Genomic DNA, 227,922 nt, shown 5'->3' with positions numbered 1-227,922 from the left:
CAAGACCGCTCCGCTGGCCGGCAACTCGATCGCCACCGACCGCGGCTTCATCGCCCGTGACATGCCCAAGCTCGACGACTTTCTGCACTACCGGATGATCGACGTCAGTTCGATCAAGGAGTTGTGCAGGCGTTGGTATCCGCGCATCTACTTCGGCCAGCCGGAGAAGGGGCTGGCACACCGGGCGCTGGCCGACATCCACGAGTCGATCCGCGAGCTGCAGTATTACCGTCGCACGGCGTTCGTACCGGCGCCGGGGCCGTCGACCAGCGAAATCGCGGAGATCGCTGCTGAGCTCGGCCCCCCGATCGGCGCCTCGGGCGATATCGATTCGGCTGCGGAGCGCCCTAGCGGCTAATATCAACGGCGCCGCACGTGCGTGACGCGGCAATGGTGGCTGTAGTTCAGTTGGTAGAGCACCAGGTTGTGATCCTGGCTGTCGCGGGTTCGAGTCCCGTCAGCCACCCGAGTGGAGCGGGCAACGTCAGATGCTGGCGTTGCCCGCTTTCCATTGCTCCCACGGAATGTTCCAGTCGCCAAGGCCATCGGTGCCGGGCAATGTCGAACCGACCGTGTTGATCACCTCGACGATGTCGCCGCGCTTGGTGTTGTCGTAGAACCAGACGGCATTGCTCGGGCTGACGTTGAGGCACCCGTGGCTGGTGTTGGTGTAGCCCTGGCTGCCCACCGACCACGGTGCAGAGTGCACGAAGATGCCGCTGTAGCTGATCTGGGTCGCCCAGTCCACGTCGGTGCGATAGCCGTTGGGCGAATTGACCGGCACGCCATACGTCGACGAATCCATGACGATGTGGGTGAACCGGGCACCGACGATGTAGACGCCGTTGTTGGTGGGCGTGCTGTCCTTGCCCATCGACGTCGGCATCGTCTTGATGACTTCACCGTTGCGCCGAACCGTCACGATCTTCGTGTTGTCATCGGCGGTCGCGATCACCTCATCGCCGATCGTGAAGCGGGTATGGACGTTCTCCTGGCCGAACAGCCCGTCACCCAGATCGGCGCCGTAAATGTTCACGGCGACATCGACCGTCGTGCCGGGCTTCCAGTATTGCGCTGGGCGCCAACGGACTTCGCGGTTGTTCAGCCAGTAGAAGGCGCCCTCGACGGGGGGGTTGGTTGTGATTTTGATCGCCTTCTGCGCAGCCAATCGGTCGGTGATGTTCTCGTCGAACTGCACCGCGACCGGTTGACCGACACCAACCACCTCGCCGTCGTTGGGCAGCACGTAGGCCATGGTGAGGTTTTCTGGCGAATGCGTCTGGAACGTCATCTGCTGGCTCGTGGCGCCGCCGAGGCCCAGCGCCTGCGCGTTCAGCGTGTAGCGCTCGTTGTAGCCCAGCGGATCGGTCGTGGACCACACCAGGCCGTCGGGGCTGAGGTGCCCGGCCACCGGCGTGCCGTCATCGGCGTTGACCATCGTGACGGCGCCAAGCACACCGTCCTCGGCGCTGACCGTTACGGGCGACTCGACGCTGATGCCGACGGCACCGTCCTTGACCGACGCGGAGAGCTTGGGCACCAGCAGGTCGCCGTAGGGCGTGCCCTTGTCTGTGATGACCTGAGGCGCCTGCGGTGGAGCCGGCTTACTGCTGCACGCACTGAGGCCGAGCACGAGCCCGGGAATCAGCGCCGCCGCGACCAGCCAGGCACGTTTCCGGCGCGGACGGGCCACCCGCTTGACCTGCCCCATACTTTGCTCCACTTCGACACCATGACCGACACACTGAGGATTCTTGGCAATAGTCTAAGGGCAAATTTAGCTGGGGGCGCAACGTCGGCGTCGCTCCCAGCGGCGGCGAGCGGTCGTGATTTCACCCTTGCCGCGAGGCCTGTTATTGTCGCACACGCAGCGCCGTTAGCTCAGTTGGTAGAGCAGCTGACTCTTAATCAGCGGGTCCGGGGTTCGAAACCCTGACGGCGCACTCCAGAGCGTTAGACCTTGGTCAACACCAGCGCCGCCTCGTTGTACGGAAACAGGCGGTAAAAGAGACCGGACGGCCCCGCAACGAGCGGTGTGGCCTCCGCCTTACTCAGGAGCCGAGGGTCGGCGAGCGCGATACTCTTGCCGCGCTTGTGCAGCACCGCCTGTCCACTGGCGAAGACATTCTTCACCCAGTCCGATTTCGGCCCATACCCGATGAGAACGACGAAGCCGTCGCGGATCGGGAACACCAGCAACGGCGTTCGATAACGCCTGCCTGACTTGCGTCCGACATGTTCGAGTGTCCCTAGGGCAGGAAGCCAGGGCGTGATTGACCGAGCCGCCGGATTGGTGATTCGACTGTTGAACTTGGCGACGGCCCTTGGCATCCGCATCAGCGCGAGCAATCGGGACGCGCCCTGGCCATCCGCCGTGGTCGCGCATCCGGAAACCTTCGGTGCAGCCCGTCGATCAGCCGGTGCGCCTCATAGAGTTCATGACGCAGGCTGGCCACCCGACGCCGAGCAATCGCAGCGGCGTGACCCTGCACACGTCGCGTGCGGATTTCGGCCGATTCCACCTTTTTGGAGATTTCGTCGACGTGCGCGTGCAGCGATTGCAGTAACTCCCGCGCCTGCGCCGTGTCGGGGTCATCGATCACGTCGGCATCATTGCATCCGCCACGGCTACGCGCGCGCCGGGGCAGGTTCAGCAAATGTGAGCAGGCCGTAGGCGTCGCTTGCCCGGGCAACGGTTGCGCAGTAGCCTATTAACGGCAACGATAAATTAGCCAGATGCCCTGTTAGCGAGAAGTCCGATGTGCTACTACTCACATAAGTTCACTTATGCTTCGAGGTGGGCGATCGTTGCGCCTGGTAACGGTCGTGTGACTTCACCACGATTTATGCTGCATAGCGAGCGATCATGGTGCTAACCTCTAGTTAGCTACAGCGAATTACAAGCCACGTGACAACTACGGGCGCAACGAAACGAGGTCTTAGCTGATGTCCACCATAGACGCATCGCTCACCGCGGGTGCGTCCGGCGCGGCTTCAGCCGACGACGTAACCGGGCAACTGCCCGTGATGGTGTACACCTGCAGCCGCCTCGGCCGGGTCGCCAACCCGCCCAGTTTCTGGTTCGCCGACCTGTTCCGCTCGGCGCGCAGGCGCTAGCCGGTCACCGCCGCCGCGCGCGGCGAATGACAACCACTACGACCACGGCGCCGACGCCGGCCAGGGAGGCCGCGACTGCAGGCTTCTTCAGAAACCGCACCACGCCCGCCTTGATGTCGTTGGCGATTCTCTGCGGATTGGCACGCACGGCGAGAGTGTCGACCGTCGCGGCCAACTGATCACGCGCCTGGTCGATGTCCCGCTTGATGGTGTCGGGATCGCGGTCCGCCACTTCTTGCCTCCAAGCCCGTGAGCGCTTCCTTGCCGATCTACCCTAGTTGAGCTTGCGCTCACCGGAGCGCACCGGTCGAAGAAGGGACCCTCCCGCATGCCGCAGACCCCGCGTCTCGAGGTGGGCGACAAAGCCCCCGCGTTCAGCCTGCCCGATGCCGACGGCAACACCGTCAAGCTGTCGGACTACAAGGGCCGCCGGGTCATCGTGTACTTCTACCCCGCCGCATCCACGCCGGGATGCACCAAGCAGGCCTGCGACTTCCGCGACAGTCTGAGCCAACTCAACGGGGCCGGCCTCGATGTCATCGGCATCTCCCCCGACAAGCCTGCCAAGCTCGCCAAGTTTCGCGACGACCAGAAGCTGACCTTTCCGCTGCTGTCCGATCCGGACCGCAAGGTGCTCGAAGCATGGGGCGCCTACGGCGAAAAAACCATGTACGGCAAGACAGTTCAGGGTGTCATCCGCTCGACGTTCGTCGTCGACGAGAAGGGCAAGATCGCCGAGGCGCAGTACAACGTGCGCGCGACGGGGCACGTCGCCAAGCTACGACGAGACCTGTCCGTTTGAGCCGAGGTTGGCCAGCAGCAGCGCCTCCGCGGTCGCCGCGCGTTCCAGTACGCCAAGGTGCAGGCTCTCGTTGATGCTGTGCGCCTGCGTCTGTGGGTCTTCCACACCGGTGACCAAGATCTTGGCCGACGGAAACGCCTCGGCGAATTCGGCGATGAACGGGATCGAACCACCAACCCCGGTGTCGACGGGCTCATTGCCCCACGCCCGGCGGAAAGCGGCGCGCGCGGCGTCGTAGACGGGCCCACTGGCGTCAATGGCGTAGGGCTGGCCGAGGTCGCCCGGTATGACGGTCACCTGCGCGCCCCACGGCGCGTGCTGCTCGAGGTGGCGGGTCAGCGCGGCCAGATGCTCTTTCGCGTCGCCGCCGGGGGCCACCCGCATACTGACCTTCGCCCGCGCCCGCGGGATCAACGTATTCGACGACTTGTCGATCGAAGTGGTGTCGATGCCGATGACGGTGATCGCGGGCTTGGCCCAAAGTCGTTGTGGCACAGAGCCTTCACCGATTTCAGTGACGCCGTCGAGTAGGCCGGCTTCTTCGCGCACCCGCTCCGGTGAGATGTCGACGTCGGCGACTGTTCCTTCATGCAGTCCGGCGACGGCGACGTTGCCCTCGTCGTCGTGCAGGCTGGCCAGCAGGCGCACCAGCGCGCTCAACGCGTCGGGCGCCACACCGCCCCAGAGGCCGGAGTGCAGGCCATGGTCGAGTGTTGCGACCTCGACGATGCAGTCGGCCAGCCCGCGCAACGACACCGTCAGCGATGGCACCTCGGTGCTCCAGTTGTCGGAGTCGGCGATGACGATCACGTCGCATGCCAACACGTCGCGGTGGGCGGCCAGCAAGCGCGACAGTGACGGCGAGCCGGACTCCTCTTCGCCTTCGACGAACACCGTGACGCCGACGGGCGGTTGGCCGCCGTGAGCACGGAACGCCGCCAAATGTGTTGCAATGCCTGCCTTGTCGTCGGCAACACCGCGACCGTAGAGCCGGCCGTCACGCTCGGTCGGTTCGAACGGCGGCGACTGCCATTGACCGGGCTCGCCTTCCGGTTGCACGTCGTGATGCGCGTACAGCAACACCGTCGGCGCGCCGGGCGGGGCTGGGTGACGCGCGATGACCGCGGGCGCGCCGCCTTCGCTGACGATCTGAACATCGCCGAACCCGGCCTCCGACAACAGCTTTGCGACTGCGTCGGCGCTGCGCTGCACTTCGGGCCTGCGGGCGGGATCGGCCCACACGGATTCGATGCGTACCAGGTCTTCCAGGTCGCGGCGCACCGACGGCAGCACCTCACGCACCCGCTCCACGAGATCACTCATGGAGCCGAGACTAGCGGGTCACCCCACTACCGCGAGCGTGCGTGTCTGCACAGCGACACGCCGCCAAATGTGTACATGTTGCGCACTTTCGCCAGCGACGAGCGCGCGCGGAATGCTCGCCAACAACGGCGTGTCGGCGTGCAGACACGCACGCTCGGCGTAAGAAAGTTAGCGCTCCTCGAGGATCGCGACCGCCGCGGCGGTGTCGGCCTCATGCGTCAGCGACAGGTGGATCGTCACGTCCTTGAGGTGTTCGGCGATGGCCCCGGTCAGCCGGACCTTCGGCCTGCCCCACATGTCGGTGATGACCTCGATGTCGCGGTGAATACCCTCGGGCAACACTGGCCGTCTCGAGAACCGCGAACCCGACCAGGCCTTGATGACCGCCTCCTTGGCGGCCCACCGCGCCGCCAGATGCCGGGCCGCAGACGAACTCTTGTCCGCGGCATCGCGTCGCTCACCGGGAGTGAACGTCTCGGCGAACACCGTGCCGGGCTGATCGACCTGCTCGGCGAAGTCGGGAATGGAGACCAGATCGATCCCCACCCCGACTACTGCCATGAGAGGAACAGTAGCGCGCACCCCTCGAGACGCCGATGTTCTTCGCGCAAGCGCTCATCACCGCACATACACGTCGCCGTCGCCGAGCCGGGCCGCCGGATCGAGCAGCATCTCCGCCTCCTGCCGCTTCTCCGGCGCCTCATGGCTGAACCGGCGATCGGCAGGCTTCTCGTACAGCGCAGGCCCACCGGCGATCGCCGACGCGAGCCGGTGCTGACCGGCCAGCACGCGTGCCTCGAACCGCTCCTGGTAGTCCTTGCGCTGCTCGGGATTCAGCGCCGCGATGAACGCCTGCGGATGCACCAGCGCGATCAGACCGGACACGTGACCGAACCCGAGGCTGGTGATCAGCCCCGCCTTGAGCGGGAACTTCTCCCCCAGCCGCAGGGTGTCGCGCAGCCACACCAGGTGCGCGGCGCTGGCCAGCTCGTCGTCGACGCAGTCCAGGCTGCGGTTCGGCGGGATGACGCCGTCGCGCAGGATCTGGCACAGCCCCATCATCTGGAAGGCCGCGGCACCACCCTTGCTGTGGCCGGTCAGGCTCTTCTGCGACACCACGAACAGCGGCGCGCCCGCAGAGCGGCCCATCGCGTCGGCGAGCCGCTCGTGCAGCTCGGTCTCGTTCGGATCGTTGGCCAGCGTGGAGGTGTCGTGCTTGGACACCACCGCGATGTCGTCGGGGCCGACGCCGAGCTTGGCCAGTGAACGCGCCAACTCCGACTCACGACCGCCGCGGCCTGCGCCCAACGCGCCAAGTCCCGGAGCCGGAATCGAGGTGTGCACACCGTCGCCGAACGACGAGACATAGGCGAGCACCGACAGCACCGGAAGACCCATCTGCAACGCGAGGTCACCGCGGGCCAGCAGGATGGTGCCGCCGCCCTGGCCTTCGACGAACCCGAGCCGACGACGATCGTTGGCGCGCGAGAACTTCGAGTCGCTGATGCCCTTGGCGCGCATCATCTCGGTGTCGGCGGTTGCCGACATGTCACCGAAGCCGATGATCGCCTCGAGCGTCAGGTCGTCGTAGCCGCCTGCGACGACGAAATCCGCCTTGCCCAACCGGATCTTGTCGACGCCCTCTTCGACAGAGACCGCCGCGGTGGCGCACGCGCCAACCGGGTGGATCATCGCGCCGTAGCTGCCGATGTAGGACTGAACGACGTGGCCGGCGTACACGTTCGGCAGGACCTCTTGCAGGATGTCGTTCGGCTTGTTCCTGCCGAGCAGGTTGCCGTGATACATGGTCTGCATCGACGTCAGGCCGCCCATGCCGGTGCCCTGGGTGTTGGCCACCAGGCTGGGGTGCACCCAGCGCATCAACTCGGCCGGAGTGAATCCCGCTGACAGGAACGCGTCGACGGTGGTGACCAGGTTCCAGATGGCCAACCGGTCGATCGAGTTCATCATCTCCTGGCTGACGCCGTACACCATCGGGTTGAACCCGGTGGGGATCTGCGCGCCGACCGTCCGCGACAACTTCGTCTTGCGCGGCACCCGAATTTCGGTGCCCGCCTTGCGAGTGACCTGCCAGTCGCCGCTGTCCGGCACCGGCGCGATGACGGTGTGCTCCGGATCGAACTGGACGAACTGACGCGCCTCCTCCTGAGAGGACACCACGAACGTGAAGTCCTTGTCGAGGAACACCGAAACCAGCAGCGGCGCAGCGTGATCGGGGTCGATCGCGCCGTCGTCGACGAACTCGCGGATGCCGACGCGCTCGACGACCGCGTCGTGGTAGCGCTCAACCAGCTCGCCCTCGTCGACCAGGTCGCCGGTCTGCGTGTCGTACCAACCCGGCGTCGGGTCGTCCTCCCACTTGACCAGCCCTGTGGTCCACGCCAGTTCGAGCACACCGGCCGCCGACAGCTCGTTGTCGACCTCCATCTCGAAGCGAGTCCGCGATGAGCCGTACGGTCCCAGTTCGGCGCCGCCCACGATCACGACCAGATCGGCCGGGTCGACGTCAAGGTCCGCCCAATCGGGCGCCGGCGCGGACTGGTAGCCGCGCGGCGGCGACGGCAGTGCCCGGATGGTGCCCTCGTCGTCCGCCTCTTCATCGGTGGCGGCTTCGCCCAGCATGTCCTCACGCGCCTTGGCTGCCAGCTCGGACAGGTCGAGGTCGACCTCCGCCAGGCCGCCGGTCAGGTCGGCCTGCAGCGGCTCGCGGGCCGCGGCGACCTTGGACTCGATGTCGCACAGGCCGAGCAGCATGCTCGCCATCTCTTCGGTCGTGTACGTCGTCACGCCAGCTTCTTCGACCGCACCGACGATCGCGTCGTTGTGGCCCATCAGCCCGGTGCCCTTGGTCCAGCCGATCAGCGCGTGCGCCAACGAAACTCGTTGCGCCCACGACGACTCGGCCTTCCACCGCGACACCACCGCATCCAGTGCGGCCTTGGCCTCGCCGTAAGCACCGTCACCACCGAACATGCCGCGGTTCGGCGAACCGGGCAGCACGACGTGCAGGCGCGCAGCGATGTCACGCTCGGCACCGATGTGCGACAGCCCGCCGATCAGCCGCTGCACGGCCCACAGCAGCACCTTCATCTCCATCTCGGCGCGCGAGCCGGCGTCGGACAGATCACCGGCCACCCGCGGCGCTGCGAACGGGAACAGCAGCGTCGGGGTCTGCGCATCCTTGAGATGAATGGACTGCGGCCCAAGGCTTTCGGTCTGCTCGGTGCCGACCCACTCGACGAGCTTGTCGATGTCGGTGTACGATGCCATGTTGGCGGGCACCACCCACAGCTTCGCGTCAAAGCGTGCGTTGTCGCGATACAGGTTGCGGTAGAACGCCAACCGCTCGTCGTCGAGCTTGGACGTCGTTGCGATCACCGTCGCACCGCCGTCGAGCAGTTGGGCCACCACGGACGCGGCGATGGATCCCTTCGACGCGCCAGTAACGACAGCGACCTCATCGGTGTATTTACCCTTGCCAGGGTTCTCGGCGCCTGCCGCGGCACGCCCGTAGAGCGAGGCGTGAATGTTGCGGCCTGTGGCCAGAGCCTTGCCCTGCCACCAGGTGGCTTGTGTGCCAACGACATTGCCTGCGCCCTCGAACCGAGCGGAGATGCGCTGCCAGTCGGCGTCGATCTCGCTCTCGTCGAGCACCCAGATCTTGGCCAGGTCCTCGCGGGCGCTGGCCCACCGGTCGTCGAACAGCACCGCCTTGCGGCCGTCGAACGTGGGAGCCACCAAACGCGGCCAGTCCGAACCGAGTTCGGCGGTGACCAGGTCGATGAGCTCGACGTCGGTGGCCTCGGGCACCGGAATCGGCGTGTCAAGGCCGAGCTGCCCGAGGATCAGGCGGGCGGCCGAGGCGAGCACGCCGTTGCGGCCGGTGACCTGTTCGGCAAACTCGCCAAGCGCGGCGGAATCCACCACGCCTCCCCCGGCACCACCGGCAGCCGACGGGAGCGACACCGGAACACCTTGGCGCGCACCGACTGCCATCACGGCCGCGTCGATGACCTTGTCGACGGTCGCCGCGTCGGCGAGCGCACCGTCGTGCAGACCGCCGAGCTCACCGCCGCGGACACTGGAGCCCTCGCGGGTGCCCAGCGCCACCTCGACGGTCACATGCTTGACCCAGCCGTCACCGAGTTCCCAGGCCTTCTTGACCCGCTCGCCGATGTAGGCCGGCCGCTTACCGGACGGGCCGAGCACCGTGCGTAACTGATCGTTGATCGCATCGGAAAGCACTGGGCCGAACGGCTTGTAGGTCCGCGCCAACTTGGCGACCTGTCCCTTCAACCCGGCCAGGTCGGCCTCGGCCGCGCCGTCGATGGCACCGAGGTTCAGCTCGGAGCCCAGGTCGACCAGCAGCTGGTTGCGTCGCGACGACGCGCCGTCGGTGATCGACTCGATCGAATCCAGCGGCTCGATCTGATCGATGCGCATCTTGGCCGACAACGCGATCAACGCCATCGTGGCGTCGGCGGCGTCGTAGCCGAGATCGTCCGGGCGCGGGCCCCCGGAAGGAGCCGCAGGCGCAGGCGCCGGGGCAGCCGGGGCAGCGGCCTCGACGGGTGCGGCCTCCGCGGCGGGCGCAGGCGTTTCGTCGAGGTCGTCCTCGGGCTCCGGATCGGTATCCGTGGCGAACAGCACCGCGGCGTCGCGCTCGGAGTTCAGCACTTCGGTTGTGTTGTGCGAATACTCGGGCAGCTTGAGCGTGTTGGTGGCCAGGCCCGCAACGGTCGGCGCCGACTTCACGCCGATCTCGACGAACCGCTCGATGCCAAGACCGCCCGCGGCCTCCTCGATGAAGAGCAGGTCTTGGGTCTCGATCCAGCGGACCGGGCTGGCGAACTGCCATGCAAGAAGCTCGATGACGACCTTGCGGCACAACTCGGCCGGCTTCTCGTTGCGCCACGTGTCGTAGTCGGCGAGGATCTCGTCGAGCGGCTCGGCGGGCACCAGGTCGCGGATCTCCTGGATGAAGTCACGGTCCAACGTGAACGGCCGCGGCACCAGGTTCGGGATGTACTTGCCGATGATCAGGTTCGGATCCTTGTCGCGCGGCATGACGCGCTCCAACGACCGACGGAAGTCGGCGACGCCGACCCGCAAAACCGACGAGTGGAACGGCACGTCGATGCCCGGCACCAGGATGAACGACCGCTTGCCGCCGGAGATTTCGCGTCGCCGCTCGACCTCTTCCTCGAGCGCCTCCAGACCGCGCACGGTGCCCGCGATCGCGTACTGCGAGCCACGCAGGTTGAAGTTCACGATCTCCAGGAATTCACCTGTGCGCTCAGAGATTTCGGCGATGAACTGCTTCACGTCGGCGTCGTCGAGATCGATCTGCGACGGCCGGATCGCGGCCAGCCGGTAGTTGGACCGGCCGAGGTGATCGCGCGGCACGATGTCGTGCATCTTGCTGCCGCGGTGGAACACGACCTCCAGCAGCGCCTCCAGTTCGTACACGCCGGACACGCAGGCCAGCGCGGTGTACTCACCGACGGAGTGCCCGCATGCGATCGCGCCCTCGACGAACGCGCCCTGCTCACGCATTTCGGCCACCTGGGCGGCGGCCACCGTCGCCATCGCGACCTGAGTGAACTGCGTCAGGAACAGCACGCCGTCCGGGTGGTGGTAGTGCACACCGCTGGCGATCAGGCTGGTCGGGTTGTCGCGCACCACGTGCAGCACCGAGAAGCCCAACGTGTCGCGGGTGAACTTGTCCGCGGTGTCCCACACCTTGCGGGCGGCCTTGGACCGGGCGCGGACCTCCATGCCCATGCCCTTGTGCTGAATGCCCTGACCGGGGAACGCATAGACGGTCTTCGGCGCCTCCAGTTGCGCGGTCGCCGACATCACCAGCTCGGAGCCGACGCGGGCGGCCACCTCGATGATCTCTGCGCCGCGGTCGATTCCGACGCGGTCGACGCGGAAGTCGATCTCGTCGCCGGGCAGCACCATGCCGAGGAAGCGCGACGTCCAGCCGACCACGCGGGCAGGCGGAGCGGGCTTGCCGTCGGTCGCAGCGACCACGTGTTGCGCTGCTGCGGACAGCCACATGCCGTGCACGATGGGCGATTTCAGCCCGGCCAGCAGTGCGGCGGCGCGGTCGGTGTGGATCGGGTTGTGATCGCCCGAGACCACCGCGAACGCGCTCATGTCGGTCGGCGCCGCGACGGTGACGTCGCGGCGGCGCCGACGCGGTGTGTCGGTCGCGTTGTCGGTCATCGCACCGCCCGCGCGCGGCGGGTCCGTCAGCTCGGCTGCGCCGGTGCGGCCGCGGATCGCGAAGCGCTCCTCGAGCGTCGCCAGCTGAGTCCCGTCGGCGGCGAGAATGGATACCGAGACCGGGATCACCCGGCCGTACTCCGTGTCGGTCGCAGCGGAAACCGTTGCGGTGACGGTCAATTCGGCCTTGCTCTTCGGCATCGCGGTGAGCAGGTGCGCGGCGTGGTCCAGATGCACCAGGCTCAGCAGGCCCTCGACGACGGGGAAGCCGTCATCGGTGACCGCCGACCCGATGGCGGAGAACACAGCGGGCCAGCAGTGGCCGACCAGAGCATCGGGCACCAGCGCGAGACCCGGCGCCAGTGGCGCACCGAACGTCGCGGTCACCCCGGTGTGATCAGCGACCTCCTCGGGATCCCACTCGACGGTGACCTTGGCCGTGCCGTCGTGCACCGGCGGAAGGGCGTCGGGCCCCTCGACGCCTGCCGCGATGGCCAGCACCGAACGCATTGCCGTCGAGGCGTCTTCGACCGTGACCACAGGCATGCCGCCGTCGACCGTGCAGGACGGCAACGTGAAGCGGATGTTGATCCAGATGTCGGAGAGCGGGACGGCGAGCGTCACGGTGTCACCGGTCAGTTCCAGCCGCGCACCCGTGGACGGGTGTGTGGCGGAACGGTTTTCGTTGACCTGCCACTCGTCGGGTGCGCCGATGCGGTGTACCGGGTTGATCGCGGTACGGCCCGCCCACAGCACGTCGGGCGAATCCAGCACCACCGCAAGCGGACCGGTGACGTCGGCGCGGGCCTGGCGGCGGGAGACCACTGCGACGGGCTGCCCGTCGGTGGCCAGCGTGGCGTCGATCGCGGCCTGCTCGAAGCGGTCCAGCAGCTCGCCGACGGGCTCGTCGACTCGGGTGATGCCCGCCACTGACTGCGTGCCGGGGATGATGCAGACCTGATCGGCGGTGTAGCGGGCGTCGTGGGCCTGCCACAGCGAGTCGCTGCGCCACCACCGGCGCACGTCCTTGTCGATGACCGGGACGAAGTTGACCGGCTTGCCGAGCATCTTGCACAGCGTGACGAACCACGGCACGTCGGCCGGGTGCAGCTTGAGGGTTTCGGCCTCCGGGTAGCGCGACAGCAACAGGGCAATCGCCTGCTCCGGATTGTTCAGCAGCGCAACGTCATTGAACAGAGTCTCGATCGAACCCGAGTCCTGCGGGTGCAGTCGGGCCTCGGCACGTTCGAGCATCTGCTGGAACCGGTCACGCCAGGTGTCGGCCAACCACGGAGTGCCGGGCAGTTTGGTGTCGGCGGTGCTGTTGTCCGCGCCGATGGCCAGCTCGATGTAGCGCCGCAACCACTGCGCATACGTCATGTCACCGATGTCGCCGAAGTACGGCTTGCAGGTGTTCGCCATCGCGGCGATGATCTCGTCGCGCCGCGCCTCGACGGCGTCCGCGTCGCCGGCGACCTCGTCGAGCAACCGGCCGCAGCGCGACGCGGTGTTGTCGATCTCGTGGATGTCGGCGCCGAGCTGGCTGCGCGAGGACGCCATGCCGCCTTGGGCCTTGCCGGCGCTGATCCAGTGGTCGGTGCCGGTGGTCTCGACGAGCATCTGCTTGACCGCGGGCGAGGTGGTGGCCTCCAGCGTCGCCATTGCCGCGGTGCCGACCAGGATGCCGTCGACGGGCATCGCAGGGAAGCCGTAGGCCTCGGCCCACGAACCCGACAGGTACTCGGCCGCCCGCTCCGGGGTGCCGATACCGCCGCCGACGCAGACCGTGATGTTAGACAGCTTGCGTAGCTCGGCATACGTCGCGAGCAACAAGTCGTCGAGGTCTTCCCACGAATGGTGGCCACCGGCGCGGCCGCCCTCGATGTGCACGATGACGTCCTTGCCGGGCACCTCGGCGGCGATGTTGATGACCGACTTGATCTGGTCGATCGTGCCTGGCTTAAACACGACGTGGCTGATGCCGACGCTGTTGAGCTCGTCGATCAGCTCGACGGCTTCCTCGAGATCAGGGATGCCCGCGGAAACGACGACGCCGTCGATCGGGGCGCCCGACTGACGAGCGCGCTGCACCAGCCGCTTCCCGCCGACCTGCAGCTTCCACAGGTACGGATCCAGGAACAGCGAGTTGAACTGGACGGCGCGGCCCGGCTCCAGCATCTGGGTCAGCTCGGCGATGCGCCCCTCGAAGATCTCCTCGGTGACCTGACCGCCACCGGCCAGCTCGGCCCAGTGGCCCGCGTTGGCGGCCGCGGCGACGATCTTCGCGTCGACGGTCGTCGGCGTCATGCCCGCGAGCAGAATCGGCGAGCGGCCGGTCAGGCGGGTGAACTTCGTCGACAGCTTGACCGAACCGTCGGGCAGTTTGACGGTGGTCGGCTTGTAGCTCGACCATGCCGGCGGAACATCGGGCTCGCCGCCGACGGTGAACAGGTTGCGCTGGCCGACGCGGGTGGCCGCAGGGACGAGGCCGATGCCGAGACCGCGGACGACCGGCGCCGTCACACGGGTCGCGGTGTCGCTGGGGCCGAGGTCGAGGATCCACTTCGCGCCCGAGTCGTGCAGCCGCTCGACCTCGCCGACCCAGTCGACTGGCTCGACGAAAACAGCCTTGGCGAAGTGGTGGGTGAGCTCGCGGTCGATGCTGGTGCGGGCGGCCCATTCGTCGATCAGGTCGACGGCCGGCGCGAGACGCGGCGTGTGGAAGCCGACCTCGACCTGGATGCCGTGGAACACCGGGGAGAAGACTGCGCCGCCGCGAAGTTTGTTCTTGCGCTCGGCCTCTTCCTTTTCGGTGATCTTGCTGCAGTACAGCTCGAAGCGGCCGAGCTGCTCCGGCGTGCCGGTGATGACGACGGAACGCCTGCCGTTGCGAATCGACAGCACCGGCGGCAGCACGGTGCGGACGTCCTGAGAGAACTCCTCGAGCAGTTCGGCAATGCGGTCGGGGTCGGCGTTGGTGACCGACACCATCGGCGACTTGTCGCCGCGGCCGACCATGCCCCGGCGACGCGACATCAGCGACCCGGCGGCACCCATCAGCTGCAGGATCGCCAGCAGCTCGGCGTCCCTGGCGCCCTGCGCCTTCAACGACTCGCAACCCAAGATGCCCTGCGAATGTCCGGCCATCGCGACCGGCGGGGTGCCGTAGAGGTCGAGGCCCTGGCGGATGACGGCGCGGGTCGCAGCCATCTGGGTGAGCAGGATGCCCGGGCCCGAGATGGCGATGGCCATCAGCTGCTTGGCGGTGGGCAGCGTCTCTTCTGCGGCAAGGGCGCGCACCCACTGCAGCGGCTCGAAGCCGATCGGGCGCACCACGACGAGTTCACGGGCCACCGGTTCGAGCAGCAGCGCGGCCTCACCGACGATCTCGCTCAGCTCGGATTCGATGCCTGCGGAGCTGACCAGCTCCTCCAGGTTCTCCAGCCAGGCCCCGCCCTGGCCGCCGAATGCGACCGCGTAGGGCTCTCCTGCGTTCAAACGATCGACGAGGGCGTGTGTACCTGCCATGGCTTGCGAGGCGCCGTTGTCGCGGCTGGTGGTCACTCTGCTCTGTTCGTTGATCGTCACGTCTTGTTATCTCCCTCGGTACGTTCTCGCGCGTATCGCTCGTCTGTGCTGTCGTCTCTTGGAGGCCATGCGATTCGGCGTCGAATCCCGGCTGGTTCAGGCCTGTCCGGCACGCGGGCCATCCGACAGTCTGTCTAGACGGGTCCCCTGGCGGTCCCAGCCTCTCCAGCCGTACTAAGAGTGGCATAAGAGACCGCACCATTTTCGCGCCCTAAATGGTTACTAGCGAGTTCTACGCACGGGTAACCACATGTTCGATAACACCGGCCGGGGCGAGGCCCGAACCTATGCGGGACAAACGTCCTGCTGGCAGGTGGTTACGGTCGAGTAGGCGCAACAGTGCAGATCAAGGCAGTATTGTTATGTAATCGTTATGTAAAAATTTCGCTTCGTGCCGCCAGGCGCGTCGGCACGCGCAAAGTCGACAAGTTGACAGAATTTGTCTTCTCTCGCCCACTGGCTACCAGAAAAAGTTTGCTGGCTCTACTTACTGATCAGTAAGTTTTAGTCCCACTGACCGAATCGCGCCTTGAGAATGTGGTTGATGTCGACCCCGATGCCGCCGACGTTCTGCTTGTCGATCTCGACCTGGTGCAGGTGCGCGGCGGGATGCACGAACCCCTTCGGCGAGCCCCAGTTGTGCTGCCAGAAGTAGGAGCCCAGCCCATCCTGCAGCGCCCAGTCGATGGTCTTGGCGTTGGCGTAGACCCCGACGCGCTGATGGCCCAGCACCGACTCCCACCCGCGCAGATAGGGCGCGACCTGGCTCTTGTACTGGTCGTAGCTGGGATCGTCGTCGATCGACGCGTAGATGGGAGCGCCATACGACCCGCCCGCCGCCACGTGCAATTGCCAGCCGCGTTTGGCGTGTGCCACGCCTGCGCTCTGTCCGCCGAGCCAGTCCGCGGTGTCCTGCTTGCCGTATTGATAGCAAGAGACGATCTTCAACCCGTTCTGATACAGGTCGCGGGCCTCGGGCAGCTGGATCGGCTTGCCGAGCATCCAAGCGCCCCCTGGCCGCCGATCGGAGACGTAGCGGATCGCGCCCTGCGCACCGGACGCCCGCAGATCAGGAGCTTTGATGATGCCTGCCGCGTAGTCCAGCAGGATGCCAAGCGGCGCCGCGTCGGCTCGGGGCGGCGCCAGCGCCGATGCCGCCGCCTCCAGGCCGGCGCCGAGGCCGAGCACCGCTGGCGCGGCCGCGGCGTATTTGAGCACGTCGCGCCGGGATATTGCCACGTGCCACAGAATATGACACCAGTATCAATTTTCACGTTATCGCCACTGGTCACATCTGTATCAAGATTCACAAAGGGGCGGCATGCTGCGAAACCAGTGGTCGTAGGGGCACAAGATCACGAAATCCGCTGACAAGCTGCGCTCAGACCGTGCAATTCCTACGATGAGCCATGCCCTCGGGGACCGTCAGCTCGCAGCCGGACGTGAATACAGCTGCCGCCGTTGACGATCCGCAGATCGAGCTGATCGGCGTCCGCAAGGTGTTCGGCGATGTCACCGCGGTCGAGGGGGCCGACCTGACCGTGGCCGACGGCGAACTGTTCGCCATCCTCGGGCCGTCGGGATCCGGCAAGACGACGGTGTTGCGGATGATCGCCGGCTTCGAGCCGCCGACCGCCGGGGTGATCAAGCTCGGCGGCGCAGACGTGACCGCGTTGCCCGCCCGCCATCGCGACGTGAACACCGTGTTCCAGGAATATGCGCTGTTCCCGCACATGACCGTCGCACAGAACGTCGAGTACGGCCTGAAGGTCAAGGGCGTGCCCAAGGCCGAGCGCAGGCGTCGCACCGCCGACGCGCTCGAGATGGTGCGCCTGACCGACCACGCGCCGCGCCGCCCTGCGCAGCTCTCGGGTGGCCAGCGGCAACGTGTGGCGCTGGCCCGCGCATTGGTCGGGCGGCCCCGGGTGCTGCTGCTCGACGAACCTCTAGGCGCGTTGGATCTCAAGCTGCGCGAGCAGATGCAGATCGAACTGAAGGCGATCCAGCGCGAGGTCGGCATCACGTTCGTGATCGTCACCCACGACCAGGACGAGGCGCTGACGCTGTGCGACCGGCTGGCCGTGTTCAACGAGGGGCGCATCGAGCAGATCGGCAAAGCCCGCGACGTCTACGAGAATCCGGCCAACCGCTTCGTCGCCGATTTCGTCGGCACATCCAACGTGCTCGATGGCGCAGCAGCCGAGGCACTGATGGGTCGGCGGGGAATGTTCGTCATTCGGCCCGAACGCATCGGGGTGTTTCGGCCGGGCACCGATCCGGTGCAGGGCGTGCGCACGGTCGAGGCCATCGTGTCGGAGGTCATCTACGCCGGCCCGACAACACGCATCGCCGCGATCGCCGAGCCCGACGTCACCCTCACCGCGACGATCCTCACGGCCAGCACTTGGCTGCCACCCGACCTGCACCACGGAACACCGATCACGTTGGCCTGGCCCGAAAAGGCGGTCCACCAATTGAAATTCGAGGAGTAGCCATGAGATCCACGCCTGTGCGAATCGGTTTTGCCCTGATCGCCAGTGCTGCCCTTGTCCTGTCGTTCACCGCATGCTCCAAGTCGGAACAGTCGTCAGGAGGCAACGGCCAGTCACCGCCGAAGATGGAACCGCTTTCGGCGGTCGGCAACGGCGAAGGTCAGCTGAACCTCATCGCGTGGGCCGGCTACGCCGAGAACGGTTCCAACGACAAGACTGTCGACTGGGTGACGCCGTTCGAGCAGCAGACCGGCTGCAAGGTCAACGTGAAAATCGGCAACACGTCCGACGAGATGGTGCAGTTGATGCGCAGCGGCCAGTACGACGGCGTGTCCGCTTCCGGTGATGCCACACTGCGGCTGATCTATGCCGGTGACGTCGCGCCCGTCAACACCGACCTGGTGAGTAACTACGCGACGATTTCGTCGTTCCTCAAAGACAAGTCGTGGAATTCGGTGAACGGCCAGATGTACGGGATTCCGCACGGCTGGGGCGCCAACCTGCTGATGTACAACATCGACGTGGTGCGGGATGCGCCGAACTCGTGGGCGGCCGTTTTCGACGACGCGGGCAAGTACAAGGGCAAGGTGACAGCGTATGACTCCCCCATCTACATCGCCGACGCCGCGCTGTATCTGTCCAAGACCAAGCCGGATCTCGGCATCAAGGACCCATACTCGCTGACACCCGAACAGCTCGACGCCGCAGTCGATTTGCTCAAGAAGCAGCGCGAGAACGTCGTCGAGTACTGGTCGGATTACACCAAAGAGGTGCAGGCGTTCGAGTCGGGAACTTCGGTGATCGGAACCACCTGGCAGGTGATCGCCAACACGATCGGCACCGACAACAAGGTTCAGGTCAACACGGTGCTGCCGAAGGAGGGTGCCACCGGCTGGTCGGACACGTGGATGCTCTCGTCGAAGGCCGCACATCCCAACTGCATGTACAAGTGGATGAACTGGATCACCTCGCCGGAGGTCAACGCTCAGGTCGCCGAGTACTTCGGCGAGGCACCCGCGCAGTCGAAGGCCTGTGAACACACCTCGCAGAAGGACTTCTGCGACATCTACCACGCGACGGATGAGAAGTTCGCCTCCGAGATCCACTACTGGACGACGCCGCAGAAGCAGTGCGTCGACGGCAGCGGCGACAACTGCACGGCCTACAACGAGTGGGTCGACAAGTGGCAACAGATCAAGGGCTGACGCAGCGCGCCGAGGGGCGACCGATCGCTTCAGTGTCTGTGGGCCGCCGGGTCACCCTGGCGTTCCTGCTGGCGCCGCCGATGGCGTGGCTGGTCGTCGCCTATCTGGGTTCGCTTGCGGTGCTGCTGGTTTCGGCGTTCTGGACCACCAACAGTTTCACCGGTGCGGTGGTGCGCACGTTCACCACCGACAACGTGGCGCGGGTGGCGACGGAGGAGGTGTTCCGCACAGCAACCGTCCGTACCCTGCTGATCGCCCTGACCGTGACAGTCATCTGCGCGATCCTCGCGGTGCCGTTGGCGTTGTACATGGCGAAGGTGGCCTCACCGCGGGTGCGACTGGCCTTGGTGGTGGCGGTGACCACGCCCCTGTGGGCGAGCTATCTGGTCAAGGCCTACGCCTGGCGGATGTTGTTCTCACCGGAGGGGCCGATGGCGTGGTCGACGGGGTACACCCCGGGCTACGGGCTGGCGGCGACGATCGTCACGCTGACGTATTTGTGGTTGCCCTACATGGTGATTCCGGTCTTTGCGGCGTTCGAACGCGTTCCGGATTCGCTCATCGACGCCAGTTCGGACCTGGGGGCCTCGGATTCGGCGACGCTGCGGATGGTGGTCGCACCGATGGTGTTTCCCGGTATCGCGGCCGGTTCGATCTTCACGTTCTCACTGTCGATGGGCGACTACATCGCCGTGACGATCGTCGGTGGTAAGACCCAGATGCTTGGCAACATCATCTACGGCCAGCTCGTGACCGCCAACAATCAACCCCTGGCCGCCGCGCTGTCGATCATCCCGCTCGTCGCGATAGTCGGCTATCTGTTGGCTATGCGGCGCACCGGCGCGCTGGAGAATGTGTGATGCTGTCGGCAGGCGCGCGCAGGGCGGTACGGGTATGGGTGGCCTTCGTGCTGGTATTCCTTTATGCGCCACTGCTTTTGGTTGTCATCAACGCGTTCAACTCCTCGCGGACGTTCGCGTTCCCGCCCAGCGGCTTCACGTTGCGGTGGTGGGCCGACGCGGCCAACAGCCAGGGCATGTGGAAGTCGCTGGCCAACTCGGTGGTGGTCGGCCTGGGCGCGACGGCGATCGCCCTTGTGCTGGGCACGATGGCCGCCTTCGCAGTCCAGCGCTACACGTTCTTCGGCCGCAATGTGGTGAGTTTCCTTGTCGTCCTGCCCATTACGCTACCGGGCATCGTCACCGGCATCGCGCTCAACGCGACGTTCACCTCGGCGCTTGGCGTGACGCTCGGGCTTGCGACGGTGATCATCGGCCATGCCACGTTCTGCGTCGTGATTGTCTTCAACAACACTCAGGCCCGGCTGCGACGGCTGGGCACCAATCTCGACGACGCATCGGCCGACCTTGGCGCGTCACCGTGGCAGACGTTTCGGTACGTGACATTCCCGATGATGCGCGGCGCGCTGGTGGCCGGCGCCATCTTGGCGTTCGCGCTGTCGTTCGACGAGATCGTCGTCACCACATTCACCGCGGGGCCGACGGTGCAGACGCTGCCGATCTGGATCTTCGGAAACCTGTTCCGCCCCAACCAGGCTCCGGTGATCAACGTCGTCGCCGCGGCGTTGACGGTCGTCGCGATCATCCCGGTGTGGCTCGCGCAGCGCTTCGGTGGCGATCCGGCCACCACCCGGGTGTAGCGATTGCTACCGCTTCGATTCCGGGTCCCCGTGCAGCAGAATGCCTGCGGTGAACTCCGAAACGGCGCTGGCCATCTGTCGGCGGATGGCGTCATCGAGGTGGGCGGCGATCACTCGATTACCCAGATCGCGGTAATCCAGCATGATCCGACTCAGCTCCGCCATCTCCTCGGGTTTGGGCACGTGGTTGGGCCCGAACCGCGCCGAGTACAACTCCTCTATCGCCCGCACGAAGTCGGCGGCCAAGTTGTCGGTTGAGTCCCGGGTCGACTCGTACACCCGCAGGATCGCTCGCGCGTACAGCATCGGATCGCGACTGCGCGCCACGATGGCGGCCAGCACCGCATCCTTCAGCACCACCTCACCGTCGGTGGTTTCGGCCAAGCCGTAGTCGATCAGTTTGCGCGCATCGTCGCTACGGGGGTCGATGCGGACGGCAGCTGTCTTCGCCGGTGCCGGCTGCTCCTCGGCAGTCTCGTCGGACCGTGGACCCAGAATCGCCCGCTGGATGCCGAGGATGTCGGCCAGATCGGCGCCCTGGCGCATGCTCGCGAAGAACTCCGAGATGTGGGCGGAGTTGAAGCCACGGCGCAGCAACTGGTTGATCGTCTTCAGCTGAGACAGGTGATAGTCGTCGTAGTACGCCGAGCGCCCGACCCGACGCGGCGGGTCCAGTAGCCCGCGCTCCCGGTACGCGCGGATGTTGCGCGCCGTGACCCCCGAGATCCGCGCCAAGTCGTCCAGTCGGTACTCAGCCAACGTCGCGCACCCTGACCCGGTCCAAGGCGCGTTTCGGCTTTGCACCGCGCCAACGCACATGACCACTCTAGCCGTCGGGACTGGTTTGCGAGCGAAGTCTGAATCCCCCGCCGAGATATTTGCTAGGTATTCGAGGTACACGTGCTCAACTGCGGCAATGACGATGGCGCGGGTCGGACGCCGACGAGTTGGTGCAACTTCAGCCAACTCGTTTCCCATCGCAACCGGGCACGTCGCCGGTGTTGCGGTGAGTGATTTCACGCGTCATGAATTGGCGTCAGCGCCGCCCGCTGGAACATGATGGACGCGCATCGCGTTGTTGAGCGAAGACAAAGTTCCCTGCTGAGAAAGGTTCGGTGTGCGTCCCTGGATCGTCTGGGCCACCGGACTGCTCGCTTATATCGTCGCCGTCCTCGACAGGACCACCCTCGGCGTTTCGGGGTTGGCGGCCGCCGACCGCTTCAACGCCAGCCCGAGCGTGCTGTCGACGTTCGTGGTCCTTCAGGTCGTGGTGTACGCGGCCGCGCAGGTGCCCGCGGGGCTGCTGCTCGACCGATTCGGTTCCAAGGCGCTGATCCTGTCCGGTGCGGCCGTGATGGCGACGGGCCAACTCGTACTCGCATTCACCGAATCCCTCCCGCTTGCCGTCGCGGCGCGAGCATTGCTCGGTCTCGGTGACGCGGTGACGTTCATCTCCGTGCTGCGGTTGGTGCCGCACTGGTTCTCTGCCGAACGCGTTCCCCTGGTGACGCAGCTGACGGGCATCTGCGGTCAGCTGGGCCAGGTGCTTTCGGCCGTTCCATTTTTCGCAGTGCTTGCCGGCGCCGGTTGGACCACCGCCTACGTTTCGGTCGCAGCCGTCGGTGTGTTGTCGATGGCCCTGACGCTCGCGCTGGTCAAGAACACCCCGACCGGAGCAGTCACGCCGGTGCACGGTTCGTCGGTCATCCAGACGCTGGTGAGCGTCAAGACGGTGTGGCTGCGGCCGGGCACGCGGCTCGGCTTTTTCACCCATATGGGCACGCAATTCTCCGTGACGGCCTTCACCTTGATGTGGGGCGTTCCGTATCTCACCGAGGCTCAAGGACTTTCGACGAGCGCGGCGGGCGCCCTGCTGACCATCTCCGTGGTCGCCGCCATCTCATCGGGTGTCGTCATCGGGATCTTCACCGGCCGGTTGCCGCATCGGAGGTCACGGATGGTGCTCGGCATCATCGCCGCCAACGCAGTGGCGTGGACGGTGGTGCTCGCACTGCCGGGCCGCTCCCCGCTGGGGCTGCTCGTCGCGCTCATCGTCGTCATCTCGGTCGGTGGTCCTGGCTCGATGGTCGGCTTCGACTTCGCGCGCACGTTCAACCCGAGTGCGACGCTCGGCACCGCACAGGGCATGGTCAACATGGGCGGCTTCGTCGCGTCTCTGTTGGTGATGCAGGCAATGGGACTGATCCTCGATGCCACAGGCGACTTCTCGCTCGGCTCGTTCCGGCTCGCCTGGACAGTGCAGTACGCGATCTGGGGCCTCGCAGTGGTCGGCATCCTGATCACCCGCCGCAAGGCACGGCGACTGATGCGCATCGAGGAAGAAGCGATGCTGCTGGAGAGCTTGGACGCGGCGCCCGCGGTGCGCTGACCGCTAGCGGTTGCGGGCGGTCGAACGCCTGTTGGCCTTCTTGATCGCCGAAACCAGTTCGTCCTTGCTCATCTTCGAACGACCCGAGATGTCAAGCCTGCGTGCGACTTCCGTCAGGTGCTTCTTCGAGGCGTTGGCGTCCACACCCTCGGCGGATTTGCCGCTCGGGTTGGGGCCGCCACTGCGTGCGCGGGAATCCGACGGCCCCTTCTTCGATTTCGGCTCCCAGTGGTCACCGACCTTTTCAAAGCTGTGCTTCAACGCGTCGTAGGCGACCCGGTGCGCCCGCTCGCCTTCGCCGTACTCCTTCACCGCGTTGTCGTGCACCTTTGCGAAGGTGCGCTGCGCCTTGGCAGGCGACTTCTGCAACGTGCTCGGCAGCTCACTCTTGCGAGCCGAACCGCTCTTCGTTGTCTTAGGCATCGGTAGTGCTCCTCGAGAACTGAGACGATGGCGCCGCAGAGGTGGCGTCGGCTGCACGTGTGCCGGATTCTTGACGCTCCGCGCACCCGGTGCGCAACCCCGTACGGCCCACAGATGGCGTTACCCGAAGGCCGTGGGGCTAAACGCCTGAGAGGCTCCTCGCGATGGCCTGCGCGGCGTGCCGATGGCCGAGCGTTTCGTACCCAACCACGCTCACCATCGGGGCCAGCGTGACCACCAGCAGGCAGTTCGCCATCGAGATACCTGCGGCGGCCAGCCAGACCGCGGCGCCAAGCACCACGGCTGTCAACGCGATGAGCAGCAGATGGAACATGTCCATCGTCCGCACCAACCACGCGTAAAGGACGTAGACCGAGACGACGTATCCGCCGACCGGCACGGCCACGGCCACCACCGTCTCCACCGAACCGAGCTTCGAGTGGCCCTCGATGTAGAAAGCGGCGACATGTAGCCCCGCCCCGGTCGCCACGATCGCCCCGAACGGCAGGATGTGGAAGTAGCCGAAGAAGAACGACCGCTCGGGATGAGCGTGCAACAGATCGGCCTGCGGCACCACGAAATACGTCCACCACATGCCGAATGTCAGCCCGATCCCTGCGACCGCCACGAAGATCGCGTCATACGACCATCCCTGCGTGCCGACGGCCGCGGAAACCGATGCAACCGTGCCCACCACGCCCTCACCCAGGGCGATGATCGTCAGCAGGCTGTATCGCTCCGTGATGTGATGCGCGTGCCACGGCGTGCCGCCCATCCGCTTCTCGGCCAGGACCGGGCCCAGCAATTCGATCCCGATCAGCACCACCACGAAGACGAACGTCGTCGGCACCGAGGTGTGCAAGAAGATGGTGGTGGCCCAGCCGATCTGCGCGACGGTGACCGCGCTCGCGTAGGTCAGGCAGGCCGAACGTCTACCCGGGTCCTGCATCGCAGCGCGTAACCACTGTCCCACCAACGAGATTCGCATGACGACGTAACCCGCCACCATGACCCCGTTGTCGACGTGGCCGCCGTGTTCGATCGACGCGAACATCTGCGGCAAGCCCAGCGCAAGGATGACCACCCCGACCATCTGCAACATGGTCATCACGCGGTAGATCCAGTCGTCGGTGTCGTACGCCGACGCGAACCAGGCGAAGTTGATCCACGCCCAGCAGACCGCGAACGTCGCGAACGAGAAGCCGAGCAGCCCGGCGCCGACGTGGTTCTCGAACATCAGATGCGCGAACTCGTTCGCGGCGATGCCGAACGCGACGACGAACGTCAGGTCGAACAGCAGCTCCAGTGGTGTGGCCACCCGGTGTTCCTCATGCGGATCGCGACCCGTCATCGGCCGAATGCGATGCGCGGCCACTGGGCGCTGCGGTGAGGCCTCGGTCATTGTTTGCGTCCTTTCACCGCTACATTTCACCCCATGGCGGGCGCGAAGAAGTTGGTGATGGGCGCGAGCGGGTTCCTCGGCTCGCATGTCACCAGGCAGTTGGTTGAACGCGGCGACGACGTGCGGGTCATCCTGCGCCGGACGAGCTCGACGAAGGCCATCGACGACCTCGACGTCGAGCGACACTACGGCGACATCTTCGATGACGATGCCGTGCGCGCCGCGATGGCCGGTTGCGACGACGTCTTCTATTGCGTCGTCGACACCCGTGCCTGGCTGCGCGACCCCACACCACTGTTCCGCACCAATGTCGACGGCCTGCGCCACGTGCTCGACGTCGCGGTGGAAGCCGATCTGCACCGGTTCGTGTTCACCAGCACGATCGGCACCATCGGTATCCCCGCGGAGAACCGCCTTGCGACCGAAGAGGACCAAATGAACTGGGCCGACAAGGGTGGCGGATACATCCAGTCCCGGGTTCAGGCCGAAAACCTCGTGCTGCAATACGCCAGGGAGCGCGGATTGCCGGCCGTGGCTCTGTGCGTCGCCAACACCTACGGCCCGCGCGACTGGCAGCCGACGCCACACGGCGGGCTGCTCGCCGCGACGGCAGCAGGCCGAAATCCCGTGTACGTCAGGGACGCATCCACCGAGGTAGTCGGCATCGAAGATGCCGCGACCGCGCTGCTGCTCGCCGCCGAGAAGGGCCGAAATGGTGAGCGCTACATCATTTCCGAGCGCTACATGGCCATCCGGGAGTTGTTTGACACGGCCGCAGACGCGGGCGGTGTGAAGCGGCCGTGGCTGGGGATCCCGCTGTGGGCGCTGTATCTGCTCGGGCACGCCGGCGATGTCGCAGGCCGGCTGTTGAACCGCGATACGCCGGTCACGAGCGTCAGCGCCAGGCTGTCGCACATGCTGCCCGCGATGGACCACAGCAAGGCCGAGCGCGAACTGGGGTGGCAGCCCGCCCCGATCCACGAGTCCATCCGCCGTGCAGCGGTGTTCTTTGCAGAAAACACCGAAAACCAGCGCCGATAACTACGCGGGCGGCAAAAACAGGTAGTCGACTACGCATGCCTTCCTCGGGCCCCGGATCGACGATCAACGGGTGTCGGATGAATTCTCGCTGAAGCTGCTGGGTCAATTCGCCGTTCTTCGGGGTGATCAACCTGTCGACCTGCCTCCGGCATGTCAGCGACTGATCGCGCTCGTCGCGCTCAAGCGCAGGCCCGTGCACCGGCTTTGGGTCTGCGCGATGCTCTGGCCGCACGCCCAGACCCGACGCGCCATCGCCAGCCTGCGCTCCACCATGTGGCGGCTGCGGCCCGCGGGCGCCGACCCGCTGCTCGAGGTCGATCCGCAGTATCTCGCGCTGGCCCCCGGGGTTTCGGTGGACTTCTACGACGCGGTCGACCAGATCGGGCAGTTGCTCGACCACGACGAGCCCGTCGACCCGCAATTCGTCTCAGGACTGCTCGCGCTGCTCCGCGCAGGAGAATTGCTCGACGGCTGGTCCGAACCGTGGGCCACGGCCGAGCGCCAGCGCTACCGCGCGATGCGCAAGGAAGCCCGCGACACGTTGGGCCGCGGCTCCGAAAAACAGGTATCCACCTACGCGTGCGGGTCCATGCGTTCGCTTCATACGCTTCATAGCGTCAGGAAGACAAGGGACGACTCGAGAGAACCATGAACGCGCTACTGCTGATCTGCATCTCCGTCGGCACACCGCTTGCCGCACTGGGACTGTATGACCTGCAGACGCGTCTGGAGCAGTGGGACTACCAGCGTCACGCTGAAGACTGATCGTCGACGCACACCGCGCGGGGGCCTACGTTTGGTGGCGTGGAACAACTTTCCGATGATGTCGTCGCATTCCTGTCCGAAGGCACCCGCACTGGACTACTCGGATATCTCGCGTCCGATGGCCGTCCCCTTGTCGCACCCGTTTGGTTTGTGGTCGACAACGGCGAACTCGCCTTCAACACAGGCAAGGACACCGCGAAAGGCCGTGCCCTGGGCCGCGATCCGCGAGTGGTGATGTGCGTCGACGATTCGCGACCGCCGTACTCGTTCGTCCAGGTTCAGGGTGTCGCGACGGTTGGCGAGGACCCCGGCGACGTTCTCGACATCGCGACGCGAACCGGCGGCCGTTACATGGGCGCCGAGCGGGCCGAGGAGTACGGCCGAAGAAACGCCGTTCCCGGTGAACTCGTGGTGCGCATCAAGCCGACCAAAGTGCTCAAGGCGTTCAACGTGGCAGAGTGATCGCGTGAGCGCGTCGCCGGGGTCCTGCGCTGTCGGGGTGGTGCTGGCTGCCGGCCTCGGCACCCGCGTCGGCGCCGACGGTAACAAGGCATACCTGCCGCTGGCGGGCCGCAGCATGGTGACCTGGTCGCTCTCGTCCGTCACGCAGGTCGCAGAGATCGCGCGCACGGTGCTCGTGTACCGCAGGGGTGAGCTCGACCTGGCCCGCGACACGGTGGCAGCAGAACTTCCCGGTGCCGCGGTGGAACTGGTCGAGGGCGGCGACACCAGGCACGCCTCCGAGTTCAACGTGCTGCGCTATCTCGCCGACGACATCGACTCGGGCGTGGTCGACGTGGTGCTGATTCACGACGCGGCGCGACCGCTGGCCAGCCGCGACATGTTCCTGACTGCGCTATCGCTTGCCCGCGAGTTCGGCGGGGCGATACCGGCATTGCCCATCCCCGATTTGGTGCGGCATGGGCCGGCCGGTGTCGAGTCCACCGGCGGCGGATCGGTGCGCGTGCAGACACCGCAAGCGTTTCGGGCGCAACCACTGCTGCGTGCCTATCGGGCCGCCACCGCCGAGAGATTCGAGGGCACCGACACGTCGTCGTGCATCGAGAAGTTCACCGAGGAAAAGGTGCGCACCTTCCCCGGCGTCGCGGGCAACCTGAAGGTGACCTACGCGCAGGACGTGGCGGTAGCGGCCCGGCTGCTCAGTCGGTCCGACTCGCGATGATCGCCTCGACATAGTCGGTGTCCCTTGGCAATTCGATGGCGAATCCGTTCGCGTCGCCCTCGACCAGGGTGATCGGCATGCCTGCGTGCAGTACCTCGTCGAGCTCGTCGAAGTCCTCCGAGATGCGCCCAGCGAGCAGCCGGGACAGTTCATCGACGGCGAATCCGCGCGGGTACTGCACGGTCTGCAGCGTCGAGCGGTCAAGGGTGCCGGTCACGAAGCCGTTTGCATCGACAGACTTCACGCTGTCGGTTACCGCGAGCGCAGGCATCACGATGGTGCTGCCCGCGAGCAGGCCGGCAACCACCCTGTCGCGCAGGGATTCCGGCGCCAGGGGCCGACGGACGTCGTGAATCAGGACGTGACGCGCCGAGTCGCGGAAGCGCTGCAGGCCTGCGGCCAGGCATTGCGCCCTCGAATCCGGCTCTTCGACCGCGACCACATCAATGGCCGATAGGCCATGCGCCGCAAGGGTTTCGCGGACCCGATCGGCAAGTGCCGCAGTGGTGGCGACCACGGCAGCGCTGGGCATCGCTCGCGCAAGCCACACCAGGGCAGGCTCACCTGCCAAGGGGGCGTACGCGTTGTCCGCAAGCGCCGAGGGTAGCGGCAAGACCGCCGCGGGCTCCTCGGCCATCAGCGGAAGCGCTCGAGGTAGGCGTCCCAGTCCCAGGTGGCGAGGAATTCCTCTGTGCCTGCATAGCCTTTCGCGTACAGCGCCTCGATCTCGTTGTCGGAGATGTCGAAATCGAGGAAGCCGATGTCCGTCGAGTCCACTCGGATGGTCCTGGCGCTCACCCACGGCTCGTTGAGGTAGGCCTGATCGCGGCCGACGAGCGCGGTGGTGATCACGCCTTCCAGCAGATGCGGCGCGCCGAGCATCCGCAGCGGCGCGAGGGCCGGAATCACCTTGTCGTTGCCCTCGGGAAGGTTCGGCAACACCGTGACGCCGAAGCTGGGCCAGCGGGGTTTGTGTCCATCGAAGCGGTCAAGCGAATCGATCGGAAAATTCGAAAGGATGCCACCGTCGACCAACGTGGACGTCAGCCCACTCGACGACGTCAACGAGACCGGCCGGAAGAAGAACGGGATCGCCATCGACGCACGCACTGCATCGGCGACGGACTGCTCGTCGGGATCCAGGCCGTAGACCCGGCGGTAGTCCCAAGGCAGCCGCACCAACTGCCCCGTGGTCACATCGGCGACCGTCACGACCAGTTTGTAGCGCCGCTCCGGCGGCAAGTCGTCATCGTCGATCGCCAGGTCGCCGAACGTGCCAACGCCGAGATTCGCAAGCTGGCTGCGGACCCAGTCGTGTGCGTAGTCGCCGCGGTAGATACCTGTCCCCCGCAACACGGCCAGCGAGGGGCCGAGTAGCGGAAAGCGTTCGACGGGGCCGGGATCGGTGAATTTGTGGTAATCCAGCTGCAGCGCAAGCTCTTTGACTTCGTCGCCGCTGAGTTGGTTACTCATCGATGCGGCCGCGACGATCGCGCCGACGATCGACCCGGCAGAGGTTCCCGACACGCGTTGAGCGCGGTAGCCGGCGTCCATCAACGCAACGACGGCCCCAACCAAACCGATGCCTTTGACACCGCCGCCCGACAACACCAGGTCCGCAGGCTTCGCCACGGCGCCGACGCTACACGGGATCGAATGCCGAAATGAGCCAGGTGCCGTTGATCTTCTTCATGCTCACCTTGACCGCGCTCGCGGCGAAGGCACCATCAGGATTCTCCTTGCTGGTGGTGTTCTGGTTGATGAACACCAGCACCATGGCGGAATCCGGATGCAGGTCGGACACCGCGGCGCGGACGACGGCGGCGCTGGTCTTGACTGCCTTCTGCTTGGCCGCGGGCGTGACGATCTGCTGGGTGAAATTCGTGTAGTACGACAGGAAGTCACCGGTCAGATGCGACTTCGCGTTCGCGAAGTCCTTGTCCAGGGTCTCGGGTGAGTACGACAACATCGCGACCGTGCCGGTTTTCGCCGCATCGAGCACGACGTTGGCCGCGGCCTCGTCGGTTTTCTGGTCGGTGCGGTACTGGCCGAAGTACAGCCAGGCCGTGACGCCCGCCGAGGCGAGCAGCGCGACCGTCAACACGATCGCCCCGATCCATCCGGCCACGGCGAGCCCCGATCGCCGCCGCTTGCCACCGGTTTCGTCTGTCGCGTCGTCGCTTTCGTCTGCCGCGTCTTCAGTTTCGGTTGTCGCGTCGTCGGTTTCGGTTGTCGCGTCGTCGGTTTCGCCGGACTGGTCTGCGGCTTCATCGACGCCGGTGAGGAGTTCTGTTCCTGCCTGGTCGGCGTCTTTCAGGTCGGCGTTGTCCTTCGCGGTCACGGTACGAACTCCACCTTCTCCATCTTGATCTGGCCGCCCTCACGCTTGAGGTTGACGGACAGCCGCCACGACCGGGGCTCCTGCTTGGCACCCGCGGAATTGGTGACTCGCGACGACGCCGACACCAGCACCACTGCCGTGTCGTCGGTCATCGACTCCACGCCCGTGGCGTTGACGGTGACCTCGGTGATCACCTTCGAGTCCTGCGCGACCTTGACGAAGTCGTCGGCCTGGCTCTTGAAATCGTCCTTGAACTGGCCGGTCGAGTTGTCGATGATGCGCTGCACGTCCTCCTTGGCCTTGTTGAAGTCCAGCGACATCAATGTCACTACGCTCTGCCTCGCCGCAGCGCTGTACTCCGCACGGCGCTGATCGTCGGCCACCTGATGACTGTGGTGGTTGAACATCAGCACGCTGATGAAGATCAGCACCGCCGTGCAGGCAACTGCGATGACAGCGGCGAAGACGGCAGCCAGAATCTTGAGGACCCGGCGGCTCCCGCCGGGTTGCTCGCCGATCGGATCCGCGGACAACTCCTCGGCGGCATCCGCTGTGTCCGGGCCGGTTTCCGAGGTCTCGTCGGCCTCAATCAGGTCGACGGGTTCGGCCGGTGCGCCGGCGGTCTCGGTCTCTGCGTCGGCGTCTGCATCGGCGGCGTCTGCATCGGCGGTCGCGGCCTCGGCAGCCTGCCTGCGCAACCGGATCGCGCGAGCTTTTGCCCGGGCAGCGGCGGCTACCGCTTCCGCCTCAGCGGCCTCTGCCTCGGCCTCCTCGGCGAGAGCCAATGCTTGGGCGGCGTCGGCCGGCCGATCAGGTTCCTGCGTCGGCTCGTCGACGCGGTCAGCGTCGATCACCGACGCGCGGCGCCTGAAAGACGGCACTGCGACCTCCTAGTTCTGCAAACTGCTCTGCTAATGAGAATGGCGTTATTCATTTTTGAGTATTGCCGCGACGATACCGCATCCCCAGCCGGGGTCAGACGATGCGTTTCCTGCGGAAATGCTATTTGCGCGCTGTGCGAACGCTCAGCGCAATTTGTCTTTCATGACCTTGCCCGTGGCGTTCAACGGTAGCTCGTCGGTGAACTCGACGAACCGAGGAACCTTAAATCCGGCCATCCGGTCGCGACTCCAAGCAATCAGCTCATCGCCACTGACGGTGGGCGTTGCATCCTTTGCGCCAGCCTTCAACACCACGAACGCCTTCCCCACCTGCCCCATCCGCTCGTCGGGGACTCCGATCACAGCCGCCTGGGCGACAGCGGGATGCTCGAGCAGGAAGCCTTCGATTTCGGCGGGGTATGCGTTGAAGCCGCCGACGATGAACATGTCCTTTTTCCGGCCGACGATCCGCAACCGGCCCGACTCGGTGAACCTGCCGAGGTCGCCGGTGTGCAGCCAGCCGTCGACGTCGATGGCTTCCGCCGTGGCGACGGGGTCGTCCAGATAACCCTGCATGACGCCGTAGCCACGCACGAGCACCTCGCCGTCGTCAGCGATGCGCACCTCGACGTCCTCGCAGGGCAGTCCGGCTGTCGTCGCAACGTCTTCGAACGAGTCGCCGGGTCGAGAGAGCGTGACGTTGCCCGCCTCGGTGAGGCCATAGCCCGTCATCAAGGTTTGGAACGGAAGTTCCTCGTGGATCCGGTGCACGAGTTCCACCGGGATGTCGGCCGCACCCGTTACGCCGGCCCGCAGCGTCGCGAGTCTGTCCTTGTCTTCGACTGCGAGCAGCGAGTGATACAGCGTCGGCGGACCGGGCAGCATCGTGATCCGTTCGGCCGCAATCAGTTCCACTACGCGGTCGACCTCGAAGGCAGCGACCGGAAGCATCGTCGCGCCTCGCAGGAACGACGCGATCAGGCCCGCCTTCAACCCGAAGGTGTGAAAGTAGGGGTTGATCATCAGGTAGCGGTCGCCCTCACGCAAGTCAGCGAGAGTGGCCCATTCCTCGTACATCCGAAGTGTCTGGACGTGATTCATCTTGGCGCCCTTGGGCTTGCCGGTCGTGCCCGACGTGAAGATGATGTCGGAGATATCGGTGCCCGCGACGTCGCGGTGAAACGGTGTCCCGCTGGACAAGAAGTCGGACTTGAGGTCGATGACCGGCACGCCGGCGGGCGCACTGTAGTCGAGGCCGAGGAACCCCTTGCAGACCAGCACCGCCTTCGCGCCACTGCGGCCGATGATGTCGGCCGCCTCGTCGGGCTTGAAGCGCGTATTGACCGGGACGAGCACGCCGCCGGCCGTCAGCAATCCGAAGGCCGCGATGATCCATTCCGCGCAGTTGGGCGCCCACAGGGCGACCCGGTCCCCTTTTTCGACGCCGAGTTCTGCGAATGCGCCTGCGGCACAGCGGATCCGCGCGACCACTTCGGTGAACGTGAGGCGCAGCGGACCGTCGACGACCGCTTCCGCGTCGCCGAACCGGTCCGCTGAGCTCAACACCATCTCGGGGATGGTTTGCCAACGCCGGGTCACGTCGTGACGAGACGCCCCAGGTTGCCGCCCATGATCTTCGCCTGGTCCTCCAGGGACAGGTGCTCGAGCGCGGTCACGTAATGCGTCGGTTCGGCCAGGCCCTCGGGATGCGGCCAGTCGGAGCCGTACAACACCTGGTCCACGCCGATCAGGTTGATCAGATCGTCGATGCCCTCTTCGTAGAACGGGCTGACGTAGATGCGATTCTTGATCTCCTCGATCGGGTTGCCGAGGAACGCCTCAGGCGCCTTCTTCCACACCTCGGCCATCGAGTCCAGCAGCGGGAACATCCACTTCGAACCCGCCTCCACGATGCCGACCTTCAGCTTCGGGTGCCGGAACAGCGCGCCGTGAATCACCCAGGAGGCCACCGCATCCTGGATCGGGCGCCACTCGTTGAGGATCGACATGGCGTTGGTCTGGAACGGCAGCATCTCCTGCGCGGCGCCGTCCCACTCGGAGGTGTACCGCGAATAACCGCTGTCGGACGAGTGCATGCCGACAAAGACGTCATGGTGGACAACCCGCTCCCAGAACGGATCGAACTCGGGCAGCGCGAACGACCTCGGCCCGCGGAAGCCGGGCACCGGCGCCGGGCGGATGAGGATCGCGCGAGCGCCACGCTTGACGCACCACTCCAGTTCCTCGATCGCCTTCTCCACGATCGGCAGCGTGATCACCGGCGTGGTGAAGATGCGGTTCTGGTAGTTGAAGCCCCACACCTCGTCGAGCCACTGGTTGAGCGCGTGGATGAGGACGTGAATGGCGACCGGGTCGTCGGAGAGACGCTCCTCGATCAGGCTGGCGAGCGTCGGGAACATCAGCGAGCGGTCGATGCCAAGCTCGTTCATCTTCTCGAGTCGCGGCTCGGGCTCGAAGAACGCGGGAATGGCTCTCATCGGCTCACCGAACAGCTCGCGCTTGCTCTTGCCGTCGGGGTTGCCGAACTTGAAGTACTCCTCCCACGCGCCCGGCTTGGCGACCACGGAGAAGGTGGGATTGGGGATGTAGTTGCTGATCACTCCGCGCAGCGCGATCTTCGTGCGGCCGTTGACCTCGACGTACTGGACGACGTCCTTGTACTCCTTGGGCAGGTACTTGGTCATCGCCTCTGGCGGCTCGTACAGGTGGTTGTCCGCGTCGAACAGCGGAAACGGTATGTCGACCCTATGCGACAGCTGGCCCATGGAAGACTCCTTATCTCGTCACGAGAATCTTATTCTCACTTTCGACAAGTCGCAATATCCCGCCTTACCAGGAACTTCTGCACCTTGCCGCTGGCCGTGCGCGGGAAGTCGTCGGCTTGGTGCAGTTCCTCAGGCCACTTCTGCGTTGCGACGCCTGCCTGCTTGAAATGCTCGCGGACCTCCTCGAGAGTCGGCATCGAGTGGCCCGTCTTGACGCGCAACACCGCGGCCGTCCGCTCCCCGAGTCGCGCGTCGGGCACCGCGACCACCACCGCCTCCACGACGCTGGGCATGGCGAGCAGCACCTCCTCGACCTCCAGCGCGCTGATGTTCTCGCCGCCGCGGATGATCACGTCGGCCTTGCGGTCGGTGATGGTCAGATAGCCGTCGTCGTCGAGGACACCGACATCGCCGGTGGAATACCAGCCGTCTTCGTCGAACGCCTTCGCGGTCAATTCGGGATCGGTGTAGCCCAGGCACAGGTCGGGGCCACGGCTGAAGATCTCGCCGTCGGGACCGAGCCGGATCTCGACGCCGGGACGCGGATTGCCGTCGGTGTAGAGCCGCTTGTCCTCCGGCGCGGTCGGTTTTGACCCGGTGATCGACGGGTGCTCGCTGCTGCCATAGGAGCGGAAGACGAACATGCCCAGGTCGGTCAGCCGGCGCGTGACGGCCGCGGGCACGGTCGATCCGCCGAGACCGACGGTGGTGAAGTGCTTGAGGTGTTCGGGCGTGCAGTCCGGATGATCCAGCAGGCTGGTGACGAAGTACGGCGGCCCACCACCGATCGAAAGCCCTTCGCGCTCAATGAGTTTGAGCACCATGCCGGGGTCCCACACGTCACACAAGTCGATGGGCGCACCCTCCAGCACCGGAATGAGGAACGCCCCGAGCATGCCGATGAAATGCCCGACCGGGGTTGCGGTGAGCTGTCGACCGCGATCCTTCGGATAGTTCTCCAGCAGTTGACGGGTCTCGAAGCCCAGCGTCTGATGGCTGTGCACAACACCTTTCGGGTTGCTCGTCGTGCCCGAGGTGAACGCGATCAATGCCGGGCCGGCGGGGTCGGTGGCGAGTGTGCCCTGCAACGGTTCGGCGGCGAGCAGTTCCTCGTAGTTCTGTCCGACCAGCCCGACGATCGGGATGTCCTCGCAGAGGTCGGGCTGAAACTTCATGCGGCCGAACTCTTCTGCGGTGATGAACACGCGCGGCTTGGCGGCTCCGATAATGTGGGTGAGTTCCTTGCGACCGTAGAAGTGCACGATCGGGACGGTTACGGCGCCGAGGAACGTGGACGCCCAGAACGCGGCCGCGGCCTCCTTCCAATTCGGCAGTTGCAGCGCGATCACATCTGCCGGCCCGACGCCGCGGGCGTGCAGCCCCGCAGCAAGCCTGCGCGCCTCGAGCTCGACGTCGCGGAACGTGCCGGCGAATGGTCGGACGGCCGAATGCACGACGAAGCCGGTATCGGGGTTGGCGCGCAGACCTCGGGCGACCAGATCGCCGAGGGTCTCGTCCGTCCACCACCCTTCTTCCTGGTAGCGCTTGGTCAGCTCAACAGGGATTTTTCGCATGACGCTCAGCCGCACCTCCAGTCCCGCTGCGATGCTATTCTCCGATAGAGAGAATGCCAATACCGCAGACGGAGAATGCTCGATGGTCGACCTCGAATTCGACGACGGTTTGGCGGTCATCACCATCGACCGGCCGCATGCCCGCAACGCCATCTCGCTGGAGACGATGGATCAGCTGGAGAAAGCGCTCGACGGCGCCGATGGCGCGCGGGCGCTGGTGCTCACCGGCGCAGGCGATCGGGCATTCGTCTCGGGTGGAGACCTCAAGGAGCTCAGCGCGCTGCGCACCGAGCAGGAAGCGTCGTCGATGGCCTTCCGGATGCGCGCGATCTGCGATCGGATCGCCGCGTTCGCAACGCCGACCATCGCTGCGCTCAACGGCCACGCGCTTGGCGGTGGCGCCGAGTTCGCGGTGGCGGCCGACATCCGGATCGCCGCCGATGACATCAAGATCGGCTTCAACCAGGTGACGCTGGAGATCATGCCTGCGTGGGGCGGCGCCGAACGACTGGTCACGCTGATCGGTTACAGCAAGGCATTGCTGCTGGCTGGCGCTGGCACTGTGCTCGATGCCGCCGAGGCCGAGCGAATCGGCTTGGTGGACAAGGTGTTTCCGCGGGAGTCGTTCGACGCCGGATGGCGGGGTCTGGCCAAGGCCATGGCCGGCAGACCTGCTGGTGAGATCAAGCGCGTGATGAAGGGCGCCACCACGACGGAAGCCGTCACCGCGTTCGCGCGGCTGTGGGTGGCCGACGAACACTGGGCCGCCGCGGACAAGGTGATGAAGCGCAGCAAGTGAGCGGTTTGTGTGCGTTTTGTTGCGCACAGCGCTCCCCAACGCACACAAGTCGCTAGGTACCCATCTCGCGGATCGCGTCGGTGCCGTCCCAGTTCGCCGCGGTGTCGCGGATGAACTTCGCGCTTGCCGCCTGGGCTTCGGTGAGCTCGGAGATCTCTACGACGGTAGCTGGGCTGTTCGGCGGCTCGACATAGGCAAATCGCACGCCAAGTTCCTCGCCGCCCGCCCACACGACCGGCCAGCCGGCGTCGGCTACCGCGGTCATGGTGGCGTCGAAATCCTCTGCCCAATAAGCCAACTGGTGAAAGCCGGGGCCGTTGGCGGCAAGGAATTCGGTGAAAATGCTTGGCGTGTCGTCGTGCTGGTAGATCAGCTCGATCTGCATTTCCCCGCTGTTGGACAACGCCAATGAGATCGTCGTCTCGCAGGGTTCACCGCGATAGCGCACGCCCATCGGCAGCCGTCGGATGACCAGCCAGGGACCGACGCCCAACTCGACCCAGCTCGCCAGCGCCTCGTCGAGGTCGGTGACGACGTATCCGATCTGGCGGATCGGGCCGGGGAGGATGCTCATGATGCCGTGCGTGGCGCTACGGCCCGCATGTCAGGTGTTCGTCCGAGACGCGAAATCGAGAGAGGCGATGCTCATCATCTCGACCAGTGAGCGCCGATCGATGGTCCAGATCGCTGCCGAGGCCGCGCGGTTGTTCTCACCGACTACATGAACCGGGCCGTCGCCGATGTTCTCGATGATCTCTCGCGCAACGTCTTCGGACAGCATGTGCGCGGCCGGGTCGTACTCGATGCCCAGGCGCTGGAAGGCAGGGGTGTATGTCATGCCCAGCGGGGTGCAGCACACGTCGACACCGTGGGGTCGTAGCTCGGCCCACAGTCCTTCGGCGAAGTTGTGCTGGAACGCCTTGACCGCCGAGTACACCGCGAGCGTCGCGGAGCCGGCCAGGCAGGCCAGCGATGCGACGAAGACGATGCCGCCGCGGCCGCGGTCACGCATCGCGCTACCGAAGTGATGCGCCAAGGCAATGGGTCCGATGCAGTCGAGCTTGATCTGCTTGAGCGAGTAGTCGACGTCGGTCTCCAGGAAGGTCGTCGTCCGGTCGGATGCGCCGGCGTTGTAGATCAGCAGGCCGACTTCGAGTCCTTCGGTCGCATCGGCCACCTTGGCTCCGACATCGGGATCGGTGAGATCTTGGACGACGACTCGCGTCTGCACCCCGTGCGCGGCGCGCGCCTGGGCGGCGACCTCGTCGAGAAGCGTTGCGTTGCGCGCGATCAGGACGAGATTCAGCCCGCGCGCGCCCAATTGGTCGGCCAGGCTGGCACCGATCCCTTCGGAAGCACCTGCGATGACGGCCCACTGGCCGTACTTATCCGTGAAGTCGGTCATGACCGTGCACCCGACGCCGCCCCCGCGTGCACCCGCGCGATGTTCGTCGTGCGACGGGAGATCCGCCAACCGTCGGACGTCCGGACGAACTCGTCGTCGTAATGCCCAAGGGCCTCAACCCAACTGGCGCCGTCATCCGGGATCGCCTGAAGTACCGCATGCACATACGACCGTGCCGTCGCTCGGTCACCGTCGACGGTGATGGCGAAATTGGTCAGCCGGTGATAGGTCGGCCCCATTGCGTCATGGAGTTGTTCCATCAACCCGGTGATCGCATCGGCGCCCTTGTATTGGCCGACTTCGCCGTAGTCGACATCGACGTCCTCGGTCCAACAGGTGCGCAACTGTGCCCAATCTTTGAAATCTATTCCGGTGGCGTAACGGATCAGCACCTCGGCGATCTGCTCTTTATCGGCGTCCACACGGCGAGGCTATTTCATAACCTTCGCCGACGTCGCCGACTCCACACCACCGCCTTGGTCGGCGGTACAGTCGGCCCGAGCGCCACCCTGTTCTCTCTGGACGAGAATGGCATTTCCGGTTATCGTCAACGGCGTGTCACCACAGCAGATAGCACTCGCGCCGGAGATCTCTACCTGGCCCGACGAGAACCCACAGCTCATTGGAAGCACCTGCGGCCAATGCGGGGCCACCACCTTTCCCATCCAACAGTGGTGCCCCAAATGCAGCGCAGGTGAGATGTCCGACGTGTTGCTGCCGCGGCGCGGCACCCTCGTTGCCTGGACCACGCAGGGCTTTCCGCCTGGCGCTCCGTACAAGGGGCCGACCGGCAAGGACTTCGTTCCGTTCGGTGTCGGATTGGTGCAGCTCGGCATGCAAGATGACGCCGTCATCCGCGTCGAGGGCCGGCTAACCGAGAACGATCCGGCAAAGCTGCAGTTCGGCCAGGAGGTCGAGCTGACCATGCTGCCGTTCACCACCGACGAGGAAGGCAACGAGATCATCACGTTCGCCTTCCAGCCCGTCTGACTTGAGAGGACACTTCGAACAATGAACGACGTCGCGATCATCGGCGTGGGCCTGCACCCATTCGGACGCTTCGACAAAACGGCCATGGAGATGGGCGCCGACGCGATCCACGCGGCACTCGCCGACGCGGGCGTGGCGTGGAAGGACATCCAATTCGGCTTCGGCGGCAGCCATGAGGTCTCCAACCCCGACGCGGTCACCCGCCTCGTCGGCCTGACCGGCATCACGTTTACCAACGTGTTCAACGCCTGCGCCACGGCGGCATCCGCGATCCAGCAGACCGCGGACACCATCCGGCTCGGCAAGTACGACATCGGCATCGCGATCGGGCTGGACAAGCATCCGCGCGGCGCGTTCACCGACGATCCGGCCAAGCTGGCGCTGCCGCAGTGGTACGCCGAAAACGGTCAGTTCGTCACCACCAAGTTTTTCGGGATGAAGGCCAATCACTACCTCCACAAGCACGGCATCTCGCAGGCGACGCTGGCGAAGGTGGCGGCCAAGAACTTCCGCAACGGCGAGAAGAACCCGAATGCGTTCCGGCGCAAGCCGATTTCTGAGGAGGAGATCCTCAATTCGCCTGTGCTGAACTACCCGCTGACGCAGTACATGTTCTGCGCACCCGACGAAGGCGCGGCGGCGGTGATCATGTGCCGCGGCGACATCGCGCACAGGTTCACCGACAAGCCGGTCTACGTGCGCGCCACCGAGATCCGGACGCGGACGTTCGGCGCCTACGAGGTGCACGCGACGTCGGCGCCGCTGGACGAGGACCCGTCCCCAACGGTGTTCGCGGCCAAGGCCGCCTACGAGGCCGCCGGCATCGGACCCGAGGACGTCGACGTCGCCCAGTTGCAGGACACCGACGCAGGCGCCGAGGTCATCCACATGGCCGAGACCGGCCTGTGCGCCGACGGCGAACAGGACAAGTTGCTCGCCGACGGCGCCACCGAGATTTACGGCTCGATGCCGATCAATACCGACGGCGGGCTGATCGCCAACGGCGAGCCGATCGGCGCCTCGGGCCTGCGGCAGGTGCACGAACTCGTGCGCCAACTGCGCGGCGAGGCGGGCGATCGGCAGGTGCCCGGCGAGCCGCGGGTCGGCCTCGCGCAGGTGTACGGCGCTCCTGGCACGGCGTCGGCGACGATCCTGAGCCGCTGAGCACAAGATCTCTGATTCGGAACCGGGTGCGAAAACAACGTTCTAAGATCTCGGAAATGATGTTTCCGCCTGCGCCCCGATGGATCAGGCCGCTGCTCGGCGCCCTGTCGGCAACGGCGCTGGCGGCCGCCAGCCTCGTCGCGGGGACCGCGTCGGCGGGCGCAGACGACGATCCGCCCCCTCCGCCGCTGCACAACGTGCACTACACGATTTGGGCCGAGCAGCCCTTCAACGTCAACATCTATTACCGCGACACCGACCCGCCGAACTGGGCGGACTACAGCCACAACCCGTATCAGTTCAGCCCGAAGGTGGAGGCCGACGTCGGGCCGAATCAGCAGTGGAATCTCGACGTCGGACTGGTCAACCCCGACGAGTGGGCCATGGTGGTTGCGGGCACCGGCGGGGAGTCGGCGAAAAGCCCCAACATCCATTGCGCGCTAGCCGTCGACGGCGTCGTCGTGAAGACCAATCAAGGGCCGAAGGGCGCGCTCTGCTCACTGCGCAACTGGTGATCGTCGGTCGGTAGCGGGTCACCCTCGAGTCGGCGAAGCCAGTCCTCACAGAACTTGAACGTCTCCGCGTGCCCGGTCGACATGCCGAGCGCGCGTTCCATGACGATGCCCTGTGACACGCTCGTCGCGAACACCGTCCAGACGACCGGAGGAACTTCTGACGTGGCGACGCCGTACCGTTCGAGCGCGGCGGCGATGGCCTTGTTCTGCTCCTCGCGGAAACGTTCGGCGTAATAGACGATTTCGGCCCGCAACGCCTTGCGGTGGTTGGCCAGGCCCATGAACTCCATCGTGAGCCGGGTGGCCTCCGGCATCGTGCTGAACCGCCACAACGCCCACAGCGGCTGAGGCGCCTGAAGCGCGGTCTTCAGCACACCGAGCCCCTCTTCGGCCCTGCGACGGAAAACCTCTAGGAACAGGTCCTCCATGGTGCGGAAGTAGTAGTGCACGAGCTGGGGCTTGAGGCCGGCCCGCTCGGCGAGCCGGCGTGAGGTGACAGCGGCGTAGCCCTCCTCGAGAAGGAGTTGTTCGGCAGCGTCGAGCAGCACGCCGCGATTCTTCGCGTCCGGCGCTCCGATTCTTCGCGCCGATGCCATGCGATTCCTCCCATACCTGCTGCCCAAGAGGTCAACACGCCGATGTTAGACGCCGCAGCGCCGTGGCACCTTGACCGTGACTCTACCTGCATGCTAAGCAGGTGCTCAGCATTATTGGGATTCGGAAGGAACCGCATCAGATGACCACGGACTACGACGCCGTCGACTACTTCACGGATCCGTCGCTGGTGCCCGACCCTCATCCGTACTACGACCACGTCCGGGCAAAAGACCCGGTGTGCTGCCCGATCACCAACGGCGTCCTTGCTGTCACGGGCTGGGAAGCCGCCAACGCCGTCTACAAGGACACCGAAAGCTACTCGTCCTGCGTCGCGGTCATGGGTCCGTTCACGCCGATCCCGTTCACGCCCGAGGGCGACGACATCTGCGCGCAACTCGAGGAACACCGCACCGAGATCCCCATGTTCGAGCACATGGTCACGATGGATCCACCGCAGCACACCGACGCGCGGTCGATACTGTCGCGACTGCTCACCCCCAAGCGCCTCAAGGAGAACGAGGACTTCATGTGGCGGCTTGCCGATCGCCACATCGACGAGTTCATCGCCGACGGCCGCTGCGAGTTCCTCGCCGCATACGCAAAGCCCTTCTCGCTCTTGGTCGTTGCCGATCTACTCGGCGTCCCCGAATCCGACCACGAGGACTTCCGGCAGTCCTTCGGCGCCGGTCAGCCTGGAACGAACATCGGTTCCCTGGACCACGAGGTCATCGCGCAGAACCCGCTGGCGTGGGCCGACGAGAAGTTCTCCCAATACATCGAGGAGCGCCGCGAGTCACCCCGCGACGATGTGCTGACGTCGATCGCGACCGCGAAGTATCCCGACGGCTCCACCCCCGAGGTGGTCGACGTGGTCAGGACCGCGACGTTCCTGTTCGCCGCCGGGCAGGAGACCACCGCGAAGTTGCTCGGCGCCGCGCTTCGGGTGCTCGGCGACCGGCCCGACATTCAACGGCAACTGCGCGCGGACCGCAGCCTCATTCCGGTGTTCGTCGAGGAATGCCTGCGCATGGACAGCCCGGTGAAGAGCGTGTTCCGGATGGCCCGCAAGTCGACGACGCTCGGCGAGACCCCGGTGCCGGCAGGCACCACGGTGATGGTCAGCCCGGGCGCGGCCAACCGCGACCCGAAGCGGTTCGACAATCCACACGAGTTCTCGCTCGACCGCAAGAACGTCCGCGAGCACATCGCGTTCAGCCGCGGCATCCATTCATGTCCCGGTGCGCCATTGGCGCGCGTCGAGGGTCGCGTCTCGATCGAGCGCCTACTCGACCGGCTGGCGGACATCAGGATCAGCGAGGAGAAGCACGGTCCGATCGACGCGCGCAATTACCTCTACGAGCCGACGTTCATCCTGCGTGGACTGACCGAACTGAACATCGAGTTCACGCCCGCCGGATAGGCTGGCCCCGGCGGGGTCGACCGATCTCCAAGGGGGCCACATGCGCACGGTCATCGCGATACCGACCATCGCCTGCGGATTGGTCACGGCGGCAATATCTCTGGCGGGCCCGTCAGCGGCCGCCTGCGATTCAGCCGACTGCGTGCCCAACGTCGCACGCAACGTGGCGGCGGGGGCGCCATGCACTCCGAGTCCGTCGTTTGTCTTCGGCCTCGACGCGAATCACGGCACCCTCATCTGCACCCCGCAGGCGGTGTGGGTGCCGGTCGGACGCTTGGTCGGTGAGCGTGACGTGACAATGCCGTGCCAAACGCCCGGTGACACGGCACAACAACCGTTGGCGGGCAACGACTTACAGCTGATGCGGACCCGCGGGGTCCCGCTGAAGTGCGCGCGGATCAATTCGAGACTGCAGTGGGTGAACTTCTTCTAGGTGTCCCCGCGCACCCAACGGCTGGCGCCCTCGGCGGCCACGCACGTCAAGAACAGCCCGTCGGGGGCCTGCGCCATCTCGCCGTCCATCGCGGGACACGGGTCGTTCTCGTTCTTCACGCCGTGCATTTCGGTCGCGCGGAACCACCGCGGCTCGTATCGCCTGGGCGACCCGCAGAACACCAGCCGTCCCCACGACGTCACGCCGAACGCGTAGTAGGTGGGGTTGTCGCAATAGGAGCCCAGCACGACGTTGGGCATGATGCCCGGGGTGCAGCTGGGGTAATCGCAGTCGGTCGGATCTGCCGATGCCGACGGCGCAACGGCGAGCGTCGCGGAGAAAGTGAGCGCAGCAAGGACTGCGACGGCGGATCGCACCCGTGCATTTTGGCATAAGCGGGAACGAAATTCTCGCTTTTGGAGAGGATTGCTATCAGCCGAGATAGGCTCGGCGCTATGCGTGGAGTCCGTAGCGCGGCCGTCGTGTCGGCGACTGTGGCCCTGGTCAGCAGTCTAGGTTTAGCAGCATCAGCGCACGCCTCTAATTACGGGGTTGAACTGTCTGGCAGTTATCGAATGATCATGAACGGCGATTGGGCCAAGACGAACGAGGTCTTCATCGACGAGCAGACCCAAATTCAGACCTGGACACTGAGTTCGGAATGCACCAGTCCGATCAACTGCACGGGCACGGTCACCAGCGACCAAGGCTGGACGGCGCAGATGACCAACACCGGGAATTACTGGGTCGTTGTGCGCGAGATCCCGAACTGGGAGCCGTGTCCCGACGGCACCGCCGTTTCAGGTACGCAACGGTTCTGGATGTGGGGCTGGGATCCCATCCAAAGCCAGCTCGACCCGAAATTCCGCGATCTTCTCGCAGGCCGCGTCAGGACACAGGCTGCGAGCGGCAATTGCGGCATCAACAAGCCGCTCGTCATCGAGGTGCCGATTCGGCTGGAGAAGCTCTCCTAGCCGCTCTGCCATCAGATCGGCAGAAGGTCCTGCCACGATTTGGGTTCGGCGCCGCCCGCCGCATTGGTCACCCGCTGCAGTTGCCCGTCGGGCGCCACGTAGAGGCCGGTGCGGGGGTCGTAGTGCGCGACCGCGACTGACGGTCCGCCAGAACCGTTTTCGTTGAACGCACTCGGGGCGGCAGGAACTGCGCCGCTGTCCGGCGCAGGCCCCGGTGGGGGACCCTGCGGCGCCGGCGGGTTGTCGGCGGGCGGTATCGGCTCACCGTTGAGCGAATTTCCCGCCGGTGGCGGTGGTGGCGGCGGGGCGGCCGGCGGCGGCGTCAGCGCTGCCAACGGATTCGGCGGCCCGGGCGGCGTGCCCGGGGGGGTCCCTGCGGGAGCCGCGCCCGGCGGCAGCGGGGTGCCTTCTGTCGGCGCGAAGATCCGGTCGTTGAAGTCGACACGGTCATCGACCGGAATGCCCTGCGCGACCAGGTTGGGGTCAAACGGATACGGACCGAGATAGTGCTGCCGCATCTGTATCGGCTGAAAACCCTTGGGGTCGTTGCAGAGTTCGACTGTCGGGGCACGCTTGCCGGGGTGACCCATGCAGGGAAGGTTGCGCGCGCCGCGCACACCGATCGGAGAATCCTGAGGCAGCTTGCAATACAACCCGTCGGGCGTATCGATCACGCTGGTGTCGGCCGGCGAGCGCCATTGCGACGGCGGGAGGAAGCCGACCGTGCACGGCGGCGGATCGCCGATGGTGAACGCGAAGTCGCTTATCGGCAGACCATATGGGTTGTTCTTCATGATGCCGAACGACTGCTGCAGCGCGACTGTGCCGGGAAGCAACACCAGGAGTTGCTCCAGCGACGGGTTGTAGGTGACGAAGATCTGGCCCAGCGTGGTGAGATTGGCCAACAGGATCGGCAGCGTGGGCTTGATCTGGTTCAGCAGTCCCGAGACCTCGTTCGCGAAACCCGGTCCGTTCTGCAGGATCGACCGCAGATCGGGATCGTCCTGCGCTACCTCCTTGGAAATCCCGGCCAGGCTGTGCGCCCACGTCCTGATCGCGTCGGTGGTCTTCGCTTGTGAATCCAGAAGCGGCGCACTGTCTTCGATCAACCCGCGCGACTGATCGGAGACGTCGTTGAGGTACTTGGTAATGCTCGTCGACGAGTCGACCAGCGATTGGAAATCCTCACCCGCACCGTTGAACGCCTTGAACGTCTCGTCGAGCAGGTTGGCAATCCTGTCCTTCGGGATGCTCTTCAACAGTTCGTTGACCTGATCCAGCATGGGTCCGACTTGTTGTGGAATCGTCGTGTCCTTGGCCGGAATCACGGAGCCGTCCTTGAGATACGGACCAGAGTCGGTGCGCGGCCGCAAATCCACGTATTGCTCACCGACCGCCGAAACGCTGCGCACTTCGGCGTGCAGATCCGCGGGAATCTTCGGCGACGTCGCGAGCCGCAACGTCGCCTTGGCGCCCGTGTCGGTCAGCTCTACCCCGGTCACCTCACCGATCTGCACACCGCGGTAAGTCACGTTGCTGAACCGGTAGAGACCGCCGGTTGCAGGCAATTCCAGCGTCACCGTCAGGCGGCCAACGCCGAACAGCGACGGCAATTGCATGTACGTGAACACCATCACCCCGACACCGATCAGGGATGCGATGGTGAAGATGATCAACTGGTTTCGGACGAAGCGCGTCAGCATCAGCCGCCACCTCCAGGTGCGGGCGCAGGAGCAGGTACAGACGGGGCGTCAGCACCATATGGCCCCGCGAAGATCTGCGACGTCGTAATCGCAGGCGCGGCTGCGGCATTGGGCATTGTGGGCGGCGGAGCCACCGGCAACAAGGGCTCGGTCACCGGGGGCATCGGCCCACTCGGCGCCGCCTGCGGCGGGGGCAGCGCCTCGGCCGGCGGGGGCGCGACACCGAGCGACAGCGGGTTGTACGAGTAGTTGAGGTACCAGGGGTCGCCAGGAGCCGGAATCAGTTTGGCGTCTTCGTCGCCCCACCGCGTGCCGAGCAACAGGGTCCGCTTCAACCGCGGGTAGCTGATGTCGAAGACGGCGTACAAGTTGATGTAGTCGCCCTTGGTGATTCGATCGGCGAAGGCCGGGCCATAGGGGAACGCGAGAGCGAAGTTCAGTGCCTGGGTGATCTCGGGACCGATGTCGGCGAGCGCCTTGAGCGCCGGTTCAAGGTCCTTGAGATTGGTCACCAGATCCTGGCCTGCGTCATTGACCAGCGTGGACGTGGTATCGCTGAACTGACCGAGCTTCTCGAGCGCGGTCGTGAACTTGGGCCGTTCCCTGTTCAACACGTCCAGCGCCGGCGGAATGTCCTTGAGCGCACGGTCGATCACGTCGCGCTGGCCCGCGAACTTGCCGGCAACCCGATTCAGTTGCTGGATGGACGCGACGATGTTGTCACGCTGCTCATCGAGCACTCCGACGAAATTGTCGAGCCGGGTGAGCAGCTCACGGACCTCGGGGCCGCGACCGTTCAACGCGACGCTGAAGTTGTGGATGACGTCACCGATCTGCCCGAGCCCACCCGCGTTCACCACCGCCGACAGCGACGACAGCGTCTGTTCGGTGGTCGGGAACGTCGACGACTGATTCAGAGCCAGTGTGGCGCCGGGTTGCAGTCGGCCGCTTGGCTTTTCGCCCAACGGCGGGTCGAGCGCCAGGTGCATGGACCCCAGCAGGCTGGTCTGCCCAACCGTCGCCACACTATTGGCGGGCACCACCACGTCGGGCTTGACCGAGATCTCTACGTCGGCGTGCCAACCCTCGACCGTCATCTTGCCGACGCTGCCGACGACGACGTCGTTGATCATCACCGGCGAATTCGACTCCAGCGTCGCGACATTCGGCACCTCGACGTGATAGGTGACGGCGTCTGGTCCTCTACCCACGGCGCCGGGCAGCGGCAGTGAGTTCAATCCTTGGAACGAGCAGCCGGTCAGTGTCATGGCAACGCATGAGCCGACGAGAGCCAGTCTCTTCAGACGGTTCATGACGGTGCCCCCGCTTCCGCAGGCAGTGGTGGACCGGGTGGCGACGCCGGCGCTGCCGGTGCCTCGGTCTGCGGCAGCAGCATGCCGTCGACGGTCGGCGCTGTGCCTGTATTCACGATGGGGGGTCCGGGAATTGGCGCACCGGGGAACAACGCGGGTGATGGAATGGCAGGCACTTCGTCGTGGCCGTACATCCCCTGCCCCGGCGGCTGCGGAGCTCCCCAGCCGAGTGGCCCGGGCACATCGCCCATCCCGGTGTAGGCGGACACTGTAGGCGGTGGCTCTGGCGCATCGCCGGGTCCTGCGCCTCCTGGCGCCAGCTTCGGATCGGTGTAGAGGATCTTCCCCGGGCTGGGCACGGGCCGCAGGTACGCGTTGATCGGCAGCGGCAGATTGTTGAAGTTGAGCAGACGCAGCGCGGGACCCAGGTATTGCGCACAGAGTTTTGCGGTCTCCGGTGCGGTGGTGTTCTCGATACCGCCGATCAATCCGCAGACAAACCACACCGGATTCGAGAAGTTGACCAACGAGAACGCTCCGGTCACACCGCCGGACGCCGGGTAGTAGATGTTTTCGTAGTTGGCGATCGCGGTCGGCGAGACGTGGAGGACGTTCTCCAGAGCCAAATGTTGATCGACAAGAGTCTGCGTCACGGCGCCCAGACTTCTGATCTGCTCGGCTGTCTGGTTGCGGCTGCCCGCCACGAACCGTTGTACGTCGACGATCGCCTTGGACAGGTCGGTCAGCGCCATGTCAAGGTCCGACCTGCTGTCATTGACTACACTGCTCAGGCTGGCCAGCCGATCCTGAAACAGCACGATCTGCTCGTGGCTGTCGCGCAGCGCGGTCACGAACGTCTGCAGGTTCTTGATGATGTCGACGATGCTGCCGCTACCCTCGGCGAAAATTCTTGCTGCGCCCGATAATTGGGCGATTGTCTGGCGAAGCTTCGCACCATTGCCGTCCAAGGCATTCGCGGCGCTGTCGATGAACCGGGAAACGGAGGTACCCGACACTCCACTCTTGGGGCCCAATTCCGTTGCCAGGCGGGTCAACTGCGTTTTGACCTCGTCCCACTCGACTGGAACTGCGGTCCGGTCACTGGGAATTACTGCGCCGTCACGCATCTTCGGCCCGGCGCCATTCCGGTAGGCAGGAGTGAGCTGCACGTACCGTGCCGCCACGAGGTTCTGGGCGACGACGACGGCCTTGGCGTCGGCCGGGATCGGCACATCTCGGTCGACTTTGAGGGTCATCTTCGTCTGCGTGCCCTCAGGGACGATCGAATCGATTTTGCCGACCTTCACGCCCGAAATGCGCACATCGTCGCCCGGATAGATAGATGTTGCGGTCGGGAAATACGCGGTGATCGTCGTTGGCGCGAAGAAAATGTGACGCACCAGGAAGACCGCGCCCGCGATCAGCGCGAAGGCCAAAGCGATCGCGGCAACGGTGACAAGTCCTCGTCTGTTCATCGCGGCGGAAGGTCTCCTGGTTGCGGGATGCCGTTGACCGGGAACGGCAACTCGGCCCGTGGTCCTGCGTTGTCCGGCGGCTGGCCGGCGTCAACGCCTCGCCTGAACCCGAAGGCGTAGTCAAGGAACGGCTGGAGAAGCTGTGCAGGCTGGATGTTGGGCACGAGGGCGTTGTAATAGGCGCCGTTTGCCACGATCTCGCTTTGAGTCAGTTCGTATTTGGCCAACCCAGGAAGTGCCTTGGCGATGTTGTCGCGGTTGCGTTCCAGCATCTCGTTGACGCGGTTCATTCTCTCCAGAGCCGGCGCCAACTGCTTCTCGTTGTCTTGGACCAATCCGCGTAGTTGACTCGACACCGCAAAGGTGTTGGTGAGTAGGCTCGCGATCGCCTGCCTGCGCTCGTTGAGCACCGCGACCAGATCGTTGGCGTTGAGGATCAACGAGTTCACCTGCTGGCTACGCTCGGACAAAATCCCCGTCACGTCGCCTGCGGTCTTGATCAGTTCGGACAGGCTCTGATTCCGGTTGTTCAGCGACTGCGACAGTCGACTCAGGCCGTCGAACGTCGGGCCGAGTTCAGGCGCGATCTGGTCGAGCGTGGTCGACAGTGTGTCCAACGACTGGTTGAGCGTGTCGGTATCGGTGGCGGCAGTATTGGAGGTGAGGTCGCTGACGGCATCGGTCAGCGAGTAGGGGGACGACGTCCGCGTCGTCGGAATCACATTGTTCGGATCGAGCAATCCGTCGCCCGCCGACTCGAGCGCGAGCACGCGCTCGCCGAGCAAAGTGCCGGTACGGATGTGGGCCGTGGTTTCCGACCCGAGGGCATACTTTCCTTGGATGGTGAATCCGACGAGCGCATCCCCGTTCTGCAGCGAAACACTGGACACCGTACCGACTTTGATTCCTGAAACGGTGACGTCGTTGCCAGTGGCGAGGCCGCCGGCCTCCGAGAAGAGAGCCTGATACCTGATCGCCGTCGCCCATTGAAGCAGGCGTTCGGGCTGCAACCCGACGGCGATCACGAGGATGATCAGCACGACTCCGATGAAGCCGGCCCTGATGAGCTGTGAACCGCGATATCTCTGCATTAGCTGGTCTCCGCACACCTTCCCGTTTCTTGCTTGATCCACGGGAATTGAACGGTTCGGCCCTGAAGATCGCTGGCGCGGAACGCGATTCCGCAGATGTAGTACGGGAAGAACGCGCCGTAGGAGCCCACGCGCGCGAGCTTGCGATAGATATTCGGCAACCGCCCGATGCTGTCGTTGAGACGGTCCTTGTCGTTATCCAGGTTGGTCGCAAGGCTGTTCAGCTTGTCTACCGTGCCCGCCAGTGGCGGCCGCGCCTGGCTCAGTAGATCGGCAACATTTGCAGTCCCAGCGTCAAGTTGTTCGATCGCCGTGCCGATGGGGTCGCGGTCATCGGATAGACCCTGGATCAGCTGCTCCAACTTGTCGATCGCGCCCGAGAAGTCGTCGCCGTCCTTCGACAGAGTGGCCAGCGTCGTCTTGAGGTCCTCGATCAACTGCTCGATCACCTGGTTGTTGTCTGCCAATGAGTTCGTGAACGACGAGGCCTTCGAGAACAGCGAGTCAAGCGTCCCGCCCTGGCCCTGCAAAATTTGAATGAGCGACGCCGACAACGCGTTGACGTCGTTGGGATTCAGGCCCTGGATAACCGGCTTCAGTCCGCCGAGCAGTAGGTCAAGGTCCAGGGCCGGCGCCGTGCGGCTTTCGGGAATCTCCGATCCGGGAGGCAGCAGCATCGTCGAGCCAGGCGTGTCGACGAGTTCGAGGTAGCGATCCCCGACCAGGTTCAGATAGCGGATCGCGACCTTGGTTCCGGTCGTCAGCCGGATGCTGCGGTCGGCGTCGAATTTCACCAGAACTGTTCGATCAGGACGCAGTGACACTGCTTGCACAGTGCCGACCCGAAGGCCTGCTACCCGCACGGTATCTCCGGTTTCCAGCCGGGACGCATCGGCGAAGACTGCCGAATATCCGTTTGTCGGGCCGGTTCTCACCTGTCCGAAGATGACGAACAGGAATACGGTCAGCACGGCCATCACGACACCGAAGATCGTGAACTTGATGAGAGTGCCTGTGGCGCGCGTTTTCATCCCGGTTGCCCGATCTGTCCGACGTTGCGGGGCGGCCCATCGATGGGTCCGAACAACCACTGCTTGAGTCCATCAGAGTTCAGCAGGATGCCCTGATTGCCGTATTTCACCGGGTTGGTGCCACTGTCGGTGATCAGCAGCGGCGGCCGGAACTCAGGGGGCAGCTCGGGCAGCCCGAGCTCCTTGCAATACGGACCACCCTTGGCTGCCACCTTCGGCAGGTCCTGCGGGTAGCGATACCGTTCGACGCCGAGGGTCAAGCCGGCGGTCACCAGCACGTTCGAAAACTGTGGTACCGACTTCGCGAAGGGAACGAGTCCTCCGAGGCCGCACCACAGCGCCTCGTGATAGCGCTGCAGAAGATCAGTGGTCGGCACGAACAAGTGCAACACATCAGTCAATGCCTGGCGGTTGCTTCCGATCACGTCGTTTCCGGCATCGGCGAGACCGATCGAGCTCAACAAGAAGGCGTCGAGATTCTGCTGCTCGTCGACGATGCTGCGGCTGATCGTGGTCGAGCTGTCGATCGTTGAGATCAGGTCGGGCGCTGCGTCGGCGTACGCATTGAACACCGGCGCGGCCGTCTCGATGTCATGGCTCAATGTCGGCAGGACCGGGTCGATCTTGGCCAGGAACGCGTTGAAGTCCGACAGCGACTGGCCGATCTTTTCTCCGCGGCCGTTGAACGCCTTGGCAATTGCGCCGAGGGTCTGATTGAGCTTGGTCGGGTCGATCTTGTCGAGCACCTGTACCAGTTGTTGAAAAACGGTGTTGACCTCGACCATCACGTGCTGGCTCTGAATCACCTGGCCCGGGCGCAGCTTCTGCGCCGATGGATCAGGCGGTGGAACGAGATTGACGAACTTGGCACCGAAGACCGTCGATGATTCGATGTCCACATTCACGTTGGATGGAATCAGGTGCAGTTGGTTCGGATCCATCGCCAAGCGGATGGCCGCCGTGCCATCGGCCTTCGACTCGATCGACTCCACGTGGCCGACCTGTACGCCGCGCATCTTGACCTTGGCGTCGTTGTTCATCACCAGGCCGGCGCGATCCGAGATCACGGTGACCGGTTCGGTCGGCGTCCAACTGCCCCGGAACAGGGAGACGGCGAGCACCACAATCGCGGCGATCGCCACGACGGTGCCCAAACCGGCAAGCGGGCGGACATAGCCGCTCGTGCCGAAGTGACGACCGGGCCGCCCAGCCACCGGCGTTGCCGCACTGGTGGTTTCGGACCGATGCGCCGGTCCGGGCCCGATGTTCCTCGTCACCTTCTCCCCTATCCCGACAAGTTGAAGTTGCCGTTGGCACCGTAGATGGACAGGGACACGAGCAGGGTCACCGACACGACGACGACCAGCGAGGTGCGCACCGCGTTGCCGACGGCAACGCCAACGCCGGACGGGCCACCGGAGGCGAAGTAGCCAAAGTAGGTGTGTATCAACAGGATCGTGATCGCCATCAGCACTGCTTGCAGGAACGACCACAACAGGTCGATCGGGTTGAGGAAGGTGTTGAAGTAGTGGTCATACAGCCCACCGGACTGGCCGAATAGCACCACGGTGGTGAACTGGGAGGCGACGAAGCTCAGGATCACCGCGATCGAATACAGCGGGGTGATCGCGATCATTCCGGCGACAATCCGTGTGCTGACAAGGTATTCGACCGGCCGGATCGCCATCGACTCGAGCGCGTCGATCTCCTCGTTGATCCGCATCGCACCCAACTGTGCGGTCACACCGGCGCCGAACGTTGCGGCCAACCCGATGCCGGCCACCACGGGTGCGGAGATGCGCACATTGATGAACGCGGCTAAGAAGCCCGTCAGCGCTTCGATGCCGATGTTGCCCAGCGAGCTGTAACCCTGAACCGCGAGCGTGCCGCCCGCGGCCAGTGTCAGGAAACCGACGATCACCACGGTGCCACCGATCATCGCCAATGTGCCCGCGCCCATGGAAATCTCGGCGATCAGCCGGATGATCTCCCGGCGGAAGTGGATGGCCGCATGCGGCACGCCACCAAGCGCCCGGATGTAGAACAGCATGTGGTCGCCGATGCGACCCAACAAGTCGGTGGGCCTGCGGAACTGCCGCGTCAGCCGCGGATACGTCTGCCGCAGGATCGTCATCGTGCCCATCAGATGTCCCCGGTCACTTCGTTGTCATCCGGATGCCGATGGCGGTGACCACCACATTGATCACGAACAGTGCCATGAACGCATACACCACCGTCTCGTTGACGGCATTGCCGACGGCTTTCGCACCGCCGCCGGAGATGGTCAGCCCCCGGTAGCACGCCACCAGGCCGGCGATCAGGCCGAACAGCATCGCCTTCACACAAGAGATGATGACCTCGGGGACGCCGGTCAACAGCGTGATGCCCGCGGCGAACGCACCAGGGTTCACGTCTTGGATGAACACCGAAAACATATAGCCGCCGAGGATTCCGATGATCACCACCAGGCTGTTGAGCAAGAGCGCCACCAGACCCGAAGCCAACATGCGCGGCGTCACCAGGCGCTGCACCGGATCGATCCCGAGCACTTCCATCGCGTCGATCTCTTCGCGGATCGTGCGCGAACCCAAGTCCGCACAGATCGCCGTCGAACCGGCACCCGCCACGATCAGCACCGTCACGATCGGTCCGACCTGGGTCACCGCACCGAACGCCGCACCCGCACCGGACAAGTCGGCCGCACCCAACTCACGAAGCAGGATGTTGAGCGTGAAGCTGATCAGAACAGTGAACGGGATCGCCACCAGGAGCGTGGGCGCCAACGCCACCCGGGCAATGAACCAGCACTGCTCCAAGAACTCCCGCCACTGAAACGGCCGCCGAAAGATGCACCGCACCGCATCGGCCGACATCGCGAACAGTCCACCGACGGCCTGCATCGGCCCCGACAGGTTCTTGATCGCAGGCAGTCCGGCGGACCACCGTTCCGGCCCGCTACCCCGCGCCATTGGCCGATCCTTCCAGGATGGTGACGGCCGACACCGCGGTCGGTCCGCCGATGTTGTGCGCCAATGCAACTCGTGCGCCATCCACCTGGTTGGCCGCCTCTCCTCGGAGTTGCGCGAAAAGCTCCACGCACTGTGCGACGCCAGTAGCCCCTGGGGGATGACCCTTGGCCTTCAGCCCCCCGCTGGGGTTGACCGGCAGCGCACCGCCGACACTTGTCACCTCAGCCTCGACAAGCTTGTAGCCCCCGAACCGCTCGGCAAAGCCCAGATCTTCATAGCTGATCAGCTCAATTCCCGTGAAGAAATCGTGAACTTCGGCAACGTCGACGTCAGCGGGTGTCATGCCCGCCATCGCAAACGCCTGCTTGGCGGCGCGTGTGGTGGCCGGGAACGTCGTCATATCCGGCTTGTGCTGGTGCATCACCGAGTCGAGTCCGAGACCGACGCCGCGGATCCATACCGGGCGATCGGTGAAGCGATCGACCACCTCCTCGGCGGCCAGCACGAGCGCGGCGGCGCCGTCACTTTGCGGTGCGCAGTCGTAGAGGCCGAACGGGGTGACGATGGTGGGCGCCTCGAGCGCCTGCTTCATCGTGATCTCAAAGCGCAACCGGGCCTTCGGGTTGTTCACACCGTGACGGTGGTTCTTGACCGCGACCATGGCCAAGTGCTCCCGGGTCGCGGGTGACTCATGCATGTAACGGCGGACATGCAGCGCGAACCCGGCCGGCGAGACCAACCCGAGCGGATAGTCCCACGCCATGTCGCGGGCCATGGCCTCCCACTTCCACAGCATGTCCTTGGACGTGGTGTCGCGCAGTTTGTCCGCACCCATCACCATGGCGACGTCGAAAGCTCCCGACGCCACGCCGAACAGCGCGTTGCGTACTGCGTCATTGCCTGTGGCACAAGAGTTTTCGACGCGCGTAACCGGTAGGTCGGGAAGCCCGAGCGAATCGGCGAGGATACCAGAAGGGAAGCCGTCGGCCGTTCCCATCGCGCCGAACCAGGCAGCCTGCACGTCGGACTTCGCCAAACCCTTGTCGACGCTTTTCGCGCAGTCGGCGAACGCCATCGGCAACAGGTCCTTGATGCCGAGCGCGAAATGCTCGCCGAACGCAGTCATTCCGGCCCCGACGATCGCCACGCGCCTCATGTGCCGACCTCGCTGGCTCGGCCGGCGCATTCCGTGCTGATGATTCGCTTGCAAGCTGCGCTCATGCCGCCACCCGCTCCGGCTCGAACATGTAGCCGTAATCCGGCACGCCGGAACGCACTGCGACGCGGCGCAGCGCCAGTCGTCCACGCGCGCCGATGTCGACGGTGCCCGGCTCAGCGCCGGTCACCTTCACCAAGGCACGAACATCGACACCGTCGAGTTCGACGATCACCAGCGAGTACGGCGTGCGCAACCCCGGCACCGGCATGTGCACGGTGGTTTCGGTGTAGACCGTCCCGGTGCGCGGCAGCGGGATCAACTCATAGTCGGACGCCAGCGCACCGTCCTCGGCCAGCCGGTAGCGTGGCGGGAAATCCAACTCGTCAGAAGCGGCGAATCGGCCCGCCTCCCAACGAGTCTTGGCCTCGAAGGCACGCTCATATGCGGCCAGTGAGATCGGTATGTCCGCGCCCTCGACGTATGTTCCTGCCGGAGCAGGCCGCGCCGGCGGTTCGCGCCGGTGCAGCTCGGCCACGCCACCGCTGACCGTCATACCGGACAAGCTGGCCTGTTCGACGGCCACCAGCGGGCCGGTCGTGCCCGCGTCAGCCATCCCCGCCAGCGCGAACAGGCCGGCGCTGGCGCCCGTCGTCGGCAGGGGCGGCGGATCACCGACGCACAACTCCACGGCGCGGTCGTGCTCGACGCCTGCCACCGCGGCCGGGGTGTCGAGCCACGCGGCGGCCAGCGATGCAACCAAACCCCGCTCGTGCAGCAGCCGGGGATCGCCGTAGTCGTGCACATCGCCGGTGGCATTGCGGGTGCGCACCGGAAGGCTGCGCGCGACGCGCGCCGCGGTGCGCACCTGCAGCCCGCGCTCGGCGGTCAGGATCGCCGCGGCGCCCGCTGGGTCCAGGTCGGCGCCGATGATCAGGGTTCGCGGCCTCGCCGAACTGACCGCGTCGAGAGTCGCGGGTGCGCCGCCGAGGCGTTCGTCGACCTCGAGTTCGGGGTCAAGCCCCAAACCGGCCAGCAGCACCGCGGCGTTGCTGCTTTCCAGCAACGGCATGTCACGGCTGACCAGAACCACCCGCTCGACGGCGCCGCTGGCAATCAACGCGGCCCGGCCGGCCTCCACCGCAAGCGTGATCGCGTCCTCGTCGTCGCCAGCCACCCGGTGCCGGGGCGCGCCCCAACACGGCAGGTAGGTGCCGATCGACGCGACGTAGGGCATTGAGATCTCTCCCGAGGCTAGGTGACGGCGCCGGCCGTTTTGAGCTCGATGATGCGGTCCCAATCCAAACCGAGTTCCAGCAAGATTTCGTCAGTTTGCTCCGCAAACCCCGGCGCGGGTCCGGTTTGCGGCGCGCTGACATCGAACTGCACCGGATTCGCGACCAATTCGAGTTCGCCAGTGGACACGATGTACTCGTTGGCCCGGATCTGCGCATCCTCGGCCGCCTGCAACGTGTCCTGGACAGGGGCCCACGGGCCGGCCAAGGTGGCGAACCGTTCGCTCCACTCGGGCAGCGTCCGCTTGGCCATCGCCTCCCGGAGAATCTCGACGGCCGCCGCGGTGTTCTCGGCGATCGACTCGACCGTCGCGAATCGCGGATCATCGATCAGATCCTCGAGGTCCATGTGCCGGCACACGTCGGCCCAGAACTTCGTTGGCTGCATCATCACGAAGGAGATGTAGCGCTCGTCGGCGGTCGGATAGACCCCGACCAGCGGATTGATCGGCGAGCCGTGCACCCCTGGCGGCGGCTGCACCATGAGCTGGTTCAAGTGCGACGTCAGCGCGACCGTGTGGCCCATCGACCACAGCCCGCTGCCGAGCAGCGAGACGTCGACGACCGACGGTTCGCCGGTGCGCTCGCGCTTCAGCAGCGCCGCGGCGATTCCGCCCGCCAGGTTGGTGCCCGAGATCGTGTCGCCGTAGGCGGGGCCCGGCGGGCCGATCATGCCCTCGATGCCGGGCGGGGTGATGGTGGCCGCAGTGCCTGCCCGACACCAGAACGCGGTCATGTCGTAGCCGCCCTTGACCGACTCCTCGCCACGCGGGCCCAACGCGCTGCCCCTGGCGTAGATGATGTTCGGGTTCACGGCGCGGACGTCGTCGACATCGATACCGAACTTCTGCCGATGTCCTGGCAGGAAGCTGGTGAGGAACACGTCGGCGTTTTTCGCCAGCTCGAGCAGCACCTCGCGCCCCTCTGGCACGGACATGTCCAGCCCGATGCTGCGCTTGCCGCGGTTGGCGTGCTCGATGTTCGGATTCGGGTCACCCTCGACACGAAGCGGGCCGGTCTGGCGCAGACCGCGCTGCGGATCACCGGTTACGGCGTGCTCGACCTTGATGACGTCGGCGCCCCATTCACCCAGCACCGCACCGGCCGAGGGGACGAACCCGTACATCGCGACCTCGAGAACGCGGATGCCTTCCAGCGGCCTCATGAGCCGACCACCGTGGCGATCGTCTTCGACTCGAGGAACTCCTCGAGGCCGGCGGTGCCCATCTCTCGTCCGATGCCGGACTGCTTGTAGCCGCCGAACGGGCTGTCGGCGTTGAAGTACATGCCGCCGTTGATCGAGAACGTGCCTGTCCTGATGCGACGGGCCACGGCCAGCGCCCGGTCCTCGCTGCCGAACACCGCACCGGACAGGCCGTAGATGGAGTTGTTCGCGATGCGCACCGCGTCGTCATCGTCGTCATAACCGATGACGACGAGCACCGGGCCGAACACCTCTTCTTGAGCGATCTCGCTGTCGGGGTCGACGTCGGTGAGCAATGTCGGCGTAAAGAAGTAGCCAGGGCCGACCTTCTCGCCGCCGGTCACCAGCGTGGCGCCGGCCTCGATCGCGCGTCTGACCATCCCGTCGACCTTGTCGCGCTGCTTCTCGCTGATCAGCGGGCCCATATACGTGCTGGGGTCGGCGGGGTCGCCGTAGCGCACCAGACCGAAGTTGTTCTTCACCAGCTCGACGATTTCGTCGTGGTTCTTCTTCGGCACCAGCAGCCGGGACGTCAGCGCGCAACCCTGGCCGGCGTGGGTGACCATCGAGAACGCGGAAAACAACGCGGCGGTGTTGAAGTCTGCGTCGTCGAGCACGATGGCCGCGGACTTGCCGCCCAATTCGAGAAAGACCTTCTTGAGGGTGTTGCTGGCGGCGGCCATGATTCGGCGGCCGGTCGGCGTCGACCCCGTGAAGGTGACGATGTCGACGTCCGGGCTGGCCGTCAGCACGGCGCCCACTTCCGGATCGGCGCCGCTGAGCACGTTCACCACACCTGCGGGAATGTCGGTGTGCTCAGCGATCAGCTCGCCGAGCGCGAGCGTGATCAAGGGGGTGTCCGGCGCGGCCTTGAGCACCACCGTGCATCCCGCTGCCAGCGCGGGGGCGAGCTTGGCCAGCGCGAGTTGGTTCGGATAGTTGTAGGCAATGATGGCAGCGACCACCCCGCCGGCTTCTTTTTCCACCCAGCGGTGGTGCTGCATTCCGCGGCTCTCGATGTTTCCGAGGTCCTCGGTCATGGGATAGCTCCGCAGCAGCTCGGCGTAATAGCGGACGATCTCGATCGGCGCGTCCAGCTGAGCGCCCTGGCACAGCGACTCGGTGGCGCCGACTTCGGCGATCGTCAGGGCCGCCAGCTCATCGCGGTGCTCGACGAGCGCCCGGTGCAGCTGTTCGAGGCAGCGGATGCGCAGTTCGGTGTTGGTGGACCAGTCGGTGGTATCGAAGGCGCGCCGCGCGGCGGCGACGGCGGCCTCGGCGTCGGCGAGCGTCGCGTCCGGCGCAGACCCGAGCACCTCGCCGGTGGCGGGATTAATAGAAGGAAACGTCCGCGTCGTTTCGAGCAGCCGTCCGTCGATCAAGAGGCGCCGATCGGCCGACCCGGCACTGGCTGCGTCAGCCGAAATGGTTGGCGATTCCTGCACGATCCTCCTCAGCGTTCATCGCGGTGTGATGGAAACTTCATTCTCATCACCGGCGAATCATACATTCGCATTCAGAGAACTCAAGCAGATGTGCAGAACTCCGCCTGCCTGCAATTAACGCTGCGACAAAGAGGCCGCAAACGTCTCACCAGTGCGAACGAGACTCGCCTACTGTCTTGCGAGAACACATAGTCCGAGAGTACGGTTCTCATAATCGGAAGGACGATTCTTGACAACTGAGGACTGCGCGTGAAGACCGCGGTTGTGACAGGTGGCGGCTCCGGCATCGGACAGGCCGTCGCCCAACGATTGCGCGCCGACGGCTTGGACGTCGCCACCATCGACCTCAACCCGTCCGATGCGCAACACGCCTACGTCGCCGACGTCACCGATCGCTCGGCGATCGAGGAGGCGCTGGCTGCCATCCGGGCCCAACTCGGACCGGTCACCGTGCTCGTGAATGCGGCCGGGCTCGAGAAATTCAAACGGTTCACCGACCTGAAGTTCGAGGACTGGCAGCGGGTGATCGACGTCAACCTCAACGGCGTCTTCCACTGCATTCAGGCGGTGCTGCCGGACATGATCGAGGCCGGCTGGGGACGCATCGTCAACATCTCCTCCTCGAGCACCCACTCCGGGCAGCCCTTCATGTCGCCGTATGTCGCGGCCAAGTCCGCGGTCAACGGGCTGACGAAGTCGCTTGCGCTCGAATACGGTCCGGCGGGCATCACCGTCAACGCCGTGCCGCCTGGCTTCATCGACACCCCGATGCTGCGCAAGTCCGAGGAGCGCGGCTACCTGGTCGTCGAAGAGAACATCGAAGCGACACCGGTGCGACGAATCGGCAGGCCCGAGGACATCGCCGCGGCGTGCGCATTCCTGATCTCCGAGGAAGCCGGCTACATCACCGGACAGATCTTGGGCGTCAACGGCGGCCGAAACACATAACGAAAGGAATGCTTCGAATGGGACGCGTTCAAGGAAAAGTCGCATTCGTCACCGGTGCAGGGCGCGGCCAGGGCCGCAGCCACGCGATACGGCTGGCAGAAGAGGGCGCGGACATCATCGCGGTTGACCGCTGCGAGGACTTCGCGACGATCGGCTATCCGATGGCAACACCGGAGGATCTCGAGGAGACGGCGCAGTTCGTCGAGAAGACCGGGCAGCGCATCGTGACGGCCAAGGTTGACGTCAGCGACGCCGGTCAACTCAAAACGGCGGTGGACAACGCTGTCTCCGAACTGGGTGGACTCGACATCGTCGTGACGTCGGCCGGCATCGCGGGCATGAAGGGCTCCGGTGACATGCAGGGCTGGGTCGACGTGATCAACACCAACCTGATCGGCACGTTGAACGCCATCCACGTCGCGCTACCGCACCTCCGCGAGGGCGCGTCGATCATCGCCACCGGCTCAACCGCCGCGCTGATGGATGTGTCCAAAAACGACAACCCCGGCACTGACCCCGGTGGCGCTGCCTATCTTCATTCGAAGCGGCTGTTGTCGCAGTACGTCCACAACCTTGCGACCGAACTCGCACCGCGGGGCATCCGCGCCAACGTCATCCACCCGACCAATTGCAACACCCCGATGCTGCAGAGCGAGCCCATGTACAAGTCGTTCCGCCCCGACCTGGAGCACCCGACCAAGGCCGACGCCGAACCGGTGTTCTACGTCCAACAGGCGATGAAGGTGCCGTGGATCGAGCCCGAGGACATCAGCAACATGGTGCTCTTCCTGGCCTCCGACGAGGCCCGCTACATCACGGGCACACAGCAGCGCGTGGACGCGGGCGGCTACCTCAAGTGGTACGACTACCACATCTGATCGAAGAGGAATCGCCATGAAGGTTTTCGTTGATTCTGCGCGCTGCCAAGGCCACACGCTGTGCTCGATGATCGCGCCGGATTCCTTTGAGCTCAGCGACATTGACGGCACGTCCTCGCCGGTGAACGAAGTCGTTCCGCCCGACCAGGAGAATGCGGTCCGCGAGGCGGTGCATTCGTGCCCCGAACAGGCGATCACGATCGAAGAATGAGCAGCTACCGAAAGCCAAGGGAGACAACGTCTTGAGCAACGTCGAGGACATTGCAAAAGGCACCGCCACCGACGGCGACCGCAAGAAGAACAAGTATTACTTCGACCGCCACACGCCCGAGTACCGGCTGCAGTTCGAGAAGATCACCGAGGAAATGCAGTCCAAGTGCCCGGTGGCTTGGTCGGAGACATACAACGGGCACTGGGTGGCCGCGGACAGTAAGAATGTCTTCGAATTGGCGCGCTGCCCAGCGGTTTCCAATCATCACGACCTGACCGGCCAGACTCCGTATCAGGGCATCACGATCCCCAAGGCGCAGCGCGCCACCGTGGTGCGCGGCGGCATTCTGGAGATGGACGAGCCCGAGCACAGCACCTACCGCGGCGCGCTGAACCCGTATCTGTCCCCCGCCGCGGTCAAGCGCTGGCAACCGTTCGTCGACGAGATCGTGCGCGCAGCCCTTGACGAGAAGATCGAGTCGGGCCGCATCGACTTCGTCGACGACCTCGCCAACATCGTGCCCGCGGTGCTCACCCTGGCGATGATGGGCATCGAGCTGAAGAAGTGGCCGGTCTACAGCGAGCCTGCGCACCTTTCGGTGTCCACCCCCGAACACTCGCCCGACGCCGCACGCGTCGCCGAGATGAACCGGCAGATGGGCATCGACATGATCAACACCATGAACGAGATCCGCGAAAACCCGCGGCCCGGGCTGGTGAATGCGCTGCTGCAGCTGCGCATCAACGGCGAGCCGGCACCCGACCTGGAAATCCTCGGCAACCTCGGCCTGATCATCGGCGGCGGCTTCGACACCACCACCGCGTTGACGGCGCACGCGCTGGAGTGGCTTTCCGATCACCCCGATCAGCGCGAGTTACTCAGCCGGGAACGCGACACCCTGCTCAACCCTGCCACCGAGGAGTTCCTGCGGTTCTTCACGCCCGCGCCCGGCGACGGCCGCACGTTCTCCGCGGACGTCGAAGTCGAGGGCCAGCAGTTCAAAGAGGGTGAGCGACTCTGGGTCTCGTGGGCGATGGCCAACCGCGATCCGTCGGTGTTCGATTCGCCCAACGAAATCGTCCTTGACCGAAAGGGCAACCGGCACTTCAGCTTCGGTATCGGTGTGCACCGCTGCGTCGGCTCCAATGTCGCCAGGACCGTCTTCAAGTCGATGCTCACCTCCGTGCTCGACCGGATGCCGGACTACGTGTGCGATCCGGAGGGCACCGAACACTACGAGACCATCGGCGTCATCCAGGGCATGAAGCATCTGCCTGCCACGTTCACGCCGGGCAAGCCGTTGGGGCCCGGGCTGGACGAAACGCTCGAGAAGTTGCAACGCATCTGCGACGAGCAGGAACTGGCGCGGCCGATCACCGAACGTAAGGAATCCGCCGTCGTCAATTGACGACGAGTGGTTTGATAGGCAGCCATCGGGTTGGGATCGACGAAGGGACGACCATGAAGTCGATGACACTCGCGATTGCAACGGCCGTGCTCACTGCCGCGGCGTCGGTGGCCGCGCCGCCTGCCCAGGCGATGATGCAGCCCGGGAACTACGACGTGAACACGAACCGGTATGAGCGGGCGTCGTGGTTCTGGTTCGTCTCGGCCTGCCCGGCCCCGGTGGACACCAACTGCTTGCGGGTCAGCGCGGCCCCTCGCCTGAAGTTCTACGCCTTCTACGACGGCTACGCGCACCTCGACAACGGGACCTACACTCTGACCGTCGACGTGCCCGACGGCTTGCAGTGCCTTCCCGGCTATGCGATGCCGACACGTGACACCTATACGTGGAACGAGGTCACCCAGGCCGGGGAAATCAACTCCGTCTACGACGTCGGCTGCTTCAACGGTCCGCCCGGATCGCAGTTCTGGACGTTCGCCCTGCAGCGACTCTAGAAGCCGGGCGGCGGCACGAAGCCACCGAGCGTCTTCTCGATACAGCGGGCCACCGCCAGCGTCGTGCGGTCCTCGAGGTAGGGCCCGACGATCTGAAGACCCACCGGCAGTCCTTGTGCGGTGCGCCCGACAGGGACGGCGGTCGAGGGCAGGAAGGCCACGGTCGCAAGGCCGACCCAGCCGAACAAGTCAAGGTACGGCCGACTGCCACCGGGTGTGCGGATCTCGCGGGCCGCCAACGGCGCGTCGTGATCATGTGGAATCGCCGCCTCCACCGCAACAGGCATGAGCAGGGCATCCACGTCGCGAAAGAACTCCGTCATCCGCGACCGCAGCCCCTCGCGTTTCTCGTTGACGGCCAACCAGTTTCGATGAAGCATCTCCGATGATGCTTCCATCACCGGATACAGCAGCTCCATGTGCAACGAGACCACTTCGGTCAACGTCACCGGCGGCGAAGAGTCGACGATGCGGGCACCGGCCTTGCGCAGCGCGGTCACGGCCGTTTCGTGCACACCGCGCACGTCGTCCGCGACCGGGTACGTCCGATCGTCCAGCCAGGTCGCTATGCGCAACTCGGACAACGTGTTTGCGCGAGCGGCCGGAAGCTCCAGCCGCCAGCCCTTGGCCTGCTCACCTATCGGCCCGGCGAGGATGCCGAGGGCCATCTCGAGATCGTCGACGTCGCGCGCCATCGGGCCGACGACGTTGAGGTCCCGATCCGCGAGCGCCCCTGGCGCCGACGGCAGGTGCCCCCGCTGCGGTACGACACCGAAACTCGGTTTGTGCCCGCATGTTCCGCACCAGTTCGATGGCAGCCGTATCGACCCCGCGATGTCGCTGCCCAATTCGAGTGGCGTCAACCCCGCCGCGAGCGCGGCCGCCGATCCGCCGGATGACCCGCCGCTGGAGCGCGTGGTGTCCCACGGATTGTTGGTCGTGCCGAAGATCGGGTTGTAGGTCTGCCAGTCCGCCGTAAAGGCGGGCGTATTGGTCTTGCCGAAGATCACCGCACCCGCGTCGCGTAGCCGTTGCACCGCCTCGGCGTCACGCTCCGGCACCCGGTCCCAGTCTTCGACTCCACACGTCGTGCGAATGCCCGCCGTGTCGTAACAGTCCTTGATGGTCATCGGCACGCCGTGCAACGGTCCGACCTCGCCGCCGCGGGCCAACGCCTCATCGGCGGCATCCGCAGCCTGCCGCGCGCCCTCGGAGTCGAGGGTCACGACGGCATTCAGCGGCGGGTTCAGCGCCGCGACCCGCCCCAGGTAGTGCTCCAGCAGTTCCCGACTCGAGACCTCGCGGCGACGGATGGTTTGGGCGAGTGCGCGGGCCGGCTGAAAAGCGATGTCGGACACGACGTCATCCTGCCCCACCCCTGCCGCGAACGTGGGTTACCCGCACGCAAAATGCTGCTTCGGCGTGACACGAGCCCACACTCGGCGCTCAGGTCAACCAGCCCACTTCGCGCAGGAACGTCTGGGTGTGGGCGATCCGGCCGGTGAGCACCTTCGGATCGCCGGTGCACAGCATGAAGGAGGTCTGGGTGATCAGTTCGATGTCCTCGGTGTCGACCTTGGCCAGGTCCAGCGTGCCCGCGCCCGGGGTGGCGACCGGATTCGTCGGCGCTGCGGCGTTGACCGCGATGCCGTCGTCGTACAACTCGGCGGCCAGGCTTTTCGTCAGCCGGTTCAGCGCGGCCTTGACCGTCCCGTAGATGCCGAACCCCGCGGTACGGTCGAACTCGGAGAACGGCGGTCCGTCGGGCAGATCGCCACCGACCGACGTGATGTTGAGCACCCAACCGGCACCGCGTTCGCGCATCGCAGGAATCGACAGTTGAGTCAGGTGCAGAGGCGCCAGTACGTGCATCTCCATCATCAGTCGCACCCGACGGTCGGGAAACTCGTCGAGCGGACGCAGGAAGGTGACGGCGGCGTTGTTGACCAGAATGTCGGGCGCCCCAACACGTTCCACCACCTCGGCGAACAGCCGCTCGCGGTCGTCGGCGTTGGACAGATCTGCCTGGACGGCGATCGCCGTGCCGCCCGAGCCGTTGATCTCATCCAGCGTCTGGCGAAGGGAGCCTTGGTATTTCGGGTCGGGCTCCATGGTTCGAGCGGTGAGCGCGACGGTCGCGCCTTCGGCTGCCAGGCGCCGCGCGATCGCCTTGCCGAGCCCACGGCTGGTGCCGGTGACCAACGCCACCTTGCCGTCACAGGACACGGGGAATCCCCGCAAGCTTGTCGGCGAATTTCGCCTCCGCCGCTTCCCGCAACCGAAGGAGGTGCTCCGAAGGGAACATGTCGGGTGCCGGCTTGTGATCCTTCAGCAGCAGACGGGCCAGTGTCACCTTGTGCACCTCGGTCGGGCCGTCGGCCAAGCCGAGAACGAACGACTCGACCAGGTATGAAACGAACGGCATTTCGTGCGTGGTGCCCAGCGACCCGTGCAATTGCAGCGCACGGGCCGACACGTCGTGCAGTACCTTCTGCATCATCGCCTTGACCGCCGAGATGTCGGCGCGCACGGCCTTGTAATCGTTGTGCTGATCGATCTTCCATGCGGTCTGCAACGTGAGCAGCCGGAACGCCTCGATCTCCATCCACGAGTCGGCGACCATCTCCTGCACCAACTGCTTGTCGGACAGCATCGCGCCCTGGGTGTACCGCGACACCGCCCGCTCGCAGATCATGTCGTAGATGCGCCGAACCAGTCCGACGGTGCGCATCGCGTGATGTATTCGCCCGCCGCCCAACCGTGTCTGCGCGACGACGAACGCACCGCCGCGCGGTCCGAGCATGTGATCGGCTGGTACCCGGACGTCCTCGTAGCGCACATAGCCCTCGCGGCCGCCGCCGATCGGTTGATGGCCGAGGCCGACGTCGCGCAGCACGTTGATGCCGGGGGTTTCGGCGGGCACGACGAACATCGAATACCGTTCGTACGGCGGCGCGTCGGGATCCGTCATCGCCATCACGATGATGAAGGACGCCATCGAGGCGAACGACGAGAACCACTTCTCGCCGTTGATGATCCAGTGATCACCGTCCTGAGTCGCGGTCGTGGTGAACACCTTCGGATCCGCACCGCCCTGTGGCTCGGTCATCGAGAAACACGAGATGATGCGGTTGTCCAGCAGCGGCTCCAGATACCGCTTCTTCAACTCGGGAGTGCCGTAGTGCGCGAGGATCTCGCTGTTGCCCGAGTCGGGAGCCTGCGAGCCGAAGACGATCGGCGCGCATTCGGACCGGCCAAGAATCTCGTTGAGCAGCGCCAGCTTCACCTGCCCGTAGCCGGGACCACCCAGGTGCGGGCCGAGATGTGTGGCCCACAAACCGCGGCCCTTCACGATCTTCTGCAGCGGCGGAATCAGCGCCTGGCGCACCGGATCGGACAGATCGTGGGATTCCTTGACGATCAGATCGATCGGCTCGCACTCCTCGCGCACGAAAGCGTCCACCCATGCGAGTTGCTCCGCCCACTGCGGGTCGGTCGAGAAGTCCCACGCCATCGTCGTCTCCTCTCAGCGTTTCCGTCGCGCCTCGGCCTCGGGAGTGGCATGGGTGAGCACCTGGTTGCGGTTCTCGAGTTCCATGGCAGCGCCCGGGCCTGCCGCGTCGGTATTCACCTGCAGGGCGCGCTTGGTCAGTTGCACTCCCAGCGGCGCCAATTCCGCTATCCCCGAAGCCAACTCCAGTGCCCGCTCGAGCAGGTGGTCGGGTTCGACCAGTTCGCTGACCAGTCCCCGGCGATCGGCCTCGGCTGCAGACACCGTCCGGCCGGTCAGCATCCAGTCGGCGGCGACACTCGTCCCGACGATCCGGGGCAGGTGATAACTCATGCCCATCTCGGCGCCCGACAGCCCGAGGAGAATCGCACCGTTACCGAAACTGGCCGCCGTCGAGCAGATCCTGATGTCGCAGGCCAGACACAGCGCGAATCCCGCGCCGACGCAGGGCCCGTTCACCGCAGCGATCACCGGCTGCGGCAGGTCCCAAATCGCCTGGGGCAGTGCGGCCATCGCCTCCTGGAACCGCAGCCTGTCGATCGCCGGATCAGACGCCTCCAACGGCACGGGTCCGAAGTTGCGCACGTCGATGCCCGAACAGAACCCACGTCCTGCACCCGTAAGCACGACGACGTGCACCGAGGCATCCGCACCGATGGTGGCCAAGGTCTCCGTGAGCTCGTCGCGCATGACCTCGTTGATCGCGTTGAGCGCAGCAGGCCGATTCAGTTGCAGGACAACGACACCGGGCCGCGGCCGGTCGAGGGCGAGGGTCTGCGTCACCGGACTCAGCGCCGCGGCAGGCCGAGCACCTGGGTAGCGATGATGTTGCGCTGGATCTCGGATGTGCCGCCCGCGATCGTGCCGCCGAAGCTTCGCGCATAGCGCTCGAACCAGCTGACGAAGTAATGGTCGAGGTTCATGTGCGCGTAGGGCCCCGACGTCGAGGGATGGGTCAGCCCGTCCGGACCGGCAGCGGTCAGCGCATTTTCGAACGCCTGCCGTTCGGCTTCCGAACCGAACAGCTTGAGCACCGAAACGGATGCGGTGTCCATCTCGCCGCGCGCCGCGCGCGCCAGCGCAGCCGAGCCCATCGCTCGCAGCGCCTGGTAGTCCATGATCGTCGTGGCGTACTGATCGCGCTGCAGCGCAGTGCGGGGCCGGAAGTCGGCGATCATGTTGTCGATGCGGTCGGCGAAGCCCAGCCACATCATCGTGCGCTCGTGGCCGAGCGACCCGTTGGCGACACCCCAGCCGCCGTTGAGCGGGCCGACGAGGTTCTCGGCGGGCACCCGCGCGTCGGTGAAGAACACCTCGTTGAAGTCGAGGTTGTCCTGGCCGGTCATGTCGGCGAACGGCCGACACACCACGCCTGGGGTGTCGGTGGGGATGATCAGCGCGCTGATCCCCTTGTGCTTGGGGGCATCCGGGTCGGTGCGCACGAACGTGAGCAGGAAGTCGGCGTCGTGCGCGCCCGACGTCCACACCTTCTGGCCGTTGACGACGAAGTGGTCGCCATCGACATCAGAGACAAAATCCGCCCGGGTGCGCAGTGACGCCAGGTCGGAGCCGGCACTCGGCTCGCTCATGCCAAGCGACGCGGTCTTCTCGCCGCGCAGCACCGGCACCGCCCAGCGGTGCTTCTGCTCGTCGGAGCCGAACGAAAGCAGCGACGCTGCAATGATATTGACGCCCTGCGGGTTGAAGCTGTGGTAGATCCGGCGCCGGCACAACTCGTCGAGGTGCACGAACTGCTGCAGCACGGTGGCGTTGCGCCCACCGAACTCCGGCGGTTGGGCAGGCAGCAGCCAGCCGTTGTCGAACAGCAACCGCTGCCAGTCGCGCGCCCATTGCGGCATGTGCGACACCGACTTCGGCCGCTCGAGCGTCTCGGCTTCCGACGGAACGTGCTCGTCGAGGAAGGCGGCGAACTCGGCGCGGAACTCCTCGACGTCGGAATCAAAAGTCAGCTGCACGATATTCCTCCGCGATGATCGCGCGATGCTCGGCAGCGCCGCCGAGCAGCAGCTCTCCGGCCTTGGCGCGCTTGAGGGCGAACTGCAGGTCGTTCTCCCAGGTGAAGCCCATCGCGCCGAACAACTGCAGGCCGTGCCGGAACACCAGGGCTTGGCACTCCCCCGCGGCGGCCTTGGCCATCGCCGCCGCCAGTCGCCTGCGCGGATCGTCGGCCGAAATGGTCAGTGCGGCAAAGTAAGACAACGCGCGGGCCCGCTCGGTCGCGACGTGCATGTCGACGGCCTTGTGCTGGACCGCCTGAAAGGATCCGATCGCCACCCCGAACTGCTGGCGCTGCTTGACGTGCTCGAGCACCAAATCCAGGATGCGCTGGCATGCGCCGACGGTGGAGATGGCCATGCCGGCGAGTGCCACGTGGCGGGCCTTCTCGGGATCGACGTGCACGCGGTCGCTGTCGGCAACGCGCACGCCTGCGAAGGTGACCTCGGCGATGTGCAGCACCGGATCGAACACCGGGCTGCGTCGGGACGCCACCACGGATGCGTCGACGACGAACACCCCAGCGGCAGTGACTACCGCGAGTCGCTCGGCGCGGTCACCGTCGAGTACGTGATGCGCAGTGCCGTCGAGCACCCAACCCTCCGCGTCCCGGCGGGCCGTCACCCCGCTGTAGATCGCCGCGCCCGCCTGCTGCGGGTCGAAACGGTCCCCGACCAGCGGGGCGAACTGCGTCAGCGTCGCGAGATAGGGCGTCGGGTCGGTGGCGCGGCCGAGCTCCTCGAGCACGATCGCCAACTCGACCGAGTTCTCCGGGTCGGTCAGCTCCGTCCAGCCTGCGTCGATGTAGGTCTGCCACAGCGGGGCCGGGTCTACGCCGTTCTCGGCAATGGATCGCACCAGCGACGCGGGGCACTGCTTGGCTACGGCGTCGCGGACGGTCTCCTGCCACAGCCGCTGATCGGCATCGAACTCCAGTAACACCCAAGCCTCCCGGGGACCTCGTCACACGCAGCGCGTCGGGACGAGAATAACATTCTCCTTAGATGCTGTAAGCGTTCTCTGTATTCGACTACCGCATTTCGCCGGCTGACCGCCGTGCGATTGACCAGCACACACTCTGACCTGGGCGAAGGTAAGCGATTCGCTGAGAACTAGATTCTTGCTATTGAAGAACTACGCTTTACACTAGGTACATCCGGCGCGCTCCGCGCAGCGCTCGAACGCGCTCGCGTCGGCCGGATGACATCGGAGGACACCTTTGGCGATGCAGATACAAGACGGGACCGCGGCTGGCTTCAAGACGCCCGTCATCGATGCCAGCGTGCACATCTTCAGTAAGTCGAACAAGGATCTGCGCAGCTTCCTTCGCGAGCCGTTCAAGAGCCGCGGGTTCCCCGACTACGAGATGGACTGGTACGGCGCGCCGGGCGGCGAGTACGCCCCGAACACCGAGGGCGATCGTCGCTATCCAGGATCGGACCCCGAATTCGTCGGCGGGCAATTGTTCAACGAGCGCGGCGTCGACATCGCGATCCTGCACCCGATGACACGCGGCATCATGCCCGACCGCCATCTCGGCACCGCCATCGCGGCTGCGCACAACGAGCTGATGGTCTCGCGCTGGCTCGAGGACAACCCCTACGCCAACCGGTTCCGGGGCACCATCCGGGTCAATCCCGACGACATCGCAGGCGCTTTGCGCGAGATCGCCAAGTACAAGGACCACCCGCGGGTGGTTCAGATCGGCGTTCCGCTGCAGTCCCGTGAGCTGTACGGCAAGCCGCAGTACTGGCCGCTGTGGGAAGCGGCCGCCGACGCGGGCCTGCCGGTGTCGGTGCACATCGAAGTGGGCGCGGGCGTGTCCTTCGCGCCGACGCCGTCGGGCGTACCGAGGACATATGAGAACTACGTCAGCTTCATGGCGCTGAATTACCTGTATCACCTGATGAACCTGATCGTCGAAGGCGTATTCGAAAAGATGCCCACGTTGAAGTTCGTGTGGGCCGACGGAGCCGCTGACCTGCTGACGCCGTTCATGTGGCGGATGGACTGCTTCGGGCGACCTCATCTCGAACAGACGCCATGGGCGCCGAAAATGCCGAGCGACTATCTGCCAGGCCACACCTACTTCGTCCAGGGCGCCATGGACGGCCCGGGAGACACCGAGTTCGCAGGCGAGTGGTTCGGCTTCACCGGCAAGGACGACATGGTCATGTACGGGTCGAGCTATCCGCACTGGCAGCTCAATGAGTTGAAGGTGCCCGCCTCGTACACCGAGGACCAACGCGACAAGTTGTGCTGGCGAAACGCCGCTGAACTCTACGGCATAGACGTCGCGGCCGGCGTGAGCGCACAGTAGGAGATAGGGAGGCCACGATGACGGTCACAGTGACAGAGCGCAAGCCGGCCGCGGAACGCATCGCCGTTCGCTGCGTCGACTCCGACGTGCATCCGGTGCCCAAGAGCGGGGTCCTGGCGCAATACATACCGGAACCGTGGCGCAGCAAGTACTTCCTGTCCCGCAGGATCGGCGACCAGATCTACTACGACGCACCGGATTACGCGCACGCCTACGCGATGCGCACGGACACCTTCCCGAGCGACGGTGAATTCGCGGGCAGCGACCCCGATCTGGCGTTCAAACAACTGATCATGGAGGCGGGCGCAGACATCGCGATCCTCGAGCCGGCCGCCTACCCCGCGCGCTTTCCCGAGGTGAATCACGCCATGAGCTGCGCGCTCAACGACTGGCAGGCCAACCACTGGCTCGACAGCCACAACAACTGGCACGAGCGCTGGCGTGGTTCGATCTGCGTGGCGATCGAGGCTCCCGAAGACGCCGCCCGTGAGATCGATCGGTGGGCCGGGCATCCCTACATGGGCCAAATCCTGATCAAGGCCGAACCGCGGCCCGCGTGGGGCGATCCGAAGTACAACCCGATCTGGGAAGCCGCCACCAAAAATGACATCACCGTGAGCTGCCACCTCTCGCGCAGCCATCATGAGGAGCTGCCGATCCCCCCGGTCGGGTTCCCGAGTTACAACCACGATTTCATGGTCACGTACTCGCTGCTGGCCGCGAACCAGGTCATGAGCATGGTCTTCGACGGCCTCTTCGACCGCTTCCCGACATTGCGAATCGTGTTGGTGGAGCACGCGTTTACCTGGATCCTGCCGCTGATGTGGCGAATGGACGCGATCTACGAGGCTCGCAAGTCCTGGCTGGACATCAAGCGCAAGCCGTCGGAATACGTCAAGGACCACATCAAGTTCACCACCCAGCCGCTGGACTATCCGGAGAACAAGACCGAGCTGACGCGCGCATTCGAGTGGATGGAGTGCGAAAAGATCCTGCTCTTCTCCTCGGACTATCCGCACTGGACGTTCGACGACCCGCGGTGGCTGGTCAAGCACCTGCCCGAGCATGCAAGGGAGGCCGTGATGTTCCGCAACGGCATCGCGACCTATCACCTGCCTGAGACGGTGCCTGCCCTCGAGGGTCAGGTCCGGGTGTTCTGAATTGGCTGACACGGAGAAAACGCCTCGGCTGGCGCAGGGGCGTGAGCATGTCGTCGCCACGGTGGACGAGATCCCGCCTGGCACACACAAACTCGTCCCGATCGGGCGCCACGGGGTCGGGGTCTACAACGTAAACGGCACGTTCTACGCGATCGCCAACTACTGCCCACACGAGGGCGGACCGTTGTGCTCAGGCCGTGCACGTGGTCGCACCGTCGTGGACGACAGCGTGCCAGGTGACGCGGTGATGGTGCGCGACCTCGAGTTCATCTACTGCCCGTGGCACCAATGGGGTTTCGAGCTCGCGACGGGCACCACCGCGGTCAAACCCGAGTGGAGCATCCGAACATACCCCGTTCGTGTAGTCGGTAAGGACGTGTTGGTGCAGGCATGACCGAACAATCAATTGAGATCAACGGTGGCAACGTCGTCTACGAAATCCTCGGCGACGAAGGTGATTACCTCGTCCTGACGCCAGGCGGCCGCTTCAGCAAGGACATCCCCGGTTTGCGGCCACTGGCGGAGGAACTGGTCAAGGGCGGCTATCGCGTGCTGCTGTGGGACCGGCCCAACTGCGGCAAGTCCGACGTGCAGTTCTACGGTCAGTCCGAATCCCATATGCGCGCGGAAACGCTGCACACGTTGATCACCAAACTCGACATCGGGCCATGCATACTGGCGGGCGGTTCGGGCGGCGCACGGGATTCGATGCTGACGATCATGTTGTACCCGGACATCGCCACCAAGCTCGTCGTGTGGAACATCGTCGGCGGCGTGTACGGCACCTTCGTGCTCGGCGCGCACTACATCACGCCGAACATCCGACCGGTCCTCACGATGGGGATGGAAGGCCTGCTGCACCTGAAGGAATGGAAAGAGCGCATCGCCGAGAATCCGGCCAACGAAGCGCGGATACTGTCATTCGATCCCGACGAGTTCGTCAAGGTGATGATGCGCTGGCTGAACGCATTCGTGTCCAAGCCCGGCCAGACCATTCCCGGTGTCGACGACGGGATGTTCGACAACATCAAGGTGCCCACGCTGATCATCCGCGGCGGTGAGAACGACTATGACCACCCGAAGCGGACATCGCTCGAGGTGAGCTGTCTGATAAAGGGTTCCGAACTGATCGACCCGCCGTGGCCGGAGGACGCCTGGGAGCAGGCGGCGAAGGACAACGCGTTGGGAAAGGTCAAGCACTTCAACATGTTCGACACCTGGGTGCAGGCCGCCCCCGCGATCCTGAAGTTCCTGGACGGCTAGCGAGTGCGAATGTGTACCTCGCAGTTGAGCGACGCTTCGAGCGCCGTGTGCACGCGACTTTCGGGCACCCGCTCCAGGTCCGCTTTGCGCAGCGTCACGTGTACGACGTCCCAGCCATCGTCCCCCGGCACTCGGTCGATCTCTCCGGTCAGCCCCAGGCCGGCCAGCACGCCGTACGCGTCGTCGTCCGTGCCGCGGCTGATGTACGTGACCACTCCCGGTACCGGTGTGGTGCCGAATGCGTTGGCGCACAATTGGACCGCGCGCCGTTCGAGCTCGGCTGGGTCGTCGCCGGCGATCAGCAGTTCGACCTCACGTCGTTGCGGCGGAAGATCGGCGAGATCGTTCTCTACCACCTCGAAGCCCGCCGGCCCTGCCAACTCGCGCAGGCGCGCCATGCCATCACGTAATTGCGCGGGCGCCAGCTCACCGGCTCGATCCACACCGATGCGCACCACCGCGGTCCTCACGTCCAACAGCCTATCCACGGGCAGGAAGGACGTCCCATGACCTCCACCACGACCGAACTCATCGTCGCGGCATGGCCGGACTCTGAGCCGCGACTGCTGCGGTCGTCGCCTGAGAGCGCCTATCTGCCCCTCGATGACGCCGATGCACTGATGGAGCAGGTCGACCTGTCGGGGCTGCTGGGCCGCGGCGGCGCCGCCTTCCCCCTCGGCACCAAGCTGCACACGGTGCGCGACGCCGGTCGCGCAGGCTCCGAGACGGTCGTGGTCGCCAACGGCGAAGAGGGCGAGCCCGCCTCGGTCAAGGACCGATGGCTGCTGCGCAACAGGCCGCATCTGGTGCTCGACGGGCTCCGGTTGGCCACCGCAATGGTCGGCGCGTCGCGCGCGTACGTGTACGTCTCCGATTCGCAGTCGGCCACCGCGGTGACATCGGCGCTGGGTGAGCTGAAGCCAGAGGCGTTCGGCGCGACCCGCGTCAGTGTTGTGACCGTCGAACCGACCTATGTGGCTGGCGAGGAGACGGCCGCGGTGCGTCGCATCAACGGCGGCCCTGCGAAGCCCACCGACAAACCGCCTCGTCCGTTCGAGGAAGGGGTGCTGGGCCTGCCGACGATGGTCAGCAATGTCGAGACGCTGGCCAACCTGCCGTACATCCACCAGCACGGCGCGCAGGCGTTCCGCGCCGTTGGGACGCCGATGTCGCCTGGCACGTTCCTGGCCACCATCACCGGCGGCGGGCGACCCGCAACGCTGTACGAGATTCCGCACGGCGCAGCATTTTCCGACCTGCTGGACGTGCACGGCCTGCCTGCCGAGTCGGTCCGCGGAGCCTTGATGGGCGGCTACTTCGCGGGCCTGCTCAACACCGACATCCTCGAGGCGACACTCGACCACGAGACGATCCGCCGACTCGGCAGCGGCCTTGGCTGCGGCGCGATCTCGATCCTGACCGACGACTGCCCCGTCGCCGTCGCCGCCTCCGTGATGTCGTACTTCGACCGTGAGAACGCCGGGCAGTGCGGATCGTGCTTCAACGGCACCGCGGCGATGGCCGCTGTCACATCGGCGCTGCGCGACGGCGTGGCAACAGATGAGGATTTGGCCCGCCTCGAGCGATGGTCGGTGGTGCTGCGCGGGCGCGGCGCATGCGGCACCCTCGACGGCGCCACCAACGTCGCGGCGAGCCTGCTGCGGCAGTTCCCGCAACTGGTTTCCCAACACCTCGCCAACGACTGTGCGACCTGCCGCACTGCAGTCTTCGAAGCCGTACGACCCTACGAAGTGGAGGCGGTGCCTCAATCATGAGTGACGGCTTGCGGATTCGGCTCGACCGAACACTCTGTGACGGCTTCGGCGTCTGCGCCAAGCATGCGCCGGAGTACTTCTCGCTCGACGACTGGGGCTACGCATCGCTGATCGGCGACGGCACCGTGCCCGCGGCGGACCGCGACGCGGTGATGCGGGCGTTGCTCGACTGCCCTGTGCACGCGATCATCTACATGGGCGAACACCGGCCATCTGGCGACAGGGCGGCCCAGCACGAAGCACACGAGTCGCCCGAGCCCGCGCCGAAAACCGAGGACAGCGAGGCGATCTCGGAGTTCGTCCGGTGACAAGACCACTGCCCGAGCTGACGTTGGCGAACGAGTTCTTCTGGACCGCGGGCGGTGACGGTGTGCTCCGCATCCAGGAATGTCGCGACTGCGACGCATTGATCCATCCGCCGCAGCCGGTATGCAGGTACTGCCGCAGCCGCAACATGGGTGTGCGCGATGTATCGGGCAAGGCGACGCTCAGCGCCTTTACCGTCAACCATCGATTCGGCTTCCCCGACCTGCCGCCGCCGTACGTCGTCGCACAGGTCGCCATCGTCGAAGACCCGCGAGTTCGGTTGACCACCAACATTGTTGACTGCGAGCCCGATCAGCTGACGCTCGGCCAGGCCGTTGAAGTCACGTTCGAGAAGCTCACCGACAACGCCGGCGCCGTCTGGTTGCCGTTGTTCCGGCCAGCGACCGCGGCCGAGACCGGCCCGCAGGCCGTCGACGAGATCGCGCCACAGGATTTCGGCAAGCACGTCGCGCCGATGCTGACCAAGAAGAAGTTCGAAGACGCCGCGGCTATCACCGGCGTCGGGATGTCGAGGCTGGGCAGGCGGCAGATGGTGCCGCCGCTGTCGTTGACCATCGACGCCTGCGAACAAGCCGTTGCCGATGCGGGTTTGACGTTCGACGACATCGACGGGCTCTCTACCTATCCCGGGCTCGACATCGCAGGCATGGGCGAGGGCGGGGTCAGCGCATTGGAAGGTGCGCTCGGGCTGCGTCCGACATGGATCAACGGCGGCATGGACACCTTCGGGCCCGGCGGGTCGGTGATCGCCGCGGTGATGGCCGTCGCGACGGGCATGGCCCGGCACGTGTTGTGCTTCCGCACGCTGTGGGAGGCCACATTCCAGCAGCTGATGAAGGAAGGCAGGATGTCCCCGCCCGGGGGCGCCCGCACCTCCAGCTGGCAGATGCCGTTCGGCGCCACGTCGGCGGCTCACACGTTGGCGCTCAACGCCCAACGCCACTTCGCGCGGTACGGCACGACCAAGGAAACGCTCGGCTGGATCGCGTTGAACCAGCGCGCGAATGCCGCGCTGAATCCCACGGCCATCTACCGCGACCCGATGACCATGGACGATTACCTCAACGCGCGCCCGATCACGACGCCGTTCGGGCTCTACGACTGCGATGTCCCGTGCGACGGTGCGATCGCGGTGATCGTGTCGGCGGTCGACGTCGCCAAAGACATGCCCAAAAAACCGGTGCTGTTCGAAGCCGTCGGCACCCAGATCGTCGAACGCACGGACTGGGACCAGACCACGCTGACCCACGAACCACAGGTGCTCGGGCAGGCCGCCCATCTCTGGACGCGAACCTCGTTGCAGCCCAAGGACGTCGATGTCGCCGAGCTCTATGACGGCTTCACGTTCAACTGTCTGTCATGGCTGGAGGCGCTCGGCTTCTGCGGCATCGGCGAGTCGAAAGACTTCCTCGACGGCGGCGCGGCCATCGCCCGCGACGGCGTGATACCGCTCAACACGCACGGCGGTCAGCTGTCGCACGGCCGCACCCACGGCATGGGCCTGATCCACGAAGCCGTCACCCAACTCCGCGGGGAAGCGGGTGAGCGTCAGGTGAAGGACGCGCGGGTCGCGGTGGTCAGCAGCGGGGGGCTCACCCCGAGCGGAGCGATCCTGTTGAGGACCGACACATGACAGGGCCCAATGTCGCCGCCGAAGCGGCTCCCCGCCCGCGCGTTGTCCTCGTCGACGGCGTGCCGATGTCGGGCCTGGTCGCACTCGCCGACGAGCCGAAGGCCGTCGTCGTCGCCTTCCACGGAGGGGCAAGCACCGCAGCATATTTCGACTGCCCCGGCCATCCGGACTTGTCACTGCTGCGCACCGGCGTCGCCAACGGGTACACGATGATGGCGCTCGACCGGCCGGGCTACGGTGCGTCGGCACCCTACCCCGATGCCATGGCGCATCCGGAACAACGGGTGGCGCTCACATACGGCGCGATCGACAAGGTGCTTGGCGCGAACCCTCGCGGGGTCGGACTGGTTCTGCTCGGCCACTCGGCCGGGTGCGAGCTCGCAGTGCGACTGGCCAGCGATGACAGGGCCGAGGACGCCGGTGTCATCGGACTCGAATTGGCAGGCACCGGTGTGGAATACCACCCGGATACGGCGGAGATCCTGAAGACCGCTACTGCGACGCAACGCCCCAAGGGGCTGCGCGACATCTTGTGGCAGCCCGCGCATTTGTATCCGGACGACGTGTTGTCCGGCATGACGAACTCGACGTCCGGCGCCCTCTACGAGGTCGACATGACGCAACGCTGGCCACGGCAGTACTTTCCCGAGCTCGCGGCGCGCATAGCCGTGCCAGTGCAGTTCACCGTCGCCGAACACGAGCGGGTGTGGCAGTCGGATGCCGAGACGCTGGCCCACATCGAGACCATGTTCAGCTTGTCGCCACGATTCACGATCAACGAACAAGCCGGCACCGGTCACAACCTGTCGCTATCGCTGCGCGCCGACGCGTATCACGCGAAGGTGCTGTCGTTCGTCGGGGAATGCGTTGCCGCGCAACAGGGCACATCGAAAGAACGGGAGGCGGGCTGATGCGCGTCGGATTCATCGGACTGGGCAGTCAGGGCGGCCCCATGGCGCGGCGGATCGTCGAGGGCGGCTTCGAGACCACGCTGTGGGCGCGGCGGGAGGCGAGCCTCGAACCGTACGCGGACACCGCCGCGAAGACCGCGGGCTCCCCTGCCGAACTCGCCGCCGCCAGCGACCTCGTCTGCCTGTGCGTCGTCGGCGACGACGATGTCCGCGAGGTGCTGTACGGCGACACGGGGGTGTTGGCAGGCTTGGCCTCCGGTGGAATCGTCGCGATCCACAGCACGGTACACCCCGACACCTGTAGGGAGATCGCAGAAAAGGCGGCAGCTCAAGGGGTTTCGGTGATCGACGCGCCGGTGAGCGGCGGCGGGCCTGCGGTCGAGGAGGGCAAGCTGCTGGTCATGATCGGCGGCGAAGAGGACGTGGTCGAGCGCTGCAAGCCGGTGTTCGCCACCTATGCCGACCCCATCGTGCATCTCGGCCCGCTCGGCAGCGGCCAGGTCACCAAGATCCTGAACAACCTGTTGTTCAGCGCCAACCTCGGCACTGCGATCACCACACTCGAACTGGGCGACGCCCTTGGCATTCCGCGCGACAAGCTGTGCGAGGTCCTCAATCGCGGGTCCGCCGTGAGCAAGGCGCTCGGCAGCATCGCGGTGTTCGGCGGAACGCTGGACGGCCTGGCACCGATCGCCGGCGGGCTGCTGCAGAAGGATGTCCGGCACGCCGCGAGCCTCGCCGCCGCCGCCTCCGCGCCAGAGGGTGCGGTGTTCGATGCCGCCGACGCCGCCTTGAAGTCGATGGATCACCCGCGATGAGGCCTTGCGCGAAGAGCAGAGCACACCGATGAGTCGGGTCGGTTTCGTCGGGGCGGGCCGCATGGGTGCGCCCATGGTGCGGCGTCTCGTCGAGGCAGGCCACGACGTGCGCGCACTCGGCAGATCCGTCGAGAAGCGCCGCGCCGTCAGTGAACTCGGCGCGCGGCCGGTCACCGATCTCGCGGACATCGGAGCTGAGGCCGACGTCGTCATCATCTGCGTCTTCACCGACGAGCAGGTTCAGCAGGTCTGTTTGGAGAGCGTGCTGATGTCGACGATGCAGTCCGGTGCCTCGATCGTCATTCACACCACCGGGAGCCCCCGCACCGCGGAGGCGATCGCCGCCGAAGCGGCAGGCCATGACATCGGCGTTGTCGACGCGCCGGTCAGCGGCGGCCCCCACGACATCGCGGCGGGGCAGGTGACGTTGTTCGTCGGCGGCGCCGATGACGTCGTCGAGCAGGTGCGGCCGGTGCTGGCCGGCTACGGCGACCCGATCCTGCACGTCGGCCCCGTCGGCGCCGGCCAGGGCGTCAAGCTCATCAACAACACGCTGTTCGCGGCGCAGATCGGGTTGCTGCACGAGGCGGTGCGGCTGGGAAAGCATCTGGGCGTCGACGAGAAGCAACTGCTCGACGCGATCGGTCATGGCAGCGCTGCAAGCCGGGTCGCGGACATTGTCGGGGCCCGCGGTTCGGTGCACGCGTTCATCGACATGGTCGGCGAGTTCGTCGGCAAGGATGTCGCCGTCGTGCGCAAGGTCGCGGCCGAACTCGGCGGCGATCTCGGCGTCCTCGACGACGCCATTAACGCCGGATCCAAGGTATCTGGACAACGAAACTGTTAGCGTTACAGTTAGAGCGTATCTCGTAACGCTTCCGGCATCAGCCCGCCGCGAAGGAGGAGTTCATGACCAAGCCGAAACTCAAGTTCAATCCGGTAGCGCAGGAGTACTTCGAAAATCCGTATGAGATCTACAAGCGGATGCGGGACGAGGCACCCATCTACTACGACGAGGAAGAGGACTTCTACGCGCTGACGCGGCACGCGGACGTGGCTGCGGCGCTGAAGGACTACGAGTCGTTCTCGTCATCACGCGGCTGCGATCTCGGGATGGTGCGGACCGGCGAGGTCCCCCAGCGGTCGATCATCTTCATGGATCCGCCCGACCACCGGCACATGCGCAGCCTGCTCAACAAGGCGTTCACGCCGCGGGCCATCCAGTCGCAGCGCGATACCGTCGTCGAACTCGTCGAGCACTACCTGTCCAAGGTCGATCCCGAGAACTTCGATGTCGTGCAGGACTTCTCCGGCCCGTTCCCCGTCGAGGTCATCACCCGGATGGCGGGCGTGCCGGAGGACTTCCGGCAGCAGGTCCGGCATTGGATCGACACCAGCCTGGAACGCGAACCCGGCCAGATCGAGCTGTCCGAGAAGAACATGCAGGCCAACATCGACTCGGCGATGTACTACTACAGCCTGGTGCAGGAGCGGCGGGAAAGCCCGCAGGACGACATGATCAGCCGCCTGATCGCCGCAGAGATCCCCGACGACGAAGGCAACTTGCGCAAGCTCGACGACATCGAGATCACCGGCTTCACCACACTGTTGGGCGGGGCGGGCGCCGAGACCGTCACCAAGTTGGTCGGCAGCGCAGTCGTCGAGTTCGCCCGGCACCCCGAGCAGTGGCAGATGCTGCTCGACGACCGAAGCAAGGTCCCCGACGCGGTCGAGGAGTTGCTGCGCTACGTCGGCCCGGTGCAGTACAACGTGCGCTACACGCTGAAGGAAGCCCATCTACCAAGCGGCACAGTGCCCGCGCACAAACCGGTGTTCCTGATGAAGGCCGCGGCCAACCGCGACCCGCGCGCGTTCGACAACGCTGAGACGTTCGACATCACGCGCGATAAGGCTCAGTCGCAGAACCTCGGCCTCGGCTACGGCATCCACAGCTGTCTCGGCGCGGCGCTAGCCCGCCTGGAGACGACGATCGCACTCGAGCACCTGCTCGACTTCATGCCGCGCTATGAGGTGAATTTTGCTGGGCTGCAACGGGTGACGATGCAGAACGTCGCCGGTTACCGCAACGTGCCGGTGAGGGTACTGAAATGACGCAAAAGGTAGTGGTCGATTTCGGCCTGTGCGAGAGCAACGGGGTGTGCATGGGCATCATCCCCGAGGTATTCGAGCTGGACGACCAGGATTTCCTGCACATCCTGCAGGAAGAAGTGACGCCGCAGAACGAACACCAGATTCGCGAAGCGGTCCGGCAGTGCCCGCGACAGGCCATCTCGATCTCAGACGAGTAACCAACTACAAACCAACCACCGCGAGCGTGCGTGTCTGCACACGACACGCCGCCAAAAATTGGCATTTTGCGCACGCTCGCGCCAGACGAGCGTTCAGTCACAGCCCCGCGACGATGACTCCGTTGCAGTCGGCGGCGGCCTGCCGCAGCTTGGCCGCCTCCTGGTAGGCATCCGAGTTGTACCACTCGCGGGCCGCTTCGACGGATTCGAACTCCAGCACGACGGTCTGCGTGCCGTGCCATTCGCCCTCCAGCACTTCGGGTTTCGTGTCGAATGACAGCAGAGTCGAGCCGGCCATCGCCTTGCTCGCCAGCTTGCCGTACTCGGCCATCCCTGCCGGATCCTTGACGTCTTCGGTGATGATGATGTAACCCTTTGGCACTGAATCTCCTTGGCTAATCGTTGATTTCGCTGATGGCTTGCTCTGGACAGTTCACGATGGCCTCCTGCGCCGCACCCTCGAGGCCGGCGGGCACTTCGGACGGGTCGGCGACGGCATACCCGTCGTCGGTCATCTGGAACACATCCGGGCACAGCGTCAGGCACATGCCGTGGCCGCGGCAGCGATCCTCGTCGACCTTTACTTTCATGCGAGATCAAACTCCAAATGCAACTCAGTCAGTCCACGCAGTATGTACGTCGGAATGTATTGGTAGCGGCGGTCGGAGGCCGGACCGTGATGGGCCTCGCTGATCCGAATATCGCTGGTGCGGTCCAGCAGTCGCTCCAGCCCGACCCGGGTTTCCGCGCGCGCCAGCGGGGCACCGGGGCAGCTGTGAATGCCGCGCCCGAACGCCAGATGCTGACGCGCGTTCTTACGTTCGGCATCGAAGCTGTCGGGATCCTCGAAGCGACGCGGGTCCCGGTTGGCCGCCCCGTTGATCACCATCACCGTGCACCCCGCAGCGAGGGCCTGATCGCCGACTGTTGTTGGGACACGCGACAATCGGAAGTCGCCCTTCACCGGGCTCTCGATACGCAGGCACTCTTCGATGAAGTTCGGCAGCAGACTGCGATCCTCGCGCAGCTTGCGCTGAATATCGGGCCGATCGCCGATCACCTTCAACGCCGTGCCGAGCAATCGCACGGTCGTCTCCTGCCCTGCGGAGAAAACGTTGGTCGCGACGCGCACGACGTCCCCGACTTCTGGCACCGATCCGTCGGGGAAGTTCGCGGTCGCCAACCCCGTCAGCACATCGTCGCGAGGCTCCGCGCGACGGTCTTCGACGTAGGTCGCAAAGATGTCGTACAAGTACTCCAGCGGCGTCTTGTTCAGCGACTTCTCGGCGTTGCCGAGCCCACCGCCGTGGGTGCCGCGCGCGAGGCGCTCGATCAGCTCGCCGCGGTCCTCTTCAGGCACCCCGAGCAGGTCGGCGATGACGCGCAACGTGAATGGGCCGGCGAAGCCATTGATGAATTCGCCTTCACCGGGCGCCAGAAAGGAGTCGAGCATGTCGTCGGCGATCTGCCACATCGCGTCCTCGTTCTCCTTGAGGCGCTTCGGGGTGATCAGCCGCATCAGCAGTGCGCGATGGTTGGTGTGGGTCGGCGGATCGAGTGTCGGCAGCTGGTCGCTGAACGGGATCTCGTCGCGATGCTGCTCGATCAACTCGGTGACATCGTCGCCTTCGAGCGGCACGGGGAAGCCGGGGAACGGCCCGGTCACCGAGACACAGGACGAGAACGTCTGTTCATCGTTGTAGACGTCGACGGCTTCCTGCCAGCCCGTCACCATCGTCACGCCGTAATGGTCTTCACGGCTGACCGGGCACTTGTTGCGAAGCGCCTCGTAGAACGGGTACGGGTCATCCGTCAGACGGCTGTCCCGGAAGAAGTCGACCGAGGTCAGGTCTTCCGCCATGCTTGCTCCGTTTCAACGATCTCATCAGGCGAGAACGTGATTCTCATCTGCGGGTATTAGATTTCCATAGTGGCTCGTCGTCGTCAACGACGGGGTCCTACCAGGCCTTACTGAATCGGCTCGTCCCCGAGAACGGTGGTGCGCAGCATCTCGCGCTGCGAATCCGGCGCGTAGGGCGCAGCCCGGTGCAGGACGCCGCGGTTGTCCCAGATGACGGTGTCGCCGACGGACCAGGTGTGGCTGTAGAGCTTCTCCGCACTGGTGGCGCGATCCAATAGGTCCGCGAGCAGCGCCGCGCTTTCATCGGGCTCCATGCCGACGACGTGGTCGGCCGACGCCCCCAGCACCAGCGACTTGCGACCGCTGCGATGCGTCCACACCAGCGGGTGCTCATGCGTCGGACGGGCCCGCCACCGCGCCAACTCCTGCGGACTGGGATCGGGATTGACCCGCCGCTGCGAGGCTTCGAGTGAATGCACGACGCGAAGCGATGCGACCCGTTGCCTGTCGTGAGCGCTCAACTCGTCGTACGCGACATACGTACTGGCGAACTCGGTCTCGCCACCGCGTTCGGCGACCTGGACCGCGGACAACACCGTCGCCTTCTGCGGGAACTCGTCTTTCATCGGAGTACAGCCGTCGATGTGCCAATCGAACGTCGCACGTAGGTAGGACGCCGACGCGTTCTTCGACTTGTCCAGGGTGATCGGATAGATGCCAGCGACGGGGTGGTGTCCATCCGAGGAGTGGTCGATCTCGCCGAGCCGACGGCAAAACGCCACCTGCGCTTCCGGATTCAGCCCCAGCCGAGGGAAGACCAGCACGCCGTTTTCTTCCAGCGCATCGAGCACAGCGGCCCCGAGCAGCTCATCGTCTGCCAACCGGTCGGAGTCGACACCCAGCACCTCGGCGCCGACCGACTCGGTCAGCTTGTTGATGGTCAGCAGGCTCATGGCACCGGCTCCCCAATCCGATCGATGACCGCATCAGCGGAGTCGGTCGGTTTCTGTTGGCCGAACACCTCGACGGCCATCGACACCATGATCATCGAGTAGACCAGGTGCAGCAGGTTCAGCGCATCGTCGGGCACATCGTCGAGCGGGAACTTGTCGCAGTAGTCGATCGCCTCTTCAAATCGAGGAGTGAAGGCGTCGTAGAACTCGCGAATCTCGGGCATCGGCGTGGAGAGCCGGGCCGCCCACCGCTCGGGTTCGGTTGGCAGACACCACTTGTCAGCAAACCGTTCGAACTCCGCGAAGGCACTGGGAAGTCGCTTGTCGGACACGCTCACACCTCCACCGGGCTGCGCTCGCGCTGATATTGCTCGACCCAGTCCACGGCCACCTTGTGCAAGTGGCGCACCAGGATCTCCTGGTCGCTGAGCGGGAAGTCATTGATGACGTCGTACTCCAGCGCCGCCTGCGTGCCGCCCAACATGCCGGCGTCCTGTAATGCGAACTCCTTGAGCACTACCGATGCGACCTCGTGTTCGACCCGTTCGCGGACCGTACGGGCCGGATGAAAAGCGTTGTACGCCTCGAATTTATGGGTGTTGTGCGACGTCGGCCAATACCGGTACAGCAGATACCAACCGTGGTAAATCAGGATCTCGAGGTTCGGGAAAATCTGGAAATTGGTGATGCCCCACGGCTCGATCCCGCCCGGATTCAGGCCGGCGGACTGGTGCGTCTCCGGCGTCCGCCACGGCCCAACCAGCCCGCTACGCGTCACCCGCTCGACCGGGTACATGAACTCCGGATCCAGCAGCCACCTGCGGGTGCCTGCCGTCGACACCAACCGGTGCGGACCGTCGATCTGAAAGTGTCCACACTCGAACGTCGCGTTGGGCTGCCGCACCGCGGTGGGCACTTGCTGCGAGTGCAGGGACGGCACGTGGTAGTACTCCTGGAAGGCATCGGCGAAGATCTTCCAGTTGCTGTTGTTATGGGCGACGAAATCGTAACGCTCCGTCATCATTTCGAATGGATAGTCGTCGAGCGCGGTGATCATCGGGCCGAGAAACTCGCGAAGACTCCGTCGCGGTTCAGGGTCGAAGTTGATGAAGATGAAGCCATTCCAGATATCGCAGTTGATCGGCCGCAGTCCGTACTGCTCGGTGTCGAGGTCGAAGAACTCGCCGGGCTGCTGGACGAACGTCAACGCGCCTTCGAGATCGTAGCGCCAACCGTGGTACTTGCAGGTGAACTGACGGCAGGAGCCCTTGACCTCCTCATTCGGAAAGTCGTTCCACACCAACTTGTTTCCGCGATGACGGCAGACGTTATAGAACGCACGAATCGTCTGGTCTCCACCCTTTTTATGCGCCCTGACGACGATGACTGATGTCTTGGCCGCGTCGATCTGCTTGGTGAGATAGCTGCCCACGCGCGGAAGCTCCTCCACCCGAGCGACATTCAGCCAGGCGCGTTTGAAGATGGCTTCCCGTTCCAGTTCATAGAATTCCGGCGATGTCGAGTCTCGAAACGAGATCGGACCGGTTCCGAGCTCGGGATAGTGTTCGGTCCAGCTGCCCTCGGCCGGTTTAGGCCAGCGCCCCATCGCGTCCTCCTCTCACAACACCGCTCCGCCGTTGACCCCCAGGACCTGCCCGGTGATGAAGCCCGCTTCGTCTGAACACAGAAATCCGACCGCAGCGGCGATGTCGTCGCCGGTACCGAGGTGACCGAGCGGGACGCTGGCCGCCATCTGTTCGTTGGAAGGAAGATGGCCGTCGGCCTGCCCTCGGTGCTGCATCGGCGTCTCGATCGCGGACGGCGGAATGTTGTTGACCGTGATGCCCAGTGGACCGTATTCGCGGGCAAGCGATTTGGTCAGGGACAACAGCGCCCCCTTGGAGGCGGCGTAGTGCGCCATCTTCGGGGACCCGCGCTGGGCGCTCGACGACGAGATCATCACGATGCGACCCCAGCCCGCCTCGACCATGTCCGGCACCGCGACCTGACAACAGTGGAAAGTGCCGGTCAGGTTCACCGCGATCAGGCGGTTCCACGACTCGGGGGTGATCTCGGTGAAAGGAGCGAAATCAAACAGGCCGGCACTGGTCACGAGGATGTGAACAGGACCGAGCTCCGTCCGCACCTTGGCGAACGCCTCTTCGACCGCGGCGCGGTCACTGACGTCGGCGGTCACGGCCAATGCGGTCACGCCGTCGGCTCGCAACTCTTCGGAAACACGTTGTGCCCCTTGGCCGTCGATGTCCATCACCGCGACCTTGTGCCCGCGCCTTCCGAGCTCATGGCAGGTCGCTTCCCCCATGCCGGAAGCGCCTCCGGTCACCACCGCGACTCTCATATTCCGCTTTCTAGTAGTCGTAGGTCAGCCGCACCGTAGGGCTGGTCGGTAGGGCCTGACAGGTGAGCACGTATCCGTCGGCGACCTCGTCGTCTTCGAGTGCGTCGTTGTTGACCATTCGGGCGCTGCCCTCGGTGATGCGGGCCATGCACGTGCCGCAGGAGCCGGTTTCGCAGGAATACGGCGCCTGCAGCCCCGCGGACCGCGCGGTTTGCAACAGCGTGTCACCAGCGCGGTAAGCCGCGGCCGTCTTGCGGCGCTCGAGTTCGATGACCACCTCTTCGGTGCGCACCGCGGTGTCCTCACTCATCGACCACAACATTATCAAGTACTTGTCATTAATATCAACTACTTGCTACATCCGGACCGATGTGGTCGGTGTGCAATTTGTGCCCGGTGCCCTGTTCGATCACCCGGCCCAGCAGCTCCTTGAGCTTTTCCTGCTCCTCGTTACTGAGGACACCGAAGACCCTGTCGTTGGCGGCGATCGCATCGCTGACCACGGCCTCGGCCACCTTGCGTCCCTGATCCGTCAGAAATGCCTGCAATATCCGGCCGTGCTGCGGATCCTGTTTACGCTCGACCAGCCCGCGGCGCTCCAGCTCCTTGAGTGCCAGTTGCACCCCCTGCGGACTGATGAGCAGACGACGCGCGAGCTCGGCTCCCGACAGGCCGGGCTCGGTGGCCAGTTGGCGCAGCATGCCGATCTGCGCGGTGCTGACGCCGTGCTCACTGACCGAATCGTTCACCGTTGTCAGCGAGAAATACCACGCCTGCTTGAGCAACCAGAGAATGTTGTCCCGTTGTTCCACGCTCGCCTCCTCGGGTCAGCGTTTGTAGATCTGGCCGTTCTTCATCACGAACCGCACGTCGAGTGTGGTCGCGATGTCGCGCGACGGATCGCCAGGCACCGCGATGATGTCGGCCAGATATCCCGGTGCGAGACGGCCCAATTCGTCGTCCGCTTCGACCAGCTCGGCGCTGGTCACCGTCGCGGCCCGGATCGCCTCCATCGGGGTCATCCCCCGGTCCACCAGGGCGCACAATTCTCTGGCGTTCTGTCCGTGCGGAATCGCGGGCGCATCGGTGCCGCAGGCGATTCGCACGCCTGCAGCAATCGCCTTGGGCAGCATGGCCTGTGCCCGCGGGAAGACTTCTTCGGCCTTCTTGCGCAGCTCTGGCGCGATGCGGTCGACGGCCATCGCCTCGGTGAGGTACGTGGTCGAAACCAGGAACGTGCCGGTGTCCGCCATCATCTGAATCGTCTCGTCGCTGGCGAGGAAACCGTGCTCGATGCAGTCGATTCCAGCCCGAATACACGCGCGAATGGAGCTGTCCCCCACCGCATGTGCGGCCACCCGCACGCCTGCCCGGTGCGCCTCGTCCGCGATCGCCGCGAATTCCTCGTCCGAATACTGCTGGGCGCCTGGAGCGGTGCTGTGCGACATCACGCCGCCCGATGCGGACACTTTGATCAGCTTGGCGCCGTGCCGAACCTGATAGCGCACACACGCCCGGACGTCGTCGACACCGTTGGCGATGCCCTCGGCGACGGACAACGGCATGATCCCCGGCGCAAGTCGCTGGAACACCGTCGGGTCGAGGTGCCCGCCGTACGGTGTGACGGCATGGCCCGCTGGATAGATGCGCGGCCCGATGTGCCAGCCCTGGTCGATCGCGCGCTGCAGTGCAACGTCGAGCAGATAGCCACCGGTCTTCACCATCAGCCCGAGATTGCGCACAGTCGTGAAGCCGGCTTCGAGGGTGGTCCGCGCGTTCACCGCGCCGCGCAACGTTCGATATGCGGGGTCGTCCTGGACTCCGTGCATGGGACTCGGTAGCCCCTCCGGTCCGCCGGGGCCGCCGATGAGCAGGTTGAGTTCCATGTCCATCAGCCCCGGCAGCAGCGTCACGTCGCCGAGATCGACATCCGTCGAATCAGCTGGCAGCTCAGCGGGATTGATCGCCTGGATCCGATCGCCGTCGACCACCACCGCAGCGGGTGAAAGCACTTCGCCCGCGTCGACGTCGGCCCACCGGGCGGCGTGCAGAACGGTGCTGTTGGGTCGCTCGGACAAGCCTCGCTCCGTCGTCACGGGACCGGTTCTGACACGCAGTCCATCGCGGTAGCGCCGGAGTCGGGCACGCGAGGCTGCTTCCAGCACTCGACGGGGAACGACACCATGATCATCGAGTACAGCAGATGCATCAGGTTGAGGACGTCGTCGGGCATGTCGTCGAGCGGGAACTTGTCGCAGTACGAGATCGCCTCCTCTGCACGGGGGGTGATCGCGTCGTAGAAGGCCTGCATCTCGGCCATCGAACTGGCCATCCGCTTCGCAAAACGCTTGGGCTCGGAATCAAGACACCAATCGGAAAAGCGCTCCAGATCGGCGAATTCGCTGGGCAGCAGTGCGGTCATCGCGTTCACACTCCCGCTGTCTTGCGCTGATAGTCGTCCACCCAGGCGGCGGTCTCCTTGTGCAGGTGCCGAATGAGGATCTCCTGGTCGCACAATGGAAACTCGTCGATGACTTGGGACTCGACCATCGTCTGGGTGGCCTCCAGAGTATTCGCGTCCTGCAGCGAGTATTCCTTGAACGAGACCGCCGCCAATTCCTGAGCGATGCGTTCCCTCGGCGTGCGCGGTTGCGGGAAATACGCTGTGCCCTCGAATATGTGGCTGTTGTGCGAGGTGGGCCAGTAGTGATACGTCAGGTACCAGCCTTGGCCCCATATCAAAATCGTGAAATTAGGGAACAGCTGGAACGAGTCAAGGCCCCACGGATCACATTTCGCCGGATTGAGACCCGCAGGCATCTCGCCCAAATCGGGCTTGTCCCACGGTCCGAACAGCCCGCTCTGGCAGATGTCCTCCATCGGCTTGCGCATGTCGGGATCCATCTCCCAGGCCCGGACACCCGAGGTGCTGACCAACCGGTGCGGGCCGTCGAGGCGGTAGTGCGGCGCCTCGAAACCCGCTTCCGCGGCGGCCTTCGAGTAGGCGGTCGGTGACTGGTTCGCATGCAGAACCGGCGCGTGATAGAACTCCTGGAACGCGTCCATATAGAGCTTCCAGTTCGCCTTCACCTCGGAGCGGTAATAGAACCGCGACGTCATCTTGTCGAACGGATAACCCTCTAGCCCAGTGATCATCGGTCCGAGGAAGTCGCGCAAGCTCTGTTCGGGTTCCGGCGCGAAGTTGACGAAGATGAAGCCCTCCCACACGTCGCAGTGCACCGGCACCAACCCGTACCGACTCTTGTCGAGGTCGAAGAACTCTCCCTCCTGCTGTACGAACGTGAGGTTGCCATCCAAGTCATAGCGCCAGGCGTGGTACTTGCAGGTGAACTGGCGACACACGCCGCTGGTCTCCTCGAGGGGCATGTCGTTCCACACCAGCTTGTTGCCGCGGTGCCTGCAGATGTTGTGGTAGGCCTTGATCTCACCGGATCCGGTGCGCACCAAGATGATTGACGTATTGACGACCTTCATTTCCTTGGTGAAGTAACTGCCCTTGCGCGGAAGTTGTTCAACGCGACCAACATTGAGCCAGGCGCGCTTGAACACTGCCTTTCGTTCCACCTCGTAGAACTCAGGGCTGATGGAATCCTCATAGGACACTGGGCCCGTCCCCAGCTGCGGGTAGTGCTCCGTCCAGCTGCCCTCGGGCGGTTTCGGGAAACGAGCCATCGCCTTCTCCTGATCCACGCGGTCCACTCGGTAGGGCCGACGGTATATGCTCCAGACAACAATCACAAGTAGTTGATATTGCCGTTGTGTCGTTCGGAAGGAGACGGTCGAGTGCGCCAAGACGAGCTGTTCATCGGCGGAAATTGGGCAAAGCCGAGCACCGACCGCCGCATCGAGGTGATCTCCCCGCACTCCGAAGAACCGGTGGCACAGGTCGCGGCCGCTAGCCCCCATGACGTGGACACGGCGGTGCAGGCCGCGCGGGTCGCATTCGATACGGGCTCGTGGCCTCGGCAGACACCCGCCGAGCGCGTAGACGCCGTGCGCCGGCTTGCCAAGGTGTACGGCGAACGGGGGTCCGAGATGGCCGAGGTGATCACCTCGGAGGTCGGTGCTCCGATCAGCTTCTCGCAGCGGGCCCAGGTGGGACTGCCCGCGATGATGATGAGTGCGTTCTGCGATGTGGCCGAGTCCTATCCGTGGCGGGAGGCGCGGCCGGGAAGGTACGGCGCCGACATCCACATCCATCGCGAGCCGGTCGGCGTCGTTGCCGCGATCGTGCCCTGGAACATGCCGCAGTTCCTGATCACCACCAAGCTGATTCCCGCGCTGTTGGCCGGGTGCACCGTCGTTGTAAAACCCGCACCGGAGTCACCGCTGAACGCGCTGCTGCTGGCTGAGATGATCGCCGAGATCGGGTTGCCGCAGGGCGTCGTCAGTGTGCTGCCAGGTGACGCCGCCGTCGGCGATTACCTGGTGAAACACGCTGGTGTGGACAAGGTTTCGTTCACCGGTTCGACGGCCGCAGGTAAGGCCGTCGCAGCCGCATGCTCGACCGACCTGCGCCGCGTCAGCCTGGAACTCGGCGGCAAGTCCGCTGCGATCGTGCTCGCGGACGCCGATCCGGGCGCCGTCGCCACCGGCGTGCGGTCGGCGAGCCTGTCGAACAGCGGCCAGATCTGCAATGCGCTGACCCGCATTCTGGTGCCGGCCGGTAGGGCCGACGAATTCACCGATGCACTGGCCGCCGAGATGACGTCGATGGTTATCGGCGACCCGGCGGACAGCGCGACGCAGGTGGGTCCGCTCGTCGCGCAGCGTCAGCAGCAGCGCGTGCGCGGCTACATCGAGAGCGGCCGACAGCAGGGCGCCCGCCTCGTCGTCGGCGGGTCCGAGATGCCCGACGGCCTTGACCGCGGATGGTATGTCAAGCCGACGCTGTTCGATGGTGCCGACAACTCAATGCGAATCGCTCGCGAGGAGATCTTCGGCCCGGTGCTGACCGTGATCCCCTACGCCGACGAGGAGGATGCGATCGCCATCGCCAACGACTCAGACTACGGTCTGGCCGGATCGGTGTGGACCGACGACACCGACCGTGGGCTCGCGATCGCCGCACGCATCCGCACCGGCACCTTCGGCGTCAACCACGGCTACACCATGGATCCGTTCGCTCCGTTCGGCGGCGTGAAGGCCAGCGGTTACGGACGCGAGCTGGGTCGTGAGGGCATCGACGGCTACACCGACACGAAATCCATTGCGGTGGCACCGCACTGACTACGGTGTGGTCAGCGGCTTCAACGCCTCGCCCACCGCGGTGATCACGCCGGGCGTATAGCGATGGGTCGGCAGATTGACGATGACGCCATCGATGCCGACATCGAGCACGCGGCGCTTGATCTCCTCGGCCACTTGCTCGGGTGTGCCGGAGACAGCGCGCCCTCCGCGGGCTTCGTCCATCGAACCATGGGATTCGAATCCGTCGACGATCACCGTGAGCAGGCAGCTCGTTTCCAGGGTTGCCGGATCGCGATCGGCCTCCGCGCATCGTTGCTCGAGCGCGCGTAGCTTGCCGGGAAGGTCGTCCATGGGCGCGATGATGTTGAGGTGGTCGGCGTACTGGGCGGCGAGCCGGAACGTCTTCTTCTCCCCGCTACCGCCGAGCATCACCGGAATGTGGTCACGGTAGCGCGGCTCGTTGATGGCGCTTTCGGTGTGATACCACTTGCCCGAAAAGCTGGGCCGCTCACCGTGAGTCATCGGAATGATGATCTGCAGTGCCTCTTCCAGCTTCTCGAAACGCTCTGTGAACGTGCTGAATTCGAAACCCAGCTGGTTGTGCTCAAGCTCAAACCACCCGGCGCCGATACCCAAGACCGCTCGCCCGCCGCTGATTACGTCCAGGGTCGTGATTTCCTTGGCCAACAGGGTCGGGTTGCGATAGGTGTTTCCGGTGACCAGCGTCGACAGCTGCACACGCTCGGTGGCGCTGGCCAGCGCGCCCAGCGTCGTGTAGGCCTCCAGCATCGGTTCGTCGGGCTCCCCGAGCGTCGGCAGCTGATAGAAGTGATCCATCACCAAAACCGTGTCGAATCCGGCAGCTTCGGCCTCAGCGGCTTGAGCCCGCACCGCGGGGAACAGCTCTGTGACGGGTGTTCCGTATGAGAAATTGGGGATCTGCAATCCAAGTCGAATAGTCACGCCTCACGGTGACGACTGCCGGGCAGGATTTATTCCCCGGCCCGAACCGGCTCTCGCGTCAAGGGAGCTTGATTGCCGAGGTGTACATCTCCACGATCGGACGGTAGAGGTCGACATCGTCGAGTTCGCTACTCAACACGATGGCGTCGCTGGTCGCGATGAGTAACTGCGCGAACGTCACCGGTGGAATCAGCAACGCTCCACCGAGGCGGTCCATACCGGTCACGATGAACTTCGCCAGCGCCTCGACAACCTCAGACCTCTTGGCTGCCACGCGTTCTCGGGCGTCGGGGTTGCGAAGCAGATAAAGGGTGAATTCATGGCCCAGCGCGGCGTGCTCGGCGCCCCGGTCGCGGCTGAGCTGGCGCCAGCGCTTGGCAATCTCGTCGAGCTTGCGCGCCCCGATCTGCCTGGCCGACGACATCACTTCGGCGAAGTTGTCAAAGTAACGACGCCAGTACCTGTCGCTCACCGCCAGAAACAGGTCCTCTTTCGTAGCGAAGTGCTTGTAGATGGCCCCCTTGGTGTAGCCGGCCGCATGCGCGATGTCGTCGAGAGTCGCTGGCGCGAAACCTTTTTCGGCGAAGACCTCTTCTGCGGCGTCGAGCAGAAGCGAACGCGTGTGCTCGATGCGTCGCTCGCGCGTCCATTGCTCCACCATGCGTGCGATTGTGACACAGGATCTCAGAAACTTGTAGGTTGCTCAGATACTGAGTGGTATCTTGACGCGTCATGAGCGAACTGTCAAACAAGCCACGGGCCGTCGTCGAGCCGGTCCCGGACGCGGCGTTAGTCGACAACGTCCAAACGAAGGTCAGGCCGATCACCATCTGGGCTGCCATCGGTGGCGCACTGTTGGTGCTCCAGCTGTACGTGTGGATTCGGTGGATCACCGGGCCCTACTTCGAGCGGGTGCCGGGCGGGCCCACCGACCCGCCGCTCTACATGAGGGCCTTCCTCACGTTCAACGGCGTCCTCGTCTGCGTCGGTCTGCCGGTCGCCATCTGGTGGTTCATCATCAGGCCGTGGCGCCGGGAGCGGAGAATCACGCTCGACGGCATGCTGCTGGTGTCAATGGGCCTGATGTTCTTTCAGGACCCGCTACTCAACTACTTCAACACCTGGTGCACTTACAACACCTGGCTGTGGAACCGCGGCTCCTGGTCGTCGGACATTCCGGGATGGGTCTCACCCGAGCAACCCGGCCGACAGGTCGCCGAGCCGCTGTTGATCAACGCTCCGGGGTACACGGCCGGCGTACTGGTCATCACCATCTTCGGATGCTGGGTGATGCGAAAGATCAAGGCGCGCTGGCCCAATATCACCAACTTGCGGCTGATTCTGGCCACCTACGCCTTCACGATCGTGCTCGACTTCGTCATGGAAGCCGGCTTCATGCTGCCGTTCGGGCTCTACACCTATCCCGGCGCGATTCGCTCGGTGTCCGTGTTCGCCGGCACGTATCACCAGTGGCCGATCTACGAGGGATTGATGTGGGGCGGCGTCCAGGCCGCCATGTGCTGCCTGCGCTATTTCACCGACGACCGCGGCCGCACGATCGTCGAACGCGGGCTGGACGACGTGCGAGGCGGGTTCGCACGGCAGCAGTTCACCCGATTCCTGGCGATATTCGCAGCGATCAGCGGATGCTTCTTCTTTTTCTACAACGTTCCCGCGCAATGGATCGCGATGCACTCCGACCCGTGGCCAGCAGACCATCTGAAGCGCTCGTACTTCAACGGAGGCATCTGCGGCGACGGGACCGACGTACCCTGTCCGGACCCGGTGCTGCCAATGCCGACGAAGCGGTCGGGCTTCATCAATGTCGACGGCGAACTCGTCCTGCCCGACGGGGCCGAGCTTCCCCGGACCGTACCGTTCGACCGCGGGAAGTGAGTCGTTTCTGTCGTCGCTGCGCCCGAATCGCTCAGCGGGCCGGTAGGCCCAACACGCGCTGCGCGATGATGTTGCGCTGTATCTCCGACGTGCCGCCCGAGATGGTGCCCGCATATGTGCTGATGTAACGGGTGAACCAGCTGCCGGTGAAAAGGTCTGGGCTGTAAGGATTGTGGGCCGCGGTCAGTGCGGGACTGCGCAGGCCCTCGACGCCCGCCGCGTCCAATGCATGCCGGAAAGCGTTCTGCTCCGCCTCAGACCCGAGCAGCTTCAGCACCGAAACGCCAGGGATATCCCGCTCGCCGCGCGCCGCCTGCCCGAGCGCGACCGACCCCAACAGCCGCAGTGCTTGGTAGTCCATCGCGACCGTCGCGAAGCGGTCGCGGTCGAGTTCGCCGAGCGGTCGGTAGTCCTCGAGTAGCTGCTTCATCCTGTTGGCGAACGCCATCCACATCATCGTGCGTTCATGGCCGAGCGATCCATTGGCGACTTTCCATCCGCCGCCAGCCGGACCGACGAGATTCTGTGCCGGCACGCGTACGTCGGTGAAGAACACCTCGTTGAAATCGAGGCTGTCGCGATCGAACACGGATGCAAACGGCCGACGCTCGACACCGGGCATGTCGGTCGGGATCAGCAGCGCGCTGATGCCCTTGTGCTTTGGCGCATCGGCGTCGGTACGCACGAAGGTCAGCAGGACATCGGCGTCATGCGCGCCTGACGTCCACACCTTCTGCCCGTTGACCACGAAATGGTCGCCGTCGAGCACCGCACGGGTGGCCAACCCGGCCAAATCGGATCCGGCGCCAGGCTCGCTCATGCCGAGGGCCGCAGTCATCTCCGCACGCAGGATCGGAACCGCCCACGTGTGTTTCTGCTCGTCGGTTCCGAACGACAGCAGCGACGCCGCGATGATCCCAACGCCCTGCGGGTTGAAACAGTGGTAGATGCGCCGCCGCGACAGTTCCTCGCGATGAACGAACTGCTGGAGCACACCGGCGTTGCGGCCACCGAACTCAGGCGGGTTGCCTGGCAGCAGCCAACCGTGGTCGAACTGCAGTCGCTGCCAGTCCCGCGCCCATTGCGGCACATGTGCGGTCGACCGTGACCGCTCGACGGTCCGGGCCTCGTCCGGCAGGTGGTCGTCGAGGAACCTGCTGAACTCGGCGCGAAACTCCTCGACCTCGGCGTCGAACGTGAGTTGCACCCCGCCAACATATCAAGTACTTAACATTTGCGCGCCGGTGCGCTATGACTGACTGGATGCTCGAATCGGAAAAGGTCCTCATCACCGGCGCGACGGGAAAGATCGCGTTCCCGATCGCCCGCGCGCTCGCGCAGCGCAATGAGGTTTGGGGCGCTGCCCGTCTGAGGAATCCTGGCGATCGGGACAAGCTGGCGGCCGCCGGCATCAAGCCGGTCGCACTCGACATGAGCACCGGCGATTTCTCGGCTTTGCCCGACGATTTCACGTACGTATTCCATGCCGCGGTCGACGTCGGCGCCGGCGAGTGGACGGACTGCGTGGACACCAACGCGCAGAAATCCGGCGACTTGCTCTACCACTGCCGCGCCGCCAAGGGCTTCGTCTTCTGCTCCACGGGATCGGTGTACGGATACCAGGGGCAGCGACCGTTGCGTGAGTCCGATCCGCCAGGCGTCCCGCTTCGCGCGAACTACAGCTTCTCCAAGATCGCCGCCGAGGCGGTGTGCACGTGGATTGCCAAGCGGTATCGGATCCCGCTCACGATCATCCGGATCTGCTCCACCTACGGCCCCGAGGGCGGCGCGCCGGCCGACCGGCTCGAGATGATGTTGGCCCACAAGCCGATTCGGCTCTACCCGGATAAGCCCAACAACTACAACCCGATCTACGAAGACGACTACGTCGAATTCGGCATCAAGGCGATGGAGGTCGCCGCGACGCCGCCGGTTGTGGTGAATTGGGCGGGCAGTGAGACCGTCAGCGTCGAAGACTACTGCGCATACATGGGCGAACTCGTTGGCGTCGAGCCGATCTTCGAGTACACCCGCGATGCGCACACGCCGCTATGGCCGGACGTTACCTACATGCACGAAGTGCTGGGCCGTACGAAAGTTCATTGGCGCGAAGGCTTTCGGCGGATGATCGAAGCGCGTCGCCCCGAAATCAGTCTGAACGAGGGTAATTGAAATGGAACTCCCTGGCACGCCGTCGGACGAAATCGCCGATGTCCTCGCAACAGGCCGTGGCGACGTCACGACCTTGTTCGTCTCGATGGCGAGGCGCCACCCCGATGGTGCGGACGCCGAATACCTGCGCTGGCACACCCTGGATCACCGCCCGGAACAGCATCGGCTCTCAGCCGTACGAGCATCCCTGCGGTTGGTCTCGACGCCGGCGTGCCGGTCAGCACGTGCGACGAGCAGAGCACCGTACGACGACATCGACCACGTGATGACGTACTTTTTCACCGATCCCAGCGGTATGACGGGCTTTCTCGAACTCGCCAAGGGGCTGAGCATGGCGGGCCGAAAACTTCCGCTACTGCCCCCGGTTGAGCGGGGCATCTATAGAGTTGAAGACAAGGCGGCAGCGCCGCGGGTCAAAGTCGGCGCGGACGTGCTGCCGTGGTGGCCGATCCGCGGCGTCTACCTACTGCTGGAAGCGAACGCGTCGGCGCCGACGGATCTGACCGACATCGACGGCGTCGCCGGTGTCTGGTCTGCGGTGTCGCAATCCGTCGACGCCCGACTGGCGAGTGCTCCTGCGGGCCAGACCATTTCGTACTGCTTCCTCGACTGCGATCCGGTCTCCGCCGCGGAACGGCTACGCCCGGCACTGGAGAAACGGTGGAGTGAGGGCGACATCGAACCGCTCTTCGCTGCTCCGTTCCACGCCGTGGTGCCATACGAATGGGACCGCTATGTGCCGTAGGAGGTCGTCGTGCGGATCGGCTTGATGGTCGGCTCCGACAAGGAGCGCGCACGAGCGGACCGGCTGAGCGGATTGCTCGAGGACGGAAAGACCGCCGAGGCCCAAGGTTTCGCGTCGTTCTGGTTTCCGCAGGTGCCCGGCTATCTCGACGCGATGACGGCCGTCGCGCTTCTCGGGCAGGTCACCGAACGGATCGAGATCGGAACGGCGGTCGTCCCCATTCAGACCCGCCATCCGCTGATCATGGCGCAGCAGGCGTTGACTACACAGGCGGCTTGCTCGGGCCGGTTCGCCCTCGGCGTCGGGCCGTCGCATCATTGGATCATCGCTGACCAACTGGGCTTGCCGTATGACCGGCCGGCGCGACTGGTCCGCGATTACCTCGACGTGCTTCTCGCCGCGTTCGCGGGTCCCGGCACGGTCGAGGTGGACAACGCCGACTACCACGTGCACAGCCCGATCGACGTCGACGATTCATGCGAAATGCCAGTGCTTCTGGCCGCACTCGGCCCGGCCATGCTGCGGATCGCGGGTGAGCGTGCGGGCGGCACCATTCTGTGGATGGCTGACGAACGGGCGATCGGCGACTATGTGGTGCCACGCCTCACCGAGGCGGCCGCAGCGGTTGGCAAGACCGAAACCCGTGTGGTCGCGGGCGTTCCCGTCGCGCTGTGTTCGCCACATGAGATCGACGAGGCCCGCGCATACGCCAGCGAGGTGCTCGGCCACGCCGACTTCTCACCCAACTACGTTCGGTTGCTCGAACACGGCGACGCCGCGGACGTCGGCGACACGATGGCAGCGGGTGACGAGTCGTCAGTGCTCGCCCGCTTACAGCGGTACCGCGATGCAGGCGTCACCGATCTCGCCGCGCGTGTCGTTCCCCTCGGCGGCGACGCGCAGGCGCGCACCAAGTCACGTCAACGCACCCAGGAGTTCCTCGCTTCACTCGACCTCGATTGACAGACCTCGCCACACCTGTAAAGTATTGATCGATCGATCAAACTCGGGAGGTGGAGATGGCTGGCCGTGTCGAAGGCAAGGTCGCATTCATAACCGGCGCTGCGCGCGGGCAGGGTCGCAGCCACGCGGTCCGGCTGGCGCAAGAGGGTGCCGACATCATCGCGATCGATGTCTGCAAGCCGATCAGCCGCAGCAGCGAGATCCCCCCGTCGACGCCCGACGACCTGGCCGAGACCGCTGATCTGGTCAAGGCGCAGAACCGTCGCATCGTCACCGCCGAGGTAGACGTGCGCGATTTCGACGCGTTGACCGCCGTGCTCGACAGCGGTGTCGAGCAGCTTGGCCGGCTGGACATCATCGTCGCCAACGCGGGCATCGGCAATGGCGGAAACACGCTCGACAAGACCAGCGAGGACGACTGGACGGACATGATCGACGTCAACCTGTCGGGGGTCTGGCACAGCGTCAAAGCTGGTGTACCGCATCTACTCTCGGGTGGCCGCGGTGGCTCGATTGTGTTGACGAGCTCGGTCGGCGGGCTCAAGGCCTACCCGCATACGGGTCATTACATCGCAGCCAAACATGGCGTGGTGGGCCTGATGCGGACGTTCGCCGTCGAACTCGGGCAGCACTCCATTCGATGCAACTCTGTCCACCCCACCAACGTGAACACCCCGATGTTCATGAACGAAGGCACGATGAAGCTGTTCCGGCCCGACCTGGATAACCCCGGTCCAGAGGACATGAAGGTCGTCGCGCAACTCATGCATGTGTTGCCGGTCGGGTGGGTCGAAGCATCCGACATCAGCAACGCCGTACTGTTCCTGGCCTCCGACGAGGCCCGCTATGTCACCGGCCTGCCCCTGACCGTCGACGCAGGCAGCATGCTGAAGTAGATCGAGCGATCAACTGTGACTGACTTCGTATCTGTCGACTATTTCTCCGACCCAGCCGTCGCGCAGGACCCCTACGACTACCTGGACTACCTGCGCAGCCAGGGGCCGGTATTTCGGGAACCGCACCACGGCGTCATCGCTGTCACGGGCTATGCCGAGGTGATGGCGGCGTTCAAAGACGTCGATTCGTTCTCGGCGGTCAATGCGATCGGCGGACCGTTCCCTCCCCTGCCGTTCGAGCCTGAGGGCGACGACATCACCGAGCTGATCGAGGCGCATCGTCATCAATTTCCGATCAACGAGCACTTGGTGGTCATGGATCCGCCGGCGCACACTCGGGCGCGGTCGCTGCTGAGCAAGTTGTTGACGCCGAAGCGGCTCAAGGAGAACGAAGAGTTCATGTGGCAGCTGGTCGATCACCAGCTCGACGAGTTCATCACGAACAGCCACTGCGAGTTCTTGGCCGAATACGCAAGGCCGTTCGCAACAGTGGCGATCACCGACCTCCTGGGTGTGCCGGAGGAAGACCGCGACGAGATACGACACGCACTGGGCGCCGGGCAACCGGGAGGCGTAGGTGCGCTGGACGGCGAGCCGGTAGCACTCAATCCCCTTCAGTACCTTGACGATAAGTTCAGTGCGTACATTGCAGAGCGGAGACGCGAACCGCGCGAAGATGTGCTCACGACGATGGCCACCGCGACATATCCCGACGGTTCAATCCCGGAACTGCTCGAGGTGGTCCGCCCGGCGACTTTCTTGTTCGCGGCGGGCCAGGAGACTGTCACCAAGCTACTCAGCTCCGCCGTTCAGGTGCTCGGCGAGCGGCCGGATCTACAGCAGGCTGTGCGCGAGAACCGCAAACTGGTCAGCCCGTTCATCGAGGAGTCATTGCGTACGCAGAGCCCGACCAAGGTGGACTTCCGGTTGGCGCGCAAGACGACCACGCTTGGCGGCGTCCACATTCCGGCCGGGACGGTACTCATGCTGTGCCTCGGTGCGGCCAACCGGGACCCGCTCAAGTTCGAGGACCCACACGACTTCCGGTTGGACCGAAAGAATGTTCGCGAACACATCGCGTTCGGCCGCGGCATCCACACCTGCGCAGGCGCCCCGCTCGCGCGCGTGGAGGGTGTCATCACCGTCAATCGGATGCTCGATCGCATGCGTGACATCACGATCAGCGATGCCAAACACGGCGCGGCCGATGACCGCCACTACCTCTACGAACCCACGTTCCTGCTGCGCGGGCTCACTGAATTGCACATCGAGTTCAGCGCGGTCGGTTAGTTCACCGGCGTGATCCTGATGACGTGATTTCTGGCCTTCCACAGCAACGGCTTTAGAAACAGCGAGCGTAGCGCACCGCCATACTTACGGAAAGTAGCTTTGTCCACCGTTCGGTGCGCGCGAAATGTACCGCTGCCGCATCCGATGCCGCTCTTATCGGTCCCGACCGGTCGTAGAAGTCGAATTGCGTTACTGCATCGAGCCGTAACGTCAGAAGCTGAGGTATAACCCTGCCGCACCCCGCGACAGCCCCGCGAGCTCCTTCAGTGCTGGAGCAGATCGTCGAGTTCACTGACCCGCGCATTGCCCAGATGCAGCGCGGCCAGTTCGGAAAGCGCGTCATCTCCAATCAGCGCTTCGGCGTCCCGACGGACAATCAGAGTGGCTTGATCCGTGCCGCCCAGCAGACCCTTGGGCTCGTCGAGCTCACGAATCCGGTAGCGGTGTTGCAGCCACTGCGGTTGCCACAGCGGGATCACGACCCATCTCCCCTGTGCGACCGCGTCCACGAATCGGCCGAAGCACTGTTCCTCTGTCCCGGTGCGGAATTCGTATCCGGCGGCGCTCAGCCCGTACTGGTCGATGATCGCCGCAGAGAAACGGCTGATACCGGCACCGGGATTGATTCCCTGAATCAACCGCTCCATCCGGTCCAGCGCCGGTTCTGACAGCAAGTCGGCAACCCCGCGAACGTCATCCTCGGCCACATAGTCGGGCACGCCCCAGAGGCAGTACGGCTCATACAAGACGGTGACTTCGCGCACGTGTTCGGCGAATGGAGCGAGGTAGGTGCCGTGACTGCTCGGCAGCCACGCCGAGACGAGAACGTCGACGGCGCCGTCGGCCATGCGTCGAAACATCCCTTCGTGCGGCGCCGCCGACCGCTCGATGGCGTGACCATAGCCGCCGAGAATTCGCTCGACCTCGCGTGCGGCGGCGTCATGAAAGCTCAAATCGATGTGCCCGACACGGATGGGCCGCGTCATCTCTCATCCCCTGATGTCACATCGATGAGCACCTTGCCGACGACTCCGGCTTCAGAGGCGCGGTGAGCGTCGGCGGTGCGTTCCAGCGGATAACGGTGCAGCGGCAACCCGGCTCGATCTCCCACCTCCATGGCACCATCGGCGATCGCTGAGTTGACCGCCCGGACCGAGGCCAACTTGGCGTCGTTGTCGGTGAGATAGGTCAGGATGTATTGCAGGCGAGCATTTTTCATCATGGCACCGCGCGTCGGAACGGAAACCGCGTCGAGTTCGTCAGATGCATATATGGCGATGACGCCGTCGTTGGCGAGCACTGCGAGATCCTGCTTCACGTTGGCACGCAGATTGACCTCGACGATGATGTCGGCACCCCGAGGGTGCTTCCCGAGCAGCTCGGTCGCGACCTCCCGGCGGCGGTAGTTGATGATCTGCTGCGCTCCTGCGGCCGCGCACAGCTCGGCCTTCTCGTCGCTGCTCACGGTGGTCACCACCGCCGCACCAGCCCACGCGGCGAGTTGGATGGCAGCATGACCGACAGCTCCCGCCCCACCGGCCACCAGCACGGTCAACCCGCTCAGCGCGCCGGGTCGCAGCTGCATCGGCGCGGCCTGGTGCGCGGTGAGTGCGCGGTGAGCGGTCAGTGCCGGAATGCCCATTGACGCCCCGACGTCGAAGGTCGCATTGTCGGGTAGGGGCACTGCCTGCGCGGCGGGGAGAATCACGTACTCCTGCGCGGTTCCCTCGGATCGCTGCCAGGCAGCGTCCCAGACCCACACCCTGTCACCACTTTTCAGCCCCGTCACACCGTCGCCAACGGTGTCGATGACACCCGCGCCATCCTGGTTGGGGACTTGGCCGCCGGGCGCGATAGCAGCGCCGAGGTCCTGACGTGCCTTCCAGTCCGTCGGATTGACTCCCGAGACGGCCATCTTCACCCGGACCTCGCCGGCAGCCACGTCAGGCATTGGCCTTTCGACGAGCGTCAGCACCGACGGATCACCGGCATGTGTGTACACGATCGACTTCATCGGCTTCCTTCTGGTGTATCAGCTTGCGGGACCGTGGAATTCGACGATGTCCAGCCCACCGTTGTAGTCGGTGGTGAACGCCACCCCGTCGCTGCGAACGTAGACGTCGGCGGTCTGGATGACACGTCGACTGCCGGAGCGGGGGTCGATGAGCCGGTCGGGCGGGCCGGGCACGAACGCGCCGATCTGTCCGGGTGCGAACGGGTCAGTGATGTCGTACGCGCGCAGGCCGGCGTTCTGATAGGTTGCGAAGACGATCGTGTCGGAAACCAAACTGCCCGGCCGGTTCTCGTGCAGATTGTGTGGTCCGAAGTGTCGTCCTTTGCGTGCGTAGTCCTGTTCGGCCGGCGTCGGAAGCGTCGCGATGCTGATCGGGTTCGACGGCTCCCGGATGTCGAACACCCAGACATGCTTCAGCCCGTCGGCAAGCTCGTCGGCGGTGGCCTCATCGGCGACGACGAGCAGGTCACGGTCGGGAAGCGGTAAGGCGGTGTGAGTTCCGCCACCGAACGGCGGCGACCAGTTTCGGTGCACGATCGGTTGTGGGTTGGCTCTGTCGCTGATGTCCAACAGAGCCAGCCCGCCGTCGCGCCACGACGAATAGGCGACATCGCCGGCGATGATGGCATGGTGCAGCGCATAACGCCATCGGGTGGTGTCCCATGCCGGTTCCTCACCGACTGCCGTGTTCATGCCGGGCAACCAGTACTGCCCGACGATGCCGGGCTTGGTGGGATCGGCGAGGTCGATCACGGCGAAGATGTAGTCGCTGAAGCCGTTTGGCAGCACTGAGGCGTACGCGTATCGCCCGCCGGTGTACCACAGGCGGTGTGCGCCGACGCCGTCAATCGGCAGAAAGCCGATGCGCCGTGGCGCAGACGGCATGCTGATGTCGTAAATCGCCACACCTGCCGACCAGTTCTGCTCGCTTCCGCCGACCCGAGTGCCCAATGAACCGCTGTAGTAGTTGGCTTCCTGGTCGAATTGCTTCCACAGGTCTTTGGCGTGGATGACAAGGAGGAGGTCGTCTGCTGCTTGTAGGTGGATGTTCCACGTGTTGGCCGGTGCGGGTTGAAAGGAGACGGTCTTGGGCGACCGGAGATCGGTGACGTCGATCGTGCTGAAGCCGCCGCTGAAGAGATGCCCCACGTAGACGTGGCTGTTCCAATACTGCAGCTGCATGGCGTCTGGCCGTCCGCCTTGATCGCTGTGGGCGATCGCGGTGAACGCCTTGGCCAACTCGGGTTCGATGCCGCTCATGGTTTGAGCCGGATCGGTTGCGCGCCGACGTTGACTCGGATGATCAGGTACGGCGGTATCCGGTCGTCGGCTCCGTGATTGAACAACGGGGTGCGCGGCAACTGATTGACACTGACATACAGGTGGCCGTCTGCAGCGATCGCCAAGGTGTCGGGCCACAGCAGCTCCGCGGCCTGCAGCACCGTCGTCCACTGGCCTGTCGGACTGCGCCGCAACACGGCGCCGTGTTCGTACGCCGTCGCGTACAGATTTCCGGCGGTGTCTGTTTCGAGGCCGTCGGACGCGCATTTGTCACCGTGGTCGAGAACGGTCTCCGCGACCAGGTCGTCGGAGATATCGCGGTCCCGCAGCGCGGCCGTGTCGACGCTGTAGAGCCGGCGTGAGGACAAGGGGCAGTAGAAGAGCCTGGCTCCGTCGGTGCTGATGGCGATGCCGTCTGCGCCGACACGGTATTGATCGCGTACCAGACCTTCCACTACTGCGCGAAATTGGTCTTGGGCCTGTGTGCTCTGGTGGCCGCGGAGCCGATCCCAGCAATCACCTGTGTCGAGGTCGACAACGATGAGCGCGCCGGTCGGCTGCGAGTCAGTGATGTACGCGTATCGCCCGCGGCTGAAATCGAAGCGCACATCGTTGAGATAGGTGGTCGGCGTCATCGCCGTGTCGTCGATGGGAAGCACATGGTCGATCTCGTTGCGGGCCAGATCAACTCGAACCAGCTTGGGCCCTCCGCCGCCCACGTAGGGCGAGAAGGAGGGGGCGCCGGTGTCCAGCAGCCAGAGGTGTCCATCCGGGTCGACGACCACACTCTGAACCGAGATGAGCTGATCGCGCGGTTCCACCCCGGACCATTTGTTCGCTTCCTCGCTTGGATAAGCGACGGCCACCCCGTCGACGATCTCCGCGACGGTGTAGGCGACGTCGTCACCCCAACGCGGGAACGAGACGAAGATGCGACCGTCGTCGCTGACCGTTACGCCTGTCGGCATCAGATCGGTGAACTCGGCCACTACTTCGTAGTCGTCTTGGGCGTCACTGCCGAGCGGGCGCGGTGAGACGGTGGTCATGATTGTTTCCTTCTTGTTGTGCCACCGGAACTTGCGGCGACGGAGACAACGACTTTTCCTGTGGCGGTGCGGTTTTCGACGGAGTTGTAGGCCTCGTCGAGGTTCGCGAACGTGTATGTCCTGCCGTCCATGAGCGGAGCCAACTGACCGGCGTCGGCCAGTTTTGCCGCCAGCTGAAGAGCATGGCCGTAACGCTCGCGCTGCTGGCCGGTCAGCAGAGGCAGCAGGGTGAACACACCCGAGTAGGTCGCTGCCCGAAACGACAGCGGCGCCAAACTGTGAGTGCCCCAGCCAAGTGCGCTGACGACGTGACCGGTGTAGCGCTTGACGGCGGCGAAGGAGTCATCCAGCGTGGGCCCGCCGACGGTGTCGAATACGACGTCGAATCCGTCCCCGGCGGAATACTTGGCGACATACTCGGCCACGGTGGTCGTGGTGTAGTCGATGGCCACCGCGCCGGCTGCCGTGATGACGTCCTGGCTCGCCGGACCGCCCGTGGCGAAGACTTGCGCACCCCGATAGCGAGCCAGCTGGACAGCAAGGTGACCAACGCCTCCCGCCCCGCCGTGCACGAGCACCCGCTCGCCGCCACGTATATGCGCGTGGCTGACGAGCGCCTCCCTCGCGGTGATGAACGCCAGCGGAATCGCCGCTGCCTCCTCCATCGACAGCGCCCCGGGTTTCCGCGCGATCAGCCGGCAATCGACTGCGGTGAACTCGGCCAGGGTGCCCTGAATGCCGCCCACGCCCCCCGTCATCCCGAAAACCTCGTCACCGGGCCGGAATTCGTCGACCCCATCGCCGACCTCTTCGACGACGCCGGCCATATCGATACCCAGCACCGCCGGCAGCGCGGTCTGCGCGTGTGCCGCCTGTCCGCGCCGAATCTTCGTGTCGAGGGGGTTGACCCCGCTTGCCGTCACCCGAACCAGCACCTGCCCACGACCGGGCGACGGCACCTCCATTTCGAGGATCTGTAGCGACGATCCGAATTCGGTGAGAACTGCTGCCTTCATCAACATGGTCATGATCGCTCCGCTAGATCAGCGGTGGGACGGTCGCATCGATCAGCACCTCGACGAGATGTGGCCGGTCGGTGTCCATTCCACGCTTGATCACTTCCTGGAGGGCGTCCGCGGATGTCACCCGTTCACTGGTGCAGCCGTAGCCCTGGGCCAATCCCAGAAAGTCGAGGCCGGGTAAGTCGAGGCCGGGTACACCCGGGGTTTCGAGCAGGTCCGCGAAAGACTTCAGGATGTTGTACGCGCCGTTTCGCACGACGACGAACAAGATCGGCAGATCGTGCTGGGTCGCGGTCCAGATGCTCTGGATGACGTAGTTCGCCGCACCGTCGCCGACGATGCAGATGACCTTCCTGTTGGTGCCCTCGTCGCGTTCGGCTAAAGCGACGCCGACAGCTGCGGGCAGGCCGTAACCGAGCACGCCACTGGACATGGAGAAAAACGACCTCGGCTGGTCGGTCGGGATCTGCTGGCGCAACGCACGCAGTGTGGACAGCGATTCTTGAACGATGACACTTTCGGTCGGGCGGACCGTTTGGATGGTGTGATAGAGCCACTCTGCGGTGATGCGGCCGTCGACCTGCGCAGGCACCGAGGCCGGCTGCGCCGCCGCCAGGGCTCGATTCGCTGGTGGGACATTCTCGGCGAGAACTGCGCACGATCGGCCTGGGTCGGCGAGGATCGCGGTCCCGACAGGTGCGCGCGCCGCCTCGGACGGGTCATCGGTGATGTGAAACAGTTCCGCGCCTTCGGGCAGATACTCGCCGGGCACGTAGGGGTAATAACGGAATACCGGCGCACCGACGACGACGATCACGTCATGGCCCGACAACGCTTGGGCCAAGGGACCGATCGCAGGCGGCAGCATTCCGCGATACTGGGGATGCGTCTCCGGGAACCCCGGCCGTCCTTCCCCCGGTGCGGCCCATACGTCACATCGCAGCGTCTCGGCCAGCGCAACGGCATCGTCCCAGCCCCCGGACTGATCCACGGCACCCCCGATGACCAGAACCGGCGAGCGGGCCGCGGTCAGCGCCTCGATCACGTCCGACAATGCGTGTGGGTCGGCCGACAGGTGGCGACTTACCTTTCGCAACAGCGGAAGTCGGTGGCACGGCCGGTCTCCGTCGTCCATTGGAATCGATAGGAAGACCGGTCCAGCAGGAGGGAGCACGGCGGCCGCGTAGGCCCGCATCAGCGCTGCGGGAAGGTCTTCGGCTCGAGCGGGCTCATAAGCCCACTTGACGTAAGGCTGCGGCACCAGCTGCGGGCTCACATTGGTCAGATACGGCTCCAGCAGCAGCATCTCGCGAGTCTGCTGGCCGGCGGTGATGATCAGCGGTGCACGGTTGTACCAGGCACTTTCGATGTTTCCCACGGCATTGCCCATGCCCGCGGCCGTGTGCAGATTCACTAACGCGGGTCGCCCGGTGCGCTGCGTGTACGCATCGGCCATCGCCACCGCCGGCGACTCCTGCAGCGCAAGGACATAACGGAAATCGGAGGGGAAATCCTTCAGGAACGGTTCCTCAGTGGAACCAGGGTTGCCAAACATGGTCGTAAGACCCAATTGGCGCGCGGTTTCGAAGAATGCTTCTCGTACGGTCAGCATGGCTACCTTTCGGTTGTCAGATGTGGACGGCGTATTTCTTGACCGCCCGCTCGTCCCAGACCAGGCCTGCACCAGGCTGGTCGGGGGCGGTGAGCGTGCCCGCTTGTGGTTGCACCGGGTTGGCCTGGACGGGACATGCCCAATCGACCCACTCGAGCCAGTGCGCTGTCGGAGTTACGCGGAGAAGGTGTGCCGCGAACTCCGGATATAGATGGTTGGAGAACTGGATGCCTGCGGCCGCCGCGACTCCAGCGGTCTGCATCCAGCCTGTGACGCCGCCGATTCGCATCAGGTCGCCCATCGCGTAGTGAACACCGCCGCTATCGAGGAACTTCAGTAAATCGCGGGCGCCGTAGTAGTTTTCGCCCGCCTGCAGCGGTGTTCGAACCTTCTGGGCGAGTTGGGCGTAGCCGCGGAGGTTGTCGTATGCGATGGGTTCCTCGAACCAGTACAGGTTCTGCTCGTCGAGTTCGTGGCAGCGCCGCATCGCATCACCCAGACCAAGGGCTTGGTTGAAATCGACCATGAGATCGACGTCGTCGCCGATCCCCTGCCGGACTGCGTCGATGGCCGCAAGGTCGTCGCGAAGATGGACACTGCCGAGGCGCATCTTCAGCGCGGTGAACCCGCCCTCTTCGACCAACGCCTTGGCTTCAGAGGCCAGCGTCGAGACCTCATGGCGCCACAAGCCGTTGCTGTTGTAGGCCCGCACGGGTCCGACAGAACCGCCCAGAAGCCCGGCCAGCGGAAGACCGGCGGCCTTGGCCAGCGCGTCCCATAGCGCCATATCGATTGCTGACACTGCAATGGTCGAGACACCAGCTACCCCAACCACATTGAGCGACGCGAGCGTCTCCCGAAATGCGTCGCCGGGGGCGATGTCGCGCCCGGTCAGCCCACCGAGCAGGTCACGCAACTCGGCGACCACCACCGGCAATGACTTGGCGCGATATGGCGAAATGTAGCTCGAGCCGACGACTCCGCCGGCGAACTCGACGTCAACAAGCACCAGCGGCCAATGATCGAACCGACCGATCGCGGCGATGATCGGATGCCGCAGCGGAACCACGACGGCCCGGACAGCGGTGCGATGCACCGTCATTCGCGAATCAGCCACGATCAACGCCCTCCACGGTGGGGGTCACGCCCGAAAGAAGGCGCGGCATCACGCGATCGTGGGTGAACTCCATAAGGCATTCGTCGACCAGGACATCCTCACCGAGCGAGCGCCGCACGACCTCGAGCGTGGTGTCCGGCGGCCGAGCCGGAATGAAAACGTCGGCGTAGTAGGCGCGCAACGCTTCACGCCCCGACGCCCCGCTCATCGCCGGTAAGTGCATCACGCGCGCATCCGGCACTATCGTCGATATCGTCAAATCGGCGTTCTTCAGCTCGAACTCATAGCGGGCGTGCCGAGTCCACAGTTCCACCATCGCCTCCCGGTTCACCGCGCAACCCCACTCATAGGTCCCGAAGTTAGAAACGGTTCCACCGAGTCCGCCAATGAATGTTCAGTGAATGGACAAAAGCGATGTACACGGGTCTCCTCGATGGACGGCGAACGCGGCGAGGTTAACCAACGAATGCCGGTGACATGCAAGGACCATTAGTTACCCGCTGGATACCCTTACTGGTCACAGCCTCACGACGCGGCTTCCGCAGCCAGTCCGTCTGGTCGCGGCAGAGCACAACCTCACCCGGTGATCCGCAGTGCGGCACCGGGGTGCGGACTGAGTGTGACGGCCACACTGCCGCTACCGTGCCGATTAAGGATTCGAAAGCATCACGCTGGCAATACGTTCCGCCGTCTTGCGGGTCGCTGCCAGCATCAGATCCGAAGGTCGAGACGACGGGATCAAGGTGGACACGACCGCGACACCCGTTGCTGAGCCATACGGTATCGCCATCGCGACACAGCTGTAGTCCGCGGCGACCTCACCGGCATCGATAACCGGCCGAGTGAGCGTGTCATGCGCGCGGCCCTGAGCGGTTTCGGCTGGAACGACGTCACCGGCCTTGGCCAGGAATCGCACCGGCGAGCGAGCCGCGAGCGCGTCGAGATAAACGGGGCCCTCGCCGAGATCGGCGGACAGGCTCACGGCTGCCCCCGTGATCGATGCGAGTTCAGCCATGGGCCGCCGACAAGCGATGCGTACCCGGGCCGCAGGTGTCACCGTTGCGCCGAGACGAAGCAGACTTGCGCCGAGGGCGTAGCGCGATCTCTCGCGCCGAACCGCCCCGACCGTGACCAACTGCTGAAGTAGGCGATGCACTGTGGGATGTGGGAGCCCAGAGACGGCGCTGAGGTCAACGAGCCGAACCGGCTGAAGCTCGGCAATGAGGTCGAGGAGGCTGAACGCCGTTTCGATGACGCTACGGGATCCTGCGCAGGCTGCGGGGCGGTCCGGTTCCGTAGCGGTCATGAGGGCACCGTGCCTTTTCGAAGTGACAGCGGTCCCTAAGGCTTGCTGCTGCATGTACCAACCGGCGTCGAACCAAACGATGCCATTGCTCCGGCCATCGTTCGCAAACGTATGGCCGCTAACGCCATAGTGCAGGACCGTTCTGTACCCTCCCTGAACATTTGTTGAGCCTTCACTGGGAGAAACTAATCCGGTAGCGGCACCGCCGCTTCATCGACGCTAGCGGATATGGTAGTTCCGCTACCGGATCGAGGAGGACGGAATGCGGACGCCGCGAAGGGACGTGCAGCGCAATCGGCAGCGCCTGGTCGCCGCGGCCCGCGAGGCGTTCAACGAACAGGGGCCAGCAGCGAGCCTCGAAGAAATAGCCCGCCGAGCCGGCGTCGGCCCCACCACGCTCTACCGGCATTTCCCGGACAAGGACGATCTGGTCGTGGCGGTGCTCGACGACTTCATCGCCGAAGCGGGCGAGGCGGATTCGGCCGAAGACGTCTCCGACCCACTCGAGGCGTTCCGATCGGTATTCACGGAGAGTTGCGATCTGTCCGGCGCCGAAACCGAAACCTTCCTCCGGTTGGCGGCGACGAGCCCTCGGGCCAAGTCGCACGCGCAGCGGCTGATCACCGACCTCGTCGAACCGTTCACCACCCGCCTCCGCGAGGCGGGTGGCCTGCACCCCGGTATCACTGTCGACGACATCGCCATGTTCATCCGCATGACCGTCGCCGCCGACGATCACGCGGGTCGAGCCAAGGCAGTGCAGGTGCTTCTTGCCGGGCTGACCCACACGCCTGAAGCGCCGCGATCCAAAGCCACCCGAGCAAGAAAGGCACGGCGATGACTCAAACGTGTCGGACCGGCCAGCACGACGACCATGACGTGTACGGAGAACTGTGCCCGTGCCGGATACTGCTCGACCTGCTCGCCAACAAGTGGTCCGCGCTGCTGATCGGTCTATTGGAGAACGGGCCCGTGCGCTTCAGCGCGTTGCGCGATCAACTGCCCGGCATCAGTTCGAAGATGTTGACCCGCACACTGCGACAACTCGAATCAGCTTCGCTGATTACTCGGACGGTGTATGCCGACGTACCACCCAGAGTCGAGTACGAGCTAACAGAACTCGGCGCAAGCGCCGCTGTCCCACTGAGCATGCTGCGCACCTGGGCCGAGGACAACCTCGATCGGATCGCGACGCTCAACCCCGGGTGGGCAGGCTAAGACGGCCAGTCCGGTGCCGAGCCGCGAAGAACTGGGCCGCCTCCCGGATGGAATCTTCGACAGGCCTTGGCGTCCAACCGAGTTCACGTTCGGCCTTGCTGTGGTCAAGGGGTGACATCAGCTCGGCCATGCGGATTCCGGCGTAGGCCAACGGGAGATCTCGGTTGAGGATCCGGGCCGCGAGGTCGTTGATGCGTGCTGCAATCTTCAGCACGGGCAACGGAACTCCGATCCGCGGCGGCTTTCTGCCGACGGCCGCTGCGGCAATGCCGTTGACGTCGCGCACGCTCATGTAGCGATCGGAGACGACGTAGCGCTCACCTTCTCGGCCACGTTCGCCGGCGAGCAGCATGGCCCGCGCGGCGTCTTCGATCCCAACCACCTCGGCCGAATAGCCGAAGTAAAACGGAAAGCGGCCCGCGGCGATCGCGGCGATGATCGATCCGTGGGGGGTCGGCGCCCAGTCGCCGGCGCCATAGGTCGTCGAGACACACATCGCCACAGCAGGCAGACCGCGTTCTCGGGCATAGTCCAACACCAAGTTCTCGGCCGCCACCCGCGACTCGATGTACGCCCCGCCCTGATTCCAGTTGTGGGGATCGGCCTCGGTGACAGGCCTGCTGGCATTGATCGCCAACGTGCCAGTTGTGCTCGTGAACACGAACTTTCGCAAGTCGGTATTCACCGCTGCCTCGACCACACAGCGCAGGCCGTCGACATTGGTGCGGAACAACGGGGCCGGATCGCGTAACCACATCCGTGTGTCGACCACGCAGTAGTAGACGACATCGCAATCAGACATCGCCTCCCTCAGCGCCACATCGTCGAAGATGTCACCGTAAACACGTTCCACGTCAAGGTCTTCGATGCCCTTGGTGGAGCTGGTTCGGCGCAGCATCACCCGCACGTCTTCTCCGGCGGCGACCAGTTGACGCGTGACGTGAGATCCGAGGAAACCGCTGGCCCCGATGACCAACTTCTTCGGCCGGCGGGGCGTGACGTCGCGCGGCACCGCTACCCCCCGGTGACCTTCTTGACCGCGGCGACAACCGCATCGATGGGAGCGTCCGCCTGGATCACCGTGCCGTCGGGGTTGATCAGGTCCAGGCGAGTGCGAGTGAGCTTGGAATACTTGACGATCCACCGCCCATCGACCTTCGTATAGCGGTCGTTGTAGTGGCCATAGCCGTGCACACCGACAGTGCCGCCAAAGATCAGCACATCCTCCAGCGTCCACAACCCTTCAGCAGTCGTCGCCGACGTCAGGTGGATGTGCGGGTCGTAGCCCTGATGATGGGTATTGGCAGCCCCGAGGGTGACCTTCAGGAAGGCGATGAACGGGTCCCTGCCGACGAGGAGAGGCCCGGCACTGCATGTGGTGTCCTCGACGACGTCGGGAGCGAGGAGGTCACGCAGGGCATCCCAGTTCGTGGCGTCGATGTTCTGAAAGTAGCTTGCCTTGAGCGACTTGATCGCATCGACCTCAACGCCGGAGTCAGACGCGGGTGTCGAATAGCCACAGAGGAGATCGGCATTGGCGACACCGCTGCTAACGCCGACGCCGACGGCGCCAAGCATTGCCGCCGTCCCCAACGCCGCAGCGGTGCGCAGTATGCGTCGCTCGCCTGACGTGTCTAGCAACCCGCGAACTACAGACAACTTTTTCTCCTAATCGAGTGGGGGTTACTCCAACCCCGCGGCGGTTGTGTGTTTTGCATCGATTATTCAACTTTGATATTTCGATTATGCAAAACCTACCCGCGGGGCGCAGCACACGTCAACGGGCGCAAAATGACCAAACCGCTTAATGTTTGACGTCCGATCCCGTCCGGCCGTCGTTATGCGACGCGGAGTGGGATTTCCTCAAGATATGTGTGCATCGATCACTGAGGCGGCCCGCCGAAGACGACGTCCAATCTGTTGGATCTTCCGCGTGGAGAGGTCCGTGAACGGGTGCAGACTGATGCTGTGCGAGACGCGGCCTGCGGCATCGAAGATCGGTGTGCTGATCGCGCCCACATAGTGCCGGGTTCCCGCCGAACTGCTTGCAGTGCCGGTCATTTCGAGCAGCACCTCGTCAAGATGATCGCGCATCGAATCAGATAACGCCTCGGCCTGGAGCCTGGTCATGACTGGAATCGCCGACACCATCTCTGGGCTCATCCGCTCGACGCTGTAGCCCTGAGCGACCGTGTCGTCCAGGAAACGTTCAAGCTGGCCCTGGAACGCACGACTATTCACCCCACTGCGTTGAATCCAGGCCTGGCGCTCATCCCGTGGTTCCCAAGCGGCATATGCCGGCCCGAACGGCGCAGCGAAAGGCAGTCGATCTCCGACGGTGGCGTGCCATTGCTCGTCGTGTGCGCTGCGCGCACTGATGAACGCCGTGATGACGAGTTGGTTTCCTGCACGCTCGGACACCGACGCGGCGTAGCCCGTGTCGGCGACAGCGGTTTGAGCTGCGACCTTCGCGGCCTGCGCGACCGACGGTGACTGATCGATCTGGCGCGCCAGGTTGACCAGAGTCGCACCGATCGAAAACGCCTTGGTGACAGGATCACGGGCGACCCAGCCTGTATCGACAAGCTCCTTCATGATCGTATGGGCGGTCGCCTGGTTGAGGTTCAAAGCTTTCACGATGTCGCTGAGCCGGGTTGGTATGCCTGCGCGCTCGGTGAGCAGCCCGATGATTTCGACCACCCGGCGGGTGGGCGGTGATGAACCGGTCACAAGTGCTCCTGCGCAGCGGGTGTTGACTATCCGAAGACTACCCGTCGAAATTGCGGTGGATATCTGATCGCTCTTCCTTGGGCGGGCGACCGAACGCCCGGCGAGCCAAGTTTAGGGGGTTTACCGTTGCCCTGCTCCTTACAAACCGGTAAGTTAGTTTGCATGACGCTAATCGCTGAAGCAGCCATCGCCGACCCTGCCGCGGTCGAGGAGATCGGACGGCAATGGGAAAAGGCCTGGAATGACCACGACGGAGACGCCGTCGCTGCGTTGTGCGCCGAAGATCTCGTCTATGACGAACCGGCGCTCGGTGACACCGTTTACGGTCGCGATTCGATCCGCTCGTTCGTCAACGCCATGCATGCTGCCTACCCCGACCACACATTCTCGCTCGAGGGCCTTTACGCCGACGTAGCACGCCGCGCCGTGCTGGTGGCATGGCGGTTCAGCGGCACTCATGCGAAGTCGGGCAAGACGATCGAATTTCACGGCGATGACCGGTTGGATTTTGACGAGTTCGGTCTGATCCGCGCCTATCGGTGCCTGTACGACAACGCGCTGGTGTTTCGACAGCTGGGCAAGACCCCTCGGTGACATCCGCCCGGGTTCGCAAGCCTGCCGCGGTCCGCAGAGCGGAGATCCTCGAAGCGGCTGCCGTAGAGTTCGCCGAGACTGGCCTCGCCGGAACGCGCTTGGAAGCGATCGCAGCCCGCGCGGACATCTCCCATCCGCGAGTCGTGCAGATGTTCGGCTCCAAACAAGCGCTGTTCCTCGAGGTTGTCGAGACGACGTTCGACCGCATCACCTCAGCGTTCCGCGAAGCTGCCGACCGTCACACCGAGCTGACGCCGTTGGTGGCGATGGGAGAGGCGTATCGGCGGCTGCTGCAACGGGATCGCACCACCGCGCTGATGATGTTGCAGAGCTACGCCGCTGCAGGAGACGACGCCGTTCGAGAAGCCGTCGCACGCCGGTACCTTGCCTTGCAGCGCACGGTGGCCGACCTGACCGGCGCCGACGCGATGCAAGTGCGAACCTTTATCGCCACCGGACTCATCGTCACCGTCTCGACCGCACTCGCCCTGCCCGGCAAGCGGTCCGACGCGACATGGGCGGCGTGGCTGCTGGACCAAGCCAAGCCCTGACCGTTCATGTTGTGGCGGCGCGGAACGCCTCGACGAGTGCCGAAAGCTCCTGCACCGCTCGGTCCGGTTCGACGGATAACGACGCCGGAAACCGGACGTCGGTCACCCCGGCGGCGACGAGCGCAGGGACGCCTGCAGTCGATGCCTCGAAGTCAATCGAGCCGTCGTCTCGTTTTACAGCACGCGCGACACCCTGCACCTGCAGATCTGTTGGGTCTCCGCCGAACTCGCGGATCTTGTCCTTCATCGCCGCAATCGCACTGGGCATGTCCGCGTACGCGGGCCCCCACGGGATCCAGCCGCTTCCGAAGCGTGCAATCCGGCGCGCGACAGCGTTGTTCACCGTGCCGCTGATCCACATCGGCACGCCACAAGGTTGAACCGGCTTGGGCATTTGGTGGATGCCGTCGAACGTCAGCTCGGCGGATTCGTAGGACGCCCGCTGCTGCGTCCACAGCGTCTGGCAGACCTCCAGCGTGTGGTCGAGCAACCGACCGCGATTCTTGAATGACAGGCCGGCGGCTTCGTATTCCTCACGCTGCCAGCCCACGCCGACGCCTAGATCCATTCGACCCTCCGACAGCACGTCAAGCGTGGCGAGTTGTTTGGCCAGCACAGCGGGCCGCCGTAGTGCGGCGAGCAGGATCGCGGTACCCAGTCTGATCCGCGTAGTGGTGGCGGCGATCGCCGTCAGCACAATCAGAGGCTCCAGCCAGCTTCCGTCCGGACCCGTGGGCTGCCTGCCGCCCGCCTGGCCACCGATCGTCGGGTCGGCGTAGGCGTCCAGGTTCTCCCCGAACACCACGTGGTCGGAGACCACCACCCGGTCCACACCCGCAGCGTCCATGGCCTGGGCGTACTCCAGGGTGGCACGCCAGTCATGGTGCGGACCGTCGGTATAGGTGGTCAGGTAAAGAGAGAGTTCGGGTTTACGCGTGGTCATGCCTTCTCCGATGGCCAATGTCGACCCCAATGATCCACTACTGCCACTTCGGACAGCGGCTTTCGGCGCACCATGCGATGTCTTCCCTGCGGCCAACCCGCCGTCACCAGCGCAGCGACGACCCAGTCGTCCGGAATGCCGATCAAAGTGCGCAACGCGTCGTCACAGGACATGTGCCACAACGTAATCGCTGCACCTAAGCCCTGTGCGCGAGCGGCGAGAAGGAAATTTTGTACCGCCGGAAACAGTGAGGCCCCCTGCTGCAGTTCAGTTGCCCCAGCCTGTGGCTGGACGCAGAACAGCACGAGAGCAGGTGCGTTCCCGCCGACGCGCATGTGTTCGGCCATCGCCCGCAGCACCCGGGACTTTGGGTCATTGGCGTCGCCTGCGGGCGTGGACAGCCGATAGAAGTCCTTGAGGCTGTCCCATGTTCGGTGGGCAGCTTCGGTGATGACCGCGCGTGCCTCGGGCGAGCGCACCACGACGAACCGCCATGGCTGCTGGTTTCCGCCTGACGGCGCCCAGGTCGCCGCAAGCAGACATCGTTCGAGCACCTCGTCCGCGACCGGTTCGGCGCGGTATCGCCGAACTGCGGACGCTGTGCGCATCACCTCCCACAGGTCGGTCGAGGTCGACTGGGCCACCTGCCGTGTCATGCCGACCTCGTGCGTGGAATGAGCCCGCGCCAGTTTCCCCCGCGTACCGGCCCGGTGACCAACGGCAGGTCCAGAGTGGACAACGTCCCCGGCGGGGCCGCCATGACTGCAGGGATGGCATTGAGTTCACGCATGACAGTGGCGTAGGTCAAGCCACGCATATTGTTTCCGCGTCCGTGCATCTCGATGTCCACCGTGTAGGTCGGCAGGCCGTCGACGATGACGCGGTAACCCCCGTGGGGTGACGGATGCCGTGGCCAATCCGGCGCGGAGCCCTCCCCCATCCGCGTGATGTGCTCCAGCACGACACGCTCCTCACCGTCGACCATGCCTGCGAGCTTGAACCGCATTCCGCCCATCGTGCCCGGCTCGATCCAGCCCGAGGCGACCTCGTAACGCTCTGTGGCCAACCACTTTTCGATCGTCGTCTCGACGTGGTCGAGCGGCAGACCGACTCCGTCGGCAACGAGATGCACCGTCGGTGCCCACAGAGCGGCGAGGCGCTTTGTGTCGAAGAGGGGCGCAGGATGATCAGGCGGGTGACCAAATCCCATGAAGTCGAACATGATGTCGGGCTGGTTGATCGGTCCGTAATCGAGTATCTCGAGCATCGTGATGCTGTCGACGCGGCTGCTGAAGCCGGTCATCGTCAGCGCGATCACGTCGTTTGCCCAACCGGGGTCGACTCCACTGTTGAAGAAGCTGGTTCCGCCCGCCGCACACGCCTCCTCGATCAGGTCGACGGTTTCCTTGTCCGCCGCGGGCGGATAGCACATCGGCACCAACGAAGTGCAAACGACGTTCTTGCCGGCCCGCAGACACCGGGCGACGTCCAGCGCCGCCTCGCGATACCGGTAATCACCCGACGCGAAGTAGGCAACGACATCGGCGTCGACTGCCAAAGCGGTCTCGATGTCTCTGGTGGCGCTGACGCCGGTCTTGGGCATCCCGCATAGGTCTCCGGCGTCCACGCCGTCCTTGGCTTCGGCGTGCACGACGACACCTACGAGGTCGAGCCCGGGATGTGCGATGAGGGCTCGTAGAGCGCCGACTCCTACCTGCCCCGGGCCCCAGAGAATGACCCGTGGGTTGCGTTGGCGGTTCGCCATGAGCAGCCTTCCATCTGATCCACCGACGTGTGAGAACATACTTTCTCAGTAATTGATAACACCATTACCGGAGTTAGAGAACCGTGGAGGAGACAATGAGCGATTACGAGTTCCTGAAGTGGGAGTCTTTCGACGACGGCCAGATCGTCCGGATCTCGCTGAACCGGCCAGATCAGCGAAACGCGCAGAATCGCGGAATGCTGGTCGAACTCGACGACGCGTTCACCAGAGCCGAGGCCGACGACACCGTGCGCGTCGTGATCCTTGCGGGTGAGGGGCCGATGTTCTCCTCGGGCCACGACATCGGATCCAAGCAGGCCCGAGCCGAATTCACACCGGGGCCGGACCAGCACCCCACCGCGGCGATCAATGGCGGGACCCGCGAGGGCGCCGAGAAGATCATGCTGCAGGAATGGCACTACTTCTTCCAGAACAACCTTCGCTGGCGCAACCTGCGCAAGATCACCATCGCCCAGGTGCACGGCGATGTGTTCTCAGCGGGCCTCATGCTGATCTGGGCATGCGACCTGATCGTCGGCAGCGAAGAAGTGCGTTTCGCCGACGTCGTCGGCACGCGGCTGGGCATGTGCGGCATGGAGTATTTCGGTCATCCGTGGGAGTTCGGGCCGCGTCGCACCAAGGAACTCATGCTCACCGGCGACGCGATCGACATCGACGAGGCATACCGCCTCGGCATGGTGAGCAAGGTATTCAAACGCGAGGAACTCGCCGACCGCACATTGGAGATGGCAAGGCGCATCGCCACTGTCCCCACGATGGCGGCGCTGCTGATCAAGGAATCGGTCAACCAGTCCGTCGACAACATGGGCTTCTACAACGCGCTGCAGTCCTGCTTCACGCTGCACCAGCTGAACCACTCGCATTGGGTTGGCGTGCGTGACGACAAGCGTGCGACGGCCGGTGAGGAGCAGGGCGTGCCGAACTGGCGGACGGCTCCTCCAATCGTGCTGTCGGCCAAAGACCAGGTGCGTGCGCAGGCGTGACGGACAGCCCACAGCCGATGCAGGTGACGATTCCCGGGCACCTGTTTGCACAGCTGCCCTTCTACGACGTCGTCGATACCGACGACACCGTCGTCGTGGATCTGCACCACAGACACGACTTGGTCAACATCCGCGGCGCGTTGCAGGGCGGAATGGTTGCCACGCTCATCGACGTAGCCGCGGGACGGCTGGCGATCAAACATGTGAACACAGCAGCGGGTGCCGGCACGGCCGACATGTCGATCCACTTCCTGGCGCCCATAGTCGAGGGGCCTGCCCGGGCGACCGCGACCCTGGTGCGCGCGGGCAGGCAATTGATCGTCGTAGCGGTCGATGTCGTCGACGTCGGGCGAAATCGCTTGGCGGCACGCGCAACCCTGAGTTTCGCCGTCATGGAGTCGCGCGAATCGCCTCAACCCGCCGCCGGTCCGTAGCGGGCGTCCGCCGCACGGTCAAGCGCGGACGCCGGCTCGCCGAACACCATGCCCCAGCCGCGGGTCCGTCGGTAATACAGCTGAATGTCACATTCCATGCCGAACCCGTATCCGCCGTGGATGTGGAGGCTGCGATAGGTTGCATCGCGGGCACTTTCGAACGCGAATGCGAACGCCATCGCCGCAAGCTCACTGACACGCTCTGGTTCGTCGGCAAAAGCGCACGCGGCCTTCAATGTCAACAGCCGAGCGCCGTCCGTCGCCGTGGCGCTGTCGGCCAACGGATGCGACACCGCCTGGAAGGTTCCGATGGGGGTGTCGAACGCACGCCGTTGTTTGGCGTATTCGACGCCGATTTCGATCGCCCTGGCCGAGGCGCCGACAAGGGCCGCCGCGGTCAACGTCAGCCATAGATCAACCGCGCCGGAGAACATCCGGCGTGCGCTTGCTCCGTCGGCCAGGACAACGACCTCGTGGTCGATATCGATATCGGCCAGAGGTAACGAACCGAGGTTCTCGACCACACGACGGTTTTCCGTCAGAGGCGATGCAATCAGACGCCCATCCATGAACGCGATGACTGCGTCGGCGACAGCGCCACCGGGTACCAGTGTCAGTTGGGAGCCACACCCTGCGCGAGGCGCGAACGTGACCAGCTTGTCACCGGCGACAGCCGCGCTCAGTAGCGCAGCACCGGCGGCACCGCTGGACGCCAGCAGTCTCGCCGCAACCTGTGCCTCGACAACAGGAGCCGACACTACCGCGCGACCGAACTGCTCGGCGATGAGCGCGAGATCCAGCTCGGAGGCTTCCCAGCCGCCCGCCTCGTGGTCGACGGCCATCTCCACTACACCGATGTCGTGCAGTGCTTTCCACAGTGCCGGGTCAAAGCCCAGGGGTTGCGCCGAGCGCACTCGCTCCGTCGTCGACTCCTTGGCGTATATCGAGGCGAAGGAATCAACGAGTTGCCGCTGTTCCCCGGAGAGGGTCAGGTCCACGCTGCAGTCCCATCACATGCGGATATGGTTGCTCTCAGATTTGAGAGTAACATTATCGACCAAGCTGGCGCACATGCCGAACGACAGGACGGTTCGTTTCAATGCACTTTCAACCTGACGCTGACGCCGAGGCTTTCCGGGCCGGTGTGCGCAGCCACTTGCGCGAGGTGATGACACCGGAGTTCGAGGAACGGATCTACCGCAGCGGCGTCGCACACGACGATGATTTCGCGAAAGGTCTTGTGCAGAAGGGTTATTTCGCCCCGAGCTGGCCTGTCGAGTTCGGCGGGCAGAACAGCAGCGTCTGGGAGGATCAGGCACTCAAAGAGGAGCTGATGTCCGCCGACGCGCCCGTCTACCTCTCGGAGACAACTCGAATGGTGGCGGCGATCATCCGTGAGATCGGCAGTCCCGTGATGAAGAACCGCATACTGGGGCCTGCACTCAACGGCGACCTCACGATCGCATTGGGATTCACCGAGCCTGAATGCGGGTCCGATGTCGCCGCGGCGCGGACCAGGGCCATTCGCGACGGCGAGCAGTGGGTGATCAACGGGTCCAAGATGTTCACCACCAACGGCCATATTGCCGACTACGTGTTCCTTCTCGCCCGCACCAGCCCCGAGAAGCCGAAACACAAGGGCCTCACGATGTTTCTCGTTCCTCTGGATTCCCAGGGTTTCGACGCGCAGGCGGTCTGGACACTGTCGGGAGAGCGCACGAACGTCACCTTCTTCACCGATGTCCGCATCGGCGACGAGTGGCGCGTCGGTGACATCGACGGCGGTTGGCAAGTGCTGGGGTTGTCGTTACAAGACGAACACGCGTCCGGCTGGGGGCCGCACCTTGCCAGACTGCTACATCACGTGGAGCGCTGGGCCAACACCCCCGGCAGCGATTCCGAGTCACCTCCGATCACCAGACACGACGTGCGACGAAGGATCACCAGGGTGGCGATGGAACTCGAGGTATCGATGCTCCTTCAACGCCGATGCGTCTGGATGATCGAACAAGGACAAACGCCAGTTGGCGAGGGGCCGATGTCCAAGTTGTTCAGCACCGAAGCACTTGCCCGGGCCAGCCAGGACGTCGTCGAGCTCGTGGGGCCAGACGCGATGCGAAGCCACTTCGAGCCGACGGCAGTCGAGGAAGGTCGCTTCGAGCACCTCATGCGGTTCTCGCTGGGCACGACTATCTACGCCGGCACCAGCGAAGTGCAGCGCACCATCATCGCCCAGCGCGGACTCGGCCTACCCCGTTAGCTTGCGGGGCTTACGGGCGCTGGTTCGCTTCGCGGGCGCTTTCGCGACACGCCTCGGCTTGACTGTGCCCGCCGGCGGTGTCAGTGCTTGCCTGCACCACGCCCACAGTTGATCCTCGGTCAGCTCGGCGCCCTTGACGCCGAGGTGGAATACGCCGATTTGCGCGAGCGCGATCAACGTCGAGTTCAGCAGCGTCGTCAGCTGCACGGGCGTCATGTCCTTTCGCACCATCCCGGCGCGCGAACACGACGTGAGAATCTTCGTCAGCAGCTTCTGGTGCGGCTCCCAGATCTTGGCGAAATCAGCAGGACGCTCGATCTCCAGACTCAGGTTGTAGATCGTCATCACCCTGCCGCCAATTGCCTCGGAAGATTCTGCCCGAGACAGGAACCCACGACAGAACGCTTCGAGTTGTTCCATCGGACCGTCGGCCGCCGAGACCTCGTGGCGAATGGCCTCGATGAATTGACTTGTCGCATTCTCGTAGAGCGCCAACAACAGTTCTTCTTTGCCCGCGAAGTGCTGGTAGAACGCGCGCAAGCTCAGATTCGACCGGTCGATCAGGGTCTGGATCGTGAAGTCGGCCCGTCCGGACTCCTCGACCAGTTCCAAGGCCGTGGCGAGGAAGCGCGAGCTACGCGCCAATGCACGCGCCCTGGCGGCGGAAAGCCGCCGTTCGATCGTGCGTTCTTGCCAGCTCGTGGGCATTTCGACTTCGGCGTCCACGAGCTCGAGGCTGGCTTCGGTGTCCTGTTCCGGACGCTTTTTGGCAGTCATGATGATATGAGAATACGCGTTCCCCGGCTTTCTTACTCAATCTACCTACACGAGTATGTTGCGGTGTCGAGCCGGACATGGCACCTCGCGCGCGACTGGGCGGTTTCATGCGCTAGTCTGGAAACGATCATTCTCGATTATGACAATTCAGGTTTCGCGAATCTGAAGCCGGAAGCCGTCTTCGAAGGAGTGCAGCGTTGAGCGCAGACATCCTGATCGTTTCACCCGACGACCACTTGGTTGAACCGGCCGATCTGTGGACCAGTCGACTGCCGGACCGATACCGAGACATCGGGCCGAGGATCGTCCGGCACCGGGGCCGCATGGATCCCGCCGTGACGACCGACGTCGCGTTCATCGACGACGACGAGGGTCGCGATGCGGACATCTGGCATTACGAGGATTCGATCATCCCGATTCCGCTCATCAGCGCGGCCGCCGGCTATGAGCTCGACGAGCTCACCACGGACCCCATCACCTACGACGAAATGCGGCCCGGCTGCTACCGTCCGGCGGACCGCCTGGCAGACATGGACATAGCCGGCATCGAAGCGTCCGCGTGCTTTCCCAACACGCTCGTCCGCTTCTGCGGTCAGCGTTTCCTATACGGCAAAGACAAAGAGCTGGCCGCACTCTGCGTGCAGGCCTACAACGACTTCCAGATCGATGAGTGGGGCGCCGGTTCGGGTGGTCGCCTGATCCCACTGGGCATCATCCCGCTCTGGGATGTCGATCTCGCCGTCAAAGAAGTCGAAAGGGTGGCGGCCAAAGGCATGCACGCAGTGTGCTTCTCTGAGCTGCCCTCCCGGCTGGATCTTCCGTCCATTCACAGTGGCTACTGGGATCCCTTCTTCGCCGCCTGCGAAAGCAACGACGTCGGCATCATGCTGCACATCGGGTCGAGCTCATCGCTGACCAAGTCGTCACCCGACTCGCCGCACGTCGTCACCAGCGCTCTGATGGCGGTCAACTGCACCATCGCTCTCGTCGACTGGCTGTTCTCCGCGAAGCTTAAGCAGTTTCCCAACCTCAAGCTGGCATTCGCCGAGGCGCAAGCGGGCTGGATCCCGTACTACCTGCAACGCGTCGACGAGGTCTGGGAGGACCGCCGGGCATGGGGCGGTATTCACCCGCTGCTGACCGAACCGCCGAGCAGCCAAGTTCCCGGCCGTGTGTGGTTTTCCACGTTCGGCGATCCGGTGGCGTTCCGCATCCTCGACCTCGTCGGTCCCGACCAGCTGATGTTCGAGACCGACTACCCGCACAACGACACCAACTGGCCCAACAGCATGGACGTCGCCAACAAGGCGACCGAGGGCCTGGACGAAGAGACCAAGCGAAAAGTGTTGTCCACCAACGCCAAGACCTTCTTTGGCATGGTTTGAGCTCCCGCGCGAGGGCTACAGCGCTTTCCAGTCGGGTTTGCGCTTCTCGAGGAAGGCGCGCGGTCCCTCGACGGCGTCCTTCGTCAGCGCCACCTTCATGCGGTAGTTCTCGGCGAGGAGTTCGGCTTCGTAGATGGGAAGCGTCAAGCCCTTACGCACGGCCATTCGTGAACCCCGGACTGCCAGCGGCGCATTGGAGTTCACGACTTCTGCAATCTCCCAGGCCCGGTCCATCAGCGCGTCGTGTGCGACCAACTCGGTGAAGATGCCCAAGTCGTAAGCCCGCTGGGCGTCGAGGCGCTCATGTTTACCCATCAAGATCAGACGCATTGCGACGGGAAGCGGCAGAATCCGCGCCAGCCGGACCCCTTCGCGGCCTGACGTCACACCGATGCTGACATGCGGGTCCATCAACGTCGCATGCTCGGACGCGATGGTGATGTCAGCGGTTGTCACCAAGTCCATTCCGGCGCCACAGGCGATCCCGTTGACAGCGCAGATGATCGGCTTGGTCATCTGCAGCCACGGTGGCGTCGCCTCCTGCGGGGCATCCCATTGCCGCATGGAGCTCAGGATCGGGTCACCCTGGTTGTCGATTCCCGCTGCGTTCTCCATGTCATGGTCAGCGGCCTTGTTGACGTCCGCCCCGACGCAGAGCGCGCGGCCGGCTCCGGTGATGATGACAGTCCAGATGTCTTGGGAATTCTCGATTTCCGCGTATGCCACGGCCAACTCGGCGATCATCTCGTCGTTGATCGCATTGAGCACCTCGGGCCGGTTGAGCGTCACACAGGCGGTATGGCCCCGGATTTCGACTTCGATCGTGTCATACTGCGTCACTTGGTGATACTCCTGTCCTCCGAAGCCGTTGCGGCGCTGGGGCGGAAGCCGAAGATGTCGCTGAACCTGTCGCAATACCGTGGCCAGACATCGGGGTTGAGCAGGCGTGGTGGCATACCACCGCTGAAGATCGTCTGCCATTGCGTGGCGGTGGCCACCGCGATGTCGCGAGCGGCCTCGACGGTGATTCCCGCAGTGTGCGGAGTAGCAACCACATTGTCCAGGTGCAGAAGCGGGTTTGCGGGACGTGGCGGTTCCTCGTGGAAGACGTCCAGCCCCGCTCCCGCGATGCTGCCGCTGGTGAGCGCGTCCAGCAATGCTGCTTCGTCGTGGACGGGACCACGCGCCGTTGTGATGAAGTAGGCACTGGGTTTCATCGCCGCGAACTGCGCCCTGCCGATGAGGCCCTCGGTTTCACTCGTCAGCGGACAGGTGACCTGTACGAAGTCGGCTAGCTCGAGCAGTTCCTGCAGGGGCACCAGTCTCACACCGCGAGCACGCGCACGTGCTTCGTCCACGTACGGATCGAATACCAGAACCTCCATGCCGAAAGGTGCGCACAGCTCGACCAGTCGGCCACCGATGGCTCCGAGGCCGACGACACCCAGTGTCTTGCCCAGCAGTTGGCTCCCCCGCAGTGCCAGCCGATCACCGATCGGACCGGCTCGCAGCACCCGATCTGACACCGTGATCTTCTTCGCCAGATCGAGCATGAAGCCGAGTGCGTGTTCAGCCACCGCTTCGGCGCCGGGTCCCGAGTTGTTACAGACGACTATCCCCGCGCGGGTGCACGTCTCGACATCGATGACGTCGTAGCCGGCACCCGCTGAGCACACCGCGACGAGTTGCCCACAGCGGTGCACCAATTCCGGACCAGCCAGCCACTGCGCGCCACCGTCAACGGACGCCACGTCGGTTCGGGTGGCGACTTGATAGCCGTGCGCCGATTCCAATGCGGCCCAACTCTGCTCGGGCGGCGCGCTGAGATCAAGCTCGATCAGCTCGAGATCGCCAACCTCGAGGATGTCACCGGCGACGGGGTCGGTCCATCGCTCGAAAACCAGTCGCGGACGGGCGCCTTCGCTCATCACTTCTTCAGTTGGGGCTTCGCCTGCGCTGCCTTGAACATGTCGGCGAGCGCCGCATCGACATTCTTGTAGTCGTTGCGCGCAATGGCGCCGTCCCGGCCCTCGACGATGTCGTAGCCCAGCCGCAGATCCTTGTTCTCCATGTGGAAGTATTCACGTCCGATCGGCAGACGGCGGTCTTTGCGAGGCACCTCCATCCATGCGCGCAGGAAGCACCGCGACCGTTTCGGATCGGTGCTGCTGACGAAATCCGACCGGGAATGACACATTGCGAAGTTGTTGGCGACCGCTGCCTCGCCGGACTCCAGCCGGAACTCGACTTGTTGCTCGACGAGGATGGTCCGCAACAACTCGATGGCTTCTTCCTGTTTCGGCGTGAACTCGCGGCCGATCGTCTTCATCGCAGGCAGGATGCTGCTATAGGTGAAATTGATGCAGATGCGGCCGTCGATCTGGGAGAACACCGGCACGTCGTAGGGCGTCACGTCGGGTTGGTCGTCAGGCTGTTCACTGCGGCGGTGGTGAGGGAAGCCCTGATAAAGGACATCGAGCAAGTCCGGTCGTTCGGCGAGTATCCGATTGTGCGCGGCCGGACCGCTGGCGAATTGGCTCTCGCCGCCTTGGGCCGCCGGATAGACGCACAGCAGCGACAGAATGTCGGCGGCGTCGTTGTGCATGGCCAATTCAGCCCGTGATTTTGTGCCACGGGCCGGTTGCACCCCGTTGGGCAGCACCTCTTCCTGCACACGCACCATGCGGTGGCCGAACGAATTGTTGGACACCAAGTACCCAAGGTGTGTGCAGAACGCCCAATAGATGCGTTCGAGGTCCTCGATCGAGTGTTGCTCGACGGGGAAGCCGCGTACACAAGCCAATCCCCTGCCGAACATCAGTTCGCGGTAGAGCCGAGCCAGATCCTCGTCGAGGTCGGGGTGACGGGCATCCTCGGGTGTGATGTCGTCGCGATCCTTTGCGGAGGTTTTGGCCAAAATCGATTCCAACGCAGCCACATTGCGGGCCGACAAGTCGAAAGCGAAATCCTCCTTGCTGGCGAAGTCGGCACCGGTCCACGCCATCGGATCGGTGACTCGTTCGGTGTAGATAGCGGTGGGCATTCGTCCTCCTGTTGTGCTGACCAGGCTTTCGCTATCGGTCGGTGCGGCTCTCCAGTCCCCGCAAGGCGCGCGCGCGGTTGGTCGCTGCCTCGGTCATCATCCCGACGTCTGTCCCCGCTGAAATGAATCGCAAACCGATATCTACGAAGCGTTCCAGCAGGTCCAGCGACTTGATCCCGGCAACTCCCAGCGCCACGCCGTGCTTGCGGCAGGCCGCCGCGACCGATTCTACTGCATCATGGAAATGAGCATTCTCATACTCGCCATGGATGCCCATTTCGGCGGTCAGGTCGCTAGGCCCGAGCAGGATCATGTCGATGCCATCTACGGCCGCGATGTCATCAACGGCAGCGACCGCCTGTGGGGTTTCGACCATCACCGCGACAACGGTGCGACCGTCGAGAAGCGCCGTCAGTTCGGTGGCCGTGCGGGCATGGTAGCCGCTGACGGCATTCGGCCCCGAGATGGACCGGTGCCCGAGCGGTGGGAACCGGGACGAATCAACGACCGCTTCTGCTTCGGCCACTGAATTAACGTGAGGCACAATGACTCCCACTGCACCATTATCCAGAATGCGAGCAATGGTGCTGGGATCGTGCGACGGCACCCGAACGAGCGCCGAGATGCCTGCGCCCAGGGCGCTTGCGCACAGCATCGCTGTCGTCTCCAGGGAGGTCGACGTGTGCTCGAGGTCGACGTAGACCGCGTCGTACCCGGCCGCGGCGGCGATGGCCGGCACGTCGGGAGTGCGTGCGTTCAGCAGCGCGAGGCACAGCACCAGTCCGTCACCGCGCAATGCCTCCCGAAGCGGTCTGTGCACATGGCCACGGTATCCGACTGAGAACGTTCATTCCACCAAGTCGTTAACGCCATTATCAATGTGGTACGCATTACCTATGCCAGCGAACCGAGTCGCGATCGTCGGTGCGGCGCTGTCCGATTGTGGGCGGGTCCCTGACAAGACCGCCATGGCGCTGATGGCGCAGGCATCCCGCCGCGCCATCGCCGACGCTGGTCTGACGAAGGACGACATCGATGGGTTCGGCGGGCACGGAACGCTGCTACCCCCGATCGAAGTCAGCGAATACCTCGGGCTGCAGCCCGCATGGGTCGATGCCACGAATGTCGGTGGGTCCTCTTGGGAGGTCATGGCCGGACACGCCGCAGCGGCCATCGCCGCCGGTGAGATCGACGTCGCGCTGCTGACCTACGGATCGACCGCGCGCTCGGACGTCAAGCGGCGGACTCGCGGCTCGGCGGCGGCGATGGGCACGGGGGGCGCTATGCAGTATGAAGTCCCGTACGGCGCGACGTTGATCGCCAAGTACGCGATGGCGGCCCGACGCCACATGATCGAGTTCGGCACCACCGTCGAGCAGCTGGCCGAAGTCGCTGTGGCGGCCCATGAGTGGGCTGTCATGAACGACAACGCTTTCGAGCGTGATCGCATCACAGCGCATGACGTCGCCGCAGCACCGATGCTCGCTGACCCGTTCACCTCCAAGCACGTGTGTCTACGTACCGACGGCGGCGGCGCCGTCGTATTGGCCAGCGCACAAGTCGCTAAAGACTGCGCCAAGGAGCCGGTGTGGATTCTGGGTGCGGCCGATGCCACGTCGCATGTGAGCATGAGCGAGTGGGCCGACTTCACCACGTCGGCGGCTGCCATGTCCGGCCCGCGTGCTTTCGCTCGAGCCGGGGTGTCGCAGGCGGATATCGACGTGTGCCAGCTCTACGACTCGTTCACCTCGACCGTGCTCCTGACGGTGGAGGACTTGGGCTTCTGCGCCAAGGGCGACGGTGGACCATTCATCGAGTCGGGAGCGCTGCGTCCTGGAGGTGCGCTGCCGACCAACACCGACGGTGGTGGGCTGGCCGCCTGCCACCCGGGTATGCGCGGCATGTTTCTGCTGGTGGAGGCGGTGCGACAGCTACGAGAGGAATGTGGCACTCGCCAGGTCGCCGGTGCACGTCTGGCATGCGTACACGCGATGGGCGGCTTCTTCAGCCACAGCGCCACCGTGATCCTCGGGAGGCAGTGATGAGCTTTCCCGCTGGGCCCCACCGTCCTACCGTCGACACCGACAGTGAGGCGTGGTGGACCGCCGTTCAGGGCCACACGTTGATGGTCAACGCGTGCCGGGCGTGCGGACGAAACTCCTTGTATCCAAGGCCCTTCTGCCCATTCTGCTGGAGCGAGAACGTGGCTTTGGTGCCAGCGTCCGGCCGCGCCCGGCTCTACACCTGGAGCGAGATCCATCAGAACGCTGCGCCGTTCGACAGCCGCACGCCATATGTGGTGGCCATGGTGGATCTCGAAGAAGGTCCCCGGCTGATGACTGTCCTGGAGCACTGCTCACCCGACCAACTTCACGCCGACATGGAGTTGACGGTCGACTTCGTCGAAGACGACGACGGCTTCGTCGTCCCGACCTTCCGCCCGACCACAAGTATTGGAAAGGAACCCTGATGAACAAAGAAGACATGATCTTGGTCAGCGTCGACGACCACATCGTCGAGCCACCGGACATGTTCCGCAACCATCTGTCCAAGAAGTATCTGGACGAGGCGCCGCGACTGGTGCACAACCCCGACGGGTCGGATACCTGGCAATTCCGTGACGTGGTGATCCCCAACGTCGCGCTCAACGCTGTCGCGGGCCGTCCTAAGGAGGAATACGGTCTGGAACCGCAGGGCCTCGATGAGATCCGGCCGGGCTGTTATCAGGTCGACGAGCGCATCAAGGACATGAACGCAGGCGGCATCCTCGGTTCCATCTGCTTCCCGTCTTTCCCCGGCTTCGCTGGTCGCTTGTTCGTGACCGAGGATCCCGAGTTCAGTCTCGCGCTCGTTCAGGCCTACAACGACTGGCATGTCGAGGAATGGTGCGGCGCCTACCCCGCTCGGTTCATTCCGATGACGCTGCCCGTCATCTGGGATGCGGAGTTGTGCGCCAAGGAAATTCGCCGCAATGCCGAACGAGGGGTGCATGCCCTGACGTTCACCGAGAACCCCGCCGCGCTGGGTTATCCGAGCTTCCACGACGACTACTGGACGCCGCTGTGGGAAGCGCTAGTCGACACCGACACGGTGATGAACGTGCACATCGGGTCCTCGGGCAAGCTCGCCATCACGGCACCGGATGCGCCGATGGACGTGATGATCACCCTGCAGCCGATGAACATCGTGCAAGCCGCAGCGGATCTGTTGTGGTCCAAGCCTGTCAAAAAGTACCCAGACCTCAAGATCGCGCTGAGTGAGGGCGGCACCGGCTGGATCCCCTACTTCCTCGAACGTGCCGATCGCACCTACGAAATGCACGCCACCTGGACCGGTCAGGACTTCGGCAAGCAAAAACCGTCAGAGGTGTTCCGCGACCATTTCCTGACCTGCTTCATCTCCGACCACGTCGGCGTCAAACTGCGCAACGACGTTGGCATCGACAACATCTGCTGGGAAGCCGACTACCCCCACAGCGACTCCATGTGGCCCGGTGCGCCCGAACAACTGCACGACGTGCTCACCGAGCACGACGTGCCCGACGACGAAATCAACAAGATGACCTTCGAAAACGCCATGCGCTGGTACCACTGGGACCCGTTCGGTTCCCACATCAGCCGCGAGCAAGCCACGGTCGGCGCCCTGCGAAAGGCGGCCGAGGGCCACGACGTCTCGATAAAGGCCCTGTCCAAGCACGACCACGGCGGTGGGGCCGCCGATTGGCAGGCCCAGATGAGCAAGGCGACGAAGAACACGGCGGGCTGATCAGAGCCCGCAGCGTCACTGGCCGAGGCGGTCGGCGAGAACCCGCGACCGCCCGGTCGAGCGTTCATCGAGGGTGTTGCGTTGGACTTTGCCGTTGGCGTTGACCGGCAACGGCTCATCCCAGAACACAAGCTCTTCTGGAAACTTGTACTTCGGTAGACCCGCGGCCGCGAGGGCGTCGGCGACGTCGGCGATCGACAGCCGCACACCCTCGTCGACGACCACCGCCACCGCGAGCCGTTCGCCCGTGACCGCGTCAGCGACGGAATAGGCCGCGCATTCACGCACGCCGTCGATGCGCGTCACCGTCTCCTCCACTTCGGCGGTGGGGATCTTCAGCCCGTTGCGAATGACGATGTCCTTGATGCGTCCGACGATGCGCACCCGGCCGTTGTCGAGATCTGCCACATCGCCCGTGCGAAACCACTCACCGTCGAACGCCTGCGCGTCGTCGGCCGCGTCGGTATAGCCCAGAAAAGTGTGCGGACCGCGGACGCAGCACTCGGTGGCCTCGCTCGCCGATCCCACACGCACGTCGACGTCTGCGAGCGGCACGCCGTCGTCGTCGTGGCGCACGTCGCGCGGCTCGGTGCGCAGACCCGACGTGCTCACCGGCACCTCCGAAGAGCCGTAGGCGCGCATCACGGTGATGGCGAAGTCATCCTCGATGCGTTCGACTATCCGACGGTCCAACATCGTCCCGCCCAGATAGACCGCCGTCAGCGGAATCTCGAGGTTCCGCGCGACCGCCTCGTCGAGCACCCTGTCCAGCAACCGGTCGGGGCCGCCATACCAGGTGGCCCCCGATGACACCAGCAGCTCACACGTCGCCGCGGGATCCCAGCGGTCCTCGAGCACCACCGGTGCCGCGAGCAGAGGGCCGATGAACAGCCCCTGCAGGACTCCGGTCACCGATGCCAGCGGGCTGATCAGAAAGATGCGATCGTCGGCAGTCAATCCGGCTGCGGCGATGTAATTCTGCGACGCCTTGATCAACGTGCTGAGCGAGTGGACGACGCCCTTGGGCTTCGACGTGGTGCCGGACGTGTAGAGCACGAACGACGGGTCCATGGCCGCACGCAGGGGTCGGCACGCCGCGACTGCATCGGGCGGCTCCGCTCGGCCGAGGTCGATCCACGCACAGCTGCCCGCGAGTTCGGCGGTTTCCCGCCAGTTCGGCGCGACACCAAGACGCGCACCCGTGCGCGCCGCGATGTCGGCGACCTGTGCCACACCCGCGCTTCTGGGCACCAGCAGTACCACCGCATCGATACGTACCGCGGCGTGGATGACGACCACCGATTCGATGTCGTTTCCGACCACGACTACCAGCGGCATCGACGCCTCGACCCCGGCGTCCAACATCTTCCGGGCGGCCCGCTCCACATGACCGTCCAACTCCGCGTAGCTGATTTCACCTCGCCGGCTGACCAGCGCGAGTCGATCGGGATGCTGCGCCGCGGTCGTGCGGACCACGTCGACCGGCTGTGCGGACCACAACCCCGCCGCGGTGTAGCGGTCCCGCAACACCGCGGCGCGCTGTTGCGCGTGCTGCAGCAGTGCCGACGGCCCGATCATGGGCGCCCTCCAATGCAAATGCTTGTTCTCATTAAAAGTAAATGTAACCTCTCACCATGCCGTCAGATCAAAACTCTTCGCGCGAGCGCTCATCGATGACTTTCGACAATCAGGTAGCCATCGTCACCGGTGCGGGCGGCGGTCTCGGACGCTGCCATGCGCTGGAACTCGCCAGACGTGGGGCGCGTGTCGTCGTAAACGACCTCGGCAGCGCGGTCGACGGCACCGGTGCGTCCACGTCCGCCGCGCAAGCGGTTGTCGACGAGATCACCACGGCCGGTGGTACCGCGATCGCCAACGGCGACTCGGTCGCCACCGAGGAGGGCGGTGCCGCTATCGTCGCGTCGGCCATGGACGCGTTCGGCCAAGTCGACATCTTGGTGAACAACGCAGGCATCCTGCGCGATGCAGCATTCAAGAACATGACGGCCGAGCAGGTCGACGCCGTTATCGCAGTCCACCTGTCCGGCGCATTCCATGTGACCCGCGCGGTGTGGCCGGTGATGCGTGAGCAGAACTACGGCCGGATTGTTCAAACAACCTCGGGCACAGGTCTTTTCGGCAACTTCGGCCAGGCCAACTACGGTGCCGCGAAGATGGGACTGGTCGGCATGATGCACGTGCTCGCCATCGAGGGGGCGCGAAACGGAATCGCCATCAACGCCATCGCTCCGATTGCGCGCACCCGCATGACCGAGGACATCATGGGTGAGGCGGGTAAAACCATGGATCCCGAGCTGGTCACGCCAGTAGTCGTGTACCTGTCGCACCGCAGTTGCGACCGCACCGCACACATCTATTCCGTCGGCGCGGGCAAGGTGTCCAGGGTGTTCATCGGTGTCACCAAGGGCATCGAGGACACCTCGCTCACCGCCGAAGAAGTGGCGGAGTCGATCGACGACATCGACGACAGCGCGACGTTCACCATTCGCGGGGGCCCCACCAGGGGGTGACGTCAGAAACCCTGGAAGCGGGGCGTGCGTCGTTCGGCGAAGGACTGCAAGCCCTCCTGCAGGTCGACGGTGCGCGAAACCACCTCCTGAGCCCAGGCCTCCTGCTCGAAGGCCCTGTCGCGGCCGGATTCTGACGACACCGACAGCAGCCGCTTGGTCAGCGCCAGCATCACCGTCGGCCCTGCGGCGAGCCGACTCACCAACTCTTCGGCGACCCTGTCCGTGTCGTTCGGCGCCGCCACGCGGTTGACCACGCCGAGTCGCTCGCACGTGGCAGCGTCCACCGGGTCGCCCAACATCAGGAGTTCGGTCGCCTTGCGCAGACCCACGATTCTGGTCAACAGATGAATAGCGCCCGAGTCCGGGAGCACTCCCCGATGCACGAATGCCTCGACAAGCGTTGCCTCCGTGGACATGACCACCAGATCGCAAGCGAGAACCAGGCTCGATCCCGCACCAGCCGCCGTCCCTTTGACCGCGGCCACCACCGGCTTGTCGCAGCCAAGGATGGCGCCGACGAGTCGCTGCCAGCCCTGCTGGAGCATGCGGGCGATATCACCGGGACGCCGCTGCGGCATCGGCTGACTCCGGTCCGGCTTGGACGCCAGTCCCGCACCGGTGCAGAAGTGTTTCGAACCGGCAGCACCGAGTAGCACGGCACGAACCGCCGGATCGTCGTTAGCACGTTCGAACGCGGCGGTGAGAGCGTCACGTGCCAACGGAGACAACGAATTTCCGACGTCGGCTCGATCGATGACGATGCGCTGGACACCGTCGGATCCGACGGTGACAACGATGCCGGGCGCTTCTTCTGCCATCTCCACCATCCTGCGTTAACGGCGTTTCCGCTTTTCGGGTATCTTAATTTCCATGTCAGCAACGGGGCAGATTTCCGACGAGGGATTGGCCCGACTGCGGGCCACCGTCGGCATCGCCGTCCCGCACACGCAGCCGCCGCATTACTTCCGGCCGAACGAGGACACCTTCCGCCACGTCGCCGAAGCCTACGGCGACGCCAATCCGTTGTGGGCCGATCCGGAGTACGCGGCGAAGTCGGTGTGGGGCGAAGCAATCGCCCCACCCGCGCTGGTCGGCGGAGACACGCTGATCGGCGAGGACGAGGTCGCCACGCTCTCCGATGAAGACCGCGCCCTGACCAAGGGTGACCCCTTGCGCGGGGTTCATGCGTTCTATGCATCGTCAGCGCGTGAATGGTGGGCGCCGCTGCGCGCCAACCACCGGGTGTTTCGGCGCAACGCGCTGGTCGCCGCGCTCGACAAGAGCAGCGAATTCGCCGACCGCGCAGTTCACGAATGGTCGGCCCAGGTCTTCCGGGATGACGAGGGCACCATCCTCGGCGGGCAGTACCGCAACATGATCCGAACCGAGCGCAGCAAGGCGCGCGGGCGCAAGAAGTATGAAGACATCGAGCTGAAGACCTGGACGCCCGACGAGATCGCCGAAATAGACGAGAAATACGCCCGCGAATCACCCCGCGGAGCCGAACCGCGATGGTGGGAGGACGTCAACGAAGGTGACTCAATGGGCTCGTTGACCAAGGGACCGCTGACCGTGACAGACATGGTCTGCTGGCACGTCGGCATGGGGACCGGCATGTACGGCGTACGTCCGCTGAAGTTGGCGTGGCGCAACCGTCAGCGCATCCCGCGCTTCTACACCCCCAATGAGCACGGAGTACCCGATGTGCAGCAGCGCGTGCATTGGGAGCCGAACGCCGCCCGGAATGCGGGTAATCCCACCACCTTCGATTACGGGCGCATGCGCGAGACATGGCTGATACACCTGTGCACGGACTGGATGGGTGACGACGCCTGGTTGTGGAAGTTGGATTGTGAGTTCCGACTGTTCAACTACGTCGGTGATCTGCACACCGTCACCGGCACAGTCGTGCGCAAGTACCTCGCCGAGGGCGACCGTCCCGCTGTCGACGTCGATCTCGCAGCAACCAATCACCGCGGCCAAGTGACCGCACCGGGACACGCGACCATCCTGCTGCCCAGCAGGGACCGCGGCCCGGTCCGGCTGCCGGACCCGCCGGGCGGCGCGACGAACCTGACCGATCTGCTGACCGCCGTGTCTGCCCAATTCGCCGGACGCTGATCCGAATGAGCTACGCGAGCGTCCCCGGGCTTCGGGCCGAACGACAGGGTCCACTGCTGCGCCTCACCCTGGACCGTGCCGATCGCCGCAACGCCATCGACGACGTCATGCTCGACGCGATGATCGAACACCTCGCCGCGTCGGGAACAGACGAATCGGTGCGGGTCATTCGTATCGACGCCGACGGTCCGGACTTCTGCGCGGGTTCGGATCTGATCACGAACAACGCACGCTCGGAGCGCAAGCCGCGAGTCGGCAGCACGCAGCGCCGGCTGCCGAACAAAGCCAACAGGCTGATCCCGTTGATGCTCGAAACCCAGGTGCCCATCGTCGCGGTGGTGCGCGGCTGGGCAGCCGGGTTGGGGTTCCACATCGCGCTGGCAGCCGACTTCTGCATCGCAGCCGACGACGCCAGGTTCTGGGAACCCTTCATGGCCCGTGGCTTCACCCCGGACAGCGGCGCGGCCTGGCTGCTGCCGCGCGTGATCGGGATGGTGCGCACCCGGCGACTACTGATGCTCGGCGAGGAAATCAGCGGAGCTGCGGCGGCCGATTGGGGCATCATTCACAGCTCGTGCCCTTCCGACCAATTACCCTCCGTCGCAGACGAACTCGTCGGGCAACTGGGCGATGCACCCACGGTGGCCCTCGGACTCACCAAGTGGCTGCTGCAGAGTGGTAACGGACTCGACCTCGACCGACACTTGCAGAACGAGGCGATGGCGCTCGAACTATCCAGCCGCAGTGACGATTTCAAAGAAGGCCTGGCAGCCTTCCGCGACAAGCGAGATGCGAAGTTCCAGGGTCGATGACGCTGGTATCGATCACCGCAGGCACCACGGCCGATGACGCCGTGGCGATCGTGGAGCAATGGGTCGCGACAGAGGTACCCGCCGCATGGAGAACGGCCGCCACACAGGGACCGGCCGCTCTGCGGGCGGTCCGTAGTCATGCCGATTACCGGCAGTGGTATCCGACGTTCGCGGCCTCGGGACTGGTGGCACCGACATGGCTTCCCGAGCACGGTGGACTGGGCATCACCAACGAGGTCGCCCGCGCCGTCGAAACCGTTCTCTCCCCGCTACGCCTGACCAGGCTGAATCCATTGGGGCTCAACAACGCTGCCGCGGCGCTCTTCAGTCACGGAACCGAGGAACAGCGGGTGCGGTTTCTGCCGCCGATCGTCCGCAACGAGGAGAAGTGGTGCCAGCTCTTCAGCGAGCCCGGCGCAGGGTCCGATCTCGCGTCGCTGGCGACCCGCGCCGTGCGCGATGGTGATGATTGGGTGATCACCGGGCAGAAGGTGTGGACCACGTGGGCCGGCGAGGCGGACTTCGCAATCCTGCTCGCCCGCACCGATCCAGAACAGCCCAAACACCAGGGCATCACCTACTTCCTTCTCGATATGCATCAGCCGGGCGTCGAGGTTCGGCCCTTGCGCCAAATCACTGGTGAGTCGGAGTTCAACGAGGTGTTCCTCGACGGTGCCCGGGTGCCGGATGGACACCGGGTCGGGGAGATCAACGACGGCTGGCGAGTCAGCGCGTCGACGTTGTCCAGTGAGCGGCAGATGGTGTCGGGGTCGGGCTCCGGGGGCATGGGCCGCCTGGGCGGCTCGAGCACCGAACGCCTGATCGCGCTCGCCCGCGAAACCGGCCGGTGGGACGACCCGGTCGTCCGCGGCAAGGTCATGCGGCTGTGGGCACAGGAACAGATCCGCGGTTGGACCAACGCCCGTGTGCGCAAGGCACTCTCGGCCGGCCAGTCCCCCGGAGCAGCGTCCTCGATCGGCAAGGTGCATCAGGCCACCCTCAATCAACAGATCCAGGACCTCATGGTCGATCTGCTCGGGACCGCCGCCGTCGCATGGCCGGCGACCGACAATCCGGACGCTCTCCCGCGCGAAGTACAGGGCATGATGCGCAGCCTCGCAAACGGCACCGAGGGTGGCACGACCGATATCAACAAGAACATCCTCGGCGAACGGGTGCTTGGACTGCCGAAGGAGCCCGATCCTTGGAAAGGCAAGCCCTGGAAGGAAATCCCCCGCTCGTGAGTCACTATGAGCGGATCGTTGTCGACGTATCCGACGGCATTGGTTGGCTGATCCTGAATCGGCCCGACGCCGGCAATGCGTTCGATGCCCTCATGCTCGACGAATTGGAAGCCGCCTGGACTGAGCTGGACGCCGATCCCGACGTGCGTGTGATCATCAACGCCGCCAACGGTAAGGCGTTCTGCACGGGAATGGACGTGGTGCAGGTAGCGCGGGACAAAGACGCCATGCGCAAGCACTCGCGTCGCACCCGTGACGCCACACTGAAGATCTCGTCGTGGCATTGCGAGGTCTGGAAGCCAGTGATTGCAGCGGTCAACGGAGTATGCGCAGGCGGCGGTCTCCATCTGATCGCCGACGCCGACATCGTGATCACAAGCGATCAAGCGACGTTCGTCGATCCGCACGTATCCGTGGGCCAAGCTGTGGCCTACGAGGCGATCACCCTGCTGCGCAAGTCCCCGATGGAGGCGATCACCCGAATGGCGTTGTGCGGCAAAGGTGAGCGGATCACGGCGCAGCGGGCATACGAACTCGGGATCGTGTCAGAGGTGGTGGCGGCCGAACAGCTGCGCACCGTTGCAGAGCAACTGGCGGCCGCGATCGCCGGCAACTCACCCACCGCGATGCGGGCAACGAAGAAGGCGTTGTGGCGCTCATTGGAAGTCGGGCTGACACAAGCCAAAAGCGAGGCCGGCGAGGAGATCTGGCGATTGCGCAATCATCCCGATCATGCCGAGGGAGTTCGCGCGTGGCGCGACAAGCGCCAGGCGAACTGGTGCCCGTTGGAACACGTGGAGGCCCCGTGAGCTATCAGAGGTTGATCGTCGAACGCCGCGGACCCGTGGGTTGGATCATCAACAATCGCCCCGACCGGCTGAACGCCTATGACGCTCTGATGCGAGAGGAGTTCCCCAGGGCCTGGGCCGAACTGGACGCCGACCCAGAGGTCCGGGTGATCGTGCACACCGGCAACGGTCGCGCTTTCCAGGTGGGAGCCGACGTCGAGGAACTCGACGGTGACGCGGTGCTCCAGTTCCAGGAGACGATGCGCACCCTGGACCTCAAGTTGACAGGCTGGCACTGCGATGTCGGAAAGCCGATCATCACCGCGGTGAACGGCGTTTGTGCCGGTGGCGGTCTGCACTGGGTCGCGGACGCGGACATCGTCATCGCGTCGTCGGACGCCAGCTTCGTCGACCCGCACGTCTCGATCGGCCAGGTCAGCGCGCTGGAGACCATCGCGCTGATGCGCAAGGTGCCCGCCGAGGCCGTGCTGCGAATGGCACTCGTCGGTAGCCATGAACGCCTCAGCGCCCAGCGCGCCTATCAACTCGGCATGATCAGCCAGATCGTCGATCCTCCCGAGAGGCTCCGTGATGTCGCGCAGGAACTCGGCGAGAAGATAGCCAGAAATTCGCCCGCGGCGATGCGCGCGACCAAGCGTGCGCTGTGGGGAGCGCTCGAACATGGGCTCACCGACGCCTGCCGCGAGGGCGCCAAGCACCTGACGTCGATGTGGGGCCATCCCGACCAGAACGAGGGGCCTCTTGCGTTCGCCGACAAACGGCTTCCCAATTGGGCTCCGCTGGAGGCGGATTCATGAGTCTCGTCGAGCTGCTCGACGACCTGCCCGACGTCGCCGTGTACACACTCGGTTCTGAAGTGTCGTGTGACGGGCTACGAGCCAGCGCCGAACGACTGCGGGAGCTGCTCACCGAGACCGGTGTGGAAGCCGGCAACGTGGTCGCCGCCATGTTGCCCAACGACGCCACGACGATCGCCGGGCTGTTCGGAACGTGGCGCGCGGGTGGTGTCTACACGCCGCTCAATCCCAGGGCTGCAGACGCCGAAGTCGCAGCGCAGTTGAGTATCCTGCGCCCTGTCGCCATCATCACGACCCCTGATCTCGCGCATCGATTCTCGACGTTCCGACTGCCCGTAGCCACCGGACACGATCTGGCGTGGTCGCTGAATACCTCGTCCTGGCGGGCCCCCGATCCGCGGCACTATGACGATGCCGATGTCGCTCTGCTCCAATTCACCTCCGGTACCACCGGACCACCGAAGCCGGTGCCGCTGCGCCACACGACCGTCTTGGATTTGATCGACCGGCTGCTCACCAAGCTGCGCGGCGCGAAGACAGCCACAGACAAAGCCGGCCGGCCGCCGATGCCGAACCTCGTCCCGTTGTCCCTGTCGCTCTGGGCTGGCATCTACCAGGTGCTGTTCGCCTTCCGCGCAGGCGCAGGGGTCGTGCTGATGGACCGGTTCTCGCCTGCGGATTTCGCCGCCCTGGTGAAGCGACATCAGTTGCGTTCCACGGTATTACCGCCAGCGGCGTTGACGATGGTCCTGCATGACGACTCGGTGACCGACCTGTCGCCGCTGAAGATCGTGCGGTCGATCACCGCTCCCCTGTCGCCAGTTCAGGCAGGCAGATTCAGGGACAAGTTCGGCGTGATCGTCCTCAATTCGTACGGCCAGACCGAACTCGGTGGCGAGGTCGTCGGATGGTCGGCCGCGGACGCGCGTGAGTGGGGCGAGACGAAGCTCGGCTCGGTAGGACGGCCGCTATCCGGAATCGACGTCATGATCGCCGACGACGAGGTCATGGTTCGCACGCCGACCACAGCGGCCCGCAAGATCGACCCGGCATTCCTGGACAGGCTGACCGACGACGGCTGGTTCCACACCGGCGACCTCGGCTGGTTCGATGACGACGGCTTCTTGTGGCTCGACGGCCGGGTGTCGGACATGATCAACCGAGGCGGGCTGAAGGTGTTCCCCGGCACGGTCGAGGATGTGCTTGTCGCGGCCGACGGTGTGCGCGAGGCCGCAGTGGTGGGCGTGCCGGACGAGAGGCTGGGCGAAGTGCCGTGGGCATTCGTCGTGTGCATCGACGATTCGGTGTCCGAAGGCGGCTTGATGGCGTGGTGCCGTGAACGCTTGACCCCGTACCGGGTCCCCGCGCGAATCGTGTTCGTCGACGAACTTCCCCGCAACGACGTCGGCAAGGTGGTCAAACGGGACCTCGTCCCCGCTGACATCTGAACGTTCTCGGACTGCCTCCGGGTCAATTCACCACTAGCACGCATTCCGGGATCGATCACGTCGCGTCCATGGCGCACGGTTGACCGGCTGATTGAGAACGATCCCTCTCGATATAGGATAACGTCATTATCAAAGGCCACAATGTTCGAGGGAGCTTTCGATGGGTGGAACACCTCAGTTCGAGGTATGGGATGCCGACAACCACATGTACGAGACCATCGACGCCTATACGCGGTATCTACCGGAGAAGTACTCGGAGGCGCTGAAGTTCATCGAGGTAAACGGCCGTAAAAAGCTCCAGATCCTAGGCACGGTCACTGAATGCATCCCGAATCCGACCTACGAGGTCATCCCCACGCCGGGTGCTTGGTCCGATTACTTTCGGGGCGTCAATCCGGAGGGCAAGACGTTGCGTGAGCTCGCCGAGCCCATCCGTTGTCCCGACGAGTTTCGGCGTCCGGACCTTCGCCTGGCGTTGATGGACCGCCAGGGCGTCGACGGCGCGGTGATGTTCCCGACCACCGCGGGCATGCTGGAGGAACGAACCAAGTGCGACACCGAGCTGACCCACGCCGTCACGCACGCGTTCAACCGGTGGCTGCTGGACGATTGGACATTCAACTACCAGAACCGGATCTTCCCCGTTCCAGCGATCTCACTCAACGACCCCGCCCTCGGCGTCAAAGAACTCGAGTGGTGCCTGGAGAACGGCGCCAGGACAGTGTTGATCCGGCCGGCGCCGGTGCCGCGGGAGGACGGCACGTCGCGGTCACCGGCGCTACCGGAGTTCGACGACTTCTGGCGGTTGGTCGAATCGTCAGGCATTTCAGTGCAGATGCATAACTCGGACTCCGGCTACGAGCGTTACGTCGACGACTGGGAGGAAGCCTCGGAGTTCAACGGATTCGCGCTGAGCAAGCTGCGGGGCTTCATCTACGAGGAGAGCCGCAACATCTTCGACACGCTCGCGGCGTTCATCGCCCACAGCGTCTTCGAGCGGTTCCCCGGCGTGCGCATCGGCGTGGTGGAGAACGGCGGCTCGTGGGCGCACCGCCTGATCGACGTATTCGATCGGGTGTACCGCAAGAAGCCAGGAGATTTCAGCGAGCACCCCGCCGACACCTTCCGCAGGCACATCTGGGTCAACCCGTTCCACGAGGAAGACATGTCGCACCTCGTCGAGATCCTTGGCGCCGATCGGGTGATGTTCGGTTCGGACTTCCCGCACCCGGAAGGACTCGCCGAGCCCGCCGAGTTCGTCAAGGAACTCGCGAATCTGCCAGCCGATACCACTGCCCGGGTGATGGGCCGAAATCTCAAGGAGCTCATCGGCATCTGACGAACAAGGGGGACGGTATGACCATCGATCGCGTGGCTTTACACAAGAGGCTCGCCCACGCCAAGTGGGAGGCATACTCGAAGGTCACGGAGACGAACTTCGTCACCTACGGCGACGAGTGGATCTACGCACCCGACGCCGTAATGATGTGCCCCCTGTTCAACGGTGGCGTTGCGCAGCCGATGGCTGACCTCTTTTCAGACGAGCTGGCAGCGGCTATCGCCAAACACGCCCCAGATGGTGACATGCTCACCCCCGAGTTTCGTATGTGGTGGAAGCACATGCCGGACTTTCGAATCGTCGCGCCGTTCGAATGCGATGTCTTCGACTGGGGCTTCGTGGCCCGCGACACCTACGCGGGAACGCTCGCCGACGGGACGGTGCTGGAATTGCGCGAGTGGGACTACATCTGGACCAACGAGGACGGGCACATCAGTCGATGGGACTGGTTCGTGGACTCTCGTCAGTGGTACCCGTTCCTGGCGCTCATCGGCCTGGATCCCGCCGAACTCACCTTCCAGGGTTACACCATCAACTTCCTGCGTGAAGGTGGCGTCCGAAGCTGACTCGTGGCAGCCCGCGCTCGACGCCGGTGGCGTAGAAGGTTGAATTGCCTCGCGCCGCTTGAGCATCCATGTCGAACTGCGGTGGCACAATGACAACGCAGTCGGGCGCGAGAGCCAGCACCGCGTCGAGATTGTCGGTTGCCACAACACCGACATCCGTGACACCACACAGGCGACCCGCATCCACTCCCGACTTCTCAGGCCTCGCCACCTTGACCCTGACGAGCTCCAATGTGGGATCGGCGATGATCGCCCGGAGTGCCTCCTTTCCGGTCAGAACCGGTGCCCACGTGCAAAATCGATACATTCGAGAGTTCTCAACTGCTGCGATTCCGAGTCGAGATGTCCGCCTTTCCTGTCGTTTCACACTGTCCGCGGCGTAAGGTTAAACGTCTCGTACCAATGGTGAGAACGATTGTTCTCCACTGGGCGGCACCCAGAACACCAAGAACGTTGCAACGTTCTGTTGGCGTGAGTCTCAGCTGCCGACGCCACCCTCGCGCAAGAAGTTGACCGTGTACTGCTGGCTCGTCAAACCCTTCGGATCGAGCCCGACGAGTCCCAGCAACTGTTCCCACTTGTCGGAATCGACGAACCAATCCCAGCGGGTCACTTTGCCGTCCTCGTTGACCCAGATGTAGTCCCACTCGCGCAATTCCAGCACTGTCCCGTCGGCGAGCGTTCCCGCGTAGGTGTCGCAGGACGAGAAGCCCCAGTCGCCGGCAACACATTCGAACGGACTGACGAGGCGATAGTCCGGCATGTGCTTCCACCACATTCGCCATTCCGCGGTGAGCATGTCTCCGTCGGGCGCGTACTTGGCCATCGCCGTCGCCACCTCGTCGGAGAACATCTCGGCTGCCGACTGGGGGGCGCCATCGTTGAAGTGGGGGCTCATCATCACGTAATCGGTTGCAAAGACGAACTTCTCACCAAAGTTCACGTGGCGGCCGCGGTCAATGGGCTTCGCATAACCCTCCCATTTCTGGAAAGCAATCTCTTCGTTCAAGGCCACGCGATCGCTGCTCATGTCTTCCTCTCCACTAGCCCAGCTCGGCGAATGTTTTCAGGTACGGCCACGCGATCGCCGGGGGTATTCCTCCGCACAGCGGATTGATGTTGAACACCTCGCCTGCGGCAAGGCGTTTTCGTGCTTCGTCGACTGACAGGATCACGTGAGACGTTGATTCGTACCGCAACTCGTCGACAGTCTTGGCGGTGGTGATATTCGCCGATACGGTGTTGTCGGGATTCCATTGCGAGTAGGCCATCGCGTCGTGCAGCAGGTACTGGCCGATCTCGTCCCACGCCGCGTCGACATCCTCGGTGACAAAGCAATTGGTAGCCGCGTCCTTCTCGGGTATCAGCATGAAACCCGGTTCGAAACCGTTGTCCCGGCATGCACTTTCGTACGCCTCCCGCATTCCGGGAACACCCCCATTGGCGAGCAGCCCAAGACCGTTGCGGCCTGCGCGACGTGCGGCAGCGAGGCTGGCACCGCCCCAACTCATCATGGGACCTTCGGGGGTTCGGGGCTGCGGGGTCACCTTCATCCGCCGGCCGGCGTGAATGACCTCTTCTCCCGCGAGGAGGCGCCGAAGCAGCCCAAGTTTCTCGTCTGCCAGCCGCCCGCGATCGGATAGCGACAGTCCAAAGTGGTCGTATTCTTCCTGGCGGTAACCGATCCCGAATACATAGGTCGCCCGGCCGGCACTGATGTGATCCAGGACTGACATGTCCTCTGCCAAGCGCGCGACGTCGTAGAACGGAAGGAGGATCACCAAGTTCAGGATCAACTGCTCGGTACGCGCGGCGATCGCCGCGCCGAGCAGCAGCGGCGACGGGAGATAACCGTCGTCAGCGCAGTGATGCTCGCACAAGACGGCAGCAACGCACCCGCGGGTCTCCGCCCACGCAGACATCTCGCTGGCCGCCGCGTACAGCTCGGTCGGGGATGCACCGATCGACGGTGCCCGCATGTCGAAGCGAAGGGTGAACATCTCGGTGTCTAACTTCCCTGGCGGTCGTCGGAACCCATGACTTCGGTGGACATCTGCATGATCAGTCGGACCACCTCGTTGCGTGACATGGACTTGAAGAGCTCGAAGGCCATCCGAATGTCGTCGCCGGTGGCGATTGTCGGTCCGTTACCGAGGTTGGCGAACGCCTCGTCGACGACGCTTGCTGCGGTGACCGCGCCCTCGGGGACCTCGTCGATAGACGCCAGCCGTCCGCGCTCGAACTCCAACTTGCGCAACGCCGGGGTGTCTGTCATACCGAGGACCAGTCCAAGCACATCAACACCCTTGTCGTGCAACTCCACCCACAAACCTTCGGTGAACACCATGTCGAACGCTTTGGTTCCACCGTAAGCCACCATGTTTCGGCCACCGGCCAGCGCGGCCCCCGATGTGAAGTTCACGATGCCGCCTCTCCTCCGCTCGACCATCTGGCCTGCGAAGTGGTGACACAACCGCATCAATACCAGGCAATTGCGTTGCAGTAGGTCTTCCGCTGCGGACACCGGATTGGCAAGGAAAGGCTGGTAATACGGATCACCGCCGGCGCAGTACACGAGCATGCCTATCTCGAGGTCGTCGGTCGCGTCGATGACTCTTTGCGAAGCGTCACGGTCGGTGAGGTCGACGGCAACTATCCGCGTCTCGGCATTGGTGCGCTCGCGAATGCCCTGAGCGACCTCGTCGAGCAAATGCTGGCGACGAGCGACGAGCATGACATTCACACCCTCGCTCGCGAGGCGCTCGGCGAACAGAGCGCCGACACCGTCGGATGCGCCGACCAACAGCGCCCACGGCCCATACTTCTCAGCGATGTCGGTCATGGCGCCGGAACCGCGATGACCGGACTGAGGTGTAGGCGCGACGAGCGATACGCCAACCGTCCGACGTGCGGACAGCGCAGTCGTCGTAGAACCCGACGGGATTCGCACCTGATCCGTCCTTGAGCAGGATCAGAGCATCAACGTACGTACGCATTGTCGCGGTGTCGCCATCGATGTCGATCACCTGATTGGTCATCCGGTGAAGCGTGTGGGCCGCCATGACGTGGGCCGCCTCCATGAACGCCGCCACCTCGGTGCCGCCCGTCCACTGACCGACCTCGCCGTAGTCCACCTGCGCGTCGTCAGTGAATACTTCGGTCAGAAGCGAGTATTGGTGACCATCGATCGCGGTTGCGTAGCGGTGCGTCAACTCGACGAGGTTCTCGCGGTCAGTCATCACGAGTCTCCGTTCGGGTGCACCACGATGCGCGGTGGTCCATCTGATCTGCGCGCCTGCTCTATTGCGTCGGGAACCTCGTCGAGACCGATGATTCTGCCGACGCTGGGCATCGGGTCGAGACGGCCTTCGACAACCGCATCCAAAACGCCATACCAGTCCTCCGGCATCGGGCCACCGCCGAACCGCAGGGTCAACCCTTGACGCGTGGCTTCGGTGATGTCCAAGGTGTCCCCGGTGTACCAGCCGCCGGCGCAGTAGATGCGGGTGTAGAAGTCCGCTTCCTTGACGAGGTCGTTGATCAGGCCGGGCGCACCGACGCATTCGAACACGACCGCCGTTCCGGCCAGCTTGTGGTCGGCGCGCACTTCACGGAAGGTCTCGAACACGGATCGGCCAGCCGGGTCATGCAGCACGTGCGCGCCAAAGCCAGAGCGCGCGAGGTCACGGCGGTCAGCCTGGTAGTCGGAGACGATGATCGGCTCGATCCCGCGCGCTGACAGCGCAGCGACCGCAGACAGACCGATCGCGCCCGCCCCGATGACAATCGGTATCTCACCCGGTTGAATTGCGGCAACGCGGACGTAGTACTCGCCGACCGCGAACGCGTCGACCACGGCAATGGCATCGCTCGAGATGGATCCGTCGACGACCTTCGCTGTCGCCTCGGGTACCACCAGTAGTTCACCGAAACTGCCTTGAGCATCCGGATGTTGACCGATGATGCGCAGACCGCCCGCACCGCCGTCGACCAAGCGGATCGGCATCGACGTCACCCGCGAGCCGATCGGGAACGCGTCACTGCAGCCAGGTCCGTGTCCGATGACCTCCCCAACGAACTCGTGTCCCATGACAATGTCGCGGTCGGCGTCGTAGAGCGACCGGCCGGTCGGGTCGTCGATAGCGAGCTCGGGATGGTCCATGAAATGCACGTCGGAGGCGCAGATCGCGGTGCTGAGCGTCTTCAACAGTAGATCACCCTGTCCCGGAACGGGATCCGCGGTTTCGCGAACCACCAGCTGGCCATCTCGCAGCACCACAGCGCGCAACCGAATCCCCGACTTTCTCTATTATCCGAGATATAGTTTTCGAACTACTGAATGACGGTAGAAGGCCCGTATGCGAGGAGTCAAGGATGCGCGGGGCGAATTCGGCACCGACGGAGCGTGTGCTCGACATCGTCGAGTTGCTCAGCAGAACAGGCAATCGCGAAATGCGGTTCTCCGACGTGGTGCGGGAACTCGACCTGTCCCAAGGCACCGCACACGCGATCCTCAAGACGCTGTCCGATCGCGGATGGGTCACGCGAGATCCCGTAGCCAAGACGTTCGCGCTGGGACCGACGCTGACCCTGGTGGCGTCCCGACTCGATGCGGCCCGACCGATGGCTCACTTGGCACGCGACGCGGCCCGACGACTTGCCGAGACCACCGCGATGCCGGCTTCTGTCATCGAGCGCATCGGTGACGAACTGCTGATCACAGCCTTCGAAAGACCCGCAGACGCATCAGTCACGCCGCTACCGAACGAACGCATCCCCTATGCGCCACCCTTCGGCGTCGGGTTCGCGGCTTGGGACACGCCCAGCGAGCGGCAGGCATGGGTGCGGCGCGGGGCTGCGGGCGATTCTGCATTGAGTGAACGGCTCGCCACCGTTCTCGATCGAACGCGGGAGCGTGGTTACGACGTCGACTGGATGACGCCGACGCTCGCGCAGGCCGCGCATGCGATCGGAACTCTGTCCGGCGACAGCCTTCCGCAGAACCTGCGCTCCATCATCGACCGGTTGCGCGTCGAGTTCACCTCGGCGGGATTGATTCCCGACGACAACACCCGCGGCGCGCATCCGGTGGCCACCATCTCCGCGCCCGTGTTGGACGACGACGGCCGCATTCAGCTCGTTCTCGCCGTACATCCGGTGCAGCCCATGACAACTCGTGAGGTGCAGATCGCCGCGAAGCCCTTGCTTCGCGAGATCGCCCGGCTCAGCCACCGCTGAACCGCAGATCGCACAGACACCCGGTAACGGTCGACCCTGGGCGAACCCGTTCCACGAGGAGGACATGTCGCACCTCGTCGACATCCTCGGCTCCGATCGAGTGCCGTTCGGCTAGCCGCCCGGCCCGTTGGGCCACTTGAGTAACGAGCCCCCATCGACCCTGATCTGTTGTCCGGTGATGTAGCGGCTCTCGTCGCTGGCGAGGAATACGGCGAGGTTGGCCATGTCCTCCGGCTCTATATAGGGAATCGGCATGGCCTGGAACAACGTGAACAGCGGTTCGGCCTCTTCACGGGTGGCCTGCTTGCCCTGCTGCGTGAGGTCAGGGCGGAACATGCTGTACATGCCGTCGTTCTGCAACAGATGGGTGTTGCAATTCGTCGGATGGATGGCGTTGACCCGAATCAGCCGATCCGCCAAGGCCAATGACATCTCCTCGACATACTCGATGATCACCCGCTTGCTCCAGCCGTAGCCACGGCCGCCGGGACCCATATTCGGATTGTCGGTGGTGCCCCGGATCATCCCGGCCGTCGAACCCGTGATGATCACCGACGAGCCATTGGCGAGATGCGGGACGGTGACGGCAACGGTGTTCATCACACCGAGCAGGTCGACGTCGCTCGCGTCCACGAACGACATCGCATCGTGCGGCCTGCCCATCGCCATGGGCAGGATGCCGGCGTTGGCGACGACAACGTCGATCTTGCCCAAATCGGCAAGGCCCGCATCGACCGCTTCGCGCAACTCGTGACGCTCCCGCACATCAGCGATCTTCGCGAGCACGCGACGGCCCACCTCCTTGACCGACCGCTCCGTTTCGGAGAGATCGTCCGGCGTTGCCAACGGATACGGATTCGACGGGATGTCACGGCAGATGTCGACGGCGATGATGTCGGCGCCTTCCCTGGCCATGGCGATCGCGTGAGCACGGCCCTGGCCACGCGCCGCACCGGTGATGAAGGCGACCTTGCCTTCCAATCGTCCGGTCATGCAACTCTCCTTTTCTCAGACACCGAATCGAGCTCTCAACTCGTTTTTCAAGACCTTGCCGGTCAGGTTCCGCGGCAGCGCCGTCACCACTTCCAACCGCTCTGGTGATTTGTGACGGCTCAAGCCCTGTGCCCGGCAGTGCTTTGCCAAATCCGACAGCGTGACCGTTGTGCCCGCCTCGGCGACGACGACGGCGCAAACCCGTTCCCCGGTAACTGGATCCGGAACGCCGATGACCGCGACGTCGGCCACCGCGGGGTGGCTGGCCAACGCGCCCTCGATCTCCAGCGCTGAGATGTTCTCGGCATTGCGGATGATGGCGTCTTTGAGCCGACCCGTGATGATGATGTTGCGATTGCAGTCCACCAGTCCGCGATCACCGGTGCGAAACCAGCCATCGGCGTCGAAGGTGCCGGCGTCCAGCGAACTGTCGACGTAGCCGAGGAAGCATTGCGGTCCCTTGAGCCGCAGCTCGCCTTCCTCGCCAGGCTTCACCTCGCGCTCGTCCTCACCGACGACTCGCACCGATACCCCCGGCACGGGTGGACCAACGGTCCGATCGAGAAGTTCGACAGGAGCCTCGGGAGTCTGGGAGGTAGCGACAGGAAACTCCGTGAGACCCCACGAGTTGGCCACCCCGTTCACCGGAAATGTCTGGCGCACTTGACGTCCCAACTCAGCGGTGATGGGCGCCCCGCCCCCGACGCAGCCGCGTAGGTCCGGATAGAGCGGTTCGGTTCCGTGTGCACGTTGCGCCGCCATGAAAGCGACGAAGAAGGGGGTCGCGGTGCCCAGCAGTGTCGGGCGGTGCCTTGCGATGGCCTGGGGCGTCGTCGCGGGGTCGAACGAGTCGAAGAGAACCAGCCGCATTCCGGTGCGCAAGCTCGCCGCCAACATCGCGGCTCCGCCGATGTGCGATACGGGGAACGGGATCGGGTTGACGTCTCTGCTCGATGCGCCGACGATGCCGACCACTCCCTCGGACCCGGCGATCACCGATCGATCACAGTGACGAGCACCTTTGGGCGCCGCGGTCGTGCCCGACGAGAAGTAGATCCAGCGGCAGTCGTCGTCTGAGGACGGTGGTGACGGCAACTGGGCGGGGTCGCCCGTCGGCACGCGCAGTCCGTCCGAGATTGGCATCTCGTGATCGATCACCACGACCGACATCGGTCGCTCTGCCGCGAGACGTTGCGCGAGCGCGGTGTGGTCGAACCCTCGCCAACACCCAGGAACTATCAATGCTTCGGTGCCCAGCTGGGTTGTCACGAATCGGACTTCGCTTTCGCGCCAAATCGGCAGGATCGGGTTCTGCACGGCGCCCAATCGGGCGAGCGCCACCATCACCACCATGGTCTCCAGCGTCGTCGGCAGCTGCCAGGACACCATGGAACCGTCGCCGACTCCGCGCTCATACAACGCCGCTGCAGTGCTTGACGCGCAATCGCGCAGCTGTGAATTCGTCAAGGTTCGACCGAAGTCGTCGGTGAGCACGACACGCTCGGGATACGTACGCGCCGCCGCTTCGACCAGGTGCCAATAAGTTTCGGCCATCAGCGACTCGGCAGCAGCAGCCGGCGCTTGGCCAAGATGTTCCGCATCATTTCATTGCTTCCCCCGGACACCGTGTACGCACGGGACCACAACCAGCATTCACGCAGACGCCGTTTGGCCTCTTGCACTGCCGAATCGGCGGCCACCGTGCACACCATCGCGGCGAGGTCGGCGCCATATGCCGAAACCCTGTGGTACGTCTCGGCGAAGCTCAACTTGGCGATCGACCCGTCACCGGGTTGCTCGGTGCCGACGATGAGTCGTTCGACATGATCGTCGATGAAGGCCTTGGCCACTTCGACTTCGACGGCCAACTCGGTCACGGTCTGCATGATGTCCTCATGTTCGAACGCCGGTCTCCCGTCGAGAGTGGCGTTGCCCGCGACCATCACCAGATCATCGATCAGCAGCTCGAGTAGGACGACGTTTCCGCCGATGCCAAACCGTTCGAAATCCAAGCCCGCCATGATGATCGACCAGCCTTGGCCGGTCTCACCGATCAGGCTGCTGGCCGGCACCGTGACGCCGTCGAGGAACACTTCGTTGACCTCGATCGCTTCATTGATCGTCCGGATCGGACGCACCTCCACGCCGGAAGCGGAGAGGGGCACAGTGAACACGGAAAGGCCGTGATGGCGGGACGAAGTGGGATCGGTGCGGATCAGGGCGAGGCCCATGTCGGCCCAATGCCCGTCGGTGATCCACGTCTTCTGACCGCTCAGCACCCAGCTGCCGCCGCTCTGCTGCACGCCCCGGCTGCGGACCGCGGCGATATCGCTACCCGCGTCGGGCTCGCTCAGCAGCTGACACCACACATGCTCGCTGCGCCGCATCGACGGCAGCAGTGCAGCCTTCTGTTCGTCAGATCCGAAGTGCAGCAGCACATGTGCTGCAAGGTTGACCTGGTCGACGGGCCGAGGGGCACGGGCCCGCAGGACCTCCTCACTGACAATCCGGTCATGCAACGGATGGTGATCAGCACGCCCGCCGTACTCGACGGGCCAGTCGGCTCCGACGAAGCCCGCGTCGAACAGCGTCGCAAACCAGCGGCGCAGTTGCGCCTCCTGCTCGGCGTTCTCCGGAGCCCGCCACCCTTCCCGTGCCTCGAACGGCGGCGCATGTTCGACGATATGCGCCCTGACGCGGCGCCTGAAGTCGGCCAGCTGCGCTTCGGTGGGCCGGGCGCCCAGGGCGCTCACCAGCCGGACCTCTGCGCGATGAGCGCACGGCTCGAGCGGGCGGTGCCGAGCAGATATCCGTTCGTGAACACCCGGCGCAGGTCGTGGTGCAGGGGGTACTCCCAGGTGAATCCGATGCCGCCCGACAACTGCATGCACTCGTCGACGGCCGCGGCGGCTTTCGCGCACACGAATGCGTGTGCAGTGCTCGACAACGTGATCGCGGACGTGTCCCCGGACGCCAGAGCGCGGGCGGCCTTCAGGATGATCGCACGGGCCTTGGTCTCGAAAACCAGAAGATCGACCAGCCGGTGTTGCACCGCTTGGAAACTCGCGATCGGCGCACCGAAGGCGATGCGCTCCCTGAGGTAGGCGACCAATCGTTCGAACGTGGCCGCCATAGCTCCCAGCGAGTCCGCACTGAGCAGGACCCTGGCCACCGCGAGCAACTCATCTGCGCGTTCCGGCCCACCGATCAGCACGCTGTCGGCGCCGGAGATCTCGACACGCCACGCCGGTCGGTGGACATCCAACAGCTCGCCGTCCGGACTCCTCGGCATTGTGTCGGACACTTCGAACAGATGAATTCCTTTGTTCCCCAATGTGATCAAGATGTCTATCGCGTCACCTTGCGTCACCCGGACGGTGTCCCCGGCCAGCGCGCACCCCGCCGATGCCGTCCCATCGAGCATCGCGGGCAACCACCGGTCGCGCAGCTCCCCCGGGGCCGACGTCAACGCCGCGGCGGACAGGACACAACCGAACCACGCCGACGAGTTCTGCGCGCGGCCTAATTCTTCGGCGATGACAGCCGTCTCCACCGGACGCCATCCGCTGCCGCCGAGCCTTTCCTCGACAAGCAGTCCCGTCCAATCCATGGCCGCGAGCTCTTTCAAGGAGTCCTGGGCCAGGCGTCCGGTCAGAAAATCGCGGGCCGCTTCCCGCAACAGATCGAGGTCGACATCACCCTCGTCCGCATCACCCATTGAGTTACCGGCTCCGAGTGAGCAACGCATCGGCGTTGTCGCGCATGATGCGCTTCTTGGCGGCATCGTCGAGCGGGTCGAGCAGCTTGACGAAGTCCGCGGGCGCGGCCAGCCCTTCGGCATGGGGGTAATCCGAGCCCATCACCAGGCAGTCGTCGTAACCAAGGCCGGCGACGATTGCGGGAATATCGTCCTCCGGATAGGGCACCACCCGTACGTGATTGCGGAAGATGAGAGAGGGCCGCTCCGTCAACTTTCCGCCGATCCATGGACCGTTGCGCCCCATGCCACGACTCTTGTCCATGTGCTTGGTGAAGAAGGGGACCCACTCGGCCCCGTGCTCGGCGACCAACACGTTCAAGCCGGGGAAGCGCCCGAAGAGATTGTCGAAGATCAACGCCGAGAGGGTGTCCTCGATCGGACGCTGGCCATAGATGTTCATCCACTGCCATGCCGACATGTGCCACGACGCCGGATCCGCGTTCTGCCCCCAGGCCGGTGAGATCGCATCGAAGTACCAGAAGGGCATGATGTGGAACACCAGGACGCAACCGGCCTCCTGGAGTCGGGCGTAGATCGGATCGAAGTAGGGATCGCCGGGGGATCGACCGTAGGCCGGACCGGTCGGCAGCAGAATGAACTTCGCGCCCTGCGCGATCAACGCCTCTGTTTCGGCGACGGCCAGGTCGAGGTCTCGAAGCGAAAGCAACCCGGTGGCATACAGGCGGTCCTCGTGGTTGAAGCCCCACTCCTCGTCGAACCATCGGTTGAAAGACCGGAGATTCGCATATAGCGCCGTGGTGTCGTCGACATAGTGCTCGGCGGACAGGGCCATTCCACTGGGATAGATGACCATCCGCTCGACGTTCTGCTTCTCCATCACCGCGAGCCGTGCGGCACGCTCGATGTACTCGGGCTGCATGGGCTGCGGCTCGTAGGATTCCTCGGGGTTGCCCGAACCCATCTGCTTCAGCATCTCTTTCAGGGAACCCGGGCGGTACGCGACATCCAGGCCCAACCCCCCTTCGCTGTTGAACGTCGCGACGCGGTGGCCGGCGAGGATCACCTCGACCCCGTCCGCTCCACGCACGGTGGTGATGGCCCGATCCTGAAATTCTTTGGGCAGGTAGCGGGTAAACGCGTCGCGTGTCTCGTAGCAGTGCGTATCGCAGTCGAAGATCCCGTAGTCGAGTTTCGTCGTCACAGTGCGGCCCCTTCATGCGAGAATGCAGATTCTCCTATTTCAGAAAAGATACTATCCTCTTCCGGGAATGCCTATCCCGGGTCGGGCCGGGCGTACCTGGAGGCAGCGCAAGCGATGAATGAAGCCGACGAGCTCCGACAAGCGGTTCGGGAGTTCCTCGAGGTCGTGTCGCCTGCCGCCCGGGTCCGCGAACTCATGGCCACCGAGGCGGGCTTCGACCCGGCGGTATGGCGCCAAATGGCCTGCGAGCTGGGACTGCACGGCATTGCCGTGCCCGAAGAATTCGGAGGGGCCGGCGCCACCATGTCCGAACTCGCGGTCGTGTTCGAGGAAATGGGCGCCGCGCTGCTGTGCGCCCCGTTTTTCTCCACCGTCGCCCTCGCAACTCAGGCGATCCTCTGCAGCGGCGACACGGCCGCTATGAAGGACTATCTTCCCCGCTTCCTCGACGGGTCAACGACCGCAACCCTGGTTCTCAATGGTCGCCTCGACGCGTGGGATCCACACGCCGTCAAGCTTTCTGCTCGCGAGGATGATGCAGGCCACGAGATTTCTGGAGTGGCCGACCTTGTCCTCGACGGTCACACCGCCGACGTTGTACTCGTAGCCGCGAATACGGCTGCGGGTGTATCGCTGTTCGCCGTCGACGCGAGTGCCGATATGTTGACGCGCGAACCTCTGGCCACACTCGACCGCACGCGCAAAGTCGCCCGCCTTCGGTTCGACCGTGTTCCCGCCCGCCTTATCGGGACAGACGGCGACGCGGCGGCAGGCCTCGCTCGCACGTGCGACCTGGCCACCGTCGCCCTGGCCGCCGAGCAGGTGGGCGGGGCGCAGCGATGCCTCGATATGGCCGTGGCATACGCCAAGGAACGGATCCAGTTCGGTCGTGCCATCGGCAGCTTCCAGGCGGTCAAGCACAGGTGCGCGGACATGCTCGTCGCGGTCGAGGGGGCACGCTCCGCCGCGGTGCACGCCGCACAGGTCGCCGCGGGTGACGAGCTGCCGGTGGCGTGCTCGGTCGCCAAGATGGCCTGCTCGGAGACTCTCCTGCAGGTGTCTCTCGACAACATGCGTATCCACGGCGGCATCGGGTTCACCTGGGAGCACGACGCTCACCTCTACGTTCGGCGGGCCAAGGCCACTGAACTGATCTTCGGGAGTCCTGACCACCATGCCCAACGCCTGGCAGCCCTCGTCGAACCATCGTCAAGCCATTGACCCGGAAGGACCATCGTGACCATCTCCTACTCCCTGGAGCTACCGACCCAGCGCGTCGATTCCGTATCGGAATTCGTTACCGCCGAGGCCATCTCGGAGATCGCTCGCATCGCGGAAGCCAGTGGGTTCGGTGCGGTGCACGTCACCGATCACCCCGCGCCCGATGCGAAATGGCTCGATCACGGTGGACACCATGCACTGGACCCCTTCGTTGCTCTGTCCTTTGCGGCCGCGGCCACGGCTGACGTGAAGCTGCTGACCAACGTCTACATCGCCGCGTACCGCAATCCTTTCCTCGGCGCGAAGTCGATCCAGAGTCTCAGTGTGCTGTCTGGCGGCCGCCTGATTCTCGGCACAGCTGCCGGTTACCTAAAGCCCGAATTCAGGGCGTTGGGAATCGATTTCGACACCCGCGGCGCGCTGCTCGACGAGGCGCTCGACGTACTGGACAAGGTTCTGACCGGAGAGGTCGTCGCCTACGATGGAACGTCGTTCTCCGCCCGCGGTGTCCGACTGTATCCGGTTCCAGCGACTCCGCCGCCTGTCTGGGTCGGCGGCAACAGCAAGCCCGCTGTGCGACGTGCGGTTTCGCGCGCCCAGGGCTGGGCACCGTTCAACACGTTCGGTTACGCAACAGCGTCACGCACCGCGGAGATCTCCACTATCGAGGAGTTGGAGGCGGCCATCGCTTGGGCCAACAAGTACGCCGCCGAGATCGGCCGCACCGCGCCACTGGACATCTGCTTCTCGGCGGGCAATCTGCTCGACGACAGCAGATCAGCCGACGAACGCCACGCGACGATCGAGAAACTGGAAGCGGCCGGCGTCACCTGGTTGACGATTGCGCCGGAAGGCACGGACCGCGCGGAGTACACGGACCGGGCCCGCGCATTCGCGGGCGAATTCATCACGCCATGAGGCTGCCGGGCGCAAAGGCGTCGACGCTGACGCGCCGATGTGCGAACAGCCAACGCTCGTCGGTCGGGGTCAGCACGTCGCGGTAGCGCCCCCAGTGGTCGAGGCCGATATCGGTGTGCACCGCGAAATAGCTGCTGACATCGACACGGTGTTCGGTAACGGTGGCGAAGCGGATGCTCGACACATGATGGCGGACGTACGTCGGCGCCCGCTTCGATGGATCACGCTCTTGCCCCAACGCCGCAGTCAGTCCCGCTTCGATGGCACTCGGACCTATCAACGGTTCTGCGCCACCGGTGAACTCGAGGACACCGTCGGCGGCAAAACACGAAGCCAGCGCACGCAGGTCGAACCGATCGGTAGCAGCGGTGTAGTCCGCGAGTGTCTGCCGAACCGACTCTCGGACCGCGAGTTCCCAGCTCTCCATTTCGCCTCCGTGTAAACAAGGGTTGTCGGAACACGATAACCTTGGTTCTCATGCCGCAGCCGAGCCTCGACGACCTCCTCAACCCTATGACGACCGCACTTGTCACCCAGGAGTGCCAGGGCGGTGTCATCGGACCCCAAGCCGGCCTACCGATGCTCGCCGACGAGGCGCGCCGCGAGGCGATCCCCAATATCGCCAGGCTGCTGCCGGCGGCCCGCGCTGCGGGTGCCGCCGTGGTGCATTGTCTCATCCAGCGACGACCCGACGGCCGCGGATCGAACAGCAACGCCAGGTTGTTCGCGGCGGGTAAGTCGTTCCAGACCGACCTGACTCCCGGCAGCCCCGGGGCTTCAGTATTGCCGGAATTTGGGCCGGAGCCAGGCGATTTGATCCTCACCCGGCTTCACGGCGCCGGACCGATGACGGGCACGGACCTCGATTCCGTGTTACGCAATCTCGGGATCAGAACGATCGTCGGAGTAGGGGTTTCCGTGAATGTCGCGATCACGAACTTCACCATGGATGCGGTCAATCGCGGATATCAATTCGTCCTTCCACGAGACGCCGTCAGTGGTTTTCCCCGCGAGTACGCCGATGCGGTCATCGACAACACGTTGTCGCTGCTCGCCACCGTCACGACGACCGACGCGGTCATCGAGTCGTGGGCCTCCCCTGCTCATTGACCCGCCCGTTGTGGATAGTCGGCAACCGAGGTGATAACGTCATTTCCACTTAGCGTAAATGCTCATATCCGCAGCTCTGAGGAGGGTTCCGCGACATGTCTTCCCGGTCCTTACCGTACCCGGTCTTCGATATCGACAACCACATGTACGAGACGACTGACGCGCTGACCAAGTACCTGCCCAAGGAACACCGCGGCAAAGTCGGCTATGTAGAGGTCAACGGGCGACCCAAGCTCGTCGTCAAAGATCACATAAGCCACATGATCCCTAACCCGACGTTCGAAAGAGTGGCAAGACCTGGTAGCGCTGAGGATTACTTCCTCGGCAACAATCCCGAGGGACTCAATTTCCGTGAGTTCATCGGCGAGGCAATGGATGTCATCCCCGCGTACCAGGCGCCCGCACCGCGACTGGAGCTGATGGACGAGCTGGGCATTGACCGCTGCGTGATGTATCCGACGCTGGCCAGCCTCATCGAGGAACGGACCACGGACGACGTAGTGCTCACCCACGCCATCATCCACGCGCTCAACGAGTGGATGCACGAGCACTGGACGTTCAACTACCACGACCGCATCTTCGCAACGCCGGTCATCTGCCTACCTCTAGTCGACGAGGCCATCAAGGAATTCCACTGGTGCCTCGAACGAGGCATGAAGACCTTCCTGGTGCGACCGGCGCCGGTGCCGAGCCGGTTCGGGGGGTCGCGATCCATGGGCCTGCCCGAGTTCGACCCGTTCTGGCAGGAGGTCGTCGACGCCGGCCTGCCGGTGACCATGCACGCATCGGACAGTGGCTACCAGAAGCACCTGATGGAGTGGGAGGGCGGCGATGAGTACCTGTCCTTCAAGCCCAGCGCTCTGCGGGAAGTCGTGATGGGCCACCGCGCCATCGAAGACACACTCGCGGCGATGATCTGTCACGGTGCCCTGTCCCGATTCCCCGACTTGAAGATCCTGTGCGTGGAGAACGGCAGCGGATGGGTGCGCAACTTGCTCGAGCAGCTCAACACCGCTTACAAGATCATGCCGAAAGAGTTCGACGAGCATCCGGTCGAGGTGTTCAAGCGCAACATCTACATTCATCCATTCCTCGAGGATGACCTCAAGGGGATCATCGAGATCATGGGCGAGGACCACGTGATGTTCGGATCGGATTTCCCCCACCCGGAGGGCATCGGTGATCCGCTCAGCTTCGTCGACCGTCTCGACGGCGTGTCGGATGCGGCGAAGGCGAAGATCATGGGCGGAAATGCGATGGAGCAGCTGGGCATCAAGGTGCCGGTGTGACCGAGGTATCCACCGGTCCCGTTGTTTACGAAGGGGTTTCCGGGTTCGAAGCACATGTCGGCGAGCACCTCGGTTACAGCGGGTGGCATCAAATCACACAGCAGGAGATCGACTTGTTCGCCGAGGCGACGGGCGATCACCAGTGGATCCATGTGGACACCGAGAAAGCAGCCAAAGGTCCGTATGGCAAAACCATCGCTCACGGCTATCTCACCCTGTCGTTGGTTCCCATTCTGGTGCAACAGATTTACCGGGTCAGCGGACTATCGATGCAAGTCAACTATGGCTCCGACAAGCTCCGTTTTCCTGCGCCGGTTCCTGTCGACTCCCGTATCCGCGCCGGCGCCGAACTCATCAAAGTGGAGCGCACCGACAAGGGCGCGCGAGCTACGGTCCGGGTCACCGTCGAAGTGGAGGGATCGGACCGGCCCGCTTGCGTCGTGGACACCATCGCCGCCATGGTCGACTGACGCCTGAGCACGCCGGAAGGTGTCCGCTACTTCGGATCCAGCGTGAACGGGATTTCGATGAAAAGCGGCCGGTTGACTCCACAGGCGCCGCTGGGCCCCGCGGTGGTGTCCCATCCGACATACTTGCCTTTGATGTTCGGGTCTTCGTAGAACTTGATGATCTGCTTGCCAGTCGCCGCCGTCCCGTCAGCGCATCGCATCCAATCGTCGAGAATGCGGGTGACAAACCACATCCGGCTGATGTAGACGATCTTGGCCGACCATCCCGAGTCGCTCGCCACCGTGCCAGTGCAGTCATAGGCTCCCGTGCAGGACGACGTGATGGTCCACGTCGAGATGACTGTCGCTTCGTCATGAAAGGACTCGTTCGTCTTGGCCCACTGACCATCGGACGTCGCCGTGTAACTGCCGTTGATGGCGGGATCGACGGCGGCGAAAGCGCTTGAAGTCGTTGGGATTCCCGCAGCGACCACGGCCACTGCCGTCATTGCGATGCCGCGCAGGGTGAGGTTCATGACGCAACGTACTTCGGCGCAATCACGAGGTCTTTCCAGCTGGACGGCTGGTCACCCGTCACCAGGTTCGACTGCTCGTGCATAGCACCGTCGGGCGTCAGATAGCGTCCCGTTCGCGGGTCGTAGGTGGTGACGGCCACGGACGGAGAGGCGGCCCCGGTGGTCGACGCGGAACTCGGTGCCGCAGGCACGGGGGCGGGTCCGGATTCGGACGGCTCAGGTGGATTCGATGCTGACGGCGGAGATCCCCCAGGTAGCGGCGTGCCCTCGATCGGCGCATAGATGTTGTCGTTGAGGCTCGTTCGATCGTCGGGCGGCACACCCTGCGCGACCAGATTGGGATCGAAAGGATTCGGACCAAGGGCATGTTGGCGCATCGCTAGCGGTTGGTACGGCTTGTCGCTGTCGCAGATCGCCACGGTGGGCGCACGCTTACCCGGATGTCCCATACACGGCAGATTGCGGGCGCCGCGCACAAGGATCGGTGAATCTTGCGGCAGCTTGCAATACAGACCGTCAGGGGTGTCCATGGTGGTGGTATCTGCCGGTGACCGCCATTGCGATGGCGGTAAGAAGCCCACGGTGCATGCCGGCGGATCGCTGATCTGAATCCTGAAGTCGCCCAGCGGGAGCCCCGTCGCGTTGTTGTTGGGGGCAATGGCCTGAAGATCGGCGAAGAACGGAGGTACCAGTACCAGCAGCTGTTCGAGGGAAGGCAAGTACGTCACTGCTACCTGACCCAGGCTCGTGAAGTTGGCCAACAACACCGGCAGTGTGGGCTTCACGCTCGTCAGCAGTGCAGACGCTTCGTCCAGCGCGGCGGGCGCCGACCGAAGAATGGCGCGTATCTGTGGATCGTTTTGGACGACTTTATCGGTCACGTTGGCGAGGCTATGTGTCCACGTCCGGGTGTCCTCCGACGATTCGACCTGGCCGTCCAGAAGCGGTCCGCTGTCATCGATCAGGGATCGCAGTTGTTGCACCACCCCGTGGCTATCGCGGGCCACCGTGGCCGACGAATCCAGAAGTGACCCCAGGTCATATCCGGCGCGGTTGAAGGCGTTGGCCGATTCGTCGAGCAGCGCCCCCACTTGGTCCTTGGGGATGCTGGCCAAAAGCGCGCTCGTACGGTCGAGCATCGGCCCGACGGGTTGCGGGATCTCGGTATTCGTCATCGCGATCACCGACCCGTCATGTAGATACGGCGGGGCATCACTGCGCGGCCTCAGGTCCACGTATTGCTCGCCGATGGCCGAGATGCTGCGCACCTGCGCCGCGAGGTCGGCGGGAATTTTCGGAGAGGTGCCGATTCTCAGCGTTGCGCGCGCGCCCCGTGCGGTCAGCGCGACGTCGGTGACCTTGCCGATTTGAACACCGCGATACGTCACGTTGGCAAGCGGATAAAGGCCTCCGCCCCTTGGCATTTCCATGGTGACGGTTATGCGTCCAATGCCGAGCAGAGTGGGAGCCTGCAGGTACACGGCGACCATGGCTACCAGCCCGATGACCGATGCTATCGAGAAGATGATCAGCTGGGTTCGAACGAAGCGCGTCAGCATCAGCGCGGCCTCGACTCGATAGGGGCCGGCTGGGCAGGCTGTCCCGAATCGCCGGCGGCAGGTGCGGGATCACCGCCTGAGGGCGCAGCCGGTGCCAGCGGTGCGGTCAGGGGGTTGTAGAACGCGTCGTAGCCGGCGTCCCCGGGAGCAGGCACCAGCAGCGCGTGGTCGTTACCCCAGCGCGTACCGGCGAACAGTGTGCGCTTCAGTCGCGGCACGGTGAGATCGAATACGGCGAAGAGATTCATGTAGTCACCGCGAATTCCACGATCGATGAGGTTCTGCCCAAACGGCATAACCGGCAGAAAAGCGAGCGCGTTGTCGATGTCGGGTCCGACATCGGCGAGTGCTTTCACGGTGGGAGCGAGATTCGACAGGTCTCTGACCAGGTCGGCTTGGGTGTCGTTGACCACGGATACCGTGGTTCGACTGAATCCGCCCAGCCGGTCCAACGCCGTCGTGAATTTGGGTCGCTGCTGGTTCAGCACATCAAGAGCAGGAGGGATTTCGGAGAGCGCTTGTCGCACGACGTCGCGCTGCACGGTCAGGGTGCCCGACAGGCGATTGAGGGCTTCTATTGATGCGATGACATCGCCGCGCTGAGCATCGAAGACGCCTACGAACCTGTCGAGGCGAGTCAGCAGATCACGAGTCTCGGATTGCCGCCCGCTCAGAGCGATGTTGAAGCTATGGATGATGTCTCCGACCTGTCCAAGGCCACCGGAATTGACCACCGTCGACAAGGTGGACAGCGTGCGCTCGGTGGATGGGAACGCGGTGGACTGCGTGAGCGGAATGGTCGCGCCTGGCTCCAATCGTCCCCGTGGAGATTGGCCGAGTGGTGGATCGAGTGCCACGTGCATCGACCCCAGCAGGCTCGTCTGACCCACGGTTGCAACGACGTTGGCGGGAACCACCACATCTGGACGTACAGAGACCTCGAGATCGGCATGCCAGCCCTCGACCGCCATCTGCGCGACGCTACCGACGACGACGTCGTCGACCATCACCGGTGAATTCGGCTCCAGTGTACCGACATTGGCCACTTCTACGTGATAGACGGCGGCACCGGAACCACGGCCGACCGCTCCTGGCAGCGGAAGCGAATTGACTCCTTGAAAGGCACAGCCTGCCGATGTAAGCACGACGCAGCCAGCTGTTGCGATGCCCGTACGTAAAGTACGACCGAATCTCATTGCGACGGAGTCCCTCCGGGAGACGGCATAGCATCGGACGTCGGCGCCTCGGCAGGTAACGGTGCTGGGGCTGCCGGTGATGCCGGCTGTGGTGGCAGCATCAATTCCTGCAGACCCGGAGGTGCGGATGGCGGCTTGGGCGGACCGTATCCGGGGGGTGGGGGAACGTCACCCGCTCCGGTGAAAGCCGAAACGGCAGGCGGGGTTTCGGGCGGACTCGGTCGACCGCCACCATTCGGCGCGAGGGCCGGATCGGTATACAAGAGATTCTCCGGCGGCGGAGCCGGGGTCAGGACCGGGTTGATCGGGAGCGGAATGTAGTTGAAGTTCAACTGTTTGAGGGCGGGTCCAAGGTACTGCGCGCACAGTTTGGCGGTGTCCGGTGCGGTGGCGTTCTCAACGGCTCCGATGGCACCGCATAGGAACTGGACGGGATTGCTGATATTGGACAGGGTGAAAATGCCCGTTGCGCCTCCGTCGCGGGGGTCGAACATGTTCAAGGTGTTCGCGATTGCGGTCGGAGCGACATGCAGGATCTGCTCGAGGTCCTTGCTGTGATCAACGACGTTCTGGGTCACATTGGCGAGTCGCTGAATCTGCTCCGCTGTCTGCTGACGGGTTCCCCGGACGAAGCGCTGTACTTGATCGACCACTTCGGAGACGTTGGTCAACGCATTGTCGAGGTCTGACCTGCTGCCGTCGAGCACGCTGGTCAGCGTGGCTAACCGACCCTGGAACTGGACGATCTGCATGCTGCTGTCGCGCAAGGCCGAAATGAACGTCTGCAGGTTCTTGATGACGTCGACGATGTTGCCGCTTCCGTCGGCGAGGATGCGTCCGACGCCGGAAAGCTGGGCCAGGGTTTGGCGTAGTTTGTCACCATTGCCGGCCATCGCGTTGGCCGCGCTGTCGACGAACCTGGCCGTTGCCGTGTCGGAAACGCCGCTGCTGGGACCCAACTCGGTTGCCAGGCGGGTGAGCTGAGCTTTGACCTCATCCCATTCGACGGGCACCGCGGTTCGCGCGACGGGGATCTCAGTGCCATCCGGCATCTGCGGGCCGCTGTCCTCGTAGGCCGGGGTCAATTGCACATATCGCGCCGAGATGAGGTTCTGCGCAACGATCACAGCCTTGGCGTCGGCGGGGATGGGCACCGTTCGATCGATGGCCATGGTCAGCCGGATCAGGGTCGGCTGGGGGTTGATCGCGGTGATCGTGCCAACCTTGACACCGGCCACCCGTACCTGGTCGCCAGGGTAAATCGCGGTGGCAATTGGGAAGTCGGCGGTGATGGTTTTGGGACCGAAGAAACTCTGATGAATGAGATATGCGGTTGCCGCCAGCAGTCCGACCGTCAGCAGGACCGCCGTAGCGGTAGCCAAAGCGCGCCGCCTCATCGGCCCCACTGCTCCTGCGGTTGTGGAATTCCGTTGTACGGGAACGGTATTTCCGCCCGTGGCCCGGCGTTGTCTGGCGGCTGGCCAGCCTCGGTGCCTCTTCGGAAGCCGAACGCGTAGTCCAGGAATGGTTGCAGAATTGACCCTTGTGTCAGGTTGGGGATGTAGCCGACATAGTAAGGACCGTTGGCGACGAGTTCACTCAACCCGCTTTGAAACTTGGCCAAACCCGGAATGGCCTTGGCGATGTTGTCACGGTTGCGTTCCAGCATCGCCGTTACCGAATTGATCTTTTCCAGTGTCGGCGCCAGCACTTTTTCGTTGTCGCCGATGATTCCTGAAATCTGCTGTGCCAGAGCTGATGTTGCGGCGAGTAGCTGCACGATCGCTTCTCGACGATCCACCAATACGCCCGTCAGGTCGTTGGCGTCGAGAATGAGCGTGTTCACTTCATTGCTCCGCTCGGAGAGTATCCCTGTCACGTCGGCGGTGTGCTTGAGTAGATCTGCCAGCGTCTCGTTCCGGTTGTTGAGTGTCTTCGACAACCGCGTCAACCCGTCGAATGTCGGACCCAGCTGGGGCGCTATCTGGTCGATGGTGCTCGCCAGCACATCCAGTGACTGGTTCAGTGACGAAGTGTCGGTTCCGGCGATATTGGTGGTGAGGTCACTGATGGCGTCATTGAGCGAATACGGAGACGACGTTCGCGACTCCGGGATGCGGTCCAGTGGTGACATGGCCGACGGCCCGGCCGAGTCCAGCGTCAGTACTCGTTCACCAAGCAGCGTTCCGGTCTGAATGTGCGCGGTCGTCTGGGAGCCAAGACTGACCGTGCTGTCGACGGTGAATGTCACCAGAGCGCGACCACGTTCCAGTGAAACATCCGTGACACTACCGACTTTGAAGCCTGATATCTTGACGTCGTTGCCCGCTGTCAATCCGCCTGCCTCGGTGAAGACGGCCTGATACCGCAACGAGTTCGCCCATGCGAGCAGCCGTTCGGGCTGCAGCCCGACCGCGATGATCAGAACGATGAGGACGCCGCCGATGAAACCGGATCGGATGAGTTTCTTCCCGCGGTATCTGTTCATGGGTTCTCCGCGCACCTTCCGGTGTCCTGCTTGATCCATGGGAATACGGCAGTGCGCCCCTGCATGTCGGACACCCGCCAGGTGACCCCACACAGGTAATAGTTGAAGAAGCTGCCGTAAGCCCCCATCCGCGCCAGCTTGCGGTAGTTTTCCGGGGATTTCTGCAGCACCCCGTCGATGAGCTCTTTCTGCGCGTCAACCGCTGGCGCGAGGCGGTTGAGCTGGTCTACCGTGCCAGCCAGCGGTTCACGCACCTGCCCCAGAAGGCCGGCCAAGGATGTAGTGCCGTTGCTGAGCGATTCGATTGCCACGCCGATCGGCTCACGTTCGGCGGACAGCTCGCTGATCAGCTGATGTAGCTTTTCGATTGCGCCGGAGAACTTTTGGCCGTCCTGGTCGAGGGTGGCCATTGCGCCATTGAGATTGTCGATCAGCTGCTCGACAACTTGTCCGTTGTCGGCCAACGCGTTGGTGAACGACGACGTCTGCGACAGTAGCGATTCGACGGTCCCACCTTGACCCTGCATGATCTGTATCAGTGCGGTGGTCAGCTGGTTGACATCCTCGGGCTTCAGCCCCTGGACGACCGGCTTGAGGCCGTTCAGCAGAACATCGAGGTTCAGTGCGGGCAAGGTGCGGTCAGGGGGGATCTGGGCACCCTCAGCCATGATCCGTGTGCTGCCGGGACTGTCGACGAGTTCGAGGTAGCGGTCCCCGACGAGGTTGAGATAGCGCACTGCTGCCCGAGTGCCGGTGGTCAAGACGACCTTTCGGTCGGCATCGAATTCGACGACGACCTTCTTGTCGGCGCGCAGCGCTACACGGTTGACCTTGCCGACCTTGATGCCGGCCACTCGCACCGAGTCCCCGGTGCGCAAGTCTGAGACGTCGTTGAAGAGTGCCGAGTATCCAGCGGTTGAACCACTTCGGTACTCACCGAAGACGGCGAATAGGGCCGCGGTCAGCAACAGCATCACCGCCGCGAAAGCCCCGAACTTGAGCAGCGTCCACGATAGGCGTTTCATCCGGGCATGCCGATCTGCGCCGAGTTGCGAGGGGGTCCGTCGATGGGATGTCCCAGAAGATATTCCTTGATTCCCGCTGCGTTGAGCGAGATCCCCGGATGGCCGTACTCCCAGGGGTTGGTGCCGACGTCGGCGACGACGTAGGGAGGCCGCGTTTCGTACGGGAGGCGCGGGAGGCCGACGCATTGTGGCCCACCGGTCGCGGCGACTTTGGGTAGGTCCGACGGATAGCGGTACGGGTCCGCACCCCACACCAGGCTGGCCATGACCTCGGCACCGGGCACCCTGGCGGGGGGCACCTTGGCCAGCTCGATTGCCCCGGCTAGCGCACAGTAGAGGGCTTGGTCATACCTGCGGGTTAGGTCCGTCACTGGGGCAAGAAGGTGCAGTGTATCGGCGAGGGGGCGGTGGTTGGTGGTCAGCACGTCGTTGCCGATGTCACTGATGCCAATGGCGCTGACCAACAGCGCATCCAGATCTTTTTGACGCTCGACGACGGTCTTGCTGATGGAGGTTGCGTGCTCGGTGATCTGTAGGAGGTCTGTGGCTGCGTCGGCGTAAGTGTTGAGCACCGTTGGCGCGACAGCCATGTCGTGGCTCAGATTGTCGAGACTCGGATCGAGTTCGGCCAGGGTGGCGTCGAGATCGGCGATGATTTGGCCCATCTTTTCGCCGCGGCCACCGAATGCCGATGACAGTGCGCTCAGGGTCTGATTGAGTTTCTCGGGCTGAAGGGTCGAAAGCACGGAGGTGAGCTGTTCGAACACCGTGTTGATCTCGACGGTGACATGGTCGCCCTCGATGACCTGGCCTGGTCGAAGCGGTGTCGGGGACGGGTCCGGGGGCGAGGTGAGTTCGACGAATTTCGCGCCGAAAACTGTGGATGATGCGACGTCGACGCTTACGTTCGAGGGAATGAGGTGCATCGCAGAGCGGTCCATGGCGAGATGCAATTCGGCTGTCCCGTCGGGCTTTTGGTCGATAGACGACACGGTGCCGACCTGGATGTCGTTCATCTTGACCTTCGCGTCGGGATTCATCACCAGACCGGCGCGCTGCGAGATCACCGTCACCGGGATCGTTTGGGAGAAATCGCCGCGAAACAGCGCGACCGCCACAACGACGATTCCGACAATTGCCACTACGGTGACCATGCCAGCGATCGGACGGATGTGGCTGCGGACGCCGAAGTGGCGCCCAGGTCGGGCGCCGACAGGCGTTGCAGAACTGGCGGTCTCCGATTCGTGGGCCCGGCCGGGACCGAGGTTTCTCGTCACCGTTGCCCTGTGCTTTGACGACCCGCGATCAGCATGCCCCTCCGCAGGTAACCACGCGCGCAGGGCATCATCAACGACATCGGCTCATCCTATGCAAATAGGTGCTCTCTGAAAAGAGAGCGCTATTATCGATTGTGGAAACAATCATTTCCGCAGCCTATCGAGTCAAGGATGTTGTTCTGGGGACCTGCTGTAACCCGTTGGCGTGAATGCCTGTTCGGTTTGGTTGCTCAGCTGGCCGTCGATCCGGTGCTCGCCCCCTCCCCGCGCTGGTGGTCCGGAAAATACCCGCCCGCGTGGGGAGCGAGCGTCAAGTTGTTGATCATCCCGACATCCGCCTTGCACACGGTGGGAACGGCATTCAGCAGCAGAGTGGCAACCGCGAGCGACACGGCTCGACCGGCGCCGCGACTTGTCGACAGGGCGACCTCCGAGTCCACGGTCATGTCACCCTCAATATGAAGTAACCAGCGGCTGTCGCCTGCGGGCCACTCTGGCGCCACGTCATCAGTCACCCGCCAGATCAATTCGAAGGCGATGGCCGGCCGCCCGTTGACCCACCCGTCGAGGCACATCTTCATCGCCGCGATCGTCCCGGCTGCGATGGTGCCGGCAGCGATCGGCACGTCGCGATCCGTCGCGGCGACCTCTCGGCGATACCTGACGTCGTCGAGTTCCACGCCCATGGCATCGGCAAGCATCCGCATCGACAGATAGAACGGGGACTTGTCCACTTGCCCGAACTGCTCATCCAGCGGAGTTCGAGCATCGGCCGGGAGGCCGAACCCGATCGCGTCGCGCACCATATGGATAGAGGTGTAGCGACTCATGTCCACGATCTCGCTGACCCGCACGGAGTCGATTCGTCCGCACAGCCGAGTCAGCTGCATCGGCCAGAGATCCATCGCGAAGCCCGGGTTGATGCCGACGTGGAAGAACGATGTCTCACCTTGCTGGCATGCGTTGAGCAGACGTTCATAGGTTTCGGGACCCGCTCCCGGCAGATCGACGTCCGGCCCGAGATAGGCGAGGTGTTCGTGGGCGCTGGAGACTACGTTCTTACCCGATGCAAGCAGCCGACAGATGTCGTCGACCGCGCCACGTCCCCCGTCGTACGTGCCGCCGAGCGGGCTGTAGCAGACACAGTCAGCGTCGATCTCGAGGATGGCGTCGACATCATCTGTAGCCAGCACACCGGTCGGTGACAAGCCCAGAAGTTCACCGGCGTCGATGCCGACCTTCGCGGGGTTGTATACGCGCACGCCGGCCAGCTCGAAGTCGGGGCGTTCGATGATCGTCCGCAGCGCGTGCATGCCGACGTTGCCTGTCCCCCACTGGATTACTCGGTAGGACACCATCTGTCCTTTCTGGCTAGATACGAACCCCCGGGAGGAGTGATTGCAGCTCGACGTACTGGTCGATTCCCTCGGGACCGCCCTCGCGCCCGAGCCCGCTGTCCTTGAACCCACCCAGCGGCGCGGCGAAGTCGGGAATGTACTGGTTGATCCCCACCGATCCGGTCCGTATACGTCGGGCAACGTCCATTCCGTGATCGATGTCGCGCGTCCACACGGTGCCAGCGAGGCCGTAGCGCGAGTCATTGGCGATGCGGATGGCGTCGTCAACATCGTCGTATGGGATGACGGCCAGCACAGGACCGAATATCTCCTCCTGCGCGATGCGCATCCGGCTATCGACATCGGCGAACACGGTGGGCTGGACGTACCAACCCCTGTCGAGTCCCTCGGGCATGCCGGTTCCGCCGACGACGACTCGTGCCCCCTCTTCCTGGCCCAGCGCGATGTATTTCTCGACGCGCTGCTGCTGGCGGCGGCTGGCCATAGGACCGATATCAGTTTGTGGATCTGTGGGGTCTCCCACCCGCAGAGACTCTGTCAGGCTTGCGATTGCATCGACAACTTCGTCGTAGTTGTTGCGCGGGGCCAAGATTCGCGTCTGCGCGATACAAGCCTGGCCGCTGTTGGCGAACGAAGCGAACCGCAGACCGTCGATCATGGCCGCGATGTCAGCGTCGTCGAGCATCACCGCAGCCGATTTGCCGCCCAATTCGAGGCTGACGCGTTTGAGATGCTCGCCGCACAGCGATGCGATGCGCCGACCGGTCTCCGTGGAGCCGGTGAAAGACACCTTGTCCACTCCGGGGTGCCCGATCAGCTGCTCACCGACCCCTCGTCCGCCGGTGACGATGTTGAGCACACCCTTCGGCAAGCCAACCTGTTCGATGATCTCGGCCAGCCGCAGCGCATCAATGGGTGTTTCGGCGGCGGGCTTCAACACCACAGTGCACCCGGCGAGCAACGCGGGAACAAGCTTCGTGAGCGCGCCGAGCAACGGCATGTTCCATGGCACGATCGCAGCGACCACACCGACCGGCGTGCGCCGCACGACGGTGTCGGCGAGGTCGCCGCGGCGGGTCTCCTCCCAGGGATAACCTGCGGCGAGATTGACCCCCGCGTTGATGATCAGCACCCCGGGCATTGCCTGCGCGAATTGGCTGTAGGAGATCGGCGAACCCATCTCCTCGGTGATGAGCGCCGCCATCTCGTCGACGTGGGGTTCGAACTCACCGGCCAGGGCACTCAAGCACTCGGCCCGTTGCGAGGGTTTGAGGCTAGACCAGTCTCCGGCGTCGAATGCCGATCGTGCCGAGCGGACGGCGCTGTCGACATCCTCTGCTGTCGCTTGCGGCGCGTGTCCTACGACCAGCTCTGAGTGTGGGCAAGTGACCTCGAGGATGTCGGTGCCGTTGGAGGGCACCCATTCCCCATTTATGAACAGACGGTCGTAGGTTCGCAAGCCGGTCGCCTCCTTGATGTCAGATGGCAAAGTAGTCGATCAGTGTGCAGATTGTCTGCACTTTGTATAGCGAGCCCGTCGCCGTAGAGGTCCGGGGCTACGCTTTTCGTCTGCACCGTTCGAACGGCCTTGGCCGGACGCCGACAGGGAAGGTAGGACCGAAACGCATGAGCCGGCCGGCACGAGCCCACTCTCGCCTCGCGCGCCGCAGCAGCGGTGAACGCATCGCCGACCATCTCCGTCGCCAGATCATCAACGGCGATCTGGGGCCGGGCCAGCGTCTTGCTCAGGAAGAAATCGCCGCGCAGTTGGGCACCAGCCGGGTGCCGGTACGCGAAGCTCTGGTCATTCTCGAGCAGGAAGGCTGGATCAAGATGGAGATGCACCGGGGCGGGTTCGTCTTGCCGATCGAGACCTCGGTTTCCGACAACGCAGAGGTATGGGATCTGCTCTTCGGGTTGATTGCGCGTCGCGCGGCTGCGCGCTTGACGCCCGAGTTCGACGCCCGGCTCGCGGCGATCGCCGCGGACCTCACCGCGACTGAAGATCCTACGACCATAGCTTCGCTGTGTGAGGGATATCTCGATGTGCTCTTCGAAGCCGCCAGCGCTCCTGCGGTGGCCCGAACCGTGCGCCGAACGCGCGCGACCTCGATCGACACCATTTTCGGCATCGTGCCCGAAACGATCGAAATAAGCCGCACCGGCGCGCTCGCAGTCATCGCGGCCATTCGCGCCCACGACGGCGAGGGTGCCAACGCCGCTCACGCCGAGATGCAAAAGGAATGCCTCGGTTTGCTTTTGAAGGCGTTCAGCGATCGCGGACAATGATGTGCCCCGCCCGTCCATCGGTCCACCAGTCTGAATTACCCATGGCATAGCGAACTTCGCGGCTATCTCCGCCCCGCACGCAGGTGCCGTCGGCGCCGAGCATGGCGATGCCGGGAAACGATGGGCGCTCCCCTTGTGGATCGATGCGCCACGTCCATGACTGGTCGGCGAATTCGTATCGAACGGTCGCCGGGTAGCCGTTCGGCCGGACAGTCGCTTCGACTCGGATCTCTGTGGTTGAAGTGAAGCTGCCATGCTCGTCGTGCAGCATTGCGAAGCCCCACCCGTCTGCACCGTAGGCAAACGTCGCTTGGACTATGGTGCCGTCCTCGTATTCGTTGGCAATCTGCTGCCAGCAGATTTCCCTGCCACGGCCGTACGGTGCGGTCAGCCAGTTGAAACCCGGTGTGAAGTAATGGATTTCGTGGCCGACGAAACCCTGCACCGGCCGCCCCAGGAACCTACCTCCCACGCGATACTTCGCCGTCACCGAAAAGCACCCCCCGCCCTCCCAGGTGTTGAACCATTGCACCGCCGGCCCGACAACATCGCCGGACAGCGCCAGAACCCCGGATTCGTTCCACACACAACCATCGGGACCGTGTACGAACCGAAAGCCTCCCAAGCCTTTGGCTTCGGCGACCGAGAGGGTGACGACGTCGCCGTCCTGCACGGTAGACACAGGGCCGCAGCACATCTCGTCACTTCGGGAGTGTCTTTGCAGCTGCGTCCCTGGCTCGGCTACAAACAGCGATCGCAGCGTCGATCGGTCCGGCTCGACGGCGCGCAGCATCCGAAGCAGATTCCCTTCCGCGTCCCGGACCGTCCCGTAGAGGTAGGAGCCCGACTTCTGCAGACCGAAGTATGTGGTTGACGGCAGCAGCAGCTCTCCGGCGAACGTGCATTCGCCGATCAGACATGTTCCTCCGAAGTCGGCGGGCGCCGTCGTCATGGGCTTCCGTTTGCCGTCGGGGTGAAAACCACATTGAGTGCGTCAGGCGAACGCAAAGGCATGCCGACGATCTGTGGTGGTGGTGCCGACGGGTCAAGCCGCAACTCCGGCAGCCGCAGCAAGATCTGCTCCAGCGCGATCCGGCTCTCCATACGTGCAAGATGCATGCCGAGACAGGCGTGGGTTCCGACGGCGAACGACAGATGCGGATTTGGCTTGCGGTGCACGTCGAACCTGTCGGGATCCGTGAACACCTTCTCGTCCCGGTTAGCGGCGCCGACGAACAACGTCACCACCGAACCGGCGGGAATATCGACCCCGCCGAGCCGACTGTCACGCGTGCTAACGCGACCGGTATTGAAAATCGGCGACTCCCACCTCAGTCCCTCTTCGACCGCCTGCGGAATTAGTGCGTGATCGCCCATGACCTCGGCGAGCTGGTCGGGATGGGTGAGAAGAGCGAATAGGAGGTTGCCCAAGGATCGGTAGGTCGTCTCGACGCCCGCCGGCAGCAGCAGCCGAAGGAACGCGAAAATCTGTTCATCCGAAAGGCGGTGGCCCTCTACCTCGGATTGGACCAGCTCGGTGATCAGGTCGTCCCGCGGCTCCTGCCGACGCTGTTCGACGAGCTCTGCGAAATACTCTTTTAGGGCGTGAAAGGCGGCCATGCCGCGATCCCAGTCCGTCCCGATGCTGATGACTTCGATCGACAGCTTCTGGAACTGCGCGACGTCGTTTCGCGGCAGACCGAGGATGCGAGCGATGACGCGCATCGGCAACGCGAACGTGAAACTCCGAACCAGGTCGACCTTTCCGGCGCCGACGAAGGAGTCGATGAGCTCATCAGCCACCGGCCGCACCAGCTCGTTCTCCCAGCGAGCCAACAGCTTCGGCCGAAACGCCTGAAACACAATCGAGCGGTGAGTGTGGTGCTCCGGCTCATCCATCGCGACAATCGTGTCGGCCAGCAGTGGCCCCACACCCTTGGCGATGAGGGACGACGAGTAGGTCACATCATCGCGGAAGGCCGCAGATACCTCCGCGTACCCGAGCACGTTGTAAGTCTTCGCCGTACCGTCGCCACCGCTTCCCCCTGGGCTCATCGACGGTGCCATCGGCAGCGGCCATTTGCGTTGAACACTGTTGCGCCGCCGAGCTTCCGCGACATACGGATGCGGGTCGACCGCAGGTCCGATCTGCAACGTGTCGGGCAACTCGAACGTATCGGCCTTTCCGGCATCGGCTTTCGCGGTCATCGAGACACCTCTCTGGTCGGTAACGCTGGCGCAAGCCGTTCGAATTTTCCGGAAGCCGAGTCGATCATCATCGGTTTGAGCAGATATTCACGGCGTCGTTCGATTCGGGAGAACAGCCATACGAACTGTTCGAGGCGGTCCGCCGGGTCGGCGGCCACCATCTCGCTCAGCTTGGCGAGTCCGTCGTTTCGGCTGTCGGGGCGCCGGCCGAGCACCAAACCCATGTCATCTAGATCGGCTTCGAGCAATTCGGCGCCGATTCGCGACGAGAGTTGGACCGCGCGCGCAATACCGGCCGCGGAAGTGATGTGAAAACGGCCGGCATCGTCGGCAGCGGCTGGCACGCAGTTGGCATCGAGATGCTCCACGAGATAGTCCTCGAGCGAGTGATACTGCGCTGCAGGCGGATCGGGTAGATTTGGGCGATCTATCTCCATACCGATGGCCTCGGCCAGCGCATCGCCCAACCCGCGCCGCAACGTGGCATCCCAGGCGAATGCAGGCAGTGTGTGTTCGAGCCGGGCAGTTGGATTCTGCATTACCGGGGAAACCCCAATCGGCGTCAGCAGCATCGACATCACGGTGTAGAAGCACAGCGCCTGACGGTCTATCGGACGGCCACTAACCTGCTCGTAACGTGCCAGCGGCTCGGCCAGGGACCCGGTCGGGTACAGCATGTTGCGCATCCGCATCACGCCGAGATCGAGCATGGGATCGCCGATGTGCGCGAGTTCCCAGTCAATCAACGCGGTGACATGGCCGTCCGCGAACATGAACTGACCCGGTCCGGTGTCGGCCTGGCAGAATGTCACCGCGCGGTCAGCGGTGGGCACGTTGGAGTGCAGCCACCAGATGCCGAGTTCAAGAAACGGCTCCGGTCGCAGATGACGGCGCCAGCGTGCGAAGTCCGCCTCGATGAATCCGAACTTGCCGCCGAACGCGATGTCGTCGGGCGTGCGCGGAATTGTTAAGCCGGACAGACGCATTGGCTCGACTTCGAGTTGATGGAGCTTGGCCAGCTGTTCGATGTACTCCGCCATAACTTGCTTGCGAGTGGCATCGTCGGGCGCTGTCGACAGGTCGTTACTGCCGGGGACACATTCCATCAGGATGACGCCGTGGTGCTCGTTGAAGCCGAAGAACTCGGGAACCTTCAGCCCGCTGCCCTGCAACGCCTCGAGCACCCTGGCTTCATGGGCGATATCGAAGTGCTCCATGAAGCCGGCACCCTGGGTGTCGGTTCGCTTCGATCGAGCTAGCACACGCATGCGGCCGTTTGGGCGGTCGATGGTCAGGAAATGGTGTGGTCGCCAACGGATCTGCTGTTCGATGTCGACGATGCGGCCACCGCAGCGCTCGCCGGCCCATGTGATGATGTCGTCGGGAAGGGTCATCAGAAGACCGCGATGGGATTGACCGGCGAACCGGAGCCACCGACCACCCGTAGCGGGGTCACCGTAAGCTGGAATTCCCACCGGCCGAGCTCTGCGCACACTTTCGCCAGTTCCTCAAGGTCACAATTGTCGATCAGCGGCATCCCCATCGAATACAGGGCGTACACGTGAATCATTGCGCCAGGCACCGCCGGATAGGGAGGGGGAAGCGGCTCCTGCGGTCCGTCGCAGCCGATCACGGCTACCTCTCGCTCGCGCAGCCATGGCATGCATGCGGGGTGCCAGCCCGCCCTAGTTCCCCAGCGGGCGTCATCGTGTGGATCGTGGTAGCCCGTTCTGGCTCGGTCTCGCCACTGTCGGCGGCCCACCGTCCTGTTCTGAGCAGCACGATGTCACCCGCTCCCACGGTGACACCTTGTGCGGTCGCGGCTGCTTCGAGATCGGCGGGGGTGACCGCGCGGCCGCCGGCCAATGCAGCGACCCGTTCTGCGCGTGGGACGTCGAGCAGCACGCCGCGGCCGACGATGCCGTCCCGCATCGCGGTAACGGCACCGAACAGCGCGCCGTGTTCAGACGTCACGAGACCTGAAGACCGGTCGTTATAGATCTGGCCCTTCCAGAACAAGTGGGCCACCGAGTCGACATGGGTGACGTTCGTCCCGTGATACACCAACCCGACAAACTCGACCGCAGATCCGAGATCACCGCGCCCGAGCGCGGTAGGCGGCACGCCGTCGGCCCGGTTAACGCCCTCTCCGCTTGCTACGTAATACATCTGAGCGCAGTTGTCGGGATGTCCGTACGCGGTGACCAGATCGCGGGCGCACGACACGCTGCGCCCCTCGGTGACCAAACGCGCAGCGGCAACCCGGTGCTCGGGCTTGATGAGATTCAGAGTTCCAAGTTGATCCTCGGTGCCCCATCGTCCCCAGTTCTTCAGGTCCTCGATGTAGTCGGCGACATCGGTATCGGTGGGCAACACCATCGGTCACCGTCCCCTCGCGAGCGCATACATCGCGTTCGCGGCGTCCAGCAGGTCGGGGGTCAACATGCTTCCGGTGTATTCGACCCAGCACCAGCTTCGGACCGGCTCCTTGCCGCTCGAGTTACTGGTCAGCGGCCCGAAGACGTGCAGCGGACTACCGCTGGCCTCGAAAGTGAATGTGTAGGAATCGGATCCGATGGTGGTATCCAGGTTGGTCATCTTGCCGGCGTCGTTGAATGCCGGTTTCGCGACGATGTCCTTGTGCACGGAGGTGACACCGTCCTTGAGCTGATAACCAGGCCCGAAGGGCACACCCTCGCGACCCTGCCAGAAGCTGCCACCGCCCAGCTCGCCGTCGGCGAACTCGTGGAGCCAGGAAACCCACATGCCCTGCAGATGACGTGCGATCGGCAGCTCGGTGTAGATCTTGCCCGGCGGGCCGTATGCGAAGTCCTGGTGTGCGTATCCCGACACCTCGACACCGTCGATCTTGCCGGTGACGTACATCAGCTCATGGCGGTAGTAGACGTCGTCGGTGATGCCCTGCTGTCTGGGCACGTGGGTGAGGACGATGTCGCTCACGGTCCGTCCGTGCAACTCCCATCGGTTGCTTGCGTCGTACCAGTGGAATCCTTCGGTATCACGCTCAATTCGTCCGCTCGCATAGAGCATCTGCACACTGCCGTCGCTGTCGACGTACTGCATGGGCTCGAACCAATCGAGCGTCGAGTACTCGGAGAACAGATGGGGCGCATCAACATCGAGTCGCTTGTCCAGCGACCGGAATCCGCAGATCGGCGACACCACATGCGTCGTCCCGGTGATGAAATCTTCGCATCCCCGTACCCCCCAGTAGTCGTGGCCGGACGCGTCGCTGACGACGGCGCCGATCCAGATGCCGGAGAGCCCCAAGCCGGGCCCGGGCACCCACTCGCGGCGGTAGTGATCCAGAGTCGGTGACTGGCGGACGACCTCAAAATCGACATTGTCGAACATTCAATTCTCCTGTTCTGCCTCTGTGGCGCGGTGATTGGCGTCGAGCAAGCCGAGCAGTTCGAGGTCGGACAGATACTTTTCGATAATGGCTCTGTTGATTTGCGGTATCTCGCCATCAGCGCCGATCCCGGTGTGCGCCACAGCTGTTTGGAATCGTTGCGTGGGCGCGAACGCTCCTGCAAGAGCCGGCTGCGGATGGCCGAAGCTGACTAGCAGCGGCAGAAGTGAGGCCTGTCGTTGTCGTTCGGGCAGATTGCGCAGGGCAGTCTCGAACCGCATCAGCCATTGGTTGTAATCATCGATCCGCTCGATGCGGCAGCCCGCCTGCATCATCCAGTCCACGTACTCGTCGAGACCGATCCCGTCGTCGTGTGGGTTCATCACGTGGAAGGTCCGGAAGTCGTGGAATCCGCTGTCCATTGTCAATGTCGAAATCGCGTCGGCGACGAAATCGACCGGTAGGCCATCGAAGTGGGCGCGCGCACGTCCGCCTCCGGCGCCAGGCAGGTAGAACGAAGCCGGCGCGAGACCAGTCGCCGCGATGCTCAAGATCAGCCGCGTCACCGTGTCTGCAAGGTTGAGCTGCCCGCGGTAGGCGGTTTCAGCCATGATCATGTCGCACCGAAACACGGTGACCGGAACGCCGCATAGGTCGTGCATTTCGCGGAGCAGAACTTCGGCGGCCCACTTGCTGGTGGCATAGCCGCTGGCGTAGTTCTCGTCGACCGAGCGGGTAGCGCTAGCGGCGCGTACATCGGCGTCCTCGGTAAAGTCGCCGAATGGGATGGTCGCTCCAACCCCCACGGTCGATATGTAGGTGACGGGCTTCTGCCGTGTGGTCAGAGCCAGCCGGATGAGTTCGGCGGTGCCAACGACATTTGGTCCGAAGAGTTGCGGATAGGGCAGCATGTGGTTGACCAGCGCTGCTGAATCGACGATCAGGTCGACGTCTTCGGTGAGGCGCTGCCACGTTGCGTGATCTAGCCCGAGGTCGGCCTGGCCTTTGTCGCCGGCGAGGACCTCGAGGTGGCCTGCGGCGAGCTTCGTATAGCGGGACAACAGTTCGGCGTCACCGCTGTCGAACGTCGCATCGAGTCGATCCCGCGCCGCGGCATCGTCTTTTGCACGGACAAGGCAAATTACGGTGCCGTCGACGGCCTCCATTCGCTTCAGCCAGTCCAGCAGAAGATAGCGCCCGAGGTAGCCGGTGGCGCCCGTCAACAGGACGGTGTCGACAGCGGATGCCGGTGGTTCCAGCCGGGTAGCGGCGCCGAGTGTGGCGCTGTCAATGAACTTGTCGAGGGTGAGATCGCGAGCGCGCACCTCAACGGCCCCCGCGCCGTGCACCGATGCGAATGTTGCCCGTTTGCGGTCCGATCGGTTCTCGGTCTCGATGTAGTCAGCGATGGATTGCAGATCGCCGGCTGGGCTGATGACCAAGCCGACGGGAACCTCTACTCCGAAGATGTCTTCGAGGTTGTTGGCGAATGTCAATGCGGACAAGGAATCTCCGCCGAGATCGGTGAAGCGCGCCGAGGCCGGCGGGTCATCTGTAGCGGCTCCGAGCATGCTGCCGGCGACTCCACAGATGGTTTCGATGACGGGACGGCTCGCACTGCGCTCACGCAACGTGCGCAAACGTACGTTCTGCGCCTCGGCGAGTTCTGCGTACAGTTGCTCGAGCCGCTCGCTGTATTTGGCCTTCAGTTTCGGGCGAGATGGTTTCCTAATTCCGCTTAACAGACCGTTGTCGAGGGTGAACGGGGATGGTTCGACAATGATGTCGCGCGGGACCTCGTACTGTTCGAGTCCGGCTGTACGGGCAGCCTGCTGGAGCGATTGCAGGATCAACGGTTTGAGGTCGGTGTCCTGGTGACGAGCGAGGGCTTCGCCAGTCGGCACGACGACTGCCAACAAATGCGACCGCTCAGCGTTGCCATACACGTAGATCTGGTGCACGAGTTCGCAATTGGCATAGACAGCCTCCAGCTTCGACACCGCAACGAACTCGCCCTGCGACAGTTTGAGCACATTGTTTCGGCGATCGACATACTGCAGTTGGTCGGATCCGACCTCGGCGACCACGTCGCCCGTACGATAGAAACCGTCCTCGTCGAAAACTTCAGCTGTCAGTGCGTCTCGTTTGTAGTAGCCACTGAACAGCGTGCGCGATTTGACCAACAGCTCACCGCGCGGATGCGGCTTGTCGGTACTGAAATAGCCGAGTTCGGGCACGTCTACTAGCTTGTAATCGGTCACCGGTGGTCGCTGAACCTTGCCGTCGATGATCACCGAACCCGACTCGGTCGCACCGACCGCGTTCATCAGATGCGAATCGAGCAGCCTCTGTACCCACGCCGCCAGCTCGGCAGAGATGGGGGCGGAGCCAGTGAGCGCCGAAATGTAGCGCCCGCCGAGCAGGCGCGAGCGCAGATCCGCCAGCACCTCGTCTTCGGAGGTGGCCTCGCCACGTCGGTTCAGTTCACTGAGGAATTCGCGGTACAACATCTCCCAGACCCGCGGCACGAAGTTCAGTTGGGTAGGACGCACGAGCGCCAGGTCATCGAGGAAGGTCGAGAGGTCGCTCGCGCCAGCGAAATACGCAGTGCCGCCGGCGCCCAGCGTCGAATACAGCATGGCGCGCCCAGCGGTGTGGCTCATCGGCATGTAGTTCAAGGTGATTGCCGGGATGGCGAACCCGCGCTCGACCAGAACCCCCGCGGTGACCGTCCACACCGACTTGGCCAAGCTCTCTGGCTGCATCGCTCCCTTGGGACTGCCACTACTGCCCGAGGTGTAGACGATCACCGCCAAGCGGTCGTCGTCGGTGGCAGGGCCCGTCGGGATCGGTAGTGCGCTGCCACGCTCGATGGTTTGCGGGAGTGTCTCGACGACGACGGGGCTGCTTATTTGCGCGAGCCGGCGCTCGGCCTCCTCCACCGTTTCCCGGTGAGCGTCGACCTCTGGATGGTAGTCGAAGACCAACAGCACGACCGGCGTCCCGTAGGCCGCGAGGGCAACACCGGCCTCGAGATAGTCAGCGCTGCAGGCAATCACCGCCGGCTGCGTCTCATTGACCATCGGTTGGAGTTGGCTTGTCGGCGCCCCGGCGTGCAGCGGTACCGAGACCGCGCCGAGCAGGGGTACGGCCATGTCGACCGTCGTGTAGTCGACACTGCAGAAGCCGAGGGTGGCCACGCGGTCACCAGGCCGCACACCGTTATCGGCAAGCGCAGCAGCGACGGCGGCGACCCGCAGCCAGAGCTCGCCGTAGGTGATGGTGTCAAACCGTTCCAGTACCTGCAGGCACCGCTGCCCGGCCGTGGTGACGACTTCGGTGGCGCGCTGCCCCAGCGCGGGCCGTGCGGCGTAGCCCTTCGTCACCACCTGCATGAGTTCGGCCCAGCCGACGCTGGGGCGCAAGATCTTTTCGCAGATCTCTTTGTCGGGAAGGGCCGAGGCGAACTGAGGGTCGTTGGTCAGAAGTTCGCCAACGCGACGCGCCAGTTTCTCTGTTTCGCCGTCAGTGAGCATGCGACGCCACCGACCTGCTCAAGATCGTGGCCGGACGCATGCCCCTCCTCTTGGATCGCAGACAATCTGCATTATGGACATTACGTCAGCGACCGGCCCCGGGGAAGCGCCTGGAAATAATTGCTATCGAAATGCGAGAAGATGTGTTCTCGAGGCTATGTGTTGAGTAGGCGCTCGCCGATGACACGTCGGTTGCGCAGTTCCGCGATCTCGTCGGCTGACAGCCCCAGCGCCCGCAGAACCTCTTCGTTGTGTTGACCGAGTGTCGGCGACGGCGTGCAGTGGTGACGTGTGGGCCCCGGGGTGATTCGAAACGGCCAACCCGGATAACGTTGCCGACCCGAAAGGGGGTGCTCCAGATCTTCATAAAAGCCGCGGGCGTCGAGTTGGTCGACGTCATACATGCGATCCGCTGTGAGCAGCCGTTCCGCCGGCACACCGCGTTGACGGATCGTCTCGGCGATCTCATCGGGCGGTTGGTTCGCCGTCCAATCGGCGAGCACTTCGTCGAACGCATCGTGGTTGTGTATCCGTGCGTTTTGCGAAGCGAACCGCGGGTCGTCACGTAATTCGGGGCGACCGATCATCTCGGCCAGGACGGCCCAGTCCGCATCGTCGCGCACCGAGATGGCGACCCACTCGTCGTCGCCAATGGCCGGGTAGACACCTTGTGCGATATGACGGTGCCGGTTGCCCTCGCGTTGGCGCACCTTGCCTGTCAGCGAGTGCTCGATCACGGGTTCGGCCGTCACCGCCGCGCCGACCTCGACCTGCGCGACCTCGATCAACTGGCCCTCGCCGGTGCGGCGCTTGTGCTCGAGTGCGGCCAGCAGCGCGACTGTGGCGTGCACACCCGCAATCGGGTCGGCTGGTCCTTGCAGATTGCACGGCGGCCCGTCGGAGTATCCGGTAGCCGCCGACATCCCGGAGAGTTGTTCGATGTTCAGCGCCCACCCCACGTAGTCGCGCCAGGGTCCCTCGAGCCCAAAGCCGGGCATGCGCACCATGATCACGCCGGGGTTCACTTTGATCAGCGAGTCGTAGTCCAGGCCGAACTGCTCAACCACGCGCGGCGAGAAATTCTCGACGACGACGTCGGCATCCGCGGCCAACCTCAGCGCCAGCTCGCGACCAACTTCCGTCGTTAGATCCAAGGTGATGGCGCGCTTATTGAGATTGGTGCCCTGCCACAGCGGCCCGATCTCGTACCAATCGTCACTGTTGCGCAGCAGCGAGCCCGAGTAGCGGTGGCCGTCGGGCCGCTGGATAGACTCGACTTTGATCACGTCGGCGCCGAACGCGCCCAGATAACACGTCAGATACGCGCCCGCCCAGAATGTGCTCAGGTCGAAGACCTTCAAGCCCGCGAACGGCGTTGCCACGTCCCCGATTTGCGTTCCAACGCGGGTCGCCTCCCGCGCAGCCCAGGACACGATCGGATGGTCGCCAAGCTGTGGTACCGGTGCGGGCTTGGCGGCCGGTGTCTTGGACAGCCGAAACGGCGCACCGGGTCGCTGGAACCGCGCGGTTTCCGAACCGCCTTCGATGAAGAAGCCGCGGTCGCGGTACTGCGGACAGTCCAGGATCGACGCCCCGTCGTTGATCGGCGCCGCAGGAATCCGCATGGCCTGGCTGAGCTCGACCAGATCGGCCACCGCAATCGAATCGAGCCATGGCTGGGCCTTGGCGAAGAACTCGTCGCGTTCGGGCCCGCCTAACATGATCGCGATCTGGTGCTCGCCGAATTCGGGCAGTCCCACCATCGCACACACATCCAGCCAGTGCTGTCCGGTCAGGCAGTTGATCCCGATCCAGCCATCAGCGGCCCGTACGATGCCCAGCATCGGCCCTGCCTTTGAATTTGGCGGTAAGCCAAGGCTTTTCAGGCGCGCTGCCATGAGCATCGGATACGGCAATGTTGACAACAAGGACTCGATTGCCGAGACGTCGACCTCAACGGGCCGATCCGCTCCCGCATCGGCCACCCGCAGCGCGGTTAGCGCCCCGAGCGCCGCGTAGCCGCCCACGATGTACTCGGGGATACGCGCGCCAGCCTGCACGGGCGCGCGGCCGAATTCACGTGTGTTCACCCAACCGGACGCAGCCTGGAGGGTCAGCGATGTCGATGGGTGGTCCCGTCGCGGGCCCTCTTGGCCGTAGTCGGAAATACGAACGATCACCAGATTCGGATTGATCCGCGCCAGGCTGTCGCCGTCGAGTCCCCATTCCCAGCGGTCAGTTGACCCCGCAGGGAGATTTTCCACCAGCAGGTCGGCCTGACTGATCATGTCGTGAAGCTGGACGACGCCGCCCTGCGACGCGAGATCCAGTGTCGCTCCCCGCTTTCCAGCGTTCATATAGTCGAACAACCCACTGGCGGTCCCCCAGTTGCGCAGCGGATCCCCAGCTGGCAGCTCAATCTTGCAGACGTCGGCGCCGAGGTCGACGAGTAGCTTGGTGCAATACGGCGCTGCGATGTCGGTACCCAGTTCGACCACCCGCAGTCCCGCCAGCGCTCCCGTCACGCGGGTACCCCAATTACCTTGGGCTCCATGTAAGCCCGCAGTCCCATCATCCCATTCTCACGACCTATGCCACTTTGGTTGAACCCTCCGAACGGGGCATCCCCGGCGACGGTGCCGTTGATCGACACCTGACCCGTCCTGATCTTCCTCGCGACGGAGAGCGCACGTTCGACGTCGGTGCTCCAGACCGCGCCGCCGAGGCCATACGCGGAGTCGTTGGCGATGGCGACCGCGTCGTCATCCGTGCGATACCGGAGCACGGTCATCACTGGGCCGAACACTTCTTCCTGGGCGATGTAAGACTCGGCCGTCACGTCGGTCAAGATTGTCGGCTCGAAATAGTGTCCGCGCCCACGACCTTTCGGCCGTCCGCCGCCGGCGACTACCTTCGCGCCGTCTTGAACAGCTTGATTGACGAATCCTTCAACACGCTCGAGGTGTTGGCTGCTGATGAGTGGCCCCATCGCGACGGCCTCATCACGGGGATCCCCGACCTTCACATTTGAGGCCATCTCCGCGAGCCGGCCGACAACCTCGTCGTGGAGATTGTCGGACACCAGCAGCCGGCTGTTGAGGATGCACGCCTGTCCCGCATGCAATGTGCACCCCTCGAATAGCAGCCGCTCCAGCAGTTCGTCGGTGAGGTCGACGTCATCGAGCAAAATGCAGGCCGACTTGCCGCCACATTCGAGCAGGATCCGCTTCATGGTGCCTGCTGCACCCGCCATCACGTCGCGGCCAACCGCGGAGCTACCCGTGAAGCTGACCATATCCACTCGAGGGTCGAGGGTTAGGACCTTGCTGCCCTCGACACTGCTCGGAGTGACGACGTTGACGACGCCGGGCGGAATGTCGGTCTCCTGGTCGATGATTCGCGCCAGCGCGAGTCCAGCCAACGGGGTGAGCGGCGACGGTTTCAAGACGAGGGTATTGCCGGCTGCCAACGCCGCGCGCAGCTTCATCACGTTCAAGGTGTGCGGGAAATTCCACGGCGTCATCACGCCCACCACACCCAGCGGTTCATATCGCAAGAGCGTGGTACCCGCCGAACCCCACGCGTCCAAGGGCGCCTCGACCGGCTCCAGCGCGAGCTCCGCAGCACGGCCGACCATGAATGCGGGTCCCTCGATCTGGATCAGCCGCTCGTTTGCTGTGCACCCCCACTCGGCCTGCGCGAGCGCGTAGAGATCGTCGCAGCGGGCGAGCAGAGCATCGCTCAACTGCTGAAGGCAGCGCGATCGTTCGGCGGGATGGGCCGTGGGCCAGGGTCCAGAGTCGAAGGCGACCCGTGCCGCAGCGATTGCTTGCTCGACCTGGGCCACACCGGCGTCCGGTGCGGAGGCGATCACCTGCTCGGTCGACGGATCCACGACGTCGTACCGTCCGCTGTCCGGCTCGACCCAGTTTCCGTCGATGTAGACCCCGTAGCTGTCGACGAGGCTCAATTCGGCCGTCACTTCATCGCGCCTTCCTGGTGGTTCGTCGGGACACGCCGAAGTCCGGCGCGTCTACACGGTACTCCGACATATTCATCCATTGTGTACACCTCAGGACGCACGGAGGTCAACGCTGTCGGGACATAGCCCAGGTAACTGGTGATTGACACGTCCAATCATCGTCCTGTAGACACAACCTAACCGGACATTAGCGGATATTGTGTCCGATCAGCCATTGCGTCGAGGAAGGCCCCGCGTGCCCAGTACGCCCACTTCAACGTTTCCTCTGCATTCGCCGGACTTCTATGCCGGCGATCCGTACCCGAGCTATCGGGAACTGCGCAACACCACGCCAGTGGTTTACAACGACGTCACCAACTTCTGGGCGTTGACGAAATACGAGGACATCCGCTTCGTTTCCGGCCACCCGCACTTGTTCACCTCGACGAAGGGCATCTCGATCCCGGATCCGGCGATGCCCAGCCCAGTCCAAGAGGGCAATCTGATCTTCACCGATCCGCCGCGCCATCGACAGCTCCGCAAGCTCATCAATTCGGGATTCACGCGGCGCCAGGTCACGTTGCTGGAGCCCAAGGTACGCGAGATTGTGAAGGGCATTCTCGACGACGTCGACCCGTCACGGGAGTACGAGTTCGCGGAGCAGATTGCAGCTCCCCTACCCACCCGCATGATCGCGGAGATGCTCGGCGCGCCACCCGAGGACTGGGAGCAGTTCCGCACATGGTCGGATGCCGCCGTGGGCACGGCCGATCCCGACATCGAGATGGACAACTTGGTGGCCCTCGGCGAACTCTACGAGTACTTCACCAAGCTGATCGATGCGCGACGCTCCGGAGAGGTCACGGGGCAGGACGACCTGCTGTCGATACTGGCGGCGGCCGAGGTCGACGGTGAGCGTCTAACCGATGCCGACCTGCTCAACTTCTCGTTCCTGCTTCTCGTGGCAGGCAATGAGACCACCCGCAATCTCATCGCATTGGGGACGCTGGCGCTCTTGGATCACCCCGACCAGTTCGCGCTGCTGCGATCCAAGCCCGAGCTGCTGCCCGTTGCCATCGAGGAGATGTTGCGGTTTACCAGCCCGGTGACCCACATGGCGCGCGAGGCCACTAAGGACGTCGAGATCCGGGGACAGCAGATCAAGGCAGGCCAAACTGTGGTCATGCTCTACGGTGCGGCTAACCGCGACGAAGAGATCTTCGGTCCCACCGGTGAGGAGTTCGACGTCACCCGTAATCCCAACCCGCACATCGCATTCGGCGCTGGTGAGCATGCCTGTCTCGGAGCGCAACTGGCACGGCTCGAGGCCAGGGTGATGTTCGAGGTGCTCCTGGGCACCTACCCGTCGATCGAACTGACCGGCGACGTGACGCGGCTGCGCGCCACGATGGTGCCGGGCGTCAAGCGCATGCCTGTCCGTTTGGGAGCGAGTATCTGATGGATTTCGATTACTCCCCCGAGCAGGAGCGACTCCGCAAGGAGTACCGCGAGCGCCTTGAGGCTGTGATGACGCCTGAGCGGCGTGCCGCGGTCGTCGGGAAGATGGAGGGCGGAGCTGCTGTCTCCGAAGCGCGGCGGGCGCTCGGCGAGGCTGGTCTGCTCGGCGTCGCGTGGCCAGTCGAGTACGGCGGCAGCGGGCTCACCGCGCTCGAGCAGTACATCTTCGGTGAGGAGGCCCGCCGGGTACATGCGCCGCTGCCGATGATCACGCTCAATACCGTGGGCCCCACGCTTATCCAGTACGGCACCGAGGAGCAGAAGAAGAAGTTCCTTCCTGCGATCCTCAACGGCACCGTCGACTTCGCGATCGGATACTCCGAACCCGGTGCGGGCAGCGACTTGGCCTCACTGAGAACCAGCGCGGTGCGCGACGGCGACGAGTTCGTCATCAACGGATCGAAAGTGTTCACCAGCGGGGCGGAGTTCGCGGACTACATCTGGCTGGCTGCCAGGACTGACCCAGAAGCCAAGAAGCACAAGGGCATCACGGTGTTCATCGTGCCGACCGATTCCCCCGGCTTCTCCTGGAAGCCGCTGCACACCATGCCGGGGGTTTCGACCTACTACACGTTCTATGACGACGTACGCGTTCCGGAGAGCGCCATCGTGCTCGGTGAGAACCAGGGGTGGAAGCTGGTGACGAACCAGCTGAACCTGGAACGTGCCGCCCTCGGCAATCTCGGCGCGCTCGAACCGCTCTTCAACAAAACCCTCGACTGGGCCCGGACAACGCCGCTCGACAACGGATATGTAATCGATCAGCCGTGGGTTCAACAGGCTCTCGCGCGTGTCGAGGCACAGGTCGCGGCTTACCGGCTGCTCAATCTGCGCGTGAACACGAATATCAGTTCGGGCGGGTTGGGCATGGGCGAGGCTTCGGCCGCAAAGGTTTTCGGCACTGAACTGACCCAGCAGGTGGCGCGCGAACTGCTCGACGTCGTCGGCCAGTCAGGGTTACGGAAGGGCGCAACGGGCCCTCTCGAGGGCGAGCTCGAAAGCGCCTATCGACTTGCCGTCATCAACACGTTCGGCGGCGGAGCGAACGAACTACAGCGCGACATCATCGCCATGGCCGGTCTGGGGTTGCCGCGTGCACCCCGCGACATGCGAGCGTCCTGAAAGGAAACCGACATCCGTGACTGCATTGACGAAAGAGGAACTGCGCCAACGCCTCGACGCGCTGATCGGTACACCGACCGACGGTGTCGGCAAACCGTCGCGCGCGCCTGATCCGGTTAATCCCGCGATGATTCGGCACTGGGCGTACGCGTTGGACGACATGAATCCCGCATACCTCGACCCCGAGTTCGCGAAGGGCTCTCGCTACGGCGACATCGTTTCGCCGCCGGTGATGCTGCAGACTTGGACCATGCCACCGCCGAAGCTGGCCGGTATCCACGAGCGCGGTGGAGTACCAATCGAAATCGGCGGAAGGAACCCGTTGCAGTTCCTCTCAGATGCCGGCTACACCGGCATCATCGCGACGAACTCCGAGTTCGAGATCGAACGCTACCCGCGCGTGGGTGACCAGATCACCGCCGAGACGGTTTTCGACTCGATCTCTGACGAGAAGAAGACCGCCATGGGCAACGGGTTTTTCGTCACCTGGGTCACCACCTACCGCGACCAGGACGCCAACGTCGTCGGCCGCCAGTGGTTTCGCACCCTGCGATTCAAAACGGGTGGGGACCCCGCCGGAACGGCTCGGGACTGATGGCCAGCAGACTCGCACCCTCGATCAGTCCTGATACCGAATTCTTCTGGTCGGGCCTCAAAGACAACGAACTGCGCATCCAGCGCTGCACAGCTTGCGCGACGTTGCGGGTTCCACCACGCCCGATGTGCGGCAAGTGCCAGTCGCTCAATTGGGACTACGTCGTCTCTACCGGTCGCGGGACCGTGTACAGCTTCGTGATGCCGCAGTATCCGCCGCTGCCGTTTCTCCAGTACCCGTATGTCGTCGCACTGGTCGAGCTCGACGAGGGGGTACGCATCGTGTCGAACCTGTGTGACATCGAACCCGACGCCATCAAGGTTGGGATGCCCGTCGAGGTCTTCTACCAGACCTTCGAAGCACTTCCGAGTGGCGATGAGTTGGTGCTGCACCAATTCCGGCCCGCCGGCTAACGGGAAGGCGATAAGCACAATGGACTTCACTTTCACTGAAGAACAGGAGACGGTCGGCAAGGTCGCGCGCCAGCTGTTCGAGCACCGCGCGACGCCCGAGCACCTCGCCGAGCTCGAGGCGAGCGGGGTTCGCTACGACGCCGCGTTGTGGAGCGAGCTCGCATCCTCGGACCTGCTCGGGATCGCGCTGCCAGAATCGTTCGGTGGCAGTGGCGGTGGGTTCCTCGAGTTGGGCGTGCTGCTGGCCGAGGTCGGGTTCAGTGTCGCGCCAGTCCCTGTATACGCAACGCTTGTCCTCGGCGCAGACACCATTGCCCGGCATGGTGATTCCAAACAACAGCAGAAGTATCTGCCGGGCGTAGCCGAGGGCAACACGATCCTCACCGCAGCGCTCGCCGAACCGGGAAACTCCGATCCGACGTCACCACGTACGACCGCGCACGCCGACGGCGACGTGTGGCGACTTGACGGCGCCAAGGAGCTGGTGCCCGCAGCGCAACTCGCAACGGCCGTCGTCGTATCTGCATTGGCAGACGACGGACCCGGCCTCTTCGTCGTTGACACGGAATCCGACGGCGTCAACATCAGCCCTGCGGCGACGACCAATGGCGAACCGCACGCCGACGTCGAACTCGCCGACGCCGTAGGCCATCGGCTCACCGCGCACGACGGCGCCGACGTCGTATCTGCCCTCTACACGCGGGCGCTCGTCGGCCTCTGCGCGATCCAAATCGGCGTCGCCGAAAGGGCTTTGAAGCTCGCAGCTTCCTACACCAGCGAGCGTGAACAGTTTGGACGACCCATCGGATCTTTCCAGGCGGTCCAGCAGCGCCTCGCCGACGCGTTCATCGACGTCGAGGCCATCCGGTGGACCACCTGGCACGCGGCATGGCTGATTGCCGAGGGCAGGCCCGCCGATCGTGAAGCGGCGATCGCAAAGTTCTGGGCCGCGGAAGCAGGAGCGCGCGTCGCCGCATCGGCACAGCAGGTGCACGGCGGCATGGGTATCGACGTCACGTACCCGCTGTCCCGATATTTCTTGTGGGCCAAGCAGAACGAACTCGCACTCGGATCGGCGTCACAGCAGTTGGCCCGTCTCGGCAGCACCTATTCGGAAGGAACGAGATGACCTCCACACTCAAGCGCACCTCCACGCTCGCGTGGAACAGCATCAACGTCGGCGACGAGGTCACACCGTTGGACGTGGACGTGACCACCACGCTGATCGTCGCCGGCGCCATCGCCTCACGCGACTACATGCCGGTACACCACGATCGCGACTTCGCGAATTCCCAAGGCTCCAAGGACATCTTCCTCAACATCCTGACCACTAACGGGTTGTGCGTGAAGTTCCTGCACGACTGGGCCGGGCCGGAAGCGATGGTCAAGAAACTGTCCATTCGCCTCGGCGTGCCGGCCTACCCGAACGACCCGTTGCGCTTCGAAGGCCGTGTCACGGACAAGACTTCGGCCGACGTAGAGGGGTTGGTCGAAGTGACGTTCAAGGGCATCAACAGCCTCGGCGATCATGTCTCCGGCACCGCTGTGCTCAGCCTGCTCGACGGGGTCGATGCATGAAAGACGGCATCGGCGGCAGGGCAGCGCTCGTCGGTATCGGCCAGACCGAATTCTCAAAGGAGTCTGGCCGAACCGAGATGCAGCTCGCCTGCGAGGCGGCGAAAGCGGCCATTGAAGATGCCGGGCTGCGGCCCAGCGACATCGACGGGATGGTGACCTTCACCGTCGACGAGAACGAGGAGATCGAGGTCGCCCGCAATGTCGGCATCGAGAACCTCTCGTTCTTCACGCGGGTTCCGCACGGCGGTGGCGCCGCCGCAGGCACGGTGATGCAGGCCGCGATGGCGGTCGCCACAGGCGCTGCCGAGGCTGTCGTGTGCTACCGGGCCTTCAACGAGCGCTCCGGCTTCCGGTTCGGCGGCGCGGGACGCCAACCCGGTGTGACGCCCCTATGGATGGCGCCGTATGCCCCATTCGGGTTCATGACACCTGCCGCCTGGGTGGCACTGCACGCGCAGCGCTACATGACGACGTACGGGGTGACCAACGCAGACTTCGGAAAGATCTCCGTCATCGACCGCATACATGCCGCGAAGAATCCCGATGCGTGGTTCTACGGTAAGCCGATAACCATTGAGCAGCACCAGGAGTCGCGGTGGATCATCGAGCCGGTGCTGCGCCTGCTGGACTGCTGTCAGGAGAGTGACGGCGGCGTCGCGATGGTGGTGACCAGCGTCGAGCGGGCTCGGGACCTAGCCAAACCGCCGGCCGTCATTACAGCTGCCGCACAGGGCGCGGCCTACGACGGCGAGGTCATGACGAGCTACTACCGTGAGGACATTACCGGCCTGCCCGAGATGGGTGTCGTCGGCAACAAGCTATGGCGCGACTCCGGACTCAAGCCGGACGACATCTCCACTGCGTTCCTCTACGACCACTTCACCCCGTTCGTCTTCACCCAACTCGAGGAACTCGGATTCTGCGGTCGCGGCGAAGCCAAGGACTTTGTATCGGTCGACGAGCTGTCCCTTGGCGGCCGAATGCCGATCAACACGAATGGCGGATTGCTCGGCGAGGCCTACATCCACGGAATGAACGGCATCACCGAAGGCGTTCGTCAGGTTCGCGGCACTTCGCACAACCAGGTCGACAATGTCGAGCACGTCCTGGTCACGTCGGGCACCGGCGTGCCGACCAGCGGGCTCATCCTGGCACCGGATCACTGAGCAGCTAATGTCAGCCAGTGAGCTCTAAGATGACGCAAGCGACGGCGGCCGACACCCGGGATGTCATCATCTCAGCAGCGTTCGCATGCTTTCGGACCCAGGGGCTGGCCAAGACGACCATCGTCGACATCGCCAAGGCGGCCGAGGTCTCCCGCAGCACGTTCTACGAATACTTCCGGGACAAGGAGACGATCGTCGAAGCCTGCGCCGAGGCGGCATCGCAGCGCTTCTACCGCAACATGGCCAAGGCGATCGACCGCCACGGTGGCAGCACCCTAGAAGGCCGGCTGGTGCGCGCCGCCGTATTCGTTACGCAGGCGCGCCAGGTCGTAGAGCCCGAGGCGTACTTCGACGAAGAGGAAGTCAACCTCATGATGACGAAGAACGCCGCGACCCTGCTCAAGGAGTGCGCCGAGTTCCTGGCCCCGTACGTGTCTGCGGCCAAGTTGACCGGCGAGGTCCGTAGCGACCTCGACGTCGCCTCTGCAACAGAGTGGTTCGCCCGCATGCTGTTCTCTCTTTTTACAACTCCCTCACCGACCATCGACATGCGTGAGGACGATGCCGTCGCGGAGTTCGTACGGGCCTACGCCGTCAACGGGTTCCTCGAGAATCGCTCTCGCCGACGTTAACCGCCTTTCAGAGAGGTTCGAGGCGGCTTCTGCGCAATTGAATACCGATATTCTCATAATTGAAATTGTCTATTACCATGGCTCGTCGAGGAGAGGCCGAGATGAAACTGACTGTGGCATCCGCGACGCAGGATCTTGTTCCACGGCAAGCAGGAGGCGCCCCGCCGAGCCGGGGTAGAGCCACGCCGCACAAGTTGCTTGTGCTCGGCTTCGACACCGCTGACATGGTGTCCGGGGCAGGCGGACTCGTCTGTGATTCGGTGCGCGCCGGCCTGCGTGTCGAGGTCTGCCTAGAAACCGTCGGCGACGAACGGGCGCTGCAGATACTCGGTGTAAGGGCAAGTCCGCTGCCTGATCGCTTCCAGTTCGACCCTGAGTGGCCGGACGTCGTCGTCTTCGCGGCCGCTCTGTATGAGCGCAATCAGGTAGTGCGTCGTCTACTCGCTGAGGCCACCAGGCGCCGCCGCTCCGACGTCGCGGGCTGGGGCGGTACATGGCCAATCGAGCCCGATGCCGGCATCAGCATCGAACACCAACTCAGCTCTGCCGCGCGGGCCTTTAAGCTGCACGCGATGAATGCCTCGGGGATTGCGGCCCAAGTCTCAGCCACCGAACCATTCCGCAGCGGGCAACGTCGCCTTGCCGACACCACGCCGCTGCTGCCTCGGGGATGAAATTACTTCCGACACGAGGCGGTGTAACGCCAAGGCTTCAGCGTCGCGACGACACCGGTACGTTGGACCAGCCGCACACGTTCGACATCGCCACGCGTCGCAAGCCACTGCGATCCACTTGGTACTCGGGGATGAAGTCGAGCAGCGCTTCGAGTGCGATGCGGCTCTCCATCCGCGCCAACGCAGCGCCCAGGCAGCTGTGTATGCCGTATCCGAACGCGAGGTTGAATCCCATCTTGCGCTCTCGATCGATGTTCAACCGGTCGGGCTCTTCGAACATCCGCTCGTCCCGCGTCGCCGAACCGGTGACGAGAAGCACCGCACTGCCCTCGGGAATCGTTGTTCCGTAGTACGTCACGTCACGAGTCGCGGTGCGGACCTGGTATTGCGACGGCGCCTCGTAGCGCAATAACTCCTCGACTGCTGCCGGAACCTTGCTTCGGTCATCGCGGAGTTTTTGCCACTGATCGGGAAAGTCGGCAAAGGCGACCATCGCGTTGCCCACCAGTTTGGTGACCGTTTCGGCGCCGGCGCCCCCAAGCATCGTGGCGAATCCAGTGATGTCGACGTCGGTGAGCTTTTCCACCACCCCGTCACGCTCGATCTCGGTCTCGATGAGCCGACTGATCATGTCATCTTCGGGTCGAGCCCGCCGCTGCTGGACGAGGTCGTAGTAGTACAGGCCTGTGTTGGTCGCCGCCTCGTATCCCTCTTTGGTGGTGGCGATCTCACCGGGATGGCGTTCGATCAGAAGGTCCAACCAGAGCCGGATTTGGTCGCGATCCTCTTTCGGAACGCCGAGCATCGTCGTGATGATCTCGTTCGGGAACAATGCCGAGAAGTCGGCGACGACGTCGAATGACTCGGGGTCCAGCGACTCGAGGCGTTCGTAGACCTTCTCGTGCACCATGCGTTCCATCGCCTCGATAGCGCGCGGGGTGAACACCTTGCTCACGAGTTTGCGCATCTTCTGATGCTCCGGCGGATCCATCGAGATGATCACCTTGGGCACCGGGATGGCGTCATCGTGGGCCTTCACCATGTCGAGAGTGGCACCCTTGGCCGACGAGTACGTCTCGTGATCCTTCGTCGCGGGTGCCACGTCGTCATAACGCGTCAACGCCCAGAAGTCCCACTTCGCGTTGTAGTAGATCGGCGCCTCGTCACGAAGTCGGCGGTAGGTGTTGTACGCCCCATTGAAGAAGTCTTCGGAGAATGGGTCGAATTCGATAGCGCCGTCTGCGATCTCGGACGTCGTGGCGCTCACAGGATCGCCCCGGATTCCTTGTATTTCATGATCGTGTCCCAGTCCATGCCGGCGTCCATCAACACCTCTTCGGTGTGCTGCCCGTGCTCCGGCGCACCCGGTGGAACGACGGATTGTTCGTCGAACTGAACCGGATTGGTAGGAAGCGAGTACGGCACGCCGTTGATGGTCTCGGTGTGCGCCACATAACCGTTCGCGGTGACCGCCGGGTCGACGCAGAGCTCGGCTGGCGTCTGCACTATCCCCCAGGCGCCGGAAAGCCCCGCAAGGGTGGCGCGCCACTCGGCCAGACTGCGTTTCGCGAACGCGTCGTCAAGCATCGCGATTAGGGCGACCCGATTTTCATATCGTGATGCGGGATCGGCGAATCGCGGATCGTCAATGACTTCGGGAAGGCCGATCACATGCATCGCCTCTGTGAAGAACTTGTCGAGCTGCAACATCATCAGCTGGACGTAGCGGCCGTCCCTCGTCCGGTAGGTGCCCACCAACGGATTGGGCGCATCGGCGTGGGTGAACTTCGGAATGGCACCGCCACCGTGTATCTGGCTCACCGCGACATCGGGGCTGAGATTCCACGCGGCCAGCCCCAGTAGCGATACGTCGACGACCGAACCCTTGCCGGTTTTCGCCTTCTTGTAGAGAGCCGCCGCGATACCCCCTGCGATCGTCATACCTCCGAGGAGGTCACCGAAAGCCGGACGGGAGCGCACCAGGTCGTCGGCCTCTTCGGTCAGGACGGTCGCGATGCCGCCCCGGGCCCAGTAGGACACGCCGTCGTACCCGGGCTTGTCGGAGTCCGGGCCCTTCGGCCCGTGCCCTGACCCACGCACATAGACAATGCTGGGGTTGGCGGCCCTGATGTCCTCGACGTCGATGCCGAGTTTTTTCCGACGTTCCGGTAGATAACTGGTCAGGAACACATCACAGGTCTTGGCGAGTTCACGGACCACTTCCTGACCGCCTGGAGTGCTGAGGTCTACTCCGATGGACTTCTTTCCGCGGTTCGGGATCTCGATCATGTAGTTCACTGCGCCGCCGCCCTCGTCGACGATTCCCATCGTGACGAGACCTCGCTGCGGATCGCCACCGTCGCGGGGCTCCACTTTGATGACCTCAGCACCCCATTCCGCGAGGACCGCACCTGCCGAGGGGACGAATGTCCATGCGGCAACCTCCAGCACTCGTACTCCACTGAGTACCTTGTCGACCGAGATAGCGTCCTCCCAGGAGCGATAATTAGCGTTTTCAAGAGCGAGAATGTCAGTTTCGGACAATTGTAAACCAAACAAGATTGCGAGTGATCGCGCCTCACGGCCGCGCAGAAAGCCGTCCAGGCAGAGCCGGATCTCCGCGCTCCCAGAACGCGCGCCACGTCGGCATCCGCATAGGCATCGCGGCGCGCAAAGTCACATCGGTCGGCCAGCGGACAAACTCCGGACCGGGGCGCTCCGTGACGTCGACTGAGTACCAGGGATATTCACGTCGCTTCACAAAACACCAGTGATCATCGTGGCGCTCATACGCATCGTCGTAACGCATCGTGATGACATACCACCCGTCGCCGTCTTCGTGCTCAGCCCGGCAGTAGACCGAGCCCGTGGCATGGTCGGCGTCGATGAAGTCGAACTGGTGGCCACAGATCAGATGAATACTGCGGTAGAAACGCCTCAGCACTCGGTCATACCACCGCTTCAGCGCCTCTCGACCTCGGCCCTCAGCTCCTGCCTCGACGTCGCTTATGAAGAGCTCAACCAGGGCGTCCAGGTCGCGTGCGTCAAGCGCCATCGCATATCTGCTGGGCAGTTGACTGATCGCGAGACTCGACTCGATGCGATCCAGTCGGTCAGAAGCAGTCGGATCCATTGCCGCCATGGCCGCAGTGTAGTTCCCGGTATCAACGCGAGAACCGCTGTTCTCACTTCCCGGCATACGCATTATCCTGTTGAAACCAACGACGATCAAAGGCGAGGACTCGACGCCATGCCCTTTCCGGCCATCACACCGACGATTCCCGCCCTGGTGAGGTCGAGCGCCGCGCGTTTCGGGGACAAGCCGTTGCTCGTCTCCGACGGCGAGGAGCTGACCTATTCAGACCTCGATCGGCGGTCCGCCGAGCTCGCGGTGGGACTTCTGGCCCAAGGAATCGCGAAAGGCGACCACGTCGGCATCCTGATGCCCAACAGCGTTGAATGGGCCCTCACGTGGTTCGCGATAACCCGAATCGGTGGCGTCGCGGTCCCGCTCAATACCTTCTACAAAGCCTCCGAACTGGCGTGGACGATGCGGCATGCCGACCTACGTGCGGTTGTGGTGCGGCGATCGTTTCGCAACCACAATTTCATCGAGCGCCTCGAAGAGTCCCTGCCCGGTCTCGCCGAGCAACGCCGGCCTGGTCGCCTCGCCCTTCGCCGCACCCCTTATCTGCGCACCGTCGCCGTCTGGGGGCCGTGCGACCGGGCTTGGGCCACCTCGGTAGCGGAGCTTGGCTCGCAACATGGCATCGACTCCGAGTTCCTCGTCGATGTGGAATCATGCGTCACCCCGGCTGACGAAGCCATGATCATCTACACCTCCGGCAGTACCGGCGATCCGAAGGCGCCCGTGCACACTCAGGGCACCCTCGTGCGCCACACCTACAACCTGACCTTCCACTACGGCGTGACACAGGACACCGTGATGTTCACCGCCATGCCGTTCTTCTGGGTTGGCGGCTTGATCACCGGCCTGCACGCAGTGATACATCACGGCGCCACGCTCGTCACCCAGCCCGCGTTCGAGGCGGCAGAGGCACTGGAGTTGATCGAACGCCATCGCGCGACCATCACCCTCGGCTGGCCGCAGCAGGGCAAGTCGCTTTCGGAACACCGCGACTTCGCCAATCGCGATCTCAGCTCCGTGCAGCGCACCAGCATGCCTGCGATGGTGCTGGCCGACCGTCGCCCAAAGGGGCCGAATGCTCTTGGCATGACTGAACTTTGCGGCAACCACATCGGTGTCGACCCGTATCCGTCCCAACCACCGGATCGAGTCGAAACGGGAGGGTTTTCAATCGAGGGGCTCAGTCACGTGCTAGTCGACCCCGAGACAGGCCAACCTGTTCCCAAGGGCACCCAGGGCGAGATCTGGGTCAGGGGCTACTCGCTCATGCAACGGCTGTACAAACGTGAGCGCGAAGACGTCTTCACCCCCGACGGTTATTATCGGACGGGCGACTGCGGCATCGAATATCCCGACGGCTGGATCAGGTTCACCGGCCGACTCGGCGATCTGATCAAAACTGGCGGCGGCACCAACATCACTCCCACCGAAGTCGAACTGGCACTTACGAACTGCGACGGTGTACTCGAGGCTTACGTCGTGGGCGCAGACGACGGGACCAATGGCACGGTGGTCGCGGCGGCGGTCGTGCCGCAAGGGAATGCCGAACTAGACGCCGATGATCTTCGCGCGAAGGTGCGCAAACAGCTGTCGGCGTACAAGGTCCCAAAGTTCATCTGGGTCACCGCCAAGGACACATTGCCGTTTACTGCGACAGGCAAGGTAAAGAAATCCGATTTAGCGGTGCAATTGGCGGAATTGCTGGCCAAACGCGAAGGCGAAACCGTCACGGCAGATTAGTTGTGAGGAGCGTCAACGGAATTACGAACAGCCAGAGGAGGAACGACCATGAGTGACAAGCCTTTACGCGTTGCCGTCATCTCCACCGGCTGGATCAGCAGCCTGTCGATACGCGCGATCGTTCGGCGGCCACACCTGGAACTGGTCGGGGTGTGGGTGCACAGCCCTGAAAAGACCGGACGTGACGCCGGCGAGATTGTCGGGCTCGGGCCGATCGGCGTGACGACGACCAACGATCTCGACGACATCATCGCGTTGAAACCCGACTGCGTTCTCTATGGGGCGGCTAGCGCCGAGATGGACGCCGCTGCGGTACGCGACTACGTGCGGTTACTCAACGGCGGACTCAACGTCGTGACCACCAACACGCCGGGAATGATGTTCCCGGACAGGTGGATCCCCGAACTCGCAGAACAGGTCCGTGCGGCCGCTCTAGCGGCCGGTGTCACGATTTATACCTCCGGCATCGAGCCAGGCTTTGCGGGCGACCAATTCGCGGTACTGCTCACGACGCTGTCGAACACCATCCGGTCGATTCGCGCACAAGAAATCTTTGACTACTCGGCCTATCCCAACCAAGACCTCATGATCACTGCGATGGGGTTCGGCAAGCCACTCGATTTCACCCCGCTGCTCGAACTCGAAGGCGCACAGCAGTTCGCGTGGGGACCGCCGATCGGACTCGTCGCCAAGGCGCTCGGCGTCACGCTCGACAAGGTCACCGAGTCCTACGAACGGGTGCTCACTCCGCGCGACCTCCACGTCGCGTGCGGAACCATTCCCGCCGGTACCTGCGGCGCCGTACGGGCAGAGACCACCGGCATGGTGAACGGTCAACCGGTGATCACGATCGAACACATCAATCGCATGGCACCCGATCTGGCGCCGGAGTGGGCGTCGGCACCCAACGGCACCTATCGCATCATCATCGAAGGCCAGCCGCACATGCAATGCGACCTCAGGCTCGGTACCGAAGACACGCCCGAATCGGCGAACGACAACGCAATGGAGGCAACGGCCATGCGGGTCGTCAATGCCATCCCCTACGTCGTCGAAGCTGCACCGGGAATCGCCACGTCGCTAGATCTGCCGATCACGGCACCGCGCAACGCACTCGACGTCGACTAAACGGTGAACATGGGCCCGCGCGGCGCTCCGCGAACCTCGTTACCGCCGTCGATGGCGAAGCTCTGGCCTGTCATCCAGCTGGATTCGGGTCCGGCAAGGTAGCGCACACCCGGTGCGATGTCATCCGACACCCCTAGCCTGCCCAACGGCACCCGGTCAAGGAAGCTGGTGGTGAGCTCCTCGAGGTGAATGTAGCCCTGCGTAGTTGCCGCCTCGGTCAAACCCGGCCGCACCGCGTTGACGCGGATGCCGCGTGGTCCGAGTTCGGAAGCTGCTACGCGGATGAGCATCTCGAGCGCAGCCTTTCCCGCGGAGTAGTGTCCGAGGCCTTCCATCGGGATCTTCGATGACGTCGATGAGATGAAGACGATGGATCCGCCATCGGTCATCAGTGGCACGGAATAACGCATGGCAAGGAAGTTCGACCGCAGGTTGCCCATGACGAAGTTGGTGAAGGTCTCCAGGTTCTGCTCGATGAGCGGGCCAGTGCCCCCGATCGCAACGGTGCCGAGGACGATGTTCAGCCGGTTGTGTACGTCGTAGGCGGCTTGCGCGGCCGCCCTCACGGTAGCCTCATCCTCCGGATCGCCCTTCTGCATCACGATTTCGGCGCCGGGCGCGACTTCAGGATGTTGTCTCTTGCTGCCTCCAGGCGTCTCATCGATCGCCCGAGCAGGTACAACGTTGCTCCGTCAGCGGCCAGCAGCTTGGCCGAGGCTTGGGCGATGCCGGCCGACGCACCCAGGATGAAAGCGGTCTGGTTGTCGAGCACGCCCATGTGTCGGCACGCTACCACTGCGCGAAATTGCAATTTCCGTTTTACAGAAATGGTAGTTCTCGGACCGGACGCGGTGAGGTAGCGTACGCATGTGCCAGATATGACCGGCAAGGTCGCGCTCATCACAGGGGCGGCACGCGGACAGGGGCGCGCCCATGCCGAACGGCTCAGCGCAGACGGCGCCGACATCATCCTGGCGGACGTCGCAGGCCCTCTGCCTCCCAGCGTCCCTTATGATTCCGCCACGCCGGAGGACCTGGCCGAAACCGCTGCACTGGTATGTGCGAACGGTCGCCGCGCCGTTACCGCGATCGTCGACACTCGGGATCACGACGGGTTGTGCGCCGCCGTCGACGATGGCGTCGCAGAACTCGGGCGGCTCGACGTGATCGTCGCCAACGCAGGCATCTGCGTGCCGGCGACCTGGGATCGGGTCTCCGCTCGCGACTTCCAGGACACCATCGACATCAACCTCATCGGCACCTGGAACACGGTCATGGCGGGCGCCAAGCACATCATCGCGGGCGGTCGTGGCGGCTCGATCATCCTCATCGGATCCGCCGCCGGATTGACCATGGAGCCGTTCATGATCGCCTACACGGCGAGCAAACACGGTGTGACCGGGCTCGCCCGTGCGTTCGCTGCCGAATTGGGCGTACACAACATCCGGGTGAACAGTCTTCACCCCGGGTCGGTCGTGACACCGATGGGAAGCGGCCGGATGGTCGAAGCGATGGTAGAGGCCGGCCAATCCAACTCCGCTCTGAGACATGGATTCAGCAAACAACTGTTGCCGAACGCGGTCGCGATGCCCGAAGACATCGCCAACGCGGTGGCGTGGCTGGCCTCAGACGAAGCGCGATACGTCACAGGTGCTGCCATCCCCGTCGATGTCGGCGTGACGGGCTCTTGATCGCCAGCCACCAGCGAATCAGCTATCGGACCCGCGTCCGTGATTGCCGGCTCACAATCGAGGGTCCCGCAAACGGTGTTCCAATGACACCGGCGGGCGCCTTGACGACGTCAGGAATCGAGTTGACCGCGGCTAGCGCCGTCACCTTGACGCCGGGATTGACATCATCGCCTGTCGACTGTTCCAAATGAAGTTCCAGGCTCATGCTCGGGCTGCCTTCGACCCGGAAAACCATGCCTCCTTCACCTTTTCGGGCCGGTTGCGGCCACCGCTTCGGCCACGGAGTAGAACTGACGGTTGCGAAGTACTGCACAGAAACGACGGTCCGGCCGTCGACGACTCCTCCGAGTTGCCACCGATGCGCACAGATGGTTCCCTTTGGGATCATACCGAGCCTGGTCTCCAAATCGGTGGGGGCAAGCAGTGTCTCCCAATCCAATTCGACGCTGTCGAGCTCCACGCCCAGGATGTCGGCAATGTAGCGCACGACCGTTTCCCAGTCTTTGTTCACCTTGCCCGACGCGATCCGGACCGGGACGTGCCCATCTGGCTTACCGAAGCCCATCGATTCATGAAGGACGTCCCAGATCGGGTAGGCCTTATCAAGGTCGAGGGCGTACTCGTCCATGCGATACGAATCGACGGTGCCCGCCCCGGCCAGCAATGCCGTCGGGATGTTCAGGCTGATGAACCCGGGCTCGGCACCGGTGGCGTAGAACGTCGAATTGCCCTTGGCGGCAGCGTCTTCCAGCACGCGTCGCCAATCTGCGGGCGCCGCCCGCGGATATACCAATGGGATCGTCGAGATGGTGACCACGTTGATCCCCGCCTCGAGATATTGGGCGATGTCCGCCAACGCCTCTTCTTCGCGCCGTACCGCAGTGGCGCAATACGCCACGCAATCCGGTGCCAGCGCCAACACCGACGCCAGATCGTCAGTCGCGAGCACCCCGACATCCGGCACGCCACATAGCTCGCCTGCATCCCGACCCGCCTTCTCGCGCGTCGATACCTTGACCCCGACGAGGTCGAGGTCGGGATCGTCGATGATTGCGCGAAGCGCTTGGCTACCTGTCAGTCCAGTCCCAACATGAACAACTCGGTAGCGTTCGGGCTGCGCTGTCGTCATCTCAGATCTGCTCCTTCATCTGAAGAATGGCCCCGGTTTTCCGGCATTCTCGAGGTGACCGTACGGGTCGTAGACCTTCACATTGGGATACGGATTCTGGTCGTATGCGGGGCGTGACAAACCCGCTTCCCGCAGGCCGGCAAGGACGGCCAGCGGTGTCGCGAACGATACGAGCCCGATGGCCACCGAGATCAGCAGCTGACGGGTCAGCGTCACCTTCGGTCTGCCCGCTCGTGCGGGCAGCCAGCGGGCGATCCTGTTGATGAGGACCAGCTCGTCGTTCTCGTTTCGGACGCACATCACCGCGACCATGCCGAAGATGATCGAGTCGTAGACGGCCATGATCAGCGGAAAATGGATGCGACCGATGTGCAATACCGGCCCGACGGCTTCGGTGTAGAAGAAAATGCCTGCCTTCATCCAGGTGAACTGGATCAGACCGTTGATGGGGATCGCGACGACGGTCGCGCCGATGAACACCGCAACCAGCCGATGACGGTCAAGCCATCTCGTTCGTCGCAACAACCGATCGATGAATCTGTCGTGCAGTTGCAGGAAGCCCAGCCCGTTGAACAGGTAATAAGCCGCATATCCGCCGAGGAATGCCAAGGCAGGCTCGAGGTTTGGCGAGATGTTCACATACGGCCAGGACAGCGGGAAGTGCAACATACGGGGATCGAAGATGGCGAAGGTCGCCCAATTGGCGAGTGGATCCAGCGCGCCCGTGATCAGACCTGCGAACGCGATGATGACCGCCCAGTGGACTTTTCGCTGCCGCCAGGACAGCCAGACCAGGACCGAGATCAAGCCGATTGCCATCGGTACCGAGCTGATCGCAACCGCGAGCGGCCAGTGGTCGAACCCTAGGAACGGCGGATATGGCGCGGGGCCGGGATTCGGGTTGCTTCTCGTCGGATCGCCGTGCAGGCCAGACTGGATGTTCGCGACCGTGACGGTGGCAAAAGTCAAGTAGAGGACGATGAACAGTCCCCATCCGATCTTGGTGGGCCAGGACGAATAGTTCGCGATCGGGTGTTCCGAAGTGCGTGAATGCGCTTCGAAATCAAGACTATTCGTCATGTCACACCGACACTGGGAGTGTCGCCCAGCCCCGGACGCTGGTGGTGTGGGCGCGTTTGGCCGCTTCGTAGTCGACTTCCCAGTCGGGCCACCGCGTCAACACTTCCTCGAGTGCGATGCGCGCTTGCACCCTGGCCAACGCGGCGCCGAGACAAAAGTGGATGCCGTGACCGAAGGACAGATGGGCGCCCTTGCGACGGATGTCAAAGGTGTCGGCGTCGGGGTACTGGCGCTCGTCGCGGTTGGCTGATCCGTTGAGCAACAACATCGCCGATCCTTCGGGCACCGTCTGCCCGTAGTGCTCGACGTCGCGAGCGACATAGCGGGCTTGCACCGGTGACGGCGCTTCGTACCGAAGGACTTCCTCGACGGCATTAGGAATCAGGCTGAAATCGGCTGCGAGCGCCCGTCGCTGGTCCGGATGATCAGACAGCAGCTGGCCGGCGAATCCGATCAGCCGAGTCGTAGTCTCGTTGCCCGCCCCGACGACGGTTCCGGTATATGTCAGCACCTCACCGCGCGTCAGTCGTCGTCGGGTTCCGTCCGGCTCTTCCACTTCCGCGTTGACCAGATCGGTCATCAAATCGTCGGATGGGTGGTCGTAGCGCCAATCGATGAACTCCTCGAGCATGGAGCCCGTTTCGGTCAGCACGTCCTCGGCGACTTCGCCCGGGCGGTCATCAGAGAGCTCGAGCAGGCGGTCGTTGCTCTCCCGAATGGCGGCCTGACGGTCCTCTGGGATGCCGAGGAGGTACCCGATGGTGCGCATCGGCATCCAAGCTCCAAGGTCGGCGATGAAGTCGAAGCGGTCTGCCTCCGCCAGTGGCTCCAACGATCGTCGGCAGAATTCCCTGGCCAATGGCTCGATGGCGGCCATCCGCCGAGGCGTGAAGACTCCGGAGAGAAGGCGGCGGTGTAGGTCGTGGATCGGGGGGTCCTCGAACAGGATGATGCCAGGCGGCACCTGGACTCCGTTGAGCAGAAACTCGATGACGGTGCCACGCCCCGACCGGTAGTCCTGCCAGTTCACCAGCTCGCGGGCTACGTCAGAGTGCCTGCTCAGTGCATAGAATCCGATCTCCTCGTTGCGGTAAAGCGGTGCGTCGTCTCGCAATTGCTTCCACACCGGGTAAGGGTCGTCGTCGATCTCGAAGTCGAACGGATCGTAATACGGCTCAACCTTCACCCTGTATGCCACGACGTGAGAATATGCGTTATCGGATGCGGGAGAGGGGTTTTTCCCCTACTCGGCTGGCCGTGAACTACTGCCCCCCTGATGGCCCCCGCGCATGAGAACCTTAATTCTCACATGCGAGAATGTCACCAAACATCGATGGTTGGGTGGAGGTTATTCGTGGCACAGCCTGCCCGCAGCTTCGTCTTCGCCGTCGAGTTTCGCGTCGCCGACCCGGAACGTGTCGGCTCTGTACTGGCGCGGCACGAGGAAAGCCTCCGGGATCTGGGGGCGCGATACGCGTTCGTCTACGAGTCGGTTCTCGAACCTGGAAAGGTGCTGGCCGTTATCGGTTTGCACACCGATCAGCCGTTACTCAACCTGCTGCGATCGCCGTACTTCTTCGACTGGTTCGACGCCGTCGGCATCGACGACTTACCCGCCGTTTTCGCCGGAGAGACGTTAGGCCGTTTCGACCTCGGCGGCTCACCTACGTCGGGCAGCGACGTGGTGGTTGCCGCCGTCACCCCAGTCGACGACGTCGACGAGTTCTTGGCCCAGGTTAGGAACTCACTCGAGGAGTTCTCGAGCGCCGGCATTCGAAGGACACTGGTTTACCGCGCCTTCGACACATTCGGTGAAGTGATGTTCCTGCACCAGGTCGCCAGCCCGAGTATCGCCCTGAAGTGGATCGAGGACTCCGAGGTGGCCTCCGACTGGCTCATCGCAGCGGGCGTGGGCGCCTATCCGCCTGTCTTCGTAGGGCGCTTCGTCCACGCCATGCGGCTGGCCCAGACAAGCGGAACGGACTTGCACTGATGTACGTGTGCCTATGTCAGGGGGTGACGATAGAAGCCGTTTCGAAGGCGGTTGCGGCTGGCGCCGCGACATGCAACCAGGTGTCCGAAGCCTGCGGGGCCGGGTCTGAATGCGGTCGATGCCGTCGCACCGTCCGCGCGATCATCGATTCTTCGTCGGCGACGGCGTCATCCGGCCAGAGGAGGCAAAAATGAGTGATCGGCATTCCAACATCGCCGAGACGCGAATGCTCATCGTCGGAGCGTCCTCGGGTATCGGGCACGCGCTGGCGCTCGCTGCCCATTCGAGGGGCGCCGACGTCGCGCTCGCCGCCCGTCGTGTCGAGCGCCTCACCGAACTAACTGAAAAACTCGGCGGTTCCGCGCACGAACTCGACGTGTCCGACACGCGCGGCATCGAGCGCGTGGTCGACGAGGTGGCCGCGAGATTCGGACAACTCGACGCCGTTGTGTTCACCAGCGCCGCTGTACCGTTCGCGCTCATCGAAGAGACGGACGTAGAGACGTGGCTGCATGCCTACGCGGTCAACGCTGTTGGCGCGTCACACGTACTGCGCTCGGCACTTCCCTATTTGGCCGACAATGCCGTAGTACTGGTTGCGTCGAGCCACGATGTCGGCCGGCCCCGTGCCGGTGTCGCGGCCTACCACGCGAGTAAGGCGGCGTTGGACGAAATCTTGCGGTCCTGGCGGGCCGAACACCCCGATCTGGCCATCATCCGGGTCAGTGTCGGCCCGACAGAGGGCACTGAGATCCTCCGAGGAGCGGACCGCGACCTGCTGGCCGACCTGTATAGAGCATGGGCTCAGGAGGGACAGATTCCAGCCAAGATGTCCGCGGTCGAAGACGTCGCCAACGCAATGCTTTCGTTGATCGCCGTCTCGCGCGCGAACCCAACGGTGGTAAGCGACATCGTGCACCTGGCGCCCCGATTCATCAAGGGACACTGATTAGGAGACACATGGACTTGGGATTCGCAGGCTCGACCGCAGTCGTCACCGGCGGCAGCAAGGGCATGGGTTTGGCCATCGCCGAAGTCCTTGGCGCCGAGGGCGCTTCGGTAGCGATCATGGCGCGAGGAAGAACCGCGTTAAAGGCGGCCGCTGATCGGATCCGGGCTGCGGGAGCTCCCGAGGCGCTCCCGATCATCGTCGATATGGCTGATGCCGATTCCATTGCCACGGGATTCGGTGCGGTCCGCGACGCCTGGGGCAACCTGAACGTGCTGGTGCACACCGTCGGCCCTGCCGCGGGTAGCTTCGAAGAACTCGATGACGACGACTGGTACGCCGCATTCGACATGGGAACCATGGCGGCCGTCCGTTCCGTACGCGCCGCGCTGCCCATGTTGCGCGCCGCCGAGTGGGCCCGCATCGTCACCCTTTCGGCACACTCGATTCAGCGTCAGAGCGCCCGTTTGGTCGCATATACCGCGACCAAGGCGGCGTTGTCGAGTTTCACCAAGAACCTTTCGAAGAGCCTTGGACCGGAGGGCATTCTGGTCAATTGCGTATGCCCCGGCACCATCGTGACAGCCAGCTTCACGGAGATCCTGAAGGACACGCTGGCCGCCGAGAGCCTCGACTCTGCCGATCCCCATGACGTCATGACTTGGGTGGACCGCACCTACGGCCATCCGTGCGATATCGGCCGGGCAGGCTTACCGGAGAAATCGCCTCGGCCACCGCCTATCTCGCGTCGCGCCGCAACGGTTACGTCACGGGCGCGACCATCAACGTCGACGGCGGCTCGGACTTCATCTGAGTGGGTTCAGCCGTTCTTCGACATCTCCGTAGCCGCAGTATCCGCCCACTTCGCCTGGTGACGGCCCATCGTCATCGCGCCGTTCCAGCCTCCGTCGGTCCACAACACCTCGCCGCCGACGTAGCTCAGCCGGGGGCTGCCCAGACAAATCAGCGGCCAGGCCTGCTCCTCAGCCGTGGCATAGCGACCGACTGGCCCGATCGCCTGGTCGACCGTCTCCTTACCCATCAAGTCCTGGAAAGCCGGCATCATCGCCGTCTCTGTGGGTCCCGGATTGATGCAGTTGATCCGGATACCCTTGGCCCCCAACTCCGGATACCACCAGCCAACCCACGCGTCGATGATGTACTTCGAGTACGCGTAACCGCTCCACGACCACTGCTTCTCGTTGGTCTTGAGCCACTCCACCGCGCCGTCGAATCCGTCGGTCTCGAGCAATCCACTGATCACTTTGATGTGATCTTGCCAGCCGATCGCCGCCGAGGACGAGATGACGCTGATGGCCGACCCCTGAGACATCTTGGGCACCAGGGCTTCGGCCAGGTGGCGCGCCCCGACGAAGTTGACCAGGATCGTGTCCCACTCGCTGAACGGCGGGCCGGGCAGCCCCGCACAGCTGAAGAGGCCGTCGACAGGTCCGTCGATAGCCGCTGCCACCTGCTCGATACTTTCCCTGTCACGCAAGTCGATCTGCATAGCACGGGCGACGGGAACCGTAGTGGGCTTGATATCGAGCGCGGTCACCGTTGCGCCGAGGTCGACGAGGATCTGAGCGGCCGCCTGGCCCATTCCGGAGGCCGCGCCCGTGACGACGACGGACTTCCCTTCGTACCTCAAGACGTCATCCACGGCACTTCCTTTCGACGGCTTGCACCGACTTGAGAGAACTCAACTTTGCGCCTTATGAGAACAGACATTATCACCACAGATACAGTGGCTTGTGCTCGGAGTTGAAGGGAGCCGACCGTTGACAATCCCCCGGCCGATTCGGGTCATCCAGTGGGCCACCGGAGCGGTAGGCACAGAGATGGTGACGACGATCCTGGATCACCGACCTGACATTGAATTGGTAGGCGCCCGCGTGTACTCCGATGCGAAGAACGGCGTGGATATCGGAACCATCGTCGACCGAAGACCGATCGGTGTAACGGCGACCACCGACACGGCGGAGATCCTCGCCCTGGATGCCGACGTCGTGTTGTACGCCCCCTCGTTCACCAACCTCGACGACGTCTGCGCGCTTCTCGAAAGCGGAAAGAACGTGGCGACGCCGTCATTTCTGTTCCATCCGCGACGCATCCCCGAGGCAGATCGCCTCCGCCTGCGAGCGGCGTGCGAGAAGGGCAACAGCACCATCCATGGCAGCGGACTGAATCCCGGAAATCTGTCGGGTGTGCTGCCGCTGGCACTGTCCGGAATGAGCCGCACAATTGAGAAATTCACACTCCAGGAGCGGGCTGACTGGACACTCTGGGAGAGCACCGACATCACGTTCGACGGAATGTGGTTCGGTCGGCCGACTGACGACGTCACACCCACTGCGAACGAATATCTTCGTTTCCTCACAAGGTTGTTCGTCGAACAGACCTGGTTCATCTCCGACACGTTGAACGCCGACATCGATGATGTCTCGGTGCACCTCGAGACGGTGCCGGCAACGAAGGACTTCCAAATCTTCGACCACGTCGTCCGGGCCGGGACGACCGCTGGGCAGCGCTGGAACTTTACGGGGCATCGCAACGGCGACACGCTGATCGAGTTCGAAACCTTGTGGACCGTGGGTGGGGAGTACCCGAAGCACTGGCCGACGCCCTTGGACGGCTGGACTCTGACCCTTGAGGGCGACCCATCCATGCGCACACACTTCTTCGCATTGGCGAGCTTCTCACGTGAGGCCTCGATCGAGGAGCATGTGCGAGCGGGCTTGATCACCGTCGCCATGCAAGTCGTGAACGCCATTCCGGCGGTCTGTGATGCGGCCGCCGGGTTCGCGACCATGGCGGATCTGCCATTGATCAGAAGCTACACGGGGTTCGGCAACGGCCCGGCAGATGCGGGCTAGTCACCCAGACCTATCGCCATCTCGTCGAAGATGCTGCCCGGCACGCAAAGCCCGGCGGTGTCGGTGATCTCACCGATATGAGTGGCGACGTCCTCGGCGGTGAACATGTCGTTCGGGCTGAACCATCCGCGGGTCACGCCGATCTGCACCGCGGCGACGCGACCGGCGAACGCACTGAAGACGCTGTGCGTCGTGGTGCACGCCTCACTGGCGAGATAGGCGACGACAGGCGCAACCTGGTCGACCCGCAATGAGTCAAGAAAAGCCCGTGCGTCTGGTGTCTCGGCTGCCTCACGCATCAGCGCCAACGCCATCCGGGTGCCTGCCATCGGCATGATGGCGTTGGCGGTGATCCCGAACGCGGCACCTTCCAGCGCCGCCACATTCATCAGCCCGAGCATCCCAGTCTTTGCCGCCGCGTAGCCCGCCAGTCCGGCCTGACCGAAAACGCCTGCCGCTGAGGACACGAAGACCAATCGACCGTAGCCGGCCTTCTTCATGACGGCGAACCCCGGCCGTGCAACGTGGAATGCGGCAAGCACATGGTGGCGAATCAGGGCGTCGAACCGCTCGGTGGGCCACTGCTCCAGCGGACCGTCGTGGATGATGCCGGCGTTAGTGACGATGACGTCCAAACGTCCATATTCGCGAAGCGCGAGGTCGACGGCTTCGCGGCCGCCATCCTCGGTACTGGCATCAGACGTACACGCCACTGCTCGGCCGCCCTCGGCCGCGATGGCCGCCGCCACGTCATTTGCCGGTGCACTGTCACGACCTCGGCCGTCGGCGCCCGCGCCGTTGTCGTGGACGACGACGGAAGCACCGCGTCGGGCGAGTTCTCGGCAGTACGCCTGCCCCAACCCGCGCCCACCGCCGGTGACGAGGGCAACACGATCGGTGAAGGTGATGGCCGCCGGCGTCACCGATTGGTCCAATGCGCGACGAACGGGGCGATCCTCGACAGGTCGTACAGTCCGGGTTCGGCGGCGACCACCGCCGGTATCGCGTTGACGGCGTGCATCGCGGTGGCCAGACATCCCTGTGCGGCGTGATCCTCGCCTTCAGAACCGATGACGAGGTGAAGACGCATATTTGGTTCGCCTTCGAAGGTGAGCTGGTATCCGATCTCGCTCGGCCAGTCCGGAGCGAGATCGTCTGCCATGCGGGTGAGGTGCTCGACAGACATCGTTGTCTCGCCGCAGTCGACGGAGACGCCGAAGCGCATCGCACCGACTGTGCCCGCCGGGATTTCGCCCGCGGCAACCGTCAGCGTTCGCGGTGTGGTCGCGACCTCACGGAAGCCTTCGACTGATCGGATTTCCAGTCCCAGCGCCTGCGCAAGCACCGTGGCGCTGCCGATCCACGCGCTCGCCGCGTAATCGGTGTTGGACAGCAGCGGGGTGGTGTCGTCGGGGGCATGACCGAAACCCATGGCGTTGAAAATCAAATCGTGGCTGGCGTACGTCGAGTAGTTGAGTACCTCACGTACGCTGATCCGATTGGTCTTCTGGGTCAGGCGCGACAAGACAGGACCCAACGACTCGCCAACGAATCCGGGATACAAGCCGAGCCCGAGAAACGAGGATCCCCCTGTGCGACATGCCTTCTCGATGTCGTCGGCGAGGGATTCATGCAGCGACCGGGGATGGATGAACCGGCTGCCCGTGGCCACCACATTCTTTCCCGACGCGAGCAGGTCGCAGACATCGGCGAAGCAGCCGGGGGTATCTGTCTCCACCTTGCCCATGTAGAGCACGACATCGGCATCGGTGTTGATCACGGCGTCCCGGTCGTCGGTGGTGACGACACCCGTCTCCCCCACGCCACACAACACGCCGGCGTCCACCTTCGCCTTGACCGGGTCGTAGACCCGCACGGCGACGAGATCGAGGTCCTGCCTGTCGAGCACGTGACGCAGCGACATAGTTCCGGTCACACCCGTCGCCCACTGGATCACACGAGTAGTCAAGAGTCGATCTCCTCAGTCCCACACGACGTCGAGCCGCGGTGGCGACCGGAACATGGTTCCGGTGATGTATGGCGGTGGCGCGTCGGGGTCCAGTCGTAGCCCGGGCAGTTCGTCAAACAGTGCGTTGAAAATCTTGGTGCTCTCGAGCCGGGCCAAATGCATTCCGAGACAGACATGCGCACCGTGTGCAAAACCGATGTGCGGCTTGCGATCCCGGAAGATGTCGAACTTCTCCGGATCATCCCAGCGACTCTCGTCGTGATTGGCACTGCCAAGACTGAGCATCATCGTTGCGCCCTTCGGTATCGCGACACCACCCATCTCGGTGTCGCGAGTTACCTCGCGCATGAAGTTGAGAAGTGGGGTCTCCCATCGAATGCCCTCCTCGATGGCTTGTGGCAGCAATCCGCGATCAGCGCGTACGGCGTCGAGCTGGTCGGGGTGGGTCAGCAGCGCCATCGCGAGACTGGCCGTCGATCGTGACGTCGTCTCAGCGCCCGCGGGCAGCAGGTTGCGCATGAACCCGTAGATCTGCTCGTCGGACATTCTCACTCCGTTGACCTCAGCGCCGGCCAGGATGGACACCATGTCGTCCTTCGGCTTTTTGCGCCGGTCGGCCAGAATTCCGACGAAGTACTCCTTCATCTCCGCCGAAGCGCGCATCGCACACTCCATGTCCCCACGAAAGCCCAGCAAGTCGATGGCGAGCCGATGGAACTGCAACACGTCGGAATCGGGCAGGCCGAGCAGCGCCGCGATGACCCGTACCGGGATCGGCATGAACACGGCGTCGACGAGGTCGATACGCCTCGCGTCCTTGAACTTGGCAATTGTTCTCGCGACCAAGGGGCCCACGAGCTCAGCGTCCCACCGCTTCATCGAGGAACGCGCGAACGCGAACTCGTGCAACTTGCGGTACACCGCATGCTCGGGTTCCTGCATCTCCAGGATCGTCGGACCCTGCAGCGGCCTGACGATGTCTTCGTAACAGCGCGTACTGAATGTGACGTTGTCGGTGAAGATCGCCTTCACGGTGTCGAACGTATAGGCGGTGAACGTCGGCGGACCGTCACCGTCGTTGCCGACCACGCCCATCTCCGGCCACCCAGCGTGCACGGGACTCTGCGCCCGCAATTCCTTCAACATCGGGTAGGGCGAGGCATCGCCGTCGGCGCCCATGCCCGCGTTGAATCTGCTCTGGGCATCCCGAATGCTCTGTTCGAGTTCCTCGACGGTCGCCGGCTGGGCCATGGTGCGGCTCCTCACTGCTGTTTCGGCATGCACAACATACACCTTGGTGGTTGCAAACCTACATGATGTAGGTTGAATCGAGCCCGTAACCGGGCGGTACGCGAAAGCGCAACCAGGAGCGATCGATTGGCTATTTCAGTAGTGCAATGGGCCACCGGCGCTGTCGGGCGCGCCGCGTTGGCGGAACTGATTGAGAATCCCAATTTTCAGCTGGTGGGGGTATTGGTATACGACCCGTCGAAGGCGGGCCAAGACGCAGGCGCGCTGTGTGGTCTACCGGCAACCACCGGGGTGTCGGCCACCTGTGACAAGGAGGAGATATTCGCACTCGGCGCCGACGTCGTCATCCACGCAGCCAGCAAGGCCCACGCGGTCGAGACCAATGCCGAGGACATCTGCCGGTTGCTTGCGGCCGGAACCAACGTCATCACGACAACCTCGTATAACCACCTGCCCACCTATGGTGCAGACACGGAGGCCGCCTTCGTCGATGCCTGTCGCACAGGAAGCTCTCGGTTTCACGCCGCGGGCGAGAATCCCGGCTTCATGTTCGAACGTCTCGTCGCCACAGTGACGGGGCTCAGCAAGAGCATCGACCGCATCGACCTCTACGAGGCGACCGACGTTTCGGCCGTGGACAGCCGCCCCATGCTCGTCGATCTGATGGGGATGGGCCGACCACCCGAAGACGTCAGCATCGACTCACCGATCATCAAGAAGCTCGACCTGGCCTACCGGCAGGCGCTCAACGCCACCGCCGACGTGCTCGGCATCCGGCTGTCGCATGTCGAGGTGTCGGTGGACGCCACCACGCTCGACCACGACATCGAGGTGCTCGCCGGCAGGATCGCGGCGGGAACGGTCGTCGGCCAACGATTCTCGTGGGTCGGCCATTGGTCGGGCCGGCCGTTGCTGGCCATCCACGAAGAGTGGGTGCTCACCCGCGATCTGCCGCAGTGGGGTCTGGTGCCGCTCGCGGTCGGTGCGAAGGCACCGCTCATCCGCGCTGTCATCAAGGGTGTGCCCAGCTTCGAACTTGCTCTCGACGTCGGCTGGGACGGCCAGTCACCCACCGGAAAGCATGCACAGCCGGGCCATCTGATGATCGCGATGGGAGCGGTGCGTGCCATCCCGGATGTACTGGCACATCCGCCCGGAATCGTCACCGCCCCGGTCTTCGGGGCGATCCAATTAGCCGGAGTTTCAACGAGTCAAGCCGACCGCGCGTGAGATGTTGTCGCTGGGAGCCGAATGGAAGACGTGACGGCTCCCGTCCGGCAGCACCCGCCGCGCGATCAGATAGTCCGAGCCCAACCAGCCCTGCCTGATGAAGCGCCCGAAGCGGAGGAAGGTGCCCGGCGCCCCACTGGCCGACGGGATGAGCTTCACCTGTTCGATGCCGCACTTCACGCCCTCACCGGTCAATGGCCGCGCCGCCGCCAACCCGCGCACGATCACCGTGCCGACGTCGTATGCCAATCCTGGCATCGAATGCCCTGGCCGACGGCCGTATCGCGCCTCGAACCGATCGAGGAACGCCTGCCCGACCGTGTTTCGCTCGTCGTAGCTGTCGAGCCCGACCCAACCACGCAAGTGGTGCATCCATTCGGCACTGATATGAGCCATCTCGAACGCAGTGGTGGTGTAGCGCGGCGGGTCCCAATCCGCGGCCATGAGTGCATCGGAGAATCCCCACAGTCCGTGGCCGAACCCCACGTGCACGAGCGCATCCGGTTGGGCGGCCGCGAGCTCGGCAACCGCCGCCGACTTATCGGCTTCCACTTGTGGAATCGCCACCGTCGTCACGACTTTCAGGCCAGCCGCCGAATATGCCTTCTCAGCGAAGGCGAGATACTCCTTGCCGATCAACGACGCCTCGTACGCGATTGCGATCCTGGACCGACCGTCACCGAGCATCACCGCGGCAAGCATCACCGGCTCCTCCGGCATCGATCCGTTGTTCAGGGCGAACGTCCATTCACTGAGTGCACCCTCCGAACCCGACAGGATGATGTTGGGTACCTTGCCGACACGTTCGGCGTGTGCCGTCAAGGGCACTGCGTTATCCGAGACGTATGGCCCGAAGATCGCCAAGCACCCCGCGGCGACCAACTCGTCGTACCCCTGCTCGACGGCCTGATAGGTGCCGTTGGGCAAGCCGATCACGTTGCGCTCGACCACTTCGATTGGTCGGTCGACGAGGCCAGACGCGGCAGCCTCATCAAAGACCAGTCGCAGAGTGTCCAGAGTGTCGTTGTCCGTGCCGGTTCGGGTCGGATAGTCGTTGAGCAAGCCGACTTTCAGAGGAGCCACGGAGCCATACGCGCGAACTTCGTCATCACCCATTAGCGCAACATACAGTATGAATGTTGTTACGATGCCCGACATGGCCAAGCGTGGTGGCACCGACATCGAACGTCGGGCACGGGGCGATCAGACGCGACGCGACCTCATCGACGCCGGCCGCACCCTGTTCGTGGAGAAGGGTTACTTCAACACCAGCATCGGCGATCTGGTCGCCACATCGGGCGTCGGCACTCGCGGCGCCTTCTACCACCACTTCAAAGACAAGGCCGAGCTGTTTCGCGCGGTGTTCGAGGAGGTCGAGCGTGACCTCACGCTGAGGTCCTTGGCATCCCCCCCGTCGGGCGCCGATTCGTGGGAGCGGCTTTCAGCCGGACTGCACGGATTCTTGGAGTCGGCGCTCGAGCCCGAGGTACAGCGGGTCATGCTGCTCGACGGTCCGGTCGTACTGGGCTGGCGGACACTGCGCGCAATTCAGGAGAGCAACAGCATCGCCCTCATCAACGAGATGGTGGCCGGGGCCATCGCGGAGGGCATCATCGACGACCACCCGGTCGGCGAACTGACCCACATGCTGGTAGCCGCCCTCGAAGAGGGCGCTCTGCTTGTCGCGCATGCCAAAAGCCCGGCGAGGGCCCGCACTCGGGCTGCGCGAATACTCGACCGACTGATGCTCAGCTTCGCGATCGAGCCGCGGAACGTATTGAAACGCTAGCCCTTCCCCACGCCCCAGCATTACCTGAGCCTGTATGTAAATCGGTGTTATCGGTAAGTGAATATAGTCCTTCTACAAAACTGATAATGTGGCTCTCGCCTCATTCCAAGGAGTTTTGATGCATGACACGCCGCCACTGCGAGTTGCCGTTGTCGGAGCCTCGGCAGGCCTGGGCCGCTGCATCGCAATGGGCCTGTCCCAACGCAACGCCCGGGTGGCCTTTTTGGCCAGACGACGTGATCGCCTCGTCAAAGCGGCCGATGAAGCCGGTAACGGCGCGTTAGCGGTCGCGTGTGACGTCACGGACAGCGCCACCTGCCGACATGCCGTGGATGAAGTCGTCGCGGCCTTCGGCGGTCTCGACGCACTGGTGTACACGACCGGTGTGGGCGTGCTCGCGCCACTCACGGACGTCAGCGCCGATCAGTGGGCGAACCTCTTCGCCACCAACGTCACTGGTGCATCACTCATCACAGCGGCGGCCGCACCCCACTTGGCAGCGGCCGCCGGATCGGCGATTTATCTGTCGTCGCTGAGCGCTTCTTACTCCGCGCCGTGGCCGTTTCTGGGCGCTTACGCGGTGTCCAAAGCCGCGCTCGACAAACTGGTCGAGGCATGGCGTATCGAGCATCCGAACATCGGGTTCACCCGCCTTGCGGTCGGTGACTGCTTCGGTGGTCAGGGTGACTCCCAAACCGAGTTCAACAAAACCTGGGACCCTGATGCGCTCGAGAAGGCCATCCGGTTTTGGATGGACAACGGCTATATGCAGGGCGGCCTCGTCGACGCCGATCACCTCGTGGGTGTCGTGCACTCCGTACTCGCCTGCGGCAATAGCAGTTTCATCCCGTATCTGACCCTGGCGCCACGGCCGTCCGGTGCCGTCGCCGAACTTCGACAATGGTGAAGGACATCTCACGGTGACCCACGAATCCCGCATGCTCGTCGACGGCAAGCTCGTCGAATCCGAAACCGGCCGGCAATTCGACAACATCAACCCGGCGACAGAGGAGGTGCTCGGCTCAACCGCCGACGGCACCCGCGCCGACATGGAGCGCGCGGTCGCGGCGGCGCGCCGCGCCTTCGACCAGACCGACTGGTCTCGCAACGGTGAGGCCAGGGCTGCCGGCCTTCGGCAGTTACAGGCGGCGCTCGAAGCCGAACGGGAGGAGCTGCGCAACGAGCTGGTGGCCGAGGTCGGTTGTCCGGTGCTGTCTACCTACGGACCGCAGCTTGATGTGCCGTTGAACGAGGCACTGACCTGGCCGGCGGACATGATCGGTGAGTTCCCTTGGAGGCGTTCACTTCCCGACAAGGATGCATTCGGAATGGGCACGCCTGCGACGCGGGAAGTGTGGAAGGAACCCGTCGGCGTCGTCGGAGTCGTCACGCCGTGGAACTTCCCCTTCGAGATCATCCTGAACAAGATCGGCCCGATACTGGCGATGGGCAACACGCTGGTGCTCAAACCGGCGCCCGACACCCCGTGGAACGCCACCCGGATCGGCCGAATCATCGCCGAACAGACGGATATCCCGCCGGGCGTGATCAACATCGTGACATCGTCTGATCATCTTGTGGGCGAGGTGTTGTCGACCTCGCCGTTGGTGGACATGGTGGCGTTCACCGGGTCGACTGCTACCGGCCGACGCATCATGGCGGCTGCTGCCGAGACGGTCAAACCCACCTTCCTCGAACTGGGTGGCAAGTCGGTCTATCTGGTGCTCGACGACGAGGGCGACATCAGCTCCACCGTCGGCGGCAGTGCGTTCATCATGATGCACGCCGGGCAGGGCTGCGCGATGCCGACACGTCTGCTCGTCCCGAACTCGCGATACGACGAGGCGGTCGAGATCGTCAAAGTTGCGATGGAGAAGAACAAATACGGCGATCCGACCGACACCTCAGTCCTCCAGGGGCCGCAGGTATCCAAACGGCAGCAGGAGCGGGTGCTCGGCTACATCGAGAAAGGGAAGCGGGAGGGGGCGCGCCTCGTCACAGGCGGGGGTGTCCCGAAGCACCTACCCAAGGGCTACTTCGTGGAGCCCACCGTGTTCGCCGACGTCGACAACCGCATGACCATCGCGCAGGAGGAGATCTTCGGCCCGGTGCTGTCGGTGATCGGCTTCGTCGACGACGACGACGCGGTCCGCATCGCCAACGACTCCATCTACGGACTGTCGGGCGTGGTCTTCGCCAACGATCTCGAGCGAGCCAAGTCCGTCGCGAGCCGGATCAGAACCGGCACGCTCGGAATCAACGGCGGCTTGTGGTACGGCGCCGACGCCCCGTTCGGCGGGTACAAGCAATCCGGTATCGGACGGCAGTGCGGCATCGAGGGCCTCGAGATCTTCACAGAGACCAAAACCGTCGGCTGGCCGGCAGCTTAGCCCGTTCGACCCACCGAGGAGAGTTGATGAAATCCAAAGCTGCAGTCTTACGCGGAGTCGGCGTGGATTGGGAAGTCACCGAGGTCGACCTAGATCCACCCCATGCCGGTGAGGTCCTGGTCAAGATGGCCTACGCGGGCGTCTGCCATTCCGACGAGCACTTCTACACCGGCGACAGCGTGCCCAGTGCGGAGATGGAAGAGATGATGCGGGCGTCCGGCGTCCCGGTCCCCGAATGGTTCCCGATGCTCGGCGGGCATGAAGGATCCGGCATCGTCGAGGAGGTCGGCCCAGAGGTCAAGACGCTGAAACCCGGTGACCACGTAGCGATCTCGTTTCTGCCCGCGTGCGGTAGCTGTCGTTGGTGCGCAACTGGATACACCTATCTGTGCGACGTCGGAGCCGACATCTACAGCAAGGCGATGACCACCGACGGCACGCGGCGGCGCCATCTTGGCGACGAGGATCTGATGGCCATGATGCAGGTCGGGACCTTCTCGGAGTATGTGGTCGCTTCGGAACGGTCGTTGGTCAAGGTCCACGACTGGATACCGCTGGAAGCCGCATCACTTGTTTCTTGCGGGGTGACAACGGGATTCGGTTCGGGTTCAGTTGCCGCGGGCACCAAAATCGGCGACACGGTCGTGGTAATTGGTGTGGGCGGAATAGGCATGAACGCCGTCCAGGGCGCGAAAGCGGCCGGCGCCAAGTACATCGTCGCTGTCGACCCCAACGAGTTCAAGCGCGACATCGCACCCGCTTTCGGTGCGACGCACACCGCGGTTGACGCAGGCGCGGCACTGGAACTCGTCAAAGAAATCACGTGGGGCGTCATGGCCGACCGGGTGGTCCTCACCCCGGGCGTGGTGCCGGCCGACATGGTGCTACTGGCGATGATGTTGCTACGCAAGGGCGGTACCTGTGTTATCACCGGCATGGCCAAGCTGACCGACATGATGGTGCCGTTGATCCTGCCCGACATGGTCAGCTCTTGTAAGACGCTGAAAGGCGTGCTCTACGGCGAGATGAACCCACGCGACGCGATGCCAATGCTGCTGTCGATGTACGAGGCCGGCACGTTGAAGCTCGATGAGCTCGTCACTCAGAAATACAAGCTGGACGACATCAACGAGGCGATGAAGGATCTGCGCGCAGGTAAGAACATCCGAGGGGTCATAGCCTTCGACTGATTCACGGCAAGACCAGGCGCAGCCTTTCCCAGCCCCGGACTGTCGACGTCGGCGCGAGTTCCGCTGTCTCGTACTCGATGTCCCACTCGGGCCACCGGTTGAGCAGCTCGTCGAGAGCGACGCGGCCCTCCAGCCGCGCGAGGTTCGCGCCGAGGCAGTAGTGCACACCCTTTCCGAACGTCAGATGCGAGATGTTGTCGCGATGGATGTTGAACGCCTCGGCGTCTTCATAGCGCCGGGAGTCTCGGTTGGCCGCACCGAACAACAGCAGCATCGCACTGCCCGCCGGCACAGTGGTGCCGTAGCACTCGAAATCCTTTGCCATCCAGCGCGCTACGTGTGGACCGGTCGGCTCGAACCGCAGCGTCTCATCAACCGCGCGCGTCAAGAGCGACCGATCCTGCTCGACGTCACGGCGCTGATCCGGATGCTCGGCCAGCACCTTGGCCAGCCAGCCGATCAGTCGTCCCGTCGTCTCGTTTCCGGCACCCGCGACCACCTGCGTGTAGCGCAGGATCTCGTCGCGGGTCAGCTTGCGCGTCACCCCGTTCTCGTCTTCGAACTCGACGTTGAGCAACGCAGTCATCAAGTCGTCCGACGGATTCTTTGCGCGCCAGTCGATGTAATCGGCGTAGATGCGGCCGTCGGCGATCTTGTCGGCGGTGATCACCTTCATCGGTGCGCCGGGCTTGGTGCGCAGGTTCGCGTCGTTGGCATCGCGGACCTGGACCTGCTCCGACTCAGGAATGCCAAGCAGCATGCCGATCACGCGCATCGGCATCATCGACGCAAGCTCGGCGATGATGTCGAAACCGTCCGAACCCACATGCGGGTCAAGGCAGTTGACGCAATACGCGCGGATCTGGTCTTCGATCTCGGCCATCCGGCGCGGCGTGAAGACCCGCGACATCAGCCCGCGCAGCATCGTGTGCACGGGCGGATCCTCCATCATCATCACGCCCTTGGGCATGTCGAAGTTCGACTGGATCAGTTCGAGGATGTCGCCGCGGCTGTTGGAGAAGGTCTCCCAGTCGGCCAGTGCCTTCTCCACGTCGGCATAGCGCGAGATCGCCCAGAAGTCGTAACGCTCGTTGTAGTAGATCGGCGCTTCGTCCCGCAGTCGCGCGTATACCGGATAGGGATCGTGGACAATGCCAACGTCATAGGGGTCGTAGTAGACGTCGTGCGCAATCGTCATGCGGGGGCGGTCCTTTCGTTACTTCAGGCAGCTACCCGCGTCGACGGGAAGCGTGACCCCCGTGATGTACCGGGCCTCGTCGGACGCAAGGAACAGCACCGCGTTGCTGATGTCCTCGGCGGTCACCCACGGGATCGGCAACATGTGGAAGGTCTGGCAGACCGGTGCCATGTCGTCGGGGCCCGGGTTCTCCAGATCCGGCCGGAACATCCGGTACGTCTGCTCGTTGTGTAGCAGCGGTGTGTTCACATGCGTCGGATGCACGGAGTTGACGCGGATGGAGTGCGCGCCGAGTTCGACGGCGAACGTCCGCATCAGCCCGACCACCCCGTGCTTGGCCGCCACGTAGTGACCGGTGTGCGGGTAGGTCTTCAGCCCCGCGACCGAACTGGTCAAGATGATCGACCCGCCCCTGCCGCCGGCCAGCAGGTGCGGGACGCCCGCCTTGACCGACTTCCACACCCCGGCGAGGTTGACGTCGATCATCTCCTGCCAGATGTCTTCTTTCATCCGGTCGAGCCTGGTTCCGATCGTTCCGATGCCGGCGTTGGCGACGATGATGTCCAAACCGCCGAGTTGTTCGACTCCGCTGTCGACCGCCTGCTTCAGCTGGTCATAGTCGCGGACGTCGACCTCGGCGGTGACGATGCGGCGATCCAGCGCCTTGACCAGGTCCGCGGTCTCGGCGAGGTCTTCTGGAGTTGCCGGCGGAGCGGGCGAGTCGGCGAAGGGTCGGCAGATGTCGACGGCGATGATGTCGGCGCCTTCCTGCGCCAGGCGCACAGCGTGACTGCGTCCCTGGCCTCGCGCAGCACCGGTGATGAACGCGACCTTGCCCTCTACTCGACCCGCCATGACCCTCCTCGATGATGTCGATATGCATCATCACCTGACTCCGGCGCCCGTGCTGAGCACTTGCACAAATTAGCGCTGAAGTTCACCGCATGGCGATGCGAATGGCCAGCTCGTCGAGGTTTCCATGCATCCCGTCGGTGAGGTCGATCGAAGGGTCACGACGCCGGTCCGCTCGCCGGGTAGATGTGGGTACGTTTCACCGGACGTTGCGGCGATCCGCTCTCCGGCGATGAGCACTGCGCCTCCTGGCGCCACTCGTCGAGCACGCGTTGCTTCTGCTCACCGATCACCTGGTTGAGGTGGGATGCTTTCGCCCAGCCGTAATAGGCACCGAAATGCAAAGCCAGTTCGCCCATTTCGTCGAAGGACACGTCTCGGCTCTTCAGGGCGGCGTAGACATGGCTCATGATCGGATACGGTGCGTCCTGGAACGCCACGCACGCCACGGTGATCAACCGCCGTTCCTTCATGCCGAGTCCTGGCCGCAGCCACATCTCGCCGAAGACGAAATTCAGGATGCCGGCACCTTGATACGGGTTATCGCGTTGCGGGGCGAACGGTAGGCAGTTGATGTCTTTGAAAGACTGTTCGCCGGTGAGCAGCCGTTCTTCGGGGTCGCTCGACGTGACAAGAGGCAACAGGGGCTCGGGCGGCGGCACGGCCTGTCCGCGTTCACGGTGAATCCGCTCCCACAGCTCGTCGACGATCATGTTGAAGCGCGACGCCTTGGGCCAACCGCTGTACACCGCGAAATGTAGTACAGTTTCCCGCATTTCGGCGATGGAGACATCGCCGCTGTTCAGGGCCGCATACACATGGTCTCTCAGCGGCCCCTCAGCGTCGGCCGCCGCCACGCACGGCAGCGTGACGAACCGCCGGTCTCGTCTGCTCAGCCCGGGACGCGACCACACCTCGCCGAACACGAAGTCGATCAGGCCGGTTTCGGTCGCCGGGCTGGAATCGTTGGGCGGCGCAACGGTCATCACTTCCACGAACGTCCGCCTGCCGCGCTCCACGCGCTCGGTGTCAAGGGTCGTCATCGCAGCGTCACTCCGGCGTCGACCTTGAACTCCAGACCTGTCACAAAGCGGGACTCGTCGGAGACCAGGAACAGCACCGCGTTGCTGATGTCGACGGCCTCGGCCATCACCGCGGGCAGTGCGTTGAGGAAGATCGGGACGAGATCGGGGCGCTGCTCGCCGAGAAGCTCGTGCAGGGACGCGGGCTGCATACCCGTCGCGACGCCGGTCGGGTGCACGGTGTTGACCCGGACATTCTGCGCGGCAAGCTCGTTGGCCAATGCCCGGCTCAACCCGACGACGCCATGCTTGGACGCGGTATACGGAAGGTGCAGCGGAGTGCCCTTCAGACCCGCAGCCGAACTGATGTTGACGAGGCTCCCACCACGCTCCACCAGATGAGGTAGCGCCGCCGCGCAGGTGTTCCAGGTGCCGATCAGGTTGATGTCCAACACCGTTCGCCATTGCTGTTGCGTTGTCTTGTCCCACGTGCCAACTGTCAGCACGCCGGCATTGGCGACGGACGCATCGAGCCCACCCAGTTCGGAAACGCCGTCGTCGACGATCGCGGCCAACGCTTCCGCGTCGCGCACGTCGACGACAGCCGTGACGACCCGACCGCCGTGCTTTTCGGCTAGTCGCGCGGTCTCGTCCAGATCTTCACGCGTCGACAGCGGGTACTCCAGCTCAGATATCGACTCGCAGATGTCGACGAGGATGAGATCCGCGCCCTCTTCGGCCAATCGCAACGCGTGGCTGCGACCCATTCCCCTTGCGGCGCCGGTGATCAGGACGCGCTTGCCGTCGACGCGACCGCTCATAATTTGTTGGTGAATCCGGCGTCGACGGGGAAGGTGACGCCCGTGACGTACTTGGCTGCGTCGGAGACGAGGTAGGCGATCGCGTTGCTGATGTCTTCGGGCTCGAGCAGTTCGACCGGCATCGGGTTCTGCAGATGTGGACCACCGTCGGGATAGTTCTCCAGGAAGGACACGATCGCCGGGTTGACCGCCATCATTGTGTTGACAGCCGTCGGGTGCACGGTGTTGACGCGGATGCTATGCGGGGCAAGCGCATTGGCGAGCGTGCGCATCAGCCCGACGATGCCGTGCTTGGATGCCGCATAGCCAAGACCGCCGCCCTGCAGCCCGCCGAAACCCCTCAAACCGGCGGTCGAGCTGGTGAACACGAGCGAGCCGCCCTGTCCCCCGCCGATAAGGTGCGGTATCGCAGCCTTGGCGGTGTGGAACGCACCGACGAGATTCACGTTGAGGACGTCGGTCCACATTTCGAGGTCTTCCTCGTCGGTCAGCTCACGGAACGCCATCGTCGCGATGCCCGCATTGGCGAGCACGATGTCCAGCCGGCCGAACTGCTCCACCCCGGCATCGAGCGCCGCCTTCAGCGCGTGGAAGTCGCGCACATCGGCAACAGAGGCGACCATCTTGCCGCCCGCGGCCTCGACCAACGCCACCGTCTCGTCGAGCTCTTCGCGAGAAGCCATGGCATAGCCGTTTGAGGCAATGTCGGCGCAGATGTCCACGCCGATGATGGCGGCGCCGTCGGCGGCCAGCCGCACCGCGTGGCTTCTGCCCTGGCCACGGGCCACGCCGGTGATGAAGGCGACCTTGCCGTCCAAAGAACCCATCGATCCTCGCTTCGTTGCATCAGTAACCGCGTTACACCCGGTACGGTAACCTGGTTACTCATGGACGGCAAGGGGCAGGACCGGATTCTCGAGATCGTCGTCGAGTTGCTCGAAACCGAGGGCTACGAAGCGGTACAGCTGCGCGAGGTCGCTCGTCGGGCCCGCACCTCGCTGGCCACTATCTATAAGCGATACGGCACCCGCGACGAGTTGATCCTGGCCGCGCTCAACTGCTGGATGGAAGAGAACCGGTACTCCGGGTTGACGAAGCCGCATGATGCCGACGAATCGTTGTATGCCGGGTTGATGCGCGTGCTGCGCACGATTTTCGAGCCGTGGGAGCGCCACCCCGCGATGTTGAACGCGTACTTTCGTGCCCGCTCCGCCCCCGGCGGTCAGAAGCTGGTTCGGCGTGGCTTCGACGCGGTGGTGCCCGCGGCGATGGAGGTGCTCGCCGACGCCGACCCCGCATTCGTCGAGGACGTCGACGACATCGTGTCCAGCGCCGTCTACGGCCTGATGGGTCGTTTCGCCGCCGGCGAGATCGACATCACCGAGATCCTCCCCAGCCTCGACCGCACGGTGTTCTACCTGACGGCGGGATACGAGGCCTCGCAGTCGCTCAAGTAATTGCCCGTGTACCGAGCGACAACTGATTTGTCGCTTGCTACGCGGGCACCTTCGAATACTCCCTCAGGACGGCACGCTCGCGTCCGCCACCATGCGAATAGTTAGACATGCGTCAACTATTTACCACCGCGAATCTGGCTGCTACAGTCGGCCTGTGCGCAAGAACAGCGTGGCTGTAGCGGCTGACGGTAGTCAGCGGCGGGCTTCCTATCAACGCGCGAGGTCCCACGAGACGAAGCGTGCTTTGGTGCAGGCCGCGATGGCGCTATGGCGCACCAACGGCTACGCGAAGACGACGGTGGCCGACATCTGCCGCGCCGCCGGCGTCTCGCGCGCGCTGTTCTATTTCTATTTCCCGGCCAAGGAAGACGTGCTCTTCGAGGTCGGCCTGCTGTCCACCCGCGCCGCGCAGAAAACCGTGCGCTCGCTGCTGCAGAAGGACTACGAGATCGACGCGGTCATCGTCGAAGCACTGCGCAGCCTCGAACGCTCGATGGCACGCAACCCACGTGACCTGATCATCGAAACGATCCTGGAGGGCTACCGCCACGAGCACCGCATCCTCGCCGGCGAGCCACTCGACGACGGCGACGCCGATATGTTCGGCGAACTGTTCGCCAAGGCGCAGCAGGACGGCAAGCTGGCGCCACATGTCGATGTGCGCCACCTGTCCCACCTCGCCGGCATGCACGTCAGCGAAGGTGTACGGCATTGGGCCGCAGGCACTTACGGCGACCGCTCGTTCACAGAGGTCGTCAGCCGCGATATCACCGCGTTGATCGCCGGCTACAACATCGTCACCTTCAACTGAAAGGACGCCCGCAATGGCGTGGGACTTCGAAACCGACCCCGAATACCAGAAGCTGCTGGACTGGGCCGACGAGTTCGTTCGTGAGGAGTGCGAGCCACTCGATCTGGCGTTTCCGCATCTACAGTTCGTGCCGCTGGACGACAACCGGCGCAAGGTCATCGACCCGCTCAAGGAGGAGGTGCGCCGAAAGGGTTTGTGGGCCACCCACCTTGGCCCCGAGCTCGGCGGCCAGGGTTACGGACAGCTCAAACTCGCATTGCTCAACGAGATCCTCGGCCGGTCACAATGGGCGCCGATCGTGTTCGGGTGTCAGGCGCCAGATACCGGGAACGCCGAGATCATCGCCCACTATGGAACCGACGAGCAGAAGGAGAAGTATCTGCGTCCGTTGCTGGACGGCGAACTCTTCTCGTGCTACTCGATGACCGAACCGCATGCCGGCGCAGACCCGACGCTGTTCAAGACGAGTGCGGTGCGCGACGGTGACGACTGGGTGATCAACGGCTGGAAGTTCTTCTCCTCCAACGCGAGCACGGCTTCGTTCCTGATCGTGATGGTGGTGACCAATCCCGACGTCAGCGCCTACCAGGGCATGTCGATGTTCCTGGTGCCGACCGACACCCCGGGTGTGAACATCGTCCGCGATATCGGGCTCTATGGTGAGCCCGAAGGCGAGGGTTCGCACGCACTGATCCACTACGACAATGTGCGGGTGCCTGCCGAAGCGCTGTTGGGCGGCGAGGGACAGGCTTTCGTGATCGCCCAGACCCGGTTGGGCGGCGGGCGAATTCACCATGCGATGCGGACCATCGGCATGTCCCAAAAGGCGTTGGACATGATGTGCGAACGCGCGTTGAGCCGCCAGACCCAGGGCAGCCTGCTGTCGGACAAGCAGTTCGTGCAGGGCTACATCGCCGATTCCTACGCGCAGCTACTGCAGTTCCGGTTGATGGTGCTCTACACCGCGTGGGAGATCGACAAGTACAACGACTACAAGAAGGTGCGTAAGGACATCGCGGCCGTCAAGGTGGTGATGCCGACGGTGCTGCACGACATCGCCTGGCGGGCAATGCAAGTGCACGGCGCGCTGGGGGTCACCAACGAGATGCCGTTCATGGGCATGGTCACCGGCGCCGCGGTGATGGGACTGGCTGACGGTCCGACCGAGGTCCACAAGACGACGGTCGCCAAGCAGGTGCTGCGCGGCTACCAAGCGACCGAGGACACCTGGCCGACCGAGTGGCTACCCGCTAAACGCGACGCCGCCCGCGCCAAGTACGCCGACTACCTGGAGAACGAGGTGGGGAACCTGTGAGCGAGATCGACGTTGCGCGCCTTGCCGATTGGATGGACGGTGAGGCGCTGCCGGGCAAGGGTGAGCCACTGGAGGCGCGGTTCCTGTCGGGCGGAACGCAGAACGTGATCTACGAGTTGCGCCGGGGTGATGAGCGCTGCGTGCTGCGCATGCCGCCGCCGGGCGCTCCCCCCGACCGCGACAAGGGCATCCTGCGCGAGTGGCGGATCATCGAGGCGCTCGACGGCACCGACGTACCGCACACGAAGGCCGTCGGCGTGTGCTCGGACCCGTCGGTCCTCGGCCGGCCGTTCTACCTGATGGGGTTCGTCGACGGCTGGTCGCCGATGGACCAGCACGGCAAGTGGCCGGAACCGTTCGACAGCGACATGGGCACTCGCCCCGGCCTGAGTTATCAACTGGCCGAAGGCATTGCGTTGCTGTCCAAGGTGGACTGGCGGGCGAAGGGACTGCAGGATCTCGGCCGTCCGGACGGTTTCCACGAGCGCCAGGTCGACCGGTGGACCGGCTTCCTCGAAAGGATCAAGAAGCGCGAGCTACCCGGCCTCGAGGTGGCCACCGCCTGGCTTCGGGCGCACAAGCCGCTCGACTTCATCCCCGGCCTCATGCACGGCGACTATCAATTCGCCAACGTCATGTATCACCACGGCGCGCCCGCGCGGATGGCCGCGATCGTCGACTGGGAGATGGGCACCGTCGGCGACCCGAAGCTGGATCTCGCCTGGATGGTGCAAAGCTGGCCGACGGATACGGCGCAGGCTTCAGAGATGAGCTACGTCGACATGCGCGGAATGCCCACCCGCGACGAGGTCGTCGAGCACTACGCGAAGGTTTCCGGTCGCCAGGTGGACGACCTGGATTACTACCTGGTGCTGGCCAAGTGGAAACTGGCGATCGTGCTGGAGCAAGGCTTCCAACGCGCTGGCGACGACGAGAAGCTGCTGGCCTTCGGGCCCGTCGTGACGGATCTGATGGCGTCGGCGGCCGAGCTGGCCGAATCCAGCGACTATCGCTGACATGCGCGCCGCGGTCTGCCCGGCCTATGGGCCACCGGATGTGGTGTGTGTGGAAGAGCATCCGGTGCCGGCCATCGCGCCGGGACAGGTGCGGGTGAGGGTCGGCGCAGCAGCGGTGAACTTCCCCGACGTGCTGCTGATCGCCGACCAGTATCAGATCAGCGTGCCACCGCCCTTTGTCCCGGGCAGCGAGTTCGCAGGCACGATCGTCGAGACCGGCGCTGACGCAGCGGGATTCGCTGCCGGCGACCGCGTCACGCGTACCGGACTGTTCGGTGCGTTCGCCGAAGAAGTGGCGGTACCCGTCGCCGCGCTTTCCCGAACACCCGACGGAGTCGCCGATCGCACCGCCGCGGCCTTCGGTGTCGCGTATCGCACCGCCTACCACACGCTGAGATCAACGGCTCGGATGCAGGAGGGCGACGAGTTGGTCGTGCTCGGCGCGGGTGGAGGTGTCGGCTTGGCGGCGGTCCAGCTGGGAGTGCAACTCGGCGCCTCGGTGACGGCGGTTGCATCGTCGACCGAAAAGCTCGATGTGGCAGCGGATTACGGTGCCAAGCATCTGATCAACCACAAATCAGCCGACGTACGCGCCGCCTTGAAGGAGGCCTTGCCCAGAGGGGCGGCAGTCGTCATCGATCCGGTCGGCGGTGAGCTATCTGAACCCGCACTGCGGTCACTGGGCCGCGGCGGGCGGTTTGTGACGGTCGGTTTCGCGTCCGGTGTCATCCCCCGCATCCCGCTCAACCTGGTGCTGGTGAAGGGCATACATGTTCTCGGGTTTCAGTTTCAGGACGTTCCGCCAGATGAATTCGCCCGCAATGAAAACGAACTGCGTGAGCATCTGGTCAGCGGACGAGTGCGCCCGCACGTCTGCGCGGTCTATCCGCTCACCGAAACCGTTTCCGCGCTCAAGCATGTCGCCGAAGGCCGCGCCATCGGCAAGGTGTTGATCGAACCGACTTAACTCGCCGGGACCAGGTCAGCAGCGACCGACACCGACATGCCGCAGCGGAACGTCTCGGCGTGGGCGACAGCGGCCTCAGCATTGGCCGCTGCCAGCGCCTGCGACTTGAAAGCCCTTGCCGCGGCGCTCAAGTGGTGCTCGACGGAGTCGACGCTCTCATCGAGTTCGGCAGGCAGCCGCTCACCCCACAGCGTCACCTCCGTCGCGCCCTGCTCCAGCGCGTTGAGGACATGCTGATGTACCCGCGGATCGCTGTCGAACACATCGGCGGCGACCGCGACCGTCTGCGGATGCGGGCGGTCCTCCCACGCCTCGAGCACCGACTCGAGATCACGGACCTGCGCTCCGAGAATTTCGAGCGGCCGCGCGTCATCGTCGTTGCCGATCAGCACCGTTACATCCCAACCCGCCATCACCCGGTCGTAGATCCAACCCCCGGCGAACGCCACCGCGTCCAGCACCGTCGGGGCCACCACGTCCAGCCGGTATCTCATGTCGAGCTCCTGGGCGCCAGCTCGCGACCCAGCGACTCGGCGTACCCCTTGAACACCTCGGCCAGCGGGATTGATCGATCGAGTAACCATAGGGTCTCCATTCCGGTGATGAAGGCGAGTATTTCTACGGCCTTGCTGGACGCGTCTAAGTCTGGGCGGAACTTTCCGTCGCTCTGACCGCGCTTGATGATGTCGGTGACGATGCCGACGGCGTCGCTGTACCGCTTGTGCATTCGGTCGTGCAGCGGAGCGTCGGGTGCGATGTTCTCGACCAACAGCACCGTGAAGGTGCCGATGAGCTCGGGGGCGCGTTCAAATCGCTCGGGCACCCGGCTGAGCTCGGCGATCAGGTCACCGGACTGATAGTCGGCGTGTATCTCGTCGTCGGCGTCGCGCGCATCGAGCACCGCGTTGAGAAGTTGCTCCTTGGATTCGAAGTGGTGCAACAACCCCGCGGGCGTGACACCGGCTTCCTTCGCGATCTGAGCCAACGAGGTGTTACGCCAGCCGTTGCGCGCCAGCAGCCGCTCGGCCACGGAAAGTATCCGCTGCCTGCGGTCCTCCCCCTTGGCGAGGAGAGACTCATACGGCCGTGACACTTGGCTCCTTCGTCGCAACCAACCTAGTGAACACACAGTAGGTAGGTTTGCGGCGTGTGACAAGGGTCTCAACTGAAATTGGCTCAGATCGGTGTCGCGCCGCAGGTCAGACGTCCGGAGGCAGTTCCGCACTACCCGGCGGCGGTCGAAGTTCCCAGGTATCACAAGCCGTCGCCAACATCGCGTACGTCCCGAATACGAAGATGAGCTCCATCGCCTGGTGCGTGCCGAGGCCCTCGACCAGGCGGGCCCACGTCTGCGCGCTGGCTTTGCCGTCGGCGAGCATCTCATCGGTGGCCTCCAGGACGAGCCGATCCACACCACCGAACTCGGCATTACCCCGGGGGACTTTGGCGATGTCGTCTTCAGACATGCCGCCCGAAGCCGCAATCCGGTAATGCTCTCCCCAGAAGAACGCCGAGCGCCTGGCGTGCGCAAGCCGCAGAATTACCAACTCACGCAACCGCACCGGCAACTCGCCGCGCTGCAACAGAAAAGCGTTGTAACCCAAGAACTCTCGAGCCATCGCCGGGTGGTGCGCCAGCACACCGAGGATGTCGAAATGCGACGGGTCCCTCGGCTGTCCCGATCCGGCCCGCGGCACTTCGTCTGCCGACATGCCGAATAGTCGTCCTACGGCCGCATATTCATCGTCGCCCCATTCATCCACGGCCAGCGGCGGTAGAAGAGCCACCTTCACCCTCCGTGCAGTTCAGCTAGCGCGTGAAGCTGCTCGAGGTAGTGCTCCAGTGAGCGGGCCAGGAAGACGGCGGACACGGTAGTGGTTCCGGCAGCCGCCAGAGCATGCAACGATTCCTCCGCCTGCCCCGGATTGCCCACCGGGTCGAGGAGCTCTTCGGCCATCAAGACGACCTCGAACCCTTCAGGCAACTCCCACGCCTTCAGCCATTCTGCGGCGGTGGCCAACGTAACGTTGAACGGACACCAGCCATCGGCGAGCGTGACCGCCCGCCGCAAGGAGCGCTTGGTGCGGCCGCCGATCCAGAACGGCATGTGCGGCTGCAACGCACAAGGGTCGACGGTGAGCCCACCGAACGAATAGAACTCCCCGTCATAGGTGGGTTCGTTACTCGGCAGTGCGGCTCGCAGTGCGCGCAGCGCATCGTCGCCGCGGGCACCTCGATCATCGAATGGCACACCGAGGAGGTCGAACTCCTCCTTCAGCGACCCGACGCCAAGGCCCAGTATCACTCGGCCATTGCTGACGTGTCCAGTGTGCCGTAACGCTTTACGATCTCCAACGGATGGTGGTAGCCGAGCACCAACGTCATGGTTGCGAACCGTATCCGGCTGGTGCGAGCCGACACATAACCGAACGTGGCCAGCGGATCCCAGTACCGCGTACCGCGCCTGGCAGCTTCGGAAGAGGGCAAACCGATGTGCTCGCTGCACGTCATGTGGTGATAACCGAGCCGATCCGCGGTCTCGGCGATCCTACCGACATCGTCAACTCCTGCGTTCTTCTCCCATGTCAAGGGGGCGCCCGCGACGTTCGTGACGACGGGCGTCATGATGCCGAGTTTCACTGCAGCGGCTCTTCGCCGGCCAGGATCGTGCGATGCATGAGTCGGCCGCTGTCGACCGGATACTCGAGCACCCGGTGCATGGTTCCGGTGTTGTCCCAGATGAGGAGGTCACCCACTTGCCACTCGTGCCGATAGACATACTGCGGCTGGGTGGCCCAATCACGAAGCCGGGCAAGCAGAGCGCGGCTCTGCTCCACCGGCATTCCGACGACATAGTCGGCCGTCGCGCCGAGAAGCAACGATTTACGCCCCGACTGGTGAGTCCACACCATCGGGCAGACCTTCGTCGGCGACTTCTGCCAGAAGGTGATCTCCTCGTAGCTCATCTCCGGACGGACGTAGTACTGCGACCGTTCGGCACTGTGCACCACTCGAAGGTCTGCGATGAGTTCCTTGTCAGCGGTCGGTAGGTCGTCGTATGCGGCATAGGTATTGCAGAACTCGGTGTCGCCCCCGGTGTCCGACAGCTTGACGGCCCGCAGCAGCGTCGCGAGATTCGGATACGGCTGCAGCGAGCCGTCGAAGTGCCAGAACATGGAGCCCTTCAGGTATTCGGCTCGCTGGTTGACGTTCGTGTCGAGCGAGATCTTGTAGATGC

The 227,922-nt window shown here is 64.2% G+C and carries 227 protein-coding genes, 2 tRNA genes and 2 pseudogenes (2 of these 231 running past the window's edge); 99 read left to right on the top strand and 132 right to left on the bottom strand.

All coding sequences use genetic code 11. The features are described from left to right. Both orn and J3E61_RS26820 read left to right on the top strand, forming a co-directional pair. Positions 1-358 carry the 3' portion of an oligoribonuclease gene (gene orn, locus J3E61_RS26825; protein ID WP_210085937.1) on the top strand. 290 nt of this gene lie to the left of the window's left edge, so 358 of the gene's 648 nt are visible here — the last part of the coding sequence; the start codon falls outside the window, past its left edge; it ends in the stop codon at positions 356-358. Positions 359-393: 35 nt separating this feature from the next. After that, positions 394-466, top strand: a tRNA-His gene (locus tag J3E61_RS26820). Between the two features lie 18 nt (positions 467-484). Here J3E61_RS26820 and J3E61_RS26815 read toward each other — a convergent pair. Then, on the bottom strand, positions 485-1,711 hold the full coding sequence (locus tag J3E61_RS26815) for a L,D-transpeptidase family protein (RefSeq protein ID WP_210085936.1): 1,227 nt from the start codon (positions 1,709-1,711) through the stop codon (positions 485-487). A 159-nt stretch (positions 1,712-1,870) separates the two neighbouring features. Between J3E61_RS26815 and J3E61_RS26810 the strand changes: the two genes are divergently transcribed. After that, a tRNA-Lys gene (locus J3E61_RS26810) sits at positions 1,871-1,943 on the top strand. A gap of 10 nt (positions 1,944-1,953) precedes the next feature. On the opposite strand, the gene J3E61_RS26805 is transcribed toward J3E61_RS26810, so the two are convergent. Then, complete coding sequence (locus J3E61_RS26805; protein ID WP_210085935.1) at positions 1,954-2,337, bottom strand: nitroreductase family deazaflavin-dependent oxidoreductase; 384 nt, start codon at positions 2,335-2,337, stop codon at positions 1,954-1,956. After that, positions 2,337-2,600: a hypothetical protein gene (locus tag J3E61_RS26800; RefSeq protein WP_210086708.1), complete on the bottom strand. Its 264-nt coding sequence runs from the start codon at positions 2,598-2,600 to the stop codon at positions 2,337-2,339. Before J3E61_RS26800 ends, J3E61_RS26805 begins: the two co-directional genes overlap by 1 nt. 346 nt (positions 2,601-2,946) lie before the next feature. Here J3E61_RS26800 and J3E61_RS26795 point away from each other — a divergent pair, with 346 nt between their 5' ends. Next, positions 2,947-3,117, top strand: a complete 171-nt coding sequence (locus J3E61_RS26795) for a hypothetical protein (protein WP_192723516.1) — start codon at positions 2,947-2,949, stop codon at positions 3,115-3,117. 4 nt (positions 3,118-3,121) lie between these two features. Here the strand turns inward: J3E61_RS26795 and J3E61_RS26790 are convergent, their stop codons facing one another. Continuing rightward, complete coding sequence (locus J3E61_RS26790) at positions 3,122-3,349, bottom strand: DUF3618 domain-containing protein (RefSeq protein ID WP_192723517.1); 228 nt, start codon at positions 3,347-3,349, stop codon at positions 3,122-3,124. Positions 3,350-3,445: 96 nt separating this feature from the next. Here J3E61_RS26790 and bcp point away from each other — a divergent pair, with 96 nt between their 5' ends. After that, positions 3,446-3,919, top strand: a complete 474-nt coding sequence (bcp, locus tag J3E61_RS26785; RefSeq protein WP_192723518.1) for a thioredoxin-dependent thiol peroxidase — start codon at positions 3,446-3,448, stop codon at positions 3,917-3,919. Here the strand turns inward: bcp and J3E61_RS26780 are convergent. The 4 genes from J3E61_RS26780 to J3E61_RS26765 form a co-directional block, all read right to left on the bottom strand. Further along, positions 3,896-5,242: a dipeptidase gene (locus J3E61_RS26780; protein WP_210085934.1), complete on the bottom strand. Its 1,347-nt coding sequence runs from the start codon at positions 5,240-5,242 to the stop codon at positions 3,896-3,898. The two genes, bcp and J3E61_RS26780, sit on opposite strands and share 24 nt — an antisense overlap. A gap of 168 nt (positions 5,243-5,410) precedes the next feature. Then, a complete protein-coding gene (locus J3E61_RS26775; protein WP_192723520.1) occupies positions 5,411-5,803 on the bottom strand; it encodes a holo-ACP synthase in 393 nt (130 codons plus the stop codon). Between the two features lie 57 nt (positions 5,804-5,860). Further along, positions 5,861-15,022, bottom strand: coding sequence for a DUF1729 domain-containing protein (locus tag J3E61_RS26770; RefSeq protein ID WP_210086707.1), 9,162 nt, complete (start codon positions 15,020-15,022; stop codon positions 5,861-5,863). Between the two features lie 564 nt (positions 15,023-15,586). After that, a complete protein-coding gene (locus J3E61_RS26765) occupies positions 15,587-16,321 on the bottom strand; it encodes a DUF1906 domain-containing protein (RefSeq protein WP_210085933.1) in 735 nt (244 codons plus the stop codon). Between the two features lie 170 nt (positions 16,322-16,491). On the opposite strand from J3E61_RS26765, the gene J3E61_RS26760 reads away from it, so the two are divergent. Genes J3E61_RS26760 through J3E61_RS26745 form a run of 4 tightly spaced genes read left to right on the top strand, consistent with a single transcriptional unit; the run spans position 16,492 to position 20,439 of the window. Then, positions 16,492-17,574, top strand: a complete 1,083-nt coding sequence (locus tag J3E61_RS26760; RefSeq protein ID WP_210085932.1) for an ABC transporter ATP-binding protein — start codon at positions 16,492-16,494, stop codon at positions 17,572-17,574. Between the two features lie 2 nt (positions 17,575-17,576). Beyond that, complete coding sequence (locus J3E61_RS26755) at positions 17,577-18,779, top strand: extracellular solute-binding protein (RefSeq protein WP_192723523.1); 1,203 nt, start codon at positions 17,577-17,579, stop codon at positions 18,777-18,779. Beyond that, on the top strand, positions 18,758-19,639 hold the full coding sequence (locus tag J3E61_RS26750) for an ABC transporter permease subunit (RefSeq protein WP_192723524.1): 882 nt from the start codon (positions 18,758-18,760) through the stop codon (positions 19,637-19,639). Before J3E61_RS26755 ends, J3E61_RS26750 begins: the two co-directional genes overlap by 22 nt. Continuing rightward, entirely contained in the window at positions 19,639-20,439 is an 801-nt protein-coding gene (locus J3E61_RS26745) for an ABC transporter permease subunit (protein WP_192723919.1), read from the top strand. Before J3E61_RS26750 ends, J3E61_RS26745 begins: the two co-directional genes overlap by 1 nt. Before the next feature lie 6 nt (positions 20,440-20,445). On the opposite strand, the gene J3E61_RS26740 is transcribed toward J3E61_RS26745, so the two are convergent. Next, positions 20,446-21,198 carry a MerR family transcriptional regulator gene (locus tag J3E61_RS26740; RefSeq protein WP_210085931.1) on the bottom strand — a complete coding sequence of 251 codons (753 nt, stop codon included), beginning with the start codon at positions 21,196-21,198 and terminating at the stop codon, positions 20,446-20,448. Positions 21,199-21,556: 358 nt separating this feature from the next. Here J3E61_RS26740 and J3E61_RS26735 point away from each other — a divergent pair, with 358 nt between their 5' ends. Next, entirely contained in the window at positions 21,557-22,828 is a 1,272-nt protein-coding gene (locus tag J3E61_RS26735) for an MFS transporter (RefSeq protein ID WP_210085930.1), read from the top strand. Positions 22,829-22,831: 3 nt separating this feature from the next. Here the strand turns inward: J3E61_RS26735 and J3E61_RS26730 are convergent, their stop codons facing one another. Next, on the bottom strand, positions 22,832-23,251 hold the full coding sequence (locus J3E61_RS26730; RefSeq protein WP_192723527.1) for a ChaB family protein: 420 nt from the start codon (positions 23,249-23,251) through the stop codon (positions 22,832-22,834). Between the two features lie 139 nt (positions 23,252-23,390). Then, positions 23,391-24,653: a low temperature requirement protein A gene (locus tag J3E61_RS26725; RefSeq protein WP_210085929.1), complete on the bottom strand. Its 1,263-nt coding sequence runs from the start codon at positions 24,651-24,653 to the stop codon at positions 23,391-23,393. Positions 24,654-24,686: 33 nt separating this feature from the next. Between J3E61_RS26725 and J3E61_RS26720 the strand changes: the two genes are divergently transcribed. The 4 genes from J3E61_RS26720 (at position 24,687) to J3E61_RS26705 (ending at position 27,642) form a co-directional block, all read left to right on the top strand. Then, positions 24,687-25,694 carry an NAD-dependent epimerase/dehydratase family protein gene (locus J3E61_RS26720; RefSeq protein WP_210085928.1) on the top strand — a complete coding sequence of 336 codons (1,008 nt, stop codon included), beginning with the start codon at positions 24,687-24,689 and terminating at the stop codon, positions 25,692-25,694. Positions 25,695-25,764: 70 nt separating this feature from the next. Then, positions 25,765-26,346, top strand: a complete 582-nt coding sequence (locus tag J3E61_RS26715; RefSeq protein ID WP_192723530.1) for a transcriptional regulator — start codon at positions 25,765-25,767, stop codon at positions 26,344-26,346. A gap of 152 nt (positions 26,347-26,498) precedes the next feature. Beyond that, positions 26,499-26,921, top strand: a complete 423-nt coding sequence (locus tag J3E61_RS26710) for a PPOX class F420-dependent oxidoreductase (RefSeq protein WP_210085927.1) — start codon at positions 26,499-26,501, stop codon at positions 26,919-26,921. A 4-nt stretch (positions 26,922-26,925) separates the two neighbouring features. Further along, the gene (locus tag J3E61_RS26705; protein ID WP_210085926.1) at positions 26,926-27,642 is read left to right on the top strand and encodes a 2-C-methyl-D-erythritol 4-phosphate cytidylyltransferase; all 717 of its coding nucleotides are present in this window, start codon (positions 26,926-26,928) and stop codon (positions 27,640-27,642) included. Here J3E61_RS26705 and J3E61_RS26700 read toward each other — a convergent pair. From J3E61_RS26700 to J3E61_RS26670, 7 genes are all read right to left on the bottom strand, one after another. Continuing rightward, positions 27,620-28,279 (bottom strand): 2-C-methyl-D-erythritol 4-phosphate cytidylyltransferase, encoded by a 660-nt coding sequence (locus tag J3E61_RS26700; protein ID WP_210085925.1) that lies wholly within the window; start codon positions 28,277-28,279, stop codon positions 27,620-27,622. The two genes, J3E61_RS26705 and J3E61_RS26700, sit on opposite strands and share 23 nt — an antisense overlap. Next, on the bottom strand, positions 28,279-29,274 hold the full coding sequence (locus J3E61_RS26695; protein ID WP_210085924.1) for a patatin-like phospholipase family protein: 996 nt from the start codon (positions 29,272-29,274) through the stop codon (positions 28,279-28,281). The genes J3E61_RS26700 and J3E61_RS26695 overlap by 1 nt, the downstream gene beginning before the upstream one ends. A gap of 10 nt (positions 29,275-29,284) precedes the next feature. Further along, on the bottom strand, positions 29,285-29,983 hold the full coding sequence (locus J3E61_RS26690; protein ID WP_210085923.1) for a hypothetical protein: 699 nt from the start codon (positions 29,981-29,983) through the stop codon (positions 29,285-29,287). Beyond that, a complete protein-coding gene (locus tag J3E61_RS26685; protein ID WP_210085922.1) occupies positions 29,980-30,864 on the bottom strand; it encodes a hypothetical protein in 885 nt (294 codons plus the stop codon). Before J3E61_RS26685 ends, J3E61_RS26690 begins: the two co-directional genes overlap by 4 nt. A 144-nt stretch (positions 30,865-31,008) precedes the next feature. Further along, positions 31,009-32,463, bottom strand: a complete 1,455-nt coding sequence (locus tag J3E61_RS26680; RefSeq protein ID WP_210085921.1) for a FadD3 family acyl-CoA ligase — start codon at positions 32,461-32,463, stop codon at positions 31,009-31,011. Then, positions 32,460-33,650 (bottom strand): amidohydrolase family protein, encoded by a 1,191-nt coding sequence (locus tag J3E61_RS26675; protein WP_192723538.1) that lies wholly within the window; start codon positions 33,648-33,650, stop codon positions 32,460-32,462. Before J3E61_RS26675 ends, J3E61_RS26680 begins: the two co-directional genes overlap by 4 nt. A 35-nt stretch (positions 33,651-33,685) precedes the next feature. Beyond that, positions 33,686-35,224 carry an AMP-binding protein gene (locus J3E61_RS26670; protein ID WP_210085920.1) on the bottom strand — a complete coding sequence of 513 codons (1,539 nt, stop codon included), beginning with the start codon at positions 35,222-35,224 and terminating at the stop codon, positions 33,686-33,688. A gap of 82 nt (positions 35,225-35,306) precedes the next feature. Here J3E61_RS26670 and J3E61_RS26665 point away from each other — a divergent pair, with 82 nt between their 5' ends. After that, positions 35,307-36,023: an enoyl-CoA hydratase/isomerase family protein gene (locus tag J3E61_RS26665; protein ID WP_192723540.1), complete on the top strand. Its 717-nt coding sequence runs from the start codon at positions 35,307-35,309 to the stop codon at positions 36,021-36,023. Positions 36,024-36,075: 52 nt separating this feature from the next. On the opposite strand, the gene J3E61_RS26660 is transcribed toward J3E61_RS26665, so the two are convergent. Genes J3E61_RS26660 through J3E61_RS26650 form a run of 3 tightly spaced genes read right to left on the bottom strand, consistent with a single transcriptional unit; the run spans position 36,076 to position 37,850 of the window. Next, entirely contained in the window at positions 36,076-36,597 is a 522-nt protein-coding gene (locus J3E61_RS26660) for a VOC family protein (protein ID WP_210085919.1), read from the bottom strand. A gap of 30 nt (positions 36,598-36,627) precedes the next feature. After that, positions 36,628-37,428 (bottom strand): SDR family NAD(P)-dependent oxidoreductase, encoded by an 801-nt coding sequence (locus tag J3E61_RS26655; protein WP_192723542.1) that lies wholly within the window; start codon positions 37,426-37,428, stop codon positions 36,628-36,630. Beyond that, entirely contained in the window at positions 37,425-37,850 is a 426-nt protein-coding gene (locus J3E61_RS26650; RefSeq protein WP_192723543.1) for a nuclear transport factor 2 family protein, read from the bottom strand. The genes J3E61_RS26655 and J3E61_RS26650 overlap by 4 nt, the downstream gene beginning before the upstream one ends. A 106-nt stretch (positions 37,851-37,956) precedes the next feature. On the opposite strand from J3E61_RS26650, the gene J3E61_RS26645 reads away from it, so the two are divergent. Genes J3E61_RS26645 through J3E61_RS26635 form a run of 3 tightly spaced genes read left to right on the top strand, consistent with a single transcriptional unit; the run spans position 37,957 to position 40,097 of the window. Beyond that, positions 37,957-38,418, top strand: coding sequence for an OB-fold domain-containing protein (locus J3E61_RS26645; RefSeq protein ID WP_192723544.1), 462 nt, complete (start codon positions 37,957-37,959; stop codon positions 38,416-38,418). A gap of 21 nt (positions 38,419-38,439) precedes the next feature. Further along, positions 38,440-39,582, top strand: coding sequence for a thiolase family protein (locus J3E61_RS26640; RefSeq protein WP_210085918.1), 1,143 nt, complete (start codon positions 38,440-38,442; stop codon positions 39,580-39,582). A 56-nt stretch (positions 39,583-39,638) separates the two neighbouring features. Further along, positions 39,639-40,097: a hypothetical protein gene (locus J3E61_RS26635; protein WP_192723546.1), complete on the top strand. Its 459-nt coding sequence runs from the start codon at positions 39,639-39,641 to the stop codon at positions 40,095-40,097. Here the strand turns inward: J3E61_RS26635 and J3E61_RS26630 are convergent. Next, on the bottom strand, positions 40,055-40,693 hold the full coding sequence (locus tag J3E61_RS26630; protein WP_210085917.1) for a TetR/AcrR family transcriptional regulator: 639 nt from the start codon (positions 40,691-40,693) through the stop codon (positions 40,055-40,057). The two genes, J3E61_RS26635 and J3E61_RS26630, sit on opposite strands and share 43 nt — an antisense overlap. 140 nt (positions 40,694-40,833) lie before the next feature. Between J3E61_RS26630 and J3E61_RS26625 the strand changes: the two genes are divergently transcribed. Continuing rightward, positions 40,834-42,114: a cytochrome P450 gene (locus J3E61_RS26625; RefSeq protein WP_192723548.1), complete on the top strand. Its 1,281-nt coding sequence runs from the start codon at positions 40,834-40,836 to the stop codon at positions 42,112-42,114. A 40-nt stretch (positions 42,115-42,154) separates the two neighbouring features. Next, a complete protein-coding gene (locus J3E61_RS26620) occupies positions 42,155-42,547 on the top strand; it encodes a hypothetical protein (protein WP_192723549.1) in 393 nt (130 codons plus the stop codon). On the opposite strand, the gene J3E61_RS26615 is transcribed toward J3E61_RS26620, so the two are convergent. After that, the gene (locus J3E61_RS26615) at positions 42,544-42,924 is read right to left on the bottom strand and encodes a hypothetical protein (RefSeq protein ID WP_192723550.1); all 381 of its coding nucleotides are present in this window, start codon (positions 42,922-42,924) and stop codon (positions 42,544-42,546) included. The two genes, J3E61_RS26620 and J3E61_RS26615, sit on opposite strands and share 4 nt — an antisense overlap. A 78-nt stretch (positions 42,925-43,002) precedes the next feature. Here J3E61_RS26615 and J3E61_RS26610 point away from each other — a divergent pair, with 78 nt between their 5' ends. After that, on the top strand, positions 43,003-43,521 hold the full coding sequence (locus tag J3E61_RS26610; protein WP_192723551.1) for a hypothetical protein: 519 nt from the start codon (positions 43,003-43,005) through the stop codon (positions 43,519-43,521). Between the two features lie 11 nt (positions 43,522-43,532). Here J3E61_RS26610 and J3E61_RS26605 read toward each other — a convergent pair whose 3' ends face one another. From J3E61_RS26605 to J3E61_RS26550, 12 genes are all read right to left on the bottom strand, one after another. Next, positions 43,533-45,224 (bottom strand): MCE family protein, encoded by a 1,692-nt coding sequence (locus J3E61_RS26605; protein WP_210085916.1) that lies wholly within the window; start codon positions 45,222-45,224, stop codon positions 43,533-43,535. Further along, a complete protein-coding gene (locus tag J3E61_RS26600; protein WP_210085915.1) occupies positions 45,224-46,537 on the bottom strand; it encodes an MCE family protein in 1,314 nt (437 codons plus the stop codon). The genes J3E61_RS26605 and J3E61_RS26600 overlap by 1 nt, the downstream gene beginning before the upstream one ends. Next, the gene (locus tag J3E61_RS26595; protein WP_192723554.1) at positions 46,534-48,012 is read right to left on the bottom strand and encodes an MCE family protein; all 1,479 of its coding nucleotides are present in this window, start codon (positions 48,010-48,012) and stop codon (positions 46,534-46,536) included. The genes J3E61_RS26600 and J3E61_RS26595 overlap by 4 nt, the downstream gene beginning before the upstream one ends. Then, complete coding sequence (locus J3E61_RS26590; RefSeq protein WP_192723555.1) at positions 48,009-49,103, bottom strand: MCE family protein; 1,095 nt, start codon at positions 49,101-49,103, stop codon at positions 48,009-48,011. The genes J3E61_RS26595 and J3E61_RS26590 overlap by 4 nt, the downstream gene beginning before the upstream one ends. Beyond that, complete coding sequence (locus tag J3E61_RS26585) at positions 49,103-50,134, bottom strand: MCE family protein (protein ID WP_210085914.1); 1,032 nt, start codon at positions 50,132-50,134, stop codon at positions 49,103-49,105. The genes J3E61_RS26590 and J3E61_RS26585 overlap by 1 nt, the downstream gene beginning before the upstream one ends. Beyond that, positions 50,131-51,411 carry an MCE family protein gene (locus tag J3E61_RS26580; RefSeq protein WP_192723557.1) on the bottom strand — a complete coding sequence of 427 codons (1,281 nt, stop codon included), beginning with the start codon at positions 51,409-51,411 and terminating at the stop codon, positions 50,131-50,133. Before J3E61_RS26580 ends, J3E61_RS26585 begins: the two co-directional genes overlap by 4 nt. An 8-nt stretch (positions 51,412-51,419) precedes the next feature. Beyond that, the gene (locus J3E61_RS26575; RefSeq protein ID WP_192723558.1) at positions 51,420-52,277 is read right to left on the bottom strand and encodes an ABC transporter permease; all 858 of its coding nucleotides are present in this window, start codon (positions 52,275-52,277) and stop codon (positions 51,420-51,422) included. Positions 52,278-52,290: 13 nt separating this feature from the next. Next, entirely contained in the window at positions 52,291-53,103 is an 813-nt protein-coding gene (locus J3E61_RS26570) for an ABC transporter permease (RefSeq protein WP_192723559.1), read from the bottom strand. Then, on the bottom strand, positions 53,090-54,259 hold the full coding sequence (locus tag J3E61_RS26565; RefSeq protein ID WP_210085913.1) for a thiolase family protein: 1,170 nt from the start codon (positions 54,257-54,259) through the stop codon (positions 53,090-53,092). The genes J3E61_RS26570 and J3E61_RS26565 overlap by 14 nt, the downstream gene beginning before the upstream one ends. 61 nt (positions 54,260-54,320) lie before the next feature. Then, positions 54,321-55,496: an OB-fold domain-containing protein gene (locus J3E61_RS26560; protein WP_192723561.1), complete on the bottom strand. Its 1,176-nt coding sequence runs from the start codon at positions 55,494-55,496 to the stop codon at positions 54,321-54,323. A gap of 17 nt (positions 55,497-55,513) precedes the next feature. Then, positions 55,514-56,719 (bottom strand): CoA transferase, encoded by a 1,206-nt coding sequence (locus tag J3E61_RS26555; RefSeq protein ID WP_210085912.1) that lies wholly within the window; start codon positions 56,717-56,719, stop codon positions 55,514-55,516. After that, the gene (locus J3E61_RS26550; protein ID WP_210085911.1) at positions 56,716-58,203 is read right to left on the bottom strand and encodes an aldehyde dehydrogenase family protein; all 1,488 of its coding nucleotides are present in this window, start codon (positions 58,201-58,203) and stop codon (positions 56,716-56,718) included. Before J3E61_RS26550 ends, J3E61_RS26555 begins: the two co-directional genes overlap by 4 nt. 249 nt (positions 58,204-58,452) lie before the next feature. Between J3E61_RS26550 and fabG the strand changes: the two genes are divergently transcribed. Genes fabG through J3E61_RS26525 form a run of 5 tightly spaced genes read left to right on the top strand, consistent with a single transcriptional unit; the run spans position 58,453 to position 62,142 of the window. Further along, a complete protein-coding gene (gene fabG, locus J3E61_RS26545) occupies positions 58,453-59,151 on the top strand; it encodes a 3-oxoacyl-ACP reductase FabG (RefSeq protein ID WP_210085910.1) in 699 nt (232 codons plus the stop codon). Positions 59,152-59,168: 17 nt separating this feature from the next. Next, positions 59,169-60,029: a mycofactocin-coupled SDR family oxidoreductase gene (locus J3E61_RS26540; protein ID WP_192723565.1), complete on the top strand. Its 861-nt coding sequence runs from the start codon at positions 59,169-59,171 to the stop codon at positions 60,027-60,029. A gap of 16 nt (positions 60,030-60,045) precedes the next feature. Next, entirely contained in the window at positions 60,046-60,240 is a 195-nt protein-coding gene (locus J3E61_RS26535; RefSeq protein WP_210085909.1) for a ferredoxin, read from the top strand. Between the two features lie 31 nt (positions 60,241-60,271). After that, the gene (locus J3E61_RS26530) at positions 60,272-61,648 is read left to right on the top strand and encodes a cytochrome P450 (RefSeq protein WP_210085908.1); all 1,377 of its coding nucleotides are present in this window, start codon (positions 60,272-60,274) and stop codon (positions 61,646-61,648) included. Positions 61,649-61,701: 53 nt separating this feature from the next. Continuing rightward, a complete protein-coding gene (locus J3E61_RS26525) occupies positions 61,702-62,142 on the top strand; it encodes a hypothetical protein (protein ID WP_192723568.1) in 441 nt (146 codons plus the stop codon). Here the strand turns inward: J3E61_RS26525 and J3E61_RS26520 are convergent. The 6 genes from J3E61_RS26520 to J3E61_RS26495 all read right to left on the bottom strand — a co-directional run bounded on the left by J3E61_RS26520 (position 62,139) and on the right by J3E61_RS26495 (position 68,611). Beyond that, complete coding sequence (locus tag J3E61_RS26520) at positions 62,139-63,500, bottom strand: amidase (protein WP_210085907.1); 1,362 nt, start codon at positions 63,498-63,500, stop codon at positions 62,139-62,141. The genes J3E61_RS26525 and J3E61_RS26520 overlap by 4 nt on opposite strands. Positions 63,501-63,588: 88 nt before the next feature. After that, positions 63,589-64,368, bottom strand: a complete 780-nt coding sequence (locus J3E61_RS26515) for an SDR family NAD(P)-dependent oxidoreductase (protein ID WP_210085906.1) — start codon at positions 64,366-64,368, stop codon at positions 63,589-63,591. After that, complete coding sequence (locus J3E61_RS26510) at positions 64,358-65,656, bottom strand: acyl-CoA dehydrogenase family protein (protein ID WP_210085905.1); 1,299 nt, start codon at positions 65,654-65,656, stop codon at positions 64,358-64,360. The genes J3E61_RS26515 and J3E61_RS26510 overlap by 11 nt, the downstream gene beginning before the upstream one ends. Positions 65,657-65,668: 12 nt before the next feature. Then, positions 65,669-66,436, bottom strand: coding sequence for an enoyl-CoA hydratase/isomerase family protein (locus J3E61_RS26505; RefSeq protein ID WP_192723572.1), 768 nt, complete (start codon positions 66,434-66,436; stop codon positions 65,669-65,671). A gap of 5 nt (positions 66,437-66,441) precedes the next feature. Next, complete coding sequence (locus J3E61_RS26500; protein WP_192723573.1) at positions 66,442-67,629, bottom strand: acyl-CoA dehydrogenase family protein; 1,188 nt, start codon at positions 67,627-67,629, stop codon at positions 66,442-66,444. Beyond that, positions 67,613-68,611: an acyl-CoA dehydrogenase gene (locus tag J3E61_RS26495; RefSeq protein WP_210085904.1), complete on the bottom strand. Its 999-nt coding sequence runs from the start codon at positions 68,609-68,611 to the stop codon at positions 67,613-67,615. Before J3E61_RS26495 ends, J3E61_RS26500 begins: the two co-directional genes overlap by 17 nt. 283 nt (positions 68,612-68,894) lie before the next feature. Between J3E61_RS26495 and J3E61_RS26490 the strand changes: the two genes are divergently transcribed. The 4 genes from J3E61_RS26490 to J3E61_RS26475 are packed head-to-tail and all read left to right on the top strand — an operon-like array spanning position 68,895 to position 72,412. Beyond that, on the top strand, positions 68,895-69,989 hold the full coding sequence (locus J3E61_RS26490; protein ID WP_210085903.1) for an amidohydrolase family protein: 1,095 nt from the start codon (positions 68,895-68,897) through the stop codon (positions 69,987-69,989). 17 nt (positions 69,990-70,006) lie between these two features. Then, positions 70,007-71,149, top strand: a complete 1,143-nt coding sequence (locus tag J3E61_RS26485) for an amidohydrolase family protein (protein WP_210085902.1) — start codon at positions 70,007-70,009, stop codon at positions 71,147-71,149. A 1-nt stretch (position 71,150) separates the two neighbouring features. Beyond that, positions 71,151-71,543, top strand: coding sequence for a Rieske 2Fe-2S domain-containing protein (locus tag J3E61_RS26480; protein WP_192723577.1), 393 nt, complete (start codon positions 71,151-71,153; stop codon positions 71,541-71,543). Beyond that, a complete protein-coding gene (locus tag J3E61_RS26475; protein WP_192723578.1) occupies positions 71,540-72,412 on the top strand; it encodes an alpha/beta fold hydrolase in 873 nt (290 codons plus the stop codon). The genes J3E61_RS26480 and J3E61_RS26475 overlap by 4 nt, the downstream gene beginning before the upstream one ends. On the opposite strand, the gene J3E61_RS26470 is transcribed toward J3E61_RS26475, so the two are convergent. Further along, entirely contained in the window at positions 72,409-72,882 is a 474-nt protein-coding gene (locus J3E61_RS26470; RefSeq protein WP_210085901.1) for a hypothetical protein, read from the bottom strand. The genes J3E61_RS26475 and J3E61_RS26470 overlap by 4 nt on opposite strands. A 36-nt stretch (positions 72,883-72,918) precedes the next feature. Between J3E61_RS26470 and J3E61_RS26465 the strand changes: the two genes are divergently transcribed. From J3E61_RS26465 to J3E61_RS26430, 8 genes are all read left to right on the top strand, one after another. Next, positions 72,919-74,187 (top strand): hypothetical protein, encoded by a 1,269-nt coding sequence (locus J3E61_RS26465; protein WP_210085900.1) that lies wholly within the window; start codon positions 72,919-72,921, stop codon positions 74,185-74,187. After that, the gene (locus J3E61_RS26460; RefSeq protein WP_210085899.1) at positions 74,184-74,495 is read left to right on the top strand and encodes a ferredoxin; all 312 of its coding nucleotides are present in this window, start codon (positions 74,184-74,186) and stop codon (positions 74,493-74,495) included. Before J3E61_RS26465 ends, J3E61_RS26460 begins: the two co-directional genes overlap by 4 nt. After that, positions 74,492-76,147 (top strand): OB-fold domain-containing protein, encoded by a 1,656-nt coding sequence (locus J3E61_RS26455; RefSeq protein WP_210085898.1) that lies wholly within the window; start codon positions 74,492-74,494, stop codon positions 76,145-76,147. The genes J3E61_RS26460 and J3E61_RS26455 overlap by 4 nt, the downstream gene beginning before the upstream one ends. Then, positions 76,144-77,058: an alpha/beta fold hydrolase gene (locus J3E61_RS26450; RefSeq protein WP_210085897.1), complete on the top strand. Its 915-nt coding sequence runs from the start codon at positions 76,144-76,146 to the stop codon at positions 77,056-77,058. The genes J3E61_RS26455 and J3E61_RS26450 overlap by 4 nt, the downstream gene beginning before the upstream one ends. Then, positions 77,058-77,876 carry an NAD-binding protein gene (locus J3E61_RS26445; RefSeq protein ID WP_192723584.1) on the top strand — a complete coding sequence of 273 codons (819 nt, stop codon included), beginning with the start codon at positions 77,058-77,060 and terminating at the stop codon, positions 77,874-77,876. Before J3E61_RS26450 ends, J3E61_RS26445 begins: the two co-directional genes overlap by 1 nt. A gap of 4 nt (positions 77,877-77,880) precedes the next feature. After that, a complete protein-coding gene (locus J3E61_RS26440) occupies positions 77,881-78,723 on the top strand; it encodes an NAD(P)-dependent oxidoreductase (RefSeq protein WP_210085896.1) in 843 nt (280 codons plus the stop codon). Between the two features lie 62 nt (positions 78,724-78,785). Next, positions 78,786-79,988 (top strand): cytochrome P450, encoded by a 1,203-nt coding sequence (locus J3E61_RS26435; RefSeq protein WP_210085895.1) that lies wholly within the window; start codon positions 78,786-78,788, stop codon positions 79,986-79,988. After that, positions 79,985-80,185 carry a ferredoxin gene (locus J3E61_RS26430; RefSeq protein ID WP_192723587.1) on the top strand — a complete coding sequence of 67 codons (201 nt, stop codon included), beginning with the start codon at positions 79,985-79,987 and terminating at the stop codon, positions 80,183-80,185. The genes J3E61_RS26435 and J3E61_RS26430 overlap by 4 nt, the downstream gene beginning before the upstream one ends. A 97-nt stretch (positions 80,186-80,282) precedes the next feature. Here the strand turns inward: J3E61_RS26430 and J3E61_RS26425 are convergent, their stop codons facing one another. The 12 genes from J3E61_RS26425 to J3E61_RS26370 all read right to left on the bottom strand — a co-directional run bounded on the left by J3E61_RS26425 (position 80,283) and on the right by J3E61_RS26370 (position 89,051). Next, positions 80,283-80,567 carry a DUF1330 domain-containing protein gene (locus J3E61_RS26425; protein WP_015308300.1) on the bottom strand — a complete coding sequence of 95 codons (285 nt, stop codon included), beginning with the start codon at positions 80,565-80,567 and terminating at the stop codon, positions 80,283-80,285. A gap of 13 nt (positions 80,568-80,580) precedes the next feature. After that, complete coding sequence (locus J3E61_RS26420) at positions 80,581-80,775, bottom strand: ferredoxin (protein ID WP_210085894.1); 195 nt, start codon at positions 80,773-80,775, stop codon at positions 80,581-80,583. Then, positions 80,772-82,046, bottom strand: coding sequence for a cytochrome P450 (locus J3E61_RS26415; RefSeq protein ID WP_210085893.1), 1,275 nt, complete (start codon positions 82,044-82,046; stop codon positions 80,772-80,774). Before J3E61_RS26415 ends, J3E61_RS26420 begins: the two co-directional genes overlap by 4 nt. Positions 82,047-82,153: 107 nt before the next feature. Next, on the bottom strand, positions 82,154-82,999 hold the full coding sequence (locus tag J3E61_RS26410) for a TauD/TfdA family dioxygenase (protein WP_210085892.1): 846 nt from the start codon (positions 82,997-82,999) through the stop codon (positions 82,154-82,156). After that, a complete protein-coding gene (locus tag J3E61_RS26405) occupies positions 82,996-83,331 on the bottom strand; it encodes a hypothetical protein (protein ID WP_192723591.1) in 336 nt (111 codons plus the stop codon). The genes J3E61_RS26410 and J3E61_RS26405 overlap by 4 nt, the downstream gene beginning before the upstream one ends. A 2-nt stretch (positions 83,332-83,333) precedes the next feature. Then, a complete protein-coding gene (locus J3E61_RS26400) occupies positions 83,334-84,605 on the bottom strand; it encodes an aromatic ring-hydroxylating dioxygenase subunit alpha (RefSeq protein ID WP_210085891.1) in 1,272 nt (423 codons plus the stop codon). Between the two features lie 12 nt (positions 84,606-84,617). Beyond that, positions 84,618-85,358 (bottom strand): 3-oxoacyl-ACP reductase FabG, encoded by a 741-nt coding sequence (locus J3E61_RS26395; RefSeq protein ID WP_192723593.1) that lies wholly within the window; start codon positions 85,356-85,358, stop codon positions 84,618-84,620. A 10-nt stretch (positions 85,359-85,368) separates the two neighbouring features. After that, positions 85,369-85,668 (bottom strand): 2Fe-2S iron-sulfur cluster binding domain-containing protein, encoded by a 300-nt coding sequence (locus J3E61_RS26390; protein ID WP_192723594.1) that lies wholly within the window; start codon positions 85,666-85,668, stop codon positions 85,369-85,371. A 34-nt stretch (positions 85,669-85,702) separates the two neighbouring features. Further along, positions 85,703-86,170: a MarR family transcriptional regulator gene (locus J3E61_RS26385; RefSeq protein WP_210085890.1), complete on the bottom strand. Its 468-nt coding sequence runs from the start codon at positions 86,168-86,170 to the stop codon at positions 85,703-85,705. Positions 86,171-86,185: 15 nt separating this feature from the next. Continuing rightward, on the bottom strand, positions 86,186-87,436 hold the full coding sequence (locus J3E61_RS26380; RefSeq protein ID WP_210085889.1) for an amidohydrolase family protein: 1,251 nt from the start codon (positions 87,434-87,436) through the stop codon (positions 86,186-86,188). Positions 87,437-87,450: 14 nt separating this feature from the next. After that, a complete protein-coding gene (locus J3E61_RS26375; protein WP_210085888.1) occupies positions 87,451-87,789 on the bottom strand; it encodes a hypothetical protein in 339 nt (112 codons plus the stop codon). Further along, positions 87,786-89,051: a Rieske 2Fe-2S domain-containing protein gene (locus J3E61_RS26370; RefSeq protein WP_192723598.1), complete on the bottom strand. Its 1,266-nt coding sequence runs from the start codon at positions 89,049-89,051 to the stop codon at positions 87,786-87,788. The genes J3E61_RS26375 and J3E61_RS26370 overlap by 4 nt, the downstream gene beginning before the upstream one ends. A gap of 111 nt (positions 89,052-89,162) precedes the next feature. On the opposite strand from J3E61_RS26370, the gene J3E61_RS26365 reads away from it, so the two are divergent. After that, positions 89,163-90,608 carry an aldehyde dehydrogenase gene (locus J3E61_RS26365; RefSeq protein ID WP_210085887.1) on the top strand — a complete coding sequence of 482 codons (1,446 nt, stop codon included), beginning with the start codon at positions 89,163-89,165 and terminating at the stop codon, positions 90,606-90,608. Here J3E61_RS26365 and J3E61_RS26360 read toward each other — a convergent pair whose 3' ends face one another. Next, positions 90,609-91,532 (bottom strand): LLM class F420-dependent oxidoreductase, encoded by a 924-nt coding sequence (locus J3E61_RS26360; RefSeq protein WP_210085886.1) that lies wholly within the window; start codon positions 91,530-91,532, stop codon positions 90,609-90,611. It abuts the gene before it with no gap. Positions 91,533-91,590: 58 nt separating this feature from the next. Then, positions 91,591-92,193 (bottom strand): TetR/AcrR family transcriptional regulator, encoded by a 603-nt coding sequence (locus tag J3E61_RS26355; RefSeq protein WP_210085885.1) that lies wholly within the window; start codon positions 92,191-92,193, stop codon positions 91,591-91,593. A gap of 71 nt (positions 92,194-92,264) precedes the next feature. Here J3E61_RS26355 and J3E61_RS26350 point away from each other — a divergent pair, with 71 nt between their 5' ends. Continuing rightward, the gene (locus J3E61_RS26350) at positions 92,265-93,428 is read left to right on the top strand and encodes a spirocyclase AveC family protein (protein ID WP_210085884.1); all 1,164 of its coding nucleotides are present in this window, start codon (positions 92,265-92,267) and stop codon (positions 93,426-93,428) included. Between the two features lie 31 nt (positions 93,429-93,459). Here J3E61_RS26350 and J3E61_RS26345 read toward each other — a convergent pair whose 3' ends face one another. Beyond that, a complete protein-coding gene (locus J3E61_RS26345; RefSeq protein WP_210085883.1) occupies positions 93,460-94,635 on the bottom strand; it encodes an acyl-CoA dehydrogenase family protein in 1,176 nt (391 codons plus the stop codon). Positions 94,636-94,679: 44 nt separating this feature from the next. Here J3E61_RS26345 and J3E61_RS26340 point away from each other — a divergent pair, with 44 nt between their 5' ends. Genes J3E61_RS26340 through J3E61_RS26320 form a run of 5 tightly spaced genes read left to right on the top strand, consistent with a single transcriptional unit; the run spans position 94,680 to position 99,494 of the window. Then, a complete protein-coding gene (locus J3E61_RS26340; RefSeq protein WP_210085882.1) occupies positions 94,680-95,600 on the top strand; it encodes an NAD(P)-dependent oxidoreductase in 921 nt (306 codons plus the stop codon). A 1-nt stretch (position 95,601) separates the two neighbouring features. Further along, the gene (locus J3E61_RS26335; RefSeq protein WP_210085881.1) at positions 95,602-96,345 is read left to right on the top strand and encodes a hypothetical protein; all 744 of its coding nucleotides are present in this window, start codon (positions 95,602-95,604) and stop codon (positions 96,343-96,345) included. Between the two features lie 9 nt (positions 96,346-96,354). Further along, positions 96,355-97,308 carry an LLM class F420-dependent oxidoreductase gene (locus J3E61_RS26330; RefSeq protein WP_210085880.1) on the top strand — a complete coding sequence of 318 codons (954 nt, stop codon included), beginning with the start codon at positions 96,355-96,357 and terminating at the stop codon, positions 97,306-97,308. A 56-nt stretch (positions 97,309-97,364) separates the two neighbouring features. Next, positions 97,365-98,204 (top strand): mycofactocin-coupled SDR family oxidoreductase, encoded by an 840-nt coding sequence (locus tag J3E61_RS26325; RefSeq protein WP_210085879.1) that lies wholly within the window; start codon positions 97,365-97,367, stop codon positions 98,202-98,204. 15 nt (positions 98,205-98,219) lie between these two features. Then, entirely contained in the window at positions 98,220-99,494 is a 1,275-nt protein-coding gene (locus J3E61_RS26320; RefSeq protein WP_210085878.1) for a cytochrome P450, read from the top strand. Positions 99,495-99,757: 263 nt separating this feature from the next. Here J3E61_RS26320 and J3E61_RS26315 read toward each other — a convergent pair whose 3' ends face one another. The 9 genes from J3E61_RS26315 to J3E61_RS26275 all read right to left on the bottom strand — a co-directional run bounded on the left by J3E61_RS26315 (position 99,758) and on the right by J3E61_RS26275 (position 108,892). Further along, on the bottom strand, positions 99,758-100,480 hold the full coding sequence (locus J3E61_RS26315) for a glycine betaine ABC transporter substrate-binding protein (RefSeq protein ID WP_210085877.1): 723 nt from the start codon (positions 100,478-100,480) through the stop codon (positions 99,758-99,760). Further along, positions 100,477-101,508: an NADPH:quinone reductase gene (locus tag J3E61_RS26310; protein ID WP_210085876.1), complete on the bottom strand. Its 1,032-nt coding sequence runs from the start codon at positions 101,506-101,508 to the stop codon at positions 100,477-100,479. The genes J3E61_RS26315 and J3E61_RS26310 overlap by 4 nt, the downstream gene beginning before the upstream one ends. Before the next feature lie 18 nt (positions 101,509-101,526). Further along, positions 101,527-102,768 (bottom strand): hypothetical protein, encoded by a 1,242-nt coding sequence (locus J3E61_RS26305; RefSeq protein WP_210085875.1) that lies wholly within the window; start codon positions 102,766-102,768, stop codon positions 101,527-101,529. After that, entirely contained in the window at positions 102,765-103,835 is a 1,071-nt protein-coding gene (locus J3E61_RS26300; RefSeq protein ID WP_210085874.1) for a hypothetical protein, read from the bottom strand. Before J3E61_RS26300 ends, J3E61_RS26305 begins: the two co-directional genes overlap by 4 nt. Next, on the bottom strand, positions 103,832-104,851 hold the full coding sequence (locus tag J3E61_RS26295) for a zinc-dependent alcohol dehydrogenase family protein (protein WP_210086706.1): 1,020 nt from the start codon (positions 104,849-104,851) through the stop codon (positions 103,832-103,834). The genes J3E61_RS26300 and J3E61_RS26295 overlap by 4 nt, the downstream gene beginning before the upstream one ends. A 22-nt stretch (positions 104,852-104,873) precedes the next feature. Continuing rightward, on the bottom strand, positions 104,874-106,469 hold the full coding sequence (mdlC, locus tag J3E61_RS26290) for a benzoylformate decarboxylase (protein WP_210085873.1): 1,596 nt from the start codon (positions 106,467-106,469) through the stop codon (positions 104,874-104,876). A gap of 16 nt (positions 106,470-106,485) precedes the next feature. Continuing rightward, positions 106,486-107,586, bottom strand: coding sequence for a hypothetical protein (locus tag J3E61_RS26285; protein WP_210085872.1), 1,101 nt, complete (start codon positions 107,584-107,586; stop codon positions 106,486-106,488). After that, positions 107,579-107,917, bottom strand: a complete 339-nt coding sequence (locus J3E61_RS26280; protein WP_210085871.1) for a hypothetical protein — start codon at positions 107,915-107,917, stop codon at positions 107,579-107,581. The genes J3E61_RS26285 and J3E61_RS26280 overlap by 8 nt, the downstream gene beginning before the upstream one ends. A 318-nt stretch (positions 107,918-108,235) precedes the next feature. Further along, a complete protein-coding gene (locus tag J3E61_RS26275) occupies positions 108,236-108,892 on the bottom strand; it encodes a helix-turn-helix domain-containing protein (protein WP_210085870.1) in 657 nt (218 codons plus the stop codon). 262 nt (positions 108,893-109,154) lie between these two features. Here J3E61_RS26275 and J3E61_RS26270 point away from each other — a divergent pair, with 262 nt between their 5' ends. Both J3E61_RS26270 and J3E61_RS26265 read left to right on the top strand, forming a co-directional pair. Continuing rightward, positions 109,155-109,733, top strand: coding sequence for a TetR/AcrR family transcriptional regulator (locus tag J3E61_RS26270; RefSeq protein WP_210085869.1), 579 nt, complete (start codon positions 109,155-109,157; stop codon positions 109,731-109,733). Further along, the gene (locus J3E61_RS26265) at positions 109,730-110,110 is read left to right on the top strand and encodes a helix-turn-helix transcriptional regulator (protein WP_210085868.1); all 381 of its coding nucleotides are present in this window, start codon (positions 109,730-109,732) and stop codon (positions 110,108-110,110) included. The genes J3E61_RS26270 and J3E61_RS26265 overlap by 4 nt, the downstream gene beginning before the upstream one ends. Here J3E61_RS26265 and J3E61_RS26260 read toward each other — a convergent pair. From J3E61_RS26260 to J3E61_RS26250, 3 genes are all read right to left on the bottom strand, one after another. Next, the gene (locus J3E61_RS26260; protein ID WP_210085867.1) at positions 110,088-111,122 is read right to left on the bottom strand and encodes an NAD-dependent epimerase/dehydratase family protein; all 1,035 of its coding nucleotides are present in this window, start codon (positions 111,120-111,122) and stop codon (positions 110,088-110,090) included. The genes J3E61_RS26265 and J3E61_RS26260 overlap by 23 nt on opposite strands. A 2-nt stretch (positions 111,123-111,124) precedes the next feature. Next, positions 111,125-111,769: a nuclear transport factor 2 family protein gene (locus J3E61_RS26255; RefSeq protein WP_210085866.1), complete on the bottom strand. Its 645-nt coding sequence runs from the start codon at positions 111,767-111,769 to the stop codon at positions 111,125-111,127. 204 nt (positions 111,770-111,973) lie between these two features. Then, entirely contained in the window at positions 111,974-112,840 is an 867-nt protein-coding gene (locus tag J3E61_RS26250; protein WP_210085865.1) for a helix-turn-helix domain-containing protein, read from the bottom strand. 162 nt (positions 112,841-113,002) lie between these two features. Here J3E61_RS26250 and J3E61_RS26245 point away from each other — a divergent pair, with 162 nt between their 5' ends. Both J3E61_RS26245 and J3E61_RS26240 read left to right on the top strand, forming a co-directional pair. Next, positions 113,003-113,434, top strand: a complete 432-nt coding sequence (locus J3E61_RS26245) for a nuclear transport factor 2 family protein (RefSeq protein ID WP_210085864.1) — start codon at positions 113,003-113,005, stop codon at positions 113,432-113,434. Further along, the gene (locus J3E61_RS26240; protein WP_192723612.1) at positions 113,431-113,985 is read left to right on the top strand and encodes a TetR family transcriptional regulator; all 555 of its coding nucleotides are present in this window, start codon (positions 113,431-113,433) and stop codon (positions 113,983-113,985) included. The genes J3E61_RS26245 and J3E61_RS26240 overlap by 4 nt, the downstream gene beginning before the upstream one ends. A gap of 4 nt (positions 113,986-113,989) precedes the next feature. On the opposite strand, the gene J3E61_RS26235 is transcribed toward J3E61_RS26240, so the two are convergent. The 3 genes from J3E61_RS26235 to J3E61_RS26225 are packed head-to-tail and all read right to left on the bottom strand — an operon-like array spanning position 113,990 to position 116,693. Next, positions 113,990-114,928, bottom strand: a complete 939-nt coding sequence (locus J3E61_RS26235; RefSeq protein WP_210085863.1) for a TIGR03619 family F420-dependent LLM class oxidoreductase — start codon at positions 114,926-114,928, stop codon at positions 113,990-113,992. Next, positions 114,925-115,536: a nitroreductase family protein gene (locus tag J3E61_RS26230; protein WP_210086705.1), complete on the bottom strand. Its 612-nt coding sequence runs from the start codon at positions 115,534-115,536 to the stop codon at positions 114,925-114,927. The genes J3E61_RS26235 and J3E61_RS26230 overlap by 4 nt, the downstream gene beginning before the upstream one ends. Before the next feature lie 44 nt (positions 115,537-115,580). Next, on the bottom strand, positions 115,581-116,693 hold the full coding sequence (locus J3E61_RS26225; protein WP_210085862.1) for a dihydrodipicolinate reductase: 1,113 nt from the start codon (positions 116,691-116,693) through the stop codon (positions 115,581-115,583). A gap of 95 nt (positions 116,694-116,788) precedes the next feature. On the opposite strand from J3E61_RS26225, the gene J3E61_RS26220 reads away from it, so the two are divergent. After that, entirely contained in the window at positions 116,789-117,697 is a 909-nt protein-coding gene (locus J3E61_RS26220) for an enoyl-CoA hydratase (RefSeq protein ID WP_210085861.1), read from the top strand. A gap of 17 nt (positions 117,698-117,714) precedes the next feature. Further along, entirely contained in the window at positions 117,715-118,131 is a 417-nt protein-coding gene (locus tag J3E61_RS26215; protein WP_210086704.1) for a PaaI family thioesterase, read from the top strand. Here J3E61_RS26215 and J3E61_RS26210 read toward each other — a convergent pair. Next, complete coding sequence (locus tag J3E61_RS26210) at positions 118,110-119,129, bottom strand: acyl-CoA dehydrogenase family protein (RefSeq protein ID WP_210085860.1); 1,020 nt, start codon at positions 119,127-119,129, stop codon at positions 118,110-118,112. The two genes, J3E61_RS26215 and J3E61_RS26210, sit on opposite strands and share 22 nt — an antisense overlap. Before the next feature lie 101 nt (positions 119,130-119,230). Between J3E61_RS26210 and J3E61_RS26205 the strand changes: the two genes are divergently transcribed. Continuing rightward, a complete protein-coding gene (locus J3E61_RS26205; protein WP_210085859.1) occupies positions 119,231-120,391 on the top strand; it encodes an acyl-CoA dehydrogenase family protein in 1,161 nt (386 codons plus the stop codon). Here J3E61_RS26205 and J3E61_RS26200 read toward each other — a convergent pair. Beyond that, entirely contained in the window at positions 120,380-121,168 is a 789-nt protein-coding gene (locus J3E61_RS26200; protein WP_210085858.1) for a TetR/AcrR family transcriptional regulator, read from the bottom strand. The two genes, J3E61_RS26205 and J3E61_RS26200, sit on opposite strands and share 12 nt — an antisense overlap. Positions 121,169-121,365: 197 nt before the next feature. Between J3E61_RS26200 and J3E61_RS26195 the strand changes: the two genes are divergently transcribed. Then, positions 121,366-122,553, top strand: a complete 1,188-nt coding sequence (locus J3E61_RS26195) for an amidohydrolase (RefSeq protein ID WP_210085857.1) — start codon at positions 121,366-121,368, stop codon at positions 122,551-122,553. Positions 122,554-122,568: 15 nt separating this feature from the next. Here the strand turns inward: J3E61_RS26195 and J3E61_RS26190 are convergent, their stop codons facing one another. From J3E61_RS26190 to J3E61_RS26175, 4 genes are read right to left on the bottom strand one after another with little or no spacing between them, the layout of a single operon-like run. Beyond that, positions 122,569-123,393 (bottom strand): enoyl-CoA hydratase/isomerase family protein, encoded by an 825-nt coding sequence (locus J3E61_RS26190; RefSeq protein WP_210085856.1) that lies wholly within the window; start codon positions 123,391-123,393, stop codon positions 122,569-122,571. Continuing rightward, complete coding sequence (locus J3E61_RS26185; protein ID WP_210085855.1) at positions 123,390-124,481, bottom strand: hydroxyacid dehydrogenase; 1,092 nt, start codon at positions 124,479-124,481, stop codon at positions 123,390-123,392. The genes J3E61_RS26190 and J3E61_RS26185 overlap by 4 nt, the downstream gene beginning before the upstream one ends. Beyond that, positions 124,481-125,596 (bottom strand): TauD/TfdA family dioxygenase, encoded by a 1,116-nt coding sequence (locus J3E61_RS26180; protein ID WP_210085854.1) that lies wholly within the window; start codon positions 125,594-125,596, stop codon positions 124,481-124,483. Before J3E61_RS26180 ends, J3E61_RS26185 begins: the two co-directional genes overlap by 1 nt. Before the next feature lie 31 nt (positions 125,597-125,627). Beyond that, complete coding sequence (locus J3E61_RS26175; RefSeq protein ID WP_210085853.1) at positions 125,628-126,416, bottom strand: aldolase; 789 nt, start codon at positions 126,414-126,416, stop codon at positions 125,628-125,630. A gap of 76 nt (positions 126,417-126,492) precedes the next feature. Between J3E61_RS26175 and J3E61_RS26170 the strand changes: the two genes are divergently transcribed. From J3E61_RS26170 to J3E61_RS26160, 3 genes are read left to right on the top strand one after another with little or no spacing between them, the layout of a single operon-like run. Continuing rightward, the gene (locus J3E61_RS26170) at positions 126,493-127,638 is read left to right on the top strand and encodes an acetyl-CoA acetyltransferase (protein ID WP_210085852.1); all 1,146 of its coding nucleotides are present in this window, start codon (positions 126,493-126,495) and stop codon (positions 127,636-127,638) included. Further along, positions 127,638-128,066, top strand: a complete 429-nt coding sequence (locus J3E61_RS26165) for an OB-fold domain-containing protein (protein ID WP_210085851.1) — start codon at positions 127,638-127,640, stop codon at positions 128,064-128,066. Before J3E61_RS26170 ends, J3E61_RS26165 begins: the two co-directional genes overlap by 1 nt. Then, a complete protein-coding gene (locus tag J3E61_RS26160) occupies positions 128,066-129,361 on the top strand; it encodes an amidohydrolase (RefSeq protein ID WP_210085850.1) in 1,296 nt (431 codons plus the stop codon). Before J3E61_RS26165 ends, J3E61_RS26160 begins: the two co-directional genes overlap by 1 nt. Positions 129,362-129,376: 15 nt before the next feature. On the opposite strand, the gene J3E61_RS26155 is transcribed toward J3E61_RS26160, so the two are convergent. Next, positions 129,377-130,888 (bottom strand): AMP-binding protein, encoded by a 1,512-nt coding sequence (locus J3E61_RS26155; protein WP_210086703.1) that lies wholly within the window; start codon positions 130,886-130,888, stop codon positions 129,377-129,379. Positions 130,889-131,034: 146 nt separating this feature from the next. Between J3E61_RS26155 and J3E61_RS26150 the strand changes: the two genes are divergently transcribed. Next, positions 131,035-131,892 carry an SDR family NAD(P)-dependent oxidoreductase gene (locus J3E61_RS26150; RefSeq protein ID WP_210086702.1) on the top strand — a complete coding sequence of 286 codons (858 nt, stop codon included), beginning with the start codon at positions 131,035-131,037 and terminating at the stop codon, positions 131,890-131,892. A 2-nt stretch (positions 131,893-131,894) separates the two neighbouring features. Here J3E61_RS26150 and J3E61_RS26145 read toward each other — a convergent pair whose 3' ends face one another. After that, positions 131,895-132,719, bottom strand: coding sequence for an enoyl-CoA hydratase/isomerase family protein (locus tag J3E61_RS26145; RefSeq protein ID WP_210085849.1), 825 nt, complete (start codon positions 132,717-132,719; stop codon positions 131,895-131,897). A gap of 43 nt (positions 132,720-132,762) precedes the next feature. On the opposite strand from J3E61_RS26145, the gene J3E61_RS26140 reads away from it, so the two are divergent. From J3E61_RS26140 to J3E61_RS26105, 8 genes are all read left to right on the top strand, one after another. Beyond that, on the top strand, positions 132,763-134,013 hold the full coding sequence (locus J3E61_RS26140; RefSeq protein WP_210085848.1) for a hypothetical protein: 1,251 nt from the start codon (positions 132,763-132,765) through the stop codon (positions 134,011-134,013). 5 nt (positions 134,014-134,018) lie between these two features. Continuing rightward, a complete protein-coding gene (locus J3E61_RS26135) occupies positions 134,019-134,825 on the top strand; it encodes an enoyl-CoA hydratase/isomerase family protein (protein ID WP_210085847.1) in 807 nt (268 codons plus the stop codon). Continuing rightward, a complete protein-coding gene (locus J3E61_RS26130) occupies positions 134,822-136,069 on the top strand; it encodes an acyl-CoA dehydrogenase family protein (RefSeq protein ID WP_210085846.1) in 1,248 nt (415 codons plus the stop codon). The genes J3E61_RS26135 and J3E61_RS26130 overlap by 4 nt, the downstream gene beginning before the upstream one ends. After that, positions 136,066-136,878 (top strand): enoyl-CoA hydratase/isomerase family protein, encoded by an 813-nt coding sequence (locus tag J3E61_RS26125; protein ID WP_210085845.1) that lies wholly within the window; start codon positions 136,066-136,068, stop codon positions 136,876-136,878. The genes J3E61_RS26130 and J3E61_RS26125 overlap by 4 nt, the downstream gene beginning before the upstream one ends. Continuing rightward, positions 136,875-137,675 carry an enoyl-CoA hydratase/isomerase family protein gene (locus J3E61_RS26120; RefSeq protein WP_210085844.1) on the top strand — a complete coding sequence of 267 codons (801 nt, stop codon included), beginning with the start codon at positions 136,875-136,877 and terminating at the stop codon, positions 137,673-137,675. The genes J3E61_RS26125 and J3E61_RS26120 overlap by 4 nt, the downstream gene beginning before the upstream one ends. Further along, complete coding sequence (locus tag J3E61_RS26115; RefSeq protein ID WP_210085843.1) at positions 137,672-139,123, top strand: AMP-binding protein; 1,452 nt, start codon at positions 137,672-137,674, stop codon at positions 139,121-139,123. Before J3E61_RS26120 ends, J3E61_RS26115 begins: the two co-directional genes overlap by 4 nt. A 160-nt stretch (positions 139,124-139,283) precedes the next feature. Next, positions 139,284-140,462, top strand: coding sequence for an amidohydrolase family protein (locus tag J3E61_RS26110; RefSeq protein ID WP_210085842.1), 1,179 nt, complete (start codon positions 139,284-139,286; stop codon positions 140,460-140,462). 17 nt (positions 140,463-140,479) lie between these two features. Then, the gene (locus tag J3E61_RS26105) at positions 140,480-141,028 is read left to right on the top strand and encodes a hypothetical protein (protein WP_210085841.1); all 549 of its coding nucleotides are present in this window, start codon (positions 140,480-140,482) and stop codon (positions 141,026-141,028) included. A 478-nt stretch (positions 141,029-141,506) separates the two neighbouring features. On the opposite strand, the gene J3E61_RS26100 is transcribed toward J3E61_RS26105, so the two are convergent. Genes J3E61_RS26100 through J3E61_RS26080 form a run of 5 tightly spaced genes read right to left on the bottom strand, consistent with a single transcriptional unit; the run spans position 141,507 to position 145,307 of the window. Then, positions 141,507-142,058: a hypothetical protein gene (locus J3E61_RS26100; protein ID WP_210085840.1), complete on the bottom strand. Its 552-nt coding sequence runs from the start codon at positions 142,056-142,058 to the stop codon at positions 141,507-141,509. A 13-nt stretch (positions 142,059-142,071) separates the two neighbouring features. Further along, entirely contained in the window at positions 142,072-143,028 is a 957-nt protein-coding gene (locus J3E61_RS26095; RefSeq protein ID WP_210085839.1) for an LLM class flavin-dependent oxidoreductase, read from the bottom strand. 8 nt (positions 143,029-143,036) lie between these two features. Next, positions 143,037-143,870, bottom strand: a complete 834-nt coding sequence (locus J3E61_RS26090; protein WP_210085838.1) for an SDR family NAD(P)-dependent oxidoreductase — start codon at positions 143,868-143,870, stop codon at positions 143,037-143,039. After that, entirely contained in the window at positions 143,854-144,267 is a 414-nt protein-coding gene (locus J3E61_RS26085; RefSeq protein WP_210085837.1) for a nuclear transport factor 2 family protein, read from the bottom strand. Before J3E61_RS26085 ends, J3E61_RS26090 begins: the two co-directional genes overlap by 17 nt. Then, positions 144,267-145,307 carry a zinc-binding dehydrogenase gene (locus J3E61_RS26080; RefSeq protein WP_210085836.1) on the bottom strand — a complete coding sequence of 347 codons (1,041 nt, stop codon included), beginning with the start codon at positions 145,305-145,307 and terminating at the stop codon, positions 144,267-144,269. Before J3E61_RS26080 ends, J3E61_RS26085 begins: the two co-directional genes overlap by 1 nt. Before the next feature lie 95 nt (positions 145,308-145,402). Here J3E61_RS26080 and J3E61_RS26075 point away from each other — a divergent pair, with 95 nt between their 5' ends. After that, positions 145,403-146,266, top strand: coding sequence for a helix-turn-helix domain-containing protein (locus tag J3E61_RS26075; RefSeq protein WP_210085835.1), 864 nt, complete (start codon positions 145,403-145,405; stop codon positions 146,264-146,266). A 111-nt stretch (positions 146,267-146,377) separates the two neighbouring features. Here J3E61_RS26075 and J3E61_RS26070 read toward each other — a convergent pair whose 3' ends face one another. From J3E61_RS26070 to J3E61_RS26050, 5 genes are read right to left on the bottom strand one after another with little or no spacing between them, the layout of a single operon-like run. Continuing rightward, positions 146,378-147,259, bottom strand: coding sequence for a mycofactocin-coupled SDR family oxidoreductase (locus J3E61_RS26070; RefSeq protein ID WP_210085834.1), 882 nt, complete (start codon positions 147,257-147,259; stop codon positions 146,378-146,380). 15 nt (positions 147,260-147,274) lie between these two features. After that, entirely contained in the window at positions 147,275-148,813 is a 1,539-nt protein-coding gene (locus J3E61_RS26065) for an acyl--CoA ligase (protein WP_210085833.1), read from the bottom strand. Continuing rightward, a complete protein-coding gene (locus J3E61_RS26060; protein ID WP_210085832.1) occupies positions 148,813-150,012 on the bottom strand; it encodes an acyl-CoA dehydrogenase family protein in 1,200 nt (399 codons plus the stop codon). Before J3E61_RS26060 ends, J3E61_RS26065 begins: the two co-directional genes overlap by 1 nt. After that, on the bottom strand, positions 150,009-150,977 hold the full coding sequence (locus tag J3E61_RS26055; protein ID WP_210085831.1) for an acyl-CoA/acyl-ACP dehydrogenase: 969 nt from the start codon (positions 150,975-150,977) through the stop codon (positions 150,009-150,011). Before J3E61_RS26055 ends, J3E61_RS26060 begins: the two co-directional genes overlap by 4 nt. Before the next feature lie 4 nt (positions 150,978-150,981). After that, positions 150,982-152,181 (bottom strand): amidohydrolase family protein, encoded by a 1,200-nt coding sequence (locus J3E61_RS26050; RefSeq protein WP_210085830.1) that lies wholly within the window; start codon positions 152,179-152,181, stop codon positions 150,982-150,984. Between the two features lie 114 nt (positions 152,182-152,295). On the opposite strand from J3E61_RS26050, the gene J3E61_RS26045 reads away from it, so the two are divergent. Both J3E61_RS26045 and J3E61_RS26040 read left to right on the top strand, forming a co-directional pair. Then, positions 152,296-153,402: an acyl-CoA/acyl-ACP dehydrogenase gene (locus J3E61_RS26045; protein WP_210085829.1), complete on the top strand. Its 1,107-nt coding sequence runs from the start codon at positions 152,296-152,298 to the stop codon at positions 153,400-153,402. A gap of 15 nt (positions 153,403-153,417) precedes the next feature. Continuing rightward, a complete protein-coding gene (locus tag J3E61_RS26040; protein WP_210085828.1) occupies positions 153,418-154,320 on the top strand; it encodes a TIGR03619 family F420-dependent LLM class oxidoreductase in 903 nt (300 codons plus the stop codon). On the opposite strand, the gene J3E61_RS26035 is transcribed toward J3E61_RS26040, so the two are convergent. After that, positions 154,310-154,747: a nuclear transport factor 2 family protein gene (locus J3E61_RS26035; RefSeq protein WP_210085827.1), complete on the bottom strand. Its 438-nt coding sequence runs from the start codon at positions 154,745-154,747 to the stop codon at positions 154,310-154,312. The two genes, J3E61_RS26040 and J3E61_RS26035, sit on opposite strands and share 11 nt — an antisense overlap. Positions 154,748-154,797: 50 nt before the next feature. Between J3E61_RS26035 and J3E61_RS26030 the strand changes: the two genes are divergently transcribed. From J3E61_RS26030 to J3E61_RS26020, 3 genes are all read left to right on the top strand, one after another. After that, positions 154,798-155,430, top strand: coding sequence for a cysteine hydrolase (locus J3E61_RS26030; RefSeq protein WP_210085826.1), 633 nt, complete (start codon positions 154,798-154,800; stop codon positions 155,428-155,430). A 95-nt stretch (positions 155,431-155,525) separates the two neighbouring features. After that, a complete protein-coding gene (locus J3E61_RS26025) occupies positions 155,526-156,719 on the top strand; it encodes an amidohydrolase (RefSeq protein WP_210085825.1) in 1,194 nt (397 codons plus the stop codon). Continuing rightward, positions 156,716-157,189 (top strand): MaoC family dehydratase, encoded by a 474-nt coding sequence (locus J3E61_RS26020; RefSeq protein WP_210085824.1) that lies wholly within the window; start codon positions 156,716-156,718, stop codon positions 157,187-157,189. The genes J3E61_RS26025 and J3E61_RS26020 overlap by 4 nt, the downstream gene beginning before the upstream one ends. 26 nt (positions 157,190-157,215) lie before the next feature. Here the strand turns inward: J3E61_RS26020 and J3E61_RS26015 are convergent, their stop codons facing one another. The 9 genes from J3E61_RS26015 to J3E61_RS25975 form a co-directional block, all read right to left on the bottom strand. Then, entirely contained in the window at positions 157,216-157,677 is a 462-nt protein-coding gene (locus tag J3E61_RS26015; RefSeq protein ID WP_210086701.1) for a hypothetical protein, read from the bottom strand. Between the two features lie 23 nt (positions 157,678-157,700). Next, positions 157,701-159,263 carry an MCE family protein gene (locus J3E61_RS26010; protein ID WP_210085823.1) on the bottom strand — a complete coding sequence of 521 codons (1,563 nt, stop codon included), beginning with the start codon at positions 159,261-159,263 and terminating at the stop codon, positions 157,701-157,703. Then, complete coding sequence (locus J3E61_RS26005) at positions 159,263-160,459, bottom strand: MCE family protein (RefSeq protein WP_210085822.1); 1,197 nt, start codon at positions 160,457-160,459, stop codon at positions 159,263-159,265. Before J3E61_RS26005 ends, J3E61_RS26010 begins: the two co-directional genes overlap by 1 nt. Next, positions 160,456-161,856 (bottom strand): MCE family protein, encoded by a 1,401-nt coding sequence (locus J3E61_RS26000; RefSeq protein WP_210085821.1) that lies wholly within the window; start codon positions 161,854-161,856, stop codon positions 160,456-160,458. The genes J3E61_RS26005 and J3E61_RS26000 overlap by 4 nt, the downstream gene beginning before the upstream one ends. Then, positions 161,853-162,947: an MCE family protein gene (locus J3E61_RS25995; RefSeq protein ID WP_210085820.1), complete on the bottom strand. Its 1,095-nt coding sequence runs from the start codon at positions 162,945-162,947 to the stop codon at positions 161,853-161,855. The genes J3E61_RS26000 and J3E61_RS25995 overlap by 4 nt, the downstream gene beginning before the upstream one ends. Continuing rightward, on the bottom strand, positions 162,944-163,972 hold the full coding sequence (locus J3E61_RS25990; protein WP_210085819.1) for an MCE family protein: 1,029 nt from the start codon (positions 163,970-163,972) through the stop codon (positions 162,944-162,946). Before J3E61_RS25990 ends, J3E61_RS25995 begins: the two co-directional genes overlap by 4 nt. After that, complete coding sequence (locus tag J3E61_RS25985) at positions 163,969-165,249, bottom strand: MCE family protein (protein ID WP_210085818.1); 1,281 nt, start codon at positions 165,247-165,249, stop codon at positions 163,969-163,971. Before J3E61_RS25985 ends, J3E61_RS25990 begins: the two co-directional genes overlap by 4 nt. 230 nt (positions 165,250-165,479) lie before the next feature. Further along, positions 165,480-166,604 (bottom strand): hypothetical protein, encoded by a 1,125-nt coding sequence (locus J3E61_RS25980; RefSeq protein WP_210085817.1) that lies wholly within the window; start codon positions 166,602-166,604, stop codon positions 165,480-165,482. Between the two features lie 16 nt (positions 166,605-166,620). Further along, a complete protein-coding gene (locus J3E61_RS25975; protein WP_210085816.1) occupies positions 166,621-168,066 on the bottom strand; it encodes an aldehyde dehydrogenase in 1,446 nt (481 codons plus the stop codon). Positions 168,067-168,110: 44 nt separating this feature from the next. Here J3E61_RS25975 and J3E61_RS25970 point away from each other — a divergent pair, with 44 nt between their 5' ends. Then, complete coding sequence (locus J3E61_RS25970; protein WP_210085815.1) at positions 168,111-168,896, top strand: GntR family transcriptional regulator; 786 nt, start codon at positions 168,111-168,113, stop codon at positions 168,894-168,896. Here the strand turns inward: J3E61_RS25970 and J3E61_RS25965 are convergent. The 9 genes from J3E61_RS25965 to J3E61_RS25925 all read right to left on the bottom strand — a co-directional run bounded on the left by J3E61_RS25965 (position 168,877) and on the right by J3E61_RS25925 (position 181,995). After that, the gene (locus J3E61_RS25965) at positions 168,877-169,848 is read right to left on the bottom strand and encodes a hypothetical protein (protein ID WP_210085814.1); all 972 of its coding nucleotides are present in this window, start codon (positions 169,846-169,848) and stop codon (positions 168,877-168,879) included. The genes J3E61_RS25970 and J3E61_RS25965 overlap by 20 nt on opposite strands. After that, positions 169,845-171,104 carry a cytochrome P450 gene (locus J3E61_RS25960; protein WP_210085813.1) on the bottom strand — a complete coding sequence of 420 codons (1,260 nt, stop codon included), beginning with the start codon at positions 171,102-171,104 and terminating at the stop codon, positions 169,845-169,847. The genes J3E61_RS25965 and J3E61_RS25960 overlap by 4 nt, the downstream gene beginning before the upstream one ends. Then, a complete protein-coding gene (locus J3E61_RS25955; RefSeq protein WP_210085812.1) occupies positions 171,101-172,498 on the bottom strand; it encodes a phosphotransferase family protein in 1,398 nt (465 codons plus the stop codon). Before J3E61_RS25955 ends, J3E61_RS25960 begins: the two co-directional genes overlap by 4 nt. After that, complete coding sequence (locus J3E61_RS25950; protein ID WP_210085811.1) at positions 172,498-172,767, bottom strand: hypothetical protein; 270 nt, start codon at positions 172,765-172,767, stop codon at positions 172,498-172,500. Before J3E61_RS25950 ends, J3E61_RS25955 begins: the two co-directional genes overlap by 1 nt. After that, complete coding sequence (locus J3E61_RS25945) at positions 172,740-173,483, bottom strand: cyclase family protein (RefSeq protein ID WP_210085810.1); 744 nt, start codon at positions 173,481-173,483, stop codon at positions 172,740-172,742. Before J3E61_RS25945 ends, J3E61_RS25950 begins: the two co-directional genes overlap by 28 nt. Positions 173,484-173,486: 3 nt before the next feature. Continuing rightward, a complete protein-coding gene (locus J3E61_RS25940; RefSeq protein WP_210085809.1) occupies positions 173,487-174,479 on the bottom strand; it encodes a hypothetical protein in 993 nt (330 codons plus the stop codon). After that, positions 174,480-178,013: a thioester reductase domain-containing protein gene (locus J3E61_RS25935; protein ID WP_210085808.1), complete on the bottom strand. Its 3,534-nt coding sequence runs from the start codon at positions 178,011-178,013 to the stop codon at positions 174,480-174,482. Positions 178,014-178,168: 155 nt separating this feature from the next. Beyond that, on the bottom strand, positions 178,169-180,538 hold the full coding sequence (locus J3E61_RS25930) for a CoA transferase (protein ID WP_210085807.1): 2,370 nt from the start codon (positions 180,536-180,538) through the stop codon (positions 178,169-178,171). Continuing rightward, complete coding sequence (locus J3E61_RS25925; protein ID WP_210085806.1) at positions 180,535-181,995, bottom strand: aldehyde dehydrogenase family protein; 1,461 nt, start codon at positions 181,993-181,995, stop codon at positions 180,535-180,537. The genes J3E61_RS25930 and J3E61_RS25925 overlap by 4 nt, the downstream gene beginning before the upstream one ends. Positions 181,996-182,260: 265 nt before the next feature. Here J3E61_RS25925 and J3E61_RS25920 point away from each other — a divergent pair, with 265 nt between their 5' ends. The 9 genes from J3E61_RS25920 to J3E61_RS25880 all read left to right on the top strand — a co-directional run bounded on the left by J3E61_RS25920 (position 182,261) and on the right by J3E61_RS25880 (position 189,672). After that, positions 182,261-183,433, top strand: a complete 1,173-nt coding sequence (locus J3E61_RS25920) for a cytochrome P450 (RefSeq protein ID WP_210086700.1) — start codon at positions 182,261-182,263, stop codon at positions 183,431-183,433. Further along, positions 183,433-184,614, top strand: coding sequence for an acyl-CoA dehydrogenase family protein (locus J3E61_RS25915; protein WP_210085805.1), 1,182 nt, complete (start codon positions 183,433-183,435; stop codon positions 184,612-184,614). Before J3E61_RS25920 ends, J3E61_RS25915 begins: the two co-directional genes overlap by 1 nt. A gap of 16 nt (positions 184,615-184,630) precedes the next feature. Then, positions 184,631-185,209, top strand: a complete 579-nt coding sequence (locus tag J3E61_RS25910) for a MaoC family dehydratase N-terminal domain-containing protein (protein ID WP_210085804.1) — start codon at positions 184,631-184,633, stop codon at positions 185,207-185,209. After that, complete coding sequence (locus J3E61_RS25905; RefSeq protein ID WP_210085803.1) at positions 185,209-185,622, top strand: Zn-ribbon domain-containing OB-fold protein; 414 nt, start codon at positions 185,209-185,211, stop codon at positions 185,620-185,622. The genes J3E61_RS25910 and J3E61_RS25905 overlap by 1 nt, the downstream gene beginning before the upstream one ends. A 19-nt stretch (positions 185,623-185,641) precedes the next feature. Beyond that, positions 185,642-186,751 carry an acyl-CoA/acyl-ACP dehydrogenase gene (locus J3E61_RS25900; protein WP_210085802.1) on the top strand — a complete coding sequence of 370 codons (1,110 nt, stop codon included), beginning with the start codon at positions 185,642-185,644 and terminating at the stop codon, positions 186,749-186,751. Continuing rightward, on the top strand, positions 186,748-187,200 hold the full coding sequence (locus J3E61_RS25895) for a MaoC family dehydratase (RefSeq protein ID WP_210085801.1): 453 nt from the start codon (positions 186,748-186,750) through the stop codon (positions 187,198-187,200). Before J3E61_RS25900 ends, J3E61_RS25895 begins: the two co-directional genes overlap by 4 nt. Further along, positions 187,197-188,366: a lipid-transfer protein gene (locus J3E61_RS25890; RefSeq protein ID WP_210085800.1), complete on the top strand. Its 1,170-nt coding sequence runs from the start codon at positions 187,197-187,199 to the stop codon at positions 188,364-188,366. The genes J3E61_RS25895 and J3E61_RS25890 overlap by 4 nt, the downstream gene beginning before the upstream one ends. A gap of 29 nt (positions 188,367-188,395) precedes the next feature. Further along, positions 188,396-188,998: a TetR/AcrR family transcriptional regulator gene (locus tag J3E61_RS25885; protein WP_210086699.1), complete on the top strand. Its 603-nt coding sequence runs from the start codon at positions 188,396-188,398 to the stop codon at positions 188,996-188,998. Between the two features lie 101 nt (positions 188,999-189,099). Further along, positions 189,100-189,672, top strand: coding sequence for a hypothetical protein (locus J3E61_RS25880; protein ID WP_210085799.1), 573 nt, complete (start codon positions 189,100-189,102; stop codon positions 189,670-189,672). A 37-nt stretch (positions 189,673-189,709) separates the two neighbouring features. Here the strand turns inward: J3E61_RS25880 and J3E61_RS25875 are convergent, their stop codons facing one another. From J3E61_RS25875 to J3E61_RS25865, 3 genes are all read right to left on the bottom strand, one after another. After that, a complete protein-coding gene (locus tag J3E61_RS25875; RefSeq protein WP_210085798.1) occupies positions 189,710-190,939 on the bottom strand; it encodes a cytochrome P450 in 1,230 nt (409 codons plus the stop codon). Further along, positions 190,936-192,156: a CoA transferase gene (locus J3E61_RS25870; RefSeq protein ID WP_210086698.1), complete on the bottom strand. Its 1,221-nt coding sequence runs from the start codon at positions 192,154-192,156 to the stop codon at positions 190,936-190,938. Before J3E61_RS25870 ends, J3E61_RS25875 begins: the two co-directional genes overlap by 4 nt. 94 nt (positions 192,157-192,250) lie before the next feature. Continuing rightward, a complete protein-coding gene (locus J3E61_RS25865; RefSeq protein ID WP_210086697.1) occupies positions 192,251-192,781 on the bottom strand; it encodes a nuclear transport factor 2 family protein in 531 nt (176 codons plus the stop codon). Between the two features lie 141 nt (positions 192,782-192,922). Between J3E61_RS25865 and J3E61_RS25860 the strand changes: the two genes are divergently transcribed. Then, entirely contained in the window at positions 192,923-194,560 is a 1,638-nt protein-coding gene (locus J3E61_RS25860; RefSeq protein WP_210085797.1) for an acyl--CoA ligase, read from the top strand. Between the two features lie 93 nt (positions 194,561-194,653). Beyond that, on the top strand, positions 194,654-195,688 hold the full coding sequence (locus tag J3E61_RS25855; protein ID WP_210086696.1) for a dihydrodipicolinate reductase: 1,035 nt from the start codon (positions 194,654-194,656) through the stop codon (positions 195,686-195,688). Here the strand turns inward: J3E61_RS25855 and J3E61_RS25850 are convergent. Both J3E61_RS25850 and J3E61_RS25845 read right to left on the bottom strand, forming a co-directional pair. Then, positions 195,685-196,287 carry an SDR family oxidoreductase gene (locus tag J3E61_RS25850; RefSeq protein ID WP_210085796.1) on the bottom strand — a complete coding sequence of 201 codons (603 nt, stop codon included), beginning with the start codon at positions 196,285-196,287 and terminating at the stop codon, positions 195,685-195,687. The genes J3E61_RS25855 and J3E61_RS25850 overlap by 4 nt on opposite strands. Beyond that, entirely contained in the window at positions 196,287-196,466 is a 180-nt protein-coding gene (locus J3E61_RS25845) for an SDR family NAD(P)-dependent oxidoreductase (protein WP_210085795.1), read from the bottom strand. The genes J3E61_RS25850 and J3E61_RS25845 overlap by 1 nt, the downstream gene beginning before the upstream one ends. A gap of 100 nt (positions 196,467-196,566) precedes the next feature. Between J3E61_RS25845 and J3E61_RS25840 the strand changes: the two genes are divergently transcribed. Then, positions 196,567-197,379: a mycofactocin-coupled SDR family oxidoreductase gene (locus tag J3E61_RS25840; RefSeq protein WP_210086695.1), complete on the top strand. Its 813-nt coding sequence runs from the start codon at positions 196,567-196,569 to the stop codon at positions 197,377-197,379. Positions 197,380-197,401: 22 nt separating this feature from the next. On the opposite strand, the gene J3E61_RS25835 is transcribed toward J3E61_RS25840, so the two are convergent. Genes J3E61_RS25835 through J3E61_RS25825 form a run of 3 tightly spaced genes read right to left on the bottom strand, consistent with a single transcriptional unit; the run spans position 197,402 to position 200,786 of the window. Continuing rightward, a complete protein-coding gene (locus J3E61_RS25835) occupies positions 197,402-198,508 on the bottom strand; it encodes a dihydrodipicolinate reductase (protein ID WP_210085794.1) in 1,107 nt (368 codons plus the stop codon). A gap of 15 nt (positions 198,509-198,523) precedes the next feature. Continuing rightward, positions 198,524-199,588, bottom strand: coding sequence for a hypothetical protein (locus tag J3E61_RS25830; protein WP_210085793.1), 1,065 nt, complete (start codon positions 199,586-199,588; stop codon positions 198,524-198,526). Position 199,589: 1 nt separating this feature from the next. Next, a complete protein-coding gene (locus J3E61_RS25825; protein ID WP_210085792.1) occupies positions 199,590-200,786 on the bottom strand; it encodes a cytochrome P450 in 1,197 nt (398 codons plus the stop codon). Between the two features lie 135 nt (positions 200,787-200,921). Here J3E61_RS25825 and J3E61_RS25820 point away from each other — a divergent pair, with 135 nt between their 5' ends. From J3E61_RS25820 to J3E61_RS25805, 4 genes and pseudogenes are all read left to right on the top strand, one after another. Beyond that, positions 200,922-201,581, top strand: coding sequence for a fatty-acid--CoA ligase (locus J3E61_RS25820; protein ID WP_210085791.1), 660 nt, complete (start codon positions 200,922-200,924; stop codon positions 201,579-201,581). Then, positions 201,581-201,775, top strand: coding sequence for a (2Fe-2S)-binding protein (locus J3E61_RS25815; protein ID WP_210085790.1), 195 nt, complete (start codon positions 201,581-201,583; stop codon positions 201,773-201,775). Before J3E61_RS25820 ends, J3E61_RS25815 begins: the two co-directional genes overlap by 1 nt. After that, positions 201,772-202,530 (top strand): SDR family oxidoreductase, encoded by a 759-nt coding sequence (locus J3E61_RS25810; RefSeq protein ID WP_210085789.1) that lies wholly within the window; start codon positions 201,772-201,774, stop codon positions 202,528-202,530. The genes J3E61_RS25815 and J3E61_RS25810 overlap by 4 nt, the downstream gene beginning before the upstream one ends. Before the next feature lie 11 nt (positions 202,531-202,541). Further along, positions 202,542-203,344: pseudogene (locus J3E61_RS25805) on the top strand (SDR family oxidoreductase). A 6-nt stretch (positions 203,345-203,350) separates the two neighbouring features. Here J3E61_RS25805 and J3E61_RS25800 read toward each other — a convergent pair. Continuing rightward, a complete protein-coding gene (locus J3E61_RS25800) occupies positions 203,351-204,193 on the bottom strand; it encodes an SDR family oxidoreductase (protein WP_210085788.1) in 843 nt (280 codons plus the stop codon). A 178-nt stretch (positions 204,194-204,371) separates the two neighbouring features. Here J3E61_RS25800 and J3E61_RS25795 point away from each other — a divergent pair, with 178 nt between their 5' ends. Next, complete coding sequence (locus J3E61_RS25795; protein ID WP_210086694.1) at positions 204,372-205,406, top strand: dihydrodipicolinate reductase; 1,035 nt, start codon at positions 204,372-204,374, stop codon at positions 205,404-205,406. On the opposite strand, the gene J3E61_RS25790 is transcribed toward J3E61_RS25795, so the two are convergent. Genes J3E61_RS25790 through J3E61_RS25780 form a run of 3 tightly spaced genes read right to left on the bottom strand, consistent with a single transcriptional unit; the run spans position 205,403 to position 208,626 of the window. Next, positions 205,403-206,329, bottom strand: a complete 927-nt coding sequence (locus J3E61_RS25790) for an SDR family NAD(P)-dependent oxidoreductase (RefSeq protein ID WP_210085787.1) — start codon at positions 206,327-206,329, stop codon at positions 205,403-205,405. The two genes, J3E61_RS25795 and J3E61_RS25790, sit on opposite strands and share 4 nt — an antisense overlap. Beyond that, on the bottom strand, positions 206,326-207,330 hold the full coding sequence (locus tag J3E61_RS25785; RefSeq protein ID WP_210086693.1) for a dihydrodipicolinate reductase: 1,005 nt from the start codon (positions 207,328-207,330) through the stop codon (positions 206,326-206,328). The genes J3E61_RS25790 and J3E61_RS25785 overlap by 4 nt, the downstream gene beginning before the upstream one ends. A 57-nt stretch (positions 207,331-207,387) precedes the next feature. Then, positions 207,388-208,626, bottom strand: a complete 1,239-nt coding sequence (locus tag J3E61_RS25780) for a cytochrome P450 (RefSeq protein ID WP_210085786.1) — start codon at positions 208,624-208,626, stop codon at positions 207,388-207,390. A 141-nt stretch (positions 208,627-208,767) separates the two neighbouring features. On the opposite strand from J3E61_RS25780, the gene J3E61_RS25775 reads away from it, so the two are divergent. After that, complete coding sequence (locus tag J3E61_RS25775; RefSeq protein ID WP_210086692.1) at positions 208,768-209,856, top strand: dihydrodipicolinate synthase; 1,089 nt, start codon at positions 208,768-208,770, stop codon at positions 209,854-209,856. On the opposite strand, the gene J3E61_RS25770 is transcribed toward J3E61_RS25775, so the two are convergent. Continuing rightward, positions 209,830-210,972, bottom strand: coding sequence for an ABC transporter substrate-binding protein (locus tag J3E61_RS25770; RefSeq protein WP_210085785.1), 1,143 nt, complete (start codon positions 210,970-210,972; stop codon positions 209,830-209,832). The two genes, J3E61_RS25775 and J3E61_RS25770, sit on opposite strands and share 27 nt — an antisense overlap. Positions 210,973-211,012: 40 nt before the next feature. Here J3E61_RS25770 and J3E61_RS25765 point away from each other — a divergent pair, with 40 nt between their 5' ends. From J3E61_RS25765 to J3E61_RS25750, 4 genes are all read left to right on the top strand, one after another. Next, positions 211,013-211,645, top strand: coding sequence for a TetR/AcrR family transcriptional regulator (locus tag J3E61_RS25765; RefSeq protein WP_210085784.1), 633 nt, complete (start codon positions 211,013-211,015; stop codon positions 211,643-211,645). A gap of 118 nt (positions 211,646-211,763) precedes the next feature. After that, positions 211,764-212,552, top strand: a complete 789-nt coding sequence (locus tag J3E61_RS25760; protein ID WP_210085783.1) for an SDR family oxidoreductase — start codon at positions 211,764-211,766, stop codon at positions 212,550-212,552. Positions 212,553-212,583: 31 nt separating this feature from the next. Further along, on the top strand, positions 212,584-214,035 hold the full coding sequence (locus tag J3E61_RS25755; RefSeq protein ID WP_210086691.1) for an aldehyde dehydrogenase family protein: 1,452 nt from the start codon (positions 212,584-212,586) through the stop codon (positions 214,033-214,035). A 26-nt stretch (positions 214,036-214,061) separates the two neighbouring features. After that, entirely contained in the window at positions 214,062-215,225 is a 1,164-nt protein-coding gene (locus J3E61_RS25750) for an NDMA-dependent alcohol dehydrogenase (RefSeq protein ID WP_210085782.1), read from the top strand. 1 nt (position 215,226) lies between these two features. Here the strand turns inward: J3E61_RS25750 and J3E61_RS25745 are convergent, their stop codons facing one another. From J3E61_RS25745 to J3E61_RS25725, 5 genes are all read right to left on the bottom strand, one after another. Further along, positions 215,227-216,423, bottom strand: a complete 1,197-nt coding sequence (locus tag J3E61_RS25745) for a cytochrome P450 (protein ID WP_210085781.1) — start codon at positions 216,421-216,423, stop codon at positions 215,227-215,229. Between the two features lie 18 nt (positions 216,424-216,441). Continuing rightward, positions 216,442-217,278, bottom strand: a complete 837-nt coding sequence (locus J3E61_RS25740) for a mycofactocin-coupled SDR family oxidoreductase (protein ID WP_210085780.1) — start codon at positions 217,276-217,278, stop codon at positions 216,442-216,444. 155 nt (positions 217,279-217,433) lie between these two features. Further along, complete coding sequence (locus J3E61_RS25735) at positions 217,434-218,318, bottom strand: carboxymuconolactone decarboxylase family protein (RefSeq protein WP_210085779.1); 885 nt, start codon at positions 218,316-218,318, stop codon at positions 217,434-217,436. Beyond that, positions 218,315-219,118, bottom strand: coding sequence for a mycofactocin-coupled SDR family oxidoreductase (locus J3E61_RS25730; RefSeq protein ID WP_210085778.1), 804 nt, complete (start codon positions 219,116-219,118; stop codon positions 218,315-218,317). Before J3E61_RS25730 ends, J3E61_RS25735 begins: the two co-directional genes overlap by 4 nt. Continuing rightward, a complete protein-coding gene (locus J3E61_RS25725) occupies positions 219,115-219,945 on the bottom strand; it encodes a mycofactocin-coupled SDR family oxidoreductase (RefSeq protein ID WP_210085777.1) in 831 nt (276 codons plus the stop codon). The genes J3E61_RS25730 and J3E61_RS25725 overlap by 4 nt, the downstream gene beginning before the upstream one ends. A gap of 60 nt (positions 219,946-220,005) precedes the next feature. On the opposite strand from J3E61_RS25725, the gene J3E61_RS25720 reads away from it, so the two are divergent. The 5 genes from J3E61_RS25720 to J3E61_RS25700 all read left to right on the top strand — a co-directional run bounded on the left by J3E61_RS25720 (position 220,006) and on the right by J3E61_RS25700 (position 224,684). Beyond that, positions 220,006-220,575, top strand: a complete 570-nt coding sequence (locus J3E61_RS25720) for a TetR/AcrR family transcriptional regulator (RefSeq protein WP_210085776.1) — start codon at positions 220,006-220,008, stop codon at positions 220,573-220,575. Positions 220,576-220,729: 154 nt separating this feature from the next. Then, positions 220,730-221,386 (top strand): TetR/AcrR family transcriptional regulator, encoded by a 657-nt coding sequence (locus J3E61_RS25715; RefSeq protein ID WP_210085775.1) that lies wholly within the window; start codon positions 220,730-220,732, stop codon positions 221,384-221,386. A 13-nt stretch (positions 221,387-221,399) separates the two neighbouring features. Then, positions 221,400-222,701 carry an acyl-CoA dehydrogenase family protein gene (locus J3E61_RS25710; RefSeq protein ID WP_210085774.1) on the top strand — a complete coding sequence of 434 codons (1,302 nt, stop codon included), beginning with the start codon at positions 221,400-221,402 and terminating at the stop codon, positions 222,699-222,701. Beyond that, positions 222,698-223,717, top strand: coding sequence for a phosphotransferase family protein (locus tag J3E61_RS25705; RefSeq protein WP_210085773.1), 1,020 nt, complete (start codon positions 222,698-222,700; stop codon positions 223,715-223,717). The genes J3E61_RS25710 and J3E61_RS25705 overlap by 4 nt, the downstream gene beginning before the upstream one ends. A gap of 1 nt (position 223,718) precedes the next feature. Next, positions 223,719-224,684: an NADPH:quinone oxidoreductase family protein gene (locus tag J3E61_RS25700; protein ID WP_210085772.1), complete on the top strand. Its 966-nt coding sequence runs from the start codon at positions 223,719-223,721 to the stop codon at positions 224,682-224,684. On the opposite strand, the gene J3E61_RS25695 is transcribed toward J3E61_RS25700, so the two are convergent. From J3E61_RS25695 to J3E61_RS25675, 5 genes and pseudogenes are all read right to left on the bottom strand, one after another. Next, complete coding sequence (locus tag J3E61_RS25695) at positions 224,681-225,178, bottom strand: hypothetical protein (protein WP_210085771.1); 498 nt, start codon at positions 225,176-225,178, stop codon at positions 224,681-224,683. The two genes, J3E61_RS25700 and J3E61_RS25695, sit on opposite strands and share 4 nt — an antisense overlap. Beyond that, complete coding sequence (locus J3E61_RS25690; protein WP_210085770.1) at positions 225,175-225,795, bottom strand: TetR/AcrR family transcriptional regulator; 621 nt, start codon at positions 225,793-225,795, stop codon at positions 225,175-225,177. Before J3E61_RS25690 ends, J3E61_RS25695 begins: the two co-directional genes overlap by 4 nt. Before the next feature lie 88 nt (positions 225,796-225,883). Next, positions 225,884-226,471: a carboxymuconolactone decarboxylase family protein gene (locus tag J3E61_RS25685; RefSeq protein WP_210085769.1), complete on the bottom strand. Its 588-nt coding sequence runs from the start codon at positions 226,469-226,471 to the stop codon at positions 225,884-225,886. Positions 226,472-226,473: 2 nt separating this feature from the next. Continuing rightward, positions 226,474-227,324, bottom strand: a pseudogene (locus J3E61_RS25680) (TIGR03619 family F420-dependent LLM class oxidoreductase). After that, positions 227,321-227,922 carry the 3' portion of a TauD/TfdA family dioxygenase gene (locus tag J3E61_RS25675; protein ID WP_210085768.1) on the bottom strand. The gene runs 229 nt beyond the window's last position, so the window shows 602 of its 831 coding nt (coding positions 230-831); its start codon lies off the right edge, out of view — the gene reads right to left on this strand; it ends in the stop codon at positions 227,321-227,323. Before J3E61_RS25675 ends, J3E61_RS25680 begins: the two are co-directional and overlap by 4 nt.

It is taken from the genome of Mycobacterium sp. OAE908 (assembly GCF_017872775.1).
Classification (GTDB): Bacteria; Actinomycetota; Actinomycetes; order Mycobacteriales; family Mycobacteriaceae; genus Mycobacterium.
The sequence above is the reverse complement of the archived record's forward strand: the minus strand, read 5'-3'. Positions and strand labels throughout refer to the sequence as shown.

Excerpts from the sequence above, each read along its gene's own strand:
- J3E61_RS26815 (WP_210085936.1), bottom strand. The coding sequence starts at position 1,711 with ATGGGGCAGGTCAAGCGGGTGGCCCGTCCGCGCCGGAAACGTGCCTGG.
- J3E61_RS26805 (WP_210085935.1), bottom strand. The coding sequence starts at position 2,337 with ATGCGGATGCCAAGGGCCGTCGCCAAGTTCAACAGTCGAATCACCAAT.
- J3E61_RS26795 (WP_192723516.1), top strand. The coding sequence starts at position 2,947 with ATGTCCACCATAGACGCATCGCTCACCGCGGGTGCGTCCGGCGCGGCT.
- bcp (WP_192723518.1), top strand. The coding sequence starts at position 3,446 with ATGCCGCAGACCCCGCGTCTCGAGGTGGGCGACAAAGCCCCCGCGTTC.
- J3E61_RS26780 (WP_210085934.1), bottom strand. The coding sequence starts at position 5,242 with ATGAGTGATCTCGTGGAGCGGGTGCGTGAGGTGCTGCCGTCGGTGCGC.
- J3E61_RS26775 (WP_192723520.1), bottom strand. The coding sequence starts at position 5,803 with ATGGCAGTAGTCGGGGTGGGGATCGATCTGGTCTCCATTCCCGACTTC.
- J3E61_RS26770 (WP_210086707.1), bottom strand. The coding sequence starts at position 15,022 with ATGGCAGGTACACACGCCCTCGTCGATCGTTTGAACGCAGGAGAGCCC.
- J3E61_RS26760 (WP_210085932.1), top strand. The coding sequence starts at position 16,492 with ATGCCCTCGGGGACCGTCAGCTCGCAGCCGGACGTGAATACAGCTGCC.
- J3E61_RS26755 (WP_192723523.1), top strand. The coding sequence starts at position 17,577 with ATGAGATCCACGCCTGTGCGAATCGGTTTTGCCCTGATCGCCAGTGCT.
- J3E61_RS26745 (WP_192723919.1), top strand. The coding sequence starts at position 19,639 with ATGCTGTCGGCAGGCGCGCGCAGGGCGGTACGGGTATGGGTGGCCTTC.
- J3E61_RS26730 (WP_192723527.1), bottom strand. The coding sequence starts at position 23,251 with ATGCCTAAGACAACGAAGAGCGGTTCGGCTCGCAAGAGTGAGCTGCCG.
- J3E61_RS26725 (WP_210085929.1), bottom strand. The coding sequence starts at position 24,653 with ATGACCGAGGCCTCACCGCAGCGCCCAGTGGCCGCGCATCGCATTCGG.
- J3E61_RS26720 (WP_210085928.1), top strand. The coding sequence starts at position 24,687 with ATGGCGGGCGCGAAGAAGTTGGTGATGGGCGCGAGCGGGTTCCTCGGC.
- J3E61_RS26700 (WP_210085925.1), bottom strand. The coding sequence starts at position 28,279 with ATGGCCGAGGAGCCCGCGGCGGTCTTGCCGCTACCCTCGGCGCTTGCG.
- J3E61_RS26675 (WP_192723538.1), bottom strand. The coding sequence starts at position 33,650 with ATGGGCCAGCTGTCGCATAGGGTCGACATACCGTTTCCGCTGTTCGAC.
- J3E61_RS26670 (WP_210085920.1), bottom strand. The coding sequence starts at position 35,224 with ATGCGAAAAATCCCTGTTGAGCTGACCAAGCGCTACCAGGAAGAAGGG.
- J3E61_RS26665 (WP_192723540.1), top strand. The coding sequence starts at position 35,307 with ATGGTCGACCTCGAATTCGACGACGGTTTGGCGGTCATCACCATCGAC.
- J3E61_RS26660 (WP_210085919.1), bottom strand. The coding sequence starts at position 36,597 with ATGAGCATCCTCCCCGGCCCGATCCGCCAGATCGGATACGTCGTCACC.
- J3E61_RS26655 (WP_192723542.1), bottom strand. The coding sequence starts at position 37,428 with ATGACCGACTTCACGGATAAGTACGGCCAGTGGGCCGTCATCGCAGGT.
- J3E61_RS26645 (WP_192723544.1), top strand. The coding sequence starts at position 37,957 with ATGGCATTTCCGGTTATCGTCAACGGCGTGTCACCACAGCAGATAGCA.
- J3E61_RS26640 (WP_210085918.1), top strand. The coding sequence starts at position 38,440 with ATGAACGACGTCGCGATCATCGGCGTGGGCCTGCACCCATTCGGACGC.
- J3E61_RS26635 (WP_192723546.1), top strand. The coding sequence starts at position 39,639 with ATGATGTTTCCGCCTGCGCCCCGATGGATCAGGCCGCTGCTCGGCGCC.
- J3E61_RS26630 (WP_210085917.1), bottom strand. The coding sequence starts at position 40,693 with ATGGCATCGGCGCGAAGAATCGGAGCGCCGGACGCGAAGAATCGCGGC.
- J3E61_RS26625 (WP_192723548.1), top strand. The coding sequence starts at position 40,834 with ATGACCACGGACTACGACGCCGTCGACTACTTCACGGATCCGTCGCTG.
- J3E61_RS26620 (WP_192723549.1), top strand. The coding sequence starts at position 42,155 with ATGCGCACGGTCATCGCGATACCGACCATCGCCTGCGGATTGGTCACG.
- J3E61_RS26610 (WP_192723551.1), top strand. The coding sequence starts at position 43,003 with ATGCGTGGAGTCCGTAGCGCGGCCGTCGTGTCGGCGACTGTGGCCCTG.
- J3E61_RS26605 (WP_210085916.1), bottom strand. The coding sequence starts at position 45,224 with ATGCTGACGCGCTTCGTCCGAAACCAGTTGATCATCTTCACCATCGCA.
- J3E61_RS26600 (WP_210085915.1), bottom strand. The coding sequence starts at position 46,537 with ATGAACCGTCTGAAGAGACTGGCTCTCGTCGGCTCATGCGTTGCCATG.
- J3E61_RS26595 (WP_192723554.1), bottom strand. The coding sequence starts at position 48,012 with ATGAACAGACGAGGACTTGTCACCGTTGCCGCGATCGCTTTGGCCTTC.
- J3E61_RS26590 (WP_192723555.1), bottom strand. The coding sequence starts at position 49,103 with ATGCAGAGATATCGCGGTTCACAGCTCATCAGGGCCGGCTTCATCGGA.
- J3E61_RS26585 (WP_210085914.1), bottom strand. The coding sequence starts at position 50,134 with ATGAAAACGCGCGCCACAGGCACTCTCATCAAGTTCACGATCTTCGGT.
- J3E61_RS26575 (WP_192723558.1), bottom strand. The coding sequence starts at position 52,277 with ATGGGCACGATGACGATCCTGCGGCAGACGTATCCGCGGCTGACGCGG.
- J3E61_RS26570 (WP_192723559.1), bottom strand. The coding sequence starts at position 53,103 with ATGGCGCGGGGTAGCGGGCCGGAACGGTGGTCCGCCGGACTGCCTGCG.
- J3E61_RS26565 (WP_210085913.1), bottom strand. The coding sequence starts at position 54,259 with ATGAGGCGCGTGGCGATCGTCGGGGCCGGAATGACTGCGTTCGGCGAG.
- J3E61_RS26560 (WP_192723561.1), bottom strand. The coding sequence starts at position 55,496 with ATGCCCTACGTCGCGTCGATCGGCACCTACCTGCCGTGTTGGGGCGCG.
- J3E61_RS26555 (WP_210085912.1), bottom strand. The coding sequence starts at position 56,719 with ATGAGGCCGCTGGAAGGCATCCGCGTTCTCGAGGTCGCGATGTACGGG.
- J3E61_RS26540 (WP_192723565.1), top strand. The coding sequence starts at position 59,169 with ATGGGACGCGTTCAAGGAAAAGTCGCATTCGTCACCGGTGCAGGGCGC.
- J3E61_RS26535 (WP_210085909.1), top strand. The coding sequence starts at position 60,046 with ATGAAGGTTTTCGTTGATTCTGCGCGCTGCCAAGGCCACACGCTGTGC.
- J3E61_RS26525 (WP_192723568.1), top strand. The coding sequence starts at position 61,702 with ATGAAGTCGATGACACTCGCGATTGCAACGGCCGTGCTCACTGCCGCG.
- J3E61_RS26510 (WP_210085905.1), bottom strand. The coding sequence starts at position 65,656 with ATGGCGTGGGACTTCTCGACCGACCCGCAGTGGGCGGAGCAACTCGCA.
- J3E61_RS26490 (WP_210085903.1), top strand. The coding sequence starts at position 68,895 with ATGCAGATACAAGACGGGACCGCGGCTGGCTTCAAGACGCCCGTCATC.
- J3E61_RS26485 (WP_210085902.1), top strand. The coding sequence starts at position 70,007 with ATGACGGTCACAGTGACAGAGCGCAAGCCGGCCGCGGAACGCATCGCC.
- J3E61_RS26475 (WP_192723578.1), top strand. The coding sequence starts at position 71,540 with ATGACCGAACAATCAATTGAGATCAACGGTGGCAACGTCGTCTACGAA.
- J3E61_RS26465 (WP_210085900.1), top strand. The coding sequence starts at position 72,919 with ATGACCTCCACCACGACCGAACTCATCGTCGCGGCATGGCCGGACTCT.
- J3E61_RS26460 (WP_210085899.1), top strand. The coding sequence starts at position 74,184 with ATGAGTGACGGCTTGCGGATTCGGCTCGACCGAACACTCTGTGACGGC.
- J3E61_RS26450 (WP_210085897.1), top strand. The coding sequence starts at position 76,144 with ATGACAGGGCCCAATGTCGCCGCCGAAGCGGCTCCCCGCCCGCGCGTT.
- J3E61_RS26445 (WP_192723584.1), top strand. The coding sequence starts at position 77,058 with ATGCGCGTCGGATTCATCGGACTGGGCAGTCAGGGCGGCCCCATGGCG.
- J3E61_RS26435 (WP_210085895.1), top strand. The coding sequence starts at position 78,786 with ATGACCAAGCCGAAACTCAAGTTCAATCCGGTAGCGCAGGAGTACTTC.
- J3E61_RS26430 (WP_192723587.1), top strand. The coding sequence starts at position 79,985 with ATGACGCAAAAGGTAGTGGTCGATTTCGGCCTGTGCGAGAGCAACGGG.
- J3E61_RS26420 (WP_210085894.1), bottom strand. The coding sequence starts at position 80,775 with ATGAAAGTAAAGGTCGACGAGGATCGCTGCCGCGGCCACGGCATGTGC.
- J3E61_RS26415 (WP_210085893.1), bottom strand. The coding sequence starts at position 82,046 with ATGGCGGAAGACCTGACCTCGGTCGACTTCTTCCGGGACAGCCGTCTG.
- J3E61_RS26410 (WP_210085892.1), bottom strand. The coding sequence starts at position 82,999 with ATGAGCCTGCTGACCATCAACAAGCTGACCGAGTCGGTCGGCGCCGAG.
- J3E61_RS26400 (WP_210085891.1), bottom strand. The coding sequence starts at position 84,605 with ATGGGGCGCTGGCCTAAACCGGCCGAGGGCAGCTGGACCGAACACTAT.
- J3E61_RS26395 (WP_192723593.1), bottom strand. The coding sequence starts at position 85,358 with ATGAGAGTCGCGGTGGTGACCGGAGGCGCTTCCGGCATGGGGGAAGCG.
- J3E61_RS26390 (WP_192723594.1), bottom strand. The coding sequence starts at position 85,668 with ATGAGTGAGGACACCGCGGTGCGCACCGAAGAGGTGGTCATCGAACTC.
- J3E61_RS26370 (WP_192723598.1), bottom strand. The coding sequence starts at position 89,051 with ATGGCTCGTTTCCCGAAACCGCCCGAGGGCAGCTGGACGGAGCACTAC.
- J3E61_RS26355 (WP_210085885.1), bottom strand. The coding sequence starts at position 92,193 with ATGGTGGAGCAATGGACGCGCGAGCGACGCATCGAGCACACGCGTTCG.
- J3E61_RS26350 (WP_210085884.1), top strand. The coding sequence starts at position 92,265 with ATGAGCGAACTGTCAAACAAGCCACGGGCCGTCGTCGAGCCGGTCCCG.
- J3E61_RS26340 (WP_210085882.1), top strand. The coding sequence starts at position 94,680 with ATGACTGACTGGATGCTCGAATCGGAAAAGGTCCTCATCACCGGCGCG.
- J3E61_RS26335 (WP_210085881.1), top strand. The coding sequence starts at position 95,602 with ATGGAACTCCCTGGCACGCCGTCGGACGAAATCGCCGATGTCCTCGCA.
- J3E61_RS26325 (WP_210085879.1), top strand. The coding sequence starts at position 97,365 with ATGGCTGGCCGTGTCGAAGGCAAGGTCGCATTCATAACCGGCGCTGCG.
- J3E61_RS26315 (WP_210085877.1), bottom strand. The coding sequence starts at position 100,480 with ATGACGCGGCCCATCCGTGTCGGGCACATCGATTTGAGCTTTCATGAC.
- J3E61_RS26310 (WP_210085876.1), bottom strand. The coding sequence starts at position 101,508 with ATGAAGTCGATCGTGTACACACATGCCGGTGATCCGTCGGTGCTGACG.
- J3E61_RS26305 (WP_210085875.1), bottom strand. The coding sequence starts at position 102,768 with ATGAGCGGCATCGAACCCGAGTTGGCCAAGGCGTTCACCGCGATCGCC.
- J3E61_RS26300 (WP_210085874.1), bottom strand. The coding sequence starts at position 103,835 with ATGACCACCGTCTCACCGCGCCCGCTCGGCAGTGACGCCCAAGACGAC.
- J3E61_RS26295 (WP_210086706.1), bottom strand. The coding sequence starts at position 104,851 with ATGAAGGCAGCAGTTCTCACCGAATTCGGATCGTCGCTACAGATCCTC.
- mdlC (WP_210085873.1), bottom strand. The coding sequence starts at position 106,469 with ATGCTGACCGTACGAGAAGCATTCTTCGAAACCGCGCGCCAATTGGGT.
- J3E61_RS26275 (WP_210085870.1), bottom strand. The coding sequence starts at position 108,892 with ATGACCGCTACGGAACCGGACCGCCCCGCAGCCTGCGCAGGATCCCGT.
- J3E61_RS26270 (WP_210085869.1), top strand. The coding sequence starts at position 109,155 with ATGCGGACGCCGCGAAGGGACGTGCAGCGCAATCGGCAGCGCCTGGTC.
- J3E61_RS26265 (WP_210085868.1), top strand. The coding sequence starts at position 109,730 with ATGACTCAAACGTGTCGGACCGGCCAGCACGACGACCATGACGTGTAC.
- J3E61_RS26245 (WP_210085864.1), top strand. The coding sequence starts at position 113,003 with ATGACGCTAATCGCTGAAGCAGCCATCGCCGACCCTGCCGCGGTCGAG.
- J3E61_RS26235 (WP_210085863.1), bottom strand. The coding sequence starts at position 114,928 with ATGACCACGCGTAAACCCGAACTCTCTCTTTACCTGACCACCTATACC.
- J3E61_RS26230 (WP_210086705.1), bottom strand. The coding sequence starts at position 115,536 with ATGCGCACAGCGTCCGCAGTTCGGCGATACCGCGCCGAACCGGTCGCG.
- J3E61_RS26225 (WP_210085862.1), bottom strand. The coding sequence starts at position 116,693 with ATGGCGAACCGCCAACGCAACCCACGGGTCATTCTCTGGGGCCCGGGG.
- J3E61_RS26220 (WP_210085861.1), top strand. The coding sequence starts at position 116,789 with ATGAGCGATTACGAGTTCCTGAAGTGGGAGTCTTTCGACGACGGCCAG.
- J3E61_RS26215 (WP_210086704.1), top strand. The coding sequence starts at position 117,715 with ATGCAGGTGACGATTCCCGGGCACCTGTTTGCACAGCTGCCCTTCTAC.
- J3E61_RS26205 (WP_210085859.1), top strand. The coding sequence starts at position 119,231 with ATGCACTTTCAACCTGACGCTGACGCCGAGGCTTTCCGGGCCGGTGTG.
- J3E61_RS26200 (WP_210085858.1), bottom strand. The coding sequence starts at position 121,168 with ATGACTGCCAAAAAGCGTCCGGAACAGGACACCGAAGCCAGCCTCGAG.
- J3E61_RS26185 (WP_210085855.1), bottom strand. The coding sequence starts at position 124,481 with ATGAGCGAAGGCGCCCGTCCGCGACTGGTTTTCGAGCGATGGACCGAC.
- J3E61_RS26180 (WP_210085854.1), bottom strand. The coding sequence starts at position 125,596 with ATGCCCACCGCTATCTACACCGAACGAGTCACCGATCCGATGGCGTGG.
- J3E61_RS26170 (WP_210085852.1), top strand. The coding sequence starts at position 126,493 with ATGCCAGCGAACCGAGTCGCGATCGTCGGTGCGGCGCTGTCCGATTGT.
- J3E61_RS26165 (WP_210085851.1), top strand. The coding sequence starts at position 127,638 with ATGAGCTTTCCCGCTGGGCCCCACCGTCCTACCGTCGACACCGACAGT.
- J3E61_RS26160 (WP_210085850.1), top strand. The coding sequence starts at position 128,066 with ATGAACAAAGAAGACATGATCTTGGTCAGCGTCGACGACCACATCGTC.
- J3E61_RS26150 (WP_210086702.1), top strand. The coding sequence starts at position 131,035 with ATGACTTTCGACAATCAGGTAGCCATCGTCACCGGTGCGGGCGGCGGT.
- J3E61_RS26145 (WP_210085849.1), bottom strand. The coding sequence starts at position 132,719 with ATGGTGGAGATGGCAGAAGAAGCGCCCGGCATCGTTGTCACCGTCGGA.
- J3E61_RS26140 (WP_210085848.1), top strand. The coding sequence starts at position 132,763 with ATGTCAGCAACGGGGCAGATTTCCGACGAGGGATTGGCCCGACTGCGG.
- J3E61_RS26135 (WP_210085847.1), top strand. The coding sequence starts at position 134,019 with ATGAGCTACGCGAGCGTCCCCGGGCTTCGGGCCGAACGACAGGGTCCA.
- J3E61_RS26130 (WP_210085846.1), top strand. The coding sequence starts at position 134,822 with ATGACGCTGGTATCGATCACCGCAGGCACCACGGCCGATGACGCCGTG.
- J3E61_RS26115 (WP_210085843.1), top strand. The coding sequence starts at position 137,672 with ATGAGTCTCGTCGAGCTGCTCGACGACCTGCCCGACGTCGCCGTGTAC.
- J3E61_RS26110 (WP_210085842.1), top strand. The coding sequence starts at position 139,284 with ATGGGTGGAACACCTCAGTTCGAGGTATGGGATGCCGACAACCACATG.
- J3E61_RS26105 (WP_210085841.1), top strand. The coding sequence starts at position 140,480 with ATGACCATCGATCGCGTGGCTTTACACAAGAGGCTCGCCCACGCCAAG.
- J3E61_RS26100 (WP_210085840.1), bottom strand. The coding sequence starts at position 142,058 with ATGAGCAGCGATCGCGTGGCCTTGAACGAAGAGATTGCTTTCCAGAAA.
- J3E61_RS26095 (WP_210085839.1), bottom strand. The coding sequence starts at position 143,028 with ATGTTCACCCTTCGCTTCGACATGCGGGCACCGTCGATCGGTGCATCC.
- J3E61_RS26090 (WP_210085838.1), bottom strand. The coding sequence starts at position 143,870 with ATGACCGACATCGCTGAGAAGTATGGGCCGTGGGCGCTGTTGGTCGGC.
- J3E61_RS26085 (WP_210085837.1), bottom strand. The coding sequence starts at position 144,267 with ATGACTGACCGCGAGAACCTCGTCGAGTTGACGCACCGCTACGCAACC.
- J3E61_RS26075 (WP_210085835.1), top strand. The coding sequence starts at position 145,403 with ATGCGCGGGGCGAATTCGGCACCGACGGAGCGTGTGCTCGACATCGTC.
- J3E61_RS26070 (WP_210085834.1), bottom strand. The coding sequence starts at position 147,259 with ATGACCGGACGATTGGAAGGCAAGGTCGCCTTCATCACCGGTGCGGCG.
- J3E61_RS26065 (WP_210085833.1), bottom strand. The coding sequence starts at position 148,813 with ATGGCCGAAACTTATTGGCACCTGGTCGAAGCGGCGGCGCGTACGTAT.
- J3E61_RS26055 (WP_210085831.1), bottom strand. The coding sequence starts at position 150,977 with ATGGGTGATGCGGACGAGGGTGATGTCGACCTCGATCTGTTGCGGGAA.
- J3E61_RS26045 (WP_210085829.1), top strand. The coding sequence starts at position 152,296 with ATGAATGAAGCCGACGAGCTCCGACAAGCGGTTCGGGAGTTCCTCGAG.
- J3E61_RS26035 (WP_210085827.1), bottom strand. The coding sequence starts at position 154,747 with ATGGAGAGCTGGGAACTCGCGGTCCGAGAGTCGGTTCGGCAGACACTC.
- J3E61_RS26030 (WP_210085826.1), top strand. The coding sequence starts at position 154,798 with ATGCCGCAGCCGAGCCTCGACGACCTCCTCAACCCTATGACGACCGCA.
- J3E61_RS26025 (WP_210085825.1), top strand. The coding sequence starts at position 155,526 with ATGTCTTCCCGGTCCTTACCGTACCCGGTCTTCGATATCGACAACCAC.
- J3E61_RS26015 (WP_210086701.1), bottom strand. The coding sequence starts at position 157,677 with ATGACGGCAGTGGCCGTGGTCGCTGCGGGAATCCCAACGACTTCAAGC.
- J3E61_RS26010 (WP_210085823.1), bottom strand. The coding sequence starts at position 159,263 with ATGCTGACGCGCTTCGTTCGAACCCAGCTGATCATCTTCTCGATAGCA.
- J3E61_RS26005 (WP_210085822.1), bottom strand. The coding sequence starts at position 160,459 with ATGAGATTCGGTCGTACTTTACGTACGGGCATCGCAACAGCTGGCTGC.
- J3E61_RS26000 (WP_210085821.1), bottom strand. The coding sequence starts at position 161,856 with ATGAGGCGGCGCGCTTTGGCTACCGCTACGGCGGTCCTGCTGACGGTC.
- J3E61_RS25995 (WP_210085820.1), bottom strand. The coding sequence starts at position 162,947 with ATGAACAGATACCGCGGGAAGAAACTCATCCGATCCGGTTTCATCGGC.
- J3E61_RS25990 (WP_210085819.1), bottom strand. The coding sequence starts at position 163,972 with ATGAAACGCCTATCGTGGACGCTGCTCAAGTTCGGGGCTTTCGCGGCG.
- J3E61_RS25965 (WP_210085814.1), bottom strand. The coding sequence starts at position 169,848 with ATGACGACGGCGCCCGCCGACTTCGGAGGAACATGTCTGATCGGCGAA.
- J3E61_RS25960 (WP_210085813.1), bottom strand. The coding sequence starts at position 171,104 with ATGACCGCGAAAGCCGATGCCGGAAAGGCCGATACGTTCGAGTTGCCC.
- J3E61_RS25955 (WP_210085812.1), bottom strand. The coding sequence starts at position 172,498 with ATGACCCTTCCCGACGACATCATCACATGGGCCGGCGAGCGCTGCGGT.
- J3E61_RS25950 (WP_210085811.1), bottom strand. The coding sequence starts at position 172,767 with ATGCCATGGCTGCGCGAGCGAGAGGTAGCCGTGATCGGCTGCGACGGA.
- J3E61_RS25945 (WP_210085810.1), bottom strand. The coding sequence starts at position 173,483 with ATGGTGTTGCCCACCGATACCGATGTCGCCGACTACATCGAGGACCTG.
- J3E61_RS25940 (WP_210085809.1), bottom strand. The coding sequence starts at position 174,479 with ATGTTCGACAATGTCGATTTTGAGGTCGTCCGCCAGTCACCGACTCTG.
- J3E61_RS25935 (WP_210085808.1), bottom strand. The coding sequence starts at position 178,013 with ATGCTCACTGACGGCGAAACAGAGAAACTGGCGCGTCGCGTTGGCGAA.
- J3E61_RS25915 (WP_210085805.1), top strand. The coding sequence starts at position 183,433 with ATGGATTTCGATTACTCCCCCGAGCAGGAGCGACTCCGCAAGGAGTAC.
- J3E61_RS25905 (WP_210085803.1), top strand. The coding sequence starts at position 185,209 with ATGGCCAGCAGACTCGCACCCTCGATCAGTCCTGATACCGAATTCTTC.
- J3E61_RS25900 (WP_210085802.1), top strand. The coding sequence starts at position 185,642 with ATGGACTTCACTTTCACTGAAGAACAGGAGACGGTCGGCAAGGTCGCG.
- J3E61_RS25895 (WP_210085801.1), top strand. The coding sequence starts at position 186,748 with ATGACCTCCACACTCAAGCGCACCTCCACGCTCGCGTGGAACAGCATC.
- J3E61_RS25890 (WP_210085800.1), top strand. The coding sequence starts at position 187,197 with ATGAAAGACGGCATCGGCGGCAGGGCAGCGCTCGTCGGTATCGGCCAG.
- J3E61_RS25885 (WP_210086699.1), top strand. The coding sequence starts at position 188,396 with ATGACGCAAGCGACGGCGGCCGACACCCGGGATGTCATCATCTCAGCA.
- J3E61_RS25880 (WP_210085799.1), top strand. The coding sequence starts at position 189,100 with ATGAAACTGACTGTGGCATCCGCGACGCAGGATCTTGTTCCACGGCAA.
- J3E61_RS25860 (WP_210085797.1), top strand. The coding sequence starts at position 192,923 with ATGCCCTTTCCGGCCATCACACCGACGATTCCCGCCCTGGTGAGGTCG.
- J3E61_RS25850 (WP_210085796.1), bottom strand. The coding sequence starts at position 196,287 with ATGCAGAAGGGCGATCCGGAGGATGAGGCTACCGTGAGGGCGGCCGCG.
- J3E61_RS25845 (WP_210085795.1), bottom strand. The coding sequence starts at position 196,466 with ATGGGCGTGCTCGACAACCAGACCGCTTTCATCCTGGGTGCGTCGGCC.
- J3E61_RS25840 (WP_210086695.1), top strand. The coding sequence starts at position 196,567 with ATGACCGGCAAGGTCGCGCTCATCACAGGGGCGGCACGCGGACAGGGG.
- J3E61_RS25835 (WP_210085794.1), bottom strand. The coding sequence starts at position 198,508 with ATGACGACAGCGCAGCCCGAACGCTACCGAGTTGTTCATGTTGGGACT.
- J3E61_RS25830 (WP_210085793.1), bottom strand. The coding sequence starts at position 199,588 with ATGACGAATAGTCTTGATTTCGAAGCGCATTCACGCACTTCGGAACAC.
- J3E61_RS25820 (WP_210085791.1), top strand. The coding sequence starts at position 200,922 with ATGGTTGGGTGGAGGTTATTCGTGGCACAGCCTGCCCGCAGCTTCGTC.
- J3E61_RS25815 (WP_210085790.1), top strand. The coding sequence starts at position 201,581 with ATGTACGTGTGCCTATGTCAGGGGGTGACGATAGAAGCCGTTTCGAAG.
- J3E61_RS25810 (WP_210085789.1), top strand. The coding sequence starts at position 201,772 with ATGAGTGATCGGCATTCCAACATCGCCGAGACGCGAATGCTCATCGTC.
- J3E61_RS25795 (WP_210086694.1), top strand. The coding sequence starts at position 204,372 with ATGGTGACGACGATCCTGGATCACCGACCTGACATTGAATTGGTAGGC.
- J3E61_RS25785 (WP_210086693.1), bottom strand. The coding sequence starts at position 207,330 with ATGTCGCTGCGTCACGTGCTCGACAGGCAGGACCTCGATCTCGTCGCC.
- J3E61_RS25780 (WP_210085786.1), bottom strand. The coding sequence starts at position 208,626 with ATGGCCCAGCCGGCGACCGTCGAGGAACTCGAACAGAGCATTCGGGAT.
- J3E61_RS25770 (WP_210085785.1), bottom strand. The coding sequence starts at position 210,972 with ATGGGTGATGACGAAGTTCGCGCGTATGGCTCCGTGGCTCCTCTGAAA.
- J3E61_RS25765 (WP_210085784.1), top strand. The coding sequence starts at position 211,013 with ATGGCCAAGCGTGGTGGCACCGACATCGAACGTCGGGCACGGGGCGAT.
- J3E61_RS25760 (WP_210085783.1), top strand. The coding sequence starts at position 211,764 with ATGCATGACACGCCGCCACTGCGAGTTGCCGTTGTCGGAGCCTCGGCA.
- J3E61_RS25755 (WP_210086691.1), top strand. The coding sequence starts at position 212,584 with ATGCTCGTCGACGGCAAGCTCGTCGAATCCGAAACCGGCCGGCAATTC.
- J3E61_RS25750 (WP_210085782.1), top strand. The coding sequence starts at position 214,062 with ATGAAATCCAAAGCTGCAGTCTTACGCGGAGTCGGCGTGGATTGGGAA.
- J3E61_RS25745 (WP_210085781.1), bottom strand. The coding sequence starts at position 216,423 with ATGACGATTGCGCACGACGTCTACTACGACCCCTATGACGTTGGCATT.
- J3E61_RS25740 (WP_210085780.1), bottom strand. The coding sequence starts at position 217,278 with ATGGCGGGTCGAGTAGAGGGCAAGGTCGCGTTCATCACCGGTGCTGCG.
- J3E61_RS25735 (WP_210085779.1), bottom strand. The coding sequence starts at position 218,318 with ATGACGACCCTTGACACCGAGCGCGTGGAGCGCGGCAGGCGGACGTTC.
- J3E61_RS25730 (WP_210085778.1), bottom strand. The coding sequence starts at position 219,118 with ATGAGCGGTCGCGTCGACGGCAAGCGCGTCCTGATCACCGGCGCCGCA.
- J3E61_RS25725 (WP_210085777.1), bottom strand. The coding sequence starts at position 219,945 with ATGGGTTCTTTGGACGGCAAGGTCGCCTTCATCACCGGCGTGGCCCGT.
- J3E61_RS25720 (WP_210085776.1), top strand. The coding sequence starts at position 220,006 with ATGGACGGCAAGGGGCAGGACCGGATTCTCGAGATCGTCGTCGAGTTG.
- J3E61_RS25710 (WP_210085774.1), top strand. The coding sequence starts at position 221,400 with ATGGCGTGGGACTTCGAAACCGACCCCGAATACCAGAAGCTGCTGGAC.
- J3E61_RS25700 (WP_210085772.1), top strand. The coding sequence starts at position 223,719 with ATGCGCGCCGCGGTCTGCCCGGCCTATGGGCCACCGGATGTGGTGTGT.
- J3E61_RS25695 (WP_210085771.1), bottom strand. The coding sequence starts at position 225,178 with ATGAGATACCGGCTGGACGTGGTGGCCCCGACGGTGCTGGACGCGGTG.